Source organism: Brevundimonas sp. Leaf363, from assembly GCF_001424025.1.
Lineage (GTDB): Bacteria > Pseudomonadota > Alphaproteobacteria > Caulobacterales > Caulobacteraceae > Brevundimonas.
On record NZ_LMPZ01000004.1, the window covers coordinates 57672 to 288357 of the forward strand.

At 68.5% G+C, this 230686-nt stretch carries 201 protein-coding genes, 1 tRNA gene and 1 pseudogene (2 of these 203 only partly in view); 94 read left to right on the plus strand and 109 right to left on the minus strand.

The genetic code is table 11. The annotated features are described in order from the left end of the window. From terL to ASG17_RS12890, 6 genes are all read right to left on the minus strand, one after another. On the minus strand, nt 1-525 hold the beginning of the coding sequence (terL, locus tag ASG17_RS12865) for a phage terminase large subunit (RefSeq protein WP_162238799.1). The gene continues 939 nt to the left of window position 1, outside the view; only the first 525 of its 1464 coding nucleotides appear in the window; its start codon is at nt 523-525; the stop codon falls past the left edge of the window. 11 nt (nt 526-536) lie between these two features. After that, nucleotides 537-914, minus strand: coding sequence for a DUF5681 domain-containing protein (locus tag ASG17_RS12870; protein WP_056104564.1), 378 nt, complete (start codon nt 912-914; stop codon nt 537-539). Further along, nucleotides 911-1126, minus strand: coding sequence for a hypothetical protein (locus tag ASG17_RS12875; RefSeq protein ID WP_056104567.1), 216 nt, complete (start codon nt 1124-1126; stop codon nt 911-913). Before ASG17_RS12875 ends, ASG17_RS12870 begins: the two co-directional genes overlap by 4 nt. Next, nucleotides 1123-2655, minus strand: a complete 1533-nt coding sequence (locus ASG17_RS12880; protein ID WP_200935086.1) for a DNA methyltransferase — start codon at nt 2653-2655, stop codon at nt 1123-1125. Before ASG17_RS12880 ends, ASG17_RS12875 begins: the two co-directional genes overlap by 4 nt. A gap of 517 nt (nt 2656-3172) precedes the next feature. Next, nucleotides 3173-3262, minus strand: a tRNA-Ser gene (locus ASG17_RS12885). 172 nt (nt 3263-3434) lie between these two features. Further along, nucleotides 3435-6215, minus strand: a complete 2781-nt coding sequence (locus ASG17_RS12890) for a TonB-dependent receptor (protein WP_056105054.1) — start codon at nt 6213-6215, stop codon at nt 3435-3437. Between the two features lie 178 nt (nt 6216-6393). Between ASG17_RS12890 and ASG17_RS16035 the strand changes: the two genes are divergently transcribed. The 8 genes from ASG17_RS16035 to agaR all read left to right on the plus strand — a co-directional run bounded on the left by ASG17_RS16035 (nt 6394) and on the right by agaR (nt 14956). Next, nucleotides 6394-8292 (plus strand): isoaspartyl peptidase/L-asparaginase, encoded by a 1899-nt coding sequence (locus ASG17_RS16035; RefSeq protein ID WP_200935087.1) that lies wholly within the window; start codon nt 6394-6396, stop codon nt 8290-8292. A gap of 22 nt (nt 8293-8314) precedes the next feature. Further along, the gene (locus ASG17_RS12900) at nt 8315-8767 is read left to right on the plus strand and encodes an Lrp/AsnC family transcriptional regulator (protein ID WP_056104573.1); all 453 of its coding nucleotides are present in this window, start codon (nt 8315-8317) and stop codon (nt 8765-8767) included. A 135-nt stretch (nt 8768-8902) separates the two neighbouring features. Continuing rightward, a complete protein-coding gene (locus ASG17_RS12905; protein ID WP_056104575.1) occupies nt 8903-9679 on the plus strand; it encodes a hypothetical protein in 777 nt (258 codons plus the stop codon). Between the two features lie 98 nt (nt 9680-9777). After that, complete coding sequence (locus ASG17_RS12910) at nt 9778-11832, plus strand: phytase (protein WP_056104579.1); 2055 nt, start codon at nt 9778-9780, stop codon at nt 11830-11832. 118 nt (nt 11833-11950) lie between these two features. Next, nucleotides 11951-12598: a DUF47 domain-containing protein gene (locus ASG17_RS12915; RefSeq protein ID WP_369796708.1), complete on the plus strand. Its 648-nt coding sequence runs from the start codon at nt 11951-11953 to the stop codon at nt 12596-12598. A 3-nt stretch (nt 12599-12601) separates the two neighbouring features. Beyond that, nucleotides 12602-13603, plus strand: coding sequence for an inorganic phosphate transporter (locus ASG17_RS12920; RefSeq protein ID WP_056104581.1), 1002 nt, complete (start codon nt 12602-12604; stop codon nt 13601-13603). Next, on the plus strand, nt 13600-14052 hold the full coding sequence (locus ASG17_RS12925) for an NUDIX hydrolase (protein WP_056104584.1): 453 nt from the start codon (nt 13600-13602) through the stop codon (nt 14050-14052). Before ASG17_RS12920 ends, ASG17_RS12925 begins: the two co-directional genes overlap by 4 nt. A 67-nt stretch (nt 14053-14119) precedes the next feature. After that, nucleotides 14120-14956 (plus strand): transcriptional repressor AgaR, encoded by an 837-nt coding sequence (gene agaR / locus ASG17_RS12930; protein WP_235560455.1) that lies wholly within the window; start codon nt 14120-14122, stop codon nt 14954-14956. A gap of 6 nt (nt 14957-14962) precedes the next feature. Here the strand turns inward: agaR and ASG17_RS12935 are convergent, their stop codons facing one another. Together ASG17_RS12935 and ASG17_RS12940 are read right to left on the minus strand one after the other, a co-directional pair. Further along, the gene (locus tag ASG17_RS12935; RefSeq protein WP_056104587.1) at nt 14963-16873 is read right to left on the minus strand and encodes an NPCBM/NEW2 domain-containing protein; all 1911 of its coding nucleotides are present in this window, start codon (nt 16871-16873) and stop codon (nt 14963-14965) included. A gap of 30 nt (nt 16874-16903) precedes the next feature. Continuing rightward, nucleotides 16904-18007: an amidohydrolase family protein gene (locus tag ASG17_RS12940; RefSeq protein ID WP_056104590.1), complete on the minus strand. Its 1104-nt coding sequence runs from the start codon at nt 18005-18007 to the stop codon at nt 16904-16906. Nucleotides 18008-18144: 137 nt separating this feature from the next. On the opposite strand from ASG17_RS12940, the gene ASG17_RS12945 reads away from it, so the two are divergent. The 18 genes from ASG17_RS12945 to ASG17_RS13030 all read left to right on the plus strand — a co-directional run bounded on the left by ASG17_RS12945 (nt 18145) and on the right by ASG17_RS13030 (nt 40391). Then, nucleotides 18145-20223: a glycoside hydrolase family 36 protein gene (locus tag ASG17_RS12945; RefSeq protein WP_056104593.1), complete on the plus strand. Its 2079-nt coding sequence runs from the start codon at nt 18145-18147 to the stop codon at nt 20221-20223. Then, entirely contained in the window at nt 20220-21125 is a 906-nt protein-coding gene (locus ASG17_RS12950) for an EamA family transporter (protein WP_056104596.1), read from the plus strand. The genes ASG17_RS12945 and ASG17_RS12950 overlap by 4 nt, the downstream gene beginning before the upstream one ends. Before the next feature lie 92 nt (nt 21126-21217). Further along, nucleotides 21218-22516, plus strand: coding sequence for a D-tagatose-bisphosphate aldolase, class II, non-catalytic subunit (locus ASG17_RS12955; RefSeq protein ID WP_056104598.1), 1299 nt, complete (start codon nt 21218-21220; stop codon nt 22514-22516). Beyond that, nucleotides 22509-23672 (plus strand): SIS domain-containing protein, encoded by a 1164-nt coding sequence (locus tag ASG17_RS12960; protein WP_056104600.1) that lies wholly within the window; start codon nt 22509-22511, stop codon nt 23670-23672. The genes ASG17_RS12955 and ASG17_RS12960 overlap by 8 nt, the downstream gene beginning before the upstream one ends. Before the next feature lie 4 nt (nt 23673-23676). Then, complete coding sequence (locus ASG17_RS12965) at nt 23677-24642, plus strand: N-acetylglucosamine kinase (RefSeq protein WP_056104603.1); 966 nt, start codon at nt 23677-23679, stop codon at nt 24640-24642. A gap of 289 nt (nt 24643-24931) precedes the next feature. After that, a complete protein-coding gene (locus tag ASG17_RS12970) occupies nt 24932-27712 on the plus strand; it encodes a TonB-dependent receptor (protein WP_235560456.1) in 2781 nt (926 codons plus the stop codon). Between the two features lie 140 nt (nt 27713-27852). After that, nucleotides 27853-29007 (plus strand): hypothetical protein, encoded by a 1155-nt coding sequence (locus ASG17_RS12975; protein ID WP_056104609.1) that lies wholly within the window; start codon nt 27853-27855, stop codon nt 29005-29007. 108 nt (nt 29008-29115) lie between these two features. Continuing rightward, nucleotides 29116-30024: a sugar phosphate isomerase/epimerase gene (locus ASG17_RS12980; RefSeq protein WP_056104614.1), complete on the plus strand. Its 909-nt coding sequence runs from the start codon at nt 29116-29118 to the stop codon at nt 30022-30024. A gap of 5 nt (nt 30025-30029) precedes the next feature. Further along, the gene (locus ASG17_RS12985; protein WP_056104616.1) at nt 30030-31175 is read left to right on the plus strand and encodes a Gfo/Idh/MocA family protein; all 1146 of its coding nucleotides are present in this window, start codon (nt 30030-30032) and stop codon (nt 31173-31175) included. Beyond that, nucleotides 31172-32221, plus strand: coding sequence for a sugar phosphate isomerase/epimerase (locus ASG17_RS12990; protein ID WP_056104619.1), 1050 nt, complete (start codon nt 31172-31174; stop codon nt 32219-32221). Before ASG17_RS12985 ends, ASG17_RS12990 begins: the two co-directional genes overlap by 4 nt. A gap of 44 nt (nt 32222-32265) precedes the next feature. Continuing rightward, on the plus strand, nt 32266-33471 hold the full coding sequence (locus ASG17_RS12995) for an MFS transporter (RefSeq protein ID WP_056104622.1): 1206 nt from the start codon (nt 32266-32268) through the stop codon (nt 33469-33471). A 152-nt stretch (nt 33472-33623) separates the two neighbouring features. Beyond that, nucleotides 33624-34178 (plus strand): gluconate 2-dehydrogenase subunit 3 family protein, encoded by a 555-nt coding sequence (locus tag ASG17_RS13000; protein ID WP_056104625.1) that lies wholly within the window; start codon nt 33624-33626, stop codon nt 34176-34178. A 10-nt stretch (nt 34179-34188) separates the two neighbouring features. Continuing rightward, the gene (locus tag ASG17_RS13005) at nt 34189-35871 is read left to right on the plus strand and encodes a GMC oxidoreductase (protein ID WP_056104630.1); all 1683 of its coding nucleotides are present in this window, start codon (nt 34189-34191) and stop codon (nt 35869-35871) included. Next, nucleotides 35871-36329: a pseudoazurin gene (locus ASG17_RS13010; protein ID WP_200935088.1), complete on the plus strand. Its 459-nt coding sequence runs from the start codon at nt 35871-35873 to the stop codon at nt 36327-36329. The genes ASG17_RS13005 and ASG17_RS13010 overlap by 1 nt, the downstream gene beginning before the upstream one ends. Nucleotides 36330-36435: 106 nt before the next feature. Then, nucleotides 36436-37533: a PotD/PotF family extracellular solute-binding protein gene (locus ASG17_RS13015; protein ID WP_056105060.1), complete on the plus strand. Its 1098-nt coding sequence runs from the start codon at nt 36436-36438 to the stop codon at nt 37531-37533. Nucleotides 37534-37546: 13 nt separating this feature from the next. Beyond that, a complete protein-coding gene (locus tag ASG17_RS13020; RefSeq protein ID WP_056104633.1) occupies nt 37547-38422 on the plus strand; it encodes an ABC transporter permease in 876 nt (291 codons plus the stop codon). Then, on the plus strand, nt 38422-39252 hold the full coding sequence (locus ASG17_RS13025) for an ABC transporter permease (protein WP_056104636.1): 831 nt from the start codon (nt 38422-38424) through the stop codon (nt 39250-39252). The genes ASG17_RS13020 and ASG17_RS13025 overlap by 1 nt, the downstream gene beginning before the upstream one ends. Next, nucleotides 39252-40391 (plus strand): ABC transporter ATP-binding protein, encoded by a 1140-nt coding sequence (locus ASG17_RS13030; RefSeq protein WP_056104639.1) that lies wholly within the window; start codon nt 39252-39254, stop codon nt 40389-40391. Before ASG17_RS13025 ends, ASG17_RS13030 begins: the two co-directional genes overlap by 1 nt. Nucleotides 40392-40427: 36 nt before the next feature. On the opposite strand, the gene ASG17_RS13035 is transcribed toward ASG17_RS13030, so the two are convergent. The 3 genes from ASG17_RS13035 to ASG17_RS13045 all read right to left on the minus strand — a co-directional run bounded on the left by ASG17_RS13035 (nt 40428) and on the right by ASG17_RS13045 (nt 41908). Further along, nucleotides 40428-40718 (minus strand): YciI family protein, encoded by a 291-nt coding sequence (locus ASG17_RS13035; protein ID WP_056104641.1) that lies wholly within the window; start codon nt 40716-40718, stop codon nt 40428-40430. Nucleotides 40719-40783: 65 nt separating this feature from the next. Further along, nucleotides 40784-41113: a hypothetical protein gene (locus tag ASG17_RS13040; protein WP_056104644.1), complete on the minus strand. Its 330-nt coding sequence runs from the start codon at nt 41111-41113 to the stop codon at nt 40784-40786. Between the two features lie 120 nt (nt 41114-41233). Next, nucleotides 41234-41908, minus strand: a complete 675-nt coding sequence (locus ASG17_RS13045; protein ID WP_056104646.1) for a DUF6445 family protein — start codon at nt 41906-41908, stop codon at nt 41234-41236. A 42-nt stretch (nt 41909-41950) separates the two neighbouring features. On the opposite strand from ASG17_RS13045, the gene ASG17_RS13050 reads away from it, so the two are divergent. Next, complete coding sequence (locus ASG17_RS13050) at nt 41951-42946, plus strand: cupin-like domain-containing protein (protein WP_056104649.1); 996 nt, start codon at nt 41951-41953, stop codon at nt 42944-42946. On the opposite strand, the gene ASG17_RS13055 is transcribed toward ASG17_RS13050, so the two are convergent. From ASG17_RS13055 to ASG17_RS13075, 5 genes are all read right to left on the minus strand, one after another. Next, nucleotides 42943-44451 (minus strand): tryptophan halogenase family protein, encoded by a 1509-nt coding sequence (locus ASG17_RS13055; RefSeq protein ID WP_056104651.1) that lies wholly within the window; start codon nt 44449-44451, stop codon nt 42943-42945. The genes ASG17_RS13050 and ASG17_RS13055 overlap by 4 nt on opposite strands. A 10-nt stretch (nt 44452-44461) precedes the next feature. Next, on the minus strand, nt 44462-46417 hold the full coding sequence (locus ASG17_RS13060; protein WP_056104654.1) for a glycoside hydrolase family 3 protein: 1956 nt from the start codon (nt 46415-46417) through the stop codon (nt 44462-44464). Between the two features lie 112 nt (nt 46418-46529). Next, nucleotides 46530-49370, minus strand: coding sequence for a TonB-dependent receptor (locus tag ASG17_RS13065; protein ID WP_056104658.1), 2841 nt, complete (start codon nt 49368-49370; stop codon nt 46530-46532). Nucleotides 49371-49498: 128 nt separating this feature from the next. Next, a complete protein-coding gene (locus ASG17_RS13070; protein WP_156367872.1) occupies nt 49499-50923 on the minus strand; it encodes a glycoside hydrolase family 30 beta sandwich domain-containing protein in 1425 nt (474 codons plus the stop codon). 85 nt (nt 50924-51008) lie between these two features. Continuing rightward, the gene (locus tag ASG17_RS13075) at nt 51009-52079 is read right to left on the minus strand and encodes a LacI family DNA-binding transcriptional regulator (RefSeq protein ID WP_056104664.1); all 1071 of its coding nucleotides are present in this window, start codon (nt 52077-52079) and stop codon (nt 51009-51011) included. 92 nt (nt 52080-52171) lie between these two features. Between ASG17_RS13075 and ASG17_RS13080 the strand changes: the two genes are divergently transcribed. Both ASG17_RS13080 and ASG17_RS13085 read left to right on the plus strand, forming a co-directional pair. Then, nucleotides 52172-53431 (plus strand): MFS transporter, encoded by a 1260-nt coding sequence (locus tag ASG17_RS13080; protein WP_056104667.1) that lies wholly within the window; start codon nt 52172-52174, stop codon nt 53429-53431. 25 nt (nt 53432-53456) lie between these two features. Further along, a complete protein-coding gene (locus ASG17_RS13085; RefSeq protein WP_056104670.1) occupies nt 53457-53756 on the plus strand; it encodes a hypothetical protein in 300 nt (99 codons plus the stop codon). A gap of 4 nt (nt 53757-53760) precedes the next feature. On the opposite strand, the gene ASG17_RS13090 is transcribed toward ASG17_RS13085, so the two are convergent. The 4 genes from ASG17_RS13090 to ASG17_RS13105 form a co-directional block, all read right to left on the minus strand. Continuing rightward, entirely contained in the window at nt 53761-55221 is a 1461-nt protein-coding gene (locus ASG17_RS13090; protein ID WP_056104673.1) for a PLP-dependent aminotransferase family protein, read from the minus strand. 64 nt (nt 55222-55285) lie between these two features. Continuing rightward, nucleotides 55286-56215: an alpha/beta hydrolase gene (locus ASG17_RS13095; RefSeq protein ID WP_056104675.1), complete on the minus strand. Its 930-nt coding sequence runs from the start codon at nt 56213-56215 to the stop codon at nt 55286-55288. After that, nucleotides 56212-56835, minus strand: a complete 624-nt coding sequence (locus ASG17_RS13100; RefSeq protein WP_082496284.1) for an FMN-binding negative transcriptional regulator — start codon at nt 56833-56835, stop codon at nt 56212-56214. Before ASG17_RS13100 ends, ASG17_RS13095 begins: the two co-directional genes overlap by 4 nt. 78 nt (nt 56836-56913) lie before the next feature. Then, nucleotides 56914-58581 (minus strand): amidohydrolase, encoded by a 1668-nt coding sequence (locus ASG17_RS13105; RefSeq protein ID WP_056104682.1) that lies wholly within the window; start codon nt 58579-58581, stop codon nt 56914-56916. Nucleotides 58582-58817: 236 nt separating this feature from the next. Between ASG17_RS13105 and ASG17_RS13110 the strand changes: the two genes are divergently transcribed. Together ASG17_RS13110 and ASG17_RS13115 are read left to right on the plus strand one after the other, a co-directional pair. After that, nucleotides 58818-61031 (plus strand): TonB-dependent receptor, encoded by a 2214-nt coding sequence (locus ASG17_RS13110; protein ID WP_056104685.1) that lies wholly within the window; start codon nt 58818-58820, stop codon nt 61029-61031. A 16-nt stretch (nt 61032-61047) separates the two neighbouring features. Next, a complete protein-coding gene (locus ASG17_RS13115; RefSeq protein ID WP_082496285.1) occupies nt 61048-64236 on the plus strand; it encodes an amidohydrolase family protein in 3189 nt (1062 codons plus the stop codon). Between the two features lie 17 nt (nt 64237-64253). Here the strand turns inward: ASG17_RS13115 and ASG17_RS13120 are convergent, their stop codons facing one another. From ASG17_RS13120 to ASG17_RS13140, 5 genes are all read right to left on the minus strand, one after another. After that, nucleotides 64254-64826: a fasciclin domain-containing protein gene (locus ASG17_RS13120; protein WP_056104689.1), complete on the minus strand. Its 573-nt coding sequence runs from the start codon at nt 64824-64826 to the stop codon at nt 64254-64256. 19 nt (nt 64827-64845) lie between these two features. Beyond that, complete coding sequence (locus ASG17_RS13125) at nt 64846-65823, minus strand: hypothetical protein (RefSeq protein ID WP_056104693.1); 978 nt, start codon at nt 65821-65823, stop codon at nt 64846-64848. An 81-nt stretch (nt 65824-65904) separates the two neighbouring features. After that, nucleotides 65905-66687, minus strand: a complete 783-nt coding sequence (locus tag ASG17_RS13130) for an EAL domain-containing protein (RefSeq protein ID WP_056104697.1) — start codon at nt 66685-66687, stop codon at nt 65905-65907. A gap of 120 nt (nt 66688-66807) precedes the next feature. Then, nucleotides 66808-67476 (minus strand): hypothetical protein, encoded by a 669-nt coding sequence (locus ASG17_RS13135; protein WP_056104699.1) that lies wholly within the window; start codon nt 67474-67476, stop codon nt 66808-66810. Nucleotides 67477-67623: 147 nt separating this feature from the next. Then, nucleotides 67624-67866 carry a hypothetical protein gene (locus tag ASG17_RS13140; protein WP_056104702.1) on the minus strand — a complete coding sequence of 81 codons (243 nt, stop codon included), beginning with the start codon at nt 67864-67866 and terminating at the stop codon, nt 67624-67626. 111 nt (nt 67867-67977) lie between these two features. Here ASG17_RS13140 and ASG17_RS15270 point away from each other — a divergent pair, with 111 nt between their 5' ends. Beyond that, a complete protein-coding gene (locus ASG17_RS15270; RefSeq protein WP_235560457.1) occupies nt 67978-68415 on the plus strand; it encodes a DUF3883 domain-containing protein in 438 nt (145 codons plus the stop codon). 6 nt (nt 68416-68421) lie between these two features. Here the strand turns inward: ASG17_RS15270 and ASG17_RS15535 are convergent, their stop codons facing one another. Continuing rightward, nucleotides 68422-70386, minus strand: coding sequence for an ATP-binding protein (locus tag ASG17_RS15535; RefSeq protein ID WP_162238800.1), 1965 nt, complete (start codon nt 70384-70386; stop codon nt 68422-68424). Nucleotides 70387-70447: 61 nt separating this feature from the next. Next, entirely contained in the window at nt 70448-72256 is a 1809-nt protein-coding gene (gene lepA, locus ASG17_RS13145) for a translation elongation factor 4 (RefSeq protein ID WP_056104705.1), read from the minus strand. Nucleotides 72257-72458: 202 nt separating this feature from the next. Here lepA and ASG17_RS13150 point away from each other — a divergent pair, with 202 nt between their 5' ends. The 3 genes from ASG17_RS13150 to ASG17_RS13160 all read left to right on the plus strand — a co-directional run bounded on the left by ASG17_RS13150 (nt 72459) and on the right by ASG17_RS13160 (nt 80342). Next, nucleotides 72459-73604, plus strand: a complete 1146-nt coding sequence (locus ASG17_RS13150) for an efflux RND transporter periplasmic adaptor subunit (RefSeq protein WP_056104707.1) — start codon at nt 72459-72461, stop codon at nt 73602-73604. Between the two features lie 9 nt (nt 73605-73613). After that, a complete protein-coding gene (locus tag ASG17_RS13155; protein ID WP_056104708.1) occupies nt 73614-76880 on the plus strand; it encodes an efflux RND transporter permease subunit in 3267 nt (1088 codons plus the stop codon). Nucleotides 76881-76979: 99 nt separating this feature from the next. Beyond that, complete coding sequence (locus ASG17_RS13160; RefSeq protein WP_056104711.1) at nt 76980-80342, plus strand: DNA methyltransferase; 3363 nt, start codon at nt 76980-76982, stop codon at nt 80340-80342. 6 nt (nt 80343-80348) lie between these two features. On the opposite strand, the gene ASG17_RS13165 is transcribed toward ASG17_RS13160, so the two are convergent. Next, nucleotides 80349-81557 (minus strand): S41 family peptidase, encoded by a 1209-nt coding sequence (locus tag ASG17_RS13165; RefSeq protein WP_056104712.1) that lies wholly within the window; start codon nt 81555-81557, stop codon nt 80349-80351. A gap of 170 nt (nt 81558-81727) precedes the next feature. Here ASG17_RS13165 and ASG17_RS13170 point away from each other — a divergent pair, with 170 nt between their 5' ends. The 5 genes from ASG17_RS13170 to ASG17_RS13190 all read left to right on the plus strand — a co-directional run bounded on the left by ASG17_RS13170 (nt 81728) and on the right by ASG17_RS13190 (nt 88675). Beyond that, a complete protein-coding gene (locus ASG17_RS13170; protein ID WP_056104713.1) occupies nt 81728-82426 on the plus strand; it encodes an HAD family hydrolase in 699 nt (232 codons plus the stop codon). A 348-nt stretch (nt 82427-82774) separates the two neighbouring features. Next, nucleotides 82775-83029, plus strand: coding sequence for a hypothetical protein (locus tag ASG17_RS13175; protein ID WP_235560458.1), 255 nt, complete (start codon nt 82775-82777; stop codon nt 83027-83029). Nucleotides 83030-83040: 11 nt separating this feature from the next. Beyond that, nucleotides 83041-86337: a carbamoyl-phosphate synthase large subunit gene (gene carB, locus ASG17_RS13180; RefSeq protein ID WP_056104718.1), complete on the plus strand. Its 3297-nt coding sequence runs from the start codon at nt 83041-83043 to the stop codon at nt 86335-86337. Beyond that, complete coding sequence (locus ASG17_RS13185) at nt 86337-87641, plus strand: glycosyltransferase (RefSeq protein ID WP_056104722.1); 1305 nt, start codon at nt 86337-86339, stop codon at nt 87639-87641. The genes carB and ASG17_RS13185 overlap by 1 nt, the downstream gene beginning before the upstream one ends. A gap of 89 nt (nt 87642-87730) precedes the next feature. Continuing rightward, a complete protein-coding gene (locus ASG17_RS13190; RefSeq protein ID WP_056104725.1) occupies nt 87731-88675 on the plus strand; it encodes a hypothetical protein in 945 nt (314 codons plus the stop codon). Here ASG17_RS13190 and ASG17_RS13195 read toward each other — a convergent pair. Further along, nucleotides 88672-89958 carry a dicarboxylate/amino acid:cation symporter gene (locus tag ASG17_RS13195; RefSeq protein ID WP_056104728.1) on the minus strand — a complete coding sequence of 429 codons (1287 nt, stop codon included), beginning with the start codon at nt 89956-89958 and terminating at the stop codon, nt 88672-88674. The genes ASG17_RS13190 and ASG17_RS13195 overlap by 4 nt on opposite strands. Before the next feature lie 58 nt (nt 89959-90016). After that, a complete protein-coding gene (locus tag ASG17_RS13200; protein ID WP_082496287.1) occupies nt 90017-91081 on the minus strand; it encodes an SGNH/GDSL hydrolase family protein in 1065 nt (354 codons plus the stop codon). A gap of 128 nt (nt 91082-91209) precedes the next feature. Here ASG17_RS13200 and ASG17_RS13205 point away from each other — a divergent pair, with 128 nt between their 5' ends. Beyond that, nucleotides 91210-92274, plus strand: a complete 1065-nt coding sequence (locus ASG17_RS13205) for a LacI family DNA-binding transcriptional regulator (RefSeq protein WP_056104731.1) — start codon at nt 91210-91212, stop codon at nt 92272-92274. 47 nt (nt 92275-92321) lie between these two features. On the opposite strand, the gene ASG17_RS13210 is transcribed toward ASG17_RS13205, so the two are convergent. From ASG17_RS13210 to manD, 5 genes are read right to left on the minus strand one after another with little or no spacing between them, the layout of a single operon-like run. After that, nucleotides 92322-93569: an SGNH/GDSL hydrolase family protein gene (locus ASG17_RS13210; protein ID WP_056104732.1), complete on the minus strand. Its 1248-nt coding sequence runs from the start codon at nt 93567-93569 to the stop codon at nt 92322-92324. After that, entirely contained in the window at nt 93566-95038 is a 1473-nt protein-coding gene (locus ASG17_RS13215; protein ID WP_056104734.1) for a mannitol dehydrogenase family protein, read from the minus strand. The genes ASG17_RS13210 and ASG17_RS13215 overlap by 4 nt, the downstream gene beginning before the upstream one ends. Next, nucleotides 95035-96447 carry a glucuronate isomerase gene (gene uxaC / locus ASG17_RS13220; protein WP_056104736.1) on the minus strand — a complete coding sequence of 471 codons (1413 nt, stop codon included), beginning with the start codon at nt 96445-96447 and terminating at the stop codon, nt 95035-95037. The genes ASG17_RS13215 and uxaC overlap by 4 nt, the downstream gene beginning before the upstream one ends. Continuing rightward, nucleotides 96444-97727 carry an MFS transporter gene (locus tag ASG17_RS13225; protein WP_056104738.1) on the minus strand — a complete coding sequence of 428 codons (1284 nt, stop codon included), beginning with the start codon at nt 97725-97727 and terminating at the stop codon, nt 96444-96446. The genes uxaC and ASG17_RS13225 overlap by 4 nt, the downstream gene beginning before the upstream one ends. Before the next feature lie 46 nt (nt 97728-97773). Next, nucleotides 97774-98982 carry a D-mannonate dehydratase ManD gene (manD, locus tag ASG17_RS13230; RefSeq protein ID WP_056105064.1) on the minus strand — a complete coding sequence of 403 codons (1209 nt, stop codon included), beginning with the start codon at nt 98980-98982 and terminating at the stop codon, nt 97774-97776. A 161-nt stretch (nt 98983-99143) separates the two neighbouring features. Here manD and ASG17_RS13235 point away from each other — a divergent pair, with 161 nt between their 5' ends. After that, entirely contained in the window at nt 99144-101300 is a 2157-nt protein-coding gene (locus tag ASG17_RS13235) for an alpha-glucuronidase family glycosyl hydrolase (protein ID WP_200935089.1), read from the plus strand. Between the two features lie 41 nt (nt 101301-101341). Here ASG17_RS13235 and ASG17_RS13240 read toward each other — a convergent pair whose 3' ends face one another. Then, the gene (locus ASG17_RS13240) at nt 101342-104725 is read right to left on the minus strand and encodes a glycosyltransferase (protein WP_162238801.1); all 3384 of its coding nucleotides are present in this window, start codon (nt 104723-104725) and stop codon (nt 101342-101344) included. Nucleotides 104726-104947: 222 nt separating this feature from the next. On the opposite strand from ASG17_RS13240, the gene ASG17_RS13245 reads away from it, so the two are divergent. From ASG17_RS13245 to ASG17_RS13255, 3 genes are all read left to right on the plus strand, one after another. Further along, the gene (locus tag ASG17_RS13245) at nt 104948-106591 is read left to right on the plus strand and encodes a sulfotransferase family protein (RefSeq protein ID WP_056104742.1); all 1644 of its coding nucleotides are present in this window, start codon (nt 104948-104950) and stop codon (nt 106589-106591) included. Nucleotide 106592: 1 nt separating this feature from the next. Continuing rightward, nucleotides 106593-107633, plus strand: coding sequence for a hypothetical protein (locus tag ASG17_RS13250; protein ID WP_056104745.1), 1041 nt, complete (start codon nt 106593-106595; stop codon nt 107631-107633). Nucleotides 107634-107720: 87 nt separating this feature from the next. Continuing rightward, nucleotides 107721-109145, plus strand: coding sequence for a GH1 family beta-glucosidase (locus tag ASG17_RS13255; protein ID WP_056104747.1), 1425 nt, complete (start codon nt 107721-107723; stop codon nt 109143-109145). Nucleotides 109146-109170: 25 nt separating this feature from the next. On the opposite strand, the gene ASG17_RS13260 is transcribed toward ASG17_RS13255, so the two are convergent. Next, a complete protein-coding gene (locus tag ASG17_RS13260; RefSeq protein WP_056104750.1) occupies nt 109171-112143 on the minus strand; it encodes a PAS domain S-box protein in 2973 nt (990 codons plus the stop codon). Nucleotides 112144-112259: 116 nt separating this feature from the next. On the opposite strand from ASG17_RS13260, the gene ASG17_RS13265 reads away from it, so the two are divergent. Genes ASG17_RS13265 through ASG17_RS13275 form a run of 3 tightly spaced genes read left to right on the plus strand, consistent with a single transcriptional unit; the run spans nt 112260 to nt 114163 of the window. After that, the gene (locus ASG17_RS13265; RefSeq protein WP_056104752.1) at nt 112260-112538 is read left to right on the plus strand and encodes a metalloregulator ArsR/SmtB family transcription factor; all 279 of its coding nucleotides are present in this window, start codon (nt 112260-112262) and stop codon (nt 112536-112538) included. Further along, nucleotides 112535-113215 carry an SdpI family protein gene (locus ASG17_RS13270; protein WP_056104753.1) on the plus strand — a complete coding sequence of 227 codons (681 nt, stop codon included), beginning with the start codon at nt 112535-112537 and terminating at the stop codon, nt 113213-113215. The genes ASG17_RS13265 and ASG17_RS13270 overlap by 4 nt, the downstream gene beginning before the upstream one ends. A gap of 15 nt (nt 113216-113230) precedes the next feature. Next, on the plus strand, nt 113231-114163 hold the full coding sequence (locus ASG17_RS13275; protein WP_056104755.1) for an alpha/beta hydrolase: 933 nt from the start codon (nt 113231-113233) through the stop codon (nt 114161-114163). A 222-nt stretch (nt 114164-114385) separates the two neighbouring features. On the opposite strand, the gene ASG17_RS13280 is transcribed toward ASG17_RS13275, so the two are convergent. The 3 genes from ASG17_RS13280 to ASG17_RS13290 all read right to left on the minus strand — a co-directional run bounded on the left by ASG17_RS13280 (nt 114386) and on the right by ASG17_RS13290 (nt 117633). Beyond that, complete coding sequence (locus ASG17_RS13280) at nt 114386-115117, minus strand: prephenate dehydrogenase/arogenate dehydrogenase family protein (protein ID WP_056104757.1); 732 nt, start codon at nt 115115-115117, stop codon at nt 114386-114388. Beyond that, entirely contained in the window at nt 115114-116448 is a 1335-nt protein-coding gene (locus tag ASG17_RS13285; RefSeq protein WP_056104759.1) for a dihydroorotase, read from the minus strand. Before ASG17_RS13285 ends, ASG17_RS13280 begins: the two co-directional genes overlap by 4 nt. Before the next feature lie 231 nt (nt 116449-116679). Then, the gene (locus ASG17_RS13290) at nt 116680-117633 is read right to left on the minus strand and encodes a glycosyltransferase family 9 protein (protein WP_056104761.1); all 954 of its coding nucleotides are present in this window, start codon (nt 117631-117633) and stop codon (nt 116680-116682) included. Between the two features lie 83 nt (nt 117634-117716). Between ASG17_RS13290 and ASG17_RS13295 the strand changes: the two genes are divergently transcribed. Continuing rightward, on the plus strand, nt 117717-118520 hold the full coding sequence (locus ASG17_RS13295) for a folate-binding protein YgfZ (RefSeq protein WP_056104763.1): 804 nt from the start codon (nt 117717-117719) through the stop codon (nt 118518-118520). 66 nt (nt 118521-118586) lie between these two features. Here ASG17_RS13295 and ASG17_RS13300 read toward each other — a convergent pair whose 3' ends face one another. Then, nucleotides 118587-121229 (minus strand): TonB-dependent receptor, encoded by a 2643-nt coding sequence (locus ASG17_RS13300; RefSeq protein ID WP_056104765.1) that lies wholly within the window; start codon nt 121227-121229, stop codon nt 118587-118589. Nucleotides 121230-121448: 219 nt separating this feature from the next. Then, complete coding sequence (nhaA, locus tag ASG17_RS13305; protein ID WP_056104766.1) at nt 121449-122672, minus strand: Na+/H+ antiporter NhaA; 1224 nt, start codon at nt 122670-122672, stop codon at nt 121449-121451. A 185-nt stretch (nt 122673-122857) separates the two neighbouring features. On the opposite strand from nhaA, the gene ASG17_RS13310 reads away from it, so the two are divergent. The 4 genes from ASG17_RS13310 (at nt 122858) to ASG17_RS13325 (ending at nt 125757) form a co-directional block, all read left to right on the plus strand. Beyond that, on the plus strand, nt 122858-124306 hold the full coding sequence (locus ASG17_RS13310; protein WP_056104769.1) for a protein adenylyltransferase SelO family protein: 1449 nt from the start codon (nt 122858-122860) through the stop codon (nt 124304-124306). A gap of 113 nt (nt 124307-124419) precedes the next feature. Beyond that, a complete protein-coding gene (locus ASG17_RS13315; protein WP_056105067.1) occupies nt 124420-124944 on the plus strand; it encodes a DUF2975 domain-containing protein in 525 nt (174 codons plus the stop codon). Nucleotides 124945-124957: 13 nt separating this feature from the next. Further along, nucleotides 124958-125194 (plus strand): helix-turn-helix transcriptional regulator, encoded by a 237-nt coding sequence (locus tag ASG17_RS13320; protein WP_056104771.1) that lies wholly within the window; start codon nt 124958-124960, stop codon nt 125192-125194. A gap of 143 nt (nt 125195-125337) precedes the next feature. Continuing rightward, a complete protein-coding gene (locus ASG17_RS13325; protein WP_235560459.1) occupies nt 125338-125757 on the plus strand; it encodes a DoxX family protein in 420 nt (139 codons plus the stop codon). On the opposite strand, the gene ASG17_RS15275 is transcribed toward ASG17_RS13325, so the two are convergent. Further along, entirely contained in the window at nt 125702-125917 is a 216-nt protein-coding gene (locus ASG17_RS15275) for a DUF2256 domain-containing protein (RefSeq protein ID WP_082496288.1), read from the minus strand. The genes ASG17_RS13325 and ASG17_RS15275 overlap by 56 nt on opposite strands. Before the next feature lie 56 nt (nt 125918-125973). Between ASG17_RS15275 and ASG17_RS13330 the strand changes: the two genes are divergently transcribed. From ASG17_RS13330 to ASG17_RS13340, 3 genes are all read left to right on the plus strand, one after another. Then, the gene (locus tag ASG17_RS13330) at nt 125974-126456 is read left to right on the plus strand and encodes a MerR family DNA-binding transcriptional regulator (protein ID WP_056104772.1); all 483 of its coding nucleotides are present in this window, start codon (nt 125974-125976) and stop codon (nt 126454-126456) included. A gap of 4 nt (nt 126457-126460) precedes the next feature. Next, nucleotides 126461-128248: an acyl-CoA dehydrogenase C-terminal domain-containing protein gene (locus tag ASG17_RS13335; protein WP_056104775.1), complete on the plus strand. Its 1788-nt coding sequence runs from the start codon at nt 126461-126463 to the stop codon at nt 128246-128248. Nucleotides 128249-128437: 189 nt separating this feature from the next. Beyond that, nucleotides 128438-129601 (plus strand): acyl-CoA dehydrogenase family protein, encoded by a 1164-nt coding sequence (locus tag ASG17_RS13340; RefSeq protein WP_056104777.1) that lies wholly within the window; start codon nt 128438-128440, stop codon nt 129599-129601. On the opposite strand, the gene ASG17_RS13345 is transcribed toward ASG17_RS13340, so the two are convergent. After that, nucleotides 129598-130206, minus strand: a complete 609-nt coding sequence (locus tag ASG17_RS13345) for a DUF3885 domain-containing protein (protein WP_056104779.1) — start codon at nt 130204-130206, stop codon at nt 129598-129600. The two genes, ASG17_RS13340 and ASG17_RS13345, sit on opposite strands and share 4 nt — an antisense overlap. A 289-nt stretch (nt 130207-130495) precedes the next feature. Here ASG17_RS13345 and ASG17_RS13355 point away from each other — a divergent pair, with 289 nt between their 5' ends. The 3 genes from ASG17_RS13355 (at nt 130496) to ASG17_RS13365 (ending at nt 133418) form a co-directional block, all read left to right on the plus strand. After that, complete coding sequence (locus tag ASG17_RS13355) at nt 130496-130915, plus strand: hypothetical protein (protein WP_056104784.1); 420 nt, start codon at nt 130496-130498, stop codon at nt 130913-130915. Further along, on the plus strand, nt 130912-131751 hold the full coding sequence (locus ASG17_RS13360) for a 16S rRNA (uracil(1498)-N(3))-methyltransferase (protein ID WP_056104786.1): 840 nt from the start codon (nt 130912-130914) through the stop codon (nt 131749-131751). The genes ASG17_RS13355 and ASG17_RS13360 overlap by 4 nt, the downstream gene beginning before the upstream one ends. A 305-nt stretch (nt 131752-132056) precedes the next feature. After that, entirely contained in the window at nt 132057-133418 is a 1362-nt protein-coding gene (locus ASG17_RS13365) for a glutamate--cysteine ligase (RefSeq protein WP_056104788.1), read from the plus strand. A gap of 92 nt (nt 133419-133510) precedes the next feature. Here the strand turns inward: ASG17_RS13365 and ASG17_RS13370 are convergent, their stop codons facing one another. Continuing rightward, on the minus strand, nt 133511-135490 hold the full coding sequence (locus ASG17_RS13370) for a S8 family serine peptidase (protein ID WP_056104789.1): 1980 nt from the start codon (nt 135488-135490) through the stop codon (nt 133511-133513). Nucleotides 135491-135747: 257 nt separating this feature from the next. On the opposite strand from ASG17_RS13370, the gene ASG17_RS13375 reads away from it, so the two are divergent. From ASG17_RS13375 to ASG17_RS13385, 3 genes are all read left to right on the plus strand, one after another. Continuing rightward, entirely contained in the window at nt 135748-136497 is a 750-nt protein-coding gene (locus ASG17_RS13375) for a DUF72 domain-containing protein (protein WP_056104791.1), read from the plus strand. Nucleotides 136498-136601: 104 nt separating this feature from the next. Continuing rightward, nucleotides 136602-137327 (plus strand): acetoacetyl-CoA reductase, encoded by a 726-nt coding sequence (phbB, locus tag ASG17_RS13380; protein WP_056104795.1) that lies wholly within the window; start codon nt 136602-136604, stop codon nt 137325-137327. A gap of 50 nt (nt 137328-137377) precedes the next feature. Further along, the gene (locus ASG17_RS13385; protein ID WP_056104796.1) at nt 137378-138148 is read left to right on the plus strand and encodes a DUF4908 domain-containing protein; all 771 of its coding nucleotides are present in this window, start codon (nt 137378-137380) and stop codon (nt 138146-138148) included. 1 nt (nt 138149) lies between these two features. On the opposite strand, the gene gloB is transcribed toward ASG17_RS13385, so the two are convergent. Beyond that, on the minus strand, nt 138150-138872 hold the full coding sequence (gene gloB / locus ASG17_RS13390; protein WP_056104799.1) for a hydroxyacylglutathione hydrolase: 723 nt from the start codon (nt 138870-138872) through the stop codon (nt 138150-138152). Nucleotides 138873-138919: 47 nt separating this feature from the next. Here gloB and ASG17_RS13395 point away from each other — a divergent pair, with 47 nt between their 5' ends. The 5 genes from ASG17_RS13395 to ASG17_RS13415 all read left to right on the plus strand — a co-directional run bounded on the left by ASG17_RS13395 (nt 138920) and on the right by ASG17_RS13415 (nt 143566). Further along, nucleotides 138920-139654 (plus strand): class I SAM-dependent methyltransferase, encoded by a 735-nt coding sequence (locus tag ASG17_RS13395; RefSeq protein ID WP_056104800.1) that lies wholly within the window; start codon nt 138920-138922, stop codon nt 139652-139654. Between the two features lie 47 nt (nt 139655-139701). Continuing rightward, nucleotides 139702-140202, plus strand: coding sequence for a histidine phosphatase family protein (locus tag ASG17_RS13400; RefSeq protein WP_056104803.1), 501 nt, complete (start codon nt 139702-139704; stop codon nt 140200-140202). Continuing rightward, nucleotides 140199-140543 (plus strand): DUF952 domain-containing protein, encoded by a 345-nt coding sequence (locus tag ASG17_RS13405; RefSeq protein WP_056104805.1) that lies wholly within the window; start codon nt 140199-140201, stop codon nt 140541-140543. The genes ASG17_RS13400 and ASG17_RS13405 overlap by 4 nt, the downstream gene beginning before the upstream one ends. Next, nucleotides 140540-141583, plus strand: coding sequence for a quinone-dependent dihydroorotate dehydrogenase (locus ASG17_RS13410; RefSeq protein WP_056104807.1), 1044 nt, complete (start codon nt 140540-140542; stop codon nt 141581-141583). Before ASG17_RS13405 ends, ASG17_RS13410 begins: the two co-directional genes overlap by 4 nt. A 63-nt stretch (nt 141584-141646) precedes the next feature. Beyond that, complete coding sequence (locus ASG17_RS13415) at nt 141647-143566, plus strand: ATP-binding protein (protein ID WP_056104809.1); 1920 nt, start codon at nt 141647-141649, stop codon at nt 143564-143566. Here ASG17_RS13415 and ASG17_RS13420 read toward each other — a convergent pair. Both ASG17_RS13420 and ASG17_RS13425 read right to left on the minus strand, forming a co-directional pair. Then, nucleotides 143512-143931 (minus strand): very short patch repair endonuclease, encoded by a 420-nt coding sequence (locus ASG17_RS13420; protein WP_056105070.1) that lies wholly within the window; start codon nt 143929-143931, stop codon nt 143512-143514. The two genes, ASG17_RS13415 and ASG17_RS13420, sit on opposite strands and share 55 nt — an antisense overlap. Nucleotides 143932-144007: 76 nt before the next feature. Next, the gene (locus tag ASG17_RS13425) at nt 144008-144493 is read right to left on the minus strand and encodes a peroxiredoxin (protein ID WP_056104811.1); all 486 of its coding nucleotides are present in this window, start codon (nt 144491-144493) and stop codon (nt 144008-144010) included. A gap of 102 nt (nt 144494-144595) precedes the next feature. Between ASG17_RS13425 and ASG17_RS13430 the strand changes: the two genes are divergently transcribed. After that, nucleotides 144596-145165: a YqgE/AlgH family protein gene (locus tag ASG17_RS13430; RefSeq protein WP_056104813.1), complete on the plus strand. Its 570-nt coding sequence runs from the start codon at nt 144596-144598 to the stop codon at nt 145163-145165. 200 nt (nt 145166-145365) lie between these two features. Here ASG17_RS13430 and ASG17_RS13435 read toward each other — a convergent pair whose 3' ends face one another. The 11 genes from ASG17_RS13435 to coxB form a co-directional block, all read right to left on the minus strand. Further along, complete coding sequence (locus ASG17_RS13435; protein WP_056104814.1) at nt 145366-147036, minus strand: bifunctional diguanylate cyclase/phosphodiesterase; 1671 nt, start codon at nt 147034-147036, stop codon at nt 145366-145368. A 17-nt stretch (nt 147037-147053) separates the two neighbouring features. Then, nucleotides 147054-147641: a GNAT family N-acetyltransferase gene (locus ASG17_RS13440; RefSeq protein ID WP_056104816.1), complete on the minus strand. Its 588-nt coding sequence runs from the start codon at nt 147639-147641 to the stop codon at nt 147054-147056. Nucleotides 147642-147665: 24 nt separating this feature from the next. Beyond that, complete coding sequence (locus ASG17_RS13445) at nt 147666-148877, minus strand: pitrilysin family protein (RefSeq protein WP_156367885.1); 1212 nt, start codon at nt 148875-148877, stop codon at nt 147666-147668. Between the two features lie 50 nt (nt 148878-148927). Next, nucleotides 148928-149626 (minus strand): SURF1 family protein, encoded by a 699-nt coding sequence (locus ASG17_RS13450; RefSeq protein ID WP_235560460.1) that lies wholly within the window; start codon nt 149624-149626, stop codon nt 148928-148930. Further along, a complete protein-coding gene (locus ASG17_RS13455; RefSeq protein ID WP_056104818.1) occupies nt 149623-149991 on the minus strand; it encodes a DUF983 domain-containing protein in 369 nt (122 codons plus the stop codon). The genes ASG17_RS13450 and ASG17_RS13455 overlap by 4 nt, the downstream gene beginning before the upstream one ends. A 26-nt stretch (nt 149992-150017) precedes the next feature. Beyond that, entirely contained in the window at nt 150018-150926 is a 909-nt protein-coding gene (locus ASG17_RS13460; protein WP_056104820.1) for a cytochrome c oxidase subunit 3, read from the minus strand. Between the two features lie 225 nt (nt 150927-151151). Further along, entirely contained in the window at nt 151152-151691 is a 540-nt protein-coding gene (locus ASG17_RS13465) for a cytochrome c oxidase assembly protein (RefSeq protein ID WP_056104821.1), read from the minus strand. A gap of 8 nt (nt 151692-151699) precedes the next feature. After that, nucleotides 151700-151906 (minus strand): hypothetical protein, encoded by a 207-nt coding sequence (locus ASG17_RS13470; protein ID WP_056104823.1) that lies wholly within the window; start codon nt 151904-151906, stop codon nt 151700-151702. Next, nucleotides 151906-152868: a heme o synthase gene (locus tag ASG17_RS13475; protein WP_056104825.1), complete on the minus strand. Its 963-nt coding sequence runs from the start codon at nt 152866-152868 to the stop codon at nt 151906-151908. Before ASG17_RS13475 ends, ASG17_RS13470 begins: the two co-directional genes overlap by 1 nt. A 94-nt stretch (nt 152869-152962) precedes the next feature. Continuing rightward, nucleotides 152963-154630, minus strand: coding sequence for a cytochrome c oxidase subunit I (gene ctaD, locus ASG17_RS13480; protein WP_056104828.1), 1668 nt, complete (start codon nt 154628-154630; stop codon nt 152963-152965). 25 nt (nt 154631-154655) lie between these two features. After that, a complete protein-coding gene (gene coxB / locus ASG17_RS13485) occupies nt 154656-155675 on the minus strand; it encodes a cytochrome c oxidase subunit II (RefSeq protein WP_156367878.1) in 1020 nt (339 codons plus the stop codon). 243 nt (nt 155676-155918) lie between these two features. Here coxB and ASG17_RS13490 point away from each other — a divergent pair, with 243 nt between their 5' ends. From ASG17_RS13490 to ASG17_RS13500, 3 genes are read left to right on the plus strand one after another with little or no spacing between them, the layout of a single operon-like run. Further along, entirely contained in the window at nt 155919-156275 is a 357-nt protein-coding gene (locus ASG17_RS13490) for a PadR family transcriptional regulator (protein WP_056104832.1), read from the plus strand. Continuing rightward, nucleotides 156272-156895, plus strand: coding sequence for a DUF1700 domain-containing protein (locus tag ASG17_RS13495; RefSeq protein ID WP_056104834.1), 624 nt, complete (start codon nt 156272-156274; stop codon nt 156893-156895). Before ASG17_RS13490 ends, ASG17_RS13495 begins: the two co-directional genes overlap by 4 nt. Beyond that, nucleotides 156892-157674, plus strand: a complete 783-nt coding sequence (locus tag ASG17_RS13500) for a GIN domain-containing protein (RefSeq protein ID WP_056104836.1) — start codon at nt 156892-156894, stop codon at nt 157672-157674. The genes ASG17_RS13495 and ASG17_RS13500 overlap by 4 nt, the downstream gene beginning before the upstream one ends. Nucleotides 157675-157681: 7 nt before the next feature. Here the strand turns inward: ASG17_RS13500 and gluQRS are convergent, their stop codons facing one another. From gluQRS to ruvC, 5 genes are read right to left on the minus strand one after another with little or no spacing between them, the layout of a single operon-like run. Beyond that, nucleotides 157682-158530, minus strand: a complete 849-nt coding sequence (gene gluQRS, locus ASG17_RS13505; protein ID WP_056104838.1) for a tRNA glutamyl-Q(34) synthetase GluQRS — start codon at nt 158528-158530, stop codon at nt 157682-157684. After that, entirely contained in the window at nt 158531-159355 is an 825-nt protein-coding gene (locus tag ASG17_RS13510; protein ID WP_056104840.1) for an FtsW/RodA/SpoVE family cell cycle protein, read from the minus strand. After that, the gene (gene ruvB, locus ASG17_RS13515) at nt 159352-160383 is read right to left on the minus strand and encodes a Holliday junction branch migration DNA helicase RuvB (protein WP_056104843.1); all 1032 of its coding nucleotides are present in this window, start codon (nt 160381-160383) and stop codon (nt 159352-159354) included. The genes ASG17_RS13510 and ruvB overlap by 4 nt, the downstream gene beginning before the upstream one ends. Further along, entirely contained in the window at nt 160380-161003 is a 624-nt protein-coding gene (gene ruvA, locus ASG17_RS13520; RefSeq protein ID WP_056104844.1) for a Holliday junction branch migration protein RuvA, read from the minus strand. The genes ruvB and ruvA overlap by 4 nt, the downstream gene beginning before the upstream one ends. Then, entirely contained in the window at nt 161000-161512 is a 513-nt protein-coding gene (ruvC, locus tag ASG17_RS13525) for a crossover junction endodeoxyribonuclease RuvC (RefSeq protein ID WP_056104846.1), read from the minus strand. The genes ruvA and ruvC overlap by 4 nt, the downstream gene beginning before the upstream one ends. A gap of 84 nt (nt 161513-161596) precedes the next feature. Here ruvC and ASG17_RS13530 point away from each other — a divergent pair, with 84 nt between their 5' ends. Beyond that, the gene (locus ASG17_RS13530; protein ID WP_056104848.1) at nt 161597-161926 is read left to right on the plus strand and encodes a hypothetical protein; all 330 of its coding nucleotides are present in this window, start codon (nt 161597-161599) and stop codon (nt 161924-161926) included. Nucleotides 161927-161933: 7 nt separating this feature from the next. On the opposite strand, the gene ASG17_RS13535 is transcribed toward ASG17_RS13530, so the two are convergent. From ASG17_RS13535 to ASG17_RS13555, 5 genes are all read right to left on the minus strand, one after another. Next, nucleotides 161934-162455, minus strand: a complete 522-nt coding sequence (locus ASG17_RS13535; RefSeq protein ID WP_056104850.1) for an energy transducer TonB — start codon at nt 162453-162455, stop codon at nt 161934-161936. A 72-nt stretch (nt 162456-162527) separates the two neighbouring features. Continuing rightward, the gene (locus ASG17_RS13540) at nt 162528-163046 is read right to left on the minus strand and encodes a hemerythrin domain-containing protein (protein WP_056104852.1); all 519 of its coding nucleotides are present in this window, start codon (nt 163044-163046) and stop codon (nt 162528-162530) included. Between the two features lie 78 nt (nt 163047-163124). After that, nucleotides 163125-163400, minus strand: coding sequence for a type II toxin-antitoxin system RelE/ParE family toxin (locus ASG17_RS13545; protein WP_162238802.1), 276 nt, complete (start codon nt 163398-163400; stop codon nt 163125-163127). After that, nucleotides 163397-163648 (minus strand): CopG family ribbon-helix-helix protein, encoded by a 252-nt coding sequence (locus ASG17_RS13550; protein ID WP_056104856.1) that lies wholly within the window; start codon nt 163646-163648, stop codon nt 163397-163399. The genes ASG17_RS13545 and ASG17_RS13550 overlap by 4 nt, the downstream gene beginning before the upstream one ends. A gap of 36 nt (nt 163649-163684) precedes the next feature. Beyond that, nucleotides 163685-164458 carry a YebC/PmpR family DNA-binding transcriptional regulator gene (locus tag ASG17_RS13555; protein ID WP_056104857.1) on the minus strand — a complete coding sequence of 258 codons (774 nt, stop codon included), beginning with the start codon at nt 164456-164458 and terminating at the stop codon, nt 163685-163687. A 185-nt stretch (nt 164459-164643) separates the two neighbouring features. Here ASG17_RS13555 and ASG17_RS13560 point away from each other — a divergent pair, with 185 nt between their 5' ends. Next, nucleotides 164644-164844: a hypothetical protein gene (locus ASG17_RS13560; protein WP_056104859.1), complete on the plus strand. Its 201-nt coding sequence runs from the start codon at nt 164644-164646 to the stop codon at nt 164842-164844. 8 nt (nt 164845-164852) lie between these two features. Here the strand turns inward: ASG17_RS13560 and ASG17_RS13565 are convergent, their stop codons facing one another. Beyond that, complete coding sequence (locus tag ASG17_RS13565; RefSeq protein ID WP_056104861.1) at nt 164853-165284, minus strand: thioesterase family protein; 432 nt, start codon at nt 165282-165284, stop codon at nt 164853-164855. Between the two features lie 125 nt (nt 165285-165409). Here ASG17_RS13565 and ASG17_RS13570 point away from each other — a divergent pair, with 125 nt between their 5' ends. Further along, nucleotides 165410-166534 carry a zinc-dependent alcohol dehydrogenase family protein gene (locus tag ASG17_RS13570; protein WP_056104863.1) on the plus strand — a complete coding sequence of 375 codons (1125 nt, stop codon included), beginning with the start codon at nt 165410-165412 and terminating at the stop codon, nt 166532-166534. Between the two features lie 9 nt (nt 166535-166543). On the opposite strand, the gene ASG17_RS13575 is transcribed toward ASG17_RS13570, so the two are convergent. Then, nucleotides 166544-168127, minus strand: a complete 1584-nt coding sequence (locus tag ASG17_RS13575) for a sodium/sugar symporter (protein WP_056104866.1) — start codon at nt 168125-168127, stop codon at nt 166544-166546. A gap of 228 nt (nt 168128-168355) precedes the next feature. Here ASG17_RS13575 and ASG17_RS13580 point away from each other — a divergent pair, with 228 nt between their 5' ends. Beyond that, a complete protein-coding gene (locus ASG17_RS13580; RefSeq protein ID WP_235560461.1) occupies nt 168356-169099 on the plus strand; it encodes an SDR family NAD(P)-dependent oxidoreductase in 744 nt (247 codons plus the stop codon). A gap of 142 nt (nt 169100-169241) precedes the next feature. Here the strand turns inward: ASG17_RS13580 and ASG17_RS13585 are convergent, their stop codons facing one another. Continuing rightward, nucleotides 169242-170594, minus strand: coding sequence for a dicarboxylate/amino acid:cation symporter (locus ASG17_RS13585; protein ID WP_056104869.1), 1353 nt, complete (start codon nt 170592-170594; stop codon nt 169242-169244). 106 nt (nt 170595-170700) lie between these two features. On the opposite strand from ASG17_RS13585, the gene ASG17_RS13590 reads away from it, so the two are divergent. Further along, nucleotides 170701-172212, plus strand: a complete 1512-nt coding sequence (locus ASG17_RS13590; protein ID WP_056104871.1) for a tryptophan halogenase family protein — start codon at nt 170701-170703, stop codon at nt 172210-172212. Between the two features lie 59 nt (nt 172213-172271). On the opposite strand, the gene ASG17_RS13595 is transcribed toward ASG17_RS13590, so the two are convergent. Together ASG17_RS13595 and ASG17_RS13600 are read right to left on the minus strand one after the other, a co-directional pair. Continuing rightward, entirely contained in the window at nt 172272-173549 is a 1278-nt protein-coding gene (locus tag ASG17_RS13595) for a sugar MFS transporter (RefSeq protein WP_056104873.1), read from the minus strand. A 367-nt stretch (nt 173550-173916) separates the two neighbouring features. Continuing rightward, complete coding sequence (locus tag ASG17_RS13600) at nt 173917-176637, minus strand: TonB-dependent receptor (RefSeq protein ID WP_056104875.1); 2721 nt, start codon at nt 176635-176637, stop codon at nt 173917-173919. A 274-nt stretch (nt 176638-176911) separates the two neighbouring features. Between ASG17_RS13600 and ASG17_RS13605 the strand changes: the two genes are divergently transcribed. Both ASG17_RS13605 and ASG17_RS13610 read left to right on the plus strand, forming a co-directional pair. Continuing rightward, nucleotides 176912-178717, plus strand: a complete 1806-nt coding sequence (locus tag ASG17_RS13605) for an alpha-amylase family glycosyl hydrolase (protein ID WP_056104877.1) — start codon at nt 176912-176914, stop codon at nt 178715-178717. Then, the gene (locus ASG17_RS13610; RefSeq protein WP_235560462.1) at nt 178714-180354 is read left to right on the plus strand and encodes an alpha-amylase family glycosyl hydrolase; all 1641 of its coding nucleotides are present in this window, start codon (nt 178714-178716) and stop codon (nt 180352-180354) included. The genes ASG17_RS13605 and ASG17_RS13610 overlap by 4 nt, the downstream gene beginning before the upstream one ends. 2 nt (nt 180355-180356) lie before the next feature. On the opposite strand, the gene ASG17_RS13615 is transcribed toward ASG17_RS13610, so the two are convergent. Then, nucleotides 180357-181370 carry a LacI family DNA-binding transcriptional regulator gene (locus ASG17_RS13615; protein WP_056104878.1) on the minus strand — a complete coding sequence of 338 codons (1014 nt, stop codon included), beginning with the start codon at nt 181368-181370 and terminating at the stop codon, nt 180357-180359. 125 nt (nt 181371-181495) lie between these two features. Here ASG17_RS13615 and ASG17_RS13620 point away from each other — a divergent pair, with 125 nt between their 5' ends. The 4 genes from ASG17_RS13620 (at nt 181496) to ASG17_RS13635 (ending at nt 188439) form a co-directional block, all read left to right on the plus strand. Further along, nucleotides 181496-183562, plus strand: coding sequence for a glycoside hydrolase family 97 protein (locus tag ASG17_RS13620; RefSeq protein WP_056104880.1), 2067 nt, complete (start codon nt 181496-181498; stop codon nt 183560-183562). Further along, nucleotides 183562-185082, plus strand: a complete 1521-nt coding sequence (locus tag ASG17_RS13625) for an MFS transporter (protein ID WP_056104882.1) — start codon at nt 183562-183564, stop codon at nt 185080-185082. The genes ASG17_RS13620 and ASG17_RS13625 overlap by 1 nt, the downstream gene beginning before the upstream one ends. Further along, entirely contained in the window at nt 185082-186029 is a 948-nt protein-coding gene (locus tag ASG17_RS13630) for an alpha/beta hydrolase (protein WP_056104883.1), read from the plus strand. Before ASG17_RS13625 ends, ASG17_RS13630 begins: the two co-directional genes overlap by 1 nt. Nucleotides 186030-186105: 76 nt before the next feature. After that, entirely contained in the window at nt 186106-188439 is a 2334-nt protein-coding gene (locus ASG17_RS13635; RefSeq protein ID WP_056105080.1) for a glucan 1,4-alpha-glucosidase, read from the plus strand. 107 nt (nt 188440-188546) lie between these two features. Here ASG17_RS13635 and ASG17_RS13640 read toward each other — a convergent pair whose 3' ends face one another. From ASG17_RS13640 to ASG17_RS13695, 12 genes are all read right to left on the minus strand, one after another. Beyond that, nucleotides 188547-189245: a TorF family putative porin gene (locus ASG17_RS13640; protein WP_235560463.1), complete on the minus strand. Its 699-nt coding sequence runs from the start codon at nt 189243-189245 to the stop codon at nt 188547-188549. Between the two features lie 89 nt (nt 189246-189334). Continuing rightward, complete coding sequence (locus tag ASG17_RS13645; RefSeq protein WP_056104886.1) at nt 189335-190687, minus strand: ammonium transporter; 1353 nt, start codon at nt 190685-190687, stop codon at nt 189335-189337. Between the two features lie 251 nt (nt 190688-190938). After that, the gene (gene leuB, locus ASG17_RS13650; RefSeq protein ID WP_056104888.1) at nt 190939-192039 is read right to left on the minus strand and encodes a 3-isopropylmalate dehydrogenase; all 1101 of its coding nucleotides are present in this window, start codon (nt 192037-192039) and stop codon (nt 190939-190941) included. Further along, on the minus strand, nt 192036-192629 hold the full coding sequence (gene leuD, locus ASG17_RS13655) for a 3-isopropylmalate dehydratase small subunit (RefSeq protein ID WP_056104890.1): 594 nt from the start codon (nt 192627-192629) through the stop codon (nt 192036-192038). Before leuD ends, leuB begins: the two co-directional genes overlap by 4 nt. 149 nt (nt 192630-192778) lie before the next feature. Then, a complete protein-coding gene (gene leuC, locus ASG17_RS13660) occupies nt 192779-194185 on the minus strand; it encodes a 3-isopropylmalate dehydratase large subunit (RefSeq protein WP_056104892.1) in 1407 nt (468 codons plus the stop codon). Beyond that, nucleotides 194185-195420 (minus strand): 2-isopropylmalate synthase, encoded by a 1236-nt coding sequence (locus tag ASG17_RS13665; RefSeq protein WP_056104894.1) that lies wholly within the window; start codon nt 195418-195420, stop codon nt 194185-194187. The genes leuC and ASG17_RS13665 overlap by 1 nt, the downstream gene beginning before the upstream one ends. Beyond that, the gene (locus ASG17_RS13670; protein ID WP_056104896.1) at nt 195417-195677 is read right to left on the minus strand and encodes an ACT domain-containing protein; all 261 of its coding nucleotides are present in this window, start codon (nt 195675-195677) and stop codon (nt 195417-195419) included. The genes ASG17_RS13665 and ASG17_RS13670 overlap by 4 nt, the downstream gene beginning before the upstream one ends. Then, nucleotides 195677-197383, minus strand: coding sequence for an acetolactate synthase 2 catalytic subunit (gene ilvG, locus ASG17_RS13675; RefSeq protein ID WP_200935090.1), 1707 nt, complete (start codon nt 197381-197383; stop codon nt 195677-195679). Before ilvG ends, ASG17_RS13670 begins: the two co-directional genes overlap by 1 nt. Nucleotides 197384-197412: 29 nt before the next feature. After that, the gene (ilvC, locus tag ASG17_RS13680; protein ID WP_056104899.1) at nt 197413-198426 is read right to left on the minus strand and encodes a ketol-acid reductoisomerase; all 1014 of its coding nucleotides are present in this window, start codon (nt 198424-198426) and stop codon (nt 197413-197415) included. 3 nt (nt 198427-198429) lie between these two features. Beyond that, complete coding sequence (locus ASG17_RS13685) at nt 198430-200187, minus strand: dihydroxy-acid dehydratase (protein ID WP_056104901.1); 1758 nt, start codon at nt 200185-200187, stop codon at nt 198430-198432. A gap of 376 nt (nt 200188-200563) precedes the next feature. Then, nucleotides 200564-201685 carry an aminotransferase class I/II-fold pyridoxal phosphate-dependent enzyme gene (locus tag ASG17_RS13690; protein ID WP_056104903.1) on the minus strand — a complete coding sequence of 374 codons (1122 nt, stop codon included), beginning with the start codon at nt 201683-201685 and terminating at the stop codon, nt 200564-200566. Beyond that, complete coding sequence (locus tag ASG17_RS13695) at nt 201682-202314, minus strand: NeuD/PglB/VioB family sugar acetyltransferase (RefSeq protein ID WP_056104905.1); 633 nt, start codon at nt 202312-202314, stop codon at nt 201682-201684. The genes ASG17_RS13690 and ASG17_RS13695 overlap by 4 nt, the downstream gene beginning before the upstream one ends. Nucleotides 202315-202457: 143 nt before the next feature. Here ASG17_RS13695 and ASG17_RS13700 point away from each other — a divergent pair, with 143 nt between their 5' ends. The 5 genes from ASG17_RS13700 (at nt 202458) to ASG17_RS13720 (ending at nt 208175) form a co-directional block, all read left to right on the plus strand. Then, the gene (locus ASG17_RS13700) at nt 202458-203162 is read left to right on the plus strand and encodes a response regulator (protein ID WP_056104906.1); all 705 of its coding nucleotides are present in this window, start codon (nt 202458-202460) and stop codon (nt 203160-203162) included. Continuing rightward, a complete protein-coding gene (locus tag ASG17_RS13705; protein ID WP_056104908.1) occupies nt 203162-204616 on the plus strand; it encodes an ATP-binding protein in 1455 nt (484 codons plus the stop codon). The genes ASG17_RS13700 and ASG17_RS13705 overlap by 1 nt, the downstream gene beginning before the upstream one ends. 86 nt (nt 204617-204702) lie before the next feature. Further along, nucleotides 204703-205710, plus strand: a complete 1008-nt coding sequence (gene gap, locus ASG17_RS13710; RefSeq protein ID WP_056104910.1) for a type I glyceraldehyde-3-phosphate dehydrogenase — start codon at nt 204703-204705, stop codon at nt 205708-205710. Between the two features lie 154 nt (nt 205711-205864). Beyond that, entirely contained in the window at nt 205865-207070 is a 1206-nt protein-coding gene (pgk, locus tag ASG17_RS13715) for a phosphoglycerate kinase (protein ID WP_056104913.1), read from the plus strand. A gap of 79 nt (nt 207071-207149) precedes the next feature. After that, nucleotides 207150-208175, plus strand: coding sequence for a class I fructose-bisphosphate aldolase (locus ASG17_RS13720; protein WP_056104915.1), 1026 nt, complete (start codon nt 207150-207152; stop codon nt 208173-208175). A gap of 25 nt (nt 208176-208200) precedes the next feature. Here ASG17_RS13720 and ASG17_RS13725 read toward each other — a convergent pair whose 3' ends face one another. Beyond that, nucleotides 208201-208848, minus strand: coding sequence for a DUF2799 domain-containing protein (locus ASG17_RS13725; RefSeq protein WP_056104917.1), 648 nt, complete (start codon nt 208846-208848; stop codon nt 208201-208203). Nucleotides 208849-208877: 29 nt separating this feature from the next. Here ASG17_RS13725 and ASG17_RS13730 point away from each other — a divergent pair, with 29 nt between their 5' ends. The 3 genes from ASG17_RS13730 (at nt 208878) to rpoH (ending at nt 212051) form a co-directional block, all read left to right on the plus strand. Beyond that, complete coding sequence (locus ASG17_RS13730; protein WP_056104919.1) at nt 208878-209951, plus strand: RluA family pseudouridine synthase; 1074 nt, start codon at nt 208878-208880, stop codon at nt 209949-209951. A gap of 12 nt (nt 209952-209963) precedes the next feature. Then, entirely contained in the window at nt 209964-210944 is a 981-nt protein-coding gene (locus tag ASG17_RS13735) for a ThuA domain-containing protein (RefSeq protein WP_056104922.1), read from the plus strand. Nucleotides 210945-211163: 219 nt separating this feature from the next. Next, nucleotides 211164-212051: an RNA polymerase sigma factor RpoH gene (gene rpoH, locus ASG17_RS13740; protein ID WP_082496292.1), complete on the plus strand. Its 888-nt coding sequence runs from the start codon at nt 211164-211166 to the stop codon at nt 212049-212051. A gap of 145 nt (nt 212052-212196) precedes the next feature. On the opposite strand, the gene ASG17_RS13745 is transcribed toward rpoH, so the two are convergent. The 8 genes from ASG17_RS13745 to ASG17_RS13780 all read right to left on the minus strand — a co-directional run bounded on the left by ASG17_RS13745 (nt 212197) and on the right by ASG17_RS13780 (nt 222265). Then, nucleotides 212197-213006: a two-component system response regulator gene (locus ASG17_RS13745; RefSeq protein ID WP_056104926.1), complete on the minus strand. Its 810-nt coding sequence runs from the start codon at nt 213004-213006 to the stop codon at nt 212197-212199. Between the two features lie 102 nt (nt 213007-213108). Then, a complete protein-coding gene (locus tag ASG17_RS13750) occupies nt 213109-214404 on the minus strand; it encodes an adenylosuccinate synthase (protein ID WP_056104928.1) in 1296 nt (431 codons plus the stop codon). 55 nt (nt 214405-214459) lie between these two features. Then, nucleotides 214460-215626, minus strand: a complete 1167-nt coding sequence (locus tag ASG17_RS13755; RefSeq protein WP_156367879.1) for a phosphoserine transaminase — start codon at nt 215624-215626, stop codon at nt 214460-214462. 8 nt (nt 215627-215634) lie between these two features. After that, nucleotides 215635-216564, minus strand: coding sequence for a DnaJ C-terminal domain-containing protein (locus ASG17_RS13760; protein WP_056104931.1), 930 nt, complete (start codon nt 216562-216564; stop codon nt 215635-215637). Between the two features lie 305 nt (nt 216565-216869). Next, nucleotides 216870-220535: a glycoside hydrolase/phage tail family protein gene (locus tag ASG17_RS13765; protein WP_056104933.1), complete on the minus strand. Its 3666-nt coding sequence runs from the start codon at nt 220533-220535 to the stop codon at nt 216870-216872. Next, nucleotides 220536-220958 carry an NlpC/P60 family protein gene (locus tag ASG17_RS13770; protein WP_082496306.1) on the minus strand — a complete coding sequence of 141 codons (423 nt, stop codon included), beginning with the start codon at nt 220956-220958 and terminating at the stop codon, nt 220536-220538. A gap of 68 nt (nt 220959-221026) precedes the next feature. Then, complete coding sequence (locus tag ASG17_RS13775; RefSeq protein WP_056104935.1) at nt 221027-221680, minus strand: DUF2163 domain-containing protein; 654 nt, start codon at nt 221678-221680, stop codon at nt 221027-221029. 3 nt (nt 221681-221683) lie between these two features. Further along, nucleotides 221684-222265 carry a DUF2460 domain-containing protein gene (locus tag ASG17_RS13780; protein WP_056104936.1) on the minus strand — a complete coding sequence of 194 codons (582 nt, stop codon included), beginning with the start codon at nt 222263-222265 and terminating at the stop codon, nt 221684-221686. Between the two features lie 90 nt (nt 222266-222355). Between ASG17_RS13780 and ASG17_RS13785 the strand changes: the two genes are divergently transcribed. Continuing rightward, nucleotides 222356-222841, plus strand: coding sequence for a DUF805 domain-containing protein (locus ASG17_RS13785; RefSeq protein ID WP_056104938.1), 486 nt, complete (start codon nt 222356-222358; stop codon nt 222839-222841). 4 nt (nt 222842-222845) lie between these two features. Here the strand turns inward: ASG17_RS13785 and ASG17_RS13790 are convergent, their stop codons facing one another. The 7 genes and pseudogenes from ASG17_RS13790 to ASG17_RS16040 all read right to left on the minus strand — a co-directional run. Beyond that, nucleotides 222846-223331, minus strand: a complete 486-nt coding sequence (locus ASG17_RS13790) for a phage tail tape measure protein (protein ID WP_056104940.1) — start codon at nt 223329-223331, stop codon at nt 222846-222848. Next, nucleotides 223321-223476 (minus strand): phage tail assembly chaperone, encoded by a 156-nt coding sequence (locus ASG17_RS15280; RefSeq protein WP_082496307.1) that lies wholly within the window; start codon nt 223474-223476, stop codon nt 223321-223323. Before ASG17_RS15280 ends, ASG17_RS13790 begins: the two co-directional genes overlap by 11 nt. 14 nt (nt 223477-223490) lie before the next feature. Next, nucleotides 223491-223769 (minus strand): GTA-gp10 family protein, encoded by a 279-nt coding sequence (locus ASG17_RS13795; RefSeq protein ID WP_056104942.1) that lies wholly within the window; start codon nt 223767-223769, stop codon nt 223491-223493. Between the two features lie 37 nt (nt 223770-223806). Continuing rightward, complete coding sequence (locus ASG17_RS13800; protein ID WP_056104943.1) at nt 223807-224223, minus strand: phage major tail protein, TP901-1 family; 417 nt, start codon at nt 224221-224223, stop codon at nt 223807-223809. A gap of 10 nt (nt 224224-224233) precedes the next feature. Next, on the minus strand, nt 224234-224635 hold the full coding sequence (locus ASG17_RS13805; protein WP_056104945.1) for a DUF3168 domain-containing protein: 402 nt from the start codon (nt 224633-224635) through the stop codon (nt 224234-224236). After that, entirely contained in the window at nt 224632-224931 is a 300-nt protein-coding gene (locus tag ASG17_RS13810) for a hypothetical protein (RefSeq protein ID WP_056104947.1), read from the minus strand. The genes ASG17_RS13805 and ASG17_RS13810 overlap by 4 nt, the downstream gene beginning before the upstream one ends. A gap of 145 nt (nt 224932-225076) precedes the next feature. After that, a pseudogene (locus ASG17_RS16040) lies at nt 225077-225223 on the minus strand (head-tail connector protein); the annotation flags it as partial. Nucleotides 225224-225276: 53 nt separating this feature from the next. Here ASG17_RS16040 and ASG17_RS13815 point away from each other — a divergent pair. Further along, nucleotides 225277-225534, plus strand: coding sequence for a hypothetical protein (locus ASG17_RS13815; protein ID WP_056104949.1), 258 nt, complete (start codon nt 225277-225279; stop codon nt 225532-225534). Nucleotides 225535-225815: 281 nt separating this feature from the next. Here ASG17_RS13815 and ASG17_RS13820 read toward each other — a convergent pair whose 3' ends face one another. After that, nucleotides 225816-227048: a phage major capsid protein gene (locus ASG17_RS13820; RefSeq protein ID WP_056104951.1), complete on the minus strand. Its 1233-nt coding sequence runs from the start codon at nt 227046-227048 to the stop codon at nt 225816-225818. 44 nt (nt 227049-227092) lie between these two features. Here ASG17_RS13820 and ASG17_RS13825 point away from each other — a divergent pair, with 44 nt between their 5' ends. Together ASG17_RS13825 and ASG17_RS13830 are read left to right on the plus strand one after the other, a co-directional pair. Next, entirely contained in the window at nt 227093-227680 is a 588-nt protein-coding gene (locus ASG17_RS13825) for a hypothetical protein (protein ID WP_056104954.1), read from the plus strand. Further along, on the plus strand, nt 227681-228451 hold the full coding sequence (locus ASG17_RS13830; protein ID WP_056104956.1) for a hypothetical protein: 771 nt from the start codon (nt 227681-227683) through the stop codon (nt 228449-228451). Between the two features lie 13 nt (nt 228452-228464). Here the strand turns inward: ASG17_RS13830 and ASG17_RS13835 are convergent, their stop codons facing one another. The 5 genes from ASG17_RS13835 to ASG17_RS13855 form a co-directional block, all read right to left on the minus strand. After that, entirely contained in the window at nt 228465-228866 is a 402-nt protein-coding gene (locus ASG17_RS13835) for an HK97 family phage prohead protease (RefSeq protein WP_056105086.1), read from the minus strand. A gap of 167 nt (nt 228867-229033) precedes the next feature. Further along, nucleotides 229034-229258 (minus strand): hypothetical protein, encoded by a 225-nt coding sequence (locus tag ASG17_RS13840; RefSeq protein WP_235560465.1) that lies wholly within the window; start codon nt 229256-229258, stop codon nt 229034-229036. Beyond that, a complete protein-coding gene (locus ASG17_RS13845) occupies nt 229255-230388 on the minus strand; it encodes a phage portal protein (RefSeq protein WP_056104959.1) in 1134 nt (377 codons plus the stop codon). Before ASG17_RS13845 ends, ASG17_RS13840 begins: the two co-directional genes overlap by 4 nt. Then, nucleotides 230388-230666, minus strand: a complete 279-nt coding sequence (locus ASG17_RS13850; RefSeq protein ID WP_156367880.1) for a hypothetical protein — start codon at nt 230664-230666, stop codon at nt 230388-230390. The genes ASG17_RS13845 and ASG17_RS13850 overlap by 1 nt, the downstream gene beginning before the upstream one ends. Further along, nucleotides 230642-230686 carry the end of a hypothetical protein gene (locus tag ASG17_RS13855; protein WP_056104963.1) on the minus strand. The gene runs 945 nt beyond the window's last position, so 45 of the gene's 990 nt are visible here — the last part of the coding sequence; its start codon lies off the right edge, out of view; its stop codon occupies nt 230642-230644. The genes ASG17_RS13850 and ASG17_RS13855 overlap by 25 nt, the downstream gene beginning before the upstream one ends.

A 230686-nucleotide genomic window follows, 5' to 3' on the forward strand; every position in this document is an offset into this window, starting at 1 on the left:
GTCGCCCGCCTTCAGGGGGTCGTCGTAGATCAGCATGTCGGCGCCCAGGCCGGTCATGGCGCCGCTGGTCGTGGTGGTGAAGCGATACCCGCCGGCGGTAGTGCGCAAGAACTGAGCGGGAGGCGTCTTGGACGACAGCTTGGTGGCTGGAAATATCTCGGCGTAGCGGTCGGACATCATCATCTGACGGCAGGCGCGAGCCAGGGGGTCCGCCAGGTCGAAGCCGTAGCTGGCGCAGATGATTTCGTAGGAGGGGTCCAACCCGAGGATGAAGGCCGGGAAGGCGATGGAGATCAGGTAGGACTTGAAGTGCCGGGGCGGGATGGCGACCGCGAGGCGGTTCAGGTCGGTGTCGACCATCTGTTGTAGCTTCCAGCAGATGGCCCTGAGATGCACTGCGTCGACGTAGGCATGACTGCTGGCATGCGGGTGCATGACGCGTTGGAAGGTGTAGAAGTCCGTGCGTGCCTTCTCGTTGAGGAGCCGCCGGGCGACCATCGCGGTCTTCGGATCCAGGTTCGGCATGCCCATCGCCGCTAAGTCGTCGGCTTCGGGGACGGCTGCGCGCCCAGCAGCTCGCTCAGCAGCTTCATCTCGTCGGCCGAGACCGCCTCGGACTTGACCGGTTCGTCCTTGATCATGCGCCAGATGTCGATCAGCACCTTGGCCGCCTGGACATTGCCGTTCATGGCCAGCCGAACGAAGGTCTTCACCATGACCTCTCCTTGGCTCAGCTTCATGGGCTGGCCCTCGACGGCCACGGTGATGGTCCGGCCCAGTTCGCTGCTGAGAATGGTCTCGAGGGACGGCTTCGTCTTGGGGCGGCCGTTGGGGTTTCCCGACGTCCCCGGCTTAAACTGAAATTGCTTCGGCGGCTTGCCGTAGCCAACCTCGTAGCTCTTACCGTCGGTCATTCGGGCTCTCCTTCGTAGAGCTCCGCCAGCTTGGCGAGGAAGATGATGAGCGCGTCCGGGGCGATCATCATGTCGCGCATGATGCCGTTGGCGACTTCAGCCGCCGCCTGGGAAGGCGTAAGCTGCGGCCTAGGAGGGAAGTGGATCGCGATCGGTCCGACAGGGCGGGTGGCGAGGCTCAACGGCGGCCTGTTCTTGTAGCGGATGGTCATTGCTCGTCCTTTCTGTGCTGGCCCGCCTTGACGCGGATACGGGCCTTGGGGGTGGTGGTGCTCGGCTGGTCTTCGGCCTGCGCTCGTCTGTGGCTGAGGGCTTCGAAGGTCTCGCCCGACGAAGCGAGGGTCGGCATCCGACCCGTGGCGGTCATCCAGCGCCGGAGGGCGACCTCGACGTAGTGCGGCTCGATTTCCACGGCGCGGCAGCGACGTTGGGTGGCCTCTGCCGCCATCAGCAGCGAGCCCGATCCGAGGAAGACGTCGAGCACAATTTCGTCCGGTCGAGTGACGTCGAGGAGTGCGTCCTCGAGAAGCGTCGTCGGCTTGACGGTCGGGTGCGCCTTCAGCCCTTCACGAGCATCGGACCCCAGGCTGGACGCGCCCGGGTAGTTCCAAACGTTCGACCGCCAGCGTCCGTGGCGGCCGAGTTCGACGTTGTTGGTGTGGGGAGCCGCGCCCTTCTTGAATACCGGCAGGAGCTCGTGCTGGGATCGCCACAACGAGCCCTGACCACCGTTCGTCTTCGCCCAGACGATCATGTTGAGGAGCGCCAGCCCCATCGTCCGGCCTTGCGCGAGCAAGATCTCGACGCTTCGGAAGTCGATGAAGCTGGCCAGCAAGCCTCCGTTTCGGACGTGGGCCTCGGCGGCGACCATCCAGTCGGCGTTGAACTGGACGAATTCGTCCCGGCTCATCTCGCCGGATGCCATGGCGAACTCGGCGTGATCGCCCGAGGTGACAAGACCCGCGACCCGCAGGTTGTAGGGGACGTCGGTCAGCAGCAGCGCGGCCTGGTCGTCGCCTTCGAACAGCTGCGCCAGCACGTCGGGGTCGCGCGCATCGCCGCACACGATGCGGTGCGGGCCGAGTTCGAAAATGTCGCCGAGGCGCACGACGCTCACCCTTGAACGGTCGGGCTCGAGAGGACCGACGTCCACCTCGATTTCCACGTCATCCAGGCACAGCTGGTCGATCTCCGGGATCGTGAAGCTGGTGACCTCGAGCGGCGCCCCGATCGCCCGCAGCTCCTGGAGCTCCAGCTTCAGCTCGGGCAGGGCGAACTGCCCCAGCTCCTGGGTTCGGTTCAGCGTCAGCCGGAGCAGGCGGATCTCGTCCGGCGTGTAGCTCGCCGGCAGAACGAAGCAGGGATAGGCGTCGAGGCCGAGCTCGCCGGCCGCGGCCAGACGGGTGGCCCCGTCAACGACCTCATACGCGTGGGTGACGATGGCGGGGGTAGCAGCGCCGAGGGTGAGCATCGACTGCCGGACACGGGTGATGTGCGGCGCCGAGCGCCCACGGATGTTCCGAACCGGCAGCTTGAGTTGGTCGAGCGGGACGTACTCGAGCGTCGAGAGCGGTAGCAGATCGTTGCGCTTCGACCCGGCTGCTCGTTCGAGCGCCGCCATGGCGGCGAGCTCTTCACGGCGCGCGCGGCTGCCGGCCTTGAGCTGGCCTTTCAAAACGTTCGACGTCGTGGGCTGGGAAGTCACTGCCGGCTCCAGGTTTGAGGAGCGGTCGGCGATCAATCCAGGCTAAGGGCACTGCCAACGATAAGCGAACCACGTGGGCTCAAAATGTCGCTGGGGTATCCCTCCATGCCCGCCCCTGCCGGCGACGAATCGTCCACCGCAAGGTTGACGCGAGGATGCTCCAACGGGAGCAAACGTCAAGGGGTGGCGCGGGCCGCGCGCGATGCTGCCTAAGACACAACATTCGCACTGTTCGCTGATATTGGCCCAGCGAAATGCCCCGTCGCCGCCCGCAAGTTCTGTAAAGACTGAGAAAGAATACCGAGCTTTTGCCGCGGTAGAGCGCGCGCCACCCGAACAGCGTCGAATTTAGGCTGTTACCAGGGTGCATGTGTTCAGCTGCGGAAACCGCACCGCAGTGGGGGGCCGAGAGACACGGGGTTGAATGAGGCGGTTTCAGCCCGCAAAGCCTGGGCTTGGCATCGAGGTGCTGACGGAATTGGCGAGGTAGGCTTCGGTATTGAGCGGACTATTGTCCGGATGCGTCAGCCAGAGACGGTTTGTCTGGACGATGTGGCGGACAGAGAGGGATTCGAACCCTCGGTAGGCTTTCACCTACACACGCTTTCCAAGCGTGCGCGATCGACCACTCCGCCACCTGTCCGTTTTTCCACGACGCGCGTGAACCGCCTGGGGGTCGACCCGGCGGAGCGAGGTCGATAGAGCAACCCGCCCACGTGGGCAAGCGCCGCGAGACTACGGATGCGGGTCGCCCCCTGGACGAGCGGCCGGGGCGCCCATCGACGCACCCCGGTGTTGAACAAAGCTCGCCGCCCCTAAAGCCCCGAGCCGCCGAACTTGTACGACAGCTGGACGTAGTAGCTGCGACCGACCGAGTCGAACCACGAGATGTCGTAGTACGGATAGGCGCCGTAGGTCGGGTCCTCCACGGGGTCTTCGTCGAACAGATTGTTGACGGTCGCCGAGAGGCGCACGTGGTCCGTCACCTCGTACTGGACCGATGCGTTGAACAGCCAGCTGTCGGAGATGTAGGCGTCCTCGTCGTAGTTGGGCAGCTCGCCCAGATACTGGCCCTGGATGGTCGCCGTGAGGCGGTCCATGTTCCAGCTGACGCTGGCCGTGCCCTTGTCGCGCGGGATGTAGTAGCCGCTGTCGAAGGCCAGTTTGTCGATCACCGGATCGTCCGGGTACTGCTGGAAGGTGTGATCGTCGACGAAAGTGTATGACAGCGAGACGTTGAACTCGCCGATGGTCTCGGTCGGGATGCGCAGGCGCGCCGCCACGTCCACGCCCGAAGTCTTTTCCTGGGCGATGTTGATGGGGTTGGTCGATACCCCGATCAGCTGGCCGGCCAGCGGGCCCGTCGCCTGGCGCTGGACGCGGGCGATGGCGTCGACGCACGTCGGCGAGTTGATGTCGACCGCCGTGCCGCCCTGGGTTTCTCCCAGGCGGCAGTCTGCCTCGTCACGCAGGATGGCGTCGATGCTGCGGTCGCGGACCTGGTTGGTCAGTTCCACCTCGAAGTAGTCGACGGAGAGCGACAGATTGCGGGTCGGCTGCCAGACCACGCCGCCGTTGAACGATTTGCTGGTCTCGGGATCGAGGTCGCGGTTGCCGTTGCGATAGGCGACGATGCCTTCGTCCGAATAGCTGCAGTCGCCGATCTCCTCGTCCGGCTCCTCGCTGCGGCAGCGGAAGTAGTCGGTGCCGGACGGGTGCGTGTTGCCCGGGCCGGAAAAGACGTAGTGCAGGTCCGGCGCGCGGAAGCCGGTTCCGTAGGCGGCCCGGAACATCAGAGTGTTGATCGGCCTGTATTCCAGACCGAAGTTGTAGGTGAACTCGCCCACGCCGCGACCGGCGAACTTGTAGTGGTCGTAGCGGCCGGCGGTGCTGAACTCCAGATTGCTCAGCAGCGGCGCCCGCACTTCATAGCCGGCGCCGTAATGGTCGCGCTCGCCCTCCCCGTCCGAATCCACCAGGCCGTAGTAGTAGGGCGTCAGCGCCAGAGGATCGGGATTGAGGTCGTAGCCCTGATTGCCGGCCTCGATCACGGCGGCGAACCCGACGGGGCCGGCGGGCAGTTCGAACAGGGCCGCGTTGGTAATGGTCGCCGATACGCTGTCGGTGCGCGACCGGGGACTGTAGACGGCGTCCTGCGAGATCATGTCGTACTCAGCGGTCGTCAGCGGCTGGTACAGGCGCGCCGCGTCCTCGCCGACCGAGAAGATCGCATAGCCGGTGTCGGCGTCTATGCCGAGTTGCGGGCCGAGGAAGAATTCGTTCGCGACGCTGGCGATGATCTGGGGGAAGCGGACCTTCGAGCGATATTCCGCATGGTTGTAGGCCAGTTCATAGCCCCACTGATCGGCGTCGCCGAACGTGCCTTTGATCCCCGGCGTGATGGTGAAGCTGTCCGACCGGTTGCGCGTGAAGCCGCGGGACAGACCGCCCATTTCCTCGGGCGAGAACTGCCGCTGCCAGCCCTCCAGCAGACCGGTGTCGGCGTTGAAGAACAGGCCGTCCTCGCTGCCCTCGGCGTCCTGGTAAGACCAGCTCTGGACGTCGGGGAACAGCTTCAGGTCGCTGTGGCTGTACTGCACGTCGAGGAATAGCTCGGTGCGGTCGTCCAGCGTGTAACCCATCGAGGCGTAGGTGTTCACGCTCTGGCGTTCGCTCAGGATCGTGCCGTAGCCGATGGATTCATTGCTGCCGCAGAACATGCCGTAGCGCGGCCGGTTGGCGTAATAGGTCGTGCCGCCGTTCTGCGCGCTCAGGGCGTCGCAGGTCGCCTGGCCCGGGTCCAGATAGTCGTCCACCTCGTCGAAGCGCAGATAGGCGCGCCGCGCCAGGGGGGTGTCGCGCGTGGGATCGTCGGCGGTCGAATCCTGGATGCCACGCTCATAGGCCCAGAGCGGCTCCTGGTTCAGCACCTCGACGCCGACGACGCCGTGGAAAGCCCCTCGCTCCCAGCCCGAGGTGATCGTCAGGCGCTGCGATTCGCCGCCGCCGCCCTCCGTGAAGCCCGAGCGGAAATCGACGCGCGTGCCGTCGGCCGATGTCTTCAGGATGAAGTTGACGACCCCGGCGATGGCGTCCGAGCCGTACACCGCCGAGGCGCTGCCGCTCAGCACCTCGACCCGCTCGATCAGGCCGACCGGGATGTTCGAGACGTCGGTGAAGTTGCTCTGGCCCTGGAAGGGCAGCGGGAAGTCGGCGATGCGGCGGCCGTTGACCAGCACCAGGGTATGGTTGGGCCCCAGACCCCGCAGATCGACCTGTTGCGCGCCGGGCGTGAAGGAGGCGCCGGAGAAGGACTGCTGGCTCTGGGTCTCGCCCCCGTTCTGCGTCACGGCGCGCAGCAGGTCGGGCACGCTCTGATAGCCGTTGCGCAGGATGTCCTCGGCCGTGATCGTGGTGACCGGTGCGGGTCCTTCGGTGTCGATCTGGCGCGGAATACGCGACCCCAGCACGATGACCTCGTCGACATCCGACAATGCGCCCTGCGATGGCGCAGCCGGCGTCTGGGCCGCCGCCGCCAGGGCGATAAAGCTGGTGCTGGCGCTCAGCACACCGATGACCGACTTGATGTAGCGCATGCCCAACTCCCTGCCGCGATCACGCCACAATGCAGGGCCTTCCAACTTTTTGAAGCATTAAAATGTCCGATCGTATCGCGCGCGGCGACAGAATGTGCGTTTATGGCATTTAGACAACAAGGTTGAGGGTCAAAACATGCGGTCGGCGTTGTTCGCGGTTCTCGGCGTTGTCGCGCTCATGCTCGGCCTGTCTCCCGCCCCATCGGCCAGCGCGTCCGACACCGGCTACACCTATTTCGAAATCGGCGACGTCTCAGCCCCGACGCCGGGTTCGACCGAGCCTGGCCTGATGCTGATGGGTGGCGGCGAATGGTCGTACGACGCCTGGCGCTGGTTCCTGTCCCAGGCCGGGAACGGTCACATCGTCATCCTGCGCGCATCCGGCGACGCCGAGGCGGGTGAGGAGATCTATCGCCAGATCGGCGGTGCGGCCTCGGTCCAGACCGTGATCTTCGACGACCGCAAGGCGGCCGAAGACCCGCGCATCCTGGCCATGCTGGACCATGCCGACGGCATCTTCCTGGCCGGCGGCGATCAGGCGAACTACGTCCGGTTCTGGAAAGGCACGTCGGTCCAGAAGGCCATCAACGATCACGTCGCGCGCGGCCGCCCGATCGGCGGCACCAGCGCCGGCCTCGCCATCCTCGGGGCCGTCGGCTACGGGGCGATGGACGGCGGCAGCGTGGACGCCATCACCGCCCTGCGCGATCCGACCGGCCCGGCCGTGACCCTGGTCGGCGACTTCCTCGACATGCCGTATCTGGACCATGTCGTCACCGACACCCACTTCACCGCCCGCAGTCGTCTGGGCCGGCTGATCGCCTTCGTGGCCCAGGTCCGCGCGGGCGGCGACCCTCAGGCCATCGGCATCGGCGTGGATGAGGACGGCGCCCTGTGCGTCGACAAGGACGGCGTCGGGCGCTTTTACACCGCCAGCCGCGGCTACGCCTGGCTGGTCCAGCCGGAGGGTGTCCCCACCCTGACGTCCGGCAAGCCGCTCGACTATCCGGTCGTGCGCATCACCACCCTGGGGACCGAAGGCCGCATCGACCTGAAGACCATGCGGATCAGCCAGCCCGTCTTTTCCGGCACGGCCTCGGTCGTCGCCGGCCGCCTGGAAGGCGTGCCCGTCGATCCCCATGCGCCATGGTCGCTGGCCATCCACGGCGGCGCCGGGGTGATCGAGCGCGGCGCCCTGACGCCCGAAGCCGAGGCCGGCTATCGCCAAGGCCTGCAGGCCGCCCTCGACGCCGGCGCGGCCGTCCTGTCGAACGGCGGAACCAGCCTGGACGCGGTCGAGGCCACCGTCCGCGTGCTGGAGGACAATCCCCTGTTCAACGCCGGCAAGGGCGCCGTCTTCAACGCCGATGGCGTGAACAATCTGGACGCATCCATCATGGACGGCGCCTCGCGCAACGCCGGCGCCGTCACGGGCGTCACGCGCACCCGCAACCCGGTCAGCCTGGCCCGTGTCGCGATGGAGCGGTCGGGCCGCCTGCTGCTGTCCGGCCCGGGGGCGGACGCGTTCTCTCGCCTGCAAGGCCTCGAGCAGGTCGAGCCTTCCTACTTCTTCACGCAAGAGCGGTGGAACCAGTATCTGGCGTGGAAGGCCGGCCAGCAGCAGGCGGCCATCGACCCGACCCACCGCTATGGCACCGTCGGCGCGGTAGCCTTGGACAAGCAGGGTCACCTGGCGGCGGCGACCTCCACGGGCGGCCTGACCGGCAAGCAGTGGGGCCGCATCGGCGATTCGCCCATCATCGGCGCCGGCACATACGCGGCGGACGGCGTCTGCGCCGTCTCGGCGACAGGGACGGGCGAATACTTCATCCGCACCTCGGCCGCGCGCCAGGTCTGCGACCGCGTCGACTGGAACGACCAGACCATCCAGGAAGCGGCCGACGACACCATCTCCGACATCGGCGAGATCGGCGGCGACGGCGGCCTGATCGCCATGGACGGAGACGGCAAGGTCGCCTTCGCGATGAACAGCGAGGGGATGTATCGCGGCTCCGTCAGTTCGTCCGCCCCGGCCCAGGTCGCCATCTACGACGACGAAGGTCAGCCCCGCCCCTGAGGCGACCGTCAGGACCCCGCCGATGTCCAAGTCCCAGGACCGCAACGAACTGGACGAGACCGACGTGCAGCTGTTGGCGCTGCTGCGCGAGGACGCCCGGCGCCAGGTTTCGGTGCTGGCCGCCGCGACCGGCGTCTCGCGAGCGACGGTCTACGCCCGCATCGCACGCATGGAGCAGCTGGGCGTCATCGACGGCTACACGGTCCGCGTCGGGACGGACTACGACCGTAGCCTGGTCCGCGCCCATGTGATGATGAAGCTGTCGCCGAAGCTGACGTCCGAGACCGAGGCGGCGCTCGCGGCCATGCCCGAGCTGTCGGCGCTCTATTCCATCAGCGGCGAGCACGACATGATCGCCATGCTGGCCGCCGTCGATCTGGCCGAGCTCGACCGGCTGATCGACAGGATCGGCATGCTGGAGGGCGTCGCGCGAACGACGAGCTCGATCATTCTGGCCACCCGCGTCATCCGCTAGGCGGTTGTCCCCGCCCGACAGTTGCGCCGCCCAGCCGGTTGATAGCCTATGAGCGCATCTCCGGGGAGGCGAGCGAGCATGACCAAGGGCGACGAGCAAGCGGGCCATATGCGGAGAGGCCGAGCAGGCGCCGGCATGAAAGCCTTGGCCATGGGGCTAAGCCTGTTCGCCGCGCTGGCGGGGCCGGCCTGGGCGCAGAGCCCGACGAGCGACTGGGAGCGTAGCGATGTCGCGGACGATGTGACGGCGACGATCCGGTTCGCGGACGCACCGACCTTTTCGGTGACCTGTTCCTCGGGCCAGCTGATGGTGCTGGTCAGCAGCCTGCCGAAGGCGGGCCAGGCGGCCCGGACCCGCAGCATCGTCATCCGTCAGGCCGAAAGGACGCTGTCCATGCCCTGGATCGCCGGAGCGTCGGATGAAGCGCTCGCCGGCGCCCCCCGTCCGCTGGCGCGGGCGCTGCGCCGGGGCGGCCGCCTGACCGTACAGTCGCCGGGTGATGCCGACGCGATCGAATACGCATTGGATCTGCCGGCTCGATCAGAGGCCGTGACGCACGTCATGGAGCGATGTGGGGCGCCGCTGGAAGATCCACGCGACGACCTGCCGCCCCTCGACAACGCCGCCATGCGATGGACGCGGGAGCCCGAGCCCTCCTATCCGGACCGTCTCACGCAGAACGGGCTGGCCGTCGTCAGCTGCATCACGACGCGGAACGGGCATCTGCGGGATTGTGTCGTGGAGGCTGAGTTTCCAACCGGCTTCGAACTGGGCCGCGCTGCGCTCCAGGCTTACCGCGTCGCCAATATCGGCAGGCGCAACGGAGGCGAGGTGGCCGACGGCCAACTGATGACGGCCGCTCTGCGGATGCCGTGCCAGAGGTGCCTGCAAGGCCCCGCTGCACCCCGGTAAGCGCCCACCTTCAGGAAGCGCGTCCGCCAAAGTCATTTCGTCACGTAGGTCAGCTATGGCGCAATCTGTATGGCGAGACGCCACACGGGGAGCTTCTCATGATCAAGGTTCTGGCGCGCGGGGCCCTTCTTTCCGTTCTGATGGCGGGCGCCGCCGGGTGCGCCTTTGCACAGGTCGCGGCGACGACGCCTGCTGCTGTGCGGGCCGCCGTGGACACGCAGCCGACCACGCGCGGCGAGGCGGGCAAGGGCGTGGTGGTGCTGACCGCGCAGGGGCCGCGCATCGTGGCGACGGCGGGGCTGGGCGGGATCGAAGTCTATGACGCGGCGGGGCGGCGCCTGTCGTCGACGCCGGCCGGCGAGGCGGGCAGTCTGGACGTCCGCTATGACGTGGCGGGTCAGACCGGCCCGGTGATCGTCGCCAGCGACACCACGACCAACGCCCTTCGCTTCTTCGCTCTCGACGACTCCACCCTGACCGAGATCGGCGCGCCGGTCCCGCTGGACTTCGCCATCGAAGGCGTCTGCCTGCTGCGTAACGCGTCGGACGCCGGCCTCTATGTCGTGGCCGTAGGCGACGGCGGCGAGGTGGATCAGTCGCTGGTCTACGCCGACGCCTCCGGCAAGCTGACGGCGCGCCAGTCGCGCCGCATCGGCCTGCCCTCCCCGGCCGAACACTGCGTCGCCGACGACGCCTTCGGCCAGGTATACGTCTCCGAACAGACGGTCGGCCTGTGGCGCTTCGACAGCGATCCGGAGACGGACGCCACCCCCACCCTGATCGACGCGCCGCGTCTGGGTCATGTGACCGAGGAGCTGGGCGGCGTGGCCCTGTACGACGGCGGTGAGGGTGCGAAGTATCTGATCGCGTCGGACGCCTCGTCAGGCAGGCTGTTCGCCTATGATCGGTCCAACGACGACGCTTGGCTCGGCGCCGTCAGCCTGACCGGCGCGAACGGCGTCGCCATCGGCGAGCCGGGCGCCCTGTCGGCCGTCAGCCTGGGCCTGCCAGGCCTGAGCCACGGCGGCCTAGTGGTCACCGATGAGGACGCCGAGGGCGGCGCCAACTACAAGCTGGTCTCGATCAGCGACCTGGCCGGTCCGCTCAAGCTCACCACGGGCCGGCCGCAGGATCCGCGCGCGGCGACGGCCGCCGCCACCGTCCCGACCGTCTTCGCCACGGTCGAGACCGCGCCGGTCGCCAGCGCCGGCGACGCCGCCGACGACCCCGCCATCTGGGCCAACCCGACCGATCCAGCCGCCAGCCTGATCGTCGCTACCGACAAGAAGTCGGGTCTGTACGTTTACGACATGCAGGGCCGGGTGCTGCAGCACCTGCCGGACGGCAAGATGAACAACGTGGATCTGCGCTCCGGCTTCCTGCTGGGCGGCCAACCGATCGTCCTGGTCACCGCCAGCGACCGCACGAACAAGGCCGTCGCCATCTATCGCCTGGACACCGCGGCGCGGCGGCTGGTGAACATCGCCGACGGGATCCAGCCGACCGAACAGGGCGATCCCTACGGCCAATGCATGTATATCAGCCCCACGACCGGCAAGACCTACGTCTTCATCAACGACTCGAACGGCGAGAAGCGCCAGTGGGAACTGATCGACGCCGGCAACGGCCGCGTCCGAGCCCAGCGGGTGCGCGACTTCGCCTTCTCCAGCCAGGTCGAGGGCTGCGTGGCCGACGATGCGGCGGGCGTGCTCTATGTCGATGAGGAGGACGTCGGGATCTGGCGCATGAGCGCCAAGCCGGACGGCGGGACGGGCATGACTTCGGTCCAGCGCGTCGACCAGAACCCGGCGCTGAAGGACGATCTGGAAGGCATCGGCCTTTACGACCTGGGCGGCGGACGCGGCTATCTGGTCGTCTCGAGCCAGGGCAACAACACCTACGCCGTCTATCGCCGCGAAGGCGCCAACGAATACATCGGCTCCTTCGCCGTGGTCGCCAACGGCCCGGCCGGCATCGACGGCATATCGGAGACCGACGGGCTGGAGATCACCAGCGACGACCTCGGCCCCGGCTTCGAGCACGGCGCCATGATCGCTCAGGATGGACGCAACGTGCTGCCGGGCGAGCGGCAGAACTACAAGTACGTCCCGTGGACCAGCATCGCACAGGCGCTGAACCTGGAGGTGCGGTAGGCCGACGCGACGTACAGCCTGCGCCTTTCGACGGCCTCGCCAGCCTGCCGCCGCCGACCTCGAACCGGCGAAAGAACCACGCTCACTCGACAGCGGCCTCGGCGCGGCCTAGTGCCGCATGATGCTGCACTGGTTCCAAAACCTTCTGCCCAAGGAAGATAACTTCTTCCGGCTGTTCGAGGCGCACGCCGCGACCCTGACGGCCGGGGCCGGCGCGCTGCGCAGCCTGCTGGACGGCGGCGAAGCCGTGCCGGCGCGGTGCGCCGAGATCGTCGATCACGAACACGCCGCCGACGCCGTCGCGCGCGAGGTGCTGTTCGCGGTGCGCCGCAGCTTCGTGACGCCCTTCGACCGGTCGGACATCCGTGGACTGACGAACTCGCTCGACGACACGGTCGACCAGATGCAGAAGACCGCCAAGCTGGTCACCCTGTTCGAACTGCGCGACTTCACCGACACCATGCGGTCGCTGGGCGACCTGGCCGTTCAATGCGGGACGCTGACGGCCGAAGCGATTTCGCTGCTGCCGGACATGCGCAAGAACCGCGACCGGCTGAATGCGCTGACCGAGCAGATCGCCTGCCTCGAGAGCGACAGCGACACCCTCTACGACGAAGGCATGCGGGCGCTGTATCTTCAGACCCGCGGCGGCGACGCCATGGCCTATGTGGTCGGCGCCGAAATCTACGACAGCCTGGAGAAGGTGATCGACCGGTTCGAGGACGTGGCGAACCGGATCAACGGCGTGCTGGTCGAGCATCTCTGATCCATGGATCACGCCCTCCTGATCCTGATCTTCCTGATCGGCGTCGCGCTGCTTTTCGACTTCCTGAACGGGCTGCATGATGCGGCCAACTCCATCGCCACCATCGTGGCGACGCGTGTGCTGCCGCCGGTCTTCGCCGTAGGCTGGGCGGCCTTCTTCAACTTCATCGCCTTCCTGTTCTTCGGCCTGCATGTCGCCAATACGGTCGGCAAGGGCATCATCTCGCCCGACATCATCAGCGACCAGGTGATCTTCGGCGCCCTGGTCGGCGCCATCGGCTGGAATATCGCCACCTGGCTGGCCGGCATTCCGTCCTCCAGCTCCCACGCCCTGGTCGGCGGCCTGATCGGCGCGGGCGTGGCCAAGGCAGGGCCCGGCGCCATCGTCGTGGCGGGGGTCAGCAAGACCATCGCCGCCATCTTCCTGTCGCCGGCCGTCGGCTTCGCTCTGGCGCTGCTTCTGGTGCTGATCGTGTCGTGGGTGTTCGTGAAGGCCAATCCGTCGTTTGCGGATCGCACTTTCCGGCGACTGCAGTTCCTGTCGGCCTCCGCCTATTCTCTGGGCCACGGCGGCAATGACGCCCAGAAGACGATGGGGATCATCGCCGTCCTGCTGTATTCGCGCGGCATGACCGGGCCGGACTTCCACGTGCCCTTCTGGGTGGTCATCAGCTGTCAGGCGGCCATCGCCCTGGGCACCCTGTTCGGCGGCTGGCGTATCGTCCATACGATGGGATCTCGGATCACGCGCCTCAGCCCCCAGCAGGGCTTCTGCGCCGAGACGGGCGGGGCGATCACCCTGTTCCTGGCCACCGGCCTGGGCGTGCCGGTCTCGACCACCCACACCATCACCGGCGCCATCGTGGGCGTCGGCGCCGCGCGCCGCGCCTCGGCTGTGCGCTGGAACGTGGCCCGCAGCATCGTCACCGCATGGTTCATCACCATGCCGGCCGCCGCCGCCCTGGCCGCCGCCGCCTATTACGCCGGAGGCTTCTTCCTCGATTGACGGATCCTGTTCCCGAACCCGCACCCCCGAAACCGCGCCGCCAGGTCGCCGCCCTGCCCTGGCGTATGGGCGTCCAAGGGCTGGAAGTTCTGCTGGTCACGTCGCGGGACACGGGTCGATGGGTGACGCCCAAGGGCGGGCGGATGGCAGGCCTGACGGACGCGGCGGCCGCCGCCCAGGAGGCGCTGGAAGAAGCCGGGGTCGAGGGCTGCATCGCTGAGGCGCCGCTGGGCGAGTATCATTATCTGAAACGCCTCAAGCGCCGCGCGCCCCGTCCGTGCGTCGTGTCGGTCTACCCGCTCGAGGTGCAGCGTGAACTGGCCGACTGGAAGGAAAGGGCTGAACGCGATCGTCGCTGGATGTCGGCCTTCGAGGCCGCTGATGCGGTGGAGGAAGCGGATCTGGCCGGCGTGATCCGCAGCCTCAACGCATGGGTTTCAGGGCGTTGACCCGTACCGGCAGCGCCGCGACTGCCGCCGCTACAGCTTTCGTTTTGTAGTGAAACTGAAAACGGCTATGCTTCGGCACAACCGCGACGGGCGCGGCGGGGTGCGATTCATGGCGGACGGCTCGCGTGTGGTCTCTCGCGACACATCAGAGCGGCGGCGCGAAATCACGACCATGATCCGCGCGCGCGGCAGCGTGCAGGTCGCCGCCCTGTCGGAACGATTCCGCGTGTCGATGCAGACGATCCGCAAGGACCTGCACTATCTGGAGGAACGCGGCGTCGCGACGCGCGCCTACGGCGGCGCCATCAGCTCGGAAGTCGTCAACGCGCCGGTCGAGCCCGCCATCGAAACCAAGCGCGTCTCCCATACCGAAGCCAAGGAACGGGTGGGACGGATGGCCGCCGGCATGGTCAAGCCGGGCGAGTCGATCATGCTCGATTCCGGCACGACGACCTTGCAGATCGCGCGCTTCCTGCCCGACGACGAGGATCTGACCGTCGTCACGAACGACTTCGACGTCCTGAGCGTGCTGGTCCAGAAGCGGAAGATCAAGATCGTCATGCTGGGCGGCGAACTGCGCAGGCGCAACATGGCCTTCTATGGCGCCCAGACGGTGGCGGCGCTGGATGACATGCTGCTGGACAAGGTGTTCCTGGGCGTCGACGGCCTGGACATCGAACGCGGCGTCACAACCCACCACGAGCCCGAGGCGCAGCTGAACCGGCGCATGGTCGAGACGGCGCGCGAGGTCATCGCCGTCACCGACGCCTCCAAGTTCGGCAAGATCTGCCTGCACCGGATCATCGCAATCGGCGACCTGGACGCCCTGGTCACGGACACCGCCGCGCCGGACTATATCGACGAGGCGGCGACCCGGCTCGGCTTCCGCCTGCACCGGGCCTGAGCGGGCTTACCGCTTCAGCGCCGCGTCGCCCCATGTCACCACCAGGGGCAGATCGCTGGTGAGGCCTTCTGATCGCGCCACGATCTCGACGATCCGCACGCCGCTGACATCGGCGCTGAGCGCGGCGGGCGCCGTGCCGAAGATCATGGGCGCGCTTTCGCTCAGCAGACGGCCGTCGCCGTAGACGGCGAAGCGGACCGCATCCTTGGTATTGCGGGTCGAATCGTCCACTCCGACCTGGGCCTCGAAGCGGGTGTAGCCTTCGTTGCGGACTTCCAGACGCGAGTTGGTCAGAACGCCGAGGCCGCTTTCGAAGCCCTGTCCGCCGATTCGCAGCGCCTGGTCGTAGGGCGTCGCATCGGCCTGGGCGCCGCCCCATCCGGTATAGGTCGGCCGCTCGCCCGAGCCCGTCGTCTCGCCCCACGCATTGCGCATCCGGTGGACGACCGGATCGGGTTCGGGCGCGATGACGCCGTCCACCGCCACGTTCACCGCGCCGGGGATTTCGGACAGATAGACGCCGTCGCTCAGCGTGCGCTCGCCCGACGCCTCGAACACCAGCGTCTCGCGCGGCGTCAGCGTGAACTTGGTCTCGCCGGTAAAGGTCGCCGTGGTCTTGTCCCACAGGTTCTTGAGCGCGATCGGCGCACCGCCCGCCAACTTCAGCTGCGCCGCCGTCAGGGTGACCTCGGTCTCGGCCAGGCCACGGTTGAACAGGGCCACCGCCTTCTTGCCGTTCGACAGCGTCTTCACCAGGATCTGCACATCGTCCGAGGCATAGGCGATGACCGCCTGGTGACCGCCCGGATCCTGGTTCAGCCGCACGATGTCGGCATTGCCCCAGATGTCCATCAGGCTCTGCGGCGCCTGGCGCAGGTCATAGCTGATCAGCAGCGGCGCATTGATCATGGCCCACAGCGCGAAGTGCGAACGCGCCTCGGTCAGATGGTTCTGGTCGAAGTCGCCGTGGCCGACGAACAGGATGTCCGGGTCGTTCCAGGCGCCCGGCTTGGCGTAGAGCGCGCGCGTCGAGGCGCTGTCGAAGTTGTGCAGCATGCGGGTCCACGTCGGCGTGATGTCGCCGCTGGTGCGCCACATGTGGCCGACGTTCTTGCCCCAGGTGCGGACGTCCGCCGAACCCCAGTTGCAGATGGCCAGGATGTAGTCGCCGTCCGGATTGTGCCGCGCCAGCGCGTCGGCCACTTCGCCGTAGAGAGCCTGAACCGCCGGCACGTCGGTGCGGTTGATCGAGACCTGATCGATCAGCGGCGTCTCGGGCGTATAGGCGTACTGCGCGACGATCGGGTTCGCGGGCCCGTAGACGTTGATGCCGCACGCATCGACCTTGACGTAGTCGAAGCCCCACTCGCCGAAATACAGGCCGATGTCCTGATCGACGTGGCCGTGCAGACCGACCTCGCGCTCGGCCGTCGTGCCTTCGGGCAGGTTGGGTGAGTGCAGGTCATAGGCCTGGGAACAGGCGTTGCGGCCGATGTCCGTGTAGATGCCGGCCTTCAACCCCATGCCGTGCAGGGTGTCGGTGAAGGGGCGGAAGCTGCTGTCGCGACCCTCGACGTGCGCCGAGGGGAAGATGCCGGTGCGGATCTCCATCCGCCCGTCCGACTGCCGACGACGCAGCCACCAGCCGTCGTCGATGTTCACATAGGTGTAGCCCAGCGCCGACAGACCGCTGTCGACCATGGCCCGCGCGGCGCCCAGCACCTTTGCCTCGTCAACCTCGGTGCGGAAGGCGTTCCACGAGTTCCAGCCCATCGGCGGCGTGCGCGCCTGGGACCGCTCCGGGATCGACCAGCGGCCGGTGGCGGCCAGAGGGTCGGACGCCTGGGCCATCGCCGGCAGAGCGGAGACAAGCAGGCTGCAGATCGCGGCCGAGGCCAGCAGGGCGCGGATTCTCATGGGAACATCCTCGGTCAGTGACGGGTCGGATCAGCGACGCGAGAAGAACTCGCGTTGGGCATTGGCGTAGTAGATCTTGTCGATCACCGACCGGGGCAGGGCCAGACCCGTGACGTCGGCGTCGATGTCATCGACATGGCGCATCGCGTCCGTCGCGAGATAGGCCCAGTCGTTGGTCCAGACCTCATGCGCCGACTGGCGGAAGGCAGCCACGTCCTCGCCTGGGTTCAGCGTCAGATCGGTGCCGTAGAGAATGCGGTCCTGGTACTTGATGAAGAAGTCGCGGACCTTCCGGCGATCGCGCACCGACTGGTACTGGATCTGCGTCATCCGGGCGGCCGTCTCGATGACCGCATTGGGATGGGCGTCCAGGAATTTCGACATCTCGTCGACGCTCCACTCCAGGCTGGCCATGTGGGCGCCGACGAACTTCAGGGTCGGATTGCGGCTCACCATCGTGTCGCGACGGGCCATCAGATACTCGTACCGCGGCATCTCCGGGTGCAGATACATGTGGTACTCAGGGTGGGCGCTGAAATAGGCCCGGTCGTTGTCCGTTGTCATCTGGTCCAGCGGCAGCCAGCAGTTGTAGGGCTCGCCCTGGTGCGCGATCAGCGGCACCCCGGTGGCGGCCAGATGGCTGAAGATCGGGTTCAGCCCGGCGTCGTCGATGAAGATCAACTGGCCGCTCGCGTCGCGCTCGACCATGCCGACGTTCTTCCACACCTTCACCGCCACGGCGCCCCGCGCGACCTCGGCGTCGATGGCGGCGTTTGCGCGCTCCGCCCAGCCGGCCTGGCCAAAGCCCTGCATCGAGAAGGTCGTGGCGAAGTGGAACCGCTGTGGGTCGGCTGCGGCGTAGTGGTGGGCCACCTGCTGCTGGTCGGCCAGAGAAGGAAACGCCGGGTAGTCGACGTTGATCGACAGGATCTCGAAGTTGTCCGCGGCCGCCTGATCGACGAACGCGTCGTCCTGAAGATTCACATGCACGTGTGAATCGATCTTGCGCACACTGGCGAAGTCGGAGGCGGTGTATCCTGCCGGCGGCGTGGTGGCGCAGGCTGACAGGGCCAGACCGGCCAGGACTGCGAACGGGGTCGCCCGCACGACCGACCAGCGCGTGTTGAAGATCATGACGGCCTCCCTCCTGTTTCCATGGATGCGACAACGGAAACAAACCTCGATGTTTCGTTGTGCGTCTTTTTGTTTGCCTTTGGAAATCGGCCTATGCAAGATCATTTCCAGACCCGTCGTCAACAGAGGGCGCGACGATGAACACACAACCCCTCCTGCGCCGTCGCGGCGTGCTCGCACTTCTGGGCGGGACTGTCTTGGCGACGGGCGGGCTCGGCTCCGGTCGCGCCTTCGCCGCCGCCGTCGCGGCGCGAGCCGGCGACGCAGTGCTGACGCTCGAGTTCGACACCGCCCTGAACAGCCGTCTGGTGTCCAACCTGTCAGGCCGCGCCGTCGCCCTGACCGACTTCGCCCCTTCCGAAACGGTGACGCTGGCCGACGACCGGATCATCGACAGCTTCCCCTACGCCGCTCAGACGCGCGAGGCGGTCAGCGACGTCCACGGGGCCGGCGTGCGTCACACGGTGCGCGGCGTCTCGGCCGAGGGTCTGGAGAAGACCGTCAGCCTGACCTTCTACGACCGCTACCCCGGCTTCCCGCTGATCAACGTCGCCTGGCGCCACACGCGCGGCGAGCCGCTGGCGATCAAGAGCTGGCGTCTGGGCGGTCACACGCTCAAGGCGTCGGGCGGCGCCGGTTTCTGGTCCTGGTCGGGTTCGACCCATGCGGATCGCCGCGACTGGGTGCAGCCGGTCAAGGAAGGCTTCGACCAACCCAACTTCATGGGCATGAACGATTCCGACTACGGCTCTGGCACTCCAGTGGCCGACGTCTGGCGTCCGGACGCCGGCATCGCCGTCGGTCATATCGAACTGACGCCCAAGCTGGTCTCCCTGCCCATCGTCGCCTCGCCCGCCGGCGCCTCGGTGGCGCTGGAGGAGGCGCGCGCCGTGACGCTGAACCCGGGCGAGACTCTCAGGTCGCTGGACGCCTTCGTCACCGTCCACACTCGCGACTACTATGCCACGCTGGACGCCTATCGCCGGGTCATGGCCGATCGCGGCCTGGCCGCCCCGCAGGCGCCGGAAGGGTCGTACGAGCCCATCTGGTGCGCCTGGGGCTACGACCGCAACTTCACCGTCGCCGAGATCGAAGGCACCTACGCCAAGGTCAAGGACATGGGCTTCAAGTGGGCCGTGCTGGACGACGGCTGGCAGACGAACGAAGGCGACTGGGCGCTGGATCCGCGCAAGTTCCGCACCGAAGCCGACATGGTCGCCTTCGCCGCCAACATCCGCAAGGCGGGCCTGAAGCCCAAGCTGTGGCTGGCGCCCCTGGCCGTCGATCCGGGCTCGGACCTGCTGCACGACCACACAGACATGCTGCTGCTGGACGAGAACGGCGCGGTGCAGGACGTGACCTGGTGGAACGCCTTCTACCTGTGCCCGGCCTACCAGCCGACCATCGATTACACCCAGGCCCTGATCCACAAGATCATCGGCGAATGGGGATACGAGGGGCTGAAGCTGGACGGCCAGCACATGAACGGCGTCGCCCCGTGTCATAACCCCGCGCACAATCACGCCCGCCCCGAAGAGTCGGTCGAGAAGCTCCAGGACTTCTGGAAGATGGTCTACGACACGGCGCGCAAGGCCAATCCGGAAGCGGTTGTCGAGTTCTGCCCCTGCGGCACGTCCTACGCCTTCCACAACCTGCCCTACACCAACCAGGTGCCGGCCTCCGACCCGCTGTCGTCCTGGCAGGTGCGCCTGAAAGGCAAGTCGCTGAAGGCGCTGATGGGCCGCGACGCGGCCTATGCCGGCGACCACGTCGAACTCAGCGACGGCGGCAATGACTGGGCCTCTACGGTCGGTATCGGCGCGGTCATCTCGACCAAGTTCACCTACCCGCACGAGGGGCGCGGCCCGGACGCCAACTTCCTGCTGACGCCGGAACGCGAGGCTGTCTGGCGCAAGTGGGCCGACATCTACAGCGCCAAGATGCTGCCCAAGGGCCAGTACCTGGGCGAGCTCTACGACATCGGCTTCGACAAGCCGGAGGCGCACGCGGTCTCCAAGGACGGCAAGCTCTATTACGCCTTCTACGCCCCCACCTGGGACGGGCATGTCGATCTGCGCGGCCTGGGCGACGGCGCCTACCGTCTGACCGACTACTTCAACGGCGTGGACCTGGGCACGGCGACGGCGAGCGCTGCGCGCATCCCGGCCCGGTTCGAGAAATTCCTGCTGATCGAAGCCACACCGGTGCAAGCGTGACCGACATCTCGAGCACCCAGCCATCAGCGCCCGTCAGCTCGCGCCGCTGGCTGCTGTTCGCCCTGCTGACCGTCGGCCTGTGGGGCGTCTGGGGCGCCTTCGCCGGCATCTCGGCCCAGCGCGGCTTCCCCGAGACGCTGGTCTACTGCGTCTGGGCCCTGACCATGATCGTGCCGGCCGTCGTGGTCATGCAGCGCGAGAAGTGGAAGCTGGATCGTGACCCGAAGTCGATCCTGTATGGCCTGCTGATCGGCCTGACCGGCGCGGGCGGGCAGATGATCCTGTTCTACGCGGTCACGACCGGCCCGGCCTATCTGATCTTCCCGATCATCTCCCTGTCGCCGCTGGTGACCATCCTGATGTCGCTGCTGCTGCTGAAGGAGCGGACGACGAAGCTGGGCGCGCTCGGCGTCGCGCTGGCGCTGGTCGCCCTGCCCCTGTTCGACTTCTCGCCTCAGGGATTCTCCTTCATGCAGGGGGGATCCTGGTTCCCGCTGGCCCTGATCATCATGGGCTGCTGGGGCGTGCAGGCCTACTTCATGAAGCTGGCCAACAACCGGATGAGCGCCGAGAGCATCTTCTTTTACATGACGCTCAGCGGCCTGATGCTGATCCCCGTCGCGCTGGCCATGACGGACTTCGCCAAGCCCATCAACTGGGGGCTGGACGGTCCGTGGCTGGCGGCCGTCATACAGAGCCTGAACGCCATCGGCGCCCTGTTCCTCGTCTATGCCTTCCGGCACGGCAAGGCGATCGTGGTGGCGCCTCTGACGAACGCCGGCGCGCCGCTGGCCACATCCGTCATCGCGCTGCTCATCGCCGGCGTCATGCCGGGTGAGCTGAAGATGGTCGGGCTGGCGCTGGCCTTCATCGCTGCCGCTCTTCTGGCGACCGCCGCCTGAAGCCGCAACACATCAGGTTTCGGTTTCATTGTTTAAGTTGCGTTTTAGGCGGTTTCAGTTAGGGTATCGCTGGGGAAGCGAAGGGTTCATTCATGAAGGCGATGCGCGATCTCGTCGCCCGGCATAAGTCGGGTCAGGCCTGCGGGATTTATTCCGTCTGCTCGGCGCACCCGCTGGTCATCGAGGCCTCCTGCGACCACGCCCTCAAGGCCGACCTCGACGTCCTGCTGATCGAGGCGACCTGCAATCAGGTGAACCAGGACGGCGGCTATACCGGCATGACGCCGGACCTGTTCCGCGACTTCGTCCACGGCATAGCCCGCAAGGTCGGCTTCCCGATCGAACGCATCCTGCTGGGCGGCGACCACCTGGGGCCCAACCCCTGGACCGCCCTGCCCGCCGATGAGGCGATGGCGAAGGCCGACGTTCTGATCGAACAGTATGTCGCCGCCGGCTTCCGCAAGATCCACGCCGACTGTTCCATGTCCTGCGCCGACGATCCGACGCCCCTGCCGGAAGCGGTCATCGCCCGCCGCGCCGCGCGGCTGATCAAGATCGCCGAGGCGACGCAGGCCCGCGTCGGCGGCGAGCCTTGCGTCTATGTCGTCGGCACCGAAGTGCCCGTCCCCGGCGGCGCCGCCGAAGACCTGCCCGAGCTTGAGCTGACCACGCCTGACGCCGCGCGCGCCACGCTGGAGGCGCACCGCGTCATCTTCGCCGAAGAAGGCCTGTCGGACGCATGGCCGCGTGTCGTCGGCATCGTCGTCCAGCCGGGCGTGGAGTTCGACCACCACAAGGTCATCGACTACGACCGATCCAAGGCCGTCGCGCTCAGCGCCGCCCTGGACGACCAGCCGCACGTCGTGTTCGAGGCTCACTCCACCGACTACCAGACGCCCACGGCGCTGAAGGCGCTGGTCGAGGATCACTTCGCTATCCTGAAGGTGGGCCCGGGCGTCACCTTCGCCTTGCGTGAAGCCCTGTGGGCGCTCGACGCCATCGAACGCGAATGGATTGACGCCGACAAAGCCTCCAGCTTCCGCCAGACCGCGATCGACCGGATGAAGGCGGAACCGCGCAACTGGGCCAAATACTACCACTCGACCGGCGCCGCGCTGGACTTCGACCTCCAGTACAGCCTGTCGGATCGTATCCGCTACTATTGGCCGGACGCCGAGATCGTTGCGGCCCAGGACCGGATGTTCGCCAACCTCACCGACAATCCGCCGCCGATGGCCCTGATCAGCCAGTATCTGCCGCAGGCGGTCGCCGCTTTGCGCGACGCCGGCGCCGCCATCACGCCCGCCAGCCTTGTGATCGCCCATGTCGGCGTCACACTGGAATTCTATCGCGCGGCCTGCACACCCGCGCCGGAGCCGACCCATGTCTGACCTCATCCAACTGGGCCTGAGCGAGGCCGAACTCGAACGGCGGGGCGGTCTGTGGACCGCACGGGAAATCTCCCAGCAGCCGGCCATGCTGCGCGAGACGCAAGGCCTGCTGATGGCCGGCCGGGCGGACATCGAGGCCTTCCTGAAGCCGCTGCTAGCCAAGCCTTCGCTGCGCATCATCCTGACCGGCGCCGGCACCTCGGCCTTCGCCGGCGAATGCCTGGCGCCGGTCCTGTCCCAGCGCCTGGGCCGCCGGGTCGAGGCCATCGCCACGACGGATCTGGTCTGCGCGCCGCACCTCTATTTCGAGACCGCGACGCCGACGCTGCTGGTGTCCTTCGGCCGCTCCGGCAACAGCCCCGAGAGCGTCGCCGCCATCGAACTGGCGGATCGTCTGGTCAAGGATCTGAACCACCTGGTCATCACCTGCAACGCCGACGGCGCCCTGGCAAAGTACGGCCAAGGACCGCGTGGCTTCACCGTGCAGCTGCCGGAGGCCACGCACGACCGCAGCTTTGCGATGACATCCAGCTTCTCGTGCATGACCTATGCGGCGCTGGCGGTCTTCAGCGGGATCGCGGGCATGGACGGACGCGTGGACGCGATCGCCCGCGCCACACAGTCGGTGATCGAGCAATACACCCCCGTCATGAAGGCCGCCGCCGCCGAGGGTTATCAGCGGGTCGTCTATCTGGGCAGCCACATCTTCAAAGGCCTGGCGCGCGAGTCTGGGCTCAAGTTGCTGGAGCTGACCAACGGCGCCCTGGTGACGATGTTCGATTCGCCGCTGGGCTTCCGGCATGGGCCCAAGACCATCGTGAACGACAAGACGCTGATCGTCGTCTTCTTCTCCAACGACGCCTACACCCGCAGCTACGACATGGACCTGTTGGACGAACTGCGCCGGGACGACGCCGCCGCACGGGTGATCGCCATCACCGCCCAGGACGGCGTCGGCCTGCCGAAATCGGATGAGATCGAGGTGTCCGCCCTGGCCGGCGCGGACGATGCCGAACTGCTGTTTCCCTACATCGTCGCGCCGCAGATCCTGGCCTTCTTCGAGTCGCTGCGTCTCGGCCTGACCCCGGACAAACCGAACACGTCGGGCACCGTCAATCGCGTCGTGCAGGGCGTGCGGATCCACGAGCTGAGCTGATCGAATGGCGGGGGGCCGGACGGACGGATATTTTCTCGGTGTGGATGGGGGCGGCACCAAGACGGCCTTCGTTCTGATCGACCGCGCCGGCCGCGAGGCGGCGCGCCACGAAGGCGGCTCCAGCTATCACGTCGAGATCGGCGTCGAGGCCCTGCACGCCCTGTTGCAGGCCGGCGTGCAGAGCGTGCTCGACCAGGCCGGCGCTGCCGCTGACGACATCATCCACGCCTTCTTCGGCCTGCCCGCCCACGGCGAGGATTCGCAGATCCAGCCCGTGCTGGACGTCATTCCCGAAGCCCTCTTGGGCCATCATCGCTACGCGTGCGGCAACGACATGATCTGCGGCTGGGCGGGCTCGCTGGGCGGCGCGGACGGCATCAACATCGTCGCCGGCACAGGCTCCATCGGCTACGGCGAGCGGCAGGGTCTGTCGGCGCGCGGCGGGGGCTGGGGCGAGCTGTTTTCCGACGAGGGTTCCGCCCACTGGATCGCGGTTCAGGGCCTGAACGTCTTCTCGCGCATGGCGGACGGGCGGCTGCCACGCGGGCCGCTGTACGATCTGCTGGTCGCCGAGTTTGCGTTGAAGAGCGACCTCGACCTGTGCGGCCACATCTACGCCAACCCGGCGCGCGACCGCATCGCCGCCCTGTCACGACGCGTGGCGCAGGCCGCGGGCGAGGGCGACGAGGCGGCGCAGGCCGTCTTCAGGCGGGCCGGACAGGAGCTGGCGGCCGTGGTCGACGCCATCCGCCGACAGCTTGAGTATCCCCCCGGCGAGCCGGTGTACCTGTCCTATTCCGGGGGTGTTTTCCGCAGCGGCGACCTGGTGCTTCGGCCGTTCCGCGAACAGCTTTCGACATGGTCGGCGGATTATCGGATGGTCTCGCCGCGCTTCAGTCCGGCCATAGGCGCCGCGATCTATGCGGCGCGCATGGTCGGTCAGCCGCTGAACCCACAGATCGACGCCTGACGGCCTCTTTGTCGCACCTCCGCGCCGCAGCGTGGGCAGGTGCATGACATGTTTGATTGCGCTCATGTTTCACGGCTGACACCGGTTCGCGGCGCATCACTCCGCATCAGAAGCGCAACAGATCGATAAGTTTCGTTACGTATCTATTTGACAGTTTCGCGAAACCGCTGTTCCCTTCTTTTCAACGTTTCCCGGCTGAGAACCGAAGCGTCGGTTCGGGCTGGGGAGTTCGTCGCACATGCGGAAAAGGGGAATCGCAATGTCACGTCCATGTCTTCGTAGAACCATCATGGCCGGCGTCGGGGCCGCCGCCCTTTTGTCGGCCGGTGCCGTTCAGGCCCAGACCACGACCGACGCCGCCACCGATGATGAAGCCGAAATGCTGGACGAGGTCATCGTCGTCGGCGTGCGAGGCAGTATCGCGCGCGCCGTCGGCCTGAAGCGCGAAGCATCCACCGTTCAGGATTCCATCAGCGCCCTGGAACTGGGCGTCTTCCCGGACGACAACGTCGCCGACTCGCTCGCCCACATCACAGGCGTCTCGATCTCGCGCACCGCCGGCGGTGAAGGCCAGAGCGTCAGCGTCCGCGGCCTGGGCCCGGAATACACCCTGTCGACCTTCAACGGCCGCATCCTGGCCACCGACGGCGCCGGCCGCGACTTCGCCTATGACGTGCTGCCGTCCGACGTGATCAGCGGCGCCGACGTCATCAAGGGCGCCGAGGCGGCGAACACCGAAGGCGCCATCGGCGGCCTGGTCAACCTGCGCTCGGCCAGCCCGTTCGATCAGCGTGGCCAGCACGGCATCGTTCGCGTCGAAGGCGATCGTAACCAGATGTCGGAACTGGACGGCTACAAGTTCTCGGGCGTCTACAGCAACACCTTCGCGGACGACACCTTCGGCGTCATGCTGGGTCTGGTCTACCAGGAGCGTGACGCCCGCACCGACATCGCCGGCAACGACGGCGGCTGGACCCGCAACGCCGACCCGACCGACGAAAGCTGGCTGTGGGGCAACGCCTGGGGCGGCAGCATCGACCCCAACAACAACGGCGTGCTGGATCCCGAGGAATACGGCCTGATCGGCCCCGGTCAGTTCCGCGTCGGCTCGATCCTCGAAGAGAAGAAGCGCACCGCCTACACCGCCAAGTTCGAATGGCGCCCGACCGACAACTTCCGCCTGATCGTGGACGGTCTGTCGACCAAGCTGGACAGCCCGCAGGTCGGCTACCAGCAGTCCTTCTATCCTCTGTACGCGCCGGGCCGCTGGTCGAACATCGAGATCACCGACGGCATCGTCACCAGCTTCGATATGGACAACACGGATCCTGAGATGCGGCTCAACCCCGAGCTGCTGAACCAGACCGAGTACCGCGTGGTCGAGACCGAACTGTACGGCGTCAACGCCGAGTGGAACGTCTCCGACACCCTGACCCTGAACGCCGACGTGTACCGCTCGACCTCCAGCCGCCACTCGGGCGGCCAGGACAGCTACGTCGTCCTGCGGATGAACCAGCCGAACGTCGCGCACATCGAGCTGAACGGCTCCTATGTGCCGAGCGTGACCGTCGACTTCGATGACGGCCGCGATCTGGCGACGGGCCTGGCCAACGGCGAGTTCAGCGACGGCGACTTCAACACCCACTACTTCTCGCTGGCCGGCGACAACATCGACGACGAGATCACCGGCGCCGCCTTCAACGGTCGCTGGGAAGCGGACATGGGCTGGCTGGCCAACGTCCAGTTCGGCGTCAACTACACCGATCGCAAGAAGTCCCGCGACCTGATCAACAATGCTCTGACGGGCGGCGCCGACTACTACTCCGGCAACTACGCCATCAACGTCGGCGACCTGGGCGGCGGCGTCATCTCGAACAGCTTCACCCTGCCCAACTTCATGAGCGAAGTGAGCGGCGACTTCCCGCGCAGCTTCCTCGCCTTCGACATCGCCACCTATCAGGCGGCGCTGGCGGCCTACGACGGCACGCCGCGGCCCGGCGGCGGAACCTACAACTACGCCGACGCCGCGCCGGTGTGGAACCCGCTGCAGAGCTATCGCGTGACGGAAGAGACCTGGGCCGGCTTCGTCCAGGCCAACTTCGTCGCCGACCGCTGGACCGGCAACGTCGGCGTCCGCGTCGTCCAGACGGGCACCACCTCCCAGGCCTGGGACGCCAAGATCCTGGAGATCATCGAGAACGGCGCCTTCAACTACACGGCCGTCTACGACGATCCGACCTCGGTCACGCAGGAAAGCGACTACACCTACGTCCTGCCGTCGCTTAACCTGAACTACCGCATCACCGAAGAGCTGCGCCTGCGCCTCGGCGCCGCCAAGACCATGGCCCGCCCGTCGGTCGAGACCCTGGCCCCGACCAACACCACCGAGAGCGTGTCCTGGGGCGAGTTCACCCAGATCTACGGCGGCAACGCGGACCTGAAGCCCTATTCGGCCACCCAGTACGACGCCTCGCTGGAGTACTATTTCCGGCCGAACTCGATCTTCAACATCGCGGTGTTCAAGAAGGACATCAAAGACCAGATCACCACCAGCTGGGAGCCCGGTCAGGACATCGGCGTCCCGGGCTATCTCTTCAACGTCATGCGCCCGATCAACGGCGACACGGCGGAGGTGCACGGCGTCGAAGTCGGCCTGCAGCACTTCCTGGAGAACGGCTTCGGCGTGCGCGCCCAGTACACCCGCAACTGGTCCAAGAGCTACGTCGGCGAGCAGGAGCGTCCGCTGGAAGGCATCGCCCCGTCCGTCTATTCGCTGGGTCTGTTCTACGAGAACGGTCCGCTGTCGCTCAGCCTGTCGGGCGAACACACCGACGGCTTCGTCACGGCGATCAATGTGCTGGGCGAGGGCTACAACGAAGAAGCCGACCCGATCACCTGGGTGACGGCCCACGTCTCCTACGACGTCACCGACGCCATCACGATCTCGCTGGAAGGCAACAACCTGCTGGATGAGGCCAACACCTACAGCATCAACGGCAACTCGCTGCTGCCGCAGGGCTATTACCGCTACGGCGCGTCCTACAAGCTGGGCGTCAGCTACCGCTTCTGACCTCTTCCCCGAGAGACCAACTTCCCAGGGCCGCAACGCAAGTTGCGGCCCTTTCTTTTGCGCCGATCCGGACTGGTCAGGACGCGCGCGGACGGCCAAGGTTGAGATCGATCCCAAAGCCGTCGCTCAAGAGACCCTGAATGGCCCGCTCTCTCGGTTGGTACGCCTATCCCTGGAACCTGCATCAGCCGCGCGCCGATCTGGCGCAGATGCGCGAGGTGGGAATGACGCACCTGACCGCGGCCACGGCCTATCATGCGGGCAAGTTCCTGCAGCCGCGCGATCCGGTTTCCCGCGTCTACTTCCCCGAGGACGGCGCCGTCTATTTCCGCACCACCGGCTCGGGCTACGGCCGCGTGAAGCCCAGGGTGTCGAGGCTGACGCAGGAGCGCGACGTGCTGGGCCAGCTGACCGAGGCCGGCGTCATGCCGATCCGGGCGTGGACGGTGCTCAACCACAACTCGCGCATCGGCTTCGAGAACCCCGATCTGGCGGTCCACAACGCCTGGGGCGATCCGTATTTCTACAGCCTGTGTCCGTCGAACGGTCACGTGCGCGAATACGCCGTGGCGCTCTGCAAGGACCTGGGCGGCCACAATGTCGAGACCTTGCTGCTGGAGGCGCCGGGGTGGCTGACCTACGGCCACGGCTATCACCACGAGTTCTCCCAGGCGCCGCTGAACCCCTGGCTGGAACGGCTGCTGGGCCTCTGTTTCTGCGACGCCTGCGTGTCGCGCGCTTCCGCGGCGGGCGTGGACATCAACGGCATCCGCCGCGCGGTCCGCAGAGAAGGCGACGCCCTGATGGCCGGCGGCGGGAAGACGCCTGGGCTGGAGGCGGCGTTGGAGCCGCTGGACCGCTGGCGCGGATCGGTCGTGACCGCCTTGTGCGCCGAAATCCGCCAGGCCGTACGGCGCGAGGTCGGGGTGAAGGTCATCTCCACCTGCCAGCGTCCGCATGCGACCACCTATCTGGAGGGCGGCGACCTGCCCGGCATGAACGGCGCGACCGATGGGCTGGAGCTGCCGATCTACCAGCCATCCGCCCGCGATGCGGTCGAAGACCTGCACTATGTCATCCGCACGGTCGGAGACGTCGGGAGGCTCAGCGTCATCCTGCGCCCCGGCCTGCCGGACATGACCAGCGAACAGCAGGTCAACCAGACCGTCACCGCCATGCTGACCGCGGGCGTCCGCGACCTATCCTTCTACAACTACGGCCTGTTGCCGGCGCAGCAGGTCGGCTGGCTGGAAAAGGCGGTCGGAGCCGTGAAGGACTGGGTCGCCCGCAGCTGAGGCCAGTGCGTGGTTGCATCCTGCGCCGCCTCGGGCGACGGTGGACACAGGCGTCCAGGGCCGCGAGCCCGTCATAGAGACGCCGTTACTCAGGGGAGACGGCCAGTGATGATGACATCGCGGCGACAGATGCTGGCCATGGCCGGTGGAACGATCCTGGCCGGCGCCATGGGCGGACGGGCGCGGGCGGCGACGCCGCTGAGCCTTCCGGCCGGGCTCCAGCTCTGGACCGTCAAGGAAGAGCTGGCCAAGGATTTCGAGGGCACCCTGCGGGCGCTGAAGGCCATCGGCTACCAGCGCGTCGAGACCGCCGGCTTGCTCGGCAAGACGCCGGCGCAGTTCAAGGCGGCGCTGGACGCGGCCGGCCTCGACGCCTTCTCTTCCCACTATTCGCTCGGCGACCTGATGACCGATACGGAAGCCAAGCTGACGGCCGTGCGCGAGGTCGGGGTGAAGTTCTGCATGGCGTCCTCACCCTATGTTCCGCGCCCGATGGCGACGGACAAGCCGTGGGTCAACGCCATGGCCGACGCCATGACCCTGGCCGACTGGCGCATGAACGCCGAGGCGATGAACCGCATCGGGGCGGTGGCCGAGTCGGTCGGCGTCAAGTTCGGCTATCACAATCACGCGGCCGAGTTCGTGGCGTACGACGGCGTCGAGGCCTATGCCGAGATGGTGCGGATGACCGATCCGGAGCTGGTCGATCTGGAGCTGGACCTCGGCTGGGTGGCCATCGCCGGCTACGATCCGGCCGAGATGCTGACCCGCTACAAGGACCGCGTCAGCCTGCTGCACGTCAAGGACATGCGCACGCGCGAGCGGACTCCAGGGGTCATCGCCACGGATCAGCAGAGCGTGCCGGTCGGTCAGGGCTCCATCGACTGGCCCGCCGTCTTCCGCGCCGCCCAGGGCGGCAAGGTCCAGGGCTATTTCATCGAGCAGGAGCCGCCCTTCGCGCACCCGCCGCTCGAGGGGCTGCGCGACAGCCTCGCCTATCTGAAATCGATCGCCTGAGACTGATGACCCCTGTTCGATACGCCATGGTCGGCGGGGGCGAAGGCGCCTTCATTGGCCCCGTCCACCGCACCGCCGCGGCCATCGCCGGCAACTGCCGGCTGGTCGCCGGCGCGCTGAGCGCCGATGCCGACAAGGCGGCGCGGTCGGGGGCGGCCATTGGCCTGCCGGCCGATCGATCCTACGCCAGCTACCCGGCCATGCTGGACGGCGAGCGGGCCTTGCCGGAGGGCGAGCGGGCCGAGTTCATCGCCATCGTCACGCCCAACCACATGCACGCGCCCGTGGCCGAGGCGGCGCTGGAGGCCGGCTTCCCGGTGCTGTGCGACAAGCCGCTGGGCGACACGCTTGAGGCGGCGATCCGCATCCAGGCGGCGGCCGAGCGGACCGGCGGACTGGTCGGCGTGACCCACACCTACCTGGGCTATCCGATGGTGCGGCAGGCGCGCGATCTGGTGGCGGGCGGGTCGCTGGGCGCGGTGCGGCGGGTGGCGGTTCGCTACACGCAGGGCTGGCTGTCCAAGGCCGAGGACGCGCGCGGCAAACAGGCGGAATGGCGCACCGATCCGGCGCGGTCGGGCGTCGGCGGCGCCTTCGGTGACATCGGCGTGCATGCCTTCAATCTGGTGGAATACGTCTGCGGCCAGTCGATGCGGAAGATCAGCGCCGATATCGCCGCCGTGGTGCCCGGCCGGGTGCTGGACGACGACGGCGCGGCCCTGTTCCATCTGGACGGCGGCGCGCGCGGCACGCTGGTGGCCAGCCAGATCTGCGCCGGCGACGCCAATGGCCTGAGCCTGTCGGTCTGGTGCGAGGAAGGCGGCGTCCACTGGCGTCAGGAACAGCCTGACCAACTGGCGCTGGCGCGGCGGCAGGGCCCGGTCGAGACCTGGTCCGCCGGTTCGGACCGTGGCTACCTCGGCGCGGCGGCGGCGGCGGCAGTGCGCCTGCCGGCTGGCCACCCGGAGGGCTATCTGGAAGCCTTCGGCAACATCTATCGCGACTTCGCCCTTGCGGTGCGCGGCCAGGCGCCGGATCAGCCAGCTTACGCCAGCCTGGCGCAGGGCGTGGCGGGCAACCGCTTTGTCCAGGCCGCCTATGACAGCAGTCAGGCGAACGGGGCGTGGATCGACATGGAGAGCGTTCGATGAAGGGACCCGGCGTCTTTCTGGCGCAGTTCGCGGGCGACGAAGCGCCGTTCAACACCCTGCCGAACATGGCCCGCTGGGCGGCCGACCTCGGTTACAAGGGTGTACAAATCCCGACCTGGGACGCGCGTCTGATCGACCTGCAGAAGGCCGCCGAGAGCCAGACCTATTGCGACGAGCTGACCGGCGTCTGCGCCGAGGCGGGCGTGGCGATCACCGAACTGTCGACCCACCTGCAGAGCCAGCTGGTCGCCGTGCATCCGGCCTACGGCGACCTGTTCGACGGCTTCGCGCCCCAGGCGGTTCAGGGCAAGCCGACCGAGCGCACTGAGTGGGCGCGCGGTCAGGTGACCATGGCGGCCAAGGCCAGCCGTCGCCTGGGCCTGAGCGCCCACGCCACCTTCTCCGGCGCCCTGCTGTGGCACACCGTCTATCCCTGGCCGCAGCGCCCGGCGGGTCTGGTCGAGGAAGGCTTCTCCGAACTGGCGCGCCGCTGGAAGCCGCTGCTGGACGTGTTCGACGAGAACGGCGTGGACGCCTGTTTCGAACTGCACCCCGGCGAGGACCTGCACGACGGCGTGACCTTCGAGCGGTTCCTGGCGGCGGTGGACGACCACCCGCGCGCCAAAATCCTGTACGACCCCAGCCACTTCCTGCTGCAGCAGCTGAACTATGTGGACTTCATCCACATCTACCATTCGCGGATCAAAGCCTTCCACGTGAAGGACGCCGAGTTCCGGCCGACCGGGCGGGCGGGCGTCTATGGCGGTTACCAGGGCTGGGTCGACCGGCCGGGGCGCTTCCGCTCGCTGGGCGACGGCCAGGTGGACTTCTCGGCGATCTTCTCGGCCTTCACCCAGCATGACTACGCGGGGTGGGCGGTGCTGGAGTGGGAATGCTGCCTGAAGTCGCCGGAACAGGGCGCCGCCGAGGGTGCGCCCTTCATCGCCCGACACATGATCCAGAAGGCCGGACGCGCCTTCGACGACTTCGCCGGATCGGCCCCTGACGCGGCGCGCAACCGCCGCATCCTGGGCCTGACCGACTGACACGACACAAGCCGGCGACAGGCCGGCGAGAGGGGGAGGAAACCATGAACCTTTCGACACGGCTTCGGCTGTCGCTGATGATGTTCGCCCAGTATTTCGTCTGGGGCGTCTGGTGGGTGCCGTTCGGCGCCTATCTGTCCAGGCACGGACTGGACGCCTCGATCGGCACGATCTTCTCGACCCAGGGCTGGGCGGCCATCGCCGCGCCCCTGTTCGTCGGAGCCATCGCGGACCGCTACTTCTCGGCGCAGAAGGTCATGGGCGTGCTGCACCTCATGGGCGGCGGCTTCCTGCTGGCCCTGTCGCTGGTGGGCGCCGACGCGGGCGTGATGTTCGCCGCCACCCTCGGCGTCCTCCTCTGCTACATGCCGACCATCGCGCTTTCGAACACGGTCGCCTTCGCCGCCATGACCAATGGCGAGCGCCAGTTCCCGGCCGTGCGGGTGTTCGGCACCCTGGGCTGGATCGTCGGCGGCATCCTGGTCGGCCAGGTTCTGCACGCCGAACAGACGGCCCTGCCGATCCAGATCGCGGGCGGCGCCTCGCTGCTGTACGGCCTCTACGCCTTCACCCTGCCCAAGACCCCGCCGCAGGCCAAGGAAGGCAAGGTCAGCGCCGTCTCCCTGCTTGGGCTGGACGCCATCAAGACCGGCGACAAGTCGTTCTGGACCCTGATCATCTGCTCGCTGCTGCTGATGATCCCGGTCGCCTTCTACCACGCCTACGCCAACACCTTCCTGGTCGAGGTCGGTGTCGACGCCGCCGCGACGGTTCAGGCCATCGGCCAGGTGTCGGAGGTCGGCTTCCTCTTGCTGCTGCCGCTGTTCTTCCGCTGGGTCGGGATGAAGGGCGTGCTGCTGATCGGCATGGTCGCCTGGGCGGTGCGTTACGTCCTGTTCGCCAACGGCTTCGACGCCAACGGTCCGATCATGCCGTTGCTCCTGGGTGGGCTGGTGCTGCACGGCATCTGCTTCGACTTCTTCCTGGTCGCGGGCACCATCTGGGTGGACAAACACTTCCCGCCCGAGACCCGCGCTCGCGCCCAGTCGTTCCTGGCCCTGGTGACCTGGGGCGTCGGTTCGGTGATCGGCAGCCTGCTGGCCAACCAGATCTACGTGGCCAACACCGTCTCGCCGACCCAGCATGACTGGAGCACCATCTGGCTGATCCCCGCCGCCCTGTCCGCCACCGTGGCGGTCGTCTTCCTGCTGTCGTTCCGCGATCGCAAGAAGGCGGCGGCGAACGCCTGACGCCGAGCCGGGCCCGTCTTCGCGGGCGGGCCTGGGCCGGTTTCATCATCAACGTTCACATGACGTGGCGGCAACGCTGGACAGGGCGCCGCCGATTGCGCACAGTTCGGCCAGATAGAGGCGCCTAAGCGCCCGTTCACCTGGGGGAGACGATGGCGCACGATACTGGAGCTTTCGATCGCCGCGACCTGATGCGGGGCCTGATGGCCCTGGTCGGCGCGGGCGCGCTCGGCGTGCCGAGCCTCAGCTTCGCCGAGGCCGTGGCGGGCGACGGCTACTTCACACCCGCCCGCCGCGCGGTGCTGGAACAGCTCAGCGGCGCCATTATCCCGCAGACGGACACGCCCGGCGCCCGGGAAGCCGGCGTGCCACAGTACATCGACGCCCTGATCGCCAACTGGGCCGCCGCCGACACCCGCGCCATGTTCGACGGGGCGCTGGACGCCGTCGACGCCTGGTCGCGCGCCAAGGCCGGCAAGGGTCTGGCCGACCTGTCGCCCGCCGACCTGGACACCGTGGTCGCCGCCTATGACGCCGAGGCCTTCAGCCGGGGCGACTGGCCCTATCGGCGCCTGAAGGACCTGATCGTCACCACCTATTACACCACCGAAGCCGGGGCGACGCAGGAGCTGCGGTACGAGCTGGCGCCCGGCGTCTGGGAGGCTTCGATTCCGGCCGACGCCTCCACCCGCTGCTGGGCCGTCTGAGGAGCACGCCATGTTTGACGCAATCGTGGTGGGCTCGGGGATGAGCGGCGGCTGGGCAGCCAAGGAGCTGTGCGAGAAGGGCCTGAAGGTCCTGGTCCTGGAGCGCGGCAAGAACGTAGAGCACCAGACCGACTACACCGACGACAAGGCCCCGTGGCAGGTCGAGAACTTCGGCATGGTTCCGGAGGACGAGGTCGAGGCCGACTACAAGATCCAGAGCGCCTGCTACGCCTTCTCGACCGCCAACAAGAGCTGGTGGGTCAAGGACAGCGAGCACCCTTACACCTTCCCGGAGGACAAGCCTTTCTGGTGGATCCGCGGCTACCACCTGGGCGGCCGCTCGCTGATGTGGGGCCGCCAATCGTACCGGATGAGCGCGATGGACTTCGAGTCCAACGCCAGGGACGGCCACGGCGTCGACTGGCCCATCCGCTATGAGGACATGACGAGGTTCTACGACCACGTCGAAACCTTCGCCGGCATCTCGGGCAACAACGACGGCGTCGATCAGCTGCCGGACGGCAAATTCCTGCCGCCGATGGACATGACGCCGGTCGAGCTGGAGTTCCAGCGCAAGCTGGCCGCCGCCTATCCGACGCGCCGCATGATCATCGGCCGCTGCGCCCACCTGACGGCGCCGACGGCCGAGCATGAGGAACTGGGCCGCATGGCCTGCCAGTACCGCAGCCTGTGCGAACGCGGCTGTTCCTACGGCGCCTATTTCTCCAGCCTCAGCGCCACCCTGCCGGCGGCCGAGCGGACCGGCAACCTGACCATCGTCACCGACGCCATCGTGGACAGCATCGTCCACGACCCGGCGACCGGCAAGGCGACCGGCGTGCGCGTCGTCGACTACAACACCAAGGTCGGCCGCACCTACGAGGCCAAGGTGATCTTCCTGTGCGCCTCCACCATCGGCAGCGCGGCGATCATGCTGAACTCGACGTCGGAGGCGAACCCCAACGGCATCGCCAACCGGTCGGACGCCGTGGGCCGCTATCTGGTCGACCACATCAGCGGCATGGGCGCCTCGGGCGGCTATCCGGGCTTCGAGGAATTCTACCACCACGGCCGCCGGCCCAACGGCTTTTACATTCCGCGCTATCGCAATGTGACCGAGCCGGGCGACGGCTATCTGCGCGGCTTCGGCTTCCAGGGCGGCGCCATGCGCGGCAACTGGCGGCGCGGCGTCGGGCGGCCGGGCACGGGCGAGGCCTACAAGGCCAGCATGCGCGCGCCGGGCGGCTGGGGCCTGGGCCTCGGCGGCTTCGGCGAAATGCTGCCGCGCGCCGACAATCGCGTGACCCTGAACAAGGAGACCGACCGCTGGGGCGTGCCGATCCCGCACATCGAATGCTCGCTGGGCGACAACGATCGCAAGATGATCACCCAGGCCAACGCCGATGCGAAGGAGATGCTGGAGATGGCCGGCTGCACTAACGTCACCGTGCGCGAACACTCCGGCGGCCTGGGTCTCGGCATCCACGAGATGGGCACGGTCCGCATGGGCCGCGACCCGAACACCTCGGTCCTGAACGGCTACAACCAGGCGCACGACGTGCCGAACCTGTTCGTCACCGACGGCTCGTGCATGAGTTCGTCGGGCTGCCAGAACCCCTCCCTGACCTACATGGCCATGTCGGCCCGCGGCGCCCACTACGCCGCCGAGTTCCTGAAAGAAGGCGTGATCTGATGATGTCGATGACCCGGCGCGCCGTGGCCGCCCTGATGGCCGGCGGCGGCGCGGCCCTCGTGGCCGGACAGGCCTCGGCCGCCAGCCATCAGGTGCGGATGCTGAACACCGGCGCGAACGGCGCGAGCATGGTGTTCGACCCGCCGTTCCTGCGGATGCGCGCCGGCGACACGGTCAAGTTCATCGCCACCGACCGGGGCCACAACGCCGCCTCCATCACCGGCATGACGCCCGACGGCGCCACGCCCTTCAATGGCCGCATCAACCAGGAGATCGAGGTGACGCTGACCGTCCCCGGCCTCTACGGCTACAAGTGCACGCCCCACACCGGCATGGGCATGGTCGGCCTGATCCAGGTCGGTGCCGCCGGCAACCGCGCGGCCGCCACCACCGCCTCTGCCCGTATTCCGGGTCTCGGCAAGACGGTCATGGCCGATCTGCTGACGCGAGTGCGCTAGGCCCGGGGTCGAACCCGACGTTCGCCACCGCAATAATTTCCTTCATTTCGCGGACGGCCTGCCCTACCCATTCCGGGAACGGCATATGGCGGCGGAAGGGGATCTGATGGCTATCGGTTCGGGTGGGCTGGGCTTTGGCGGGACGCGGTCGGGGCTGTCGCGGCGCAGCCTGATGGCCGCCATGGGCGTGGCCGGGATCGGTCTGACGCTTGAAGCCTGCGGCAAGGGCGACAGCGCCGAAACGCTGAACTTCTACACCTGGGACACCTACATCGGCGAGCACACGCTGCAGGACTTCCAGCAGGCTAACGGCGTGCGCGTCTCGGCCTCCTACTTCGCCACCAACGACGAGCTGTTCGCCAAGCTGAAGGCCGGCAATCCCGGCTATGACGTCATCGTGCCGTCCAACGAGTTCGTCGAGCGGATGCGCGCCGCCGACATGCTGACGGCGCTGGACCTGTCGAAGATCCCGAACTTCACCAACATCGCGCCCGAGTTCCAGACGTCCGACTGGGACCCCTCGCCGCGCCACTCGGTGCCCTATACCTGGCTGGTCACCGGCATCGGCTATCGCAAGTCCAAGGTGAACGGCGTGCCCGATAGCTGGAAGTGGCTGTACGACAGCGACGCCTACAAGGGCCGCATCGCCCTGTTGTCCGAGGCGGCCGACCTGATCCGTCTGGGCGCCAAATACATGGGCAAGTCGCTGAATGGCCTGACCGCCGCCGACATCGCGGCCGTCGAGCAGATGCTCATCCGCCAGAAGCCCAACATCAAGGCGTTCCACGAAGACAACGGCCAGGACATGCTGTTGTCCGGCGACGTCGACCTGGTGATGGAGTTCAACGGCGACATCGCCCAGATCGCCGCGGAGGATGACGACATCGGCTTCGTCGTGCCCAAGGAAGGCTCGCTGCTGAACGCCGACACCCTGGCCATTCCCAAGGGCGCGCCGCGCGCCGAGCTGGCGCACAAGTTCATCAACTTCCTGCTGGACCCGCAGGCCGGCAAGCACATCAGCGAGACCATCCTCTATCCGACGCCCAACGCGGCGGCTAAGGCGCTGATGCCCGCCAGCTATCGCGACAACCCGATGGTCTTCCCCACCGGCGTGGGCATGGACAAGAGCGAATGGGGCAAGTTCGAGGGGCCTGAGCAGGCGCGCCTGTTCGAGGACGCCATCACCCGCGTCCGCGCCGCCTGAGCCGCCCGACCTGATGCGATCCACGATCGACTGGCGCCGCAATCCGGTCGGCTTCATCGCCCTGCTGGGCCCGCCGCTGGTGTGGTTCCTGGTCTTCTTCGCCGTGCCCATGGCGGTGGTGCTGGGCTACAGCTTCGGGACCAACAGCGGCCTGACCGAGATCGAGATCTCGGGCACCTTCGCCAACTACGCGCGCGCGCTGGAGCCGCTGTATCTGGGCATCCTGGGCAAGTCGCTGCTGTTCTCGGCCCTGGCCACCCTGATCTGCCTGCTGGTCGGGTTTCCGGTCGCACTGGCCATCGCCTTCGCGCCCCCGAACCTGAAGACCTGGCTGCTGATCGGGGTGATGCTGCCGTTCTGGACCAACCTTCTGATCCGCACCTACGCCCTGATCGCCATCCTGCGCGACGAAGGGGTGATCAACGGGGTGCTGAGTTTCCTGCTGGGCTGGGCCGGGTTCGAGCCGCTGCGGCTGATGAACACCAACACCGCCGTCGTCATCGGCCTGGTCTACGTCCACCTGCCCTTCATGGTCCTGCCGCTCTACGCCGCTCTGGACCGGCTTGACCGGTCGTTGATCGAGGCGGCGCTGGACCTGGGCGCCAGTCATCTGCGCGCCGTGATGACCGTGGTGGTGCCGCTGGCGGGCGCGGGCATCGCATCCGGCCTGCTGCTGACCTTCATTCCCGTGCTGGGCAGCTATCTGGCGCCGGACCTGCTGGGCGGCCCCGACAGCCTGATGATCGCCAACGTCATCGAGCGCCAGTTCAAGCGCGCCAACGACTGGCCCTTCGGCGCGGCTCTGGCCTTCCTGCTGATGTACATGACCTTCGCCGGCATCCTGATGCAGGCGCTGTGGAAGGGCCGCCGTCCGGCGGACGCCGACTGATGGCGCGCAGCGAACCCGCATTGCTGGACTACAGCCGCCGCTGGCCGCTGCGGCTGACGCTGTGGGCGACCTTCGTGTTTCTCTACGCCCCGCTGGTCGTGCTGGTGGTCTTCTCGTTCAACGACAGCCGCCGCATCACCAAATGGGTCGGCTTCACACTGGACTGGTACGACAAGGCCTTCGCGGACCGCGAGCTGATCGCGGCGCTGGGCAACTCGCTGGCCATCGCCGGCGTCTCGACCGTCTTCTCGCTGGTGCTTGGGACGCTGGCGGCCATCGCCCTGTGGCGGTTCCGCTTCCCGGGCCGAGCGGCCGTGGACGGCGGCTTCGCCCTGCCGATCGTGGCGCCGGAGATCTGCATGGGCGTCGCCATGCTGATCTTCTTCGCGCGCATCATGCCGTGGCCGTCGGGCACGCCGTGGCCGATCTCTCTGGGGCCCATCATCATCGCCCACGTCGCCTTCAGCTTCCCCTTCGTGGCCGTCATCGTCCGCGCGCGTCTGGCCAGCTTCAACGTCGAGATGGAAGAAGCCGCGCGCGACCTGGGCGCCGGGCCGTGGCGGGCGCTGGCCGATGTGGTCATCCCGCACCTGCGCCCCGCCCTGCTCGCCGGGGCTCTGCTGGCCTTCACCCTGTCGCTGGACGACTTCGTCATCACCTTCTTCACCGCCGGGCCGGACACGGTGACCTTCCCGGTGAAGGTCTATTCGATGATGCGCTTCTCGGTGACGCCCAAGGTCAACGCCATCTCGACGGTGCTGCTGGTGCTGACCGTCGTCCTCACCTTCATCGCCCTGCGCCTTCAGGCGCGGCACAGCCGGGACGCCTGATGGCCGCCATCATCGAGTTTCGCAACGTCACCAAGCGGTTCGGTCCGGTCACCGCCGTCGACGACGTGTCGCTGTCCATCCAGGAGGGCGAGTTCTTCGCCCTGCTGGGCCCGTCAGGCTGCGGCAAGACCACCCTTTTGCGGATGCTGGCCGGCTTCGAGCTGCCGACCTCGGGCCAGATCCTGATCGACGGCCAGGATGTGACGCGCGCCGCGCCGAACCAGCGGCCGGTCAATATGGTCTTCCAGTCCTACGCCGTCTTCCCGCACCTCTCGGTCCAGAAGAACATCGAATACGGCCTGCGCATGGACGGCGTCGCACCGGAGGAGCGCCGCGAACGCGCCACGGCGGCGCTCGAACTGGTCCAGCTGGCCGGCTACGGCGAGCGTATGCCGGACCAGCTGTCAGGCGGCCAACGCCAGCGCGTCGCCCTGGCCCGCGCCATCGTCAAACGGCCCCGCGTGCTTCTGCTGGACGAACCTCTCTCGGCGTTGGACGCCAAGCTGCGCGAGGAGCTGCGCTTCGAGATGTCCGCCCTGCAGGACAAGCTGGGCATCACATTCGTCATGGTCACACACGACCAGGACGAAGCGCTGGCGCTGGCGACCCGCTGCGCCGTCATGAACAAGGGCTCGCTGTTGCAGGTCGCGACGCCGCCGGACCTGTATGAATTCCCCTCCTCGCGCCTGGTCGCCGACTTCATCGGCGGGGTGAACCTGTTCGAGGGCCGCGTCACGAACGAAGCGTCGGACCACGCCGTCATCGCCCTGCCCGAACTGGGTCGCACCGCGTGGCTGGACCACGGCGCCGGCGCCTCGGAAACGGCCGGCATCTGGCTGGCGCTGCGTCCGGAGAAGGTCGAGCTGATGAAGCGCGGCGAGACCGACGTCGAACCTCCCGTCATGGAAGGCACCCCCGCAGGCTACAACACCGCGCGCGGCGTCATCGTCGACATCGCCTATCTGGGCTCGGAGTCCGTCTACGACATTCGGCTCGAGGGCCCCAACGGCGCCGCAGACGGCAAGCGCATCCGCGTCATCCGCCCCAATCTGACCCGCTGGGACCAGGAAGACTTCACCTGGGACGAACCCGTCTGGATCGGTTGGCACGCCGAGGCGGCGCACGTCCTGTTGCAGTAATCCGGTCAGGCTGCGCCGGGCTCACGCGGCGCGCCGTCAGTCGAACTTCAGCAGCCGCAGCGGCGTGATCTCGGTCGTGACCCAGACGCCGGCCTGGGTGTACGGCTCGGCCGCGACGTAGGCTTCGGCGCCCGCGCGGTCCGCGAACTCGCCGATCATCGCAGAGCCGATGGGCACGCCCTCATCGTTCAACAGGGCGCCGACCTCGACCACCTCGCCGGCCGCGCGCCGGGCGTTCAGGCCTTCGATGTGCGCCGGACGCGCCGCGGCGCGGCGCGCTGGAGCGTCGGCGTCCGTGCCGTCACGGCCGATGATCAGGAACTGCATGGGACGCCTTCAATCGCGGGTATCCCGATGCTTTAGCGCCCATGACGCACGCGGTCGACGCCCGATCAGGCCCGCCCGACCACGGCGACCGGCTCGAACTCGATCTCGAAGAAGTCGAACATCAGCGGCGCTTCGCCGATGAAGAGCGACAGCCGGACGTGGGGATCGCGCGCCGAGGTCAGGTCGAGCGCCTGATCGTCGCCATCGGCGTCCTCGCCCATGTCGCCAAACGGCGTCGAGAAGGCGCGCACGCGGATGATCCGATCGCCCCGTCGCTGCAATCGGGCGACAGTGTCTTCCAGAGCCAGCGCGTGCACGACCTCGACCTCGGGGCCCGAGGCCTCGTCATCGAACCGGCTTTGCCGCTCGTAGCGGTCAGGGTTCTGGAACGTCATGGGGCGCGCCCTCCGATCCGGCGACACCGGCGCAACCGCGATCGAAGGTAGGCTAACCCATCTCCTACCAATCTTGTAGATATTAATTCTGCTCGACCGTTTAGTTTCGGCGCCAGCCCCTCATCGCGCGGTCAGGAAGCTGGCGACGGTCAGGCGGCCGACGCGCGGGTCGGGCGACAGCGCCTGCCCGGCCAGACAGGCGCAGTGCAGCAGATTGCCCGGATAGATCAGCGCACGATTGAAGGCGGGGCGGAAGGCGGCCGTCTGTTCGAACAGAACCGTGTCGCCGTCGATGTAATCTGCGGGCGGCTCGCAGTGGGCCGCGAAGTCGGCCTTGAGCGCGTCGAGATAGGCCCGGTGCCGATCCGGCGTGATGCGCTCGAACCCCGTGGACCGATGGCGATAGAAGGCGGTCCCGCCCAGGTCCGCGCGTGACAGATAGTGGACGATGGCCAGCTTTCCCGCCTCGGTGTCATCGACATGCGGAATACGCTGGGCCAGCGACAGGTCGCCCGGCGATGCGGTGCTGATGGAATACAGGGCGCGGTCGCAGGCGACGCGATCGGCGGCGCCGAAGACCTGTTTCGCGACGGCGGCGATGACGCCGTTCAGCCCCTTGAAGTAAGCCGCCCCGACCGGCGCGCGCGGGCCGGGATAGAAGGCGCCCAGCGGCTGGTAGGTCAGGCGGACGGCCTCTTCGACCAGGGCGTCCGGGTCCGGCGAGAAATCGTCGATCACGACCACCGGCACAGCCTCGGCCCCGACCGTTTCGACGCGGATCCGCTGCTGGTTCATCGCGTCCTCGACCCGGCCTCCGCCTTGGCCCACTGTAGCCGGATGACGCCCATCCGGGAAATCGATCGCGTCTCGCCCGATATCTTCGCGGACGTTCGCCGGGCCGCCGAACCGGTGGTGATGCGCGGTCTGGTCAGCGACTGGCCGCTGGTCCAGGCGGCGCGCGAGGGGCAGGCCACAGCCTATCTAGCCGGACTGGCGAACGGCGAGCCCGTCCCCTTCATGCGTGCGGCTGCGGAGGTCGAGGGACGGCTCCATTACGCCGCCGGTGTCGAAGGCCGGAACTTCGAGCGGCAACAGGGAACAGTGGCCGAGTTCCTGTCGCTGCTGGAGGCCGAGGCGGCCAAGACGCGACCCGACGTCCTGGCCTTGCAGGGGATGCCGGCGTCGCAGCGCCTGCCCGAGTTCGCGGCGTCTCATCCCATGCCGCTGCTGCCAGAGGCCGTGCCGCCGCGTCTGTGGGTCGGCAACGCGGCCAAGGTGGCGATCCACCACGACCCGACCGAGAACATCGCCTGCGTGGCGGCCGGCCGACGCCGCTTCACCCTGTTCGCGCCCGAGCAGGTGAGCAACCTCTACATGGGGCCGTTTCATCAGACGCCCGCGGGGGTGCAGGTCGCCCTGCCCCATCTGACGGACCCGGATCTGGATCGCTATCCGCGCTTCGCCATGGCGCTGGCGGCCGCGATGACGGCGGAGCTTGAGCCCGGCGACGCGCTCTACATCCCCTATCAGTGGTACCACCACGTCGAGGCGCTGGATCCGGTCAATGTGCTGGTGAACTACTGGTGGGACCCGGCGCCGGGGGGCTTCGGCTCGCCGTGGGACGCCATGATGCACGCGATGATGAGCGTGCGGTCCCTGCCCGCCGACCAGCGCCGCGCCTGGCGGGCCATGTTCGACCACTACGTCTTCGAGACCGACGGCGATCCGGGCGAGCACCTGCCCGAGACCGGGCGCGGCGCCCTGGCCCGGCCCACGCCCCAGACGGCGGCCCAGATGCGCCGGTCGCTTCTGAAAAAACTGTCCGAGGGCTAGTTCGGCGGCCCGGCCGGACAGACCTTCTGAACATAGGCGGCGTGGTCGGGCATCCGGTCCACGCATTTGCGGATCACGCCGGTGATATTGCCCAGGAAGGCGTCGACCTCCGCGTCCGGGCGCAGGCCGACCATCGGATCATAGCCACGCGGGACCATGCCCTGGCCCAGGAAGACCTGGATCCAGCTTTCCTCGGCGAACAGCTCCTCGTCCTCGCGGAAGATGCGGCCGTTGGCCATCCACAGGTCCATCTTGCGCTGCAGCGTCTCGGGGACCTCCATGTCGCGGCAGTAGCGCCAGAACGCCGTGTCGTCCCGCCGCGTCGCCTTGTAGTGCAGGATGATGAAGTCGCGGATCCGCTCGTATTCGAAATCGGTCTGCCGATTGAACTCGGCGGTCGTCGCCTCATCGAAACCGGCGTCGGGCAAGAGGCGGATCAGGCGGATCAGGATCGATTGGACCAGGTGGATCGAGGTCGATTCCAGCGGCTCCAGGAAGCCGGAGGCCAGACCCAGGGCGACGCAATTCCTGTTCCACACCTTCTTGCGCTTGCCGGTCACGAAGCGGATGCGGTTGGGCTCGGCCAGCGGCGGCCCGTCCAGATTCTCGACCAGAATCCGCTCGGCCTCGGCGTCGTCCATATACTGGCTGGAATAGACGTGGCCGTTGCCTGTGCGGTGCTGCAACGGAATGCGCCATTGCCAGCCGGCGGGCCGGGCGGTGGCGCGGGTGTAAGGCGTCATCGGCTCCACGCGCGGGCACGGCAGCGCGATGGCCCGGTCGCACGGCAGCCAGCGGCTCCAGTCCTCATAGCCGGTCTTCAGCGCCTGTTCGGTGATCAGCCCGCGGAAGCCAGAGCAGTCGATGAACAGGTCCGCCTCGACGACCTGTCCGCTCTCCAACGTCACCGAGCGCACGAAGCCGTCCTCGGGGTCCAGCGCCACACCCTCGACCTTGCCTTCCAGGCGCGTGACGCCCGCTGCCTCGGCGCGGCCGCGCAGATAGCGCACGTAGAGCGCCGCATCGAAGTGGAAGGCGTGGCCGATATGGCCCAGCGGCGACTCCGCCATCTTCGGCTCGGCGCGCATGAAGCGGTTCTCCAGCGCCGCCGCCGTGTTGATGGACATGTCGGCGAAGTCCGGCGCCGCGCCCCGCTGGTTGGCCTGAAGCCAGTAGTGGTGCGCTCGCAGCCAGCCCAGGTCGCGGCCGATGACGCCGAAGCCGTGGATATAGCTGTCGCCCAGCCGGTCCCAGTCATTGAACTGGATGCCCAGTTTGAACGTGCCTTGGGTGCGCTGCATGAATTCGTTCTCGTCGAGATCGAGCAGCTCGTTGTACTTCTTGATCGCGGGGATCGTGGCCTCGCCGACGCCGATGATGCCGATGGCGTCGGACTCGATCAGGGTGATCTCGTAGAGGCCCCTGAACAGCTTCGACAGCAATGCGGCCGCCATCCAGCCGGCGGAACCGCCGCCGACGATCAGGATGCGCTTCAGCGGCCGCATGGAGTCTCCCTTATCCCACCGGGCAAGTCATCGGCGTCGCCGGCGTCGGCAGGGCGCCGACCGAGCGGGCCTGAGCGTAGCCCAGACCATAGCCGCGCGCGAACTGGACCACGCCGTCCTCGCCGGTCGAGCAGGCCGAACCCGGCCAGGCGAAGGACAGTCGGCCGGTGAAGTCGTAGCGACCGCCCAGCATGACGTCGGCCAGTCCGCTGGCCTCCGTGCCCGGCAGGAAGGCGGCCACGAAGGCGTCCGACAGGTTCATCAGGTCGTTGGTGTAGGCCGGGCGCCCCGAATAGAAGACGGTCACCACCGGCGCCCCCTTGCCCGCGACGGCCTGCAGCGCGGCCAGATCGGCGGGGTGCAGCGTGCTGTGCTGCAGCGGGGCGGGGAAGCGAACGTCGCCGTTGTATTCGGCGTAGGGCGTCTCGCCCAGCACGGCCACGACGGCCGAGAACTGGGACGGATCCACGCCGCGGCCGTCGACCGAATAGGTGACGTTCGCCTCGCCCAACTGCTCGCGCAGCGCCGCCAGCAGGGTCTGGCCCGTGGCGAAGTCGGCGTTGACGTTCTCGGTCCCCTGCCAGGTCAGCGACCAGCCGCCGGTCTGGTTGGACAGGCTGTCGGCGCTCGAGCCCACCACCAGCACGCGCTGACCGGCGCGCAGCGGCAGGGCGGCGTTGTCATTCTTCAACAGGACCACCGACTTGCGCACCGCTTCGCGAGCCAGGGCGCGCACGTCCAGCGCCGAGGCCTGGCCGTTGATGCGGCTCTCGGCCGGCTGATGCTGGAACAGGCCCGAGCGCATCTTCACGCGTAGGATGCGGGTGACGGCGTCGTCGATGCGGCTTTCGGCGATGCGGCCCGCGCGCACGTCGGCCACGGTGTTGGCGATAAAGGCCTTCCAGTCCTCGGGCACCATGACCACGTCGATGCCGGCGTTGATCGCCTGCGGGCAGTGATCCTTGGTGCAGCCCGGCACCTGTTCGATGCCGTTCCAGTCCGACACCACCAGCCCGTCGAAGCCGAGACGGCCCTTCAGTACGTCGGTCAGCAGCTCACGGCTGCCGTGCATCTTGCCGTAGTCGCGGCCCGCCGCGACGTCGTTCCAGCTGTTGTACGAGGCCATCACCGTCTGCACGCCGGCGTCCAGCGCGGCGTAGTAGCCGGCGCCGTGGACGGCGATCATGTGGGCGCGCGTGGCCCGGTTCTCACCCTGGTCCACGCCGTTGAAGGTGCCGCCGTCGCCGAGGAAATGCTTGGCCGTGGCGACCACGTCGCCGTCGCCGGTCAGCCGCCCCTGCAGCCCCCGCACCAGGGCGGCGCCATAGCGGCCGACCAGGGCCGGATCGCTGGAATAGCTCTCATAGCTGCGGCCCCAGCGACGGTTCTCGCCGACCGCCACCGTCGGGGCGAAGACCCAGGTGATGCCGGTGGCGCGCACCTGCTGCGCCGTCGCGCGGCCGATCCGCTCGACCAGCGCCGGGTCGTTGGCGGCGCCCAGGCCGATGTTGTGCGGGAAGAGGGTCGCGCCCGAGACGTTGCTGTGCCCGTGCACCGCGTCCGTGCCCCAGATCAGCGGGATCTTCACCGCCATGTCGCTGCGCATCGCCGCCGCGTGATAGGCGGCCGACTGGTTCGCCCAGTCCTGCACGGTCGAGCGCTTGTTGTTGTTCGGCCAGGCGCCGCCGCCGTTCAGGACCGAGCCGATGTAGTACTGGGCCACTTCGTCCAGCGTGATCCAGCGGATGTCCGGCTGGGTGATCTGGCCGATCTTCTGTTCCAGCGTCATGCCGGCGACGATGTTGGCGATGCGCGTCTCCATCGCCTGATCGACCGGCGTGGGCGAGCGGTGCGCCGGCCAGTCGGAGGGATCGAGGCCGGCCTGCTGTACCGGCGCCATCGGCCCGGCCGCACACGCCGCGACCAGCGACAGGGCGGCGAGGGAGGCGAACTTCTTCCAGGACATGGCGGTCTCCAAAATCAGGCGAACAGGACTTCAGGCGAACGAAAAGAAAAAGGCGGGAGGCCTCGGGGGTCCTCCCGCCTTCTCGAACTGACCGTCTCGAGGGGCGGGCCGATCAGAAGCGATAGTTGATGCCGAACAGGAACTGCCGGCCGTATTCCTCGTAGGTCTCCGGCAGGTATCCGCCGTCGGCGGTCGTGGTGCCGCCGCCATCGATGCCCAGACGGGTGCGATAGGGCGAGTTGGTCAGGTTGTTCACCTGGAACAACACGCCCAGGCCTTCCATCGGACCGCTCTCGAAGGTGTAGCCGATCTGGGCGTCGATCTGCTCGTCGTCGAGGATTTCGGTCGATCCGCGCGTGGCGAACAGCTGGACCACTTCACCCTTGAAGGCCTCGCGGAAACGCTTGGAGACCCGGGCCTGGAAGCCGCCGCGCTCGTAATAGACGGTCGCGTTGTAGACCATGCCCGACAGCCCCGGAATTCGGACAGGCGCGTTCGGATCGGTGCCCGGGTTCAGGTCGGACTCGGTGAAGGAGACGCTGCCCAGAGCGCCGAAGCCTTCCAGCGGCACCCACAGGTTTCCGAAGTCGATCGCGCCGCTGATTTCCACGCCCTGGACGCTGCCGCCCTTGCCGTTGGCCGGCAGGCTGATGGAGCCGATCGGGCTGATGATCACGCCGTCCGGGATCTGCGAAGCCGTCGCCGGCAGCGGGATACCCGAGAAGTCGAACGTCTGCGTCTGGGTGTAGATGTAGGTGTCCAGCGACTTGTAGAAGCCGGCGATCGACAGATAGCTCGTGGCGTCGAAGTACCATTCGTACGCCAGGTCGAAGGCGTTGGCGCGCCACGGCTCCAGCTTGGCGTTGCCGCCGGACGCCGACCACGGATTCACGGTCTGGCCCGGCTGGCAGGGCTGGCCGGTACAGACCAGCGAGTTGAAGCCCGGCGTCACGTTGGCGCGCATCTCGTCCATGCGGGGGCGCGCCATGGTGCGGGACGCGGCGAAGCGCACCCGGTGCCCGCTGCCCAGATCGTAGATCAGGTTTAGGCTGGGCAGGGCATCCAGATAATCCGCACCGTCGGTGATGGCCGTCGGGACGACCGCTCCGCCGTTGGTGCCGTTGATGATGACGCCGCTGGATTCCTGGTGCTGGTCGACCAGTTGCATGCCGACGTTGCCGCGCCAGTTCCCACCTTCGAAGTCCAGTTTCACGAAGGCGGTCGTGACCACCTCGTTGATGTCCCAGTTCTTGTCGTAATAGTTGGCGTCCAGGATGGGCGCGCGGTCGTAGTAGACGTCCAGAGCGCTGGCGATATCGACCGACAGCACGTCGCCGAAGCCGGCGAAGTCCAGCGACGTCGGCGTCACCAGGTACTGCGGATCGACCAGCACCTGGGCGCGGCCGTTCTTCAGGAACAGGTCGAAGTCGTCGACGCGCTTGGTCTTGTTCCGCTCGGTGCGGTTCACGCCGTAGGTGATGGTGTGGAAGAAGCCTTCCATCGCCGTCTCGCCCTTCAGATCGACCGCGAAGATGTCTTCCTGCACGTCGGGGAAGCGGATGGCGCCGTCGTGGCCCCAGCCACCCCAGGGCGCCCGGTCGCCCAGCGACACCTGGTCGGCGTCGGCGTAGTTCAGACCCTCGTCATAGGTCGGGAAGCCGTCGTCGTTCACTTCGAAGTTGATGGTGTCGAAGGTGCGCCCGCCATTGGCCGCCGCGCCGCCCGTACCGTAGCCGGCGTAGGTCTCCAGGATCGTCTCGCGACGACGGTTGGTCGAATAGGACAGGTCCGCCGTCAGCGTGGTGCTTTCGCTCAGCTCGTAGGACGTGTTCAGGCCGGCCGAAAAGATCTCGTCTTCGCGGGTGTTGTGATCGTTGCGGAGGATCGGCACCGCATTGTTCATCGTCCCGCTGCGCGCAAACAGCGAGCCGCCGCGATCCTCGGTCTCGACGTTGGTGAAGGTCGCGCCGTCGGCCCAGCCGTTCGAGAACCACTGCGCGCCGCGCGTCGTCTCTTCCTGATCGAACTTGGAGTAATAGACATCCAGCACCGAGTGCAGGCGGTCGTTCGGCTGCCACTCCAGAATGCCGATGATGGCGTCGCGCTGGTTCAGCCGCGAGGTGGCGAACACTTCCTGACCGTTCAGGAACAAGGCGCCTGCCGCGTCGGCCGGGGCCGCGAAGTCGAAGCTCTCATAGCCGTACGCCTTGTAGTGGCGGTTGGCCGACGGCGAATCCAGGTGGGCGTAACCGATGGCCAGGCCGACCGTGTCGTCCAGGAACTGGTCGATGTAGCTGAACGAGAAGCGGCCGCCGTAGCTGCGCATGTCGTCGTTCAGATCGCCGTCCTGGACGACCTCGCCGCGCAGGTTCACGGCCATGGCGCGCTCGCCGAACTCCAGCGGGCGCACGGTGCGCAGATCGGCCGTGCCCGAAAGGCCCATGCCCGAAACCTCGGCGTCCGGGGTCTTGTAGATGACCACGCCGCTCAGCAGTTCCGACGGATACTGGTCGAACTCGACCGCGCGGTTGTCGCCCGACGACGCCTGCTGGCGGCCGTTCAGAAGGGTGGTGGTGAAGTCCGGGGCCAGGCCGCGGATCGAGATGACCTGGGCGCGGCCATTGACGCGCTGGGCCGCCAGACCCGGCAGGCGGGCGATCGATTCGGCGATCGACACGTCCGGCAGCTTGCCGATGTCCTCGGCCGAAACCGCTTCGACGATCGAGGTCTCGTTGCGCTTGGTGTTGATGGAGTTGGCCAGGCCGCGACGCAGGCCGGTCACGACGACCTCGTCCAGCTGGTCGGCCTGTTCGTCCTGATCGCTGGCCACGGGCTCCTGCGCGGCGGCCAGGCCCGGCGCGGCGAGAGCCAGCGCGAGCACCGAGGCTGACAGCCAGAGCTTCGGATTCCTGTGGTTCGGCGCCTTGGTCGCACCCGTGCTCATGCTGCGCATGTCTTCCCCTTCCGCGTTTCCCAGTGGCGCGAGCTCTTCGTCCCGCGTCCAGATTCGCGCTTCCTCGCCGAGGCGTTTGAAGCGCTTCCAATTGCGTAGCTGATTTGGATGGCTTCCGCAATCCAGCCTTATTTCGAAATCAGCGCGGCCCAAGTGAAGGTGGCCAGACTGCGCGGCGGCAGGCTGACACGGGCGGCCGCGTCGCCCTCGCCGAGGTCGAACGCGGTCGCCGTCGCGGCGTCGTTCACCACCAGCACCGCCCGCGATCCATCGGGATTGATGAAGGCGACCGCCTGCAGTCCCTCCGGCGCCGTGACCGCGACCCGGCGCGCGCCCTGACGGACGAACCGGCTGGCGTGACCAAAGGCGTAGTATTCCTGATTGCGGGTGACCGCGCCGGTCCGGCTGTCGATCGTCACCACGCCGCGGCAGTCGCCGCACCCGCCGGCATGCGGGCCGTAGCTTTCGTCCAGCGCCAGATTCCACATCAGCACGCCGCGCGCCCACTGGGTGGTCGAGCCGACGATCAGGGTCTTGGCCGTCCACATCAGGCTGTCGGAAAAGCCCGGCGCCCACTCCCCGCCCGAACACTCGGTGAAGAAGACGTCCTTGTCGGGATGGGCGTCGCGCACCTGCCCCTGCGCCGAGACATCGCCGCCGTAGCAGTGCCAGGCGACGCCGCTGACGAAGGGACGCGCCACCGGGTCGGCCAGGACGCCCAGCGGCTGCTCCGGCTTGTCCCAGTTGTGGTCCCAGTCGAGGATATGCGTCTGGATGCCCGCCGCCTGGAAGGCCGGGCCCAGGTTCTGGCCGATGAAGCGCGCGCGGCCCTCCGGCCCCCAGCGCATGCCCGGATAGTTCTCGGGCTCGAAGTCCGGCTCGTTCTGGATGCTCAGATAATCGGTCGGCACGCCCTGGGCCCGCGCCGCCTGGATGTAGCGGGTCAGATAGGTGGCGTAGACGCCGTACAACTCGGGCTTCAGCTGGCCCTTGATCATGGAGTTCGTCGTCTTCATCCACCCCGGCGCGCTCCACGGCGAGGCCATGACCTTCAGGTCCGGATTGATGGCCAGGGCGGCGCGGATGGTCGGGAAGACCTCCGCCTCCATAGGCGCGGTCGAGAAGCCGGCCAGCGTCGGGTCCGCCTGATCCGCCAGCGAGTAGTGGAAGCGCGAGAAGTCCGAGGCTCCGACCGTCACGCGCGTGAAGCTGAAGCCCAGCCCCTCCCCGTCCCGACCGAACAGCTCGTGCAGCAGGGCGTCGCGTTGGGACGCCGTCATTCGCGTCTGGATCAGCCAGGCCGAGGCGTCCGTCACAGAGGCGCCGAAGCCGACCATCGTCTGGAACGTCTGGTTCGGATCGACCACGACCGCCGGGCCATCGGCGCGCGTTTCCGACCATGCCAGCGCCGGCTGCGCCTGCATCAGCTGGCTGCGGTCGCCGGTGGTGACCCAGGACTGGATCGTGCTCTGCCGGGGCGGCGCCGAGGCGCAGGCGCCCGCCAGCAGCGCCAGAAGCATGGGCGCAAGGGCCCGCATCGTTGAGGTGCGCATCCTGAAGTTCCCTCCTGAAGCGGCTCGCGTTGATCGCGGGCTCGAAATTGGAAGCGGTCTCAGTCGCCCGACAAGGGCGGCGCCGTCAAGCCGTGGCGGTGGCCAGATGGACGCGGGGGCGATCGGCGGAGGCCCGCGGCACCACCCGATGCTCGGCCACATGAAACCGCCAGTCGCCGCCCTGCCCGGCCCCGCCAGACAGACGCCGCGCCAGGATCCGCACGGCGTCCGCGCCCATGACCTTCAGCGGCTGATGCACGGTGGCCAGCGGCGGCCAGACGATTTCCGACACCGGCGTGTCGTCGAAGCCGGTGATCGACAGGTCGCCCGGAACATCCAGTCGACGGGCGTGCGCCACCGAAAGGGCGCCCGCCGCCATGTCGTCATTGGCGCAGATCAGGGCCGTGGGCGGCAGCGGGCCGTCCAGCAGGGTCGCGGCGATCAAGCCGCCGGATCGGAAGGTGAAGTCGCCCCGCTCGACCACCACCGCATCGGGGTCCAAGTCATGCTCGGTCATGGCCCGGCGAACGCCCAGCAGACGTCGCTCGGCCGACAGGTGTCCCGCAATGCCCGCGATGAAGCCGAACCGCCGGTGGCCCAGGCTGATCAGATGCGCGGCGATGTCGTGCCCCCCCGCCTCGTCGTCGACCCCGACGCTGTCGACCAGGGCCTGCGTGTCCGGCCCCGGCGAAATGGCGACGACGTGACAGTCCAGAGCCCGGATCCGTTCGATCAGTTCGTGGTCGTCGGCGAAGGGCGGGGTCAGGATGACGCCCTGGCAGCGCTGGGTCTCGATCAGGTCCAGCACCTGACGGTGACGATCGGCGCTCTGCTGCGGCACCGGACGGGTCAGCAGCTGATAGCCCGCCGCCAGGCACTCCCGCAGCGCGCCGAGCTCCAGCGCGGAGGTGTAGAAGGAGTTGGGCTCGGCCTCCAGGTCGGACGCCAGGATCAGGGCCAGCAGCCCGCTGCCCCCGCCCGCCAGCGATCGCGCCTGCGGATTGACCCGGTAGTTCAGGGTCTTCACGGCCGCCAGCACCGCGGTGCGCACCTTCTCGCTGACGTTCGGCCCGCCGTTCAGCACGCGCGACACGGTCGCCCGCGCCACCCCGGACAGGCGCGCGACGTCGTCGATGGTCGGTCGTTTGGTCGTCAACGCACTCGCCTCGGAAGGGGGCGGACGATGCAGTGCTGCGCCCGCGCACACAATAGGTCGACGTCAGCCACAGTGCGGCGTCATATGCGCGCATGACCGACCCTGCGGCGTCCGCGCCCATCCATACTCAGCGTCGGTCGCGCGCCTTCATCCTGCGCTACGCCCTGGCCCAGACGGGCGCCTTCATCAGCTTCATCCCGCTGCTGACCCTCCTGCTCCCCGCCAAGGCCGAGGCGATCGGCGGCCCGGCGGGCGCGGCCGTCGTGCTGAGCCAGGCCGCCTTCTGGGGCGGGGCGACGGCGGCGATCGCCAACCTGGCCTTCGGCGCGCTCAGCGACCGGACGCGTTCGCCGCTGGGACGGCGCCGCCCCTGGATCATGGGCGGCGTGGGGGGCCTGCTCGTCAGTTTCGCCCTGCTGACCGGCGCCTCGACGCCCTTCAGCCTGGTGGTCGGGGTCATCGCCTTCCAGCTGGCGGTCAACGCCTTCTTCGCCCCGCTGAACGCCCTCGTGCCGGACCTCGTGCCGGATCGGCAAAAGGGTCTGGTGGCCGCTTGGGCCGGCATCGCGGCGCCGTTCGCCAACCTGTTCACCGCCCTGGTGATCAGCCGCCTCCACCCCGACGTCGGCCTGCAGTTCGCCCTGGTCGGCGCGGCCGTGGTGCTTCTGGTTCTGCCGCTGTTGCTGCGGCTGGAGGAGACGGCGCAAGCCTCCGTCGGCTTCACCCTGTCCTTCCGCGCCCTCAAGGACCGCACCTTCGCCGCCGTCTGGACCTCGCGGCTGTTCGCCGAGGCGGCCATCGCCATCCACACCCTCTACCTGTTTCTCTGGGTCAGCCGCGCGCCGCCCGGGGTGATGCCGACAGGCCAGTCGCCCGCCGCGGTCTTCGGTCTGCTGTTGGCGACCGCGACCGTCTCGACCGTGATCGCCGGCTTCGTAGGCGGCGTGGCTTCGGACCGTCTGGGTCGGCGGCTGCCCTTCGTGATCGCCGCCATGGTTGCGATGGCGGCGTCGCTGGTGCTGCTCTGCATCGCCCCGCCCTGGCCGGGCGTGCTGATGATCCAGTTGCTGTTCGGGGCCGCCCATGGCCTGCACGCCACCACCGTCGCCGCGATGACGGCCGAGATCCTGCCGGACCGCGAGAGCTTCGGTCGCGACCTCGGCGTCATGAATGTCGCGATCGCCGTGCCCCAGAGCCTGGCTCCCGCCGCCGTGCTGGTCCTGCTCGGCCTGGGCCTGCCCCTGGCCACCGTCTTCCTGATGGCCGGGGCCTTCGCCGTTCTGTCAGCCGGCGCCCTGACATTCGCACGCGTCGTACGCACCCCTGGAACACAAAGCGCGCCGGAACATTGATCACCCGACCATTCGGGTACGCATCATGTTCGCTTTCGTCATCGCCACCGCCCTGCTCACCACCGCTCCTGCCACCGTCGCAGAGCGCTCGCACCCGACGCCCCAGCAGGTGTCGCTCGCGCCCGAGCCGGTGCTGTCCAGCGTCGCGGTCACCCTGGAGTGCACCGCCTACAAGGATGGCCGCGTCGGGGCCTGCCAGGTGCTGGGCGAAACCCACCCCGGCCTCGGCTTCGGCACGGCCGCCGTCGCCCTGATGCAGGGCGAGCGGCTCGAGCCCAGCGCGCGCGACGTCCAGTTCGCCCGGACCATTCAGTTCATGCCGTAGGGCGTCAGCCCTCGCTGGCCGCCCTCAACCTCGACAACGCCTCGTCGGCCTCTCCCTCGGTCAGGCTGGCGAAGCCCAGGCGCAACCCCATCTCGATCGCGGGCGGCACGGCGTAGCTGTCGGGTGGCGCGAATCGGATGTCCGCACGGACCGCTCCGCGCTGGATGCGGCTCAGCATGGCTTCGTCCCTGAACCGTACCCAGAAGGCCAGCCCGCCGTCCGGCGTATCGAACACCGCTTCGTCGCCCAGATGCCGTCGCAGAGACTGGGCGAACGACAACCGCCGCTCCGCGTAAATCAGGCCGGTCTTCCTCGCATGGCGTCGCAGTTCGCCCGCGTCGATCAGCTCGGCCACCGCCTCTTCGGTCAGGATGTTGCCCTGCCGGTCCATGGTCATGATCTGGGTCGCCGCCGCGTCGATCACGTCCACCGGCGCCACCAGATAGCCGATCCGCAAGCTCGGCAACGTCAGCTTGGACAACGACCCGATGTAGATCACCCGGTCCGGCGCATAGCTGGCCATCGGCAGCAGCGGCTGGGATTCGAAATGGTACTCGTGGTCGTAGTCGTCCTCGATCACCGCGAAACCGAACTGGCGCGCCAGCTCCAGCAGCCGCAACCGCCGCTTGGGCCGCAGCGCCACCGTCGTCGGGAACTGGTGATGCGGCGTCAGGAAGACGGCCTTCACCTTGTGAGCCCGGCAGGCCTGCTCCACCGCCTCGACGTCGATGCCGTCTCCGTCCAGCGGCACGCCCAGCACCTTCGCCCCGGCGGCGCGGAAGGCGTCGGCGGCGGGCGTGTAGGTCAGCGACTCCATCACCACCGTATCGCCGGGGTTCAGCAGCACGCGGGCGGCGACGCTGACGCCCATCTGGCTGCCGCGGGTGATGCAGATATTGTCCGGATGGGCCGTCACGCCGCGCTGGGCGCTCAGCATCTCGGCGATGCGCTCGCGCAGCAGCAGCGAGCCGCGCGGGTCGCCGTACCGCATGCGGTTACGGCGCCGGGCGCGCGTGATCGCTTCGCGATAGGCGCGGGCCAGGATCTCGGTCGGAAACAGGCGGTAGTCCGGCGTGCCCTCGTCGAAGGTCAGGCTGTCCGTGCCCGACAGGACAAAGGGCTTGGCGGCGACGGCGTTGAAGCGGAACTCGGCCTTCTGCGGCGGACTGGATCGCACCTCGGGCTTGGTCGGCTGGCCCGGCAGGTTGGCGGCCACCATCGTGCCGCGCGTGCCCTGAGACTCCAGCCAGCCCTGGGCGACCAGGTCGTCATACGCCAGCACGATGGTCTTGCGATTGACCCCCAGCGTCTTGGCCAACTCCCGGCTGGACGGCAGATAGACGCCCGGCTGCAGCCGCCCGTCCTGGATCTCGTGGATCAGGGCGTAGACGATCTGGAGATACAGCGGCACGTCCTTCTGGGCGCTGATGCGCTCGGACAGGACGATCTTCCACGGCCGCAGCATTGGACCCCTCGGGCCTGGTCGGACAAGGCATGACTATGGGCCAGCCACGGCGCGGCTGCAACGCTCAGGCGACGCGGGCCCTCATCCATGCGGCCGCAGCGTCCAGCGCCTCTTGGGCGATGCTGGACGTCGCGCTGGCCTCCAGGAAACTGTGACTGGCCCCGGCGTATTCGCGGACGTCCGTCGGCACGCCGGCCGCCGCCAGCCGCACCGCCATCTCGCGGTTCTCGTCGGCCAGGATATCGCAGGCGGCGATCGCCAGGTGGGCCGGCGGCAAATCGATCAGGTCGGCCAGCAAGGGTCGGATGTAGGGATCGTCGAACCGGCCCTGGGCGTAGTCGGCCCAGAACTGGGTCATCTCTTCCGGCGTCAGCATGTACCGATCGTCGCCATACTGGTCGTGGCTGGCCCGGCGCAGATCGTCGAAGGCGCCGTAGTTCAACACCATGCCGCGCGGCAGGCTCTGGCCCCGGTCGCGGCGACGCAGGGTCACGCCCATCGACAGATTGGCCCCGGCCGAGTCTCCACCGATCAGCCAGCGCGAGGAGTCCAGGCTGTGCGCTTCACCCTCGGCTTCCAGCCAGTCGATGGCCGCGTCGATGTCGTTCAGCGCCTGCGGATAGGCCGCGTCCGGGCTCAGGCTGTAATCGACCCCCAGGACGGCGAAACCGCTGCGCGCCGCGTACTCGCGCATCAGCCGGTCGTGGGTGTCGATGCTGAACAGCACCCAGCCGCCGCCGTGCAGATAGACCAGCACCGGCAGCGCCGCCTCGCGCTCGACCGGCCGGTGGATGACCAGACGCCGTCCCGCAACGATCACGTGATCGGTCCGCGCCATCGCGGGGCCGCCCTGTTGCAACGGCGCGCGCACGGCCTCGGCGATCTGGCGGCGGTGATCGCGGTCCCGCGCCTCGCCCTGTCCCGCATAGCCGCCCAGGATGAAGTCCCGGAAGGCGCGGATTTCCGGGTGCAATTGGTCCGGTTCGGCCGTCATTCGCCGCGCTGGGTCCGCATCAGGGGCACGATGGGATCGTCGCCCAGCGCCTGGATCACCTCGGCGAACGTCCCCGGCTTCTCGTCCTGGCCCAGCTTGAACTTGGCCTCGGTCGCCACGACCCGGGCGCGGAAGGCCAGGATGCGGGTCAGCATGGGGGCGAAGCGCGCGCCCATTTCCGCCGGGGTCCAGCGGTCGCCCTCAAGCGCGCGCGACAGCTCGACGATCGACCGTTCGTTCTCCGACGCGTCGAAGGTCAGATCGACCTGGAAGCTGGCCAGGGCGTAGTTCCAGGTCGGCGCCCAGGTCGGGTCCGAAACCCAGGCGGGCGGGACGTAGGCGTGCGGTCCCTGAAAGACGATCAGGGCGCGGGGCTCAGCCTTCAGCGCCTCGACCTGCGGATTGCTCAGCGCGAAATGGCCGAAAAAGCCGGTGACGGCGCCGGACGCATCCGTCTCGGTCAGCAGCGGCAGCGGCGTCACGAAGGGGCCGCAGATCACCAGCCCCAGCATCTGCGCGCGCGTCAGGGCGGCGACGTCCGCCGGCGACCCCGGCTCGAACCGGTTCATGACGCCGGGGCGCGGCGCCGGGCCGGTTCCGTCCATCGATGCATCCCCCATTCCACGCGTCCAGCGCTAGGGTCCGAGCAGACCACCGCCCACATCCAACTTTGACGCGTGCCGGGGGCCAAGCGACGATCAGGCCTGATAGCGGGCGCGGCCGCCGACGTAGGTGGCCAACACGGGGATCTCCTTCAGCGTCTCGACGTCGGCCGTGAACGGATCGGCCCCCAGCACCACAAGATCGGCCAGGAACCCCGGCGCCAGCTTGCCCAGACGATCCTCCTGGAAGCCGGCGTAGGCGTTGGCGGCCGTGTAGGCGACCAGAGCCTGTTCGACGGTCACCTTCTCCTCGGGCAGCCACCCCTGCGGATTGGCGCCGTCGATGGTCTCGCGCGTCACCGCCGCATAGACGCCCAGCAGCGGGTCCAGCGGCGCCACCGGCCAGTCCGAGCCGAAGGTCACCGTGGCGCCCGACGCCATCAGCGAATGGAAGGCGTAGGTGCCGTGCAGCCGCTCCGGCCCGATCCGCTCGACCGCCCAGCGGCCGTCGTCGATGGCGTGGAAGGGCTGGACCGAGGCGATCACCTTCTCGGCGGCGAAGCGCGACACGGACGACGGCAGGATGTGCTGGGCGTGCTCGATGCGGAAGCGGCGATCGCGCTCGCCATGGGCCTGTACGACCTGCTGGAAGATGTCGAGCACGTCGTCATTGGCCAGGTCGCCGATGGCGTGGACCGTGACATGCAGGCCAGCGGCGTCCGCGGCCGTGACCAGCTCATGCAGTTCGTCCTTGGGGATCACGCGCTTGCCGGTCTCGCTCGGCATGTCGGTGTAGGGATCGTGGAAGACCGCCGTGCGCGAGCCCAGAGAGCCGTCGGCCAGTCCCTTCACCCCGCCCCAGCGCACCCAGTCGTCGCCCCTGCCCTCGGCGGCGACCAGGTCGGCCATCTTCCGCCAGTCGCGGATCGGCGCGAACGAATAGAAGCGCATGTCGGTCTCGCCCCTGGCCCGCAGGGCCCGGACGGTGTCGTGGCTGCGCCAGTCCAGTTCCGGCATGTGCACCTGGCTGACGCCGTGCTTCAGGCCGTGGGCGATGCCGCCGCGAACGATCTCCTCCATCTCCGCCTGGGTCTCGGCCGGGATGACGGCGTTGACCAGTTCGATGGCGTTGTCCTTCAGGATGCCGGTCGGCTCGCCCGCCGCGTCGCGCAGGATCAGGCCGCCGGCCGGATCGGGCGTGTCCCGGGTGATCCCGGCCAGCCGCAGCGCGGCGGAGTTCAGCAGCATGGTGTGAAGGTCGGTGCGCGGCACCGCGACCGGCGTGTCGGGGGTGACGGCGTCGATCCAGTCCTTGCTCGGCAGCGCCCCGCCCAGCCGCTGTTCGTCCCAGCTGCCGCCCTTGATCCAGCGGCCCGGCGCGGCGCGCGCCGCTTCGCCCAGCCGGCGCGCGAAATCGGCCCGGTCCGTCGCGGCCAGCAGATCGACCTGCTGCAGCATCGCCGAGCCGGTGAAGAAGTGGGTGTGGTTGTCGATGAAGGCCGGCATGACGAAGGCGCCGCCCAGATCCACCACGCGCGTCATCGGCGTGGAAGCGGCGCGCACCGCCTGCGACCCCAGGGCGGCGATGCGATCGCCTGTGATCCCGATCGCGTCGGTGAAGGGCGCGCCGATCGCGCCGCCGGTCCAGATCCGTCCGTTGACCAGGGCCAGATCCAGCCCGGCCTGCATCGCCCACGCCGGCAGGTCCATGACGGCGACGCCGGTCGCCACACTGGCGGTCAGAAGGCTGCGGCGGGTGAACATGGCGGAACCTGCGGGCTGGAGATCGGACGGCGACCGTCTCATTCCCCCGCCCGTCCGAAGCCGTCCAGTTCCATTTCTGCAACGGGGCCAGACTGATCGGTCCACGGAGGGCTTGGACCCGTCGCCTTTGCCAGATTGGATGTGTCTGGTGGGACCATTCGACCGAAACCCTGCACCTGCGGCCAAAGCGTCCTGGGGATAGGGAAGAGGCGGGCCGCCCAAAAAGGGGATCAAGAATGAAGTCGGTCAAACTGTTCAGTGCCGTGTCGCTGGGGGCGTTGGGCGCCGCCATGGCGATCTCGGGCGCGGCCCAGGCGCAGGAAGCCACGGTCGAGGACATCATCGTCACGGCCACCAAGCGCGACGAAAGCCTGCGCGACACGCCGCTGGCCATCAGCGCCATCACCGGCGAGCAGCTCCAGGCCGCCGGCGCCTCCAGCCTGGCCGACTACATCGTCCGCCTGCCGGGCGTGGTCTTCAACGACTACCAGCCGGGCATCTCGGAGGTGATCATCCGCGGCGTCGCGGCGACCACCTATCACGAGCAGGGCCAGACCACGGTCGGCTACTACATCAACGAAGTGCCGGTGGTTGAGCCCGGCTTCCCGATCGGCATTCCCGACGTCGACACCTTCGACCTGCAGCGCGTCGAAGTGCTGCGCGGCCCGCAGGGCACCCTGTTCGGTTCGTCCACCCTGGGCGGCCTGGTCAACTACATCGTCGAGACGGCCGACACCGGCGGCTTCGACGCGGCGGCCCAGGCCCAGGTCGGCTCGACCAAGAACTCGGACGGCGACGCCAACTATGCGCTGAAGGCCATGGTCAATGTGCCGATCGTCGCCGACACCCTGGCGGTGCGCCTGACGGCGAACCAGCGCGTCGACGCCGGCTATCTGGACAACCCGGGCACGGGCGAGATGGGCAGCAACGACTTCCGCGTCTCGGGCCTGCGCGGCTCGGCGGTTTACACCCCGACGCCGGACACCAAGGTCACCTTCCTGAGCGCCTATCAGGAGACCGAGCTGGACGACCAGACCTATCTGGACCTGAACAACCCCTACATCCGCAACACGCCGCGCGCTGAAACGCAGGAAACCAGCTTCTGGCTGAACACCCTGCGCCTGGACCAGACGCTCAGCTTCGCGAACCTGACCGTCATCGCCTCGCACAACGACAAGGACAACACGACTGTCCTGTCCTACCCGTATCCCTATGTGACCGGCGTCACGAGCGGCGACGGCGCCGCCTATTCGGTCGGCGTGGCCGAAGCGACGATCGACACCCTGGAGGCGCGCCTGTCGTCGCCGGGCGACGGTCCCTTTAACTGGCTGGTCGGCGTCAGCTACCTGAAGGCCGAAAAGTCCAGCCGCGACCGCATCTATCAGCAGGGCGCCGCCGCCTTCATCGACGCCAACCCTGTCCTGTACGGCGGCGTGTCGGGCTCGGTCCTGGCCCCGAACGACGCCATCTACGGCTATTTCGCGGACAGCGAGAACGAAGACTTCGGCATCTTCGGCGAAGTGTCCTGGGAGCTGACGCCCCAACTGGAGCTGATCCTGGGCGGCCGCTACTACGACACCCAGAACTCGGCGACGATCACCAACGCGGCCGGCTCGCTGTTCCCCGGCGGCATCTCCAATGAAGCCACCTTCGGCCAGTCCCAGTCGGAAAACGGCTTCACGCCCAAGGTCACGCTGACCTACCGTCCGCATGACAACCTGATGGTCTACGGCACCTATTCGGAAGGCTATCGCGTCGGCGGTCCGAACCCGAACGCCGCCATTCTGGACGGCATCCCGGAAAGCTACGAGAGCGACACCACCAAGAACTACGAACTGGGCGTGCGTTCGGCTACCGCGGACGGCCGCTACACCTTCGACGTGACCGTCTTCCACATCGACTGGGAGAACATCCAGGCGCGCCTGTTCACCGACGCGCCGTACTACTACTCGTATGTGACCAACGCCGGCGGGGCCGAGATCAACGGCCTTGAGCTGTCGACGCAGGTCGCGCTGACGGACGACCTGAGCTTCCACTCCAACATCACCTATCAGGAAGCGTCGCTGACCGAGTTCCTGCCGGACACCTTCGCGGTGGGCGGCGGCTATGCGGCCGGTTCGACCCTGCCGGGCTCCTCGGAGTGGTCGATCGCCAACAACCTGACCTACGCGCCGTCCGGCTGGTGGGGCGCGCCCAGCTTCGATCTGGCGCACCGCTATCTGTCCGAGGCACCGGTCGCCTTCGGCAATCCGAACCAGCGCGGCGGCTTCGACATCTTCGACATCCGCGCGGCGGTCGAACTGACGCCGAGCGTCAAGCTGCTGGCCTTCGTGAACAACGTGACGGACGCCTACGGCGTGCTGAACGCCCCCTTCACGTCGCAGGCGGTCCCGGCCGGTTCGATCGTGCGCCCGCGCACCTTCGGCATTCGCTTCGACTGGTCGTACTAAGTTAGGGAGGGGCGTGATGAAGCGCGCCCGTCTTCCACTTCTGCTGCTCGCGCTCGCCACACCGGCGGGCGCGAGTTTTGCTGATGGAGCTCCGGCCCCGCGCCAGCTGACGTTCACGGCCGAGACCGGCACCTGGATGCACCCGGACCTGTCGCCGGACGGCCGGCGCATCGTCTTCGACATCCTGGGCGACCTCTATGCGGTCGATGCGACAGGCGGGGCGGCGACGCCGATCCTGGCCGGCGTCCCGTTCGAGAGCCAGCCCGTCTTCTCACCCGACGGCCGCCGCATCGCCTTCGTCAGCGACCGGTCGGGCGTGACCAATCTGTGGACCGCCGACGCCGACGGATCCAACCCGCGCCAGCTTTCGGCGGAGACCAGCCTGAACGTCATGGCGGCGCCCGCGTGGAGCCCAGATGGCGCGGCGGTCTACGTCTCGCGCATGGTCCATTCGGTCCTGACCTACGAGATCTGGGCCTTCCCGGCCGAGGGCGGCGCAGGCAAGCAGATCACCAAGGCCCAGCCCAATGGAAACGACGACTGGGACAACCGCCGCAACGCCCTCGGCGTCCAGCCGTCGCCGGACGGCAAGGCGATCTACTACGCGGTTCGCTCAGGCCATCTCTGGACGCTGAAGGACCCGCCGCAGTGGTCTGTGGCGCGCCGCGACCTCGCCTCGGGCGAGGAGACCACCGTCATCTCCGGCGCGGGCGGCGCCATGAGCCCGGCCCTGTCGCACGACGGCCGCCGCATCGCCTATGCCGCCCGCGAGGGCCAGCAGACGTGGCTGCGACTGCGCGATCTGGAGACCGGTCAGGACCGGCCGCTGATCCCGATCGACCACGACGGACAGGAGGGCGGCTTCTACTACGGCCTGACGCCGCGCTTCACCTTCGCGGCCGACGACCAGACCATCGTCCTGAGCCTGGATGGCCGCATTCAGCGACTGACGCTGGCGGACCTGTCGCTCAGCGCCATCCCCTTCCAGGCGCCCGTCGATCTGGCGATCGGGCCAAACACGCGTCTGTCGATCCCGGAAGAGGCCGGGCCTGTGCGCGTCCGCATCGCGCAAGGCGCGCGCCTGTCTCCGGACGGAAAGACCTTCGCCTTCACGGCTCTGGGCGGCCTCTATCTGCAGGACCGCGCGGGCGGTCCGCCGCGTCGCCTGAGCGAGGCGAGCGGCATGGTCTTCCAGCCCGGCTGGTCGCCCGATGGATCGACCCTGGCCTATGTCACCTGGACCGACCACGACGGCGGCGCGGTCTGGACCCTGCCCGTCGCGGGCGGGGCGCCGACGCGCCTGACGACCACCGACGCCTATTACACCGAGCCGGTCTTCTCGCCTGACGGCGCGACCCTGGCGGTGCTGCGCGCCAGCCAGTTCGACCGGGTCCGCACGGTCAATGAGATATCGCCACTGCGGAACACCGACGTGGTCACCCTACCCGCCTCGGGCGGCGCCGAGACGCGGCTGGCCCGCACTTTCGGCGCCCGCTTTCTGGGCTTCGACGCGAGCGGTCAGCGGGTGCGTTACTACACCCCCGGCGGCGTTCAGTCTGTCGCCCTGAGCGGCGGAGAACCGCGCGCCGAGCTGGGCGTGCTGGGCCAGTCGCCGTCGCAGTATGTCGGCGTGAACGTCGCCGCGGATGAGGTCCGCCTCAGCCCCGACGGCGCCCACGCCCTGGTCCGTCAGGCCTTTGAGATGTGGCTGGTCGAAACGCCCGCCCGTACCGACGACGCCGCCCCGACCGTGACGCTGGGCGCTGAAGGCACGCACCGCATCACCGCCGTCGGCGCCGATACGCTCGGCTGGAGCGCGGATGGCCGCAGCCTGGTCTGGTCCGTCGGATCGACCCTGCGCGTCCTGTCGCTCAGCGCCGTCGACCGCGCCTCCTTCACCGCCGCCGAGGCGACCGCCTCGACTACCGAGGCCCACGTCACCGTCCCCCGCGACGTCCCCACTGGCGCCGTCGTCCTGCGCGGCGCGACGGCCCTGACCATGCGCGGCGACGAGGTGATCGAGAACGCCGATGTGCTGGTGATCGGCGACCGCATCGCCGCCATCGGCCGGCGCGGCCAGGTGTCCATACCGGACGGCGCCGAGATCCGTCGCCTGGACGGCAAGTTCATCACCCCCGGCTTCATCGACGCCCATGCCCACTGGTTCGAGGTGCGCCGCGACCTGCAGTCGGTCGGCCATTGGGACTTCCTGGCCAACCTCAGCTTCGGGGTCACCTCGGGTCTGGAGGTTCAGCCCTTCACGCCCGACGTCTTCGTCTATCAGGACATGATCGACGCCGGCATGGCGCCCGGCCCGCGCGCCTGGTCGACCGGGCCGGGCATGTTCCGCAACAGCCCCAATGCCACCGAGGCCGATGTCGCGGGCGTCCTGACCCGCTATCGCGACCATTACCGGACGCGGAACATCAAGGCCTATATGACCGGCGATCGCGAGACGCGGCGGCGCGTGGCCGGGGTGCTGGCGGCCGAGGGCATGATGGCGACCACCGAGGGCGCCAGCGACCTGAACCTGGGCCTCACCCACTTCATCGACGGCTTCGCGGGCAATGAGCACGCCCTGCCCGTCACGCCGTTGCGCGAGGACGTCGTGACCCTGATGGCGTTCACGCGCACCAGCTATACGCCCACCCTGTCGGTGCTCTACGGCGGCTGGCCGGCGCTGTTCGAGGACATCATCCACCAGCGTCCGCAGGACGATCCGCGCGTCCAGCGTTTCATGCCGCGCGAAGTGATCGAGGAGAAGCTACGCGACCGACACTGGGCGCCCGAGGAGGCCCAGACCTACGCCCGCTTCGCCGCGGACGCGCTGCGCGTCCAGCGGGCCGGCGGCCTGGTCGGCATGGGCAGCCATGGCGAGGTTCAGGGCCTGGGCATGCACTGGGAGATGCAGGCCTATGCAGCGGGCGGCGCCACGCCGATGGAGGTGCTGCACGCCGCCACCATGGGCTCGGCCGAGACCATCGGCCGGATCGGCGAAGTCGGCAGCCTGGAGCCGGGCAAGTTCGCCGACATTCTCATCATGGACGCCGACCCGCGCGAGACCATCGCCAACACCCTGTCGCTGCACTGGGTGATGAAGGGCGGCCGTCTCTACGACAGCCGCACCCTGGACGAGGTCTGGCCCCGCCGGCAGCCACTGGACCCGGCTTTCCTCCGAGCGCCGGAAACGCCGGGCGCCCTCTGACGCGCCGGCGCCAAGGCTTACGCGGCTGGCTTCACCAGCACGCCGTCGACGGGTTGCAGCACGCCGTTGCTGGCCAAGGTCTCCGCGCCGGTCAGTCGGCCGACCGCACCATCGGGCGCGGTGACCACGATCGTCTGGCCGTCGCGGGTGAACTTCAGCAGTCCGTCCGCCATCGTCCGCATCTCGACCGACCCGCCTGAGGCCCGGTCCAGCGCGCCGTTGATGTCCGCCCGGGTCAGGGCGCCCGGCACGGTGTGCGCGCGCAGCAGGGCGATGCTCTGCGCCCGCAGCGCCTCATCCGACAGGTCGTTCGCCCCGCCGGTCGCCTGCATGGCCGCGTCGACGGGTGCGAACACCGTATAGGGCCCCTTGCCGTCCAGCACCGTCGCCAGACCCGAGCCGCCCACCACGCCTTCCAGCGCGTTGAGATCGCCCTCGCCCTTCAAGGCTTCGGCGAGGGTCTTGGAGGACGGCGCCGGCGTACCGGCCGGGCCCGTCGTCTCAGCCTTCTCACCACACGCCGCCAGGGGCGCGGCCGTCAGCGACAGAAGCACGAGCGACATCGCCGCCCGACGTTGAAGCGTGTTCATGGTCGTATGTCCGTCGGGTTCAGGTGAGAAGCTGGATCACGGTCTGCACCAGCTGCGTCGTCGGATCGACCTGGTACACATAGCCGTCGCTGTAGCGGTACATGCTCTGCGGTCCGTCCGCATACTGGTTCCGATAGGCGTAGGGCACGTTGTAGACGTCGTAGCCGGCCGGCATCGGCTGACCCACCGTCCAGTTCTGCCCCGTCAGCAGCGCGGCGACCTGGGTGATCGACTGGTTCTGCGGATTGACGCCGTACAGGACCCCGTCCGCATAACGATAGGCGTTCCGGTCCTGCAGCCCGTAGTACTGGCTATAATAGGCGGGGGCGGGCTCATAGTTGTACTGCGCCGGCCACGTGTTGCCGGTCCACAGCGCGCCGCCCAGCACCGGCAGATAGCCCAGCAGCCCGCCCTGCGCGTTCGTGCGGTACAGATAGCCGTCGCGGTACCGGTAGTCGTTGGCGTCCCGCACGTTCCAGACGTAGCGGTAGCGGTCGTAGCGGTCGTCGTCGCGCGCCCGATCGACCTGCCGCGCCAGGCCGGGCGGCAGGCAGCCGTTGTCCCGCTTGGCCAGACCGGGCGGGCAGCCGTCGATCACGCGGCGCTCGACCCGGTCACGGAACACGATGCGCGTGCGGTCGGGCGCAACCACCTGGCGCTCGATCACGCGAACCGCCTCGGGACGGGGATCGCGGCGGTCGTCCCGCCGCTCGGCCCGCTGTTGCGGACGAGGATCGCGCCGATCGTCCGGACGCGCGGCGCGCATGGGGCCGCCGTTCGGACGTTCCGCCCGCTCCTGCCCCCGCTTGCCGTCGTTGTCCCGGCCATGGCCCCGGTTGTCGTCACGCGAGCGCTCGGCGCGCGGACCGCCGCCATGGCCCCGCTCGGCGCCGTGGCCATTGCCGTTGCCGTTGCCGTTACCGGGCTGCGCGGCCGCCATCTGCGGCAGGGTGGAAGCGATCAGCGTCGCCACGGCGACGGAAATCATTCGGTTCATCGAAACCTCCTAGAGTCCGATGCCGAACGTACGCGCGATCCGACCGGTTCCGCCTCCGCCGCGGCACGGGATCGCGTCGCCTCAGCCTGCCGCGCGGACGGCGGCGCGCGCGTCGCCGGCCGCATCCTCTGGCCAGACGATGTCGGCGAGCGCATTCACCACCGGCCGCGCGAACAGATAGCCCTGCATCAGGGTGACCCCCAGATCGCGCAGCACGGCGTATTCGGCCGCCGTCTCGATCCCTTCGCACACCGGCCGGATGCCCAGGTCGTCCAGCAACGCCAGGGTGTGGCGCACGACGCTGCGCTTGATCGGGTCGGCGTCGATCCCGCGCACCAGGTCCATGTCCAGCTTGACGATATCCGGCTGGAACTTGGTCAGCAGCCCCAGCCCCGCATAGCCGGCCCCGAAGTCGTCAATGGCGGTGCGAAACCCCATGGCGCGATACGACCGCAGGATGTTCAGCAGGTGCCCCGTGTCCAGCGCCTCGTTCTCCGTGAACTCGAAGATGATGGCGTGGGTCGGCAGACCGGTCCGCAAGGCCGCCTCCAGCGTCGCGCGGATGCAGGCGCGCGGCTCATACACGGCGTTGGGCAGGAAGTTGATCGACAGCGCGGCGCCCGAGGCGGTCATGTCCAGCGCCGCGGCCTGTTCGATGGCGGTGGTCCGGCACAGCTGGTCGAAGCCATAGCGGTTCGCGTCCGACACCTGCGCCAGCACCGCGCCCGCGCCGCTTCCATCCAGCCCGCGCACCAGCGCCTCCTGCGCGAACACCGTGCGCCGGGCGACATCGACGATCGGCTGGAAGGCCATGGTGATCGCGATGTCGAAGGCGGCGCCGTCGCGGCAGGCAGTACAGGGCATGAAACGCTTCCGGATAAGAACTCGGGCCATTGTCAGGCCTTTGCGTAAACATTCCGTACGGCCGATGCGCCAGGACGGCCCTGTCGCACGCCGATCCCCTGCGCGGCCGAAGGCTCCGTCTCACCGCCGAGCCCTCTCCTCGGCCCATTGCTTCAGCACGGCCTCGGCGTCGCGCATCGACTTGCGTTCGGACCAGAAGGCCGCCTTCAGGTCTTCCTCGTCCTGGTTGCGCGACCGCTGGGTCATGGAAAAGCGGCCCCCGAACCCTTCCCACCCGCGCATCAGGATCCGATAGATCAGCGACAGCGGCGCCGTCTCCGGCGTCAGCTCCGTCGCCGCCTCCGCCCGCGCGCCCAGCCGCGCATAGCTTTCGGCCAGTCCCGCCAGCGCCCGCGCCTCGGTCCACAGCCGCCCCCGCATCGCCCGCCCCGACGCCATCAGCGCCGTGTGCGCCAGCGCCGCCGCATCCCCCTCGTCCGGCGCGTCCAAGTCCTCCGGCAGGAACAGCCGCGCCGCCCACGCTTGCGGAGCATCCGCCAGCGCCGCCTCCATCGCCGCCGCCCGCGCCGCCGCCCCGGCCCGCGCCTGCGCATCGCCATGATCGCGCTTGGTCGCCCCGTGCTGGGTCGCCCGCTTGCGGATCGCATGCTCGCTGACCCGCCACTTGGCCGACAAAGCCCGCGCCGTCGCCCCGCCCTTGTACTCCTCCAGGATCATCGCCCAGGTCTCGGTCGACAGGCGATAGTGCGCGGGGCGGGGGTCGGGGGTGGGATCGGGCGCAGAGGTCATGTGCGAGAGGATGGCAGGCGCGCCAACCCAGGCAGGCAGATGGCCTGTTGCTGGCAGCAAAGGGCGATGACGGCTGCGAAGGCGACGCGCGCAACACCGCCGCGACTCGCCTGTAGAGGCGGCGTCGGACCTCTCGCCCGCGCGCCTTTAGTCGAACATCTCAGGCAGCGTCCCCGCCTTGAAAATGATCGTCGGGCTCTCGTCATAGTCGCCCATCTCGGTGTCCGCCGAGACCGAGAACGCCACGACGCCGAGCCTAAGCGGGGCGAGCCGCTCCGCCTTGCGCCGAGCCTCCTCCGCCGTCTTGCACCCGACCTGAGGCTCCGCCTTCAACCCCTTCCCGCGCCCCTGCACATAGGCCTGCACGATAAACATGGTCTCGGTCGCCATGCGGGCGACAAGGGCCTGTTTGGGGGCGGGGTCAAGCGATACCGCCCACGCACCCTCCGCTCATCTCGGCGCAACCGCTCTGAGGAGTCGCTGAGTCCGCCATCCCCTTCGATGGCGGCGAGGGCAGGATTCGAACCCTCACCCTCACCGAAGCACCACCGCAACCGCGCCCTCGGCCTGCTGGGCGAGGAACACGTCTTCCACCACGAACGCGCCCGCCTGATCGCCGCCGACCGCTCCGATTTGGCCCGCAAGATCGAATGGACCAGCCAGGAACGCGGCGACGGCGCCGGCTACGACATCCGCAGCTTCGACCCCAGCGGCGCCGAGCGCCTGATTGAGGTCAAGGCCACCCGAGGCGGCCCCACCACCCCCTTCTACCTGACCCGCACCGAGCGCGAGGTCTCCCAGGAACGCCCCGAGATGGTTGGCGTCTCTACCGCCTCCACAACCTCTCGGCCGCGCCGGGGCTGTTCGTGTTGCCGCCGCCGCTGGAGGCGTCGGTTACGTTGGAAGCGGAGACGTGGCGGGCGGGGGTTTGGAGGTTAGGCCGCGTCACAGGGCTGCTTGAAGCGAATCCAAATAATCTAGCAACAGATCAAAGTCCGAGTCGGAGACAACCTTAGCATGGGCATCGTAGCGCAACTGATTAATGGCGATCATCATACGCTTGAGCTCAGAAGCATCTATTCCTAGACGCCTTTCCCAGTAGGACCATTCGGGATCCATGATCGAAATAAGATCGGAGAAATACAAGCGACAGTCAGATGCTGAAAATATGTCTTCAAGAGAGCAATCAGCAATCTGATCGGCCCTAGTACGATTCATCCGCTTTCGGATTTCGTCCGACGCTTGAGATTTTCCGACGCCGTCAATGATTCTGCTTCTAACGGCAGATCGCAGTTCTATTTCGAGCTCGCCTCGACGTTTTGCGATGACGGCCCACCTATCTCCATCATTTTTGATCACACCGCTCACTTTGGCGGTACTTCGAAGATAGTCGGTTACAAGCCTCATTCGAGGCGCAAGTGAGCCCGCCACCTGACGCACGAGACCATAACCGATAAGATGAGTCGCATATGCCGGGTCGAGGTCAATAAACTCTTGGACCTTGTCGTGATCGCCAAGTGCCGACCATTGTAATAACTGGAACTCGTCTGGGAATCTAGCTTTCAGCGCCGCAAGCACATCGTCGAATAGTGGTTTGAAGTCAAATGATTGTATAGCCGCCTCCACATGATCGGGAGTGATTTCGACGGGCCGCCCTTCGAACGGGAGATTTCGATGGATATGGCTAGCAATCTGCCTGGTGAGAAAAGCATGACCACCCATTGAAGCGTACAGAAATGCCACGGCCTCCACGGTGAAATTCATGCCCATCAGTCCACCAAGGGACTGGCACATCTGCTGAGTTTCGTCGTCAGTCAGACCGGGTAGATACTCAACAGCAATATAGGCCAATAGAGGATTATCAGACCCGTAGATTTCTCTACATTCTGTGATGATGGGATTTGTCCCAGCAACGATGAAGGACATTCTTGATCCCATCCGCTGATGAATGGAACGGACGGTCTGCCAAAACAGGAGCGTGTCCTCTCCTGATCTCCAGTGCCCAACTCCGGTTTGCGGGGAGATATGCTCGACTTCATCAAAAGCAATGATGGTTTTCTTTTTACCTTGAGAGTAAGCGTCAGCTATTGCCTTTTCAAATGATTTGCTTGCCTCCGTTGGCGAGAATTCACCCAATTGAACTGGAGTGACCGCGAGTCCCGCAGCCTTTCGCACTTCTATGGCAAGCGCTCTCAGCAGTTCATTCCAACGAGCTGCGGTAGTGCTAGCACTCTGACAGTCGACATGGATAAACCTGTGACCGTCTGTTTTCGCCAATCTTTCACAGGCAAGAAGAATCGATGTCTTGCCGCTTTTCCTAAGCCCGAATACCCCAGAATTTTCAGTCCGCGCCATGCGGTCCCGCATCGCGGCAAGAAGCTGCGTGCGACCGAAAAAATACGTACTCTCGCGCAGAGGGTCTCGCTGCGAAAAAAGATCTCGGAAGAAGTAGTTCTCTCTGGTGGCGTCGATTATGAGAGGGCCAACATTCTTCGACAACATGACGTTGTAGGTGAATGGTAGAGTGACCGGTATGTCTGGCTCGTCCGCGCAGATTTTGCGCATCTTGTCCGTAATACCCGGATCGGTGGAAGCAAGAATTCGAAAATGTCGATTTATACGTAGATGATCGGCAAAATAATTCGAGATCTGGTCGAATGCTTGAAGTGTTCTTGCCTCGAAATTTTCATAGTCAGCAAACAGAACAAGGAATTCGCGTGCGTTCGGTAGAGCATGCTCGACAAGATGTGATGGTCTCGCCGCCACATAAGTATAGCGAGAGCCCGAAACCGTCTCTTCGTTGCCGGTGGTTATATAGAAGAACCGTGCTAGTTCCTCAACGATCCGACGTTCCTCGTACGAGAATACGTCCATGCGAACGTTGGCATGCAAGCCTGGATTCGTAGCCACTCGCGCCCCCTCTTTCGGCAACCCTAGGAGGTGCCTTCGAGAATTGCGAGCCGAACGGCGGTTAATCCTCATCCATCTTCAGCGCGGCGATGAAGGCCTCCTGCGGGATCTCCACCTTCCCGAACTGCCGCATCCGCTTCTTGCCGGCCTTCTGCTTCTCCAGCAGCTTCTTCTTCCGCGTCGCGTCGCCGCCGTAGCACTTCGACGTCACGTCCTTCCGCAACGCCCGCACCGTTTCCCGCGCGATGATCTTGCCGCCGATGGCGGCCTGGATCGGGATGACGAACATGTGCGGCGGGATCAGGTCCTTCATCTTTTCGACCATGCCCCGGCCGCGCGTCTCGGCCCGGCCGCGGTGGACCAGCATCGACAGGGCGTCGACCGGCTCGGCGTTGACCAGGATGCTCATCTTGACCAGGTCGCCGACCTTGTAGTCGGTCAGTTCATAGTCGAACGAGGCATAGCCTTTCGAGATCGACTTCAGCCGGTCGTAGAAGTCGAACACCACCTCGTTCAGCGGCAGTTCGTAGACCACCAGGGCGCGCGAGCCGACGTACGACAGCTCGATCTGCTGGCCGCGCCGGTCCTGACACAGCTTGATGACGCCGCCCAGATACTCGTCGGGCGTCAGGATCGTCGCCTTGATCCAGGGCTCGCTGATTTCCAGGATCTGCATCACGTCGGGCAGGTCGGCCGGGTTGTGCAGGTCGATGGTCGTGCCGTCGCGCTGGGCGATCTTGTAGACCACCGAGGGGGCGGTCGCGATCAGGTCCAGGTTGAACTCGCGGCTCAGGCGCTCCTGAATGATCTCCAGGTGCAGCAGGCCCAGGAAGCCGCAGCGGAAGCCGAAGCCGAGGGCGGCCGAAGACTCCATCTCATAGGTGAAGCTGGCGTCGTTCAGGCGCAGGCGGCCGATGGCGGCGCGCAGGTCCTCGAAGTCGGCGGCGTCCACCGGGAACAGGCCGCAGAAGACCACCGACTGGACTTCCTTGAAGCCCTTCAACGCCTCGGCGGTCGGCTTCTTCTCGTCGGTGATGGTGTCGCCGACGGCGGCGTGGGCGACTTCCTTGATCTGGGCGGTGATGAAGCCGACCTCGCCGGCGGCCAGTTGTTCGACCGGCGTGTTCTTGGGCAGGAAAACGCCGACGCGGTCGACCAGATGGGTCGAACCAGACTGCATCATCTTGATCCGCATACCGGCCTTCAGCACGCCGTCGAACACGCGGACCAGCAGCACGACGCCCAGGTAGGGATCGTACCAGGCGTCGACCAGCATGGCCTTCAGCGGCGCGTCGACGTCGCCCTTGGGCGCCGGCAGGCGGGTCACGATGGCCTCCAGCACCTCCTCGATGCCGATGCCGGACTTGGCCGAGCAGAGAACGGCGTCCGAGGCGTCGATGCCGATGACGTCCTCGATCTGGGCGCGGACGCGCTCGGGCTCGGCGGCGGGCAGATCGATCTTGTTCAGGACCGGCACGATCTCGTGGTTGTTGTCGATCGCCTGGTAGACGTTGGCCAGGGTCTGGGCCTCCACCCCCTGCGACGCGTCCACCACCAGCAGGCTGCCCTCGCACGCGGCCAGACTGCGCGAGACCTCATAGGCGAAGTCCACGTGCCCCGGCGTGTCCATCAGGTTAAGAATATATTCCTGTCCATCGGCCGCTTTATAGTGTAGTCTGACGGTCTGGGCCTTGATCGTGATGCCCCGCTCCTTCTCGATGTCCATGTTGTCCAGCACTTGCTCGGACATCTCACGCGCGGTCAGCCCGCCGGTGAATTGGATCAGTCGGTCAGATAACGTTGATTTCCCATGATCGATGTGGGCGACCACGGAGAAGTTGCGGATTCGGGAAATGGGGGGCGTCGTCATTGGCCGGGGCGGTAGCATGACGCCCGCCCCACGCCAACGCGCCCCTCGCGGACGAGACTGCATTACATCGCGGTAAGGCGCCGCTTCCGGATTTGAGGCCGGATCGTGGACAGGCTAAACGTCTCCGGATTTTCGGGCGCGTGAATGCCCGGCTGGCCGCGCCTCCTGCGGCTCAACGAACAGAGAAGAGATCGGCGTGGCGATGCGAAAGCACACCTTTGAGCGCGGGCGCGCGGTCCTGGTCGTGGCGGCGCTGATGACGCTGGCGGCCTGCGGCGGCGGCGACAAAAAGGCCGAAGAGAAGGCCAAGGCGGAAGCGGCAGCACGCGGCGGCCAGACGGTTACGGCCGCCACGGCCACGCTGGCCGACCTGCCCCGCTCGGTCATCGCCTCGGGCAGCGTCTCCGCCTGGGAAGAGGTGCCGGTCGGCGCCGAGACCGGCGGCCTGGTGGCCACGGCAGTCTACGTCGACGAGGGAACCTACGTCCGCCAAGGCCAGCCGCTGGTCCAGCTGAACGACGCCCTGCTGCGCGCCCAGCTTCGGCAACAGCAGGCGAGCGTGCAGACCGCCCAGGCCAACGCCGCCCGCGACGACGCCGCCCTGGCCCGCGCGCAGGAGCTGAAGGAGCGCGGCTTCCTCAGCCAGGCGTCGCTGGACAACGCCCTGGCCGATCAGCGCGCGTCGCGCGCCAACCTGGCGTCGGCCCAGGCCTCGCTGTCCGAAACCCAGACCCGCCTGTCCCAGGCCACCATCCGCGCGCCCGTCGCCGGCCTGATCATCAGCCGCAGCGTCACGCGCGGCCAGATCGTCGCCGCCGGAACCGAACTGTTCCGCATGGTCCGCGACGGCCGGCTGGAGCTGGACGCCCAGGTGCCGGAGGCCGAGCTGCCGCTGGTGCGCGCCGGCCAGTCCGCGGGCATCACCGCCGACCAGGCGACCGGCCCTGTCAGCGGCCGCGTCCGCATCGTCACGCCCGAAGTCGATCCCCAGACGCGCCTCGGCGTCGCTCGCGTCGCCCTGAACCCCGGCAGCGGCCTGCGCCCCGGCATGTTCGCCCGCGCCACCATCGACGTCGGCGCCGCCCCCGCCCTGACCGTGCCGGCCCAGTCGGTCGTGTTCCGCGACGGCAAGGCGGGCGTCTATGTCATCGGCGCCAACAACGTCGTGCACTTCAACCAGGTCACGACCGGCGACCGCGCCGGGCCCAATGTGGTGATCGCCGCAGGCATCCCCGCCGGTTCGCGCGTGGTGGTGCAGGGCGCCGGCTTCCTGGGCGACGGCGACCGCGTCACCGTCAGCACGCGCGCCCCCGCCGCCGTCGCCGCGCCCGCCCCGGCCGCGCGCTAGGGACCGGCCATGAACTTTCAGAACATCTCGTCCTGGTCGATCAAGAACCCGATTCCGATCGTCCTTCTGTTCATCGTTCTGACGGTCGCGGGCCTGTCGAGCTATTTCAAGCTGCGGACCAACAACTTCCCGGACATCGACCTGCCGGTCGTGGTCGTGACGGTGATCCAGTCGGGGGCCGCGCCGACCGAGCTGGAGACCCAGGTCTCCCGCCTGATCGAGGATTCGGTCGCCGGTCTGGGCCAGGTCAAGCACATCACCTCGACCGTCAACGAGGGCGCGTCGACCACCGCGATCGAATTCCAGTTGGGCGTCGATCTGGAAAAGGCCACCAACGACGTGCGCAACGCCGTCGCCGGCGTGCGCCAGGATCTGCCCGCCGATGTGCTTGAGCCGATCATCCAGCGTGTCGAGTTCACATCCGTCCCGTTCGCCAACTATGTCGTGCGCGCGCCGGGCATGAGCCCGGAGGAGCTGAGCTGGTTCGTCGACAACACCATGGCCAAGCGCCTGCTGTCGGTGCGCGGCGTCAGCCAGGTCAGCCGCGACGGCGGCGTCAACCGCGAAATCCGCATCAAGCTGGACCCCGCGCGCCTGGAATCCTTCGGCGTCACCGCCGCTGCCGTGTCGCAGCAACTGCGCAGCCAGAACATCAACCTGCCCGGCGGCCGCGGCGAGCTGGGCGGCACCGAACAAGCCATCCGCACCGTCGGTTCGGCCAAGACGGTCGAACAACTGCGCGAGACCCTCATTCCGGTCAGTGGGCGCTCGGTGCGCTTGGCCGACCTGGGCACGATCACCGACGAATGGTCCGAGCAGCGCGGCCGCGCCCGCTATAACGGCCAGGAGGTCGTCGGCTTCGGCATCTCGCGCGCCATCGGCTCGTCGGAGGTGGACGTCTATCACGCGACCCAGAAGTCCATCGAGGAGCTGGACGCCCAACGCGCGGACGTGACGATCGAGGAGGTGGCGAACACCACCGAGGACGTCATCAACAACTTCCACGCCTCGGTCGAGGCGCTGCTGCTGGGCGCCCTGCTGGCCGTGCTGGTGGTGCTGGTCTTCCTGCGCGACTGGCGCGCGACCCTGATCGCCGCCATCGCCATGCCGCTGTCGCTGATTCCGACCTTCTGGATCATGGATCTGGCCGGTCAGTCGCTGAACGTCGTGTCGCTGCTGGCCCTGTCGCTGACGGTCGGCATCCTGGTCGATGACGCCATCGTCGAGATCGAGAACATCGTCCGGCACATCCGTGACGGCAAGGCGCCCTACCCCGCCGCCATCGAGGCCGCCGACGAAATCGGCCTGGCCGTCATGGCCACCACCGCGACCCTGGTCGCCGTCTTCGCCCCGACCGGCTTCATGCCTGGCATCGTCGGCCAGTTCTTCGTCAGCTTCGCCATCGCCGCCTGCGTCAGCGTCCTGTTCTCGCTGCTGGTGGCGCGGACCCTGACCCCGCTGATGGGCGCCTATCTGCTCAAGGCGAACCAGGGCAAGGAGCACAAGGATCCGTTCTGGATGGCGCCCTATCTGCACGCCCTGGAATGGTGCCTGGGCGATCGCGGCAAGGTGGTCGGCACGCCCGCCGGCTCGGTCGCCCCCTCGTCGGCCAACATGGACGTCGGTCTCGGCGGTCCGTCCGAGCGCAAGCCGCCCTTCCTGCGCCGCGTGCGCCAGCGCTTCTGCGATCACCGTATGTGGGTGCTGGGCATGGGGGCGCTGTTCTTCGTCTTCTCCATCTTCCTGGCCACCCGACTGCCCGGCGAGTTCATCCCCGTCGAGGACATCTCCCGTTCGACCCTCAGCATCCAGCTGCCCCCCGGCACCACGCTGGAGGAGACCGACGCGGCGGTTCAGCGCATCAACACCGAGCTGATGAAGCGGCCCGAGGTCAGCTCCGTCTATTCCTCCATCGGTTCGTCCGTCGTCAGCTTCGGCCCCGGCGGCGGGGGCGGCGCGGGCGAAGTCCGCAAGGCCAACCTGACCGTCAATCTGAAGCCGCGCGGCGAGCGCGCCCTGACCCAGCAGGAGTTCGAGCGCGACTTCGGCCCGACCCTGCGCCAGACGCCGGGCGCCCGCGTCCAGTTCGGATCATCCGGCGGCGGCGGCGGCGGCATCATGGCCATCGCCCTGGTCGGCGACGACCCCACCACCCTGGAGCCGGCCGCCAGCCGTCTGGAGCGCGAGATGCGCACCGTCCCGGGCATCGCCAACGTCATTTCCTCGTCCGCCCTGGTGCGGCCCGAGCTGCTGATCACGCCCAAGGCCGACATCGCGGCGCTGCAGGGCGTCTCGACCCAGACCATCAGCCAAGTGGCGCGCGTGGCCACCCTGGGCGACGCCGACCAGCTGCTGCCCAAGTTCAACCTGGGTGACCGCCAGATCCCGATCCGCGTCATGCTGACCGAGGAATCGCGGGCCGATCCCGGCGTGTTGGCCAATCTGAAGGTGCCGACCGCATCCGGCGGCGTGGTGCCCCTGTCGGCCGTGGCGGACATCTCCTTCGGCGCCGGTCCCAACCAGATCGACCGTCTGGACCGCCTGCGCGTGGCCAACATCACCGCCGAGCTGAGCGGCACGACGCTGGGCGAGGCGACCACCGCCATCAACGCCCTGCCCGCCATGACCCAGCTACCCCCCGGCGTGCGCCAGCAACTGACCGGCGACGCCGAGAGCAACGCCGAGCTGGGCGCCGGCTTCGCCTTCGCCATATTCACCGGCATCCTTCTGATGTACGTCGTGCTGGTGCTGCTGTTCGGCAGCTTCTTCCACCCGATCACCATCCTGGCCGCGCTGCCCGTGTCGTTCGGCGGCGCCTTCTTCGCCCTGCTGATCACCGGCAAGTCGATGTCGATGCCGGCGCTGATCGGCATCATCATGCTGACCGGCATCGCCGCCAAGAATTCGATCCTGCTGGTCGACTACGCCATCATGGCCATGAAGGGCGGCATGCCCCGCCGGGAGGCCCTGATCGACGCCGCGCACAAGCGGGCGCGCCCGATCATCATGACCACCTTCGCCATGGGCCTGGGCATGCTGCCCATCGCCGCGGCGGTGGGCGAAGGCACGGCGTTCCGCTCGCCCATGGCCATCGCCGTGATCGGCGGCCTGATCACCTCGACCTTCCTGAGCCTGCTGTTCGTGCCGGTGGTGTTCAGCCTGATCGACGGCGTGAAGACCCGGCTGGAGCGCCGAATGGACCGCATGTTCGGCCACCAGCACGGCCACGCCGACCACAGCGACCCGTCCGCAGCTCCGACGACGGTCGAGCACTAGGCACAGATCAGCCAATGTCGGGAACCGGCGCAACTCGCGCCTGAGTTGCCACGCTGATTATAACTCGTCTAGGTTGTTCCTTGTTGGGAGGATGCAGCCATGGATTGGGCCGACTTCATTGCCGATTACGCGAAGGCAGGCGGGCACGAGCAAAGCAATGCGCAGCATTTCACGCTGAGGCTGCTGGGCCTGCTTGGCGTGCCGGAGCCGACAGTCGCTCAGAACGATCGCACGCTGAACGACTATGTCTTCGAACGGTGCGTCAAAGGCTGGGCTGACGAAACGCTGCGGTGGATCGAATTCTACAAGCGTGGCTGCGTACTGATGGAGCTCAAGCAGTCGCGTCTGCCGGGGCGCCCTAACGCCGATCCCGCCGATGTCGAGACCCCTGTAAAGCCGACCGCCGGCAGCTGGGACGTCCTAATGCGCAAAGCGCGCCAGCAGGCCATGGGCTACATCGCCGCCCTGCCCGCTACCCATCCCGCCCCGGTCTTCGTGGTCATCTGCGATATCGGCTGCGTGCTCGAGGTCTGGGCCGACTTCAGTGGCACAGGTCGGGGCTATGCCCCGTACCCCGATCGCCTCAACTATCGCATCAGACATGCCGATCTGATCAAGCCGGAAATCCAGAACCGGCTGCGCGCCATGTTCCTGGATCCCTGGTCGCTCGATCCGGCACGCATCTCACAGGAGGTCACCCGGGCCGTCGCTGACGATCTGGCCGCGATCGCTCAGAGGCTGGAGAAGGAGGGAAACGACGCCGAAGCTGTCGCGCACTTCTTGAGCCGCTGCATCTTCACCCTGTTCGCCGCCGATGTCGGTTTGCTCCCGAAGGCCAGGCTTCTGACTATGCTGGAAGACTGCGCGGCGGCGCCACATACGTTCGTTCTGATGATGGGCGACCTGTGGTCGCGCTTAGGCGCGCCGGATCGGGATGATCGGTTTTTCTCCGGCTTTGGAGAACATCTTCGACACTTTGGGGGCGACCTCTTTGCAAGCTCGCACGCCTTCTCGCTCGAAGCCTCCGAAATCCGAGCGCTGCAGGATGCGGCGCGACGTTGCTGGCGATCCGTCGATCCCGCCATCTTCGGATCGCTTTTGGAAGGTGCCATGACCAGAGACGACCGGCGCAAGCTGGGCGCCCATTTCACGCCACGCGCCTATGTTGAACGCCTGGTCGAGCAAACCGTCATCGTCCCTCTGCGCGAGGAATGGAAAGGCGTTCAAGCCAACATCGAGGGCGCCACAGACGATCGCCAACACACCACAGCAGTCCGCAAGGCCCATGGCTTCCTCAAGAAGCTTCGCAGCATCCGGGTGCTCGACCCGGCCTGCGGTACCGGCAACTTCCTCTATGTAGCGATGGAGATGATCATCCGCCTGCAGGGCGAGGTCTTCGACATGCTCGTCGAACTGGGCGAGACAGACGCACTGGATGTCTCCGGCGTCCGGCCACATCAGTTCCTTGGCATCGAAGTCAATCCGCGCGCCGTACGCATCGCCAGCATCGTGCTGTCGATCGGCTTCCTTCAGCAGCACTACCGCAACCACTGCGGCCACCCAGCCGAGCCCATTCTGCCGAGGTTCGACGGCATCGAGTGGCGCGACGCCCTGATAGAGTGGGATGGCGCGCCAGACCTTCAATCCGAATGGCGCGATGGGGTGTTTCGGTCGATCTGGCCCAATGCCCGGCCCGCCAAATGGCCGAGGGCCGACTTTATCGTCGGCAATCCGCCCTTCGTCGGCGGCGCGGCCATGCGAAGCCGCCTGGACGCCGGTTACGCTGACGCGCTTCGGCATTGCTATCCGCAGATCAACGAGAGCGCCGATCTCGTCATGTACTGGTGGGACCACGCCGCCCGGGAACTGACGACGCCCGGCACGTCGCTCCAGCGCTTCGGCTTCGTAACCACCAACTCGATCACCCAGGCTTTCCAGCGGCGGGTGATCGAGCGATGGCTCGACAGTCCGCGACCGCTGAGCCTCATCTACGCCATTCGGGACCACCCTTGGATATCGGACGTCCGCAAGCGAGCGTATGTCCGCATCGCCATGACAGTCGCAGCCGCCGGTTCGCATGAGGGCGTGCGAGCCGTCTACGCGGCCGGATCGTCGACCTACAGCGCGGCCCCTTCGCTGAGCGAAGCGCACGGTCATATCCACGCCGATCTCAGCATCGGCGTCGATGTGACCCGCGCCAAGCCCCTCGCCGCCAACACGGATATCTGCTCGCCGGGCTTCAAGCTGCACGGGGCAGGGTTCGTGGTGTCGCGCGCGGACTTCTCCAGGCTCGGCATGGGCCGCCGGCATGGGCTCGCCGCGCACGTCCGCCCCTACCGAACCGGTCGCGATCTCGTCGGGACTTGCCGGGATGCCTGGGTGCTGGACTTTCATGGGCTGGGGGCAGAGGCGGTGCGCGAGCGCTTCCCGGAGACCTACCAACACCTGTTAGAACAGGTGAAAGAGGTGCGCGACGACGCGGGTCATGTCACCGGGCGGGATGCTAATCGGCGCGAGGTCTATCGTGACGCGTGGTGGCTGTTCGGCGAACCGCGCGCAAGCTTCCGTCCTGCGCTGAAGGGCCTACGCCGCTACATCGCCACAACCGAGACCGCCAAGCACAGGATCTTCCGGTTCCTCAACGCCGAGGTCGCGCCGGACAACACCCTGGTCTGCATCGCCGATCAGGACGCGGCGACACTGGCCATTCTTTCCAGCCGCATCCACGGCGCCTGGTGCACGGCGAGCGGCGGATTACTGGAAGATCGGCCGCGCTACACCAAGTCCCGGTGCTTCGATCCCTTCCCATTCCCTGAACTGAGCGACGACCAACGCATGCGACTGGCCGAAGCCGGCGAGGCGCTGGAGCGCCATCGGCGGACTGTCCTCAGGGACAATCCCGATCTGACCCTGACCGAGGTCTACAATGTGCTGACCGCAATCCGATCCGGCGCGCGGCTCAGCGATCAAGATGAGACAATCAAACAGCGGGGACTGGTAGTCGTCCTGCAACAGTTGCATGAGGTGATCGATCGACGGACCGCCGACGCCTATGGCTGGTCTGCGGATGATTCGGACACCTGCATCGTAGAGCGCCTGACCGCGCTTAACGGCACGCGCGCGGACGAGGAGGCCGATGGAAGAGTTCAGTGGTTACGTCCCGATTATCAGGCGGCCCGGCCAGCCGCTCGGCTGGAAAGGGAAACCCTGCCTCTGCCGTTCGGTGCGCCGGATGGGGGACTGAACCGATCGCTGCGGGTGTTTCCCACTGACAACTACGAACAGCCCCTCGCCCTACGAGCAGCCTTGCGTGAGGTCGGCTCGCCCATCGCGGCCCTGGACCTGGCTCGTCGGTTCGATGGCGGCAGTCAGCGGATGAAGCGGATCAACCGGGTCGTGGCTACTTTGCACCGCTACGGCCACGTCGATCGGCTCGAAGACGGGAGATGGCGGGCGGTCTGAGCCTCCTCAAGACACGGCGGCTCTGGCCGCCGACGCCGTTTCCAGGGCGCTGACGGCCGCGTCCAGCATCGGGTCGCGGCCTTCGCGGCGGTCGTCGAGGGTGCGGGTCACGACGACGTCGGGCGTGACACCGGTCTTTTCCAGACGCACGCCGCCGCGTGTGACGAAATCGGCGCGGCTGAGGGTCAGGCGGCCGCCGTCGGGCAGGTCGGTGTCCTGGGCGATCAGGACGGCGCCGCCGGTGCGTTCGCCGACCACAACGGCGCGGCCGGCTTCCTGAAGGGCGGCGGGGGTCAGTTCGGCGGCGCTGCGGCTAGCGCCGTCGACAAGGACGGCCAGTTCATTGGTGGCGGGGCCATGCAGGTCGCCGCAGCGCTGGGACACCTTGAGCGTCACCGCCCGGCCGGTCCGGCCCGTGCGCGTGGCCCAGGCGCGATCGCGTGGCAGGAAGCAGGCCAGAACAGCGTCCGCCTCCAGCAGCCGGCCGCCCGGATTGCCGCGCAGGTCCAGCACGACATCGACGTCTGGCGAAAGGTCCTGCAGTTGCCGCCCCATCCAGCGGCCGAGGCCGGGATCAAAGGACTGCACCGACAGGACCAGGGTCTCTGGATTGGGCCGTGCGGCGACGAAGACGGGCAGAGGGTCCATCGCCTGCGGAGTGACCGTGACCACGCGGGGCTGGCCCGCCTCATCGCGCAGGCTGAGCACCACCGGGGCGCCGCCGATCACCTCGACATCCGGGCCCCACGGCTGGCCGTCCAGGGACAGCAGCGTCCAGCCGACGCGCACACCGGCGGCCTCTGCGGGCGACCCCGGCCGCACGGCCTCGATCCGCCAGCTTTCGTCGTCCTGGCGATAGAGGGTGACGCCGAGGGCGGCGCGGCGCTCGTTGGCATGGTCGCGGCGCCGGGCGGCGGCCGGAGCGATGGCGCCGGCGTGGGCGTCGTCCAGCAGGTCGAGCATCCGGTTGACGACGCGATAGAGGGTGCGGTCATCCGGCGCTAGGGCGGCTTGGTCGCGGTAGTCCACGCGCGCCTGACGCCAGTTCACGCCGTGCAGGTGCGGGTCGTAATAGTCGCGCGCAACCTCGGTCCAGACCCGGTCGAAGACCCGCAGATTCATCCGCTGGCGGCGTTCCGGGACGGCCGGTGGGCTGGCCGACATCGGCGGGGCGGCCACGGCCTGGGCCGTCGGCGCCAGCGTTCCAAGCAGCATCAACGCCGCCAACGGCAACGCTTTGATCCGTTTGGAGAAAGGCGACGACCCCATGGCGGAGTCCATATGCCCTGCCACTCCGCTCGGCAATCCACGTTCGCGTTAGCAGCAGAAGGATTTGCAGCGGCGCCGAAGGCCGGTATGCGACGCGGCATCTCGAAGGATACCCCATGCCCGTTACCACCGTCGGCCTCGATGCCGATGACACCCTCTGGCACAACGAGACGATCTTCCGTCTGACCCACGACCGGTTCGTGGGCCTGCTGGCCGACCACGGGGATCGCGCCGTGCTGGAGGCCCGCCTGGCCGAGGTGGAAGGGCGCAACCTGCGGCTCTACGGTTATGGGGTGAAGGGCTTCACCCTGTCGATGATCGAGACGGCGATGGAGCTGACGGGCGGCGAGGCCCCGCCCCATGTGGTGCGCGAAATCCTGGCCGCCGGCCGCGAAATGCTGGCCCATCCGGTCGAGCCGCTGGCGGGCGTGGACGAGGCGTTGGCGAAGCTTTCGGAGCGCTATCGGCTGGTGCTGATCACCAAGGGCGACCTGATCGACCAGGAGCGCAAGCTGGCGGCGTCGGGGCTGGGTGATCTGTTCGCGGCGGTGGAGATCGTTTCGGAGAAACGGCCGGGAACTTACGCGCGGGTCTTCACCCGCCACGGCACTGGACCGACCGAGGCGGTGATGGCCGGCAACTCGCTGAAATCAGACGTTCTGCCGGCGCTGGAAGACGGCTGTTTCGCCGCTCACATCCCCTACCCGATCACCTGGGCGCACGAGATGGCGGACGCGCCGGTGGACCATCCGCGTTTCGCCGCGCTGGACAGCATTTCAGACCTGCCGGCGTGGATCGAGAGCGCGGCCGGCTAGCCTCCTCTCGCCCTTGCCCCCGTCATCCTCGGACTTGATCCGAGGATCAGGCGCCGATCGTGCCCGCTACCGGATGGCTCTGACGAAGCGCTTCAGCATGCCTCGATAGAGCACCGGACGACCTGATCCTCGGATCAAGTCCGAGGATGACGGAGAAGGGAAAAGACAGGGCGTTTAACGAAAGGTTCGAGAGGGGTTGTGCGCCCCCCTCCCCCTCATTAGACCGGCCGCTTAACCGACAACCAGATCGCCGACGGCCCGCAAGGCGCGCCGTGGGCCTTCGCGCGCGAGGCTGAAGCCCTGTCCGAGCATGACGAGAAAGACGCCGCCGTCCGCGCCGCGCTCGCCGTGCAGGGGGATTCGGGCGTCACGCCGCGCCACACGCTGTTCTACTTCTACGGCGAGGGCGACCACGACGACCTGAACGAGGTGGCGCGGCGGGCCGGGTTCGTGACGCGCGGCCAGGACGACGTGACTGTCCTTGAAACGACCATACCTGTGGACGAGGCGTCCTTCGCCCCGGTCTCCGCCATGATGCAATCCTGGGCCGCGGCCTTCCAGCTCGACTACGACGGCTGGGAGTGCGCGGTCGTGACGAACTAGAGGAGGCTGAGATGCCCAAACGTACGGACATTCAGTCGATCCTGATCATCGGCGCCGGCCCCATCGTCATCGGACAGGCGTGCGAGTTCGACTATTCGGGCGTGCAGGCGTGCAAGGCGCTGAAGGCCGAGGGGTACCGGGTCATCCTGGTCAACTCGAACCCCGCCACGATCATGACGGACCCCGAGGTGGCCGACGCCACCTATATCGAGCCGATCACGCCGGACTTCGTGGAGCGGATCATCGCCAAGGAGCGGCCGGACGCCCTGTTGCCCACCATGGGCGGCCAGACGGCGCTGAACACCGCGCTGGCGCTGGATGCCTCGGGCGCGTTGGCGAAGTACGGCGTGGAGATGATCGGGGCCAAGGCCGAGGTCATCGACAAGGCCGAGGATCGCCAGAAATTCCGGGACGCCATGGACAAGCTGGGGCTGGAGAGCCCGCGCTCCAAGGCCGCTCACTCGATGGCCGAGGCCCTGGACGGACTGGAGTTCGTGGGTCTGCCCGCCGTGATCCGGCCGTCGTTCACCCTCGCCGGCACCGGCGGCGGCATCGCCTTCAACCGCGAGGAGTTCGAGGAGATCGTCCTGCGGGGGCTGGACCTGTCGCCCACCACCGAGGTGCTGATCGAAGAGTCGGTGCTGGGCTGGAAAGAGTACGAGATGGAGGTGGTCCGCGACACGGCGGACAACTGCATCATCATCTGCTCCATCGAGAACGTGGACCCGATGGGCGTGCACACGGGCGACTCCATCACCGTCGCCCCCGCCCTGACCCTGACCGACAAAGAGTACCAGCGCATGCGCACGGGCTCGATCAACGTCCTGCGCGAGATCGGCGTCGAGACCGGCGGATCGAACGTGCAGTGGGCGATTAATCCGGCGGACGGCCGCATGGTCGTGATCGAGATGAACCCGCGCGTGTCGCGCAGTTCCGCGCTGGCGTCGAAGGCCACCGGCTTCCCTATCGCCAAGGTCGCTGCCCGTCTGGCCGTCGGCTATACGCTGGACGAGCTGACCAACGACATCACGATGGTGACGCCGGCCTCGTTCGAGCCGTCGATCGACTATGTCGTGACCAAGATCCCGCGCTTCGCCTTCGAGAAATATCCCGGCTCCGAGCCCCTGTTGGGCACCTCGATGAAGTCGGTCGGCGAGGTCATGGCCATCGGCCGGACTTTCCAGGAATCCATGCAGAAGGCGCTGCGCGGTCTGGAGACCGGCCTCAGCGGGTTCGACGAGATCGAGATCGACGGGGTGGAGGGCGCCGAGGGCCAGACGGCGCGCAACGCCGTGATCCGCGCGCTGGGCGTGCCTACCCCGGACCGCATCCGCGTCATCGCCCAGGCCTTCCGCCACGGCCTGACGGTTGAAGAGGTCGCGGCCGCCTGTTCCTACGAGCCTTGGTTCCTGCGCCAGATCGCCGACATCGTGCGTGAAGAAGGCCATCTGCGCGTGAAGGGTCTGCCGACCGACGCTGTGGAGTTCCGACGCCTGAAATCCAAGGGCTTCTCCGACGCCCGCCTGGCCGCCCTGACCGGCTCCACCGAAAAGGCAGTCCGCCACGCCCGGCGCGGCCTGAACGTGCGCCCGGTCTTCAAGCGCATCGACACCTGCGCGGCCGAGTTCGCGTCCGCCACCGCCTATATGTATTCCACCTATGAGACCGGCGCCCTGGGCCAGATTCCCGAGTGCGAGGCCGACCCGTCCGACAAGAAGAAGGCCATCATCCTGGGGGGCGGTCCGAACCGGATCGGGCAAGGGATCGAGTTCGACTACTGCTGCTGCCACGCGGCCTTCGCCTTCGCCGAGATCGGGGTCGAATCGATCATGGTCAACTGCAACCCCGAAACGGTTTCGACCGACTACGACACCTCCGACCGGCTGTATTTCGAGCCGTTGACGGCCGAGGACGTGCTGGAGCTGATCGAAGTCGAGCGGTCAAAGGGCGAGCTGATCGGATGCGTCGTCCAGTTCGGCGGCCAGACGCCCCTGAAGCTGGCGCATGCGCTGCACGAGGACGGCATCCCGATCCTGGGCACGTCGCTGGACAGCATCGACCTGGCCGAGGACCGTGAGCGCTTCCAGGTCATGCTGAACGACATCGGCCTGATGCAGCCGCCGAACGGCCTGGCCCGCAGCGCCGAGGAAGCCGCGCAGAAGGCGGAGGAGGTGGGCTATCCCGTCGTCCTGCGCCCCTCCTATGTGCTGGGCGGACGCGGCATGATGATCGTCCACGACCGCGAACAGCTGGACCGCTACGTCGGCGAGGCGATGCGGGTGTCGGGCAGCGACCCGGTCCTGATCGACCACTATCTGAACCGGGCCACAGAGGTGGACGTGGACGCCCTCTGCGACGACGAGACGGTATTCGTGGCCGGCGTGCTGGAACACATCGAGGAAGCCGGCGTGCACTCGGGCGACAGCGCCTGTTCGATGCCGCCCTACTCCCTGTCGGCCGAAACGGTCACCGAGCTGAAGCGCCAGACCACGGAGATGGCCAAGGCGCTGAAGGTGCGCGGCCTGATGAACGTGCAGTTCGCCATCGAGGAGCCGCACAGCGAGAACCCGCGCATCTTCGTGCTGGAAGTGAACCCGCGCGCGTCGCGCACGGCGCCCTTCGTGGCCAAGACCATCGGCCAGCCCGTCGCCGCCATCGCCGCCAAGGTCATGGCCGGAGTGCCGCTGGCCAGCTTTGGCCTGACCGACACGCCCTACGACCACATCGCGGTGAAGGAGGCGGTCTTCCCGTTCGCCCGCTTCGCCGGGGTGGACACCGTGCTGGGCCCCGAGATGCGCTCGACCGGCGAGGTCATGGGCCTGGACTGGAAGCGCGAGGGCGAGGCCGACATGGCCCCCGCCTTCGCCCGCGCCTTCGCCAAGTCTCAGATCGGCGGCGGCACCACCCTGCCCACCACCGGCTGCGCCTTCATCAGCGTGAAGGACGACGACAAGCCGTTCATCCTGGAGGCCGCGAAGACCCTGGTCGCCGAGGGCTTCACTCTGATGGCCACCGGCGGGACGCACACCTATCTGGTCGAGCAGGGCCTGCAGGTGAAGCCGATCAAGAAGGTGCTGGAGGGCCGTCCCCACATCGTCGACGCCATGAAGAACGGCGAGGTCCAGCTGGTGTTCAACACCACCTCGGGCAAGCAGTCGCTGCAGGACAGCTTCAGCCTGCGGCGCACGGCCCTGATGATGAAGATCCCCTATTACACCACGACCGCCGGCGCCTTGGCGGCGGCCCAGGCCATCGGCGCCATCAAGGCCGGCGACCTGGATGTGAGAGCGATCCAGGAATACGCCTGATGAGAAACGCCGGTCGCATCGTTCTGGCGACCGGCGGCTCTCTCGGAGATCTGCACCCCTTCATCGCCCTGGGCCGCGCGTTGCAGGCGCGCGGCCATGAGGTCGGGATCGCCACGGCGGCCGACTACCAGCCCAAGATCGAAACGGCCGGACTGGCGTTTCATCGGGTCGGCCCCAGCGTCGCCGACCTGATGCAGGACACGGGCATGGACCTGCCGGCGCTGACGGCGGCGATCGCCCGGTCTGACCGGTTTCTGTTCGGCGAACTGCTGTTGCCGCGCGCCGGCGAGGCTGCGCGCGAGCTGATCGAGGTGACGGAGGGCGCCGCCGCCATCGTCGGATCGACCCTGGCCATCGGCGCCCAGATGGCCGCCGAGGTCCGCCGCCTGCCCAGTGTCGCGGTGTCCTTGCAGCCGACCATGGTGTTTTCCCGGTTCGATCCGCCGCGCCTGCCGATCGCGCCGTGGCTACAGCCGGCGTCGGGAGGCCCCCAGCTCTGGCTGAACGACCTGACGCGCTGGGCGGGCCGCTTCAGCACGTCCCGCTGGACGCGGCCGGTCAACGCCATCCGGGCCTCGCTGCGCCTGGCGCCCACGAGAGACCACATCATCTTCGACGCGGGCCGGTCCGCGGATCTGTCGCTGGGCCTCTACTCGCCTCTGCTCAGCCCACGCCAGGCGGACGCTGCGCCCAACTTCGACGTGGTGGGCTACGCGCCCTACGACAGCGAGACGGGCGCCGGCGCCGCCTTGCCAGAGGCGCTGGAAGCATTTCTCGGCGCCGGCCCGCCGCCCCTCGTCTTTACCCTGGGCAGTGCGGCGGTGAACATCCCGGGCGACTTCTATGTCGAAAGCCTGAAGGCAGCCCGCCTGCTGAAGCGCCGCGCGGTTCTGCTGGTGGGGCCAGACGGCGACCAGCATGTCGCCGGTGACGATCCTGACGTCTGCGTGGCCCCTTATGCGCCCTATTCCTTGCTGTTCCCTCGCGCGGCGGCGGTCGTACACCAAGGCGGAATCGGCACCGTGCATCAGGCGCTGGCCTCTGGACGCCCGCAGCTGGTGGCGCCGCATCTGGGCGACCAGTTCGACAACGCCGCCCGCGTCGTGCGCCTCGGCTGTGGCCTGACCCTGGCGCGCCACCGCTATAGAGCCGACACTGTGGCCGATCGGATCGGCGCCATTATGGGCGACGCAAGGATGCCGACCCGCGCCGAGGTCGTCGCAGTGTCGGTCCGCTGCGAGGATGGAGCCGGTCAGGCGGCAGACAGGATCGGCGCGCTCGTCCGGTTGAAGCAGCCAGCCTGAGGCAAAGCAACTCCCGCTGACCCTGTCATTGACAGCGTTGTCATTGCGGCCGATCCTGGCTTCCAAACCGGGGTGAGAGGACCTCAGATATGTTCGACAGACGCCTGATGACGGCGGCCGCCATGATGCTCGGCCTGATGTTCGCTTCACCTTCGCTGGCCCAAGGGGTGGGCGGTGTGAACACGGGAGCAGCGGACTCCTACGCCATCGGCGGGCGTGACGAGTACTTCCGCAACATGGATACGGCCCTGCGCGATTTCTCGCGCGAGTCCGAGCGCGATCGCGCCGAGCGGCTGCGCACCGAGGCCGTCGCTGCGCGGGCGGCCGCGACCGCGGCGGGCGTCGCCTGCCAGGTGACCGAAGCCGTCCAGATCGGCCAGACGCAGGACGGCCTGAAGCTCTACGAGACCGCCTGCGCCTCGGGGCCGGGCTATCTGATCGCCACGACCACACCGCCCACGGCGACCGGCTGCGTCGTCGCCAATACCGCCGCCCGTCACTTCCTGACCGCCAACCCGCAAGGCCAGCCGCCGGCCAGCTGCACCCTTCCCGCCAACCTGAACGTCGACGCCGCCATCGCCGGATATGCGCGGGACGCCGGCATCGACTGCACCGTCGACGAAGTGCGCGCCATCGGTCAGGTCGGCAGCCGCGCCATCTATGAGATCGGCTGCGCCGGCCGCGACGGATACCGCATCACCCCCAGCGAGACGGGATGGGACAAGATTTCGTGCTTCGCCGTGGTCAACAGCGGCTCGACGTGCGCCTTCACCACCCAGGACGAGCAGTTCGCGACGTTACGCGCCTATCTGACGGAAACGCCGGCGGCGGACTGTCAGGTGGACGGCGGCCGCTACATGGGCGCGAGCGCCAACGGCGTCTATTACGAAGCCAAATGTTCGGGCGCCGAGGGCTACATCTTCCGCGTCAAGGAGGGTCGGACGGAGGCCTTCCCCTGTGCGGAGGCGCAGGGCATCAGCGGAGGTTGCCGGCTGACAACGGCGGTGGCGGCGGCCGCCCCGCCGAACAACTAGCTCGGCTCGTCCTCGGCGCCGCGCCCCTGCACGATCCGCGTGGCGGCCAGGTCCCCGGTGACGTTGCCGACGGTGCGGAAGATGTCCGGAATTACTTCGACCGCCAGCAGCAGGGGCAGCACGCCCAGCGGCAGGCCCATGGCCAGGCAGATGGGGCCGATGGCGGCGAAGAAGCTGACCTGGCCCGGCAGCCCGACCGAGGCGATGGACACGGCGAAGGCGGTCAGGCCGCCCGCGATCAGGGCCCCGATCCCAAGCTCCACTCCATACAGCTGGGCGACGTAGAGGCAGACGGCCAGGTTGGCGACCGGGCTGGTGATGCGGAACACCGCCACCGCCAGCGGCAGGACCAGGCCGGCCGTCCGCTGAGGCACGTTCAGGCCGTCGCGGGCGCGCTCGACCATCACCGGCAGGCTGGCCAGCGAGGACTGGGTCGAGACGGCGACGACCTGAGCCGGGATGACGGCGCGCGCGAACCGGCCCAGGCCGATGCGGCCCCAGACGACGGCGACGGCGTAGATCAGGACGATCAGGCCGATCTGGCTGAGGCAGACGATGGCGACGTAATGGCCCAGCGTCCCGGCCACGCCCAGGCCCGCGCGCAGGCCGACACCCAGCGCCAGGGCGAAGACGCCCAGCGGCGCGGCCAGCAGCACCCAGTGGACGATCACCACCATGGTCTCGGCCACCGCCTCGAAGAAGGCCGCCATCGGCCGGCGCAATTCCTCGCGCACACGGGTCGCCGCGAAACCGAAGGCGATGGCGAAGACGACCACGGCCAGGACCCCGTCCTCGGCCGCCGCGCGGATCAGGTTGGACGCAGCCAGGCTGCTTAGAAAGGCCTTCAGCCCATCGGTCTGCGCGGCGGCGCCCACCTCATCGGCGGCGTCGGCGGGGATGCCGGCCAGGAGGGCGCGGCCCGCCTCGGGGTCGATGGGCCAAAGGCTCAGCAGCCCCTGCCCCGCCACGATGGCCCAGACCACCGCGCCCGTCAGCAGCACGCCGAACACCATCAGCGCCCGCCCCGCCAGCCGCCCGGTCGCGGCCGCATCGGCGATGGCCACAATGCCGGTGACCAGCAGGCTGAAGACCAGCGGGATGACCGTCATCCGAAGCGCGTTCAGCCAGACCTGACCCAGCGCCTCGACCACGCCCAGCCCGCCGATCATCGTATCGTTGTGCAGACCCTGCGCGCCCGCCCCCACCGCCACGCCCAGCACCAGGGCGGCGATGACGAAGAAGCTGAGCGAGGTGAAGAAGCGGGCGAGGCGGGATCGGATCATGAAGCCCCGCTAGCACCCGCCGCGCGGACTGGCGCGCGAAACTTCGGCGCGCGGGCTGTTAGTTCGCGTCGCTCCAGACGCCCAGTCCGTCCATGTGCGCCTCGATCAAAGCCGCCAGTTTGGCGTCGTCCGCAAGCGAAGGGTGGTAGTCGCAGCCCATCCGGTCCAGGTCGCCGAACTGCAACGTCGTGACCTTGCCGGGGGCGGCTTCATTGACGGTGGCGGCGATGCGCTCGACGTCGGCATAGAAGGCGTCCGATCCCATCAGGACGAAGCGCGCCTGCGGCTGGGCCGCCGCCAGCTCGCGCACGAAGGCGACGTAGCGCGTGTGATACGCACCGCGCAGCGCGGCCTCGTCGGCCCAGCGCTCGCCGGGGTTCAGGGGCGTCGAGAAGTCGTTGGTGCCCAGGTTGATGACGATGACCTGCGGCTTCCAGGCGCTGTCGTCCTGGGTCGGCGCGGCGGCCGTATCGGGTTTCAGGCGGGGATAGATGATCGGCAGGCTGAGGTCCGTCACCCCGCCGTTGTAATTCCGCACGATGCCGAAGCCGGAATAGGCGTTGATGCGATAGTCGGCGCCGTAGTGGTTGGCGACGCGCGGGCCGAACGCCTGCTGGGTGTCCGTGGTGTCGTGGATGACCTCCTGGGTGCATTCGCGCACCGGCGAGGTGTTGCCGTAGCCGACGGTATAGCTGTCGCCGATGAACTCGATCTGGCGGGCGCGGGGCGTGACAGCCAGCGCCGCGCCGCCGTTCACCGGATAGAAGCCTTGGAAGACGCCCCCGCCGGACTGGCTCTCGGTCAGCTTCTCCAGGCGCACGACGTGCTGGCCGGGCGCCAGGTTGTTCAAAGTCAGGTCGACCTGGCCGGGGCGGCGAAAGACGACGCGCTCCTGGCCGTCGATCAGCAGTCGCATGTATTCGGCGGGCGCTTCGAAGCGGACGCGGACGCCCGGCCCCTCGATGCGGCTCTCGAAATATACGCCGGGCCAGCCGAAGTCGTAGCCGCCCCCGGTCGCGATGGCGCGGCCGCCGACGTACACCGGAGCGGGATTCGAGATCTGCGCGAACGCGGCCCCAGGCGCCAGCAGCGCCACCGCCAGCATCCAACCGATCATCCGCATCGCATCCTCCCTCATCTCGCCCGCCTGCACAGCACGGCGCGCGCACGGCGACAAGACGACGTTGACGCCGGCGGCCGACCGGGGCCATCCAAGCGCTCATCGGCCACCGGTCGATGAGAGGATTCGCCATGCATCAGCCGACGGAGAGCGGCCGCAAACGCAGCGCCAAGGGGGGCGCAACCGCCAGGGACGTCGCGGTCCTGGCCGGCGTCTCCCCCATGACCGTGTCGCGCGTGGTCAACGGCGACACTCGCGTGCGGCCGGACCGGCGGGCCAGCGTCGAGGCGGCGATCGCCCAGCTGGGATACCAGCCCAACCTGGCGGCGCGGGCGCTGGCGGGGACCGAGACCTTCCGCATCGGCATGCCCTTCCCCCTGTCGAGCGGGAAGGCCTATCTGAGCGAGCTTTTGATGGGCGGGCTGGACCAAATCGGAGCCAGCGGTCACCAGTTCATGCTGAAGACCTGCGAGACGCCGGACGGCGCGCGCGAACTGATCGCCACCTTCATCGCGGCCGGGGTGCAGGGCGTGATCCTGCCGCCGCCCCTGTGCGCGCATGCCGGCCTGATCGAGGATTTGCAGCGCTGGGGCGGGGCGGCGGTGGCCATCGGACCGGGCTGTCCGGTCGCCGACTATTCCAGCGTCGTGGTCGATAACCGCGAGGCGGCGCGGGCGATGACGCGGTTCCTGCTGTCGCTGGGGCACCGGCGGATCGGCTTCATCCACGGCGACGCGCGTCACCCCTCGGCGGAGCTGAGACACCAAGGGTTCCTGGAAGCGATGCGCGAGGCGGGGGTCGGGGAGCCGGATCGCTGGCTGGCCCACGGCGCGTTCGACTTCCAGTCCGGGCTGGTGGCGGCCGAGAGCCTGCTGACCATGAAGGACCGGCCCACCGCCATCTTCGCCGCCAACGATGCGACGGCGGCGGCGGTGGTCGCCTATGCCCACCGGGTCGGGATGCACATCCCCGACGCGCTGTCGGTCGCCGGTTTCGACGACATGCCGATCGCCACCAACATCTGGCCGATGCTGACCACCATCCGCCAGCCGGTCGCCGACATGGGTCGCGAGGCCATCGACCTCCTGGTCGCCGCCATGCGCGCCAAGTCCGAGGGCCGCCCGGTCAAACCGGTGCGCCGCGTCTTCGAACACAGCCTGATCCCACGCGGCTCCTGCGCGGCGCCGGCGGTCTAGACCGAAATCGGTCCCGCGCAGTGGGGATCAGATTTCGGCCCAGAAAGTCAGTCGAACAGAGACAAGTCCACCGCCTCGGCCATCGCGCGATAGCCGGCGATGGTGGGGTGCAGGTGGTCGTTGTCGTAGGCCGCCAGCAGGCGCGACGGATCGGCCGGATCGCGCAAGGCAGCGTCGAAATCGATGACGCTATCGAACGCGCCCGCCGAGCGGATGAAGTTGTTCACCGCCTGCCGCGCAGCCTCGCTGACTGGGCCGGGATGGTAATAGTCCGAGCCCACGAACGGCGTAATCGTCCCGCCAATCATGCGGACGCCCGCCTCGCGACCGCGCAAGGCGATCTGGGCCAAGGCCGAGATCATCCGGTGCGCCAGCTCGGTCATGGCGTCGGGCGTGTCGAGGTTGTCCCGGCTCATGACGCCTAGGTCGTTGACGCCGATCAGGACGATGGCGTGGCCGACGCCGGGAACGCTGAGCACATCGCGCTCGAACCGGCTCAGCACCCCCGGCCCCACGCCGTCGGCCAGCAGGCGATTGCCGCCGAAGCCGGCGTTGAGCACGGCCCGTGGCGTGTCCGGCCGCTCGGCGGCGAGGCGCTCGGCCAGGGCGTCGGTCCAGCGGGCGTTGGTGTTGGGCTGGACGCCGTAGCCGTCGGTGATGGAGTCGCCGATGACCATGACGCCCGGCGCGGCGGTCGTCCTCACGTCCACGCCGGACAGGAACCACCAGTGATCGGCGCGGGTCGCGCCCGGCATGTCCCCCGCCGCCGTCTGGTCGCGGGCCAGGACGTAGGAGGTGGCGCGTGATCCCGGATGGCCGGTCTGGACGCCCGGCGCGACGGCTAGGTGCAGGCTGACCATCAGGCTGTCGAAAGCGGCGACGGTCAGGTCGACGGGGTCGCTGAGATATTCCGCGCCCGGCGGCACGATCACCGACGGTCGGCCGTCGAAGCTCAGGGCACGATGGGAGCCCGGCATGACGGCGGACCCGTTCAGCGCGACGGGGCGAGCGACGCCACCGGCCAGCACGGTCAGGGGGTCTGCGCCGAACAGATTGGAGACGCGCACCCGGACGCCGGAGCCGCCCAGCGTCAGGCGAACGCACTGTCGCAGGGTGGCGTCGGCGATGGCCTCGGGCGGCAGGGCGTTGGCGCCGTCCACGGCCATCTGGGCGCTGGACCAGGATCGCATCCAGCGGGCGTGGGGCGGCGCGGACGCGAGCGCGGCGCCCGTCATCGAAAGCGCCCCGGCGGCAAGGCCGAGGCCAAGGAGCGAGCGGCGATGCAGGGCGGTCATCGGTCTGTCTCCGAGGTGTTGAGAATAGCGCCCGCACCGCCGGTGGTCAGCCGCTGCAGCGCGCCGGTCACGGCGTCGATGAAGTCGGAGCGCTGGGCCAAGGCCGAGGGGACGATGTCCTCCATGGCGGCCACGGCCAAGACATGGTCGCGGGCGCCGCCGCCGGAGACGGCGCGGCGCAACCGCTCGGCCATCGGATCGTCCAGCGGGGTCGGGCGGCCGGCGTCGTCGCGGCCCGCCAGCCAGCGGACCCAGACTGCGGTCGCCAGCGCGAGGCCATCGACCGACTGGCCGCCTTTCAGCCGCGTCAGCATGGGCGCGAACAGGCGCTGGGGCAGCTTCTGCGAGCCGTCCATGGCGATCTGGGTCAGGCGATGCTGCAGGGCCGGATTGGCGAACCGCTGCAGCAACTGGCGGCGGTAGGCGGTGAGGTCGAGGCCCGGCTGCGGCGGCACGGTGGGGGCGGTCTCGTCCCACAGGCGCTCGACGACGGCGCGCCCGCCGGGTGTGGCGATAACCTCGTGCACATAGGTCAGGCCCGCCTGCGCGCCGAGGTAGGCCATGGTGGAATGGGCGCCGTTCAGCAGGCGCAGCTTGGCGGTCTCCCACGGGCGCACGTCGCTGGTCAGCTGCACGCCCACGGCGGCCAGATCGGGTGCCTCGCTTGAGAAGCGGTCCTCGACCACCCATTGGCTGAAGGGCTCGGTCTTCACCAGGCCCTGGTCCTCCAGGCCAGTCCGCGCGCGCGCCGCCGCGATGTCGTCGGGCTCGGTCGAGGGCACGATGCGGTCGACCATGGTGGCGGGGAAGGCGACGCGGCGCTCGATCCATTCGGCTAGCGCCGGATCCAGCCGCCGGGCGTAGCCGACCACGGCGCGAGCCAGCCGCTCGCCGTTGTCCGTCAGGTTGTCGCACGACATGGCGGTGAAGGCCGGCAGGCCCGCCGCGCGCCGCGCCGCCAGCCCGGCGACGATCAGGCCGATGGCCGTCTTCGGCGTTTGCGGCGAGGCCAAATCGGCGACGATATCGGGGTGGTCCAGCATCAGGCCGCCGCCCGCCGGATCGAGCAGATAGCCCTTCTCGGTGATGGTCAGGGTGACAAGCCGCGTCGCTGGCGCGGCCAGCGCCGCGACTACCGCCTCGACGCCGCGCGGCGCCACTAACGTCTGGCCCAGCACGCCGATGATCCGGTCCTCGACCCGGTCGCCGTCGCGCACGGCCACGCCGTAGAGGCCGTCCTGCGGGTTCAGCCGATCCGCCACCTCGGGCGAACGCAGCGAAACGCCGGTCACGCCCCAGCGTAGGTCGCCCCGCGCCGCCAGATCGTCATACGCGACGGCCTGATGCGCCCGGTGGAACGCCCCCAGCCCCAGATGCACCACGCCCCGCTCCAGTGCTCGCCGGTCACAGGCGGGCCTCCGCACGGACGGGGCCAGAGCCTCCAGCGTCGCTTCAGACAGGCGCGTCACAGCCGGTACGCCGCCTTGACCAGATCGTAGGTCAGGGCGCGCGCGACCTCGTGCGCCTCGTCCTCGTCCAGCCGGTGTTCGACCACCAGCTGGGCCAGCCAAGCGCAGTCCATCCGCCGCGCCACATCGTGCCGCGCCGGGATCGACAGGAAGGCGCGGGTGTCGTCGTTGAAGCCGACGGTGTTGTAGAAGCCCGCCGTCTCGGTCGTCTGCTCGCGGAAGCGGCGCATGCCTTCGGGGCTGTCGTGGAACCACCAGGGCGGGCCGAGGCGCAGGGCCGGATAGTGGCCGGCGAGCGGCGCCAGTTCGCGGCTGTAGCTGGTCTCGTCCAGGGTGAAGACGATGATGCTCAGGCCGGGCTCCGAGCCATAACGATTGAGCAGCGGCTTCAGCGCCGTGACGTAGTCGGTCGCCACCGGAATGTCGGCGCCCTTGTCCGTGCCGAAGTCCGCCAGCAGGGGCGCGTTGTGGCTGCGGTGCACGCCCGGATGGATCTGCAGCACCATGCCGTCGTCCAGGCTCATCCGCGCCATCTCGACCAGCATGGCGCCCCGGAAGCGCTCGCCCTCCTCGGCCGTGTGCGCGCCGGAACGGACGCGGGCGTAGAGGGCTTCTGCCTCCCCTGTCGACAGGTCGAAGGTCGCCGCCGTAGGGTGCCCGTGGTCGGTCGCCGTCGCGCCGTGGTCGCGGAAGAAGGCGCGGCGGTTGCGGTGGGCGGCGAGATAGCCCTGCCACGTCGCCGTATCCTCGCCCGTCAGCTCGCCGAAGCGCTGCAGATTGGCGAGGAAGCGCGGATGATCCGGGCCGATCACCGGGTCGGGGCGATAGGTGGTGATGACCCGCCCGGACCAGCCCGATGCCTGGATCGCCGCGTGGTGCTTCAGGTCGTCCAGCGGCCCCTCGGTCGTGGCCAGCAGCTCGATGTTGTAGCGCTCGAACAGGGCGCGAGGGCGGAAGGCGTCGGTCTTCAGCGCCTCGTCGATGACGTCGTAATGGTGGTCGGCGGTCTCGGCCGAGAGGCGGTGGGTCAGGCCGAAGACCTTGGCGTAGACCCAGTCGTGCCACATCCGCGACGGCGTGCCCCGGAACAGGTGATAACGCTCGGCGAAGCGGCGCCAGATGGCGCGGGGGTCCGTCTCGACCGCCCCGCCGTCGCGGCGCGGGATCCCCAGGTCCTCCAGCCGGACGCCCTGGCTGTAGAGCATTCGGAAGACGTAGTGGTCCGGTTGGATCAGCAGGGCCGCCGGGTTCTCGAACGGCTGGTTCTGGGCGAACCAGGCCGGGTCGGTGTGGCCGTGCGGGCTGATGATCGGCAGACCCTTCACCTGGTCGTACAGGCGCCGCGCGATCAGCCGCGTCGCCGGCTCGGCCGGGAACAGGCGGTCGGGATGAAGGGTAAGGCGCGTCATGCGGGTTCCGGCGGGAGGGTCACTGGCTCAAGCCGCGGCGTCAGCAGGTGGATGACCAGAAGCGCCAGCAGATAGGCCCCGCCGGCGAAGGCGAGCAGCGGCACATAGCTGCCGGTCGTCTCCAGCGTCCAGCCGGCGAACTTGGAGATGAACATGCCGCCCACCGCGCCCCCGGCCGCGCCGAAGCCGACCACGGTCGCCACGGCCCGGCGCGGGAAGACGTCGGAAACGAGCGTGTACATGTTGGCCGACCAGCCCTGGTGGGCCGCCGCCGCCAGACCGATCAGGGCCACGGCGATCGGCAGGCTGTGGGCGAAGACGGCGATGGAGATGGGGGTTACGGCGAGCGCGCAGATCAGCATGGTGGTCTTGCGCGACCGGTTGATCGACCAGCCGTTCTTGATCAGCCGCGACGACAGCCAGCCGCCGCCCACCGAGCCGACGTCGGCCAGCAGATAGACGATCACCAGCGGCGGCCCGAACGTCAGGATGTTCAGGTCGTAGGTCTTGGCGAAGAAGTCTGGCAGCCAGAACAGGAACAGCCACCACACCGGGTCGGTGATGAATTTGCCCAGCAGGAAGGCCCAGGTCTCGCGCTTGCGGATCACCACGCCCCAGCCGACCTTGCCCGGCGGATCGGCGGGGTCGCTTTCGATGTGCGCGCGCTCGGCCGCGCCCAGGCGCGGGTGCTCGTGCGGCCGCCGATAGACGATCAGCCACACTGCCAGCAGCACGAACCCCGACGCCCCGGTGATGATGAAGGCCCACTGCCAGCCCAGGCTGATGACGATCAGGGGCACGAGGATGGGCGTGACCAGCGCCCCGACGTTCGACCCCGCGTTGAAGATGCCGGTGGCGAGCGCGCGCTCTTTCTTGGGGAACCACTCCGACACAGTCTTCACGGCGGCGGGGAAGACCCCGGCTTCGCCCAGGCCCAGCACGAACCGAACGACGGAGAACTGGATCGCGGTGCGCGCGCCGGCGTGGAAGACTGCGGCCAGGCTCCAGACCGTGATGGCGACCGCCAGACCCCAGCGCGTGCCGATCCAGTCCATCACCCGGCCGAAGCACAGCAGGCTCAGCGCATAGGCGGCCTGAAACCAGAAGACGATGTCGGCATAGTCCGTCTCGGACCAGCCAAGCTCGGTTTCCAGATAGGGCTTCAGCACCCCAAGCACCTGACGATCGACGTAGTTGATGGTCAGGGCGAAGAACAGCAGGGCGCAGATGACCCAGCGGTACCGGCCGATCCGCGTCGGCGCCTCTTCGCTTGCCGTCATGCCGTTCCCTCCCAGGAAAAGACGCCGCCCGTTGATCGGGCGTGCGTCACCAGCTGTGCATCGATCCGTCTTCGAGCCGGTTCACCGGCAGGTAGGCGCGTTGGTAGGGGTACTGGGCGGCCAGGCCTTCGTCGATGTCGACGCCCAGACCGGGCGCCTCGCCGGGGTGCAGCATGCCGTTCGCGAAGCTGTAGGCGTGGGGGAAGACCGCGTCCGTCTCGGCCGTATGGCGCATATATTCCTGCACGCCGAAGTTCGGCACCGACAGGTCGAAATGCAGCGCCGCGGCCATGGTGATGGGCGACAGATCGGTGGCTCCGTGGCACCCGGTGCGCACGCCGTACAGGTCCGCGAAGGCCGCGATCTTGCGCAGGTGGGTGATGCCCCCTGCGTGCAGGACGGTGGCGCGGATGTAGTCGATCAGCTGCTCCTCGATCAGCTGCTTGCAGTCCCAGATGGAGTTGAAGATTTCGCCGACCGCCAGCGGGCTGGTGGTGTGCTGGCGGATCAGGCGGAAGGCCGCCTGGTTCTCGGCCGGCGTCGCGTCCTCCAGCCAGAAGGGACGGTAGGGCTCCAGATCCTTGCCCAGCCGTCCCGCCTCGATCGGCGCCAGCCGGTGGTGGATGTCGTGCAGCAGATGGACGTCCCAGCCTAGCGTCTCGCGCGCCGCCTCGAACAGGGCCGGGACCGAGCGCAGATACTTCTCGCTGGACCAAAGGTTCTCGGTTGGCAGATCGGCGTCGGCCGGTTCGTAGAAGCCGAACGTCTTGGACACGCCATAGGTCGACTTCAGGCCCGGCACGCCCGACTGCAGGCGGATCGCCTTGTAGCCCTCGTCCAGATAGCGCTTGGCCTCGGCGACAGTCTCCTCGACCGTCTCGCCATTGGCGTGGCCATAGACCATGACGCCTTCGCGGCACGCCCCGCCCAGCAGCTGGTACAGCGGCAGCCCCGCCGCCTTGGCCTTCAGATCCCACAGCGCCATGTCGACCGCGGCGATGGCCGTCATGGTCACCGGCCCGCGCCGCCAGTAGGCGCCCTTGTAGAGGTATTGCCAGATGTCCTCGATGCGGTGGGCGTCGCGGCCGATCAGGCAGGGGATGATGTGGTCGGCGAGATAGCTTGCCACCGACAGCTCGCGGCCGTTCAGCGTGGCGTCGCCCACGCCGGTCAGGCCGCCCTTGGTCTCCAGCTTCAGGGTGACGAAGTTGCGCCCCGGACAGGTCGTGATGACGCGCGCACCGGTGATGGTCAGGTCGGTCAACGTCGTTCCCTCCGCGACGCTTGTGCGTCGTCTTGTTGGCTTTACTTCGCGAGCAAGGCCTGTCGTGATAGCGCTACCAAAGAGCGATCTCGGCGCCGTGTCAACGCGCCGCGATGGTAATGACCGGCGGAACGTCGGCAAGGGAGAGACGCATGGGACGCCTTTCGCAGGCGATGGTCGGCCTCGTCGCTGCCCTGGCGCTGGTCCTGGGTCTGGCGCCGGCCGCGCAGGCAGAGGACGGGTATGATCTGTGGCTGCGCTATCAGCCCGAAGGCGGGGCGGTGGAGACCGCCTATCGCCGGGCCGTCTCATCCCTCCATCCGGTGGGCGACAGCGCCACCATCCGCGCCGCGACCGCCGAGCTGGAACGGGGCCTGTCAAGCCTGACCGCCCGGGCGGTGACGACCCGCCCAATCGCCGACGGCGCCGTGGTCTATGGTCTCGCTAGCGCTCCCGAGATCGCCGCGCTGATCGGCCAGACGACCATCGCGCCGGAGGGATATGTCCTCCGCTCGGTGCGCGACAACGGTCGCCGCGTCACCGTCATCGCGGGCGGCTCCGACACCGGCGTGCTCTACGGAGCCTTCGACCTGCTGCGCCGGATGCAGACGCGCCAGTCCATCGACGATCTGAACATCGCCGAGACGCCGGCGGTGCACCTGCGCCTGCTGAACCACTGGGACAATCTGGATCGGTCGGTGGAGCGTGGCTATGCGGGCCAGTCGATCTGGGACTGGCACACCCTGCCCGGCTTCACCCCCGGCCTCTACACCGACTACGCCCGCGCCAACGCCTCGATCGGCATCAACGGCACGGTGCTGAACAACGTCAACGCCAACGCCCTCAGCCTGACCGAGCCGTACCTTCTCAAGGCCGCCGCCCTGGCCGACATCTTCCGGCCCTACGGCATCAAGGTCTATCTGTCCGCCCGCTTCAGCGCGCCCATCGAGATCGGCGGCCTGGCCACGGCCGACCCGCTGGACCCCGCCGTCCAGGCCTGGTGGAAGGCCAAGGCGGACGAAATCTATCGCCTGATCCCCGACTTCGGCGGCTTCCTGGTCAAGGCCAACTCGGAAGGCCAGCCGGGTCCACAGGACTACCACCGCACCCACGCCGAGGGCGCCAACATGCTGGCTGATGCGGTCGCGCCGCACGGCGGCGTCGTCATGTGGCGGGCTTTCGTCTACGCCCACGACAACCCCGAGGACCGCGCCAAACAGGCGTTCGACGACTTCGTCCCGCTGGATGGCCAGTTCCGCGACAACGTCATCGTCCAGGTCAAGAACGGCGCCATCGACTTCCAGCCGCGCGAACCCTTCCATCCGCTGTTCGGCGCCATGCCGAAGACGCCGCTGATGATGGAGTTCCAGATCACCAAGGAATACCTCGGTCAGGCGACCCACTTGGCCTACCTCGGCCCGCTATTCGAGGAGGTGCTGCGCGCCGACACCCACCAGCGTGGGCCGGGCTCGACGGTGGCCAAGGTGATCGACGGCCGCCTGTTCAACCACCGCCTCACCGGCATCGCCGGCGTCGCCAACATCGGCACGGACCGCAACTGGTCCGGCTCGGACTTCAACCAGGCCAACTGGTACGTCTTCGGCCGCATGGCCTGGGACCCGGAACATGCGGACGCCGCCGCCATCGCCCGCGAATGGGCGGCCATGACCTTTACGCCGGACCCGCGCTTCGTCGAGCCGGCCGTCGGCATGATGATGCGGTCGCGCGAGGCGGTGGTCGACTATATGACGCCGCTGGGCCTGCACCACCTGATGGCCACCGGCCACCACTACGGCCCCGGCCCGTGGGTCAGCGACTTGGCCCGCCCCGAGTGGAACCCGGCCTACTATCACCAGGCCGACGTGGCCGGCATCGGCTTCGACCGCACCGCCTCAGGCAGCGACGCCGTCAGCCAATATGCTCCTGAGATCGCCCGCCTCTTCGCCGATCCGGCCACGACGCCGGAAGCCGACCTGCTGTGGTTCCACCACCTGCCGTGGACTTACCGGATGCGGTCGGGTCGGACGCTGTGGGACGAACTGGTCCTGACCTACGGCCACGGCGTCGATGAAGTCACGGCGATGCAGGCGACCTGGGCCTCGCTGGAGGATTTCGTGGACCGGGAGCGGTTCGCGGACACCACCCAACTGCTGGCCATCCAGCACGACGAGGCGGTGTGGTGGCGCGACGCCAGCGTGGCCTATTTCCAGAGCCGATCCGGCCTGCCTTTGCCGGCGGGCGCGGCGGCGCCCGCGCATCCGCTGAGCTGGTACGAGGCGCTTCAGTTCCCCTACGCGCCGGGTCACTGACTGCCTCGATGCGGCCCGGACAGCGACGAACCGAATGGGCCTCAGCCTTGGCTCAATCGGGCCTTTCGCGTCACCAGATTTCGTGGATCCGGCTCAACCGACAGGCCGCCGAGAGCCAGAGCCCGCTGCATCTGGGCTTGGGCGGTTTCGAAGGAATAGTACCGGCGAGCGTGAGCCTGAGCCGCCCTCGACATGGCCGCCCAGAGGTCGGGGTCCTGATAGAGGCGGGTGATCGCCTCGACCCATTCGTGGGGGGTGCGGGCGATCAATACCTCGACGCCGTCACGCAGGTTAGCGCCCTCGGCGGCGATGGGGCTGAGCACCGACGGCGTGCCGTAGGCCAGGGCGTCGACCACCTTGCCCTTCAGCCCCGCGCCCGTCAGCAAGGGCGCCACGAAGACACGGCAGCCGTCGTAGACGCCTTTCAGGTCCGGCGCGAAGCCGCGGATCGCCAGCCCGTCCCGGCCCAGAGCTTCGACCTCGTCGCTCATGCCGCTGCCGAAGACGTTGCAGGTCACGTCAGGCATGGCGTCGCGCAGGCCAGGGATCACGTCGCGCGCGAAGAACTCGACCGCCAGGCGGTTCGGCGGGTGCGCAAATCCGCCGAGGAAGGTGACGTCCCGACGCGCCTCGAACCCGGGAACGTCGGTCGATACATCCACGACCCAGGGCGCCTGGGCGATGCGCACGCCGGGGGCGGCGGCCTGCATGATCTCATGCTCGACGTCATTGTAGGACAGGGTCACGTCGGCTGCGGCGACAACCGCCATCTCGGCCTCGCGCGTCGCGTCGGCCTTTTGCATCAGCGGGCCGGATTCCATCAGCACCGCCTCGCGCATCTCTCGCAGGAAATGCAGGTCCGCATTGCAGAACGCGATCCGCGCCTGAGGCGCGTGGCGCCGGATCAGCGGCAGGATGTCCTGGGCCACCGTGTAGCGGGTGACGTAAACCAGATCGAACTCGCCGCCCCGCGCCTCCAGCAGCTCCTCGACCGACCGCACGTACGGGGCGTAGACGGCTTCGACGCCCATCTTCTGGATACGCTCGGTGTGTCGGCCCAGATAGGCGCCGTTGCGCGGCGCGAAGGTCACCTTGAAACCCAGCGATTGCAGCAGGCGGACCTCCTGGATGGCCGCGTAGCTGCCGGCGTCATTGTCGCCGCGCGGAAACTGCAGATCCACCATCAGGGCGCGGCGCGCGACGCCCCGATCCTTGTTCAGATCGACATCGACGCCGACCTCGCCGTTGTCCTTGTAGAGCTCGGTCCAGCGCGCCTTGAATGTGGGCCGGTTGATCTCCTGGAACCGCTTCATTCCCGAGGTGACGTCGGTGCCGCTGGAGACGCCCTCGAAATGGTAGACGAGGCAGAAGGGATTGTAGACGACCTTCAGCCCCTCGGCCTTGACCTTGAAGCAAAGGTCGGTGTCCTCGAAGTAAGCCGGGCGATAGATCTCGCTCAGCCCGCCCAGCTTCGACCACAGGGCCGCCGGCAGCATGATGCAGGCACCCGACAGATAGTCCGCCTGGCGCACATAGTTGAACTTGGGATCGGCCGCATTGCCGCCCCGGCCATAGTTGGCGGGGTCGCCGCTGTTCCAGACGATGCCGCCGGCCTCCTGAAGCCGACCATCCGGATAGACCAGCTTGGCGCCGACGATGCCGACGTCGTCGAAATTGTCGAACGTCGCCAGCATCTCGTCCAGCCAGCCGACGGTCGGTTCGGTGTCGTTGTTCAGCAGGACGACGAACTCGCCCGACGCGCGCGCCACGCCGTCGTTGCACGCATCCACAAAGCCCAGCGCGCTCTCGTGCCGGACGACCGTGATGCCCGACACGATGTCCTCGATCCGGAGCGTCTCGTCGGACGACCCATCATCCACGACGATCACCTCGAACGTCGCACGCGCGCCCGCGAAAAGCAGGGCGCTGAGGCAGTAGTATGTGACGCCGAACTTGTTGTGGGCCGGAATGACGACCGACACGCGAGGCTTGGGATGGACCGGGAAGCTGAGCGGGGCATAGGGGCCGCGCACCATGTCGAAGCCGGTCAGCAGGACGTCGTGCGCGCGGCTGATCTGGGCCAGTCGCTCGAGCGCGGCGGCGCGGTCATCGGCGGGCGTCGTTTCGATGGCGCGCAACGCCGCCTGCAGGGCCTCATAGCGTTGGCGCGCGGCCGGAGACTGCCACACTCGCGGCACGGCGCCATAGCGCTGCAGCTTGTCGAAGGCGGTCTTCGACACGGCCAGGAACTCGACGGTCTCCGCCAGTACGCGGCCCGAGCGCGCCGACAGCACGCTGATCCGATGCACCAGTCCATCCATGAACCGGTTCGGGATCTGCAACCGATAGCCGTGACCCTTGGCGCGACGGTTTCGCTGATCGGCGCGCGCGACGCCGGCCGGCCGGCCGTCGACGACAAGCCGGACGTTCAGAACGTCGCTGCTGCCGCGCGCGGGGCGGGCCCAGCCGAAGACGGCTGCGCCCGAGACACCCTCGATCACGCCGATGGCGGGGTCCGCGAGTTCTAGCACCAGAGGGGCGCCCAGCACGCTGCGGCCTTCGGCGTCCTGCACGTCGATGCGGCGCGGCCGGCCGTCGTAGAGATCGGCCGGCAACGCGTAGCGCGACCGGACCGCGGAACGGTCCAGTTCTCGCATCGCCGCAACGGCGGCGGGCGACAGGGTGACTTTGCGCCAGCGGTCGCCCGTCTTGCGCCCCGCCTGGCCGAACCATGGGCGCGCCAGAAGCAGAAGGCTGTCGCTCCGCCGCTCTGAGACCCGCCCCTGGACGTGAACGGCGATCGTCGCCCAGCACGCCTCGACCGGCGCCGTGATGTCACCCTGCGCCAGCGCATAGCTGGCGTAGCGCGCGCCGCCCCGGCGCTCTTCGCCGGGCGCAGCCTCGGCCGTCGCCAGCGCCCGCCCCTCGGTGTCCAAAAAGGTCACGACGATGCGGACATCGGCGCGATGCTGGCCGAAGAAGGCGCCGAACGCATAGGCCACGCCGGGCGTCACCGTCAGCCGTTCCCCCTCGACGGGATCGCGGTAGACCAGGCGCTGAAGCCCGACGCCCTGCGTCCGCAGATGATGAACATAGGCGGCGTTGCCCTGTTCGAGGTTCCACTTCTTGCTGAAGCCGACCCCGGCTACGACTGCATCGCCGGGCGTCTCGAGCGCCCAGGGCATGGTCGTTTCGAACTCGGGGTCCGCGATCTGGTTCAGGGATTTCAGACCGGCGCCGCCGGCCGCAGCCTCGACGATGGACGTCAGGGATCCTTGGTAGACCCCGTCTATCAGCAGGGTCAGTTCGCGGGGCGCGCGGCCACGTGGGTGAGCGATGACCAGCGCGCCATCGGCGACGCCCGTGAGGACCATCGGGCCTTCGGACACGCTCTGACTGTCCGCCGCCAAAGAGCCTTTGCTCACGACCCGGCCTCCCCTCCACGCACGACAAGCGGAATAGGCCGCGTTCCCGCGTCGCCCCACCGTCTCCCCAAGCCAGCGGGTACACGCGCCCCAATCCCGAGGCAATGCCGACCGATTGGAGGTTGCTCCAAACCGCGTTATCAGCGCGCAGGCGTGTGATCCACGCGACTGGAACAGCCGCCGACCATGAGTGAAAATCCCGCTCCGGCCGCGCATCAGGCAGTGATCGTCCTGGGGATGCACCGCTCTGGCACCTCGGCGCTGACCAGCACCTTGGCTGGACTGGGCTATGCCTTGCCCAGGGACGTCATGGCGGGGGCGCCCGACAATCCTCGCGGCTTTTTCGAACCTCGCTCTGTCGCCCGGCTGAACGAAAGGATCCTTCAGTCGCTGGGAGGGTCCTGGGACCAGACCGGTCCCTTCGTCGTCCGCAGAAAAACGCTGGCAGACAGCGCTCGGCGGATCGCCGACCACGTCGAGGCGACCTTCCTCCACGAGACATGCTCCGTCCTCGCGCGAACGTTTCCGCGCGACCGTTCGATCGTCATCAAGGACCCAAGAATCGCCCTGCTGACACCGCTGTGGCGCAGCGCGCTGCAGGCGCTCGGCTACGACCCGGTCCTCGTTCATATCCACCGCCCGCCGATCGAGGTCGCCGCATCCTTGCAGGCGCGCAACGGCTTCACCATCAGCCAGGGTCTGCGGACCTGGCAGACCTACGTCATGAGCATCCTGCGGACGGCGCAGACGACGCCCGTCCACACCCTGTCGTTCGACCAGCTTCTGGCGGACCCGACGCAGACGCTGGAAGGGCTGACGTACGGGCTCGGGCGGACGGTCGAGCCGACGGCGCTACAGCAGGCCGCCGCCCTTCTGGCCCCGGAGGATCGTCACCAGACTGCGGCGGCGCTGGGCGGTGAGTTGCCGCCCATCGTGGCGGACACGGCTCGCCTTCTGATGCGCTGGAATCAGACACCGCCCGCGGTGCGGCAGGAAACGATCGCCGGGCTGCAGGCGCGGTTCGAGGATATCGCGCTGTATTCCGGGCCCAAGGTCGCGATGCCGGCGCGCGGGCTGAAGGCCGTTCCGGCGCGCACCGGGATCAGACGGCCGCCCCTGTTGTTCCACTACCACCTGTTCAAGAACGCCGGCACCTCGATCGACGCCATGCTTCAGCGCAACTTCGGCGACCATTGGGGTCATGCCGAGTTCCGCATGCCTCGGGGTCAAACCACCAACCTCGCCGCCGTGACGGGGCATCTGCTCGAGAGGCCGGAGCTAGAGGCCTTCTCCTCGCATACGGCGCTGTTGCCGGCTCCAGCGTTGTTGGACCGGGACGTTCTTCCGATCCTCTTCCTGCGCCATCCGATCGATCGCTTGCGCTCGGCCTATGACTTCGAGAAGCATCAAAAGGTCGAGACGTTCGGCGCGCGGTTGGCGCGGTCGACGGACTTCAAGGGCTACATCACCGCGTTGCTGTCGCCCGGCAGCGGCGAGCAGGCGCGGAATTTCCAGGCGCTTCGTCTCGCTGACAATGCGCCTTACCTTTCCGGCGATCTGGCGGAGCGCGCAATGGCGGGCCTGCAGGCCCTGCCCTTCGTAGGGCTGGTCGAGGCGTACGACGCCTCCCTGCAACGGCTGAGCGCGCTGGTGACGCCGCACTATCCGGGCTTCAAGCCTCTAACGTTGCGCAAGAACGCCAGCAACGCCGCCCCGACGCCACTGGACGAGAAGCTGGCCAAGGTGGCGGAAGAACTCGGGCCGGCGCTCCACGAACGTCTGCTCGAGGCCAATCGCGTCGATCTGGCGCTGCATGCCCATGTCCAGGGGCTGTATGGGGCGGAAGCGTCCACGAAGGACGCCTGACGTGGCGCGCGACATCCTGCTTCACATCGGCCGAGCTAAAACCGGCACCTCTTCCATTCAGGAGGTTCTGGCCAACAGCGAGGCGGCGCTGGCGGCGCACGGCTGGCGATATGCCAGCGCCGCCCGGCGCGGCTCCAGCCATCGCTACGCCGCCGTCTATTTTTCCAACCAGAAGCGCCTCGCGTTCGATCCGGCCGTTCTGCAGCAGCAGGTCGATGCTCTGGCAGCCGAACTGGCGAGCACGGACCAGAACACCATCATCAGCGGCGAGGGGTTCCAGAACGCGGCGCGGCCCGAGAAGATTGCACCGGTGATCCCGCCCGAGCGGACCCAGGTGCTAGTCTATCTGCGCGAGCAGTACGTCTGGGCCCAGTCGACCTATGCCCAGAAGGTGAAGGCCACCGAATACAACGAAGACTTCGAGACCTATCTCCAGACTGCAGACCCTCGATATGAAGTCATGCTCCAGCGATGGCGGCGGGGTTTCAATCCCGCACAGTTGACGGCCCGCCTGTATGATCGAGCGTGTCTGGCCGGGGGCGACGTCATAGACGACTTCCTGGGCGTGATCGGGCTGGATCGCACGGGCATGGCGCCATCCCAAGGCGACAAGAACCCGAGCATCGGCGGGCCGCTTCTGGAGCTGAAGCGACGCCTGAACACAGTGCCAGGCTTTGCCTCGCTGAGGGCCGTCCCGCGCATTTATCGCGCCTGGCTAGATCTTGCGGCGAGCGACCCCCGGATGCGTCAGAGGCCGTGGGCGCCCACGCCCGTCGTCGAGGCCTACCGGTCGCGTTTCGTCGACAGCAACAGCCGGGTCGATCAGGATTTGCTCGGCGCCGAGGCCGGCCTTTCAGCGGCGGCGCGTCGCGCACGCGACCTCGTCGTCGCTGCGCCCGACGTCGCTGACGTCGGATCGGCCTGGGACGCGCTTGCATCGCTGCGGCCCGAGGCGGCCGAGAGCATCCGCGCCGTGGTCGAGGCGGCGGCGAAGGACGGGCACGCCGAGGCCCTCGGTCTGTCACAGATCGTGTTGCGCTAAAGGCCCCGCGGCGCTTGGGTTCGCTCGTCGCATCGGCCTAGAGTGGCGACAACACCGGATAAACCGGACCTATGGGGAGATGTGCGTATGGATCGGCGGAACTTCATGCAGGCGCTGGCGCTGGGCGGCGGCGCGGCTGCGGCGGGCGGAGCGGCGTCTTCGGCCTTCGCCGCACCGATGGACCTCAGCTTCCCGGCGGACTTCCAGTGGGGCTGCGCCACCGCCGCCTATCAGATCGAGGGCGGCGTCAACGAGGACGGCCGCGGTCAGACCAACTGGGACGTCTTCTCGCATACGCCTGGCAAGGTCGCCGGCGGCGACACCGGCGACGTGGCCTGTGACAGCTATCACCGCTACGCCACCGACATCGGCCTGCTGAAGAACATGGGCGTGAAGACCTATCGGATGTCGCTGGCCTGGGCCCGCATCTTCCCGGACGGTCGCGGACAGCCGAACCAGAAGGGTCTCGACTACTACAACCGCGTCGTCGACGGCCTGCTGGAAGCCGGCATCACGCCCTACATCACCATGTTCCACTGGGACCTGCCGACGGCTCTGCCGGGCGGCTGGCAGAACCGGGACACCGCCCGGGCTTTCGCCGACTATGCGGGCTTCACGGCCGGCAAGCTGGGCGACCGGGTCAAGCACTTCATCACCACCAACGAAATCCGCTGCTTCACTGATCTGGGACACCAGGTCGGCATCCATGCGCCGGGCCTGAAACTGGATCCGGCCGGCGTGAACCAGGTGCGCCACCACGGGACGCTGGCCCACGGCCTGGGCGTCCAGGCGATCCGCGCCGCGACCGGTCCGGGCACCATCGTCGGTGTGGCCGAGAATCCCAACATCTTCGCTCCGACCATCGAGACGCCCGAGAACATCGAGGCGGCCAAGAAGGCCTATCGCCACGACAACGCGCCCTTCCTGACCGCCATCATGGAGGGCAAATACGTCGACACCTATCTGGAAGACGCCGGCGCGGCGGCTCCAAAGGTCGAGCCGGGCGACATGGAGGCCATCGCCAGCCCGCTCGATTTCGTGGCGCTGAATATCTACACCTGCGGCTACGTCGAAGCGGACGACAGCGCGCGTGGATACAAGGTCCTGCCGCGCCCGACCTCGGCGCCGCGCATGGCCTCGCCGTGGCTCTATATGACGCCGGAGGCCGGCTACTGGGGCGTTCGGCTGACGTCGGACCTGTGGTCGCCCAAGGAAATCTACATCTCCGAGAACGGTTGTTCGGCGGACGATGCGGCGGTGGACGGCTATGTCGCCGATACCGACCGGGTCACCTATCTGCGCAACTACCTGTCGGAGTTCCACCGCGCGACGGTCGAGGGCTACCCGCTGAAGGGCTACTTCCTGTGGAGCCTGATGGACAACTTCGAATGGGCCGACGGCTACGGCAAGCGGTTCGGCGTCCACTACGTCGACTTCGCGACCCAGCAGCGCACGCCCAAACTCAGCGCCCTCTGGTACAAGCGCCTGATCGAGCGCAACCACCTGGTCTAGGCCCGCGAGATGATCGGCGGCGGCCTCAGCGGCCGTCGATCATGTCCCGCACCTTGTTGACGATGGCGGCCGTCTGGAACGGCTTGGTGATGACCTGCATCCCCGGCTCCAGGTGGCCGTTGCCGACCGCTGCGTTCTCGGCGTAGCCGGTGACGAACAGCACCTTCAGTCCCGGCCGCATCGTCCGCGCCGCATCGGCCACCTGACGCCCGTTCATGCCGCCGGGCAGGCCGACATCGGTGACCAGCAGGTCGATCCGGCCGATGCTCTCAAGCATCCGCAGCCCCGACACGCCGTCCGCCGCCTCGACCACGCGATAGCCCTGGTCCGTCAGCAGCTCAACGATCAGGCCGCGCACGATATCCTCATCGTCGATGACCAGCACAGTCTCGCCGTGACCGGGCGGAACGACCGGCAGGACGTCGTCGGTCGCCTCTTCGGCCTCGCCGTGGAACCGCGGTAGATAGAGGCACATGGTCGTGCCCAGGCCGACCTCGGAATAAATCCGCACCTGTCCACCGGACTGGCGCACGAAACCGTAGATCATCGACAGGCCCAGACCGGTCCCCTGTCCCAGGGGCTTGGTGGTGAAGAAGGGGTCGAAGGCGCGCTCAATCACCTCGGGCGGCATGCCGGAGCCGGTGTCGGTGACGCACAGCGAGACGTATTGGCCCGGCGGCAGGTCGCGGCTGCGCGCCTCGCGTTCGTCCAGCCATTTGTTGGCGGTCTCGATCGTCAGACGCCCACCCTCCGGCGCCATGGCGTCGCGCGCGTTGATGCACAGGTTCAGCAGCGCGTTTTCCAGCTGTGAGGGGTCGACGCGCGTGGCCCACAGGCCGCCGGCGCCGACGACCTCCATCTCCACCACCGGCCCGACGCTGCGGCGAATCAGGTCCTCCATGCCGGCGATCAGGCGGTTCACGTCGGTGGGGCGCGGGTCCAGTGTCTGGCGGCGCGAGAAGGCCAGCAGGCGCTGGGTCAGGGCCGCCGCGCGCCGCGCCGCCCCCTGGGCGCCGTCGATATAGCGCTCCAGCCCGGCGGTGCGCCCCTCGCCGAGCCGCTTCTCGATCAGCTCAAGGCTACCCGAGATGCCCGCCAGCAGATTGTTGAAGTCGTGAGCGATGCCGCCGGTCAGTTGGCCGACCGCCTCCATCTTCTGGGCCTGGCGCAGGGCGTCCTGGGTGCGGACCAGCTCCTCCGTGCGCTCGGAGACCCGCTGCTCCAGCACGGCGTTGACGTCGCCCAGCGCTTCGGCGATCGCGCGCTGGTCGTCGATGTCCGTGTTGGTGCCGACCCAGCGGACGACCTGCCCGAACTCGTCCTGCAACGGAACCGCGCGGGTGAGGTGCCAGCGCCAGACGCCATCCGCGCGTCGGAGCCGAAACTCGGTCTGGTAGGTCTCGGCCGTTTCGATGGAGCGCGCCCAGCGCACGGCGGCGATAGGCAGGTCGTCGGGGTGAACGATCGACGTCCAGTCCTCGCCGTCCAATGCGCCCGCCTCTGCCCCGCTGTAGACATAGGTCTCCTCGTTGAACCAATCCAGCAGGCCATCGGCGCCGGCTGTCCAGACCTGGTTCGGCAGCGCCCGCGCCAGGGTGCGGAACTGCGCCTCGCTTTCCCGCAGTGCGTTCTCGGCGACCCGGCGTTCCGTCAGGTCCTTGAAGATCACCGCCACCTGCTTGCGGCTGGCCGGCTCGATCCGGAACGCCGCCAGCTCCAGCCAACGCCCCGTCGCCTCTAACTCCTGTTCGAATCGGATGGACTGGCCTGTCATCAGGACAGGGCGATAGCGCGCGATCCACGCATCGGCCTCTGCGCCGACAATGTTGCGCAGGGTCTTGCCGACCACGTTCGCGATGCCCGCCTCTTCTGTGTAGGCGGCGTTCGCCTCGACATGGACGTAATCGCTGAGCGGTCCATGCGGACCGTCGAAGAACTCGATGATGCAAAAGCCCTCGTCGATCGCCTCGAACAGGGCGCGATACCGGCTCTCGCTGTCATTCAGCGCCGAATCGGCTCGCACACGCTCAATATTGGACCACGACCGTTCGGTGACTTCGCGGATCAACGCCAGTTCCGCGTCGGTCCAAACGTGGACGTCGTTGCGGTGCACAGCCATCAGGGCGGTCAGGCGGCCGTCCTTGATCAGCGGCATGCAGATGGTGGCGCGCACCCCGATGGCCTGGAAGGTCGCGGCCTCGGCAGCCGGAAGATCGGCCAGGACGTCGTTGACGATCAGCGGTCGCCCGGCGCCCAGCTCCGTCACCGCCAGCGCGCCGAAATCGGCCAGGCTGTAGCGCCCCACGATGGAGGTCGAACCCGGTGCGGCCCAGTCGCCACGGATGGTGAAGCCGTTCTGGTCCGGGTCCATGTCGGCGTATGCGCAGACCGACGCGCCCATGTGCTTGGCCGTCAGCTCCGTCGTGGCGGCCAGGATGTCGTCAGCGTCCCGGCTGGCCAGGGTGGCGCGGTTCAGGCCATCCAGAAACCGCAGGCGCGCCTCGCCTTGCGCCATCGAGCGTTCGGCCAGCACACGCGCCGTGGTCTCCACCACGATGGCGATGACGCCTTGCGGCGTTCCGTCGTCGCCCAGAACCGGCGAGTAGTCGAGGTTCATCCAGGCGGGCTCGAGCCGTCCCGACCGGTTCAGCGCCAGCTCCTGATCTTCGTAGGCCAGGGTGCCGCCCGCCAGGCCGACGCGCATGACGTTGTCGTTGAAGTCGGCCACCTCCGGCCAGCCTTCGCGAACCTTGGAGCCCAGCAGCTCGGGGTGTCGGCCGCCCGCGAAGACGGAATAGGCGTCGTTGTAGAGCATGACGCCGTCTTCGCCCCACAGCAGGACGATAGGCACCGGCGATCGGATCAGGAGACCGACCGCGCTCTTCAAGCTGACGGGCCAGGTCTCGACGGGGCCTAGGCTGGCGGACCAGTCGGCGCCGGCGATCAGGCGTGCGGCCTCGCTGTCCACATGCAGAAAGGCAAGCGCGTTGTCGGTCATGAGGCCCCCGACCGCGCCCCATGCGGCCAATGTCCGCAAACGCCATGCGACAGCGCCGGTTCCCGGGCGACCGCAAAGCTTGACACTTAGGTACTTCCCTAATTAGGGGTTTGCCTATGAACACCCTGTTCAAGGCCCTGTCCCATCCCGCGCGGCGGCGCATCATCGAGATGCTGCGCGCCGGCCCGATGGCGTCCGGCGACATCGCCGCCGCCTTCGACATGAGCTGGCCCACCATCACGGGTCATCTGAACGCGCTGAAGGACGCCGGCCTCGTCAGCCCCGAGCGGGAGGGCCAGACCATCCGCTATCGCCTCGAGATTTCCGCCGTCGAGGAGGCGCTGGCCTTCCTGATGGACATCGCCGGGACCGCCCCGAAGGAGTCGCAGCCATGACCGACCATCGCTTCACCCTGCTGGACGCGCTGACCGCCGTGCTGATCGCCGGGCTGGCCGCCGCCGCCGCCTGGATCGCCGTCGCAGGGCCGTCCGGCCCGGTGCCCATGCATTTCGACGCCGCCATGCAGCCCGACCGCTGGGGCGACCGGAGCGAACTGGCGATGCTGATCGGCTTCATGGCCGTGATGACCGCCGTCACGGCCGGGGGCATGGGCCGGTTCGCGGCACGCGCCGTCGAACCCTCGCGGCGGCGCGGACTGCGCGTCGGGCAACTCGTGTCGTTGCTGGCCATCGGCGGAGCGAGCGTCCTGATCCTGTGGGCGTCCCTGAGCCATAGCGAGGGAGCCGCGCCACCCGTCGCTGGCCTGGGCATGGCGCTGACAGGGCTGATCTTCGCGGTGACCGGCGCCTTTCTGGGCCGCGTGGCGCCCAATCCGCTGGTGGGCGTGCGCACGCCGTGGGCGTTCAAGAGCCGGCTGGCCTGGGATCGCTCAAACCGTCTGGCCGGGCGACTGTTCTTCTGGCTGGGCGTGCTCGCCGTCGTCGCCGCGCCCTTCGCGCCCCAACCGGCCGGGATAATCGTCGTGGTCGTGGGCGTCCTCATCGCCGCCTTGTGGTCGATCGTCGAAAGCTGGCGCGTCTGGCGCACCGACCCCGACCGCCAGCCCTTCTGAACCGGAGCCCGAGCCATGCTGACCGCCCTCGCCATCGCCGCCGTCCTGAACGGGCCCGTCGCGACCCCGATCGACCGCACCGACACGCCCTCGCCGTTGCATGGGACGCTGTTGACGCCGGCCGGAGACACCCGCGCCGTCGCCGTGATCATCGCCGGATCCGGGCCGACCGACCGCGACGGCGACAGTCCCGGCATGGGCATCGTCGCCGCCCCCTATAGGCTGCTTGCCGAGGGGCTGGCCGAGCGCGGCGTCGCCACTGTCCGCTATGACAAGCGCGGCGCCGGGGCAAACGTCATGGCCTCGATCCCGGAGGACAAACTGCGGTTCGACGACTTCGTCGCCGACGCGCGCGCCTTCGCCGCCGAGGCGATCACGCGCACCGGCCGCCCCTGCGCCTGGCTGATCGGCCACAGCGAGGGCGCTCTGGTCGCCGAGGTGGCGGCACAGGCCAATCCGCAGGTCTGCGGCCTGATCCTCCTGGCGCCCGCCGGCCGGCCCGCCGCCGAAGTCCTGCGCGAACAGTTCGGCCAGGCGCCGGAGCCCTATCGCGGCCAGGCGTTCGCCGTCCTCGACGCCTTGGAAGCCGGGACCGAGCCGCCGGCCGTCGACCCCGCCCTGGCCGCCGGCTTCCGCGCCTCGATCTATCCGTATCTGCGCAGCTGGTTCGCCCTCGATCCCGCCGCCCTGCTGGCCGCCTACGACGGTCCGGTCCTGATCGCGCGCGGCACGACCGACATCCAGGTCTCGGCCGCCGACCTCGACGCCCTCGCCGCCGCCCAGCCCAGTGCGCGGATCGTTCGCTGGGAGGGCGTCAACCATGTCCTGAAGGTCGCGCCCGAGGATCGCGCGGCCAACATCGCCGCCTATATGAACCCCGACCTGCCTCTGGCGCCGGGCGTGGTGGATGACGTGGCGGGCTTTGTCCTGGAGCATCCCGCGCCCTGAACCGCGCGTCCCTGCGAAGCCGAATGTCACGCGCTGAGCGCCGTGCGAGTTAGCGGGTTCATCACAACGAACACAAAGGGCCACAAAGGACATGACGAGGTTTGCGTCCGGCTTGACCCCGTCGTGCTCTTTGTGAATCGTCTCTGTGCTCGTTTTGATGAACCTTCCACGTCAACCCGAGCGGATCGGATTCAATTCGGCTTCGCCGAGTTGCGCTGAAGTTCAGCCCTTATCGATCTCGGCCCGGGCCTGATCGGCCAGGGCGAAGAAGCGGTCGCGGACGTCTGCGGCGAAAGGGTTGGCGCGTTCGATGGCGTGGTAGACGGCCGGGCTGTCGTGGCGGACCATCTCCACCGCTTCCATGATCCGGTCGAAGCTGGCGGTGGTCAGGCGGGTCGGCATCGGCTCCATGGCCAGCAGAAGACGCGCGATCAGATGGGTCAGGCCCTGCGTCACCGCCGCCTCGCGGTCGTGGTCCTCGGCGGAGACCAGGAAGACCTTCAGCCCAAGGCGCGAGCGGCACCAGGCGGCGACGCGGCAGGCGGCCCTGGGACCGCGCACCGGGCAGACGGCCAATCGCAGGCCGGCGATGCCGTTCTTCGCACTCTGCGGGCCGAACAGGGGATGCAGACCCACCACTTCGACGCCGGACGGCAGGCCCGCGTCCATCGCCTTCGTCGGCGCCACCTTCACCGAGCCGACGTCCAGCACTAGGGCGCCCGGCCGGACCAGGGGCGCGATGGCGGCGACGGTCTGGGCCACCACATGCACCGGCACGGCCAGCACGACGATGGGACAGGCGGCGGCCTCGGCTAGGGTCGCGGTCGCGTCACCGCCCGCCGGATCGGAGGCGACGATCTCGAAATGCGGCGACAGGCCCTGCGCCGCCAGCCGGCCGAACGCGCCGTAGCCGATCAGACCCAAACGCTGTTGGTCGGGCCGCGGTCGGCTCATGCCTTCAGCGTCTCCTGGAACCTCACCGCCTGGCCGTGCGCCGTTCCGATCAGTTCGCCGTCGCGCATGACGACGCGGCCGCGCACGATGGTGGCCATCGGCCAGCCGGTCGCCTCCATGCCATCGAAGGGGGTCCAGCCGCAGCGGCTGGCCATCTCGGCGTGGACGATGGTCTTTTTCGCCTTCAGATCGACGATGGTCAGGTCGGCGTCATAGCCCTCGGCCATCCGGCCCTTGTTGGCCGTGCCGAAGACACGGTTGGCGCCGGCCGAGGTCAGGTCGATGAACCGTTCCAGGCTGAGGCGGCCGTCGGCGACATGGGTCAGCATCACCGGCACCAGGGTCTGGACCCCCGGCATCCCGGACGGCGAGGCTGGATAGGGCCGCGCCTTCTCCTCCAGCGTATGGGGCGCGTGGTCCGAGCCCAGCACGTCGGCGACGCCCATCTCGATCGCGCGCCACAGGCCGGCGACGTGTTCGGCCGACCGGATCGGCGGGTTCATCTGGGCCAGACCCTTCAGCCGCTCATAGGCCTCGGGCGCGGTCAGGGTCAGATGCTGGGGCGTCACCTCGACGGTGGCGACGTCCTTGTGGTCGGCCAGGAATTCGATCTCTTCCGCCGTCGTCACGTGCAGGACGTGAATGCGCTTGCCGGTCTCCTGCGCCAGGCGGACCAGGCGGCGAGTGGACATGATGGCGCTCTCGGCGTCGCGCACCTCGGGGTGGCTGGTCCAGTCGCCAGCGCGGGCCAGCGGGCGGCGCTCGACCAGGCGATATTCGTCCTCGGAATGGAAGGTCGCGCGGCGGTTCGTGTGCTTCAGCACCTCGCGCACGCCGTCGTCGTCGGCCACCAGCAGGGTGCCGGTCGAGGCGCCCATGAAGACCTTGATGCCGCAGCAGCCGGGCAGCCGTTCCAGCTCGCCCAGGAAACGGGCGTTGTCGTGGGTGCCGCCGACGTAGAAGGCGTGGTCGGTCCACATCCGGTTGTTGGCGCGCGCCAGCTTGTCGGCCAGGGCTTCGGGATCGGTGGTGGTCGGCTCGGTGTTCGGCATCTCGAACACGGCGACGACGCCGCCCAGGGCGGCCGCGCGGGATCCGGTCTCCAGGTCTTCCTTCCACTCCAGGCCGGGCTCGCGGAAGTGGACCTGGGTGTCGATGACGCCGGGCAGGACGGTCAGGCCCGAGGCGTCGAAGGTCTCGCCCGCCGAGGCCTGAGACAGGTCGCCGATGAAGGCGATCTTGCCGTCGATGACGCCGACGTCTGCCATTCCCTGGCCGGCATGGTTCGCCACCTCGCCGCCGCGTACGATCAGGTCATAGGTCTGGGTCATCGGTCACCGCCTTCTGACGGGGCTTATGAGGCGAGCGGGGCGGTTGGGGAAGTCATCTTCCCTCTCCCAGTGGGAGAGGGCTTGAGGCTCCAAGAGCGAAGCGATTGGGTAAGCCGAAAGGGTGAGGGGACCGCCTTGTCCAGTTGGCCGCCCACCCCTCACCCTTTCGCACAAGGCTGATCGCCTGACGGCTCTCTGGTGCTCAAGCCCTCTCCCACCGGGAGAGGGGGATCAGTTGGTCTTCGCCAGCAGGGTCTTGGCCGCCTTGAGCACGCGGTCGGCCTGCAGGTCGCTCATGTGCTGGAGCGCCTGGTTCAGCTTGGGGTCCAGGGCGCGGTATTCGTCCAGGGTTCGGTCGCCGCGGACGGTGACGCCGCCCCAGGGACCTTTCCAGGCGTCGTCGGACGGCCCGAACACCGCCAGCACCGGGACGCCGGACGCGACCGCCAGCTGGGTCCAGAGCGAATCGGCGCCGAGGAACAGCCGGGCGCGGCGCACCGCGGCGACGGTCTGCAGCGGCGTCAGCTTGCCCTGAAGTTCGATCACCCGCTTCCTCGGCGCGGCCAGCCGGATGGTGTGAGCCTCGTCCCGGTCGGTCTCGTCGCCGACGATCATCAGCCGACCGCCGGCCAGGGGGCCGTCGTCGGCCAGCAGCGCGCCCGCCACCTTGGCGAACCGCTCCGCCGGCCAGCGCTTGCCCATCCAGTCCACGCCCGGCCCGACCGCCAGGATCGGACCGTCGCCTGGCGGGATCAACTCGGCGACCTGCGCCTCGGTCTCGTCCGACGTGTAGAGGCGCGGCGGCGGGGTTTCGTCGAACTGAACCGCGCGAGCGGCGGCCTGGACGGCGTGTTCGCCGGGATTGGGCGTGACCTTCAGCGCGCGCTTCTGGCGCTTCAACCGCTTCCACAGGGTGGAGCCGCGCAGATCGACGACCAGGCCCCAGTCGACCGCCCGCACCTGTTGCCACAGCGCGAACCAGTCGCCCGCGCCCTCGGCGTCCATGACGATCAGCCGCTCGAGGCGCGGAAGGTCGGCGAACAGAGGGGCGCTGTCCGGCGAACCGACCACGGTGAAGCGCGCGCGCGGCATCGCCTCGACCAGATAGGCCAGCGCCCCGGACGACAGCACGGCGGCCTCGGGATCGGCCTCGGCGACATAGAGGATGCGATACGCTCCCGGCATAGGACCGTGCGTACACGGATTCTCGCGATCGTTGAGCCGCCGCCGCGTCTACCCTGTGGGCCGAACGGACCTATATCGACGCGATGAGCACCCAGACCATCCCTCAGGTCGCCCGCCTCGACAGCCGCGCCCTGATCGCCGTCAGCGGCGCGGAGGCGCGGCCGTTCCTGCACAATCTGCTCACGCAGGATGTGGAGACGCTGGCCGAGGGCGAGGTGCGGTTCGGGGCGCTGCTGTCGCCGCCCGGACGGCTGCTGTTCGACCTGTTCCTGGTCGGGCGGGCGGACGGCGTATGGCTGGACGTGGCCGCGGATCGGCGCGAGGCGCTGCTACGGCGGCTGGCGATGTATCGGCTGCGGGCGGCGGTCGAGATCGCAGCGGTCGACGCGCCGGTGCTGGCGGCATGGGGCGGTGGATTACCGAAGGGCTTCACGGCCGATCCGCGCTGGGCCGGCATGGGCGGGCGCGGCTATGGCGTCGATATCGAGCCGACGACGGACGAGGCCGCCTATCACGCGCACCGGCTGGCGGAAGGCCTGCCCGATCCAGACGCGGACGGGGGCCAGGACAGCGCCTATCCGATCGAGGCTAACTTCGACCTGTTGAACGGCATCGACTTCCACAAGGGGTGTTTCGTCGGCCAGGAGACGACCTCGCGCATGAAGCGGCGCGGAACGATCAAGAACCGGATGCTGCCGGTCGAGATGGACGGGCCGATCCCGCCGGCGGAGACCGAGGTGCTGAACGGCGAGCTGCGGGCCGGGACGCTGAGGACAGGGGGCGATGGACGCGCGGTGGCGTTGATGCGGCTGGACCGGCTGGACGGCGACATGACGGTCGACGGGCGGCCGGTGCGGGTGGTGCGGCCGGGCTGGCTGCAGGACTGATCCGCCAACGAAAAGGCCGGCCGGGTCGCCCCGGCCGGCCAGTCTCTCGCGGTCTTGTGACCGTTCTTAGTAGCGCAGGCGCAGGGTCGCACCGTAGGTGCGCGGCGCGCCCAGGAAGGCGTCGTAGGTCGCCGTGTCCGTGGCCTGGTTGTAGAAGGTGCCGTTCGCCTGGGGCGTGACGGTGTTGGTGAAGGCCGTGCCCTGCAGCGGAGCGGCGAACCCGACCTGGGTATACTCTTCGTCCAGCAGGTTCTGGGCCCAGATCTCCAGGGTCCAGGCTTCGTTTTCCGAACCGATGGAGATGCGGCCGTTCACGACCGTGTAGGCGTCCTGGTTCTTGTAAGGCAGCAGGTCAGAGCCGGTGTTGTATTCGGTCTGATACTTGCCCGACAGGCTGAAGCCGGCGCGCAGGCCCGCGATCGAGCGCTCGTAGCTGATCGAGGAGGTCACCGACCATTCAGGCGCGAACGAGGCGCGACCGCCCGGCAGCAGCGACAGCTGCGGGAAGCGGGCCGGGTTGGTCAGGTCGGACGCGGTGAAGTCGCCGTACTTGGCGTCCGTGTAGGTGACGCCGCCTTGCAGGACCAGGCCCTCGACCGGCGTGAACCAGACCATGTCGGCGTCGACGCCGCGGGTGGTCAGTTCCGGGATCGATTCCACCACGAAGGCGGTGCCCAGGAAGGTGTTCAGCTGGAAGTCCTCGAACGTCTGGTCGAAGTAGGTGACATTCAGCAGCAGGGTGCGATCCAGCAGCGTGGACTTCACGCCCAGCTCGTAGCTGTCGACGGTCTCGGCTGGGAAGAACAGCGAGGCGTCCGGCACGACGCCGGTCTGCACGCGGTCCATGTTGTAGCCCGCGCCCTTATAGCCGCGCGCGTACGACCCGTAGAACATGAACATGTCGTTCGGGCGGTAGGACGCCTTGATGGTGCCCGACAGGTCCGTGTCGTCGAAGTCCTCGCCGATGAAGCGGTTGTCGTACAGCGGGTTGGACCAGGGCAGGCAGAGCAGGCCGAGCGCCGCCGTCGGCGTGGCGATGTTCAGCGTGCCCGGGATCGGCGAGACGCCGCGGTTGGCCGGGTTCTGGTTGGCCAGGGCGCCGCCGCAGGCCGCGCCGTTGTTGTTCAGGTTGTTCTGACGACCGACCAGGTTCTTGCGTTCGAAGGTGTAACGCAGGCCCAGGTTGATATCGAACTGGTCCGTCAGGTGCACCGTGTTGTTGGTGAACAGGGCGACGGTGTCCGAACGCTGGGTGTAGGTGTCCTCATAGGCCTTGCCGGGCGTGAAGACCGGGGCGGCGCTGCTGGGCGGGATCACGCCGGCGGCGCACAGCGGCGTGCCGGCCGGCAGCGGGCCGAACGGCACGGTGTTGATCAGGAAGCCCTGCGGGTTGGTGAAGCACTGCAGGCGGCCGGGGTTCGGGCCACCCAGGGCAGCCGGGATCGAAGCGGTCAGCAGCAGCGAGGCGAAGGCGTTGTAGTCGGCGCCGTACGAATAGCTGTCGTTGCGATACAGGCGCTCATGCGAGGCGAAGCCGCCGACCAGCCAGTCGAAGCGGTCGGTCGTGCCGGCGAAGCGCAGTTCCTGCGTCAGGGCCTCGACGCCATAGCCGTTCGAGCCGTCGTTCTCGCGGTACAGGATGTCCGCGCCGGTGAAGTCCAGGTCCATCCCTTGCTGGAAGGACCAGTCGCGCCACGACGAGATCGAGGTCACGGTTGCGTTCATCGACGGGATGTCGAAGTTGGCTTCCAGCGAAACGCCGCCGTCCTCGATTTCCTGCGGGGTCGAGCGGTTGGAATAGGCGGTGCGGCTGAAGGGCACGGTGCCGAAGCCGGAGACCGGCGGGCGCTGGCCGTCGCCGGTCGCCAGGGCGTCGATGAAGGGCTGGGTCGGGCCGACGCGGGTCTGGACGCCCACGCAGCAGAACTCCTCGCGCTTCGAGTAGTCGGCGATCAGGCGGATCGAGGAGTTGTCGTCCGGGAGCAGCAGCAGCTGGCCGCGGCCGGTCCAGTAGCTCTGGTCCTGGTCCTCGGTGTTGGTGCGCGGACCGTCGCCCAGGTCGACGTCGTAGAAGCCGTCACGCTCGCGCATGGCGATGAACAGGCGGCCGGCCAGCTGGTCGGTGATCGGGCCGGTGACCGAGGCGGAGCCGCCGATGGCGCCGTAGTTGCCGCCGGTCAGTTCGGCCTCGAAGCCGGGGGTGAAGGACGGGCGGGCGGTCAGGATGTTGACGACGCCGGCCGAGGTGTTCTTGCCGAACAGGGTGCCTTGCGGGCCCTTCAGGACCTCGATGCGCTCCAACTCGCCCAGGTCGCCGAAGCCGACCGAGTTGCGCGAACGATAGACGCCGTCGATCACCACGCCGACCGAGCTTTCCAGGCCGGGGTTGTCGCCGACCGTGCCGGCGCCGCGGATGCGGATGGTGGTCGAGCCGTCCGACTGGGTCGAGGTGACGGTCAGACCCGGGGTCAGGATCTGCATGTCCTTGATGTCCCGGACGCCGGCGTTCTGCAGCAGTTCCTGCGACAGGGTGGTGACCACGATCGGCACCTCCTGCAGCGACTGCTCGCGCTTCTGGGCGGTGACGATGATGTCGTCGACGGTGGTCGGCGCATCGGACTGGGCGGCGGCGGCCCCGGCGAAGCCGAAGGCGACCGCTGCGATCACGCCGGCGGACACGGTGGAGCGAAGAGTATGAATGCGGCGCATGGCCTGCCTCCCGACACAAGGGCCCGACGCACCCGGTGTGGGCGTGTCGCGGCGTTTCCTGATCCCTACGATCCCGTCCTGCGTGGGACGGGATTCTCGATTGTCCGGCGTAAGCCAAGCCGGTTTGACCGACAAGAAGCGTGACCGTCGCATGGCGTCATTTGGCCGGAGGGTGGGCCTATCTGTGACGCAAATGAAACAGATTTGGATGCCCTTGGGTCAATCTTGGGCGGTCCTTGCGTCAACTTCCGGCTCTGCTGCGCGATCCGACCCCCGCCGACCCGCCAGCGCCAACACAATTCCGCCGAGGACGGCCGACAGCAGCGAACCGCCCAGAACGCCCAGCTTGATCTCGACCTGCTCGATGGAATCCACCGCGCCGGGGAAGGCCAGCACACCGATGAACAGGCTCATGGTGAAGCCGACGCCGCACAGCAGCGACACGCCATAGAGCTGCATCCAGCTGGAGCCCGTCGGGCGGACGCCGAGCCCCGCCTTCGCCGCCAGCCAGGCCGCGCCGAAGACGCCGATCTGCTTGCCGACGAACAGGCCCAGGGCCACGCCGAGCACCAAGGGCGCGGCCGCCTGTTCGAGCGACAGGCCGGCGAAGGACACCCCCGCCTTGGCGAAGGCGAACAGCGGCAGGATCAGGAAGGCGACATAGGGATGCAGGTCATGCATCGCCTCCTTGATCGGCGTCTGCTTGTTGCCCGGGCGCGGGGCGAGCGGGACGATGGCGGCGAAGGCGACGGAGCTGAGAGAGGTGCTGAGGCCCGCCTCGACCGCCAGGAACCAGACCAGGCCGAAGCCCAGCACCCAGAAGGGCGAGGGGATGCGGAAGCGGTGCGCGACCACGCCGCCCAGCACCAGCGCGCCCGCCGCCCAGAGCAGCGGCGCCCACTGCAACCCCTCGCTGAACAGCACGGCGATCAGGGCGATGGCGCCCAGGTCGTCGACGATGGCGAGGGTCAGCAGGAAGACCCGCAGCGAACTGGGCAGGCCGCGCCCCACGGCGGCGAACACGGCCAGGGCGAAGGCGATGTCGGTGGCCAGCGGTATCGGCCAGCCCTGATGGGGACCGCCCAGCCCGCCCGCCACGGCCAGATAAACCGCCGCCGGCGCCACCATCCCGCCCAGCGCCGCGATCACCGGCAGGGCCAGCTTCTTTGGATCGCTGAGTTCGCCCCGGAAGATCTCCCATTTGATCTCCATCCCGACGATCAGGAAGAAGACCGCCATCAGGCCTTCCTTGATCCAGTCGGAAATCGTCTCGCGCAGGACCAGCGGCCCCAGCTGGAGGGTGTGCTCGCTCTTCAGCCAGCCGAAGTAGTCGGCGGCCCACGGCGAGTTGGCGGCCAGCAGGGCGGCCACGGCGGCCAGGCCCAGCGCCGCGCCGGACGCGGTTTCGGTCTTGAGGATATCGAGTGTCAGTCTGCGCGCCACGGCGGCCTCCGGATCAAGGGGGTCGTTACGTGACGCCAGGTTATCGACGGGCGTCGGACCGGATTCGCCTGCCGGCGCCGGCCTGGCCCCGCGAACCCGGGACCTGATCTCTGCGCACGATTATAGCCGCCCGCCGTGACGGTTCAACGCTTGCGCCGCGCCCGCCGCGACCGCATCTGCCGCTGATGCCGACCAACCCTGCCTATCGCCCCGAGCCACGTTTCTTCGACCTGGGCGATGAGTTTGGCGACGCCGTGAAGGCGGCGGACTTCCCCCAGACGATCCTCCGCTATCGCAATGACCGGGCCGCCGCCTCCGTTGGGCTGGATGGGCTGACCGACGCCGAGTGGATCGCCCATTTCGGCCGGTTCGAGCCCCTGCCCGGCCAGCCGGGGCCGATCGCCATGCGCTATCACGGCCACCAGTTCCGCACCTACAACCCCGACATCGGTGACGGGCGGGGGTTCCTGGCGGCGCAGATGCGGGAAGCCGTTCCGGCTCAAGCAGCAAGCGACCGCGTCGCGAGCGGTAGCCCCCCAGGTCGCCTGCTCGACCTCGGCACAAAAGGCTCGGGCCGCACCCCTTGGTCGCGCGACGGCGACGGGCGGCTGACGCTGAAGGGCGGGATGCGCGAGGTGCTGGCCTCGACGATGCTGGAGACACTGGGCGTCCCGACCAGCCGCACTTTCAGCCTGATCGAGACGGGCGAAGCGCTTAGCCGGGGCGACGAGCCCTCCCCCACCCGCTCGGCGGTATTGGTGCGGCTTCAACATAGCCACGTCCGCTTCGGAACCTTCCAGCGCGCCGCCTACCTGGGCCGCAAGGACCAGATCGAGGCGCTGGTGGAGCACGTCCGCGCCATCTACCACCCGCAGGTCGCGCCCGGCGACGCGGCCGCGCTGCTGGCCGCCATCGTCGAGGCCTCGGCGCGGCTGACAGCTTCATGGATCGCCGCCGGCTTCGTGCACGGGGTGCTGAACACAGACAATCTGAACGTCACGGGCGAGAGCTTCGACTATGGCCCGTGGCGGTTCCTGCCGTATTACGAGCCCGGCTTCACCGCCGCCTATTTCGACCAGTTCGGTCTCTACGCCTTCGCGCGCCAGCCAGAGGCGGTGTTCTGGAACCTGACCCAACTGGCCGGTTGCCTGAAGCTGGTCGCCGACGCGGAGCCGCTGACCGAAGCCCTGAACGGGTTCGGCCCCGCCTATATCCGCCACCTGCGCGCCGCCTTCCTGCGGCGGCTGGGGGTGAAGAGCCTGGGCGAGGCCGCGGACCAGCGCCTGCTGGACGCGGCGCTGGCCCTGCTGCGCGAAGGCGGCGAGGCCCTGCGGTGGGAGCCGCTGTTCTTCGACTGGTTCGCCGGTTTCGCCTCCAGCGCCCGTGCTCTGTCGGGGCCGCGCGCCGCTCTCTACCAGTCCAAGACCTTCGCCGATTTCCGGTTCGCCCTGTTCGAGCACGAACCTGATCGACCCGAGCGGCTGGAGCATCCGGTATTCGCGCAAGCCGAACCGGAGGAGATGCTGATCGACGAGGTGGAGGCGATCTGGTCGGCCATCGACCAGTGCGACGACTGGGCGCCCTTCCACGCCAAACTCGCCCGACTGGCAGGGGCGAGGCTGGCGACTGGCTGATCGCCGCATTACCAAAGTTTCATATCGTTTATCGAGATATGTCTTGATCGATAAACGATGAGCCCATATCGAATATCGACATGGCCGCGCGGATGCGGCGGGAGGATTTCGAGATGAGGTTGATCGGTCGCCGCTCGGTCGCCAGCGTTATGCGCTGGGTTCTGGGCTTCGTGAATGTCTTCGTGGCCATCGGCGCCGTGTTGCTGGGGCTGGCCTTTCTGGCGGCGATGTTCGTGCCCGACTTCGCAGCCGGCCTGATGGACGGCCTGACCGGGGCCGAGCGGGACCCGTCGCGCGCCATCATGATCTCCGAGCGGATGACCTACGCCGCCGCCTTCGTGGCGTCCGTCAGCACCTGGTGGATCATCAACCGGCTGCGCCGCATCTTCCTGGCGGTGAACCAGGGCGACGCCTTCGAGCCCGCGAACGTCGGCCGGCTGCAGGGCGTCGGCGTGGGTCTGCTGGGCGTCCAGGTCGCCTCGGCGATCATCGCCTTCAGCGGGCCGGCGGTCGAAGGCGCCGCACACGGCCGCGACGCCAACCTCGGCGCCTGGCTGGGCATCCTGATCGTCTTTATGCTCGCCGAGGTCTTCCGCCAGGGTTCGACCATGCGCGACGAACAGCAGATGACGGTCTGAGGGGGACGCGACCATGGCCATCATCGTTCAACTGGACCAGATGCTTCTGGAACGCCGCATTTCCTTGACGGAACTGTCGGATCGCGTCGGGGTCACCATCGCCAATCTGTCGATCCTGAAGACCGGAAAGGCGCGCGCCATCCGCTTTTCCACCCTGGACGCCCTGTGCCGGGAACTGGACTGCGACCCCGGTCGGCTACTGGCCAGCAAGCCGGGTCTCCAGCCCGACGACGGCGAGCAGGAGAGCTAAGTCATCAGCCGTTGAAACAATTAGTCATCGAGCGATGACCGAATCTAGTCATCGCTCGATGACAAAACGGCCAACCTTTGCTATTCACCCCTTGCGAAGCGACAGCGCCGATCCGATATCGACACTGTTACGAATTGGGGCTGATGACTGTGACCACCACCACGCTGACACCGGCGCAAGCGCGCCTGACCGCCAACTACCGGAACCTGGCCCTGTGGACCGCCCAGGGCTGGCTGGCCATGTTCTTCGTCGCCGCCGGCTACGCCAAGATCACCGAGCCGATGGTCAACTTGGTCACTCTGCTGAGCTGGCCCGCCACCGCCGATGTCGCCTTCGTCAGAGCCTTGGGGCTGTTCGAGATCGTCCTGGCTGTGGGCGTGCTGACGCCGCTGGCGTCGTGGCGCCTGGGTCGTCCGGTCCTGCTGGCCTCGGCCGCCGGACTGCTGGCTCTGGAAGCCGTGATGATGGGCGTCCACCTGCTGGGCGCCGACTGGGGCCTGGCCGGCGTCAACGCCGTCCTGCTGGCCCTGACCGCCCCGGTCCTGTGGTTCCGCCGCGGCTAGGTTCGCCCGCCGCCCGGCAACGGTCCGAGCAGAACTTCACCTGATCCCAGTCGCGCGCCCACTTGCGGCGCCATGAGAACGGCAGGCCGCAGCAGACGCACGTCTTCTGCGGCAGGTCGCCTTTGGCCGTTCCGGCGTCGTTGACGTGTTTGCGCCCCATGAGGCGTAAAAACCTTCCCTTTACGTCCGCGTCAAGTTTGGGCTATGCCTAGACCCATGGCGACCGCCGACGATCACCGCACCTATTCGATCCGGCACCTGTGCCGAGAGTTCGGCGCGACCGCGCGCGCGCTGCGCTTCTATGAGGACAAGGGGCTGCTGACGCCCGCCCGCAAGGGCCAGACGCGGGTCTACGACAGCCGCGACCGCGCCCGCCTGAAGCTGATCCTGAGGGGCCGCCGCATCGGCTTCACCCTGCAGGAGATCCAGGACATGCTGGACCTGTACGACAGCAAGGACGGCAATGTTCATCAGATGGCGGTCGCCCTGCGCCGCCACCGCGCCCAGATCGAGGCCCTGAAGCAGCAGCGCGAGGATCTGGACGGCGCCATCGAGATGGCGGAGGCCGCCTGTCAGGCCATGGAAGAACGCCTGGGCGCCACCCGCCCCGACCTGCTGCCCGGCGCCGAGGAATACGAGCAGATCCTGCGCTCGCGCCTCAACCACGACGAACACCACCCCTTCAAAGCAAGAGCCTGATCCCATGACCTACAAGGCGCCCGTCCGCGACCTGACGTTCATCCTGAACGAGGTGCTGGAGATCGACCGCTATTCCAACCAGGCCGGGTTCGAGGACGTGTCGTCCGAGCTGATCGGCCAGATCCTGGAAGAGGGCGCCAAGTTCGCCGAAGAGGTCATCGCCCCGATCAACCACTCGGGCGACAAGGAAGGCTGTCACTGGGCAGAGGGCGGCGTCGTCACCGGTCCCAAGGGCTGGAAGGAAGCCTATCACGCGATGGTCGAGGCCGGCTGGCCCGCCCTGTCGGCCGATCCGGCCTACGGTGGCCAGGGCATGCCCGCCGTCGTCGGCATGGCGTTCGGCCAATTCACCGCCGGCGCCTCGGCCGCCTTCTCGATGTATCCGGGCCTGACCGCGGGCGCCTATGCGGGCATCCACGCCAACGCCTCGGACGAGCTCAAGACCAAATACCTGCCCAAGATGGCCACCGGGGAGTGGGGCGGCACGATGAACCTGACGGAGCCCCAGTGCGGCACCGACCTGGGCATGGTGCGCACCAAGGCCGTCCCGCAGCGCGACGGGACCTACAAGATCTCCGGTCAGAAGATCTGGATCTCGGCCGGCGAGCACGACTTCACCGACAACATCATCCACACGGTCCTGGCGCGCGTCGAAGGCGCGCCGGCCGGCATCAAGGGCCTGTCGCTGTTCCTTGTGCCCAAGTTCCTGGTCAATGAGGACGGCTCGCTCGGCGAGCGCAACTCGCTCCTGTGCACCGGCCTCGAGCACAAGATGGGCATCCACGGCAACGCCACGGCCGTGATGCAATACGAAGAGGCCACCGGCTGGCTGATCGGCGAGGAAGGCCGGGGCATGAACAACATGTTCGTGGTCATGAACGAGGCGCGCCTGGGCACCGGCCTGCAGGGCCTGGCCATCGGCGCCGCCGCCTATCAGGCCGCGCTGGAGTTCGCCAAGGACCGCATTCAGGGGCGCAGCCTGACCGGCGCCAAGAGCCCGGACCAGCCCGCCGACAGCATCATGGTCCACCCCGACGTCCGCCGCATGCTGCTGGAGGCCAAGGCCTTCGTCGAAGGCGGCCAGGCCTTCATCCTGTGGACCGCGCTGCAGGCCGACCTGCAGAAGTCCGCCGACGCCGCCACGGCGCAAAAGGCCCACGACTACATGGGCCTGCTAACACCGGTGCTGAAGGCCTATCTGACCGATAAGGGCTTCCACGTCGCGTCCCTGGGCATGCAGGTGCACGGCGGCTCGGGCTACACCGAGCACTTCCAGGCCAGCCAGTATCTGCGCGATGCGCGCATCACCATGATCTACGAGGGCACCAACGGCATCCAGGCCCTGGATCTGGTCGGCCGCAAACTGCCGTCGCAGGGCGGCCGGGCCATCATGACCTGGTTCGGCGACATCGACGCCTTCACAGCCGAGAACGCCGGCGCGGGCGAGACGGTGAAGCCCTTCATCGACGGCCTGGCCGACACGAAGGCCAAGCTGCAGGAAGGCACGATGTGGCTGATGCAGAACGGCATGGCCAACCCGGACAACGCCGGCGCCGCCTCGACCGACTATCTGAACCTGTTCGGCCTCACGGCTCTGGCCTACCTCTGGGCCCAGATGGCCAAGGCGGCCCAGGCCAAGATCGACGCCGGCGACAGCGATCCGTTCTACGCGACCAAGATGCAGACCGGCCGTTACTTCGTCGAACGCATCCTGCCCGACGCCGGGGCGCACCTGACCAAGCTGAAGACCGGCGCGGACGTGCTGATGGCCATGCCGGCCGAGGCGTTTTAGCGCTCCCTCTCCCGAGGGGAGAGGGCTTGAGGCTCGGAGAGCGCAGCGATCCGCAAGCCGAAAGGGTGAGGGTTCAGCCCTCTCCTGTTAGCCTCACCCCTCACCCTTTCGCGCAAGGACGACGGCTCACGCCGCCGTGCGCTCAAGCCCTCTCCCTTTGGGAGAGGGTTCTGCAAAGCGGAGCCACCCATGAACGTCCTCAACACCCCCGAACCCGACTTCATGCAGGACGAGGAGATCACCCTCTTCTCGGACAGCGTCGCCAAATGGATCGACGACCATGCGCCGCCCGAGGCCGTGCAGTCGTGGATCGCCAACTCGACCGTGCCGCGCGACCTGTGGACCCAGGCGGGCGCGGACGGCCTGCTGGGTCTGTCGATGCCCGAGGAGGACGGCGGCATGGGCGGCGACTATCGGCACGAGGTGGTGCTGATGCGTCAGCTAGGCTGGAAGGGCGCGGACCATTTCGGCATCAGCCTGCACAACGCCATCGTCGCCCCCTACATCTGGCACTACGGCACCACCGAGCAGAAGGCGCGCTGGCTGCCGCGCCTGGCCTCGGGCGAACTTGTCGGCGCCATCGCCATGACCGAGCCAGGCGCCGGCAGCGACCTTCAGGGGGTCAAGACCACCGCCGTGAAGAGCGGCAACGGCTATGTGGTCAACGGCTCCAAGACCTTCATCACCAACGGCCAGCTGGCCAACTTCATCATTGTGGTGGCCAAGACCGACCCGACCGCCGGCGCCAAAGGCACGTCGCTGATCGTCGTCGAGACGGACGGCGCGGAAGGCTTCGAACGCGGTCGCAACCTGCACAAGATCGGCATGGAGGGGAACGACACCTCGGAGCTGTTCTTCAACGAGGTGAAGGTCCCCGGCGACAATATCATCGGCGGCGCCGAAGGCCTGGGCTTCATCCAGCTGATGCAGCAGCTGCCGCAGGAGCGGCTGAACATCGCCGTCCAGGGCGTCGCCGCCGCCGAGCGCGGGCTTCAGGAGACCCTGGTCTACGTCAAGCAGCGTAAGGCCTTCGGCAAGGCGGTCATCGACTTCCAGAACACCCAGTTCAAGCTGGCCGAGGTGAAGACCAAGCTGACCGTGGCCAAGGTCTTCGTCGACCACTGCATCGGCCTGCACCTGAAGGGGCAGCTCGACGCCGCGACAGCCTCGATGGCCAAATACTGGTGCACCGACATCCAGGGCGAAGTGCTGGACGAGATGCTGCAGCTGCACGGCGGCTACGGCTACATGAACGAATACCCAATCGCCCAGCTGTACAAGGACGCCCGCGTTCAGCGCATCTACGGCGGCACCAATGAGATCATGAAGGTGCTGATCGCGCGGACGCTTTAGGTCGCGAAAGTCGCGTCCATGTGCGGTCGGTCGTAGTCGAGCAGCCAGTCGCCAAACTGCTCGTATATCGGGCGCAGGGCGTCCGTCGTCGTTGCGATCACGTCCATCCCGCGGTCGTCGTAGAGATGCAGGGCGACGCCTGCGGTTAAGTCGACGATGTAGCTGTGGAAGACGCCCCATCCCGCCTTGGGGGTGACCGGCGTTTCCGCCGCGATCGCGCACCAGAACAGCGCGGCGACGAGGGTCGGGTCGTTGGGGATCTCGATCCGATGCCAGCACCTCAGCAACTGGTCTTCCGGATCGGCAGCGGGGTCAGCCATCTTCTCGACGGGACCAAGCGGCGCCCGAAAGCCAGCACGCGCCAGAGCGACAAGCGTCTTGCGGCGGCCATGCCTCCATTCCGGATGCTCGGAGTAGCGGATCAGGATAGCCAGCGTCTCGGCGCCGTCGAACAGAGCGGCCGCGACATGCCGGGACCGGTCCATCGCCTGCAGGAACCTGGCCGCGAGTTGGCGCGACATCGACAGGTCTCCGCCCAGATCAAAGCGGAGGGCGTTGGGAGCCTCGTAGAACAGGGCGTCGGGAAATTGCTCGAAGCCGAACACCCGCCGAACCGGCCCGCACGGAGTATCTTCTGCGTCGCTGACCGGATGAGCCATGAGAAACGATAGCACGGCGGGCGTGGCGTCGAAGCGCCGTCAGTCGTAAACTGCTGTGATGGCCACCGCGAAGAACGGCATCCTGACCCCGGCGAGCGAATGGTGGAAACATCTTCGCTGGGCCAAGCGCACGTTTTGGAAGGGTGAGCGCAAAGCCGCCAGGGCAGCAGCGAACAGGCTCGCGAGTAACGACTGACCCTCGCTCCCCCGCGTATTCCCGACTAGCCTCTCACCCATGTCATTCGCCCCTGCCTATCTCTCCGCCGTCGCCGCCCAGATCGGGGGGTTGAGCGCCTTCCTCGGTGGTTTCGCGGCGACGTTTCTGGGGACGCTCCTGGCGATCAATGCGCGGGGGCGGCTGGCGACCGTGGCGATCGGGTTTTCGGCGGCGTCCTCGGTGGCCTTCATCGTGGCGGTGGTGGGATCGACGGCCGTGGTGGCGGCGCTGCATCCGGAAGGGCCGGGGCTCGGGGTCGCCAGGGTCGGCGGGACACAGGCGCTGATGACGCTGGCCTTCATGCTGGGGCTCTATGCGCTGTTGGCGGCGCTGGGGCTGAGCGGGTGGCTGCGGTCGCGGGGCACGGGTCTGACGACCAGCGTCGTGGTGGCGATCGGCTGCGTGCTTCTGACCGGCATGCTGGTGTCGGTCGGATGATCCGGCTGCATATCGCCCAGCCGCTGTCGGCCGGCGCGGCGCTCGCCCCCACGCTGGACCAGTCGCGGTACCTAACCCAGGTGATGCGGCTGAAGGCCGGGGACGCGCTGGCGGTGTTCAACGGCGTGGACGGCGAGTGGCGCTGTTCGGTGGCGGAGGTGCTGAAGAAGGGCGTGGTGCTGAAGGCCGAGGAGCGGCTGCGCGGGCAGGTCTCGCCGCCGGACATCGAACTGTTGCTCGCCGTGGTGAAGAAGTCGGCGCTGGAGTTCGCGGTGGAGAAGGCGACCGAGTTGGGCGCCGCGCGCATTCGGCTGGTGCAGACCGCGCGGACGCAGCCGCAGCATCTGCGGCTGGACCGGCTGGACGCCATCGCCGAGGAGAGCGCCGAGCAGACCGGGCGGATGGACGTGCCGCCCGTGGACGATCCGGTGAAGCTGGACGCTCTGCTGGACGGCTGGGATCCGGCTCGGCGGCTGATGTTCTGCGACGAGACCGGCGGGCCGCCGGCGTTAGTCGCGCTTCGCGCCTCTCCCTCCCCGGGACGGGAAGGGCAGGCGCCGCAGGCGTCGAGTGACGGCGCGCAGACAGGGAGCGTGGCCGCCCCCACCCCGTCGCCGCTGCGCGACGACGCCCCTCCCCGGGACGGGGAGGGAGAGGCGCCCTGGGCCATCCTGATCGGGCCGGAGGGTGGTTTCACGCCAGAGGAGGGCGAGCGGCTGCGGGCTCTGCCTTATGCGACCGCCGTCTCGCTGGGCCCTCGGGTGCTGCGGGCCGACACCGCCGCGACCGTAGCGCTGACGCTGTGGCAGGCGGCGTTGGGGGACTGGGAGCGGTAGGCGAAAATCGACTCCACTCTGTTCGCTTCGGCGACGACCGGGGCGCTTGCGGCGTGGATTTTTTCGAGTGCACATCGTGCACATTCCCCGGCTGTGGCCCTGCTAAACCGCGCTTCGGGGCGTTCGTTTTCGACTCCACTCTGTTCGCTTCTGCCCCGACGACGTCCGCTTTCTAACCGCCGCCCGCGCCGGATGCGGACGCAGACGCAAGACGAAGCGATCCGCCCCCTTGAGCGTTGCGGTTTCATCGCCCATCTAGCCGCGACACATTGTTGCTGACCGATAGCGGTCGGGGGCCCCGCCGCATGGCTGAACACGAACCTCTGACCCGGGACGCCCTGCTGGGCGCCATGTCCAAGGGCGCCAAGCCCAAGGATCAGTGGCGCATCGGCGCCGAGCACGAGAAGTTCGGCTTTGACCGAGCGACCCTGCGCCGCCCGACATACGAAGGTCCGAACGGCATCCGCGCCATGCTGGACGGCCTGCAGCGGTTCGGCTGGACGCCCGTCGAGGAAGGCGGCCACGTCATCGGGCTGGAGCGATACAACGACGAGGGCTTCGTCGCCTCCGTCAGCCTGGAGCCGGGCGGCCAGTTCGAGCTGTCGGGCGCGCCGCTGAAGACCATCCACGACATCTGTTCGGAGACCGGCCAGCACCTGCTGGAGGTAAAGCAGGTAGCGGACCAGTTGAACCTCGGCTTCCTGGGCCTGGGCTTCGACCCGCTGTGGAGTCGCGCGGACGTGCCGGTCATGCCCAAGGGCCGATACGAGATCATGCGAGCCTACATGCCCAAGGTCGGCTCGCTGGGCCTGGACATGATGCTGCGCACCTCGACGGTGCAGGCCAATCTCGACTTCGATTCAGAGGCCGACATGGTGCAGAAGTTCCGCACCTCGCTGGCGCTGCAGCCCATCGCCACCGCCCTGTTCGCCGCCAGCCCGTTCACGGAAGGCAAGCCGAACGGGTTCCTGACCGCGCGCGCCAACGTCTGGACCGACACGGACGCGGACCGCACGGGGATGCTGAACTTCGTGTTCGAGGACGGCTTCGGGTTCGAGCGCTACGCCGATTACGCCCTCGACACGCCGATGTATTTCGCCAAGCGCGACGGCAGATATATCGACGTCTCGGGCCAATCGTTCCGCGACTTCCAGGCCGGGAAGCTGCCGGCGCTGCCGGGCGAGTATCCGTCGATCAAGGACTGGAACGACCACCTGACGACGCTTTTCCCGGAGGTGCGGCTGAAGGCCTATCTGGAGATGCGCGGCGCGGACTCAGGGCCGTGGAGCCGCATCTGCGCCCTGCCCGCCCTGTGGGCCGGCGTGCTGTACGACGCGCCGTCGCTGGCGGCGGCGTGGGATATGGTGAAGGACTGGGACGTCGAGGATCACGAACGCCTGCGCCGCGACGTGACGCGGCTGGGGCTGAAGGCCCAGGTCGCCGGGCGCTCGGTGCGCGACGTGGCGGTGGATGTGGTGGCGATCGCGCGCCAGGGCCTGAAGAACCGCGCCTGCTTCTCGGCCGGGATGGTGGACGAGCGGGGCTATCTGGCCGAGCTGGAAGACATCGCCGACAGCGGCGTGACGCCGGCGGATCGGCTGCTGGAGCTGTATCACGGCGCGTGGCAGGGCGATGTGAAGCGGGTGTACGCGGACTTCGCCTACTAGGTCGCGCCTCTTCGAATTTGAGGCGCTCATCAATCGAAAAGGGCCCGTCGCGATCGCGGCGGGCCCTTTGTCCTGTGCGGTTTCGAGGCCGCTCAGAAGGTGTAGCTGAGGCCCACAGAGGCACCGCCGGCCGCGCGGTCGTCGCCGCCGGACCAGAAACCCCGGGCGCTGGCCTGCCAGGCCTGGCCCAGACGCGCCTGCACGCCCCCGCTGACAGTCACGCCGTCGCCCAAGGCGCCGATCCGCGCCGGAACGGCCGAACCCATCAGGCTGACCGGCACGGCGTAGTCGTCATCGCCCGACCGGAAGTCGTAGCGCACCGACAGATCGGCGCGCAGGCCGCCGCCGGCGTCCAGCACGGCTTCGACGCCCGGCCCGTATTCGTAGCGCTGCAGATCCGTGTCGGCCACGGCCTGGGCGAAGACGTCGGCGCCCGCCTCTTCGAAGCCGTCGATCGACTGATGGATCAGGCGGCCGTGCACGAAGGGCCGCAGTTGGGCCGTGCCCGCCGTGATCACCGCGCCGAAGCGTGCGTCGGCGAAGACGCCGAAGCCGTCGCTGGTCGCGCGGCCCTCGAGACCCTGGGCCTCCAGAACCGTGCCGGCGGCGCCGAGGATGTCGTGGCGCGTGTAGCTGTAGTCGCGGTAGCTGAAGCCGGCGGAGGCGTCCGCGAACAGCACGCCCTTGCGGGCCGCCGCATAGCCGGACAGCGTCAGGGCGTCGACGCGGCCGCCGTTGTCCAGTCCGTCCTCGTCGAAGTCGGTGCGGGTCATCGACAGGGCCGCGCCGATGCGCGTCGTCTGGGTGGCGGCCATGTCGTAGCCGGCGACCATGCCGAAGGTGTCGGCGCTGGCCCCGTAAGCGTCGGGCGTGGCGTCGTGCTCGCCGCGCCCGCCGAGGACGGAGGCCCAGGCGCCGGCCGGTCCGCCCGCGACCACACGGCCGGTCAGCGTTTCGATCAGGGCGCTCTGACCCTCATCGGCGGCCCAGGCGCCGTTGGCGAAGACCGATCCGGCCTCGGCATCCAGCACGGAGGCCATGTTCGCTAGGTTCAGCAGGCCCCAGCCGTAGACGTCGTCCAGGCCCGTTTCGCCGATGTCGGTGGCGGTCGCCAGCACCAGTCGGGTCAGACCGGCGGCCGGCGCGTTCGGGAACATCTGACTGGCGATGGCGACCGCGCCCGTCACATGCGGCGCCGCCATCGAGGTGCCGGCCTTGATGTCCAGTCCACTCCCGCCGAGGCCGCCGTTCGTGCCGTCGGAGATGATCTGGTCGCCGAAGTCGCCCGTCGTCACTTCTCCGCCCGGCGCAGCCAGACACCACTCGGCAGCGAGGCCGCAGTGGTTGGCATAGCTGGCGATCTCGCCCGTGGGCCCCACGGCGGTGACCGCCAGCCAGTGGGACTGAAGCTCCGGCAGGTAAAACGGCATGCCCGCCTGCAGACTGGGCTGATCCTGTTCCTCGTTGCCGGTCGCGAAAATCATGATCCCGTCCGCCGCAGCCATGTTGCGGAAGGCCGCGATCTGGCCAGGCAGTCCTTCGAGGACCTCGGCCCGGCTGATGCCGTCGCCGATGTAGAAATCCCAGCCCCAGGAGTTGTTGAGGATGCGCACGCCCCGATCGACGGCGTCCTGGATGGCCAGGCCCAGCCGGATGTCATTCTCGAGGAAGCTTGTACCCTCGGCAGGCAGCCGGAACGCGGCCAGTTCAGCGCCATAGGCGACGCCCTGCACGCGAAAACCGTCGCGCGCCGCGCCGATAATGCCGGCCACGTGCGTGCCGTGACCGTTCGGGTCGTCGGTCGCCGATCCGCCAGAGAAGACGTCGTGCGACAGGTCCGACACCTGATCGGCCAGATCCGGGTTGGAAACGTCGATGCCGCTATCGAGAACACCGACCGTGACGCCGGCGCCCGTATAGCCGCGACTGTTGGCGGCGTCGGCGTGAATCAGGGCCAGGTTCCACTGGCTGGTCCCCTCCTGAAAGCTCTGGGCCGAGGCCGGAGCGGCGACGAACGCGGCGCCGGCGAGCGCGCAGGTCAGCGCCAGCGCGCTGGTGGACGATTTGAACATGGGAACCCCCGTTACCTGGGGCTGTATTGCGGACATGCCCGCGCAGAAGCAAGGCGATTTCAGAAGCTTGGCTGTGACCCATCGACCCACCGCCGCCTATTGGCCACAGGCGATGCTGACCGCTGACGGGGCCTTTGTGTTCAGCAGCCCTATTGTCTTGTATGGCGATGAGCCCGAGGCGGTCGATCAGCGGCCTCCGATGCGCCCACGCCGCCGGCCCACGGGCCGGCGCGGTCCGATCAAGAGGCAGGCAGGCCATGACCCATCCCATCCGCGTCGGCATCGGCGGCTGGACCTATGAACCGTGGCGGGGCGTCTTCTACCCGGACAAGCTGAGCCAGAAGAAGGAGCTGGAGTTCGCCAGCCGCGCCCTGACCTCCATCGAGATCAACGGCACCTACTATTCGGGCTTCAAGATCGACACCTGGATGAAGTGGAAGGACGAGACGCCGGACGGCTTCGTCTTCTCGGTCAAGGCCAGCCGGTTCTGCACCAACCGCAAGGTGCTGGCAGACGGCGCGGACAGCGTCGCGCGCTTCCTGGACCAGGGGCTGACGGCGCTGGGGGACAAGCTGGGGCCCATCAATTGGCAGTTCATGGCGACCAAGAAGTTCGATCCCGTCGACTTCGAGGGCTTCCTGAAACTGTTGCCCAGGGAGAAGGACGGCCTGCGCCTGCGTCACGCGCTGGAGGTGCGAAGCCCGACGTTCGACACGCCCCAGTTCTACGACCTGGCCGCCCAATACGGCGTCGCCATTGTCTATGCGGAGGATGACGAGGCGCCGACCTGGCCGCGCATCGACCAGCCCACGGCCGACTTCACCTACGCCCGACTGATGTCGAGCCGGGAGGACGTGGCGAGCGGCATGACCGGCGCCGAGCTGGACGCCATCGCCGCGCGCACCCGCGCCTGGGCCGAGCGGGGCGACGTCTTCGCCTACTTCATCGCCGGCGCGAAGGTGCGCAACCCGGCGGCGGCGCAGGCCCTGATCGCGCGGTTGAAATAGCCGCTCCGTCACGAAGCCGAGGTTGCGAAGAACCTCCACGCCGCTAAAGCGTAGACCATCAAGGCCGCGCGTCAGACGGGGCCGACAGGGACAAAGGATCGCTCATGGCTCGCGTAGCTCTCGTCACCGGCGGCACCCGCGGCATCGGCCGCGCCATCGTGGAGCGGCTGAAGGCCGACGGGCTTCAGGTGGCGGCCGGCTATTCCGGCAATGTCGAAGCCGCCGAGGCGACCGCGCGCGAACTGGGCGTCATGGTGGTGAAGGGCAACGTCGGCTCCTACGAGGACTGCGCCCGCGCCGTGGCCGAGATCGAGGCCGAGCTGGGCCCCATCGACGTGCTGGTGAACAACGCCGGCATCACGCGCGACGGCTTCTTCCACAAGATGAGCTCGGATCAATGGTCCGACGTCATCCGCGTGAACATGGACAGCGTCTTCAACATGACGCGCCAGGTCATCAACGGCATGCGCGACCGCGGCCACGGCCGGATCGTCAACATCTCGTCGATCAACGGCCAGAAAGGTCAGATCGGCCAGACCAACTATTCCGCCGCAAAGGCGGGCATGATCGGTTTCACCAAGGCTCTGGCGCTGGAGAACGCGCGCAAGGGCGTGACCGTGAACTGCATCGCGCCGGGCTATATCGACACCGAGATGGTGGGCGCCATGGACCAGAAGGTGCTGGACGCCATCATTTCCCAGATCCCGGTCGGAAGACTCGGGAAAGGCGAGGAAATCGCCGATATGGTGTCCTGGCTGTGCGGCGAACGTGCCGGATATGTCACAGGCTGCACCCTGTCGCTGAACGGCGGCCAATACCTGGTCGGCTGAGGCCCTCTTCCGCCCAAAATCCGCCGCGCCGACCCGTCAATCCACGGTTCATGAGTTTCGGGACGACGGTCAGGACGGCGATGACGCCGCTGCTGATCGCGATGGCGTTCGCTGTCGCGGTCGGGGGCGTCGTGTTCGGCGCGACGGACGCCGTGGCCCAAGGCTCGGGCCAGTCGATGCGCGACCGGGTGTTCAGCCGCAACCTGCCGCCGATCGGCCGCTTCGTTTCAGAGACAGGCCAGGCTTTCACCTTCGATCGTTCCGGCCCGCGGCCGCTGCTGCGATTCGACCGCTCGACCGAGATTTGGGTGCTGCGTCCCACGGCGGCGCCGCGCGGCGACATCATCTATCGCAACGACAACGGCGATCAGATCCTGCGGGTCACGCCCGACGGCGGCATGACGCTTTACACCACCAGCGCGCCGCAGGGCGCGCCGGCGGCGCTGTCGGGCGCCGCGGACGGTCTGGCGCCGCCGACGCTGAGCGCCGTGCAGTTGTGGAACTTCATCGTCCGGCAGAGCGACCGCGCCAGTCGCACGCTGGGGCGGCTGGTCGTCGTGGACGTCGACATTCGGCCCGGATCCGAGGCCGTTGCGGCCGACAGCCTGTCGACCGCGACCGACGCCATCGCCCGCATGGTCCGCACGCCGGACAGCCAGCGCAAGGTCGGCCAGCTGCGCCGCATCCTGGTGACCGATCAGGGCCGGGCGGGCGCCACCTTCGACCGGGGCACCCTGCGCATCATCATCGACGCGAACGCGGGTCCGGCCGGTCGACCGTCCTCCGCGCGCCTGATCCGCCTGATCAGCGACGCCAGCTGATCTAGCCCGCGAAGCCGTCCTTGGCGGCCCGACGCTGGCCGAACACCGAAGCGTCCCCCGCCGTCAGGAACGGATTGAGCCGGCGCTCCACCCCCATCGTGGTCGGCACGGTCGGCTCGCCTCTCTCGCGGGCCGCGAAGATGGCCTGCGCGTGGGCCGTCATCTCGGGCCCGTCGTCCAGGCTGAGGGCGAAGCGGGCGTTGGACGCCGTGTATTCATGGGCGCACCACAGGCGCGTCTCGTCCGGCCAGGCCATCAGCCGCTGCAGGCTGGCCCACATCTGGTCGGGGGCGCCCTCGAACAGGCGGCCGCAGCCCAGCGCGAAGATGGTGTCGCCGACGAAGGCCTCCACGCCCGCACGGTAGACGATGTGACCCAGGGTATGGCCCGGCGTGGCGGTCACGGCGAAGGTCGTTTCACCCAGCGTGACCTGGTCGCCGTCGCCGACCGCCCGATCCAGCGGCGCGACGCGGCGGACCTCTTCCGGGCCGACGATCTCGCATCCCGTCTCGGCCTGCAGCCGCGCATTGCCCTCTGTGTGATCGGGGTGCCAGTGGGTGTTCAGGATCAGGCCCAGCGGGCCCCAGCCCGAAGCCTGAAGGTCCTTCAGAATGGCCTCGGCGTCCGGCGTATCCACCGTCGCCACCGCCCCGGTCGCCCGGTCGCGGATCAGGAAGCCGTAGTTGTCGGCGCGGCAAGGGAACAGGCGGATGTCCAGCGTCATGGCGCCATCCTAGCAGCCGCGCCTGCGCCGGGCCTATACTGGCGTCCATGCGGCGCAGCATCGACGAGCTGAGGACCTTCTACGGCGAGCCGACCGGTCAGGCGGCGCGGCGTCTGCTGGCGCGGCGCCTGGAAGAAGCGTGGGGCGAGGCCAACGGCTGCGACATCCTGGGGATCGGCTATGCGACGCCGTGGCTGGACGCCTTCGTCGGCGCACGGCGCCTGATCGCGGCCATGCCGGGGGCCCAGGGCGCCGAACTATGGACCGCCGGCGGGCGCAATCGCGCCGTCCTGGCCGACGAGCGCCGCCTGCCCTTCCCCGCCGGCGCCTTCGACCGGGTGCTGCTGATCCATGCACTGGAGGAGGCGGACGACGCGCGGCTGCTGCTGACCGAGGCGGTGCGGGCCCTGGCGCCGGCCGGGCGGATCATCTTGGCGGTCGCGGCGCGCGGCGGGATGTGGGCGCGGTCGGAGAAGACGCCTTTCGGCCACGGCCGCCCGTTCTCGCGCGGGCAGCTGGAGCGGCTGGTGCGCGAAGTGGGGCTGGAGCCGACCGCCTTCGCCCACACGCTGTATGTTCCGCCCTGGCCGCCGCTGCTGGGCATGGCCGAAGGGTTCGAACAGGTCGGGCGGCGCGTCATTCCCGGTGCGGCCGGCGTCATCCTGCTGGAGGCGCGGCGTCACGCCTATGCCCGCATCCAGCCCTCGGGACAGGCCGAGCTGTCCGCCGCCGCCGCGCCGGCGCTGCAACCCCAGCCGGCCGGTCGCACCCGCATCCGGTAGGCGACGCAGGACTGGCCGTGGCGGCCGAACGGCCCTAAGCGCAGATCATGCATCGTCTGATCCTCATGCGACACGCCAAGGCCGGGCCGGCGGCGGCCGGACGCGGCGACCGCGATCGCCCGCTGTCCGACGAGGGCCGTGCGGACGCCGTCGCCGTGGGCCGCGCCCTGGCCGCGCGCGATCTGCGTCCCGATCACGCCCTGGTGTCGGACGCCCGGCGTACGCGCGAGACGTGGGAGGGGCTGAGCGAGTCCTTTGGCGACGTCGAGTTGAGCCTGGAGGCGTCGGCGTATGACGCTCCGGCCGAGCGGCTGCGAAGCCTCGTGGAGGACCGGGAGGACGCCGCCGGGTGTCTGATCGTGCTGGCGCACAATCCGGGCGTCCATCAGCTGGCCGTCGACTATCTGATCGAGGGCGCCGCCTCGCCGGGCGTGATCGACCGGCTGACCGCCGGATTTCCGCCGGGCGCGGCCGCCGTCTTCGGCGTCGACGTCGCCGGGCGCCGGACGTTCGAGGGACTGCTGCTGCCGGACGAACTGAGCCGGTGAGCCAGGTCGCTTACAAGATCCTGACGGCGGATCAGTGGGCCGCGTTCCGGGGCGCCGGAACCTTCGCAGGCGCGCCGATCGACCTGACCGACGGCTATATCCATCTGTCGACCGAGGACCAGTGGCGTGAGACGGCCCAGAAGCATTTCGCCGGCCAGTCCGACCTGATCCTGGCCGAGGTGCGGCTGGGCGATCTGGGCGACGTCCGCTGGGAGCCGTCGCGCGGCGGCCAGCTGTTTCCGCACCTGTACGGCGTCTTGCCGATGGCGGCCGTCGGGGTAGTCATGGCCTTCGACGTGGACGCCGCCGGCGGCGTCTCGGTCCTGCGGGCCGCGTCATGAAGGACGCGCTGTTCACCGCCGGGGCCGCCGCGCTGCGCCGGTTCGAGCCGGAGACGGCGCACGAGCTGGCCATCGCCGGCCTGGGCCTATCGCCCTTTCGTACGCCGCCCGCCGACGACCCGATCCTGGAGACGCGCATCGGCGCCCTGACCTGGCCCAACCCGGTCGGGCTGGCCGCCGGTCTGGACAAGGACGGGCGCGCCATTCCCGGCCTGCTGGGGCTGGGCTTCGGGGCGGTCGAGTGCGGATCGGTGACGCCGCAGCCGCAGCCCGGCAACCCCAAGCCGCGCCTGTTCCGCCTGAGCGAGGACCGAGCGATCATCAACCGGATGGGTTTCAACAACCGTGGCCTGGAGGCCTTCGCGGACCGCCTGGCCGCGCGCCCGCGCACCGGGGTGGTCGGCGCCAATCTGGGGGCCAACAAGGACACCGAGGACAAGGCGGCGGACTATGTCCTGGGTCTGCGCCGCCTGAAGGGGCTGGCGGACTATTTCACCGTCAACGTCTCGTCGCCCAATACGCCGGGGCTACGGGCCCTGCAGGGGCGGGCGGCGATGGACGACCTGCTGGGCCGTGTCGCCGAGGCGCGGGGTGATGACGCCGCGCCCGTCTTTCTGAAGATCGCGCCGGATCTGACAGGCGAAGAAATCGGCCAGATCGTGGAGGCGGCCATCGCCTGGCGGATCGACGCTCTGATCGTTTCGAACACCACGCTGGACCGGCCGGCCAGCCTGCGCGCGCCCGATCGCGGCGAGACCGGCGGCCTGTCGGGCGCGCCGCTGAAGGATCGGGCGATGCTGGCGCTTCAAGCCGCCGCCGAAGCCGCCGAAGGCCGGCTGCCGCTGATCGCGGTGGGGGGGATCGCCTCTGGCGCCGACGCCTTCGCCCGCCTGAAGGCCGGGGCCAGCGCCGTCCAGATCTATTCGGCCCTGATCTATGAAGGCCCGGCCCTGGTCGGGCGGATCAAACGCGACATCGCCGCGCGCCTGCGGGCCGAGGGCGTTAAGCATCTTTCCGAGCTTTCCGCCGCCGGATGTTGACGGGGCGTTAGGGCAGACGGGCCATCCTCTTCGGAAGGGACAAAGGGCCCGCCGGGGACACTTATGCCAGAGGCCTATGCCGCCGACGCCTCCGCCCGCTGGGCGGCCGCCATACGCCAACGCCGCAAGGCGCTGGTGCAGCGTCTGGGCATGGGCGCGGCCGCGGCTCTGGTCTACGCGCCCCTCATGGGATGGGCCTTCGGCGTCTGCTGGCTGCTGGCCTATGTCGCCGTGCAGGTGATCGACCTGTGGATTTTCGCGCCGATCTACGCGGGCAAGACCAACCAGATGTCGCGCGTCCGCACCGCCTTCGGCTGTGTGATGCTGTTCTCCAACGCGGCCTTCTTCGGCAGCCTGTCGATCCCCTTGTGGCTGATCGGCGGACCGGTGGGCGGCGTCTGCGCCGGCCTGATGCTGACGGCCGGAGCCATCTATTCGACCATCAACGCGCCGGGATCGCGCCTGGTGCTGGCCTGCTCGGCGTCGCCGCAATTCGCCTATCTGGCCGCCACCCCCTTCTTCATGGCCGTCGCGGGCGCGGACGCCAGCTACATCACGGCGGTCACCGTGGCGGTCGGCGTCTTCATCGGATTCTGCCTGCAGACCTGGAAGCGCATGAACGACGCGTCACTGGCCGAGGCCGGCGCCCGTCTGGACGCGGATCGCAAGCGTCTGGACGCAGAGCGCGCCATGGCCAGCCGCTCCGCCTTCCTGGCGGCCGTCGGACATGACCTGCGCACCCCCATCAGCGCCATCCTGACCGGCGCCTCGGAGATGGAGCGGCTGGGCGACCCCTCGTCGCGCGCCAACGCCCAGCTGATCACCGACGCGGGCATGATGATGAAGGCGATGCTGGACGACCTGCTGGATCACTCCAAGCTGGACGCCGGGCGGATGACCGTCGACAGCGTCGACTTCGACCTGCGCCAGATGTTCGCCCAGACCGTCAAGCTGTGGCAGGCCCCGGCCCGCGCCAAGGGCCTGACCCTGCGGTTCGAAGGCGCGGCCCAGACGCCCGACTGCGTCCGCGGCGATCCGATGCGGCTGCGTCAGGTGCTGAACAACCTGATCTCCAACGCCATGAAGTTCACGTCCGAGGGTTCGATCACCCTGCGGGTGCGGGCCTGGACCGATCCGCTGAACGACTATTCGCTGGTCGTCGATGTGATCGACACGGGCCCCGGCATGACGGTGGACCAGATCGGCCGCCTGTTCACCCCCTTCGACCAGACCGCCGAGGGCGTCAGCGCCCGTCACGGCGGCACGGGCCTGGGACTGGCCATCAGCCGCGATCTGGCCCAGCTGATGGGCGGACGCCTGACGGCGCGCAGCGCGCCCGGCCAGGGCGCCTGTTTCACCCTGTCGCTGAACCTGGGGCGCGCCGAGACGTCCATCCCAGCCCTGACCAGCGACCTGGACCAGGGCCGCGCCGCGGTGGCTCGCGCCCTGTCGCTGTCCCCCGTGCGCGACCCCATGGCCGCCACTGCCACGCCCGCGCCTGTGGCGGCGCCCATCGAGAGCGCGTCGGTCGCCGAGACTGCGGACGCGGACGCGGTCGAGGACGAGGACGAAGGCCGCGCGCTGCGGGTGCTGGTCGTCGATGATCACGAGATCAACCGCCGCGCGATCCAGCTGATCCTGGCGCCCATGGGCTGCGACATCGCCACGGCGGCCGACGGCCTACAGGCGCTGGACGTCGCCGCCGCCTCGCCGTTCGACGTCATCTTCATGGATGTGCGGATGCCCGAGCTGGATGGCCGGGAGACCACGCGCCGCCTGCGCGCCGGCGACGGCGTCAACGCCTCCACGCCCGTGATCGCCGTGACGGCGGATACTGCGCCCGAGGACATCGCCGCCTGCTCGGCCGCCGGCATGAACTTCTTCGTCTCCAAGCCCCTGACGCCGGCCGCCCTGCTGGGCGCGCTCAATCAGGTGCTGGCGGGCATCGAGGAAGACGTCCCGGCGGAAACCGTCGCCGCCTGATCCAGCACGGCCGCGACCACGCGCGCCGCCGCGTCCGGCCCCTTCAGATCGCATTCCCACAGGACGACGACGCGCCATCCGGCGGTGACCAGCGCCTCGGCGGTTCTGATGTCCCGCGCGCGGTTGCGGCTGATCTTGGCGATCCAGTAGTCCGCGTTAGCCTTCGGCTGGCGCGCACCCCGCGCGCAGTCGTGGCCGTGCCAGAAGCAGCCGTGCACGAACAGGGCGACCCGCCGGCCCTTCATCACCAGGTCCGGCCGACCCGGCAAACCGCAGCCGCCGAGGCGATAGCCGACACCCGTCTCACGCAAGGCGCGACGTACGAACAGTTCCGGCGCCGTGTCCCGGCCCTTCACCCGCCGCATGACGGCGCTGCGCTGCGCGGGGGTGAAGACGTCGGTGGATGATCCTCCCCCGTTCTTCACGGTGGAGGACCTTTGATCAGAGCTGCGCCAGCAGGTGCTCGGCGGAGGAGACCTTGAACTCGCCGCCGGCCTCGATGTTCAGCTCGGCGACCACGCCGTCCTTGGCCAGCAGGGAGTAGCGCTGCGAGCGCTCGCCCATGCCGAAGCCCTTGCCGTCCAGCGTCAGGCCCAGGGCGCGGGTGAAGTCGCCGTTGCCGTCGGCCAGCATGACGATGTCGTCGGCGCCGATGTCCTGGCTCTGCGCCCAGGCGCCCATGACGAAGGCGTCATTGACCGAGACGCAGGCGATGACGTCCACGCCCTTGCCCTTGAAGTCCTCCAGCGCGTCCTTGAAGCCTGGCAGGTGGCGGGCCGAGCAGGTCGGGGTGAAGGCGCCCGGGACGGCGAACAGGGCCACGGTCTTGCCGGCGAAGAACTCGGCCGTCTCGACCGGGCGCGGGCCTTCGGGTGTGGCCTTGCCGATGGTGACGCTGGGGATACGGTCGCCGACTTTGATGGTCATGGGTCTCTCCGGAATGGGATCGACTGCACATAGGCGCGGCGCATCGCCCCGCCAAGCGCCGTCGGTCTTGCACCCGCCGGGCGCGGCGCCCAATGTCTGGTCATGCCCGAGTTTCCCTCTCTGACCGGCCGGCTACTGGTGGCCATGCCCGGCATCGGCGACGCGCGTTTCGAGCACGCGGTGATCCTGATCTGCGCCCATACGCCGGACCACGCCATGGGTCTGCGCCTGGACCGCCCGGCGCCGGGCGTGGACCTGCGCGACGTGCTGGCCAAGCTGGACGCCCCCGCGCCGGAGGACACCCGTCACCGCGCCGTGCTGATCGGCGGCCCGGTCGAGCGGGAGCGCGGCATGGTGCTGCACACCGACGACTGGATGTCCGACGACGCCACCATCGCCATCGCCGACGGTCTGGCCATGACCGGCACGCGCGAGGTCTTGAGCGTCATGACCGACCGCAACTCCGGGCCCGGCCGGTCGGTGCTGGTGCTGGGTTACGCCGGCTGGGGCGAGGGTCAGCTGGATGAAGAGCTGTCCGAGAACGCTTGGCTGATCGCCGATGGGGATATGGACCTGATCTTCGACGAGGACCACGAGGGCAAGTGGAACCGCGTGCTGGCCAAGCTGGGCGTCGACGCAAGCTTCCTGTCCACCCAGGCGGGGCGGGCGTAGTTACCCTCTCCCAGAGGGAGAGGGCTTGAGGCTCCAAGAGCGAAGCGATTGGTTCAGCCGACCCAAAGGGCGGCGCGAAGCGTCAAGGGGTGAGGGGGGCGCCCTCACCCGTCAGCTTCTACCCCTCACCCTTTCGCGCAAGACTGATCGCCTGACGGCTCTCAGGCGCTCAAGCCCTCTCCCTTTGGGAGAGGGAAAGCTTACGCCGAGCGCTGTTTCAGCGGGGCGACGCCGTCGGCGAGAGATTCGTTCAGATAGACCTCGGCGTCCGGCGCCTGAAGCGCCGGGGCGTAGCCGAAGCCCTGGCCGTAGTGGCACTGGGCTTCCAGCAGCAGCCGCGCCAGGGTGGCGTTCTCGACGCCCTCGGCGACGACTTCCAGGGCCAGGTCGCGGCCCAGGTTGACGACCGACTTGACGATCTTGGCCGAGCCCTCGTCCTTGTCCATCGTCAGAACGAAGTACCGATCGATCTTCAGCGTATCGAACGGCAGGCGCGCCAGATACGACAGCGATGAGAAGCCCGTGCCGAAGTCGTCCAGGGCCAGCGAGGCGCCGGCCTTCTTCAGCTGCTTCAGGGTCTCGGCCGCGCGATTCGTGTCGCGCATGATGTCGCCTTCGGTGACCTCCAGCTTCAGCGCGCCCTTGGGCAGGCCGCTTTCGGCAATGATCTCGGCGACGTCCTCTACCAGGTTCGGCCGTTCGATCTCGCCCACCGACAGGTTGACGCTGCAGAACAGCTTGCCGGCGGTCGGATAGCGGGCCAGCCATTCGGCCAGCTGACGCGCGGACGACCGCATCATCAGCAGGCCCAGGTCGTTCATCAGCCCCAGCTCGTCGGTCAGGGTCAGGAACTCGTCCGGCGGCACCAGGCCGCGCCGGGGGTGACGCCAGCGCGCCAGGGCCTCGAAGCCGGCCACCGCGCCGGTGTTGAGGTTCACGATGGGCTGGTAGAAGGGCTCGATCTCGCCGCGCACGAAGGCGTTGCGCAGGTCGGCCTCCAGCGCCAGGCGGCTGAGGCTGTCGCTTTCCAGCGCGCGGCCGTACGCCGCCGAACCACCACGCCCCGCCGTTTTGGCCGATTCCACCGCCAGCTCGACCCGGCGCAGCAGTTCGCCCGCGCCCGGCGCGTCCGGCCCGCCCTCGGCGGTGGCGGCGCCGATGGAGACGGTCGGATAGATGTCGAAGCCGGCGACGCGCAGCGGCTGTTCCAGCGCCTCGCGCATGCGGTGGGCGGCCGAGGCGCCGTGGCCCTTGGCGACGAAGACGGCGAACTCGTCCTCGCCCACGCGCGCCGGGGCGGCGGTCGAGGCAAAGGCCGAGGACAGGCGCGACCCCAGCGCCGACAGCAGCAGGTCGGTGCGTTCGTGGCCCAGCGCCTCGTTCAGGCGGCGCAGGCGATCGACGTCGGCGACCACCAGCTCATAGTCGCCCGGCGCGGTGAGAATGTCGGCCACGCGGCTGATGAAGGTGCGGCGGTCCAGAAGGCCGGTCAGGGCGTCGATCTCGGACGCCGCGAACTTGGCCTCCAGCGCGACGACCCCGGCGGCCCGCAGCCCGTCCTCGAGCCAGACGCCGCGCCACAGACAGGTCTCGGAGCCGCGCATTCGCAGGCGCACGGCGATCTCCACGCCCTCTTCCTGCGGCTTCAGGATACGCTCGGCCAGGGCCCGGTCCTGCGGCAGGGCCAGGGCGACGAAGCCGGCGGACGAACATTCGGGGGCCAGCGGACCCAGGCCCAGCGGGCGGGTGGCGCCGGTGAAACGGATCTGATCCTCGGAAGGCGTCCAGATCCACAGCGCCGTGTCAGCGGCGGCCAACGCCTCGATGGCGGTGGTGGCGTCCCAGGCCAGCGATCTCGGGCGGGTGCTCAAAAGCTCGGTACTCGTCCTCAGGGACGCCCGACCTCGTCAACCACGACGCCGAACAGAACATGATCTGCCCATCCGCCGTTAATTTTAAGATAAGCGCGGGCCTCGCCCTCGCATCGGAAGCCCGCCTTTTCCAGCACGCGGCGCGAGGCGGCGTTGGTCGGGACGCAGGCGGCCTCGACCCTGTGCAGCTTCAAGGTCTCGAAGGCGAAGGTCAGCATGGCCTTGACCGCATCGGTGGCATGGCCCTGGCCGGCGTAGGGGCGGCCGATCCAATAGCCCAGGGTTCCGGTCTCGGCGACGCCCCGGCGGATGTTAGACAGGGTGATGGCGCCCAGCAGCCGCTCGCCGGTCGTGTCGAAGACGAACAAGGGCCAGGCCCCGCCCACCTCCATCTCGCGCGCATAGACGGCCAGTCGCCGGCGATAGGCGGCCCGGCTCAGATCATCGGCCGGCCAGGTCGGCTCCCACGGCTGCAGATAGTCGCGCGATGTCTCGCGCAGGTCGGCCCAGTCGCCGTAATCGGCGGCGCGCGGCGGGCGCAGCATCACCGAGCCGTGCCGCACGGTCGGACCGGCGGGCTCCGTCATCCAGTCCAAGAGGGCCATGGCCGAACCCTAGCCCCGGCGCGGTCAGCCGAAAAGAGCGGCGGCGAACGCCTCGCCCGCACGGCCCGCCTTGGCGGGACCCAGCACGGCCGTCGCACACCGTCCAGGCGCCAGCAGCGCCTGGCCCGCCGCCCGCATGTCCTCGGCCGTCACAGACATCACGCGGCCGCGCGCCGTGTCGCTGTCGTACAGGCTGTCGAAGGTCAGGACGTGGCCGGCCTGACGCGCGGATCGGCTGGTCGGGCTTTCGTCGGCCATCAAAAGGCCGGCGGACAGGACGGCGCGGGCGCGGTCCAGTTCGTGCGGCTTGGGACCGGCGTCGGCCAGGTCGCGGACCTCCTCCGCGCAGACCTGGGCCAGCACCTGCGCGCGGTCGGCGGCGGCGCCGGCGTAGATGCCGACCACGCCGGAGTCCTCCAGCGCCTCCTCGTAGGCGTCGATCGTGTAGGCCAAGCCGCGCTCCTCGCGGGCGGACTGGAACAGACGCGAGGCCATGCCGCCGCCCAGGATTTCGCCGAACAGGCGCAGGGCCGGCAGGCGCGGATCTCGGATGCCCATGCCGGGCGTCTGGAAGACCAGGTTGGCCTGTTCGATACGGCGTGACAGGCGGGCGTGGCCGCCCACGAAACGGCCCGGCTCCGGCTCGGCCGCGCCGGGGGCCGGGTCATGCCCGAACCACTGCTCGCACAGGCCCAGCAGGTCCGCCTCGTCCACCTTGCCCGACACCGCCACGACCATCCGGTCGGGGGCGTAGAGCGAGGCTCGCCAGGCGTCGATGGCGGCGCGGTCCACCGGCGCAAGGCTGGCGACCGAGCCCAGGATCGGCCGGCCCAGCGACTGACCCTCGAAAGCGCGCGACTGGGCCATTTCGAAGACATGGTCGTCGGGCACGTCGAACGCCTCGGCGATCTCCTGCCCCACCACGTCCTTCTCGCGCTCGATGTCGGCGGGGGCGAAGGTGGGGCGGAACAGCAGGTCGGAGATCACCTGCATGGCCTCCGGCAAGGCGCCGTCGACGCCGCGCACCTCGAAGCTGGTGCGCTCTTGGCCGGTGGCGGCGTTGATGGAGCCGCCGCGCCGCTCGATCCGTTCGACGATCTCGCGCGCGTCCATCGCGCCGGCGCCCTTGAAGACCAAGTGCTCCAGAAGATGCGACCACCCGGACTGGGCCTCGGTCTCCCAGCGCGCCCCGCCGCGCACCATGACGGTCAGGGCGAAGGTCTGAAGGCCCGGCATGGGGTCACAGACGACGCGCAGGCCGTTCGGCATCCGGTGCAGCACCGCGCTCACGCCTGTTTCATCCGCCGCCATACCATCGCGCCGTAGAAAGCGACCAAGGCGATGGCCAGGCCGAACCAGGTCAGGGCGTAGCCGAGGTGGTTGTTGGTGAAGGCGGCCGGCGGCGCGGACGGGCGCAAGGCGGCGAAGGCGGGATTGCTGGAGGTCAGGGCGTAAAGAGTGTTGGGATCGACGTCGGGGGCGTTCAGGGCGCGCGCCATGGCGGCGCTGTCGCGGGCGAAGAAGCGACCGTCCGACGGCGGCGGGGCCATGCCGTTCGGCGCCGGAACCTCGCGGATTTCCGCCAGCAGGGTTGTCGGCAGGGTCGACGACGCGACAGGCGGTCGGGCGGAAACCCCGTCGGGTATGAAGCCCCGGTCGATCAGGAAGACCGCGGGAAAATCGCGTGGCGCGCAGAGCGAGACCAGACGCACGCCCGCCTCGCCGTCCAGAATGCTCTGAAGCTCCACGAAGGGCGCGGTCTCCAGGCCCGGGCAGGTGACGATCACCTTGCGGAACTCAGGATCATGCAGAGCCAGGACGGTCGCCAGCGATGCGGGCGGCTGGGCCGCCGCCGCGTCGGAGACGGCGATCAGCCGTTCCTTCCACGCCAGCCGCTGCACCTGCCAGACGCCCAGGGCGATCAGCAGCACCAGCGCCGGGACCATGGCTAACGTCAGGCCGATGGGGATGCGTTTGAGGTTCACGCGCCCTGCCCCGCCCCGCTTCGCATCTGCAGCGCCACCATAACCCCCTTGCCCGGCCGCATCAGCGCGAGCGCCAGCACAAGAACCAGCGGCGGCCAGACGAGCAGGTGCAGCCAGATCGGCGGGCTGTAGGCGATCTCGACATAGAGGGCCGTGAAGACCACGGGCGCGCCGGCGATCTGCATGATGAAGACGGCGGCGCCGTCGCCGGTGTTCAGCCGGGTGAAGTCGAAGCCGCAGACAGCGCAGCGGTCGACCACCTTGAGAAAGCCGCTGAACAGCTTGCCGCGCCCGCAGTTCGGACACCGACACAGCAGACCGGCGCGGATCGGGTTGATCCGCGCCGGCTTGATCTCATCGCCCATATCTTCGCCAGACTGGGGCGTCTGCGTCACCCGAAGACGACGTAGACGAAGGCGAACAGGAACAGCCAGACCACGTCGACGAAGTGCCAGTACCAGGCGGCCGCCTCGAAGCCGAAGTGCTTCTCCGGCGTCATCTGGCCGGCCACCAGGCGCAGCAGGCAGACCGTCAGGAAGATGGTGCCTAGCAGGACGTGGAAGCCGTGGAAGCCGGTCGCCATGAAGAAGACCGAGCCGTAAAGGCCGCTGTTCAGCGCCTCTTCGTTGAAGAACAGGTGCTCATGCAGGATGTGGCTGTATTCATAGACCTGAACGGTCGTGAAGAAGACGCCCAGGATCACGGTGATCAGCAGGCCCAGCTTGGCGCCCTTGCGATCGCCGACCTGAATCGCGTGGTGGGCCCAGGTGACGGTGCAGCCCGACAGCAGCAGGGTCACGGTGTTCAGCAGCGGCAGCTGCCAGGGGCTGAGGACCTCGACGCCCTTGGGCGGCCAGGTGGCCCAGGCCTTGGCGGTGTCGGCCCAGGCGCCGATTTCCGGAACGTGAGCGCGGGCCTCGTTGAAGACCGACATCTCGAAGAACATCCAGAAGAAGGCGACGAAGAACATCACTTCCGACGCGATGAACAGCACCATGCCGTAGCGCAGGCCGATCGAGACGACCGGGGTGTGATCGCCCTGGCGGCTTTCCTTGATGACGTCCGACCACCAGCAGAAGGCCGAGACCAGAACGCCCGCCAGACCGGCGAAGAACAGGACCTTGTCGCCCTTGGCCAGCAGGGTCGCGGCGACGGTGCCGGCGTCGGCGGAGACCAGGCCCTTCATCCACACCACGGCGCCGACGAACATGATGACAGCGGCCATGGACGAGACCAGCGGCCAGGGGCTCGGGTTGACCAGGTGGTAGTCGTGATGCGGAGCGGCGTGGGAGTCGGCCATCGAGGGTCTTCTCTGAAATCAGAAGGGTCGTCGTGTCCCTGCGCTATAGCGGCGCCGCGCACGCGATGCCAGTGGCCCGCGGCGTCTTTGCGACAGGTCCGGGCGTCGAATTTGGCGATCGTCGCGGCCCGCCGCCGAGCTGTCCCGGTTTCTGGCGGCGGGACGCGGTTTGCGGCCAGCCTTCCGGCGCTTGCGGCGTGCGCCAGGGCGGCCGATTCGCGCGGCTCAGCCCGCGCCGGGACCCTGCGGCGCGTCCTTGGAGGGATAGAAGGTGTAGCTGAGGGTGATCTCGCGCACGCCGCGGCTTTCACGATCGGTGGCGATCTCGGGGGCGACGAAATACTGCACGGGGAATTTCACGGTCTGGCCCGGTTGCAGCGTCTGGTCTGTGAAGCAGAAGCACTGCAGCTTCTGGAAATACGGCCCGGCGTATTCGGGCACGACGTTATAGCTGGCGCGCGCCGTCACCGGCTTGTCCGAGGTGTTGGTCACGTCGAAGAAGGCCAGGCCGGTCTCGCCGATGCGGACCCGCTGCGTCACCTGTTCGGCGCGGAAGGTGGCGGGCAGGTCGCGCACGTTGGTGTCGAAGCGGATCAGCACCGTCTGGTCCAGCTGGACGTCCGGGGCCTTTTCGGCGCGGCGGACGGTGCCGTCGAAGCCGGTCACCTGGCAGAACATCCGGTACAGCGGCACGGCGGCGAAGGCGGCGCCCGTCATGGCCATGACGGTGACGACGCAGGCGATGGCGATCAGGTTGCGGTTCATGGCCGGCCTCAGGGCTGGCTGGTCGCGGAGGCCGGGCCCGAGGCGCTCGGGGCGGCCATCTGGCCGGACGCCTGCATCGCGGCGCGCGCTTCCATGTTGCGCTGGAAGTTCAGCACGGTGGAGATGAAGATCAGCAGGATGAACGCGACCAGGCCGCCGGCGATGGCCAGGTTGCGGCGGCTGCGCGCCTTCAGCTGTTCAGGGGTCAGACGCATCACAGGCCTCCCAGGCCAGGCAGTTGCTCGATCAGCAGGGCGGCGAACAGGGCCAGCAGATACAGGATCGAGAAGGCGAACAGGTTGCGCGCCGGTCTGGCCTCGGTGCGGACGTCATACAATGCGGCCTCTCGCCCCACCGCCTCGGCCTTGTCGGGCTGATCCCCGGCGCGCGAGCGCCACAGGCGCACCGCCAGGAACAGGAAGCCGGCCCCGCCCAGCAGCGCCGTGACCAGATAGATCAGGCCGCCCGGCCCGATCAGGCCCGGCAGAACGGCCACCGGAACGAAGATCAGGCTGTAGATCAGGATCTGCAGCCGCGTCGACTTGGCGCCGCGCGCCACCGGCATCATCGGGATGCCCGCCTTGGCGTAGTCGCCGGCCGAATAGAGCGCCAGCGCCCAGCTGTGCGGCGGGGTCCACAGGAAGATGATGGCGAACAGAAGCCAGGCCTGCCACGGCGCGTCGCCGGTGGCTGCGGCCCAGCCGATCACGGGCGGAAAGGCGCCGGCCGCCCCGCCGATGACGATGTTCTGCGGCGTCCGGCGCTTCAGCACCAGGGTGTAGAGGCCGGCGTAGTAGACGATGGTCAGGCCCAGCAGTCCGGCCGCCAGCCAGTTGGCGCTCATGCCCAAGAGCAGCACCGAGAAGACTGACAGGATGACGCCGTAGGCCAAGGCGTCGCCGCGCGGCACGCGGCCCGCCGCGACCGGCCGCCCGCGCGTGCGGCGCATCAGGGCGTCTGTCTCGCCCTCCAGCGCCATGTTCAGCGCCCCCGCCGCGCCGGCGCCGACCGCGATGCACAGGATCGACAGGGCGGCCGACAGCGGGTTCATCCCGCCCGGCGCCGCGACCAGGCCGGTGACGGCCGTGAACACGACCAGCGACATCACGCGCGGCTTCAGCAGCTGGAAATAATCCTCCGGCTGGGCGGTGGAGATGGCGGGGGCGTCAGCGCTCATGCGCGGGTCTCTACTCCGGTACGCGTCGCCCTGAAAGGCGAGAGGCCGCCCCTCCGGTCGGAGAGGCGGCCCCAGCTTCGGTTTGGGCGTGGGCTTAGTGCTCGTCCGCCTTGATCACCGGCAGTTCGTTGAACTGGTGGTGCGGCGGGGGCGAGGACAGGGTCCACTCCAGCGTCGTGGCGCCTTCGCCCCAAGGATTGGCGACGCCCGGACGGCGGCGGATGGCGGCTTCGACCAGCATGATCAGGAAGACGCCGACCCCCACGATGGTGATGACGTAGCCGACCGACGACACGTGGTTCCACAGGGTGAAGGCCTCGGGATAGTCCACATAGCGGCGCGGCATGCCCTGCAGACCCAGGAAGTGCTGCGGGAAGAAGACCAGGTTCACGCCGATGAACATGATCCAGAAGTGCGCGGCGCCCAGGGCTTCGTTGTACTTCACCCCGAACATCTTCTCGAACCAGTAGTAGAAGCCCGCGAAGATGGCGAAGACGGCGCCCAGCGACAGCACGTAGTGGAAGTGCGCCACCACGTAGTAGGTGTCGTGCAGGCTGTAATCGATCCCGGCGTTGGACAGGACCACGCCGGTCACGCCGCCCACGGTGAACAGGAAGATGAAGCCGATCGCCCACAGCATGGGCGTCTTGAAGCTGATGGAGCCGCCCCACATGGTGGCGATCCAGCTGAAGATCTTCACGCCCGTCGGCACCGCGATGATCATCGTCGCGGCCACGAAATAGGCGCGCAGATTGATGCTCATGCCGACCGTGTACATGTGGTGCGCCCACACGACGAAGCCGATGAAGCCGATCGCGACCATGGCGTAGGCCATCGCCAGGTAGCCGAAGACCGGCTTGCGGCTGAAGGTCGAGACGATGTGCGAGATGATGCCGAACCCGGGCAGGATCAGGATGTAGACCTCGGGGTGGCCGAAGAACCAGAACAGGTGCTGGAACATCACGGGATCGCCGCCGCCGGCCGGGTCGAAGAACGAGGTCCCGAAGTTGCGGTCCGTCAGCAGCATGGTGATGGCGCCGGCCAGGACGGGCAGCGACAGCAGCAGCAGGAAAGCGGTGATCAGCACCGACCAGGCGAACAGCGGCATCCGGTGCAGGGTCATTCCCGGCGCGCGCATGTTGAAGATGGTCGTGATGAAGTTGATCGCACCCAAGATCGACGAGGCGCCCGCGACGTGCAGCGAGAAGATCGCCAGGTCCATCGCCGGGCCGGTGTGGCCCTTAGTCGACAGCGGCGGATAGATGGTCCAGCCGCCGCCGAAGCCCTTGCCCGGGCCGCCGTCGACGAACATCGACAGGCACAGCAGGATCCAGGCGGCCACCAGCAGCCAGAACGAGATGTTGTTCATGCGCGGGAAGGCCATGTCCGGCGCGCCGATCATGATCGGCACGAACCAGTTGCCGAAGCCGCCGATCATCGCCGGCATGACCATGAAGAAGATCATGATCAGGGCGTGGGCGGTGACCGTCACGTTGTAGCCGTGCTTGGACGCCTCGACGAGGCCCAGCGACTGGATGATCGAGCCTTCGCGGAAGATCTGGATGCCCGGCTCGGCCAGTTCCCAGCGGATCAGGCCCGACAGGGCGCCGCCCACGATGCCCGCCATGATGGCGAACATCAGGTACAGGGTGCCGATGTCCTTGTGGTTCGTGGACAGGAACCAGCGGGTGAAGAAGCCGGGCTTGTGGTCATGCTCGGCGTGAGCGTCGTGACCGGGTTCGGCGGTGGTTGCGGTGGCCATGGTCTTTAAGGGCTCTCGCGTCGTTTTACTGGGCCGCCGGCGCGGCGGCCGGGGCGGAAGCGGCGGCCGGAGCGACCGTCGGCGTTGCGGTTTCCTGGGCGATCGGCGCGGCGACGCCGCCCCCGGCTTCGGGTCCCGTGGTGGCGGTGCCGGCGACCGGCGCGCCGGTCGTGCCGGCGGCGATCTGGGCGGCGGTGCCGCCCGGCGCCTGTTCCGGGGTCTTCGGCGTCATGGAGCCGCCCTTTTCGGCGACCCAGGCGGCGAACTGCGCCTCGGTGACGACGTGGATTTCGATCGGCATGAAGGCGTGATCGACGCCGCACAGCTCCGAGCACTGGCCATAGAAGACGCCGGTGCGCTCGGCCTTGAACCAGGTCTCGTTCACCCGGCCCGGGACCGCGTCGGTCTTCAGACCGAAGGCCGGCAGGGCGAAGGCGTGGATCACGTCGGCGGCGGTGACCAGAACACGGACCACCTTGCCAACCGGCACGACGATCGGTTCGTCGGCGGCCAGGCGGTACGGCAGGTTTCGGGCGCGCGCCTCGTCTTCCGGCAGCATGTTCGAGACGTATTCGGCGATGCCCTGATCGGGATATTCGTAGGCCCAGTTCCACTGGTTGCCCGTCGCCTTAACCGTCAGATCGGGGCGCGGCATGTCGTGATAGGCGAACAGCAGCTTGAACGAGAACAGCGCGATCACGACCAGCACCAAGACCGGCACCACCGTCCAGATGATCTCGACCAGCGTGTTGTGGCTCCACCGCGCCGGGACCGGGTTGGCGCGCTTGTTGTAGCGCACCGCGATCCAGATCAGCAGGCCCAGCACCAGCAAGCTGATGAAGGTGATGATCGGCAGCAGGATGAAATTGTGAAACGCGATCGCCTCGTGCTTCAGCGGCGAAGCCGCCGGCTGCAGATCGATCCCGCCCGGCGTCGGCTGACCCATAAGGTCCTGCGCGAAGGCCGGTGCGGCGGCGAAAACGGCCAGGCCCGCCGAGGCGATCGCCCCGCCGATCCAGCCCCGGGCCCGCTTGCCCATCCCCATTCGAGACGTCCTCATAAAACCGTTATGCCGCAAGCATTTGCGAACCAGTCGCAAAGATGGTGGAGCAGGCGGCGAGACCGCCTGTCGTTGAGGCCGGTCCCTATCGGATCGGTCGCCGCTTGCCAAGCGACTGGGGTCGCGGCCGATCGCTGCGCGACGGATTAAATCGCTGTCATGTTCTGACAGCTACCTTGCGGTGACAGGTATCTGGCGGTACGCACTCTTCATCGAAAGGAGGCGCTCGTGCCCGAAACCATCGACATACAGTTGCGAAAGGGGGTGTTGGGCTTTTGCGTCCTGGCGCTACTCGATCGCGCGGACAGCTACGCCTACGAGATCGCCAGTCGCCTGTCCGACGCCATCGGAATGGGCGAAGGCACCATCTATCCACTCATGCGCCGCATGCAGTCCGAGGGACTGGTCGACACCTATCTGGTCGAATCGCCCGCCGGGCCTTCGCGCAAATACTACCGGCTGACCGATGCGGGGCGCACCGCCCTGAAGGCCCAAGCCGGCGAGTGGACCCAATTCACGCGCGCCGTCGACGCCGTCCTGAATCAGGACGCCGCGACCGCCGCTTCTACGGAGGGACAACAATGACGCGCGCCGACTTCCTGGCCCGCCTTCGCATCGGTCTGGTCGGATTGCCGACCGCGACAGCGGCGGACATCGTGGCGGATTACGAGACCCACTTCGCCGACGGCTTCGCCGCCGGACGGACCGAGGAAGAGGTCGCGGCCGCCCTGGGCGATCCCGACCGCCTGGTCCGCGAACTGCGCGCCGAGGCCGGAGCGCAGCGCTGGCATCAGGAACGGTCGCCCTCGGCCGCCAGCGCCGCGATCTTCGCCTTGATCGGCCTGGGCGCCATCGACATCCTGTTCCTACTGCCGCTGCTGATGGGCGTGTTCAGCGCCATCTTCGGGGTCTTCATCGCCCTGATCGCCGTCTTCTTCGCCGGCGGCGCGGTGATGGTGGCGGGACCCTTCGCGGCTCCTCCGGGCGGCCCGCTGTTCGCCATCCTACTGGGTCTGGGGATGATGGCCGCCTCGGTCGCCGCCGGCGCCCTACTGACCATAGCCACCATCGGGCTGGTCAACGCCTGCGTCTGGTACGCCCGTCTGCACTACCGCCTGCTCAAGCCGGCGCTGGAGCCCCAGTCGCAAGTGACGCAGCCGCAAACCTCTCAGTCGCAAACCTCTGTCTCGGGAGCGTCGGCATGATCCGCACCCTTCTCATCATCGCCGGCGCGGCGTTCGTCCTGGCCTTGGCCAGCATCGGCGGCGCCTTCGCCCTGGGCGGTCGCGACCTCGCCCAGAACAACTGGAGCTGGACCATCCTCAGCGACGAGGGCGACAACATCCGCGTCGATCGAGTGCGGGGCGGTCAGCCGAACGACCTGGGCCCGATGACGAGCCGGACGCTGGCATGGGCCGGCGGCGACACGCTGACGATCGACGACAGCCTGGACGTCGACTTCGTCCAGGGTCCGGCCAACTCGGTTGAGATCCGCGGGCCCAAGGGCCTTGCGGACCGGGTGCGGATTGAGGACGGCCGCCTCTTCCTGGCGCCGGGCGAAGAACGCGTGGTCTTCGGATGGAACGGCAACGGCCCGACCGGCCACGCAGAGCGGGACGAGTTGCGCATCCTCATCACCGCAGCATCGGTCAGTCGCTTCGAAGCGAACGGGTCGGGCGAGTTGACCATCAGGGGCTACGACCAGCCGACGATGCGCGTGGACGTGTCGGGCTCCGGCTCGGCCCAGGCCACCGGCCGCACCGACGCCCTGACGGTCGAGGTCAACGGTTCGGGTGAGGCGGAGCTGGCCAATCTGGTCGCCAGGACCGCGCGGGTCGACGTGGCCGGCTCGGGCGAGGCGGAGATCAACGCCAGCGACGAGGCGGCGGTCGACATCTCCGGCTCCGGCGATGTCAGCCTGACACGGCGCCCGGCCCGCGTGACCCAGCAGATCTCGGGGTCAGGCGAGGTTCACGGGGCCTGACCACGCGCTACAGGCCGAGCTGTTCACGCAGCTCGGCCGCCGTCATCCCGCCGGCCCTCAGCTCGGCGAGCGTTACCGACCGGTCCCGCTTGGCGTATCGACGCCCGTCGGGGCCGGTCAGCAATTCGTGGTGGCGATAGACCGGCTCGGGCCATCCCATCAGCGCCTGTATCAGCCGCTGGACATGGGTCGCCTCGAACAGGTCCTGACCCCGGATCACGTGGGTGACGCCATGCAGTGCGTCATCGTGCGTCACCGCCAGATGATAGGCGGCGCCGGCGTCCTTGCGGGCCAGCACCACGTCCCCCGCCGTTTCGGGCCGGGCCCGGATGCGGCCATGCTCGCCATCCGACCCCCGCCCCTCTTCCGTAAAGGACAGGGCGTCCCACGCCGCGTCGCCCAGCGCCTCGCGCGCCTGGTCCAGCGACAGCCGCCAGGCATAGGGCCGCCCCTCGTCCAGCAGCCGCGCCTCTTCCTCAGCCGGATGCGGGCCCGGCCGCGCCGCCTCGACCGGCCCGTGCGGCGCGTCGCCGATGGCGTCCATCACCTCCTTGCGGGTGCGGAAGCAGCGATAGAGCAGCCCGCGCTCGCGCAAGCGCGTCACCACCGCCGCATAGTCGTCCAGATGATCGGACTGGCGCCGCACCGGGCCGTCCCAGTCGATGCCCAACCAGGACAGGTCCTCGAGGATGCCCGCCTCGAACTCGGGCCGGCATCGGGTGGGGTCGATGTCCTCGATCCGCAGCAGGAACCGCCCACCGGCGTCCCGCGCTGCCCGCCACGCCGTCAGCGCCGAAAACGCATGCCCCCGATGCAGTCGCCCGGTCGGCGACGGCGCGAACCGCGTCGTCAGCATTCAGGTCGCTCGCGCCGAAAGGCCCAGCGCCAGACCCCAACCGATCAGAAGGGAGGCGCCGCTGCCGACCACCGGCGCGGGGAAGTTGCCCAGCACGCCGGCCACGACCAGCCCGCCGAACAGACCCGCCAGCGCCGCCTGGCCCGCGCGGCCATGCGCCCCGCTCCAGAGGCGCCGGATGAAAGGCGCGACCACGGCGGCCAGGGCGAGCGCGGCCAGGACGCCCGCCACGGGAAGGGCCGCGAGAGCGACGACGCCGACGCGCTCGACATGGTCGATGGCGGGCAAGGGATCCGGTCGAGCCCAGGCGACCGCCGTCGCGACGAGGCAGACGGCCAGGGCGGCCATCTCGGTACGGCTTCCGCCCCGCCGCACGAGCGCGACGGCGACGAGCGCGCCCAGCAACCCTGTCGCGGACCCGGCGTCAGGCTGAAAGGCCAGAAGGATCGCGAAAGCGGCCACGAGGGCGGCGCCGACCCAGGTCGCGCGTTCGGATGCCCAGGCCCAGGCCACGAACGGCAGTATCAGGGCGGCGGGCTGCACCAGCACCGGACCCAGACGCAGCCAACGCCGCACGCCGTCCATGTCCGGCCCGACCGCCAGCACCGCCAGCGCCAGACCGCAAGCCACGAGACCCGTGACGATCATGCCCGACCGCATCGAGGGTGACCGCGCCGCTGCGACCAGCACCAGCGCCGCGACGACCGTCCCCAGGCTCTGAACGACCAGGACCGGCCTGAGCGCCCCGGCGACCGTCTGGGCGAACAGACCGATCCCGGCCACCACCGCCAGCCACGCCAGACCTTCCCAGATCCGCCACGTCATCCGCCGAACAGATCGCCCGCTGACGGCGCTTTCGGCGGCTCGGTCAGGCCTAGGTGGCTATAGGCCCGCGCGCAGGCCATGCGGCCGCGCGGCGTGCGCTGGATGAAGCCCTGTTGCAGCAGGTAAGGCTCGATCACGTCCTCGACCGCGTCGCGCGCCTCGGCGATGGCGGCGGCGAGCGTGTCCATGCCGACCGGGCCGCCGCCGTAGTTCTCGATCAGGGCCTTGAGGAACCGGCGGTCCAGGCTGTCGAGGCCGGCCTCGTCCACCTCAAGCCGCGACAGGGCCCGCGCGGCGACCAGCCGGTCGATCAGGGGCGCGCCCTCGGCCGTCGCGAAGTCGCGGACCCGGCGCAGCAGCCGCCCGGCCACACGCGGCGTGCCCCGCGCCCGCGTCGCGATCTCCAGCGCGCCCTGCTCGTCGATCGGCGCGCCCATCTTGCGCGCCGCGCCCCGGATGACGGCCGTCAGCTCTTCCGGCGAATAGAACTCCAGCCGCAGCGGAATGCCGAACCGGTCCCGCAGCGGCGTCGCCAGCAGGCCCGCCCGCGTCGTCGCCCCGACCAGGGTGAAGGGCGCCAGATCGATCCGCACCGACCGCGCCGAGGGCCCCTCGCCGATGATCAGGTCGAGGACGTGATCCTCCATGGCCGGATAGAGGATCTCCTCCACCGTCGGGGCCAGGCGATGGATCTCGTCGATGAACAGGACGTCGCGCGGCTCCAGATTGGTCAGGATGGCGGCGAGATCGCCGGCCTTGGCCAGGATCGGGCCGCTGGTGGCGCGGAAACCGACGCCCAGCTCGCGCGCCACGATCTGCGCCAGCGTCGTCTTGCCCAGACCGGGCGGCCCGAACAGCAGGACGTGGTCCAGCGCCTCGCCGCGCGCGCGGGCGGCGTCGGCGAAGATCTTCAAATTGGCCTTGGCCTGCGCCTGGCCGACGAACTCGGCCAGGGTCTGGGGCCGCAGGGCGCGGTCGTAGGTCTCGCCTGGTGCGGCGTCGGGGGAGATGATGCGATCGTCGCTCACCGCCCCAGCTCCTGCAGGGCCGCGCGGATGGTGGCCGACAGCTCCGCCTCGTCCCCCAGCCGGATGAGCGCCTGGTCCACCGCGCGGCGGGCGTTCACCTCAGCCACGCCGAGCCCGAGCAGGGCGGAGACCGCCTCGCCCGCGATGCTGGGCGGCGGAGGTGCGGCCGGCGAGGCATGGGTTCCGGCGACGGCGCCCGGCGTGAAGCTGACTTCGCCCAGGCTCTTGCCCTTCAGTTCGGTGACGATGCGCAGGGCCAGTTTCGGCCCCACGCCATTGGCGCGGCCGACCGCCGCCTTGTCGTCGCGCGCCACAGCGCCGGCCAGCTCGCCTGGCGGCAGCACGTCCAACACCGACAGCGCCGCCTTGGGCCCCACGCCCTGGATGGCCAGCAGGGTGGTGAAGGCCCGACGTTCATCGCGTGTCAGAAAGCCGTAGAGCCGCGGGCCGTTGTCCTGGCTCCACTGGCTCTCGACATGCAGCAGCGTCTCGTCGCCGGGCGCCGGCAGCCGCCCCAGCGTCCGCGCCCCGCAGGCCACTACATAGCCCACGCCGCCGCAGTCGATCAGGCAGTCGCCGTCGCCGACCTCGGCCAGTACGCCTCGAAGCCGCCCGATCACGCCGCCAGCCTCTTCATCCGCCGCAGCTGGGCGTGGGTGACCGCGACGGCCAGGGCGTCCGCCGCATCGGCCGAGACCTCGCCCGCCGCCGGCAGCAGCCGCCGGATCATGAAGGCGATCTGGGACTTGTCCGCATGGCCGGCGCCGACCACCGCCTTCTTGATCAGGTTCGGCGCATATTCCGCCACCGACAGGCCGCAGCGGGCCGGGGCCAGCATCACCGCCGCCCGCGCATGGCCCAGCTTCAGCGTCGAGGACGGGTTCATGTTGACGAAGACCTCCTCGATCGCCGCCTCGTCACAGGCGTGTTCGGCGCAGACCGCGCCCACCGCCTCCAGCAGATGCAGCAACCGCTCGCTGAACGGCGCGCCCTCGGGCGGCGTCACCACCCCGTGCGCCACCCAGCGCAGGCGAGCCCCTTCGGACACGATCACGCCCCAGCCCGTACGGCGCAGGCCGGGGTCGAGGCCCAGGATCCGCGTTCCTGTCTGAGTCGCTGCGTTCGTCATTCGTTCCCGTCATGCCCGAAAGAGGGTTTATGGACAATGACCGGCGCTGCGCTAGCGTGATCGCGGACGACTGAGGACAACATCATGAGCCAGGGTGCAGGCTTCGGCGCGGTCGTCGCCCTGTCCAGACAGGCGGAACGCAAGCTCGTCGACGCCCTGCGCCGCGGCGGGGCGTTTTCGGAACAGACGGCCGTCGAGATCAATGCGTCGAAGATGATCGGCGTGCAGGCCCTGAAGCGACTGCATAAGGCGGGCGTCATCGGCGCGGCGGGCGACGGGCGCTACTGGCTGAACGAGGAGACGCTTTCGCAGCTGACGGTGAAGCGCGGGGGCAAGGCCGGATGGATCGTCATCGTCGTCTTGTTCGTGCTGGTCATCTCGCTGGGCGTGATCGCCAGCCAAGTGGGGGCCTAGGCGGCGCTCACTGCAGGCGAAAACGGACCGTGAACTGCATGCGGCCGGTCTGAGGGACGCCGTTGATGGTCGACGGATGCACGCGCGCCTGCAGCGCCGAGCGCGCGGCCGCGTCACCGAAACCCATGCCCGCCGGGTCCTCGCTCTTGATCTCGCACGGCCCCAGTCGGCCTTCGGTCGAGACAGCGCAGCCAAGGGTTGCCGAGCCGGCGTCGATCCCGGCCTTCTGTGCCCGGTCCGGATAATAGGGGGCGGGCCTCTCGCGCCAATCGATAGTGGTGACACTGCGTCCCTGCGTATCCAGGGTCGGAGCCGGCGGCGGCGATTCGGGCTGCGGCGACGCCTGTTCTATCCGGCTGTGCCGAGACGGCGCCGGAAGGCTGATCCGCTCGAAGAAGCCCGAGGCGAACGCGACGGCAACCAGCAGGAAGAGGACCGCCGCGCCCAGGCCGATCAGCAGCCAGAAAAGGCTCCAGAACCGGCGCCGGTCCTGGTCGGACAGGCCGACGTCCATCTCTCCCGGCTGCATGAACCCTCCCCGGCTGCACCCCGCGTCATACCGGGGCGCCAGATGGCCGCGGTCAAGCCGTGGCGGTCGGGGTCAGCCGTGGGCTTCGATGTATTCCTCGGGATCCTTGTTCACCGGTTTCACGCCGGTGATGTGCTCGGCCTCGAAGGCGGCGAACTGGACGGCCAGGTCGTGGCGCAGGGACACCGGCGCGTTGCGGCGGAAGTCGGTCAGCCCCTGCCGTTCCTCCTCGCCCATATGTTTGGAGTTGACGATGTTGGCCTTGCCTACCGCCTCGATCCACGCGCCCGTTCCAACGGGGTATTGATCGACGGCCTTCACCGCGTCGCGCAGCTTGTTGTGGTCCTCGATGGCGTCCTCGGTCTCGCCCTCGACCGTACCGTCCTCGGCGTCATTGGCGCCCTCGCCACGCTTCAGCAGCTCCGGATAGAAGAACCGCTCTTCCGCCTCGGCGTGAACGTCCAGAAACGCCTTCAGCCGCGACCACACGGCGCCCAAAGCGTCGGTGTCCTTCGGATCGATCTGCTCGATGATGGCGAACAGCCGGCGCTGCTCGGCGTGGTCGTCGAGGATCAGTTGGGTGATGTCCAAGGAAAGGCTCCGGCGCTTACGGTGAAGCCGCAATACGCCCGCGCCAATGGCCGGTTCCGTGCGAACGACTCGCGGCGGTCAGGCCTGCGGTTCGCGGCTTGTGTGCCAGACGCGCAGGATCAGCACGCTGTCGTGTTCGACCCGGTAAACCAGAAGGAACGGCGTGGCCGCGACGACCAGTTCGCGTCTGCCATCCGGCCGCGCCCGCCCCTTGTTCGGAAAGTCTCGTAGCCCCGCCGCGGAGGCGAGCACGCGATCTTCTGTCGCGATGGCGGCCGAGATGTTGTCACGGGCGATGAAGTTGACGCCGTCTTCCAGTTCGGCTTGCGCCTGTGGCGTCCAGATCGCCTTCAAGCGGCGGCCGTCCAACGCGCGCGGCGCGCAAGCAGTCGGGCGACCACCTCTTCATGAGGTATGCCCTCACCGGCCGCGAGCGACCCCTCGGCCTCCGCGATCGCGGCGTCCAAGGCGTCTTGCTCGCTGGCGATCCGCTCCGCCGCCTCGACAAGCAAGTCACCGGAGGGTCGTCCCCGGCTGATCGAAAGCGCATCCAGCTTGGCCTTGACGGCCTCGTCGATCTCGATGGTCACGTGCACGGTCATGACGGTCAGCCTATCACGACCGCCGCCGACCGAAAATCACCCGCCGAACTTGGCGGCGTCCTCGTCCGAGATGTCTTCGTTGGAATAGACCGAGGAGACGTCGTCCTCGGCGTCCAGGGCGTCCAGCAGCTTGAACAGCACTCCGACCGCATCGCCCGTGACCGCCACTTCGGACTGGGGCTTCCAGACGATGGCGGTGGACTTGGGGTCGCCCAGGATCTTGGACATCGCCTCGGCGACGTCGTTCAGGTCCTCGAAGGCGGTCCAGATGACATGGCCCGGCGCATCCTCGTAGATGTCCGGCTTGACCAGATCGCTCTCGACGTCCTGGGCGCCCGCCTCGATGGCGGCCTCCATGACGGCGTCCTCGGTGCCCGCTTCGGCGGCGTAGACGATCTTGCCGACGCGGTCCCACATGAAGGCGACCGAGTTCATCTCGCCCAGCGCGCCGCCGTTCTTCTTGAAGGCGGCGCCGATGTTCGAGGCGGCGCGATTGCGGTTGTCGGTCAGGGCCTCGACGATGATGCCGACCCCGCCGGGGCCGCGACCCTCGTAGCGGATCTCTTCCATCGTATCGACGTCGCCGCCGGCCGCCTTGTTGATGGCGCGGGTGATGACGTCCTTGGGCAGGCTTTCGGCCTTGGCGTTGTTGATGGCCAGGCGCAGGCGCGGGTTCAGCGCCGGGTCCGGCACGCCCGACTTGGCCGCCACGGTGATGTCGCGCGACAGCTTGGAGAAGGCCTTGGAGCGCACCGCATCGGCGCGACCCTTGCGGTGCATGATGTTCTTGAACTTGGAATGGCCGGCCATGAAGGTCTCTTAGTGGGCGCTACGCTCGCGACGCGGTCGCTCGCTGCTTGAGCGCAAGAAGCTCGCGCTCGGCTTGGATCAGGTTGGCGCTCCTAGCCGATGGCGGCGCGACTGTCACCACAGGCGGAACCGCAGCGCTTGGCCGGGGATTACGTCGCCGATCCCCCGAACCACGGAGACCCGCCATGTCCGCCACCGATGCCCCGATTGATGACGACCTGCTGGGCGACGAGGACCTGGAAGGCGCCGACATCGTCGAATGGTACGAGGCGCGCCCCGTCACCGTCTCGACCGTGGTGGCGACCGGCAGCATCGTGACCGCCTTCGCGCTGGGCGCCCTGACCGCCGTGGGCGCGCTGTTCCTGATCGGGCGTCTGGACGACTGAGGTCGCCCTCAGCCCTGAAGGTTCTCGACCACGGCGCGCAGCTTGGCCGGCAGCGGCTTGGGCCGGCGCGTCGCGGCGTCGACGTAGACGTGGACGAAATGTCCGACGGCGGCCGCCGTCTCTACGCCGCGCTTGAAGACCGCGAATCCGTACTCGACGCTGGACGTCCCGACGCGCGTGACGCGGATCCCGACCTCGATCACGTCGGGGAACTTCAACGCCGAGGTGTAGCGACAGCCGCTGTCGACCACCAGGCCGATGGACTCGTCCAGGGCATCGGCGATCAGCAGATGCGCGTTCACCGCCGAATCGACGAACTCGTAGAATTTGGCGTTGTTGATGTGGCTGTACTGATCGTTGTCGGCCCAGCGCGTCGAGACCATGTGAAAGGCCCGGTAGGTGCTCCGCAGCGCCAACGCGCCTTCGTCCGGTTTCGGCATAGTTCCTCCGCTGGTGGTCTTCGTCGGCGCTCGGCCGCTCGTCTGTGCGAGGCGTGACGCTGTGATTTGGACGACGTTGCGTCAAGCGCTTATCGCTGGGTCGTGAACGAAGGCCGGGACAGACCATGACCACGACGCGCGCCGCGATCCTGAGCGAAATGGGCGCCGCCCGCCCCTATGCCGATGGCCGGCCGCTGTCTCTGCAGACGGTGACCCTGGACCCGCCTGGCCGCGGCGAGGTGAGGGTGGCGATCCGGGCGGCGGGCCTGTGTCACTCCGACCTGTCCGTCATCAACGGCGACCGGCCCCGTCCTCTGCCCATGGCCATCGGCCACGAGGCCGCCGGCGTCGTCGAGGCGCTGGGCGAGGGCGTCGAGGATCTGGACGTCGGCGATCACGTAGTCATGGTCTTCATGCCGTCGTGCGGCCACTGCGATCCGTGCGCGGGCGGGCGGCCGGCACTGTGCGAGCCGGGCGCGGCGGCCAATGGGCGGGGGGAGCTGCTGGGCGGCGGGCGGCGGCTGTTCCGCGAGGGCGAGGCGGTGAACCACCATCTCGGCTGCTCGGCCTTCGCGGACCGCGCCGTGGTGTCGCGCCGGTCACTGGTGAAGGTCGATCCGGACCTGCCGTTCGAGATCGCCGCCCTGTTCGGCTGTGCGGTTTTGACGGGCGTTGGGGCGGTGGTGAACACCGCGAAGGTCCAGGCCGGCCAGTCGGTCGTGATCATCGGCCTGGGCGGCGTGGGCCTGGCCAGCGTGCTGGGCGCGATGGCGTCGGGCGCCGCTCCGGTCATCGCCGTGGACCTGTCGGAGGAGAAACTGGCCCTGGCCCGGTCGCTGGGCGCCGTCACCGTCAACGGCGGCGACGCCGATGCGGTCGATCAGGTGCGCGCCCTGACCCGGGGCGGCGCCGACGTGGCCTTCGAGATGGCCGGTTCGGCCCGCGCGCTGGAGAACGCCTGGAAGATGACGCGGCGCGGCGGCCTGACCGTCACCGCCGGCCTGCCCCCGCCCGAGGCGGCGCTGGCGGTCAACATCGTCTCGTTGGTCGCCGAGGAGCGCACCCTGAAGGGCAGCTATATCGGAACCTGCGTGCCCAGCCGCGACATCCCTCGCTTCGTCGCCCTGTATCGCGACGGCCGCCTGCCGGTGGACCGGCTGATGAGCGGCGTCATCGCACTGGACGACATCAACGAGGGCTTCGACCGGCTGGATCGGGGCGAGGTGGTCAGGCTGGTGGTGAAGCCCTGACCAGGCCGATCACCACCAGATCCAGTAGACCGCGATCAGGAAGGCGATGACGCCCACGCCGGCGATGTTGAAGCCGAGCGAGGTCTTGTAGCTAACGCCGTCCAGACGGATCTGCATCGTGCCGGGCTTGGGCGGCATCAGCAGCGACACGACGACCGCCGCGACCAGGGAGGCGAGGAAGACCACGCCGACGCGGTTCATGAACGGGAAGATGAACTGGCCGCTTTCCTGCAGCCACCAGAACACCGCCGACAGCACCACCGAGCCGATCGCCGCCGTCAGGGCGCCGGCCTCCGACGCGCGGCGCCAGAACAGACCCAGCATGAAGATGACCACGATGCCGGGGGTGAAGAAGCCGGTGAACTCCTGGATGAACTGGAAGGCCTGATCGAAGCCGCCCAGCAGCGGGCGCGCGACCAGAACGCCGATGACCATGGCGACCACGGCCGAGATGCGGCCGACGGTGACCAGATGATGCTCCGACACGTCCTTCTTGACCTTGGCGTACAGGTCCAGGGTGAAGATGGTCGAGATCGAGTTCACCTTGGACGCCAGCGAGGCGACGATGGCGGCGATCAGGGCCGCGAAGACCAGGCCCTTAAGCCCGGTCGGCAGCAGGTTCATCATGGTCGGATAGGCCTGGTCCGGCTTGACCAGACCCGGCGCGACGATCAGCGCCGCCAGACCCGGCAGCACGATGATCACCGGCATCAGCAGCTTCAGATAGGCGGCGAAGGCGATGCCCTTCTGGGCTTCTTGCGTCGACTTGGCGGCTAGGGCGCGCTGGATGATGTACTGGTTGAAGCCCCAGTAGCTGATGTTCATGACCCACAGCCCGCCCAGCAGCACGGCGATGCCCGGCAGCTGCTGATAGTTGGGATTGTCGGGCGACAGGATCATGTCGAACTTCTCGGGGAAGCGCGCCAGCAGCGTCGTGAAGCCGTCGACGACGCCCGATCCGCCGGTGTTGTCGGCGATGTGGTTCAGGGCGATGTAGCCGATGATCAGACCGCCCGCGACCAGCAGGGCCACCTGTACGATGTCGGTCAGGGCCACGGCCTTCAGACCGCCCCACAGCTGATAGGCCAGCGCGAAGACGGCGATGCAGACGATGGCCAGCATCTGGTCGATGCCGGTGACGGTCGAGACGGCGATGGACCCCAGCCACAGGATCGAGGTCACGTTCACGAATACGTAGAGCAGCAGCCAGAAGACGGCCATCACGTTGCGGATCGTCGGCCCGTACCGCTGCTGCAGGAACTGCGGCATGGTCACGATCTCGTTGCGCAGGAAGATCGGCAGGAAGAACTTCCCGACGATCAGCAGCGTCAGCGCCGCCATCCATTCGTACGACGCGATGCCCAGGCCGATCACATAGCCCGAGCCGCTCATGCCGATGATCTGTTCGGCCGAGATGTTGGCCGCGATCAGGGAGGCGCCGATGGCCCACCAGGGCAGATTCTTGGAGGCCAAGAAGTAGTCGGTCGACGTCTTGGTCGTACCCGCCTTGTCGCGCGACACGAACTGGGCGAGCCCGAAGATGAAGACGGCGTATACCGCCAGGATCACCAGATCGATGGTGGCGAGATTCATGTGGCGGCCTCCCCCGGACGCAGATGTTTCTGGAGCGAAGATCTGTGCCCTGACCGCGTCATGACCGATTTCGCTCTGGACGGCCCCGACGGGCTCTGGCGTCAGGTAAAGCGGTTTAGCCTGAAGCGACAAGCGCTTTCGCCAGCAAAGACTGTTTCAGATGCGGGGACGGCTTTGCGCCGCCTGCGGAACGTCGTAGCAAACCGCCAACGAACAGAGGGAATGCGCATGGCCATCTATCCGGACCTGAAGGACCGCGTCGTCATCGTCACCGGCGGCGCCGGCGGCATCGGCGAGGCCATCACCCGCAACTTCGCGGCCCAGGGATCCAAGGTCGCCTTCCTGGATCTGGACGCAGGGCGTGGGGAGAAGCTGCAGTCCGAACTGCCGGGCAGCCTGTTCATCAAATGCGACCTGACCGACATCCCGGCGCTGAAGGCGGCGGTGGAGACGGCGCGCACCACCCTAGGCCCCATCGACGTGCTGGTGAACAACGCCGCGCACGACGAGCGGCACGCGACGCTGGAGGTCACCGAGGATTATTGGGACGGCCGCATCGCGGTGAACCTGAAGCACCAGTTCTTCGCCGCCCAGGCCGTGCTGCCGGACATGATGGCCAAGAAGAAGGGCGCCATCGTCAACCTGGGCTCGACGTCCTGGGTCATCGGTCAGGGCGGCATGGCGGCCTATACGGCGTCCAAATCGGCGGTGATCGGCCTGACGCGGTCGCTGGCGCGCGACTTCGGCGAGCACGGCGTGCGGGTCAACGCCATTGCGCCGGGCTGGATCATGACCGAGCGCCAGCTGGCCCTGTGGGTCACGCCGGAAAGCTCCAAGGAGATCAACGAGCGTCAGTGCCTGAAGCGCTCGCTGGTGCCCGACGACATCGCCAAGGTCGTGGTCTTCATGGCGTCCGATGACGCCGGGGCCATCACCAACCAGCACTACATCGTGGACGGTGGCTGGACCTGATTTTCTCCTCCCCATGAAATGGGGAGGGGGACCGCTTGCGGTGGAGGGGCGCCTCACGCACGACGCTTGAACAGCCCCTCCGTCGCGCCGGCTTCACCGACGCGCCACCTCCCCATTCGCCTCCGCGAATAGGGAGGAAAACTTAGTCGTCCGCCAGCACCTTGTCGTCGCCCGGACCCGCCGCAGGATCCGGCGTCTCGGCCACCGGCGCCGCCCCGCCGTCCAGCGCCAGGGCCAACGCCTCGCGGTCCAGCTTGCCCTCCCACTTGGCGATCACCAGCGTCGCCACGGCGTTGCCGACGAAGTTGGTCAGGGCGCGGCACTCGCTCATGAAACGGTCGACGCCGAGGATCAGCGCCATGCCCGCGACCGGCACGGTGGGCACCACCGCCAGCGTCGCCGCCAGGGTGATGAAGCCCGAGCCCGTCACCCCCGCCGCGCCCTTGGAGCTCAGCATCGCCACGGCCAGCAGGCCCAGCTGCTCGCCCAGCGACAGGTGCACGTCCATCGCCTGTGCGATGAACAGGGCCGCCAGCGTCATATAGATGTTGGTGCCGTCCAGATTGAACGAATAGCCCGTCGGTACGACCAGACCGACCACCGGCTTGGCGGCGCCGGCGCGTTCCAGCTTGGTCATCAGGCTGGGCAGGGCCGCCTCGGAGGATGAGGTGCCGAGCACCAGCAGCAGCTCTTCCTTGAGGTAGCGCAGCAGCTTGAAGATCGAGAAGCCGGTCGCCCGCGCGATCAGGCCCAGCACCACGATGACGAAGACCAGCGCCGTGCCGTAGAAGGCCGCCACGAGCGCGAACAGATTAACCAGTACGCCGATGCCGTAGGCGCCGATGGTGAAGGCGAAGGCGCCGAAGGCCCCGATCGGCGCGAACTTCATGACGATGGCGACCAGGCGGAAGACCACCTGGCTGACCTGTTCCAGAAACCGCGTCACCGGCCGCGCCGGCTCGCCCGCCAGCACCAGCGAGACGCCGAACAGCACCGAGACCAGCAGCACCTGCAGGATGGCGCCGGAGGTGAAGGCGCTGACCAGGGTGTCGGGGATGATGGCCAGCAGGAAGCCCTGCATGGTCGTGTCGTGCGCCGCGCTGGCGTAGCCGGCCACCGCGCTCGCATCCAGGCTAGCGGGGTCGATATGCAGCCCGCGGCCCGGTCCGAAGACGTTGGCCACGATCAGTCCGACGATCAGGGCGAACCCCGACACTACGAAGAAGTAGCCGAACGCCTTGGCCGCCACCCGGCCGACGCCCTTCAGGTCCGCCATGCCGGCGACGCCCGTGGTGATGGTCAGGAAGATCACCGGGCCGATGATCATCTTCACCAGCTTGATGAAGCCGTCGCCCAACGGCTTGAGACTCTCGCCCAGGGTCGGGAAGAAGTGGCCGATCAGGGCGCCCAGCACGATGGCCGCCAGCACCTGCGCATACAGGCTGCGCCACCACGGGCCGTGCGCGGCCGGCGTTGCGGTTTCACTGATCTGCATAGGCGTCGGCCCCCTCGGATTTCGATGGCTTAGCACGTCGCATTGCTGGCGCCGAAGGCCGCGCTCATGGCATCATCGCGCGATAAGAAACGCTGGGGAGAGGCGCGTGGCGGAACCGATCAAATCGGTGCTGGTGGTGGGCGGCGGCACGGCCGGCTGGATGGCCGCGGCCGCGCTGAACAGCGCCCTGGGCCCCCATTGCAAGGTGCGGCTGGTCGAGAGCGACGAGATCGGCATCGTGGGCGTCGGCGAGGCCACCGTCCCGACCGTGCGCGACTTCAACAACCTGATCCGCCTGAACGAGCCGGAGTTCATGCGCGAGACCCGCGCGACCCTGAAACTGGGCATCGAGTTCGTCGACTGGGGTCGCAAGGGCACGGCCTATTTCCATCCCTTCGGCACCTTCGGCGGCGGCGCGACGCTGGGCGAGTTCGCCCAGACCTGGCTGACGCTGAACCAGCGCGGGCTGAACGGCGACGTCACCGACTGGTCCATCTGCGCCCAGGCGGCGCAGCGCGGGCGCGTCGGCGCCCGTCAGGCCGATCCGCGCTCGCCTTATCTGAACCTCTATACGGCGTTCCACTTCGACGCCGGGCTCTACGCCCTCTACCTTCGCAAGGTGTGCGAGGCCCGCGGCGTGGAGCGGATCGAGGGCAAGATCGTCGAGGTGGTCCAGCGGCCCGAGGACGGCTTCGTCAGCGGCGTGAAACTGGCCGACGAGCGGGTGCTGGAGGCGGACCTCTTCATCGATTGCACCGGCTTCCGGGGGCTGTTGATCGAAGGGGCCATGAAGGCGGGGTTCGAGGACTGGAGCCACTGGCTGCCGATGAACCGGGCGGTGGCCATGCCGTGCGCGCCCGTTTCCGGCATCACGCCCTACACCCGCTCGACGGCGATGGACGCGGGCTGGCGCTGGCGCATCCCGCTGCAGCACCGCACCGGCAACGGCCACGTCTATTGCTCGGACCACACCGATGACGAGACGGCGCTGAACCAGCTGGTCGAGGGGCTGGACGGCGAGGCCATGGCCGACCCGCGCGTGATCAAGTTCCAGACCGGCAAGCGCAAGGCGTTCTGGGCCAAGAATGTCTGCGCCCTGGGTCTGGCGACCGGCTTCATCGAGCCGCTGGAATCGACCAGCATCCACCTGATCCACGTCGGCATCGCCAAGATGCTGCAGCACTTCCCCGACCGGGACTTCAGCCCGGTCAACATCGACATCTACAACCGGCGCATGGAGCGCGAGGTGCAGCAGGTGCGGGACTTCGTGATCCTGCACTACCACGCGTCGGAGCGGGACGATTCGGAGTTCTGGCGACGCGTGCGCGACATGCCGATACCCGACACCTTGGCCGAGCGGGTCGGGGCGTTCCGCGACCGGGGCATGATCTATCAGGTGGCGGCGGACGAATACTTCAGCATGGCGTCCTGGATGGCGGTCATGGTCGGCCAGGGCATTCAGCCGCGCATGGCCAATCCGCTGTACGGCTTCCAGAATCTGGAGCGGGCGACCGAGGGCTTCGAGCGGGTGCGGACGACCTTCGCCCAGGCGGCCGAGGCCCTGCCGACGCACGAGGCCTTCCTGAAGGCCGAGAACCTCTGGAAGACGGCCTCCTGAAACGAAAAACGCCCCGCCGGCAGACCGGCGGGGCGCTGTCTTTTCGAAGGTGAGCGACCTTAGTGGCCGCTGACCGCCGCCACGTCGGTGTTGCGCGGCTTGGACCGGGCCGCCGCGATGGCGAACAGGGTCAAGAGCGCATAGCCGCCCAGCGGCACCCAGAAGGCGCTGGCGAAGCTGCCGGCGCCGTCGGCCAGGTGCGCGGCCAGCAGCGGCAGCAGGGCGCCGCCGATGATGCCGAAGACCAAGAGGCCCGAGGTGGCCGACACCGGCGCGGTCGAACGCTCCAGCGTCAGGGTGAAGATGGTCGGGAACATGATCGAGTTGAACAGGCCGATCGACAGAGCCGCATAGGCCGCCGTCGTGCCGCCGGTCTGAAGCACGACCAAGCAGAGCAAGCCGGCGATAACGGTCGCGACCGCCAGCACCACGCCCGCCGGGATGAAGCGCAGGATCACCGAGCCGAGGAAGCGGCCGACCATGGCGCCGCCCCAGTAGAAGGCGACCATCTTGCCCGCCGTCTCGATGGGCGCGTTGATCGTCTCGGGGCTGTGCAGCAGGTTGGTCAGGATGCCGCCGATGGCGACTTCCGAGCCGACGTAGAAGAAGATGGCCAGGGCGCCCAGCACCGCCCACGGCGAACCCAGGGCCTTCAGCGGCGAGACCGAACCGGTCGTGGCCGGGGCGGCGGCGTTGATCTTCTTGCGCGCCGTGAAGATGAAGAAGGCGACCACGGCGAAGAAGGCGCCCATGCCGATGAAGGCCAGGTCGATGCTGCGCAGCGACTGGGTGCGCGTCGCGGCGGTCACCACGGCGCCGGCGGCGAAGACGCCGCCGGTCAGCAGGACGTGCGAACCGAGGTACGGCCCGATCGTGGTGCCCAGCGAGTTGAACGCCTGCGACAGGTTCAGTCGGAAGTGCGAGCCCTTCTTGGAGCCCAGCTCGGCCACCAGCGGGTTGGCGGCGACCTGCAGCAGGGTCACGCCCGAGGCGATGACGAACAGGGCGACCAGGATGCCGGGATACCAGTCGGCCATGGTGGCGACCGGCACGATCAGACAGCCGATGACCATGACGACTAGGGCGCCGATGATGGAGCGGCTGTAGCCCAGCTTGCCCAGGATGGACGCGGCCGGCAGCGAGGCGACACCGTAGGCGATGAACCAGGCCGAGGCGGTCAGGAAGGCCTCGGCGTTGTTCAGCTCGAACACCCGCTTCACCGCCGCGATCAGCGGGTCGATCAGCGAGGTGGCGAAGCCCCAGGCGAAGAATAGCGTGGTGACATAGGCGAAGGCCGGGCCCGTGCCTTTCACCGACTTGATGTCGGTCGTACTCATGGAAATCCCCCTACGGAACGGACGGACCGCTTCTTGGCGCGCGGCTTGGACGCGCACGGTTCAGCCATCCGGCGCCGCCCGTCCAGCGAAAATCGGCGGGCGGTAACAAAACTTTTCCAGAGAACGCGCCGACTCCACCAGATCCTCCCCCGTTCTTCGCGGGGGAGGGGGACCGCTTTCGGTGGAGGGGGCGAGGGCAACCACGCCACTTTCTTCGTTCGCTCCACCCAGCTTTCGCCCCCTCCACCGCGCAGGCGCGGTCCCCCTCCCCCGCTCCGCTACGCTTCACGGTGGAGGATCGTTCGAGGCATGAAAAAAGGGCCGCGCCTTTCGACGCGGCCCTCGAGTTCATCTCCGGGGAGGAGATTTAGAAGCGGTAGCTGGCGCCCACCAGGAAGGTGCGGCCGTAGTTCTGGTAGTTCACGATCTGGCGCTCATCACCGTTGTTGTAGGTGTAGAACGGCTCGTCGGTGAGGTTGTTGACCTGGGCCAGGATCGACAGACCCTCGACCGGTCCCGACTGGAACTCGTAGCCGATCTGGGCGTCGACGATGGTCTCGGCGCCGACCGCACGCAGGGTGCGGCTGGAGGCGAAGCCGGACACTTCACCCAGGAACTCCGAGCGGTACCGGACGCTGGTGCGCGCCTGGAAGCCGTTCTTCTCGTAGTACAGGGTGACGTTGCCGACGGTTTCCGACAGGCCCGGGATGGCGGTGGGCGGCGCGGCCGGATCGGTCTTGATCTCGCTCTGGTTCTGCGAAACCGAGAAGTAGCCGCCGAAGCCGTCCAGGGCTTCCGAGAACAGGTCGAACGGCACCGACAGGGCGAACTCGAACCCGTACATCACGCCGCCGTTGCCGTTCTCGGGCGAGTAGCTGACGCCCTGATTGGTCACCGGATCCACGCCGCCGGTCGGGAAGCCCGTGAAGTCGAACGGGATGTTGGCGCTGTAGATGAAGGTTTCCAGGTAGCGGTAGAAGGCCGCCGCCGAGACGTAGCCGCGGTTGCCCGCGAAATACTTCTCGACCGAGATGTCTGCCACGTCGGCGATCCAGGGACGCAGTTCCGGGTTGCCGCCCGAGGCCGACCACGGGCCCTGATCCACGGGACGCCCCGGGACGTTGTTGGCGATGTTGAAGTTGTAGGTCCGGCTGGCCCGCATGTCGTCCATGCGGGGACGCGACAGGGTCCGCGACAGGGCGGTGCGCAGGAACAGGTCGTCCTTCAGCTCGAAGATCAGGTTCGCGCTGGGCAGGATCTCCAGGTAGTTGTCGCCGCGGGTGATGTAGACCGACTGGTAGTTGGCGCCGGTGCCGCTGGCCTGATAGCCGCTCGATTCCTGATCGGCGTACTGGGCCTGCATGCCCAGGTTGCCGGTGACCGGAACGCTGCCGGCCATGGCGTCGATGTCCAGCATCACATAGCTGATCAGCAGGTCTTCCTTGACGACCCAGTCCTTGGCCCGGACGTCGCCGTTCGGGTTGCGCACCAGGTTGTAGAAGCCGTCGTTGATCAGGCCCAGCGCGTCCCAGGTGACCACGCCGGGAACGCCGGCGTAGGACAGGTCCGTGGTGCCCAGGTAGTAGGCGTCGGGGATCTTCACCGAGGCGCCGTTGGGGATGCCCAGGAAGAACTCGTTGGCGGTGTAGGACTTCTCACGCGTCGAGGCCGAGACGCCGGCCGTGAAGCGGCTGAAGGTGCCGTCGTGCAGTTCGCGGCGCAGGGTGAAGCGCCCGGCGTTCAGCTCGTCCTCGACCGTAAAGGTCTTGTAGTAGCCGTCCTGACCGCCCGGGATCACGTCGCCGCCCCAGCCTTGCGGGCTGGTCAGAAGGATCAGGTTCGGATCGGCGTAGTCCAGCTGGGTGTCCAGAACGGTCACGCCGTTGCCGTCGACCTGGAAGTTGATCGTGTCGGTCGGGCCCAAGTTGTTCCGGCCGGTGCCGGCGTATGCTTCGGTGACCGTCTCGTCGCGATCGACCGCCGAGTGGCTGAGGTCGGCCTCGATCGACCAGTCGTCACCCAGCTCCAGGCGGCCGTTCCAGCCGATGGAGGTCAGGGTGCTGGTGCGGTCGTTGCGGTCGCTGCGGACCACCGGGTTGACGCCCGTGAAGGTGCCCGAGGTGACCAGGCCGTTCTCGGCGTTGGCCTGGGTCAGCTGCGCGCCCGACCAGTACAGGGGGAACTCGATCCCGCTGATCATCTGGGTGTTGTCGAACTCGGAATAGAAGGCGTCCAGGGTGGTGTGGAAGCGCTCGTTCGGGGCCCATTCGAAGACGCCGAAGTAGCCGTCGCGCTGCAGGTCGCCCGACATGACGAAGACCTTTTCGCCGCCGATGATCAGGTCGCCGTTGTTGTTGGTCGGGTAGCCCCAGCCTTCATACCGCTCCGACTGATAGGGCGAGCCCATGTGGGCGTAGCCCAGGGCGACGCCGATCGTGTCGTCCGCGAACTGGTCGATGTAGGAGATGGTGTAACGCTCGCCGTGGTCGGTCGAGCCGGCGTTCAGGGCGCCGATGTCGTTCCACTCGTAGCGGGCGCTCAGCGCGATCGCCTGACGGCCGTATTCCAGCGGGCGCACGGCCTGCAGGTCGACGGTGCCGGCCAGGCCCTGGCCGACCAGGGTCGAGTTCGGGGTCTTGTAGACCAGGACGCCGCCCAGCAGTTCGGACGGATACTGGTCGAACTCGACGCCGCGGTTGTCGCCGGTCGTGACCTGTTCGCGCCCGTTCAGCAGGGCGGTGGTGAAGTCGGGACCCAGGCCGCGGATCGAGATCACCTGGCTGCGGCCGTCGAGGCGCTGCGAGGTCAGGCCCGGCAGGCGGGCCAGCGATTCGGCGATGGAGACGTCCGGCAGCTTGCCGATGTCTTCAGCGGTGATGACCTCGACGATCGAGGTGTTGTTCTTCTTCTCGCGGATCGAGCTCTCGATACCGGCGCGGATGCCGGTGACGATGATGTCGTCGACCTGAGCGGCGTCGGTCGTCGCGGCGTCCTGGGCCATGGCCCCGCCGGCGATGGCCGAAAGCATGATGGCGCCGATGGCGGCGCCCGACAGCAGGCGCGCACGCCCGGTGAAGACGGTTCTCATCTCTTCCTCCCTTGAGGCCGACTCCATCTATCTGCGGATCGTGCCTTCGCAAAAGAATGCAAATCCTGACGCACCTTGCAAGTCCGTAATGAAAAGGGCGCTCGTGTGACCGGTAACAGAGGCAGGAAGGACACGGTGCACACGCGTCCTGCGCCGCAACATGGCGTGATTGCGGTGCGAGACAGCCCCGTTGACAGGGCTTCCAGCGACTGCAAAATGTTGCAAACAGACCTGCAAACATGAGTTGCAGGCGTTCATGGGACGGAGCCGAACGATGAGGGGACGCCGCACGCGATCCGCCGCCCTTTTGGCGAGCCTGCTGGCGGGCGCGGCCCTGGCCGCGCCGACGTTCGCCGCCACCGCCCCCGCGACCGACTTTCGCCAGCGCCCGCCCGAAGCGGAGGTCATCTATTTCCTGCTGCCTGACCGGTTCGAGAACGGCGACGCGTCGAACGATCGCGGCGGCCTGAGCGGCGACCGGCTGTCGACCGGGTATGATCCGACCGACACAGGCTTCTTCCACGGCGGCGACTTCGCCGGCCTGACGCAGCGGCTCGATTACATCCAGGGCCTCGGCGCCACGGCGGTGTGGGTCGCGCCCATCTTCCAGAACAAGCCGGTGCAGGGTCCGCCCGGCCGTGAGAGCGCCGCCTATCACGGCTACTGGATCACCGACTTCACGCGGGTGGACGACCATTTCGGCGACAACGCCGCCTTCGCCCGCTTCGTCGACGCCGCTCATGCGCGGGGCATCAAGGTCTATATGGACATCGTCGCCAACCATACGGCCGACGTCATCCAGTACCGGGACTGCGCGCGGCGCGGCTGCAGCTATCGCAGCCAGGGCGACTATCCGTACAGCCGCCGGGGCGGCGTGGACGGCGCGCCGATCAACGACGGCTTCGACGGCGTGGACTTCAGCCGCCTGACGCGCCCGGACTACGCCTATGACGCCTATGTCCCCGAGGGCGAGCGGGACGTGAAGGTCCCGGCCTGGCTGAACGACCCGATCTACTATCATAACCGGGGCGACAGCGACTGGTGGGGCGAGAGCAACCTGGACGGCGATTTCTCCGGCCTGGACGATCTGTTCACCGAGAACCCGCGCGTGGTTCAGGGCTTCATCGACATCTACGGCGCCTGGATCGACCGGTTCGGCATCGACGGTTTCCGTATCGACACCGCCCGCCATGTGGACCCTGCCTTCTGGCGCGCCTTCATCCCGGCGATGCGCGAACGGGCGGCGGCGCGCGGCATACCGAACTTCCACATCTTCGGCGAGGCGGCCGAGACCGATCCGGCGCTGCTCGCCGGCTTCACCCGCTCGGACCGCTATCCGGCGGTGCTGGACTTCGCCTTCCAGAAGACGGTGCGCGACGTGGTGGCCGGGACTGAGCCGCCCGAGAAGCTGGCCCTGCTGTTCCGCGCCGACGTCCTGTATGAGGGCGGCGAGGCGACGGCGATGCAGCTGCCGACCTTCGTGGGCAACCACGACCAGGGCCGGTTCGGCTACCAGATCGTCAGCGCCCGGCCCGACATCTCGGACGAGGAGCTGCTGGCCCGCCAGACCCTGGGCCACGCCATGATGATGTTCCTGCGCGGCACGCCGGTCATCTATTATGGCGACGAGCAGGGCTTCACCGGCGATGGGGATGACCGCCGATCGCGCCAGGACATGTTCGCGACCCAAACGCCCGGCTATGCGGCCGACCGCATCATCGGCCAGCGCGCGGGACCGTTCGACACGAACGCCACCCTCTATCGCCGTCTCGGCGACATGGCCCGGCTGAGGATCGCCACCCCCTCGCTGGTCTCGGGTCTGCAGACCGTCCGGCAGGCGGGCAAGGCGCCCGGCCTGTTCGTCGTGTCGCGCCGCGTCCCCGGCGACACGGGCGAGACGCTAATCGCCTTCAACACCTCGACGGCGCCGGCCAGCGCCCATATCGTCGTGGACGCCCGGTCCTCCCGCTGGGCTTCGCTCCACGGTCAATGCGCTGACCAGGTCGCCGCGCCCGGCAGCCTGGCGGTGAGCGTGCCCGCCCTCGACTACATCATCTGCCGATCGGAAGCCGTCCGTTGAACATCCTGACCCTCGACGCCCGATCCGCGCCGGAGACGGCGACCGACGCCGCGCCCTGGTGGAAGGGGGCGGTCGTCTATCAAATCTATCCGCGCAGCTTCGCCGATTCCAACAACGACGGCGTGGGCGACCTGGCGGGGATCACCGCCCACCTGGACCACGTCGCCTCGCTGGGCGTCGATGCGGTGTGGCTGTCGCCCTTCTTCACCTCGCCGATGAAGGACTTCGGCTACGACGTCTCGGACTATTGCGACGTCGATCCGATCTTCGGCGACCTGGCCGACTTCGATCGGCTGGTCGAGAAGGCGCACGCGCTGGGGCTGAAGGTCATCATCGACCAGGTCTGGTCGCATACCTCGGACGAGCACCCCTGGTTCGTCGAGAGCCGCGCGTCCAAGACGAACCCCAAGGCGGACTGGTTCGTCTGGCATGACGCCAAGCCCGACGGCTCGCCCCCTTCGAACTGGCAGTCCGTGTTCGGCGGGCCGGCCTGGACGTGGGACGCGCGGCGTCGCCAATACTACATGCACAATTTTCTGGCCGAGCAGCCGCAGCTGAACGGCCACAACCCCGATGTTCAGGACGCGCTGCTGGCCGCCGGCCGCTTCTGGCTGGACCGGGGCGTGGACGGCTTCCGCCTGGACGCCATCAACTTCTCGATGCACGAGCCGAGCCTGCGCGATAATCCGCCGCTGCCGGACAACGTGGGCCGGCGCACGCGCCCGTTCGACTTCCAAGACAAGCTCTACAACCAGTCCCACCCGGACATCATCCCGTTCCTGAAGCGCGTCCGGCGGATGATGGACGCCTATCCGGGCGATCGCTTCACCGTCGCCGAAGTGGGCGGGGAGCACGCCGATCGCGAGATGGCCGAGTTCACCGCCAACGGCGACCGGCTGAACAGCGCCTACGGCTTCCTCTACCTCTACGCCGACCGGCTGAGCGGGGACGTCGTGCGCCAGGGCGGCCTGATGTGGCCGGGCGCCGAGGGCGAGGGCTGGCCCAGCTGGACCTTCTCCAACCACGACGCGCCGCGCGCGGTGTCGCGCTGGGCCTTTGGGCGCGATCCGAAACAGCTGGCGGACGTGCTGCTGCTGTTGCTGATATCGCTGCGCGGCAACGCCATCGTCTACCAGGGCGAGGAGCTGGGCCTGCCGCAGGGCGAGGTGCCGTTCGAGCGGTTGCAGGACCCCGAAGCCATCGCCAACTGGCCCGAGACCCTGGGCCGCGACGGGGCTCGCACGCCCATGCCGTGGACGACGGGCGTTCAGGCCGGATTCTCGACGGTCGAGCCGTGGCTGCCGGTCGACGCCCGCCACCCGCCGATGTCGGTCGAGGCGCAGGAGGCCGAGCCCGCCTCGACCCTGGCCCATGCGCGCCGGCTGCTGAAGCTGCGCCGCGCCCACCCGGCCCTGCGCAGCGGCGACATGGAGATCCTGGAGGGACCGGGCGAAGTGCTGGCCTTCCGGCGCACGGCGCCGGGCGAGCGGCTGCTGGTGGTGTTCAACCTGGGTCATTCGCCCGAGGCCTGGACGGCGCCGGACGGGGCGCGCCTGATCGAGGCGGTCAACATGGACGGCGCCCAGGACGGCGTGCTGCCGCCGCTGGCGGGCCTGTTGTTCAGTGACGGCGCATGAAATCAGCCGCCGCAGGTCTCGCGCACGATGAGGTCGGTCGGCACCCGTTCGGAGCGGCCCGCGCTGGCGCCGCCGTGGTCCAGCAGTTTGGAGACCATCAGCCGGCCCGCCTTCATAGTGTCCTGCGCGATGGTGCTCAGCGCCGGGCGCGAGTAGCGGCTGAACGGCACGTTGTCGAAACCGATGACGGACACGTCCCTGGGCACCTCGATGCCTTCGTGCAGCAGGGCCCGCACGGCGCCCAGGGCGATCTGGTCGGACGCCGCCACCACGCCGTCGAAGGGCGTGCCTCGCCGGATCAGGGCCTCGACCGCCGCTTCGGCCGATTCGACCTCGAAATGGGCCGGCACGATCAGCTCGACATCGACGCCGAGACCGGTCTGTTCCAGCGCCTCGAGGTAGCCGCGGTGCCGCTGCATCGACTCGGGCGGATCCGTATCGCCCAGGAAGACGATGCGCTTTCGGCCCAGCCGCGCCAGGTGAAGCGTCGCGCGGCGGCCGCCCTGGATGTTGTCGGAACCGATCGAGCAGTAGGCCTGGTCCGCCAGTTCGGCGCCCCAGACCACGAACCGGCTCTCGGTCGCGGCCAGCCGGTTCAGCGCGGAGTGCAGGCTGGACTGGCCGATGAAGATCACCCCGTCCGCACGGCTGGTCGTCAGCGCCACCGACAAATCGTCATAGCTGGCGGGCGAGACGTGGCTCATCAGCAGGTCGCAGCCGCGCTCTCGCGCCGCCTCGCCGACGCCGGCCAGAAGCTCCAGGAAGAAGGGGTCGCTCAGCCGCCCTTCCCGCCCCTGCGGCCGCGGCACGACCAGGGCGATGGTGCCCTGCGCCCCGATCGGACCGGCCGGCATGTAGCGGCGGAACGGATAGTCGTGCTCGCGCGCCAGCTTCCAGATCGCCTGTTTGGTGCGTGCGTTGACGGCCGGGCTGTCGTTCAGCGCGCGCGAGGCGGTGGCGATGGAAACGCCGGCCATGCGCGCCAGGTCTTCAAGTCGGGTCGTCTTCTTGCTCAACTGCGTGCGGCCTTGGCGCCTGCAGCGGCTGAAAAGTTTGCTGCAAAGCTTTCATCGCCATTTCTGCCCATTCCACGGCGCCCTTTGCAAGAGGCGCCGAGAAACATCATCGAGGAGGAACGCCCATGCTGAGGCGCACGCTGCTGGCCACGACGGCCACGATCTTTTCCGCGTCCGCCGGCGGGGCTTTCGCCCAAGCCGCGCCGCCTGCTCCGGCCGTGGTCACCGCCGCCTCGCCGGGCAATGTGCTGTCGGTCGTCGTGACCACCGACGGCGACGGCCGCCCCAGCTATGCGGTCAGCCGGTTCGGCCGGCCGGTCATTGCGCCGTCGCGTCTCGGTTTCCTGCTGACCGATGCGGTCAAGCTGGAGCGCAACTTCAACATCACCGCAGATCCCGTCACGACGCATGACGAGACCTGGGAGCAGCCTTGGGGCGAAGAGCGCCGCATCCGCAATCACTACAGCGAGCTGCGCGTCCACCTGACCGAGCGCACGGCGCTGGGTCGCCGGGTCGATGTGGTCTTCCGCCTGTACGATGACGGGGTCGGCTTCCGCTACGAGTTCCCCGAGCAGGCCAGCCTCAAGACCGTGCGCATCGGTGCGGAGCTGACCGAGTTCAATCTGGCCGAGGGCGGCGTGGCCTGGTGGTCGCCGGCGCTGGAGTGGAACCGCGAGGAGTACCTCTACAACAAGACGCCGGTCGCCGAGGTGGGCGTCGCCCAGACGCCGATGACGGTGAAGCTGAACTCAGGCCTGCACGTCGCCTTCCACGAGGCGGCGCTGATCGACTACGCCGGGATGAACCTGCGTCACACCACCGGCAACGGCCTGCGCGCCGATCTGACGCCGGGGCAGACGAACGCCCCGGTCGTGCGCGAGGCGCCGTTCAACACGCCATGGCGGACCATGCAGATCGCCGACCAGGCTGGCGGCCTGATCGAAAGCCATCTGATCCTGAACCTGAACGAGCCCAACAAGCTGGGCGATGTCTCGTGGTTCAAGCCCATGACCTACGTCGGCGTCTGGTGGGAAATGCACATGGAGACCGCCACCTGGGGCTCTGGTCCCAAGCACGGCGCCACGACCGCCAACGTCATGCGCCACATCGATTTCGCCGCCGCCCACAACATCGGCGGGGTCCTGGTCGAGGGCTGGAACAAGGGCTGGGACGGCGAGTGGTTCGGCAACGGCTTCGACTTCAGCTTCACCGAGGCCTACCCCGACTTCGATATCGAGCGGCTGGCCGCCTACGCCCGCCAGAAGGGCGTGCAGATCATCGGCCACCACGAGACGGGCGGGAACGCCTATGTCTACGAGCAGCAGATGGACGCCGGCTTCGCCCTCTATGAACGGCTGGGCATCCATTCGGTGAAGACGGGCTATGTCTCCGACGCCGGCGGCGCGCGGGTGTCGGACGGCAAGGGCGGCTGGACCTTCGCCTGGCACGAAAGCCAGGCCATGGCGCAGCACCACATGCGAGTCGTCGAGGCGGCCGCGCCGCACAAGGTGGCCATCAACGCCCACGAACCGTTCAAGGACACAGGCCTGCGCCGGACCTATCCCAACATCATCAGCCGCGAAGGCGCGCGGGGCATGGAGTACAACGCCTGGGGCAACCCGGGGAACCCGCCCGAGCGCGAGGTGAACCTGGTCTTCACCCGCCTGCTGGCCGGACCGATGGATTTCACGCCGGGCGTCTTCGGCATGCGCACCCGCGCGCCGGACGGCGTGGCGACCACCTGGGCCAAACAGCTGGCGCTCTACATCGTGCTCTACAGCCCGATCCAGATGGCCGCGGACCTGCTGGAAAACTACGAGGCCAACCCCGGCCCGTTCAAGTTCATCGAGACGGTGGCCACCGACTGGGACAAGACCGTCGTGCTGAACGGCGAGGTGGGCGACTACGTCACCATCGCCCGCAAGGACCGCAACTCGGACGACTGGTTCCTGGGCTCGATCACCGACGAGTTCGGACGCGAGCTGGAAGTGTCGCTGGGCTTCCTGGACGCCGGCCGCCGGTACCGCGCCGAGATCTATCGCGACGGGCCGGAGGCAGACTGGAAGGGCAAGCGCGAGGACATCGTCATCGAGACCAGGGAGGTCACGGCGGCTGACACGATGCTGCTGCGTCTGGGCGCCGGCGGCGGCCAGGCCATCAAGTTCGTCCCGATCGGTCGCGGGCGCCGCTGATGACCGCCGTCACCCCTGGGACAGCCGTGGCCAGTCGGCCGCGGCTGGGCAAGCTCGCCATCTGGAACATGTGCGTCGGCTTCTTCGGTATCCAGATCGGCTTCGGCCTGCAGAACGCCAACGCCAGCCGCATCTTCCAGACCCTGGGGGCGGAGGTGGATTCGCTGGCGATCCTGTGGATCGCCGCGCCGCTGACGGGCCTTCTGGTCCAGCCGATCATCGGCCATTTCAGCGACAAGACCTGGGGGCCGCTGGGGCGGCGGCGGCCCTATTTTCTGGTCGGGGCGATCCTGACCACGCTGGCGCTGGTCGCCATGCCGAACAGCCCGACGCTGTGGATCGCCGCCTCCATGCTGTGGCTGATGGACGCCTCGATCAACATCACCATGGAGCCCTTCCGCGCCTTCGTCGGCGACAACCTGCCGGAGGAGCAGCGCACCACCGGCTATGCGATGCAGAGCTTCTTCATCGGGGCCGGCGCGGTGTTCGCCTCGTGCCTGCCGTGGCTGCTGTCGAACGTCTTCAACGTGGCCTCGACGGCGCCTCAGGGCGTCGTGCCCGACAGCGTGCGGATCAGCTTCTACGTCGGCGCCGTCTGCCTGCTCAGCGCCGTCCTCTGGACCGTCTTCACGACCAAGGAATACAGCCCCGCCGAGATCGAGTCGTTCGAGCCGCGCTCGGATGACAGCCACGCGGCGCCGGTCCGGCCGCAGGGCGCCTGGTACCTGGGCGGCCTGCTCTGGGCGCTGGCGGGATCGGTCGGCTTCGCGATCGTCAACCTGCTGGGACTGGCCAAGGAGCTCTACATCCTGGCGGGCTTCGTCGCCGCTTTCGGCGTCCTGCAGATGGTCACGGGCGCCTTTATCGCCGCCCGGCGCAGCAACGCCCTGACCGAAATCCTGGGCGACGTCTTCGCCATGCCGGCCACCATGCGCGGCCTGGCGGCGGTTCAGTTCTTCAGCTGGTTCGCCCTGTTCTCGCTGTGGATCTACGCCACCCCGGCGGTCACCGCCGTCCACTTCGCCTCGCCCGACCCGACCAGCGCCGGCTATGCGCGCGGGGCCGACTGGGCCGGCGTCCTGATGGGCGTCTACAACGGCGTGGCGGCGCTGGCGGCCTTTTTGATCCCGGTGCTGGCCAAGCGCACCGGCAAGCGCGGCGCCCATGCGGTCAATCTGGCGCTGGGCGCGGCGGGCCTGATCGGTGTCTTCCTGATCCGCGATCCGAACCTGCTGTGGGTGCCGATGATCGGTATCGGCTTCGCCTGGGCCTCCGTCGTCTCCATGCCCTACGCCATCCTGGCCGGGGCCGTGCCGGGGCGGAAGATGGGCGTCTATATGGGCGTCTTCAACATCTTCATCGTGGTGCCCCAACTGGTCGCCGCGACCATCCTGGGCGCCGTCCTGAAGGCGGCGTTCGGAGACCAGGCGATCTTCGCCCTGGTCATCGGCGGCGTCAGCTTCCTGATCGCGGCCGGCCTGAGCCTGATCGTTCCCAAAGCGCCGCACGAGGCCGTGTGATGGATCGCCGCGCTCTTCTGGCGGGGCTCTCCGCCCTTCCTTTGACAGACTTGGCCTTCGCGACCTCGGTTCGCGCCGACGTCCCGACCGAGGGCCGGGTCATCGAGATGACGAACGTCCGCTCGGCCCACGTTCAGCCGCGCAACGTCACCGTCTGGCTGCCGCCCGGCTATGACAGCCAGCCGGATCGCCGCTGGCCGGTGCTCTACATGCACGACGGACAGAACCTGTTCGACGCGTCCAAGGCCTTTGCCGGCGAGTGGGGCGTGGACGAGCACGTCAGCCGGCTGGCCTCGACCGGCCAGATCGACACGCCGATCGTGGTGGGGATCTGGAACACGCCGCTGCGCCTGCGCGAATACATCCCCGCCGACCTGCTGACCGCCCTGCCCGCCGACATGCGCGGCGAGGTCCAGGCCATCTACGGCGGCGCGCCCCTGTCGGACCAGTACCTGCGCTTCCTGGTCGAGGAGCTGAAGCCGGCGATCGACCGTGACTACCGCACGCGGTCCGACTGCGGCTGCACCGCCATCATGGGCTCCAGCATGGGCGGGCTGATCTCGCTCTATGCGATGATGAAGTATCCGGCCGTGTTCGGCCGCGCCGGCTGCCTGTCGACCCACTGGCCGCTGCGCATCGACGCCATCGAGGATCCAGCGGCGCTGGCCGCGTGGCGCGACCGGCTGGTCACCGCCTGGACCGGCGTGGTCCGGGCCGGCCTGCCCGACCCGATGAGCCACAAGCTCTATTTCGACCGGGGCGACGAGACGCTGGATGCCTTCTACGCCGAGTTCCAGTCGGCCGTGGACCGCACGGTGCGCCTGGCCGGCTGGCCGTCCGACCGCTTCCGCAGCCTGGTCTTCCCGGGCGCCCAGCACAACGAGGCGTCCTGGAACCAGCGCCTCGACACGCCCCTGACCTTCCTGTTGCCAGCAGTCCGTGAGTAGTCCGATGACCTTCGCCCGCCGCCTGACCCTCTCAGCCGCCGCCTGTGCGCTGCTGTCCACCAGCGCCTGCGCCTCCATGAGCCCGGTGACCGCGCCGGTCGCTTCGTCGCCGCTGGTCGTCGCGCCGGTCGCACCCGGCGCGCCGGGCGCTGTGGCCACCTGGGCCAGCGCGGCCAAGACAGGCGCGGGCGCCAGCTATGAGGCCTATGTCGACGGCCGCTATCAGGACGGCGGCCCGACCGGGGCCGTGTCCAAGGTCTGGTTCTCGCTGGCCGACGGCGTCCTGACCGAGACGATGTACGGCCTGATCCACGAGGCCCAGATCAAGTCGCTGCGCTTCGGCGTCGTCACGCCAGGCGGCCTGTCTGTCGAAGGGACCGACACCACCAGCCGCACCGAATATCTGCACACCGACCGCGACGGCCGCCCCCTGTCGCCCGCCTATCGCGTCGTCACGACCGACAAGGGCGGCGCCTATCAGATCGACAAGCGCGTCTTCACGGACCCCGACCGCAACGCCCTGGTGCTGCGCGTCTCCATCACCGCCAAGTCCGGCCCGGTCACGCCCTACCTGCTGCTTGAGCCGCATATGGCCAACACCGGCGGCGGCGATCGGGGCGAGGCGGCGCCGGAGGCTCTGCGCGCCAGCGAGGGCGACGTCCACCTGACGCTGGCGCCGAGCCAGCCGTTCGAGGCGGCCAGCGCCGGCTTCCTAGGCGCGTCCGACGGCCTGACCGACCTGACCGCCAACCGCCGCCTGACCCGCGCCTACGCCTCCACCGGCGACGCGGCCGGCAGCGTCGTCCTGACCGGCGCCCTGCCGACGATCGCGCAGGGCCAAACCCTGACGCGCGACTATGTCATCGGCTTCGGCCAGAGCGCCGCCGAGGCGGACGCCGCCGCCGCCGCATCGTTCGCGACCGGGCTGGATGAAGTCGTGGCCCGCTTCAACGGAGAGGGCGCCCGCGTCGGCTGGGAGGACTGGGTCGGTTCGCTGACTGAACTGCCGCGCCTGGCCGCCCAGTCCACCGACGACGGCAAGCTGGCCTATGCCTCGGCCCTGATGCTGAAGGTGCAGGAGGACCGCACATACGCCGGCGCCCTGATCGCCAGCCTGTCCAACCCCTGGGGCGAGACGGTGGACGCGACCAATCCCTCGACCGGGTACAAGGCCGTGTGGCCGCGCGACTTCTATCAGGTGGCGATGGCGCTGATGGCGCTGGGCGACCGCGAGACGCCGCTGGCGGCCTTCCGCTATCTGCCGCAGGTGCAGGTGACGGCCCAGACGCCGGGCAATACCGGCGCGACCGGCTGGTTCCTGCAGAAGACCCATGTGGACGGCCAGATCGAGTGGGTGGGGGTCCAGCTGGACCAGACCGCCATGCCGATCATGCTGGGCTGGCGACTGTGGAAGGCGGGCGAACTGTCCGACGCCGAGCTGGCCGGCTTCTACAGCCGCATGATCAAGCCGGCGGCGGACTTCCTGGTGCAGGGCGGCACGGCCGGCATCCTGTGGAACGACCGCCGCATCACCCCGCCGTGGAGCCAGCAGGAGCGGTGGGAGGAGCAGGAGGGCTATTCACCCTCGACCACCGCCGCCGTCATCGCCGGCCTGACCACTGCCGCGGACATCGCCCGCGCCTCGGGCGACGCGCCCTCCGCCGCCCGCTACCAGGCCGCCGCCGACGACTACGCGTCCAAGGTCGAGGCGCGGATGTTCACGACGGCGGGCGAGTACGGCGACGGCCGCTACTTCCTGCGCCTGTCGCGCAACGAGAACCCCAACGACAAGGGCTTGCTGGGCGAGAACAACGGCCAGCCGGCCGAGCCCGAGGACCGCATCATCGACGGCGGCTTCCTGGAGCTGGTTCGTTACGGCGTGCGGGCGGCCGATGCGCCGTCGATCCTGGACACCCTGCCGGAGTATGACGATCAGGCGCGCGCGGATCGCTTCCGCGTTCGCTACGACCTGAACGGGGCGCCGGGTTACCGCCGCTACGGCAACGACGGCTATGGCGAGCGCACCGATACGGGCGGCGACTATGGCGTCGGCGGCGTCATGGCGCCGGCCCAGCGCGGGCGGGTCTGGCCCTTCTTCACGGGCGAGCGTGGGCATTACGAGGTCGCGGCCGCGTCGGCCAACGGTCCGATGTCCACCGAGGCCCGCGACCGGATCCGCCGCACCTACGTCCACGGCATGGAGAGCTTCGCCAATGAGGGTCTGCTGCTGCCTGAACAGGTCTGGGACGGGGTGGGCGCCAACGCCCACGGCTATCGCGACGGTGAGGGCACCGATTCGGCCACGCCCCTGGCCTGGACCCACGCGGAGTATCTGAAGCTGCTGCGCTCGCTGGCCGACGGCCAGGTCTGGGACCGCTACGCACCGGTCGCCGAGCGCTACGGACGCTGATCTGATCCCGACTCGAGACGCAGAAAGGGCCCGGCGTCGCCGCCGGGCCCTTTCCTTGTTCAGGCGTCAGGTCGAAGCCTCTGGGCTTCGGCCCGAGACGGCGCGCCTTAGAAGACCGCCTTGATGCCGCCGACGACGCGGTCGTCCGACAGCGGGCCGTCGACGTCCGAACCGTGGTAGCGCACGTCCAGCGAAACCGGGCCGAACAGGGCGTAAGACGCGCCCACGTTCCAGGCGGTGTAGTCGTCGCTGACGTCCAGCTTCTGCTGGCCGACGGCGCCCGAGATGGTCAGCTTGTCGAAGGGCGTGAAGGCGCCGTTCAGCTCGTAATAGACCGCCTCTTCGTCCGCCTTGCCGAAGAAGTTCGGCGAGTAGTAGACGGCGGCGCCGATGGTGGCCGGGCCGACGGCGCGCGAGGCGGCCAGCTTGGCTTCGGCGTAGTTGTAGCCCGAGCCGTTCGGATCGTTGACGTAGCCGTAGCCGATCAGGCCGACATCCCAGGCGAAGCCGGCGGCTTCGGTGCGGTAGCCGATGTAGGCGTCCACTTCGGCGTCGGTCGAATCATAGAAGTCGACGTTCGAGGCCCACAGACCAGCGTACAGGCCGCTTTCGGTGGTGATGTCGACGCCGCCCTGGATGGCCGGCTCTTCGTCCGTCTGGCTGAAGCCGCGGAAGACGTAGTCCGACACGACGCCGACGTTGAACGACACGTCCACGTCTTCGGCCGAGGCCGGAGCGGCGAAAGCCAGGCCGGCGGCGGCCAGGACAGCGGCGGCGGCGACGCCCTTCATGTGCTTGGTGATCATCAGTTTATCCCCTTGATGAGACAGTTGTTGTTTTTTGAAGCGATGGCCGGTCGGGGCGCGAGAGAGACGCCCCGACCGGGCCGGTGGTCTTAGTGGTCCAGGCTTTCGCCGTGAAGCGTCGTGTCCAGACCTTCTTCTTCGGCCGCCGCCGAGACCCGCAGGCCGACGGTGAACTTGCAGATGATCAGGATGATCAGGGTGCCGACCGCCGAGTAGGCGATGGTCCAGGCCAGGCCGATGGCCTGGGTCGGGATGTTGGCGCCTTCCGACAGGCTGTTGATCGCGGTGGAGGCGAACACGCCGGTCAGCAGGGCGCCCAGCAGGCCGCCCGCGCCGTGGATGCCGAAGGCGTCCAGGCTGTCGTCGTAGCGGAGCAGCTTCTTGATCCAGACCGACGAGATGTAGCAGACCGGGCCGGCGATGGCGCCGATGATGAAGGCGCCCTTCGGGTCCACGAAGCCGGCGGCCGGCGTGATGGCGACCAGACCGGCGACGATGCCCGACAGCATGCCGATCAGCGAGGCCTTACGCTTCTCGATCACCTCGACCAGCTTCCAGGTCAGGGCGGCGGCGGCGGCGGCCAGGATGGTGTTGATCAGGGCGACGCCCATCAGACCGTTGGCGGCGCCCGCCGAGCCGGCGTTGAAGCCGATCCAGCCGACCAGCAGCAACGAGGCGCCGATCATGGTCAGGACGGGGTTGTGGGGGGTGATCGGCTCGGTGCCGTAGCCCTTACGACGACCCAGGAAGATGGCGCAGACCAGGCCCGCGACGCCCGAGTTGACGTGAACGACCGCGCCGCCGGCGAAGTCCAGCACGCCGGCCGAACCGAGGAAGCCGCCGCCCCAGACCCAGTGGGCGATGGGGGCGTAGATCAGGACGGTCCACAGGGCCGTGAACAGCAGCAGCGCCGAATACTTCATCCGCTCGGCGAAGGCGCCGGTGACGAGGGCGGGCGTGATGATGGCGAATGTCATCTGGAACGTCAGGAAGACGAACTCAGGAATGCCCGGCAGCAGGGCATTGGCCGATTCCAGGCCGATCCCGTTCAGGAACAGCGCCTCGAAGCCGCCGATGTAGGGCTGCAGCGCCGGATCCGGGTTCACCCCGAAGGCCAGCGTATAGCCGATGGCGCACCACAGCACCGTCACCACGGCGAAGACGCCGACCGACTGGGTGATGGTTGCGATGACGTTCTTGCGGCGCACCATGCCGCCGTAGAAGAGGGCCAGACCCGGCAGGGTCATCAGCAGAACCAGGGCGGAAGAGGTGGCCAGCCACGCCGTGTCGGCGCCGTTCAGTTCAAGCGCGGCCTGGTGGGCCAGCAGTGCAGGAGCAGGGGCTGCCGCGTCCTGGGCGAAGGCGCCCCCCGCGTAAAACAGCCCCGCGATAAGGACGAGCAGAGCGGCTATCCCTGGTAGCCGATTCCAGACGTGCGACATGATGTATTCCCCAAATGCGACCTTCGCAGTTGCGAAGTGTTTACTGCAAAGCCAGGGGGCGCAAGGGGCCGGGTCATAATCGTTGCAAATTTATTGCCATTCCGTGGCCGATACGCTTCACCTCGGAATGATAATGCTGCCATTAGCGAGATTGCCGCACGATTTCGCGTAACACCGGCACTGAGCAGGTGCGATATTTCGTACCTGCTCAGACGAGGCTTCTGTCCGTCGTCGGAGCTTGCCGCGCGAGGCTACGCCCAATGCATCTGGACGCGGTGCGCCGCGGCCCAGTGGATAGCCCGGATGGCGTCGATCACCGCGCCGGCCGCCGCTCGGGTGCCGAGTTCGCCGCCCAAGTCGGTCGTGACGGCGCCGGCGGCCAAGACGGCGGCGACGGCGGCCTCGACCGAATCCGCCTCGTCCTCCAGCTTCAGGCTGTGACGCAGCAACAGGGCGGCCGACAGGATGGCCCCGATCGGGTTGGCCTTGTCCTGACCGGCAATGTCCGGCGCCGAGCCGTGGATCGGCTCGAACAGGCCCGGGCCTTCGGTCCCCAGCGAGGCGGAGGGCAACAGGCCGATCGAGCCGCCCAGCACCGAGATTTCGTCGGACAGGATGTCGCCGAACATGTTCTCGGTCAGGATGACGTCGTACTCGCGCGGCTTGCGGATCAGGTGCATGGCCATGGAATCGACGAGGGCGTGCTCCAGCTCGATCTCCGGGTATTCCTCGGCGCCGATACGGGTGACGACCTCGCGCCATAGGCGGCTGGTCTCCATGACGTTGGCCTTATCGACCGAGGTCACCTTGCCGCGACGCTGGCGCGCGGTCTGGAAGGCGGCGCGGGTGACGCGCTCGATCTCGACCACCGTGTACTCACACAGGTCCGAGGCGCCCTTTTCGTCGCGCGTCTTCTTGCCGAAATAGACGCCGCCGGTCAGTTCGCGGAAGACGATCAGATCGACGCCCTCGACGATCTCGCGCTTCAGCGGGGAACGATGGGCCAGGACGGGCGAAACCTGCAGCGGCCGCAGGTTGGCGAACAGTCCCATGGCCTTGCGGATGGCCAGCAGGCCTTCTTCGGGCCGGCGTTTGCCACCATCCCACTTGGGTCCGCCCACGGCGCCCAGGAAGACCGCATCGGCGGCCATGCAGGCGTCGGCCGTTTCCTGCGGCAGAGGCTCTCCGGTCGCGTCGATGCCGGCGCCGCCGATCGCGTATTCGCGGAAGCGGAAGTCGTGGCCGAAGAAGTCGGCGATGACCTCCAGCACCTCGCGCGCGGCGGCGGTGACCTCGGGGCCGACGCCGTCGCCGGGCAGCAGGGCGATGTTGAAGGTCTGGGGGGAGGTCATGCGGCGGTTTCCGGTTCGTGGGCGCGCTCGAAGGCCTCGATCGCGGGCATATGGGTCTGCAGCCAACCCAGGGTGTCTACCCCGTTCAGCAGGCATTGGCGGGCGAAGCTCTCGACCTTGAACGGCACAGGCGGGGCGTTGCCGCGCCGCACCTCGCCGGCCTCCAGATCGATGGTCACCGGCTGCTCCGGGTGGGCCGCCAGATCGTCCCAGACGGCCTGGTCCACCACGATGGGCAGAAAGCCGTTCTTCAGGGCGTTGGAGGTGAAGATGTCGGCGATCTCGGTCGAGATCACGGCCCGGAAACCGTAGTCCAGCAGCGCCCAGGGCGCATGCTCGCGCGACGATCCGCAGGCGAAGTTCTTGCCGGCCAGCAGGATGCGCTGCTCTGTCGGATCGATGCGGTTCAGGATCGCTTCCGGCTTGGGCGACCCGTCCGCCTCATAGCGCCAGTCATAGAAAGCCGCCTTGCCCAGACCCTCGCGCGTGGTGGTGGTCAGGAAGCGCGCCGGGATGATTTGGTCGGTGTCGATATTGGCCTGGCTGAGCGTCAGGGTCCGCGAGGTCAGGGTCTTGAACGGTTCAGACATCTTCACCACCGCTCATCCCGGCGGAAGCCGGGACCCAGTTCTGATGCGAAACGGCGCGGCCCCCATGAGCCTCTTCGGATTGATGCAGTGCTCCGTCGACCAAAGCACTGGATCCCGGCTTCCGCCGGGATGAGCGGAGATGTTGCGGATCACGCATCGGCAGCCTCCCGCAGATAGGCGGTCGGATCCGTCAGCACGCCGGCGATAGCGCTGGCCGCCGCCGTGGCCGGGCTGGCCAGGATGGTGCGAGCGCCCTTGCCCTGGCGGCCCTCGAAATTGCGGTTGGAGGTCGAGACCGCCAGTTGCCCCGGCTGGACGAAGTCGCCGTTCATGGCGATGCACATCGAACAGCCAGGCAGACGCCATTCGGCCCCGGCGGCGATGAAGACCTGATCCAGGCCCTCGGCCTCGGCGTCGCGGCGCACGGCCTCGGAGCCCGGCACCACCAGCATCCGAACGCCCGGCTTGACCTGACGACCGCGCAGCACGTCGGCGGCGGCGCGCAGGTCCGGAAGGCGGCCGTTGGTGCAGCTGCCGATGAACACCACGTCGACGGCTTCGCTCGTCGTCGCCTCGCCGGCGGTGAAGCCCATATAGGCGATGGCCTTGCGGTCGCTGTCGGACGACGGCTGCGGCACCGGCGCGCCGACCGGAGCGCCCGCATCGGGCGTTGTGCCCCAGGTCGCCATCGGGCGGATGGCTGCGCCGTCCAGCACCACTTCCTTGTCGAACTCGGCGCCCGCGTCGGTGACCAGCGTCAGCCATTCGGCGGCCGCCGCCTCATAGTCCGCCGGCACGTTCTTGCGGCCGCGCAGCCAGTCGATGGTGGTCTGGTCCGGGGCGATCATGCCGGCCCGGGCGCCCGCCTCGATGGACATGTTGCAGAGGGTCATGCGCCCCTCCATGTCCAGCGACCGCACCGCCTCGCCGGCGTATTCGATGACATAGCCGGTGCCGCCGCCGAAGCCGATTGCGGCGATGACGGCCAGGGCGACGTCCTTGCCGGACACGCCGGGGTTCAGCCGGCCGGTCACCGTCACGCGCATGGCCTTGGCCTTGCGCTGCAGCAGGCACTGGGTCGCCAGCACATGGCCGACTTCCGAGGTGCCGATGCCGAAGGCCAAGGCCCCGAAGGCGCCATGCGTCGCCGTATGGCTGTCGCCGCAGACGACCGTCATGCCCGGCTGAGTCAGGCCCAGCTCCGGCCCCATGACGTGTACGACGCCGCGGTCCTCACTGCCCCAACCCGCCAGGCGGATGCCGTGACGGGCGCAGTTTTCTTCCAGCGTATGCACCTGATTTTCGGCCTGCGCCGTCGCATAGGGCCGCTTGCCGTCCGGACCGGCCGGCAGGGTCGGGGTGGAGTGGTCCAGGGTGGCGTAGGTGCGGTCCGGACGGCGCACCGGCAGGCCGCGCGCCTCGATCTCGGTGAAGGCCTGCGGGCTGGTCACCTCGTGCACCAGGTGCAGGTCGATATAGAGCACGCCCGGCGTCTCCGCCGTTTCCGGCGTGACGACGTGGCGGTCCCACACCTTGTCGAACAGGGTCCTTGGCATCAGCCCGCCGCCGCGTAGACCGGTTCGGGCGTTCCATCCACCGCCGCGATCACGCCCAACAGCTCGGCGTCGTTGATCTCGCCGATCTCGTCGGCCCGGCGCTTGAAGCCGGCCAGCACCGCCGCCAACTTCTCGCCGGTCAGGACGTGGCCCAGAACCTCGGCGCGCTTGGCCACGGCGTGACGGCCCGAGTGCTTGCCCAGCACGAACCAGCTGCCCTCGAAGCCCACGTCCTGCGGACGCATGATCTCGTAGGTGCGGCTGTCGGCCAGCATTCCGTGCTGATGGATGCCCGCCTCGTGGGCGAAGGCGTTGATGCCGACCACCGCCTTGTTGCGGGCGATGACGGTCTCGGTCAGTTCGCACAGGATCTTGGACGCGCGCACCAGGTGGCGGGTGTCGCAGCCCGTCGTGACGCCATAGCGGTCCTCACGGACCTTCAGCGCCATGACGATCTCTTCCAGCGAGCAGTTGCCGGCGCGCTCGCCGATGCCGTTGATGGCGACCTCGACCTGACGCGCGCCGCCCATCACCGCGCCCAGGGAGTTGGCGACCGCCATCCCCAGATCGTCGTGGCAGTGAGCCGAGAAGATCACGTCCGGGTGGCGACGCTTGATGCGGTCCGCCAGGGCGGCGAAGCGCTCGCGCACCTCTTCCGGCGCTGCATAGCCGACGGTGTCGGGCACGTTCAGCGTCTGGGCCCCCGCATCGGCGGCGGCCTCCATGATATCGGCCAGGAACTCGGGCTCGGTGCGGAAGGCGTCCTCGGCCGAGAACTCGACGTCATCGAACATCGACCGGGCATATTCCACCGAACGCACCGCGTTGGACATCACCTCATTGGTCGACATCTTCAGCTTGGCGGTGCGGTGGATCGGGCTGGTGCCGATGAAGGTGTGGCAGCGGCGATGCGACCTGGGCGCATGCTGCAGGGCGCGATAGCTGGCGTCGATGTCGGCCTCGTTGGCGCGCGACAGCGAGCAGAAGATCGGCCCCTCGACCTCGCCGGTCACCCGGCGAATGGCCTCCTCGTCGCCCGGCGAGGCGGCGGCGAAGCCGGCCTCGATGACATCGACGCCCAGGTCGCGCAGCACCCCGGCCAGCTTGACCTTGGCGTTGGCGGACATGGAGAAGCCCGGCGCCTGTTCGCCGTCGCGCATCGTGGTGTCGAAGACGATGACCCGGTTCGGATCGGCCGCCGCGATCTCGGCGGTTCTGGATACTCGATCGCTCATGCCGCCGCCGCCTCGGTCGGGAAAGCGGACACCTGACCGATGCGGGTGCATCCATACAGGCGGTCGATCTGGCGGCCCAGGTTTTCCGTGCAGCGCGCGTCGTCGCGGCCGCGAACTCGCATCTGCACACGGCGCAGCGCGCCCTCGTCGGCCAGGATCAGGCCGTCGATGTGGAAGCCGCGGCGCTCCACCAGGCCGATGAGACGCTGAAGCGAGCCGTCGGCCCGATCGATCTGGACGTGGATCGTGTCGCTCATTATGCGCGCTCCATCATTTCAGCGTTCGACTTGCCTGGCGGCACCAGCGGCCAGACGTTTTCCTTGGGATCGATGACCACGTGCGCCAGGCACGGGCCGTCGGCGGCCAGCAGACGATCCAGGCCGGCTTCGACCTGATCGCGGCTGTCGATGCGGAAGGCCTCGACGCCGAAGGCTTCGGCCACCTTCACGAAATCCGGATTGTCCGACAGATCGATCTCGGAATAGTTCTCGGCGAAGAACAGCTCCTGCCACTGGCGCACCAGGCCCAGCGACGAGTTGTCGATCAGCACGATCTTCAGCGCGATGCCGTAGCGCTTCAGGGTCGCCAGCTCCTGGATGTTCATCATGAAGCCGCCGTCGCCGGCGATGGTGACCACCGTCGCGGACGGATCGGCCAGCTTGGCGCCGATGCCGGCGGGCAGGCCGAAGCCCATGGCGCCCAGGCCGCCCGAGGTGATGTGGGCTTCCGGCTTGGAGAAGCGGCAGTGCTGGGCGGCCCACATCTGGTGCTGGCCGACGTCGCAGGCGGCGACGAAGCTGTCACCGGCCTTTTCGGAGACCATCTTCAGCAGGGCCGGCGCATAGACGCCGTCGCCCGGCGCGTCGTAGCGGACGGCGTTGATGGCCGACTGCTCGGCCGTGTGCGCGCGCCAGGCGTCGATGGCGAAGGTCTCGCCAGCCAGCTGCTGGTTCAGCGCCGCCATGCCGTCCTTCAGGTCGCCGACGACCGAGACGTGGGCGGTGCGCAGCTTGCTGATTTCCGAGGCGTCGCGGTCGAAGTGGACGACGCGGGCGTTCGGCGCGAACTCGGCCAGCTTGCCCGTGGCGCGGTCGTCGAAGCGGGCGCCGAAGACGATCAGCAGGTCGGCGTTCTGGACCGCCTCGTTGGCGGCGCGCGTGCCGTGCATGCCCAGCATGCCCAGCATGCCCGGTGCGTCGGTCGGGATGGAGCCCAGGGCGTTCAGGGTCGAGACCGCCGGGATGCCGGTGGCCGCTGCGAAGGCGCGCAGCTCATCCACCGCGCGGGCGATCTTCACGCCGCCGCCGATGTAGATCAGCGGACGCTCGGCTGAACGGATCATCGCCGCCGCCTGATCGATGGCGTCGTGGTCCAGCGGCTCGACGTGGTTCGGGCGATGGAAGCCGTAGTCCTCGGTCGTCTGGGCGAACTGCACGTCCTTGGGCAGGTCGATCAGGACCGGACCCGGACGGCCCGAGGCGGCGATATGGAAGGCTTCCTCGACCGCGGCCGGGATGTCGGCCGGGTCGCGCACGATGACCGAGTGCTTCACGATCGGCAGGGTGACGCCCAGGATGTCGATCTCCTGGAAGGCGTCGGTGCCCATCAGGCCCTGCGCCACATTGCCGGTGATGCAGACCAGCGGCACCGAATCCATCATCGCATTGGCGATGCCGGTGACCAGGTTTGTGGCGCCGGGACCCGAGGTCGCCATGCACACCCCGACCTTGCCGCTCTTGCGGGCATAGGCGTCGGCGGCGAAGGCCGCGCCCTGCTCGTGGCGGACCAGGATGTGCTTCAGCTTGGATCCGGCCAGGGCGTCATAGACCGGCATGATCGCCCCGCCCGGATAGCCGAACAGCACCTCGACCCCCAGGTTTTCCAGGGTCGAGATGAGCAGCCGCGCGCCGCTTTGAGGGGCGGCGTCTGGCTTCTGCTGGCGGGCTGGCGCGGTGGCGCTCATGACGGTCACTTAGGCTTTCAGTCTCAGGCTTAGGCGGCTTCGGATTTGGGCGTCTGCAGCCAGGCCATGCGCTCGCGCAGCTTGGCGCCGGTCTTCTCGATCGCCTGTTCGCTGTCGTCCTTGACCCAGGCGTCGTACTGCGGCTTGCCGGCGTCGTTCTCGGCGATCCATTCCTTGGCGAACTGACCGGTCTGGATCTCTTCCAGGATGGTCTTCATGCGGGCGCGGGTCTCGTCGTTGATGACGCGCGGGCCGGACTTAACCGAGCCCCACTTGGCGGTCTCGGAGATGAACTCATTCATCTTGGTGATGCCGCCTTCGTAGAACAGGTCCACGATCAGCTTCAGCTCGTGCATGCACTCGAAATAGGCGATCTCGGGCTGATAGCCGGCGTCGACCAGGGTGTTGAACCCGCTCATGACCAGCTCCTTGGCGCCGCCGCACAGGACGGCCTGTTCGCCGAACAGATCCGTCTCGGTCTCTTCGCGGAAGGTGGTTTCCAGCAGGCCGCCGGTCGCGCCGCCGTTGCCCTTGGCGTAGCCCATGGCGCGGTCGCGCGCCTTGCCGGTGACGTCCTTCTCGATGGCGAACAGCGACGGCACGCCGCGGCCACGCTGGTACTCGCGACGGACCAGGTCACCCGGACCCTTCGGGGCGACCAGGATCACGTCCATGTCCTCGCGCGGGGTGATGCGGCCGTAGATGATCGAGAAGCCATGCGCGAACAGCAGGGCCGAGCCCTCCTTGGCGTTCGGCTCGATGACGGTCTTGTAGACCTCGGCCTGGGCCATGTCGGGCGTCAGGATGGCGATGATGTCGGCGCCCTTGACGGCCTCGGCCGGCTCGGCGGTCGTCAGGCCGTCGGCCTGGGCGTTCTTCCAGCCCTTGCCGCCTTCACGGACGCCGACGACCACATCGTGGCCCGAGTCCTTCAGGTTCTGGGCGTGGGCGCGGCCCTGCGAGCCATAGCCGATGACGGCGATGCGCTGGCCGGCGATGGCGCCGGGGCGGATGTCGTCGTTCGTATAGATGGTGATGGCCATGGTTCAGGCGTCCTCTCGGATGGTCGTTCCGGCGGCGCCGGTCTGGAATTCAGCCGGAATCTGAGCCGGCGGCGGGTTGGGAATGGTCACGGCGCCCTGGGCCGCAGAGGCGACCGAGGCGCGGTATTTGGCGAAGACACCCCTCGCCGGGCGGGCGGTCACGGGAGCGAAGCCCGCCCGGCGAGCCTCCAGATCGGCGGCGACGTCGATCCGGCGGTTGGTGACGTCGATGGTGATGCGGTCACCATCGCGGATCAGAGCGACCGGGCCGCCGACCGCCGCTTCGGGCGAGACGTGGCCGGCGACGAAGCCGTAGCTGGCGCCCGAGAAGCGGCCATCGGTGATCAGGGCGACGTTGTTCACGCCGCGACCCTTCAGGGCGGCGGTGACCTGCAGCATCTCGCGCATGCCCGGCCCCCCCTTGGGGCCTTCGTAGCGGATGATGATGACGTCGCCTTCGCCCACCGAGCCGTCCTGGACGGCGTGGAAGGCGTCTTCCTCGCTGTCGAAGACGCAGGCCGGGCCTTCGAAGCGGTCGACCTTATGGCCGGTCAGCTTGATGACCGCGCCGTCGGGCGCGACGTCGCCGTAGATGACGGCATAGCTGCCGCGCTCCATGACCGGACGGGTGAAGTCGGTGACGACCCGCTGGCCCGGCGCCTCCTCGGCCTCGGCGGCCTCGGTGAACAGGCTGCGGCCCGAGACGGTCGGGGTGTTGATGATCTTGCCGGCCTCGGCCAGGCGCTGAGTGACCAGACGCGTGCCGCCGGCGGCATACAGGTGCGAGGCCAGGAAGCGGCCGCCCGGCTTCAGGTCGCAAATGACCGGCGCCTCGACGCAGGCCTGGTGGCAATCCTCGACACCGAAATCGACGCCGGCCTCCGCCGCGATGGCGGTCAGGTGCATGACCGCATTGGTCGATCCGCCCGAGGCCGAGACGGCGATGGCCGCGTTCTTCAGGCTGGCCTTGGTGATGTATTTGCGCGCCGTGTCGCCGGCGAAGACGCGCTCGACGATGATGCGGCCGCAGCGTTCACCCTCTGCGCCCTTGGCGGGATCGACGGCCGGGACGTCATTGGCGCCCATCGGCGAGATGCCCATGACCGTCAGGGCCATGGCCATGGTGTTGGCCGTGAACTGACCGCCGCAGGCGCCGGCGCCGGGGCAGGCCGCGGCTTCGACTTCCTTCAGGCCCGCATCGCCCAGCGTGCCGGCGCCGTGCGCGCCGATGGCCTCGAAGACCTCCTGGATCGAGATTTCCTTCGTGCCCACAATGCCCGGCAGGATGGTGCCGCCGTAATAGACCAGTCCCGGGATATCCATCCGCGCCAGGGCCATAGCCGCCGCCGGAATGGTCTTGTCGCAGCCGACGATGGCGACGACGCCGTCCAGCTGGTGCCCCTCGATGGCCAGCTCGATCGAGTCGGCGACGACTTCGCGGCTGATCAGCGACGCCTTCATCCCCGGCGTGCCCATCGAGATGCCATCGGTGACGACGATGGTGTTGAAGTCGACCGGATAGCCGCCCGCCGCGATGATGCCGGCGCGGACGTCCTTGGCCAGGCGGTCCAGGTGCATGTTGCACGGGGTGACCGTCGACCAGGTGTTGACGATGCCGATCATCGGCTTGTCGAAATCGGCGTCCTGCATCCCCGCCGCGCGCAGATAGGAGCGCGCCGCGGCCCGGTTCGGGCCGTGCGTCACCGAGGCGCTGCGCGCGTTCGGCGTCTTGGGGGCGGAAGGGGTTGATTCTTGCGTCATTATCTTAGGTGTTCAGGTCGTCAGTTATGAAAAACCCCGCTGCCGGGACCGGAAGCGGGGTGGGTGCCGTCGAGCCTGAGGTTGAGTTCAGGTCGCGTACATCCACGCCGCCACGCTAAGGAGGAGGCTGAGGAGGAGGCTGAGGACGGTTACGACCGTAATGGAGACGGCATCGACCGATGGCCGGACGCGCGCGATCGCCACGGCCTTGGCGCGGCGGGCGGTCTGAATGTGGCGCGACGACGGGTTCACGGGTGGCCTCGAACTGATGTCGTTAAAAAACCACGCAGCGGCCTGGGAAGCAACCCCAAACGCAACAAAATTGCGTGGCGTATGGGTCGCGGCTGACAATGGCGGCAAAAACCACCTACTGAGGCTATATTAACGCCGTTCTGATGGCGTCACATATCCGATCAATGGTGAGATCATCCAGGTCGGAGCCGGATGGGAGGCACAGGCCTCGATCAAACAGATCCTGGGCCGTGGTGCCGCCCGCGACGATCGCCCTCGCAAAGACCGGTTGCAGATGCATCGGCTTCCACACCGGCCTCGCCTCGATCCCGGCCGCATCGAGGACAAGCCGCAGACCCTCGCGATCCAGCCGCCCGCCCGGCTCCAGCAGCACCACAGAAAGCCAGCGCGTGTGACGCCGCCCCTCGGCCTCGGGTGCGAACGACAGCCCCGGCACGTCAGCCAGCCGGGTGCGATAGCGCTCGAAGATGGCGCGCCGCCTTGCGACCTTGCCCTCGATCCCCTCCAGCTGGGCGATACCCAGCGCCGCCGACAGGCTGGACAGGCGATAGTTGAAGCCGACCTCGGCGTGTTCGTAGTGGACCGCCGGCTCCCGCGCCGCCGTCGCCAGCTTGCGCGCCCGTGCGATCAGGTCGCCGTCGTCGGACGCCAGCATGCCGCCGCCGCCCGTGGTGATGATCTTGTTGCCGTTGAAAGAGAAGGCGGCGCACGACGCACCCGGCCCTACGTGGCGGCCCATGTAATGCGACCCCACGCTCTCGGCGGCGTCCAGCACCACGACCGCGCCGTGCGCCTCCGCCACCGCCCGGATCGCATGCAGGTCGCACGCCTGGCCATAGAGGTCGGCCGGCACCACCGCCCGGATCGGCCGCCCCTCGCGCGCCGCCATGACGCAGGCCTCATCCAACCGCGCCGGGTCCATGCCCCAGCTATCCGGTTCGCAGTCGATGAACACCGGCTCGGCCCCGACGTAGCGGATCGGGGCCACGCCGCCGATGAAGGTCAGGGTCGGCGCCGCTACCCGCGCGCCCGGCTCCAGCCCCAGCATGTGCAGCGCCAGATGCAGCGCCGCCGTGCCGGACGACACCGCCACCGCGTGCTGCATGCCGGTGTAAGCGCAGAACTGGGCCTCGAACCGCTCCAGGTACGGTCCCAGCGGCCCGACGTAGCCGTCGTCGAACGCCTGCACGATCAACTCGCGCTCACGCGATCCGATATCCGGCGTCGAGAGCGGCACGCGGCTCATCGTTCGACCGCCCGCGCCGGGACGCCCAGCACTGTGACGCCGTCCGGCACGTCACGCGTCACCACGGCGCCGGCGCCGACCACCGCCCCCGCGCCGATGCTCACGCCCTGCAGCACGCGCGCGCCCAGGCCGACCAGAGCGCCCTCGCCCACTCTTACCCCGCCCGCCAGCGCCGCCCCCGGCGCCACATGGGCGAAGTCCTCGACGCGGCAGTCATGCTCGATCACGGCGCCGGAGTTGATGATGACGTGTCGTCCGATCACGGCGCCGACCTGCACCAGCGCACCCATGCCGACGAAGGCGCCGTCGGCGATATCAGCCCCGGGATCAACGACGGCGGCGGGATGGACAACGGCGCGCCACGAGCGCCCCGCCAGCCCCTCGACCAGCGTCCGGCGCGCAGCGTTGCCGCCCAGCGCCGCATGGACCGGGCCGGGCCGCAAATCCGGCACACGCCCCAGGATCGCGGTCCCGCCGAGATGCTCGCCCGGTTCGAACGGCCCGTCGTCGAACACGCCCGGCGACGCCGTCCCCAGCGCCCTCAGCGCGGCGGCGACCACGCGCGCCTGACCGCCCGCCCCCAGAATCCAGGGGCCGACCGGCGCAGCGTCTGCGGGGGCGCGACTCATGTCTGCAATCTCTCCGCATTCCGCCCCGGAAGAAAGCGGCCGTATGGGCCCACGCCGCCGGTCATCTGCGTTATTTGCGACGGGAGCCGGCATGTTTCAGCGTTGAAACGCGCGTGCCGTAACCGGCTGCCAGGAACCCCGTCATGCAAGCCGAGCCCCTACCCCGCATCCTGGTCGTCGACGACGAGCCGTCCCTGCGCGACGTCCTGTGCGATTACCTCGACCAGCACGGCTATGAGACCCTGCAGGCGGGCAGCGCGACAGAGATGGATCGTATTCTTGCCCGCTCGCGACCGGACCTGATCGTGCTGGACCTGATGATGCCGGGCGAGGACGGCCTGTCGGTCTGCCGACGCCTGTCCGGCAAGGGCCTGCCCATCGTCATGCTCAGCGCCACGGGCGACGAGACCGACCGCATCATCGGGCTGGAGCTGGGGGCCGACGACTATCTGCCTAAGCCATGCAATCCGCGCGAATTGCTGGCGCGTATCCGCGCCGTGCTGCGCCGGCCGCGCGACGAGACGGCCGATCCGGTCGCCGTGCGGTTCGCCGGATGGCGGCTGGATCTGGTGCGCCGGGAGCTGACCAACCCCAGGGGCGAGGCCATCGCCTTGTCCACCGGCGAGTTCAACCTGCTGCGCACCTTCGTCGAGAATCCCGGCCGCATCCTGACCCGCGACCAGCTGCTGGAACGCGCGCGCGGCCCGGACGCCGACGTCTTCGACCGCGCCATGGACGTGCAGATCAGCCGTCTGCGCAAGAAGCTGGACGATGGCGCGGGCCGCGACCTGATCGTCACCCACCGGGGCGAAGGCTATCTGTTCGACGCGCGGGTCGAGCGCCGGTGATGAGCAACCCACGGCGCTTCGGCGGCCTGCCCATCCTGTTGCAGGTGGCGGCCCTGGCCGTTCTGGCCGTCATCGCCTCCCAGGCGGTGGCCGTCGCCGTGCTGATCTTCTCGCCGCCGCCGCAGCCCCAGGGGTTCAGCCTGACCGCCGCCCGCGACGCCTTGCTGGGCAAGCCCGCACAGACCACCGACGGCCGGGCGCTGGAACGCCGCATCAGCGACCAGCCGCCGCCGCTGCGCGAACCGGATGATCCCTTCGCGAAGATGATCACCGCCGCCCTGGCCGATCGGCTGGGCGTGCCGACGGCGCGGGTTCGCATCTCGGTGGAGCATCGGCGCGGTCCGGGCGACTGGGCCCGCCGCCGTCCCGACGAGCGACCGGGCCACCGTGGGCCGCCGCCCGGCCGACAGGGCGGCGCGCAGGCGGACGTCCAGCCGTCGCAGGACGGACGCGGACGTGGCGGCCCACCCGGCCCCGGCTTCGGCCCCGGCGGCTTCGACCCCTTCTCGGACCGCCTCAGCTTCGCGCCCTTCGTCGCGTCTCTGCAGCTGCCGGACGGGCGATGGGCCACCATCGAGCCGCCGCGCGACCTGTTGTCCCCGTGGCAGCAGAGGCTGCTGCTGACGCTGCTCATCACCCTGCTGTTGCTGGCGCCGCTGGTGTGGTGGTTCGCGCGACGGCTGACCCGGCCGATCCGCGCCTTCGCCGCCGCCGCCGAACGCCTGGGCGCCGATCCCGAGGCGCCGCCGCTGGAGCCCAAGGGCCCGGCCGAGGTCCGCACCGCCATCACCACCTTCAACACCATGCAGACGGCGCTGAAGGATCATATGCGCCAAAGGTCACAGACCATCGCGGCCATCGCCCACGACCTGCGCACCCCGCTGACCCGTCTTCGCTTCCGCGCCGAACAGGCGCCCGAGCACGTACGCGATCGCATGGCCGCCGATATCGAGGAGATGGACACCCTGATCGGTCAGGCCATGGCCTATGTGAAGGGGCAGGCGGCGCCCGAACGGCGCGAGGCCCTCGACCTGGCCGTCCTGGCGGCCGAGTGCATCGACCGCTTCGCCGAGACCGGCGCCGACGTCGTGTTCTCCGGCCATGACCCATTGCCGGTGCTGGCCGATCCCGACGCCTTGCAGCGCGCGCTGGACAATCTGATCGGGAACGCCCTGCGCTACGCCGGCGCTGCCCGCGTCGTCGCCCACGCCGAGGCCGGCCAGGCGCTGATCTGCGTGGAGGACACGGGCCCCGGCTTCCCGCCCGAGGATCTGGAGCGCGTGTTCGATCCCTTTTTCCGGGGCGAGCGCTCTCGCAATCGGAACACCGGCGGCGTCGGCCTGGGGCTGGCGGTGGCGCGCCAGGCGGCGCGGGCGGGCGGCGGCGACGTCGTCCTGACGCTGCCGGAGGGCGGCGGCGTGGTCGCCCGGCTTACGTTACCGCTAGCAACCTGAGCCGTAGCCACGCGCGGGCTTGAATCTCTCTGCCGCCGGTCGCATTGAAGCGCCCTCTCCCGATCCTCCCGCAGGAGCCGCCTCCCATGCCCACTCGCGTCGCCATCAACGGTTTCGGTCGCATCGGCCGCAACATCCTCCGCTCGCTGGTGGAGCATGGCCGCACCGACATCGAGGTGGTGGCGATCAACGACCTCGGCCCCGTCGAGACCAACGCCCACCTGTTCCGCTACGACTCGGTGCACGGCCGGTTCGGCGGCACGGTCACGACGGGCGAGGACTGGATCGACGTCGGCACGGGCAAGATCAAGGTCACGGCCGAGCGCGACCCGGCCAAGCTGCCGCACGCCGACCTGGGCGTCGACATCGCATTCGAGTGCACCGGCATCTTCACGTCCAAGGACAAGGCCTCGGCCCACCTGACGGCCGGCGCCAAGCGCGTGCTGGTCTCGGCGCCCTGCGACGGCGCCGACAAGACCATCGTCTACAAGGTCAACCAGGACGTCCTGACAGCCGACGACATCGTCGTCTCGAACGGCAGCTGCACCACCAACGCCCTGGCCCCCGTCGCCAAGGTGCTGCACGACCTGTTCGGCATCGAGCGTGGCTACATGACCACCATCCACAGCTACACCGGCGACCAGCCGACGCTGGATACGATGCACAAGGACCTGTACCGCGGCCGCGCGGCGGCCCTCAGCATGATCCCGACCTCGACCGGCGCCGCCAAGGCCCTGGGCCTGGTGCTGCCGGAGCTGAAGGGCAAGCTGGACGGCTCGTCGATCCGCGTCCCGACCCCGAACGTCTCGGTCATCGACCTGAAGGTCGTCTGCGGCCGCGAGACCTCGGTCGAGGAGATCAACGCCGCCCTGAAGGCCGCGTCGGACGGCGCCATGAAGGGCGTGCTAGGCGTCATCACCGAGCCGCTGGTCTCGCACGACATGAATCACATCGCCGCTTCGTCGACCGCCGCCCTGCCCCAGACCCAGGTCATCGAAGGCAAGCTGGCCCGCGTGCTCAGCTGGTACGACAACGAATGGGGCTTCTCGACCCGCATGGCCGACGTGGCCGCGGAGATGGCGAAGCATCTGTAAGACGCGATTTTCCTCCCCATCCTCGATGGGGAGGGGGACCGCTTGCGGTGGAGGGGCCGTTCAAGCGCGGCGTGTGTGATCACCCCTTCGTCTCGGCCGAAGGCCGAGCCACCTCCCCATCGAGGATGGGGAGGAGATAAGTCAGGAGCCTGACATGACCTTCCGCACCCTCGACGACGCCCCCAAGGACCTCGGCGACCTCGCCGGCAAGACCGCCCTGGTGCGCGTGGATTTCAACGTCCCGATGGAGGACGGCCGGGTTACCGACGACACCCGCCTGCGCGTCGCCCTGCCGACGATCAACAAGCTGCGCGACGCCGGCGCCAAGGTCGCGCTGCTGGCCCACTTCGACCGACCCAAGGGCGAGCGCGTGCCGTCCATGAGCCTCAAGCCCGTGGTCGAGCCGCTGGAGACCCTGCTGGGCGCGCCCGTCCGCTTCGCCGAGGACTGCGTGGGTGATGAAGCCAAGGCCGTGCTCGCCGACCTCGATCCGGGCGGCGTCGTGCTTCTGGAGAACGTCCGCTTCCACAAGGGCGAGGAAAAGAACGACCCTGCCTTCGCGCAGCAGCTGGCTGACCTGGGCGATCTCTACGTCAACGACGCCTTCTCGGCCGCCCACCGCGCCCACGCCTCGACCGAAGGCGTCGCGCACCTGATCCCTGCCTATGCCGGCGAGAGCATGCGCCGCGAGCTTGACGCGCTCGACGCCGCCCTGGGCAATCCGCAGAAGCCGGTGCTGGGCATCGTCGGCGGCTCCAAGGTCTCGACCAAGCTGGACCTGTTGCAGAACCTGGTCGACAAGCTGGATCGCCTGGCCATCGGCGGCGGCATGGCCAACACCTTCCTGCACGCACAGGGCGTCGATATCGGCGGCTCGCTGTGTGAGAAGGACCTGGCCGACACCGCCCGCGCCATCATGGAAGAAGCCCGGGCCAAGGGCTGCGAGCTGCTGCTGCCTGTCGATGTCGTGGTCGCCCAGGAGATCAAGCCGGGCGTCGAAGCCGGCGTCCGTGCCCTGGATCGTATCGCCCCGGAGGACAAGATCCTCGACGCCGGTCCCGAGACTACCGCCCGCCTGAAGCGCGCCATGGACCTGTCCAAGACCCTGATCTGGAACGGCCCGCTCGGCGTCTTCGAAGTGCCGCCCTTCGACACCGCCACCGTCGAGGCCGCCAGGCACGCCGCCGAACTGACGAAGGCCGGCAAGCTGGTCGCGGTGGCCGGCGGCGGTGACACGGTCGCGGCCCTGAACCACGCGGGCGTCTCGGACGACATGACCTTCGTCTCCACCGCCGGCGGCGCCTTCCTGGAGTGGATGGAGGGCAAGCCCCTGCCGGGCGTGGAAGCTCTCAAGCGCTGATCACAATCACGGCCTCGCGCTTGTAACAATGCGTGATCGGGACTAGGACGGCCGCCTCACCTTCGATCGGAGCCCCGCCATGGATTTGTCCGCGCTGAACGCCGTCGCCCGCGCCATGGTCGCGCCGGGCAAGGGCATCCTGGCCGCCGATGAATCCACCGGCACCATCCGCAAGCGCTTCGACGCCATCGGGGTCGAGAACACCGAGAGCAACCGCCGCGACTATCGCGAGCTGATGTTCCGCTCCGAGGCGATGAAGGCATCCATCTCGGGCGTCATCCTGTTCGAGGAGACGCTGTACCAGGACGCCGCCGACGGCACGCCGCTGGTCGATCTGATCACCGCCGCCGGCTCGATCCCGGGCATCAAGGTGGACAAGGGCGCCTCCAAGATGGCGGGCTTCCCCGGCGAGACCATCACCAAGGGCATGGACGGCCTGTCGAAGCGCGTGCGCGCCCACTACGAACGCGGCGCCCGCTTCGCCAAATGGCGCGGCGTCATCGACATCGCGGACGGCATACCCAGCTGGGGCTGCATCAAGTCCAACGCCCACGCCCTGGCCCGCTACGCCGCCATCTGTCAGCAGGAGCAGGTGGTGCCGATCGTCGAGCCGGAAATCCTCATGGACGGCTCGCACGACATCACGCGCGCCGACGAGGTCACCCGATGGGTGCTGCAGACCGTCTTCAACGAACTGGCCGAGCAGCGCGTTCAGCTGGAAGGCATCATCCTGAAGCCCGGCATGGTCATCGCCGGCAAGGGCAGCGTGCGTCAGGCCGGCGTGCAGGAAGTGGCCGAACGCACCATCGCGGCGCTCAAGGCCACGGTCCCATCGGCTGTGCCCGGCATCGCCTATCTGTCCGGCGGCCAGAGCGACGAGCAGGCCACCGCCCACTTGGACGCGATGAACAAGATCGGCGGCTTCCCCTGGCCGATGACATTCTCCTACGGCCGCGCCCTGCAGGCGGCGCCCCAGCGCGCCTGGGGCGGCAAGCCGGAGAATATCGCCGCCGCCCAGCGCGAGTTCGGCCACCGCGCGCGCATGAACAGCCTGGCCTCGCTGGGCCAGTGGGACGTCAAGATGGAGACGAAGAAGGCGGCCTGATCGGCCGCTTTCCGACCTCCACCGCCTACCAGCTGCCGTAGTACTGAGTGAAGTGCAGACGCACGTCGCGGTAATCCCGCTCGGCGTCTCGCATCTCGTCATCGGCCCGACGCTCGTCGCGCCGCGCATCATCGATCTCGCGGCGCATGTCGCGCATGCGGTTCCGGATGCGGTCCTTCTCGTCGTCGCTCACGTCGGACCGGCCCAGATCCCGCTGGAAGCCGTCCAGCTTTTCCTGGCGGTCGCGCACGCGATCGCGGGCCGAGTTGATGGCGTTCTGCGCCGCTTCCACGGCTGCATAGGCGACATGGACGGTCTCGCCGTCGCGGAACGCCGGCAGGAAGTCACGCTCCAGATGGGCCGGACAGACGCCGGCATAGCTGCCGCCCGTGCGCCCGGCGCGGAAGCCGTTGGCCGGCGTGCAGTATTGCCGCAGGCCGTCGGCGCGCGCCGACATATAGACCGCTTCCTCCGGCGCGACGCCGTATTTGGCGCAGGCCTCGACATGCTCGTTCAGGCGCGACATCGCATAGCCTGCCGCGCCGTCCGCATAGCCGACCTGGCCCCATGCGCCGGCCAGACACTGGTCCTCGCTCATGGTCGCGCACGAGCCCAGAAGGCTGAGCGCCGTCAAACCCCCAGCCGCCACCGCGCCCTTGATCCAGATGTTCATCGTCGCCTCCCCAAACGTCGATCGCCATCATGCCAAGCGGAGCCGTTGACGCCAACCCTTGCTCCTCGCGACATGAGGCGGCATCCAGAGCCGTGGATGCGATTGACGACGATTTCGAGCCGACCGACACCGCGCCCGCCACGCGCCTGACGGTGCGATTGGAGGCGTCCTCCGACCGGTTGGACAAAACACTGGCCGCCGCCCTGCCCGCGTTATCCCGCGCCCGCATCCAGGCCTTGATGGCCGAGGGTGTCGTCACCCTCGACGGCGCGCCGCTGACGTCCGGGTCGGGCCGCACGACGGCGGGCGACTACGCCGTCGACCTGCCTGCCCCTCGCCCCGCCGATCCGCAGCCCGAGCCGATCCTGCTGACCGTCCTGTTCGAGGACGCCGACCTGATCGTGGTCGACAAGCCCGCCGGCATGGCCGCCCACCCGGCGCCCGGGACGCCGGACGGCACCCTGGTCAACGCCCTGCTGGCCCACTGCGGCGACAGCCTGTCGGGCGTGGGCGGGGTACTGCGGCCGGGCATTGTCCACCGCCTGGATAAGGACACCTCAGGCGTCATGGTCGCCGCCAAGTCCGACCGCGCCCACGCGGGCCTCTCGGCCCTGTTCGCGACCCACGACATCGAACGCACCTACATCGCCCTGACCCGCGGCGCGCCGTCCCCCGCCAAGGGCCGCATCGAAACGCGCATCGGCCGCTCGTCATCCGATCGCAAGAAGATGGCCGTGCTGAAAGCCGGCGGCCGCGACGCCGTCACCGACTACGTTGTCCAGTCGACCTTCGGCCAGCCCGCCAAGGCCGGCGGCGCGCCGATGGCCGGCCGCGTCGCCTGCACCCTGCACACCGGCCGCACCCACCAGATCCGCGTCCATCTGGCGTCCAGGGGCGCCCCCATCCTCGGCGATCCCGTCTATGGCTCGGGCAGCCCGACCACGCCGGTCAAGGCCGCCATCGCCGAAGCCGGCCTGACCCGCCAGGCCCTGCACGCCGCCGTCCTCGGCTTTGTCCACCCGATCACTGGGAAGGCCCTGCGCTTTGAAACTGCGCCGCCCCCCGATATGCAGTCTCTCGAAGCCCTGCTCGCCGCCCTCTGACTGGAGCCGCCCATGCGTTGGTTGTCGTTGATCCTTCTCGCCTTCGCCGTCTTGGTCTCGCCGGCGTGCGCGCAGGAGCGTCCCGTCCGTGTCCTTTATCTGAGCCAGTCGGTCGGGTGGCTGCATGAGCCGGTGAAGCGCGTCGACGGCGCCCTGTCGTCGTCCGAGGTGACCATGCAGACTTGGGCACGCGACACCGACGCCTTCACCGTCGAGGTGACGCAGGACGCACGCGACATCACCCCCGCCAAGTTGGCCGATCTGGACGTGCTGGTCTTTTACACCACCGGCGCCCTGCCCATCGACCAGGCGACCTGGACCGCCATCCAGGACTGGATCGCCTCCGGGCGTGGCGGGTTCGTCGGCCTGCACAGCGCGGCCGACACCGCCCTGGCTTTCCCGGGCGGCGACGTGGCTTACCGCGACTTCATCGGCGGCGTCTTCGACGGCCACCCCTGGACCCAGGGCACGCCCATCCGCCTGACCAATCTGGAGCCGACCCACCCGCTGGCCGCGACCTGGCCCGACGGGACGGAATACGCCGAAGAGATCTATCAGTACGCTGGCTTCCGGCCCGAGACCGTTCGCGTCCTCCAGACCCTGGACATGAGCTTCGGCCCCATCCGCCGGCCCTATACGGTTCCCGTCGCCTGGGTGAAGCCGATCGGCGCGAACGGCCGCGTCTTCTTCACCAACCTGGGCCACACCCCCTCGACCTGGAACGACCCGCGCTTCCGCGACCAGGTGATCGCCGGCATCCGCTGGGTCGCCCACCGCACCGACGCCCCGATGACGCCCAACCCGGATGTCCAGAACCAGGCCGCTTTGACCGCCTTCGCCGCCGTCCACGGTCTGTCGCCCCTCACCCCTGCGGACGCCGCCGCGACCGCCGCCGCCATCCGCGCCCTCCAGCCGCTCAGTCCAGACAAGCACGACGGCCAGACGGCCGAATGGGACCGCGCCAACCAACGCATCCTCGACAGCCTGGACTGAGGCGCCGAGCGCCGGTCTTGAAAAGCAACTGACTCTGTTCTATATAGCGCTCCACAGGCGCGAGTGGCGCCGAGGTCACGGTCACGCTTACGTGTGACCATCCGCCCCTAACAACGGCGGAAACTCATCGCCACTTGTCCGGTTGAGGGGTGAGGCGTCGGTGCACATTGGGTGGTCGACTCCGCAGGACCCGCTCGTTTCGACGGTCGGAGGGACCAGATGGCTGCCACTAAAACGCTCGCGGTTATGTCGCCTGAACAGGGACTGTCGCGCTATCTCACGGAAATCCGCAAGTTTCCGATGCTGACCAAGGACGAGGAATTCATGCTGGCCAAGCGTTGGTCCGAGCATGAGGATCCCGAGGCCGCGCATCGCCTCGTCACCTCGCACCTGCGCCTCGTGGCCAAGATCGCCATGGGCTATCGCGGCTACGGCCTGCCGATCGGCGAAGTGATTTCAGAAGGCAACGTCGGCCTGATGCAGGCCGTCAAGAAGTTCGACGCCGACAAGGGCTTCCGCCTGGCCACCTACGCCATGTGGTGGATCCGCGCCTCGATCCAGGAATACATCCTGCGCAGCTGGTCGCTCGTGAAGATGGGCACGACCGCCGCGCAGAAGAAGCTGTTCTTCAACCTGCGCAAGGCCAAGAGTCAGATCTCGGCCTTCGAGGAAGGCGACCTGCACCCCGAGCACCTCTCGGCCATCGCCACCAAGCTGGGCGTGTCGGAAGAGGACGTCACCAACATGAACCGCCGCCTCGGCGGCGACGCCTCGCTGAACGCGCCCCTGCGCGCCGATGGCGAAAGCGAGTGGCAGGACTGGCTGGCCGACGACACGGCCGTGTCTCAGGAGACAGCCCTGGCCGACAGCGAGGAGAAGTCGCTGCGCATGGGCCTGCTCCAGGAAGCCATGGAAGAGCTGACCGACCGCGAGAAGCACATCCTGACCGAGCGCCGCCTCAAGGACGACCCGGTGACGCTGGAAGAGCTGGCCGGCCAGTACGGCGTGTCGCGCGAGCGCGTGCGCCAGATCGAGGTGCGCGCCTTCGAGAAGCTGCAAAAGGCCATGCGCGCCGCCGCCGAAGAGCGGAACCTGGTCGACGCGTGACGCGAGACGGTTCTCCTCCCCATCCTCGATGGGGAGGTGGCTTGGCCTTCTTCAGGCCGAGACGGAGGGGCAGTTCAAGCGCCGCGTGTGAGGCGCCCCTCCACCGCAAGCGGTCCCCCTCCCCATTTCATGGGGAGGAAAGGCCTCAGCTCGCCTTCGCCTGCAGCGTCTCCGGCGCCGCCAGCGCCAGCAACGCGCCGATCGGGCCGGCCAAGCTGGCCTTGGTCACCGCGCCGCCGACCAGATGGCTTTCCAACCCCGCCGCCGCGATCGCCAACCGCGCGTCGCTGGTCTTGATGGCCAGCGCCTTCAGCGTCTCGGCCTGCTGACGCGCCGCGCGCACGCCCTGGGCCGGATCGGTGTCGAACTGCGCCAGGGTCGCCGCCAGGATTCGCAGCGCCTGATCCTTGACCGAGGCGTTGGCCGCCGCGCCGGTCGCCGGCTTGTCACTCTTGCGCTTGGCCGGCCCGGCGTACTCGCCCGAGTTGAACCGCCGCCTGTCCGGCCCGACGTATCCGATCGCCTCGACCCAGTCGCGCGGCCGCAGGGCCACGTTCTCGATCCGCTTGAACAGATCGGTGCTGGTGAAGGGCTTTCGAAGAAACTCATGCACGCCGCTGTCGCGCGCGCCCTTAATGGTCGAGGCCGTCGCGTCGGCCGTGACCATGATGATCGGCGCCCGCCGACACGTCAGGCTGGAGCGACGGATGCGCCGCGACAGGCTCTCGCCGTCAAGTCCGGCCCCGCTCCGTTCGGTCAGCACCAGGCCGGGGTCCACGTCGCGGATCATCTGTAAGGCCCGCTCCTCGGTCGCCTCCACGAAGATCTCGCGCGCGCCCATGCCCTTCAGGACGTCCATGATCAGACGCGACGACGCCAGGTTGGGATCGGCGATCACCACGCGGCGGACCGCCGGTGCGATCCGGTTCAACACTTTCGGGTCGGGCGCGAACAAATCGGTCTCCGGTCAGACCGTCCGGCTTAATCCGTGCAGGTTAAGGCTCAGTTTGCGCCTTGGGCCGGAAAGGCTTTCGCCGTCGCGGGCTTGGCCCCGAACTCAACCCTGGAACGGGTCGCGCATCAGGATCGTGTCGTCACGCTCCGGGCTGGTCGACAGCAGCGCCACCGGCGCGCCGATCAGCTCCTCGATCCGCCGAACATATTTGATCGCGTTGGCGTTGATGTCCTTGAAGCTGCGGACGCCGGCGGTGCTCTCCGTCCAGCCTTCCAGCTCCTCGAAGACCGGCTCGGCGGCCGCCTGCGCCTTCAGGCTGCTCGGCAGATAGTCCAGAACCTCGCCATCGACCCGATAGCCGACGCAAATCTTCAGCGTCTTCAGCCCGTCCAGCACGTCCAGCTTGGTCAGGGCGATGCCGTCGATGCCGTTGATCGCCACCGATTGGCGCACCAGCACCGCGTCGAACCAGCCGCAGCGCCGCGCCCGGCCGGTGTTCACCCCGACCTCGCGCCCGACGGTCGCCAGATGCTCGCCGACGTCGTCGAACAGCTCACACGCGAACGGCCCCTCGCCCACCCGCGTGGTGTAGGCCTTCACGATCCCCAGCACATAGCCGACGCCGCGCGGCCCCAGACCGGACCCCGCCGCCGCCTGCCCCGCCACCGTGTTCGACGACGTCACATAGGGATAGGTGCCGTGGTCGACGTCCAGAAACGCGCCCTGCGCGCCCTCGAACAGCACCCGCTGGCCCGCCTTCTGCGCCTGATCCAGCACCCGCCACGCCGGCTTCACATACGGCAGGATCTTCGGCGCGATCTCCAGCAACTGGGCCAGCAGCGCCTCCGGATCGATCGGCTCCAGCCCCAGACCCGCGCGCAGCGGATCGTGGTGCGAACGCAGCCGGTCGATCTTGACCCTCAGGTCGTCCGCCTCGGCCAGGTCGCAGACGCGGATGGCGCGGCGCCCCACCTTGTCCTCATAGGCCGGGCCGATGCCGCGCCCCGTCGTGCCGATCTTGGCGCCCGGCGCGCTCGCGGCCGCCTCGCGCGCCACGTCCAGCGCCGGATGGATGGGCAGGATCAGGCAGGCGTTGTCCGCGATCGTCAGGATGTCGGGGCTGATCGACACGCCTTGCGCCTCGATCTTCTGGATCTCGCCGACCAGATGCCAGGGATCGACCACCACGCCGTTGCCGATGATCGACGGCTTGCCCTGCACCACGCCGCTGGGCAGCAGCGCCAGCTTGTAGACCTTGCCGTCGACGACCAGCGTATGGCCCGCGTTGTGACCGCCCTGGAACCGCACGACCATATCGGCCCGGTTCGACAGCCAGTCGACGATCTTGCCCTTGCCCTCGTCGCCCCACTGAGCGCCGACCACCGCTACGTTCGCCAAAAGACCGCTCCGCTGATTGCGCGGGGTCTATAGCGGCGGAATCGGTCCGTGTCCCTCAGAGTTCGGCGACAGCCGTCGCGAACGCCCAGTCCAGCCACGGCGTCACCGCTTCGACGTCCGCGGTCTCGACCGTCGCGCCGCACCACAGCCGCAGGCCGGCCGGCGCCTTGCGGTACGATTCCACGTCAAAGGCCGCGCCCTCGCCTTCCAGCAGCGCCTTGAATCTCAGCACGAAGGCGTACCGCCCCGCCTCGTCCAGACCCGACACGCGCGGGTCGATGAACTTCAGGCAGACCGACGTCGTCGAGCGCGTCTCCGGCGCCGTCGCCAGGAAGTCGATCCACGGCGTCCGCTCGACCCACCGCTCCAGCACCGCGAAGTTGGCGTCCGTGCGCCGGATCATCTCGTCCAGCCCGCCGGCATCCCGCGCCCAGCACAGGGCGTCGATCCAGTCCTCGATGGTCAGAACCGAGAAGGTGTTGATCACCACTCCCTTGGCCAGGGCCCTGTCGAAGCCCCCGCCTCCTGGCCTGCTGTCGTCGGTGATCTTCAGCACCTTGGGGATGGCCCGGTCCGGCGTGAACGTATCCAGCCGTTCGACCGCGCGCGGCGACAGGCACATCACCCCGATCCCCGCCTCGCCGCCCAGCGCCTTCTGGAAGGAGAAGGCCACGACATCCAGCTTGGACCAGTCCAGCGGCATCGAGAACGCCGCCGACGTCGCGTCGCAGATCACCAGGCCTTCGCGGTCATCCGAGATGAAGTCGGCGTTCGGCACGCGTACGCCCGAGGTCGTGCCGTTCCACGGGAACACCACGTCCTTCGTGGGATCCACCATCGACAGGTCCGGCAAGTCGCCGAACGGCGCCGACAGAATCTCCGGGTCCAGCTTCAGCCGGTCCTGCACATCCGTCTGCCACTGCTTGCCGAAGTTCTCGAAGGCCACGACCTGCACGGGACGCTGCCCCAGCAGGCACCACAGGGCCGCCTCGATGGCCCCGGTTTGCGAGCCTGGCGTGTAGAGCATCTGAAACTCGGCCGGCACACGCAGCACCTCGCGCGTCAGCTGCAGCGCATCGGCGAAGCGCTTCACCACCTCCGGCGCGCGGATGCCGCGCCCCAGCAGGTTCGTCGGCAAAGAAGCCAGGTCGTATCCTGGCCGCTTGGCCGTCGGCCCAGCCGAGAACCAGGGCCGTGCGGGCTTCACATCGGGCTTCGACATAACGCTGCTCATCGGCCGGGCCTGTAGGGGCGATTCGCCCGCCAGTCCTCGGCGAAGCGCGTCAGCAACTCATCCGGCTCCTCGGGCAGCGTCACGACCAGCCGCGCCAGCAAGTCGCCGCGCTGGCCGTTCGCAAAGGCGCCGCGCCCCTTCAACCTCAGTGTCTGACCGGAATTCGCGCCCTTTGGCACCGTCATCGACACGGCGCCCTCCGGCGTCGGCACGGTCACCTTGCCGCCCAGCACCGCGTCCGGCACCGACACCGGCAGGTCCATCGTCAGGTCCGCCCCTTCGCGCCGATACAGCGCATGCGGCTGGATCTTCAGTTCGATCAGGGCGTCGCCCGCCTCGGCCCCGCGTCCTGGCGCGCCCTGTCCGCGCAGGCGGATGGTCTGGCCGTCCGCCGCGCCCTTCGGAATGGTGACGTCCAGCGTTCGCCCGTCCGAGAACTGGATGCGCCGCGTCGTCCCGGCGATGGCGTCCTCCAGACTGATGTCCAGCGTCGCCCGGATATCCTGGCCCCGACTTGTGAAGTCGCGCGGCCCGCGCTCGCGGCCCTTGCCGCCGAACATGCCGAACAGCTCGTCCAGGTCGATGTTCTCGAACCCCGGCCGCGCACTGCCGCCGAAGCCGCCGCCGCCCATCCCGCCTGATTGCCCGAACGGACCACCCGGTTGCCCGCCCCGGCCAAAGCCGCCGCCGGCGTATTGCTCGCGCCCGTCCGCGTCGATCTCGCCCCGGTCGAACTTCGCCTTCTTTTCGGCGTCGCCCAGGATGTCGAACGCCGCCGTCACGCGCTTGAAGCGGTCCTCAGAGGCCTTGTCGCCAGGGTTCTTGTCGGGGTGCAGATCCTTGGCCAGCTTACGGAAGGCCTTCTTGATCTCGTCCGCGCTCGCGCCCCGGGCAACGCCCAGTTCCTTATAGGGATCGCCCGCCACGCGCCGTCGCTCCTTCAGAAAGTCGAGAGGCGTCAGTTAAGCCATGCCCCGCTCAACGCAAGCGATTGCGACGTGGACCCTCGCAGGGTTCATCACAACGAGCACAGAGGATCCACAAAGGACACAACGGGGGTGGGCGCGCGGAACCACACGGACCGCCATTCTACAGGAGCGCACCGCAGACCTTCGGTCCGCATTCCTATCTGCCCCATCTGTGGAGGCACGACGCCATCAGCGCACAGCGACCGCGTCGTGCTCTTGTGCCTCTCTTCTTTGTGCTCGTTGTGATGAACTTCTTTCTTCACTCACAACGCCACCTGCGCCTCGCTCCCCCAGCCGAACACTTCGCTCCACTGCGCCACTCCGATCTCCACGCCGCCGAGCCCACTCGGCAGGTCCGCCGCCAAATCGGCGGCGGCATACAGCGCTGTCGTCGCCGTCGCCTCGAACGTCCGCACCACTGCCCCGTCATCCAGCACCCGCACCCGGAACCGCAGCGGATCGGCCGGCGTCGCCTCCCCATCCCAGCCGTCGCTCAGCCGGTCTCGCACCACCCAGCCGATTCTGGCGCCGTCCTCTCCCACCTCGGCCCGCAGATGCGCCGGCGCCCACGGCCGCTCCGCCACGCCCGTCCAGGTGAAGTCCAGCGTCGTCGCCAGCGGCCCGCCCGCCGGCGTCCCTCTCGGCGCGACGCGCACCGTCAGCGGCAGGTTCCGCTCCCCCGCCCCGACCGACACCCGAGCCGGCGCCGCATCCAGCAGCACCACCACCGCTCCCGTCCCGGCGCCCGCCGCCGCTTGCGCATCCGTCCCCTGCTGCGCCCGCAGCAGGCCGCTCAGCCGCCACACCCCGCCGCCGACCAGTTCGGCCTGCCGGAACTGCACCATCTCCCACCCCGCCGCCGTCTCGACCGCCAGCACATTGCGCCCGCCCAGCACCGCCGCCTCGGCCGCGCTCTCCGGCGCCCGCCCCTCGACCCGCACCGTCAGGGTGTTCGCCCGGTCCCACCGTCCTCGCACGCCCGGCGCCAACGCTTCCGTCAGCACCCCCACCGTCGCCGGCGCCTCGACCGCCCCCCGCGCGCTCAGACCGTCGACGCCGCCGCCCGCGTGGACCGTCATCGGAACCCAAGGCTCGACCGCCACCGCCGCCACCGGCCGCGCATCGCCATCCGATCCCGGCAGCGGGGGCAGATCCAGCAACCGCACGAACGGCGCCGCCGTCACCACCGGTGCATCGCCCAGCGACCAGTCCGGCGCCGCGTCCGAAGCCGCCACAACCGCCAGCCGCCGCAGCCGCGCCGTCGGCGTCTCGTCCATCTGCACCCGATCGACGCGCCACAGGCCGCCCCGCCCGTCGATCGTCGCCAGATCCCCCGCCTCGATCCTCAGCGCCAGCAACGGGTCCAGCGCCAGGTCTGTCCGGTCCGCCGCCCCGCCCGCCGCCGCCAGTCGCGCCGCAACGGTCTCGGCCTGACCCGTCTCGCACACCACCGGCAGGTCCAGGTCGATCACCGCGCCCTCGCCCGCCGATCGCACACCCGCCGCCCCGGTCTGATAGTCCCGCGCCGCATCGATGAATCGCACCCACGCACCCGCCGGCGCCGCCTCCAGCCGCCGATCCTCCGACGCCGCCACGCCCCCGTCCGGCAGAGCCAGCGCCTCCGGCGAAATCGCCAGATCGGTCCGCCGTCCGCCCCGGATCGTGACCCGCCCACCCGCCTCCGACGCCCCCGCATCCAGCGCCGTCAACAGCGGCTCCAGCGCATCGCGCGTCGCCATCGGTCGGTCGATCACATAGCCTGCGACCGCGCCGTCCACGCCCTCGACCGCAAACGCATCGTCCGCCAGCCCGCCGCGCCGCAGCATCGCCCGCACCAGGTCCGCCGCCGAGCCCGTCATCCGCCCGTTCAGCCAGTGCCCGCAACGCCAGGCGCCGGCATCCGCCCACAGGTCGCTCCGCGCAGGAAACGCCGGGAACGGCCGCGCATCCCAGCACCAGACGTCGGCCGCCTGCATCATCGTTCCGCCGTACACGGACGATACCGGATTGTTCGCCGACGAGTCCCAGTGCGCCAGCACCGCCTCCACCGCCGCCCGCTGCACCGCATCGTCTCGCGCTCCAGTCGAAAACGGCGGCAGCGAGCTCTCCGAACTCTTCGGGTCCTGGAACAGGTTCGGCGCATTGCCGCCCCGGTCCACGGCGGCGCAACCGAACTCCGTCAGCCGGATCGGCTTCATCCCCGGAACCCAGGCCGTCGGCGCCCCGCTCCGCACCCCGCCCGGCCGGTCATGGTGCGCGTTCGACCACCACCCGGCCAGATCCTTGGGTCGGAACACCCAGTCCTCGCCATGCGCCGTATCAACGATGGGGGTGCGCACCTGCGCCGCCCGATCCGCGTCGGAGGCGTAGAACCAGTCGAACCCCTCGCCGCCCGCCACGCCCGCGGCCAGATAGGCCGGGTCCGCCGGCCCCTCGTACAGCGCAGCATCCACGCCGCCGTCGCTGTCCCGCCAGTCCGTGAGCGGCGCGTACCAGTCGATCCCGACGTAATCGATGTTCGCATCGGCCCACAGCGGATCGAGATGGAACGTCACCGTCCCATCCCCCGGCTGATGCCCGAAATATTCCGACCAGTCCGCCGCATAGGACAGGGCGACGCACGGTGCGATCGCCCGGCACTCTGCCGCCAGCGCGCGCAACTGCGCCACCGCGGGATGCCCGCCCGACGCATCCCGCGTCCAGGTCAGCCCCCGCAGCTCCGAGCCGATCAGCAGCCCGTCCGCCCCCGTCTCGGCCGCCAGCACCGCATAGTGCCGCGCCAGTCGCCGCAGACCCCAGCCGTCCACGTCACCAAAAAAGGCGGCCACATCAGCAGCCGCGTTCACGCCGTCCCGCCCGGTGATCCGACCCCGCCACGGATAGCCGGGCGCGTCCATGAAGACGAACGGATAGAGGGTCACCTCCAGCCCCCGCGCCTTCAGGTCAGCCACCGCCTGACGCACGCTCTCATCCGACGGCGTCCCGCCATAGGCCGGCCCGCCCCCGACTTCGGAAATCAGATGCGCCTCTTCGCGCCCTAGCCCGGCTGCTGACCAGCCCATTGGCTCGGTCCGCTTGTCGCGGTTCTCAACCCCCGGCCGGATCGAACATTCACCCGCGCGCAGATCGTCCCCGAACCACCCGACCACCAGGCTGACCCGCCGCAGGTTCGGACACTGCGCCTGCAGCTGGTCCAGCGACACGACCAGATCCGGCCGCCCGTCGCCGCCGTGCACATTCTCGGTCGCGACCTGCGTCAGCCCGTCCCGCCGCAGCACCGCCTCGGTCGCCAGAACGAACTCACCCGCCCCGGGGATCAGGCAGACCCCCGTCAGCCGCTCCTCCAGCCTGTCGCCCTCCGGCCGATGGAACACCTCGAAGCTCAGCTGCGGCGGCCGGTCCCCGAACGCGTCCAGCACCAGATCCTCGAACACCACATAGGAAACGCCCCGATACGCGGGCGCAGCCCCCTCCACCGCCTCGATCAGCGGGTCCGGCGCCTGATCCACCGTGCCCCGATGCACCCGCATCGTCACCCCGGTCAGGTCCATCAGCTGCCCGTCGGCCCACACCCGCCCGACCCCGTTGATCGGCCCCTCGCACAGCGCCACGGCGAAACTTAGCGAGTAGGAATAGTCGACCGTCCGCCGCCCGCCCTTGCCCCCGCCGTTCTCGCGCCGGCTCTCCAGGAACCGCGCGGCCCAGATCACCTGCCCCGTCACCCGCGCCCGCCCGAAGGCGCAGGCCATCGGCGCGCCCTCGGCGCTGGACTGGATCCGCAGCCCCTCCAGTCGCGGCCCGACCTGTCGCGGCGCCGCCAAGCCCGCCACCAGCCCGCTGTCCACCACGCGCCCCAGCGCCGCGCCCGCCGCCCGGCCGAACCCGCCGCCGAGCGCCGCCCCCACGCCGCCGAGAATGATCTGCGCCATCTATCCAACCTCCGGCCACGTGAAGGCGGCCGCGAGCCGCCGCATCCACCAGTCGCCCATCCAGCTTTCGACCACCGTCCGCCCCCAGTAGGCGTGGATCATCCGGGCGCCGCCCGGCACCCGCTCGCTCAGGATCGCGCAGTGCTTCACCGCCGCCTCCGGCGTCATGCGGAACAGCAGTACATCCCCCGGCCGCGCATCCCGCCGCGCCACCGGCCGCAACCACCGCCCCGCCGCCTCCAGCAACGTCTCGCGTCCGCCCACCTCGGCCCAATTCTCCGTGTACGGAGGCAGCACCTCCGGCTCCGCCCCCACCGTCTCGCGCCACACTCCGCGCACCAGCCCCAGGCAGTCGCACCCTTCGCCCTTCACGCTGGCCTGATGCCGATAGGGCGTCCCCAGCCACGCACGGGCGACCCGCACCCTTTCCTCCCCATCAAGGATGGGGAGGGGGACCGCGCAGCGGTGGAGGGGCCGTGCATCCACACCCCTCACCGCCGGCTCCCGCCGTCGTTCCGCCCACCCGTCACGGGCACGGCGGTCAGGAAGTCATCCCCCGGAATGTCCGGAAAACCCTGGAAGTTGGCGCCGTTCGCGAACATCCCGACACACGTCGCCCACCGCTTGTCGCAGGCGCGCCCGCCGATCGCCTCGACCGACAACCCGCACCGCCCATCGCCCAGCACGGCGTCGCACGTCCGCCCGTAGGTCCGCCCGACGACCCGCTCCAGCGCCGCCAGCGGTCCGTCGATCTCCGCGACGAAGGCGTCCCCCTCGCGCCGCAACCGCGCCAGCCGCCCGACCCAGATCCGCACCCGCAACCCAGGCGCCGACCAGTCCACCCGCCACAGCTCCAGCCGCGCCGCGTCATACAGCCCCGCCTCGACGTCTGCCGCCTCGATGGCCTCGCTATCCAGCGCGCCCGCCGCCGCCAACTGCCCGGCGCTCAAGCCCGCCGCGCTCTCCGCCGCCCCCGCCGTCCAGCCGCTCGCCGCCCGGCACGCCACGCCCTCGACCACCAGGTCCGCGTCGTGGTCGGTGAACCCCATCACCGCCCCGTCCGCCCGCTTCAGCACCCAGGCATGGCACAGCATCGCCGCCCCGCTCTCGATGCGGGCGGCCATCTCCTCCGGTATGTCGCGCATGACCTAGACCCGCACCTCGATCAGCGGCATGGCCGCCATCCGCCCGGCGTCAAAGCTCTCCAGCGTCACCTCGATCCGGTCGGAATCGAACCGCACCGGTGTGTCGAACTGGAAGCTGGCGCTCACCGCCGCCCCCACGCCCGGCGCGGTCGGCAGCGTCGCCAGACCCGTCGCCGCATCGACCGCACAGGGTGCCGCCACGCCGTTCACCGTCACCGACACGCTGCCCGCCACGGGCTTGCGGATCGGCCGGCTCACCTCGCCGTACGCCTTCGTCAGCTGGAATGACGTCCGGACCCCGTCCCCCAGCCCGATCGCCTCATCGACCGCGCTGAAGTCCGCGAAGTCCCTGAATCGGAACCCGTAAAGCCGCCCGCGCCGCGCCTCGAAAAAGGCCGTCAGCGCCGCGAAATCCTCCAGCGACCGCAGCCCCGCCCCGATCAGATAGCGCCGGCGCCCCAGCGCCCAAGGCGTCGAACGCCGCTCGAACCCGGACGCCAGCGTCACGATCTCCGTCCGCCGCTCCACCCCGCCCGTCGACCCGAACGCCAGCCGCGCGGGCAGGCTCGCTTCATGAAAGCTCATCCACAATCCTCGTCTTCGCTTGTCGAGAGGGCGCCGGTCCGCCAATCTTGGCCGTGGCGGCGCAAGGAGCCGCTGTAGGGATACGTCTCGATGACCATGGAACCCGTCGCCTCGGGCGAAGCCTTCGACTGGAAGAAGGTGCTGCTGTCGTTCGAGGGGCGCACCCGCCGCTCGCATTTCTGGATCGGCTGGCTGATCTGTCTGGGGCTCGGCGTCGTGCTCGGCTGGATCCCGATCCTGGGACTACTGCTCAGCCTCGCGCTGATCTGGCCAAACCTCGCCATCACGGTGAAGCGCCTGCACGACATGGGTCACACCGGGTGGCTGGCCGCCATTCCGTTCGTTCTGGGCCTGGTCGGCGGCGTCGTCGGGGCCATGATGGTCGGCACGGGCGTCTTCATGAATCAGGCTGCGTTCGAGAACGAAGACGCCGCCGTCATCATGTCCACCATCGCGCCGGCGCTCGGAATCTTCGGCCTGATCGGCCTGGTCAGCCTGGGCTTCCTGCTCTGGATCGGCCTGACCGATTCCAAGCCGGGGCCCAACAAATACGGCCCCAACCCCAAGGGTCTCTGATCGTCTAAAGCCGCCGCGCACCCAGCGCGGCGGCCCTTGCCAGCATCGATGCGATCTGGGCTTCCGAGCGCAACAGGGCCTCCGGTCCGCCCGCCACGCTGACGTTCACCGTCACCGATGATCCGCCCACGGCGTCCACCGTCCCGGCGCCCGCCGGCCGGAACACCTCCGGCCCCCGCTCGCCGACCAGATACGCCCCGCCCGCGCTGACCGGTCCGCCATCGGCGCGACCGCCCGAGAACAGGCCGCCCACCGCGCCCGCGATCGCGGCGCTCAAGCCCTGCCCCGCCCCCGCATTGACGGCGCTCAGCACCGCGCGCGCCAGTTCCGACAGCGACACCTCGCCGTCCGCCGCCGCCCGCGCCAACGATGACGCCAGACTGTCGCCCGCCCGGTCAAAGGCGTCGCTGATCGTGTCCGCCGCCTCGGCCGCCTCGGCCTTCAGCTGATCCAGCGCCTGCGACGCGCGCTCCCGCTCTTCATCCGTCATCGGGCCATCGCTCCGCCATTCGTTCCAGATCTTCGCGCCTCAGCGCACCACCCGAAGGCCGCGCCGTCAGCCATCGCCACTCCCGCAGCGACAGCCGCCAGAACGCGCCGGGCGCCACGCCGAGCGTCACGGCCAGCCGCATCATCTTCGCCCAGGGCGTCACAGGAGCGCCGCCCGAAAAGCCTCGGCGACACCCCTCGCCGCCGCCCCCGGAGACGCCCGCGCCGCCAACGCGCCGTCCTCGCCGCCGCCCCGCAACAGCGCCGCCAACACCGCCGCCAGATCCCCCGCCGACGCCGCCCGCATCCGGGGCCCCAGCGCCTCCAGTCCATTCACCGCCAGCGCCCCCTCGATCTCCGCCAGAGCGCCGAGCGTCAGGCACAGACGACGAGGCGCGCCGTCGATCTCGATGGACACTTCACCGCGCGCTGTGTTCATCGCCTAAATCCTCCCCCWKWGKGGGAGGATCAAGAGCTCAGATCGCGCTGAACCCGACCGCCCCCGCACTGGCCAGGCTGATGGCGAACGTCGCCTCGCCCTCATGCTCGCCCGCACACTCCAGCGCCGAGACCAGGAACGGCCCCTCCAGCTGGCCGAAGTCCGGCACGATCAGCCGCCACGTCGCCGCCGCCTGCGAGAAGAACACCTCCCGCATCCGCGCATCCGACGCCGCTTCGCGGAACACGCCCTGCCCGGCCACGGCGGCGGACTTCACACCCGCCCCGGCCAGCAGCTCGCGCCACCGCCCGGCGCTGTCGCCGTCGGTCACGTCCACCGTCCGCGCGTTCAGACTGATGGTCCTTGCCCTCAGCCCCGCCACCGTCGTGAAGACCTGCGGAGAGCCGCCGTCCCCGATCTTCAGCAGCATGTCCTTGCCGGCCTGTGCGCCCATGGTTCTCTCCTCAGATTTCTTCCGTCACGACCCGCAGCGACAGCCGGCCATAGGTTCGCGCCCCTTCGCCGGGTCGCCGCATCTCCGCGCCGGTGCTCCGCAGGCTGACGATCCGCAGACCGGTGACCGTCGGCGCCGCCTCATGCAGCCGCGCCCGCGCCGCCGCGACCACCGCCCGCGCCTCTTCCGACCCCGCGAACCGCGACACGCAGATCAGCGTCAGCCGGTGCTCCACCGCGCCGCCGTCCGCCGCCACCGGCCGACTGCTTCCCTCGCCGATCAGCAGATGCGGCCAGGCCGCATCCTCCGGCGCCCGGTCCCAGACCCGTCCACCCACCAGCGCAGCCAGCGCCGCATCGGCCTTCAGCCAGGCGATCAGCCCCGCCTGTAGCAGGCTCTCATGGTCCATCATCGCGTCCGCTCCAGGCTCAACCGCGCCCGCCCCGGCGCCGGCTCCTCCACCGTCCGGATCACCCAGTCGCCGCCGCCGAAGCGCAGCACCCGGCCCTCCACCAGACGCGCATCGGCCCGCGTCTCCGCGTTCGCCGTCTCCACGATCCGCACCGGCGCGCCCGCATCCGCCACCGCCCGCCGCCGCCGGGCGCCCAGCGCGATCCACGCCTGGCCCAGCAGTTCGTAAGCAACCGCCTGCCCGCCCATGACGGTTGTCGCCTCGACCCGCTCGTACAGGCCCGCCAGCAGCCGCATCGCCCCGACCCTTCCGGCAGAGCCGCTCAAAGCCGCACCACGCGATACGCGCGATCCACGCCTCGACCGGCGCGACCGGCATCTCGCCCTCGCCGCGCTCATAGGCTCGCAGGCACAGCATCAGCACCGCCAGCCGCAGCGGCGCCGGCGAGGTGGATGTCAGGCTCAGGCCCACATCCCCTTCGACCCGGACTTTCGCCGCCTCGATCAGCATGCCGATCAGGCTGTCCTCGTCCTCATGCGCCACGCGCAAAAAGGCCTTGGCCTCGGCCAGGCTGACCGGTGCGCTCATTTGCAAATCTCCGTTCGTTGGGCTTAGTCGGGCGTCGCCCGGAGGGACCGCCCATGCTCGTCTTGCTGCTCGTCGCCGCGCTTCAGGGCGGTGCGCCCCAGACGCCGCCGCCCGGCGCCGGGGATCGCGGCGCGACGCCCTCCGAAGAGGCCGAGCGCCGCCATCCACGCGGTCGCCAGGAGGCCCCGGCGCCCGCACGCCCGGTCGACGATCGCTTCGCCGTCGACCCCAACGCCCCGCCGCGCCCCACCCGCCGCGTCACCGTCCCCAACCCGCACGACCCCGAGCCGGCGACCAGCAACCCGCACTGACCCTTTCCCTCCCCCGGCGGGGGAGGGTGGTCGCGCAGCGACCGGGTGGGGGCGGCTAGGCTGAGCATCCACAGCCCGCGTTTCGCAGGGCCGCCCCCACCCGACGCCTGCGACGTCTGCCCTCCCCCGGCGGGGGAGGGAGAGCCACCGCCCAACTCCCGGGCCGCGTCGGGTCGGGAGGTCCCGAAGGGCCGACGACCGCGGCCCACCGGAATTCCCGCGGCCCCACTAGCCCGGGCCGCGTCGGGTCGAGAAGGCGGAGCCTTCTGACCGCGGCCCCACTACGATGCCGCGAACTTCATCACCTTGATGGCGTCGAAGTTCTGCACACCGCCGCCCACCCGCTTGGTGGTGTAGAACAGCACATAGGGCTTGGCCGAATACGGATCCCTCAGCACCCGCACGCCCGCGCGATCCACGATCAGATACCCCCGCTGGAAGTCGCCGAACGCGATCGACAGGCTGTTGGCCGCCACGTCCGGCATGGTCTCGATCTCGGTCACCGGATAGCCCAGCAGCGACGCCGTCTCGCCCGCCCGCGCCGGCGGCGACCAGATGTAATTGCCGTCCGCATCCTTGAACTTGCGGATGGTGGACACCGTCTTGCGGTTCATCACGAACCGGCCGTTCGGCCGATACTGGGCCTTGGGCGCATAGATCAGGTCCAGCAGTTTGTCGGCCGGATTGGTCGAGGCGAACGCCCCCGCCGCGCCCGACGCGACATAGCCGATCTGACCCCACGTCGCGCCCGCATCCGCCACGGTCGTATAGGCCAGAAAGCCCTTGGGCTTGTTCACCCCGTCGCCGGTCACGAAGGCCGTGGTCTCCTGGGCGGCGAAGGCGTCCTCGACCTCGGCGGCCAGCCATTCGTCCAGATCCAGCATGGCGTCGTCCAGCAGGCTCTGCGTCGCCGCAGGCGAGGCGTAAAGATCCGCCGCCGGAAACTCGATCAGGCTCAGCGTCGCCGGATCCGTCTCTGGCCGCGCCGCCGTCTCGGCCACCCAGCCGGCGACCACGCCCGCCGTCGACACCGGCTTCTTGTAGACGCCGGCCGCCGTCGTCCGCACGGCCGAGATCTCGCGCATCGGCGACACCGCCATCAGGCGCCGCTCGATGGCCCGCTCGGTCTCGTACGGCACGACATAGCCGCCCGAGCTGGAGCCGGTGTTCAGCCCCGCCTTGGTCTCCAGACCCAGGCCGGCGCGCAGATAACCGTCAAACGCGGCCTTTTCCTCCCGATGAAATGGGGAGGGGGACCGCGAAGCGGTGGAGGGGCCCTCCACAGTCGGCCGACGCCCCTCGCTGATCACCCGATCCAGCCGCGCCTGGGCGCCGGCCACCGCCTGGTCGATCCGCGCCACCTTGGCCTCCAGCAGCGTATCAGCCGCCGCCTTCTTCTCGATCTCGCCCAGCCGCGCGTCATTGGCGCCTTTGAACGCCTCGAACGCCGTCATCATCTCGCGCACGGCCGCGCGCGCCTCGGCCGAAGCCGACGCCTGTTGCATCTCGCTCATTGTATCTCCGGTTGAAGAACCGCCGTTCGCGGTTAGGTTGGGGCGTGTCCAGGACAGCCCGAAACATCGTGGAGGCGATCCAGCATTCGCTGCTGGGGCCATTGCTGGTCGCCCCGTTGGGCTTGATCCTGTTGTTCTCCAGCGCTCTCGCGAGCGAGCCTTTCGGCAAGGACTGGGTCACACCAGCTACCGTGGGCGTCATCGCCGCTATCGTCGTCGTCACCACCTTCACAGGGTGGCTGCTCGGCGCCGTGGCGCGACCGGCTTACGGCGAGCGAACACTGCCAGACGGGGAACGACGCCCCCTGACCAATGGCTTCGACGTCTGGGAGCTGGTTCCAGAGGGCGGCTTACGGCCGCCTCGCTTCCTGCGCGTGCTGGTTACAGCCATCGGCGGTGCCCCTTCCGGTCGGCCGCCGTGGGCCGCCGGCGCCTTCGTCCTGCTCATCGGCCTGTCATCGACGACGCTGCTGTATGGTTCCGCCGGCCTTATGGCCGGCCTTCATCCCTGGCTCAGCCCCGTCGAGCATCGGCGCCTGCTTTTCCTCGTCCTGGTCGCTTTGTACTTCCTGATCGCGATCCGCCAATGGGCCACCGCCCAGCGCACTCGCCTGGCGCCTCGCGAAGACTGAATGTCCCACCTGACCCGTCTCGAATCCGCCGTCCTCGACGCCCTCGCCTGGGAGCTGGAGGACGTCGCCCCCGACCTTGCCGGTCAGGTAGAGGAAAGCCTGCCCGGCCTGCGTCGCAACACCGGCCAGGGCCTCTATACCGAGCTGATCGTCGCGCGCGGTCGGCCCCTGCCTGGCGGCGTCACCGGCCGCTTCGGCACGACCCACGCCATGGTCGGCGACCTGCCCGATCCGATCGGTTTCCAGATCGAACTGCGCGAGGGCCGCCTCTTGGCCCTGCATGGCCAGAGCTACGGCCAGGACACCCACACCCTCAACTTCGCCACCGTCCCCTTCGAGGATGTCTTCACGGTCGATGACAAGGGCGAGTCCATCCTGTTCGATCCCGTCGCCCGCATGCCCGAGAGCCCGCTGCGCGACCTTCAGCGCACCGATGAACCGCCGCCCCCTGCCTACCAGCCGCCGCCGCCCGCCCCACCCGCCGACCGCTGGGAACGCCTGCAACAGGGCGTGTTCGGCAATCCGCTCGGCGTCCAGCGCGACCCCTTGCCCGGCAAGGAGCCCCTGCTCCTCCCCGGCACGGAAATCCCGCCCATCTATCTGTTCGCCGGCGTGGGTGTCGTCGTCGTGGCCGCCTTCGCCCTGATGCTGGCACGGGTGTCGTTCTTCTTCCCGCTCGCTATCCTTATTTTGGCCGTCCGCCTCGCCGGCGCCAACGGGGGCAAGCCGCTCCGCCTGCTGCTGCGCGCTATCACCCGGCCAACCGCCTAGGCGGGCCTGACCCTCACGGGCCCACCCTGAACCGCGCCGCCGGCAGCATGGGGAAGGTCACCAGCGACACCTCCCACAGCTCCACCGCGCTCAGCACCCGCAGCCGCCCGTCGCGCCGCGCCTTCGCCGTCCGAAACCCGATCGACAGCCCGTCCAGGGCGCCCGCCCGCGCCAGCGACTGGGCATAGCCTGCCTCGGCCGACCAGTCCTCGATCCGTCCCCGGACGAACAGCCCGCGCTCGTCCTCGGCCAGCGTCTGCCAGACGCCCACCACCACCCGCGCCTCATGCCCGTGCAGCATCCGCACGCCTTCGGGACCGGTGCGCTGCAAGCTGGCCCTGAAGGCGCCCGGCGACACGACATCGCCGTTCAGGTCCGCCTGGCCCCAGAGCGAGGCGTAGCCGGAGACGAGGATGGCGCCGCCATTCTCCCTCCCCGTCCCGGGGAGGGCAGACGCCGCAGGCGTCGGGTGGGGGCGACCCCGCAACTCAGGCGCACGATCTCCCTGCCGCCCCCACCCCGACTCCGCTTCGCTCCGCCATCCCTCCCCGGGACGGGGAAGGAGAAAGGTCGCACCGACCCTCATTCCCCCATCCTCCGCTCGATCCGATCCACCGCCGCCCGCGTCGCCGTGCTCTGCTCCTCCAGCCGCGCCAGCCGTTCCGCCACCAGCCGTTGCTCACCCACCCGATCCTCCAGCGTTGCGATCCGCGCCGCCGCCCCACCGGCCCACATCAGGCCGGCCAGCGTCTGCACCATGATCGCCGCCAGGACAGCCGGCGGCACGCGCTTGAATTCGTCCATCATGCGTCCACTCCCGCCATCCGCCGCCGCTCCTCGTCATTCAGGAAGGTCGCCGCCCCCAGCCGCGCCCACAGCGCATCGCGCTCGCCCGACAGGGCCGGCACGCCGTCAAGGTCCGGCTCGATCGACACGCCCGGGAACGGCTGACCCAGCCACACCGTCAGCGACGCCGCCGCCTTGCGGACCAGAGGGACCACCGTCTGGCGCCAGAAGGCCGCATTGGCTTCGCGATAATTGGCGTAGGTCGCGTCGCCGGGGATCCCCAGCAGCTGCGGCGGAACGCCGAACGACAGGGCGATTTCCCGCGCCGCGGCGTGCTTGCCGGCGATGAAGTCCATGTCGGCGGGGCTCAGGCTCATCGGCTTCCAGTCCAGCCCGCCTTCCAGAAGCATGGGCCGCCCGGCGTTGCTCGACCCCTGGTGCATGTCGAACAGCTCCGCCTTCAGCGCCTCGAACTGGTCGGCCGTCAGCCGCTCGCCGTCCCGCGCCCCGTAAACCAGCGCCCCGCTGGGCCGCGCCGCATTGTCCAGCAGCGCCTTGTTCCAGGCCCCCGCCGCATTGTGCGCATCGATAGACGCCGCCGCCGCCTCCAGCGGTGAAAACCCGTAGTGGTCGTCCAGCGGATGAAACAGCTTCAGCTGCATCACCGGCATCCAGCCGTCCGTCCGCCGCGCGATCGTCGTTGATCGTCCGCCCACGGTATAGTCATAGGCCAGCGGCCATCCCTTGGGTCCCGGCGTCACCCGCACCCGGTCGGGCCGCAGGCTCCACAGCTCTTCAGGGGCGCCCTCGCCCGCCGCCTCCAGATAGGCGTTGCCCGCCGTCTGGAGATGCCCGAACAGCGCCTCCATCAGCTCCGGCCCCGATTGCTCCGGGTTGGGCCGGTCCAGCAGCCGGCGCACCGGATGCTCGGGCGCGAACGCCCCGTCCTGCCGCACCTTCAGCGGCGTCGACGCCGCCGCCTCGGCGATCATCCGCACGCAGCGATAAGCCACGGCGTTTCGCGCGAACCCCGCGTCCGCCAGCGCCGCATAGTCGCGCGGCGTCCACCTGGGCCGCCCGCCCGAACTGATCGCGATCAGCGGCCCCGCGCGGCTGGCCTTGGCCTCCGGCGTCCATTTGAACCAGCCCATCACATCTCCTCTCCCGGCGCATAGGGCGCCAGCACGGCGTCGGCCGCCGCTGCAGTCTCGAACCACAGGGCGATGGTCTGGGTCGGCGCGTCGGGGTCGTCCCCGGCCCACACGCGCACCAGCCGGCCGGGTCGGACGACATAGGTCGCCAGCCCCGGCGCGATCGCTATCGTCTCCGGCGTTAAATTGACCCGCCAACCCGCGGCCAGGCCTTCGGCCGCGCCGTCCGACCAGCCGATCACATCGATGTCCTTCATCGCGTCCACGCCTCCAGCCATGCCCCATCCGCCGCCCCTGG

Excerpts from the sequence above, each read along its gene's own strand:
- ASG17_RS13635 (WP_056105080.1), top strand. The coding sequence starts at position 186,106 with ATGAGCCCGGTGACCGCGCCGGTCGCTTCGTCGCCGCTGGTCGTCGCG.
- ASG17_RS13335 (WP_056104775.1), top strand. The coding sequence starts at position 126,461 with ATGACCTACAAGGCGCCCGTCCGCGACCTGACGTTCATCCTGAACGAG.
- ASG17_RS13415 (WP_056104809.1), top strand. The coding sequence starts at position 141,647 with ATGCCAGAGGCCTATGCCGCCGACGCCTCCGCCCGCTGGGCGGCCGCC.
- ASG17_RS12960 (WP_056104600.1), top strand. The coding sequence starts at position 22,509 with ATGTCTGACCTCATCCAACTGGGCCTGAGCGAGGCCGAACTCGAACGG.
- ASG17_RS12905 (WP_056104575.1), top strand. The coding sequence starts at position 8,903 with ATGAAAGCCTTGGCCATGGGGCTAAGCCTGTTCGCCGCGCTGGCGGGG.
- ASG17_RS13690 (WP_056104903.1), bottom strand. The coding sequence starts at position 201,685 with ATGAGCCGCGTGCCGCTCTCGACGCCGGATATCGGATCGCGTGAGCGC.
- ASG17_RS13005 (WP_056104630.1), top strand. The coding sequence starts at position 34,189 with ATGTTTGACGCAATCGTGGTGGGCTCGGGGATGAGCGGCGGCTGGGCA.
- ASG17_RS13605 (WP_056104877.1), top strand. The coding sequence starts at position 176,912 with ATGAGGGGACGCCGCACGCGATCCGCCGCCCTTTTGGCGAGCCTGCTG.
- ASG17_RS13565 (WP_056104861.1), bottom strand. The coding sequence starts at position 165,284 with ATGCCGAAACCGGACGAAGGCGCGTTGGCGCTGCGGAGCACCTACCGG.
- ASG17_RS13470 (WP_056104823.1), bottom strand. The coding sequence starts at position 151,906 with ATGCGTCTGACCCCTGAACAGCTGAAGGCGCGCAGCCGCCGCAACCTG.
- ASG17_RS13290 (WP_056104761.1), bottom strand. The coding sequence starts at position 117,633 with ATGCCGGGAGCGTATCGCATCCTCTATGTCGCCGAGGCCGATCCCGAG.
- ASG17_RS13360 (WP_056104786.1), top strand. The coding sequence starts at position 130,912 with ATGATCCGGCTGCATATCGCCCAGCCGCTGTCGGCCGGCGCGGCGCTC.
- ASG17_RS13295 (WP_056104763.1), top strand. The coding sequence starts at position 117,717 with ATGAGCACCCAGACCATCCCTCAGGTCGCCCGCCTCGACAGCCGCGCC.
- ASG17_RS13410 (WP_056104807.1), top strand. The coding sequence starts at position 140,540 with ATGAAGGACGCGCTGTTCACCGCCGGGGCCGCCGCGCTGCGCCGGTTC.
- ASG17_RS13555 (WP_056104857.1), bottom strand. The coding sequence starts at position 164,458 with ATGGCCGGCCATTCCAAGTTCAAGAACATCATGCACCGCAAGGGTCGC.
- ASG17_RS15275 (WP_082496288.1), bottom strand. The coding sequence starts at position 125,917 with ATGGGGCGCAAACACGTCAACGACGCCGGAACGGCCAAAGGCGACCTG.
- ASG17_RS16035 (WP_200935087.1), top strand. The coding sequence starts at position 6,394 with ATGCTCGGCCTGTCTCCCGCCCCATCGGCCAGCGCGTCCGACACCGGC.
- ASG17_RS12970 (WP_235560456.1), top strand. The coding sequence starts at position 24,932 with ATGGCCGGCGTCGGGGCCGCCGCCCTTTTGTCGGCCGGTGCCGTTCAG.
- gap (WP_056104910.1), top strand. The coding sequence starts at position 204,703 with ATGCCCACTCGCGTCGCCATCAACGGTTTCGGTCGCATCGGCCGCAAC.
- ASG17_RS13010 (WP_200935088.1), top strand. The coding sequence starts at position 35,871 with ATGATGTCGATGACCCGGCGCGCCGTGGCCGCCCTGATGGCCGGCGGC.
- ASG17_RS12910 (WP_056104579.1), top strand. The coding sequence starts at position 9,778 with ATGATCAAGGTTCTGGCGCGCGGGGCCCTTCTTTCCGTTCTGATGGCG.
- ASG17_RS13375 (WP_056104791.1), top strand. The coding sequence starts at position 135,748 with ATGACCCATCCCATCCGCGTCGGCATCGGCGGCTGGACCTATGAACCG.
- ASG17_RS13265 (WP_056104752.1), top strand. The coding sequence starts at position 112,260 with ATGAACACCCTGTTCAAGGCCCTGTCCCATCCCGCGCGGCGGCGCATC.
- lepA (WP_056104705.1), bottom strand. The coding sequence starts at position 72,256 with ATGACGACGCCCCCCATTTCCCGAATCCGCAACTTCTCCGTGGTCGCC.
- gloB (WP_056104799.1), bottom strand. The coding sequence starts at position 138,872 with ATGACGCTGGACATCCGCCTGTTCCCTTGCCGCGCCGACAACTACGGC.
- ASG17_RS13355 (WP_056104784.1), top strand. The coding sequence starts at position 130,496 with ATGTCATTCGCCCCTGCCTATCTCTCCGCCGTCGCCGCCCAGATCGGG.
- ASG17_RS13235 (WP_200935089.1), top strand. The coding sequence starts at position 99,144 with ATGGGACGCCTTTCGCAGGCGATGGTCGGCCTCGTCGCTGCCCTGGCG.
- ASG17_RS13150 (WP_056104707.1), top strand. The coding sequence starts at position 72,459 with ATGCGAAAGCACACCTTTGAGCGCGGGCGCGCGGTCCTGGTCGTGGCG.
- ASG17_RS13140 (WP_056104702.1), bottom strand. The coding sequence starts at position 67,866 with ATGGCGACCGAGACCATGTTTATCGTGCAGGCCTATGTGCAGGGGCGC.
- ASG17_RS13185 (WP_056104722.1), top strand. The coding sequence starts at position 86,337 with ATGAGAAACGCCGGTCGCATCGTTCTGGCGACCGGCGGCTCTCTCGGA.
- ASG17_RS13155 (WP_056104708.1), top strand. The coding sequence starts at position 73,614 with ATGAACTTTCAGAACATCTCGTCCTGGTCGATCAAGAACCCGATTCCG.
- ASG17_RS12980 (WP_056104614.1), top strand. The coding sequence starts at position 29,116 with ATGATGACATCGCGGCGACAGATGCTGGCCATGGCCGGTGGAACGATC.
- ASG17_RS13040 (WP_056104644.1), bottom strand. The coding sequence starts at position 41,113 with ATGACGTTCCAGAACCCTGACCGCTACGAGCGGCAAAGCCGGTTCGAT.
- ASG17_RS13840 (WP_235560465.1), bottom strand. The coding sequence starts at position 229,258 with ATGATGGACGAATTCAAGCGCGTGCCGCCGGCTGTCCTGGCGGCGATC.
- ASG17_RS13285 (WP_056104759.1), bottom strand. The coding sequence starts at position 116,448 with ATGACCCAGACCTATGACCTGATCGTACGCGGCGGCGAGGTGGCGAAC.
- ASG17_RS13585 (WP_056104869.1), bottom strand. The coding sequence starts at position 170,594 with ATGCAGATCAGTGAAACCGCAACGCCGGCCGCGCACGGCCCGTGGTGG.
- ASG17_RS13115 (WP_082496285.1), top strand. The coding sequence starts at position 61,048 with ATGAAGCGCGCCCGTCTTCCACTTCTGCTGCTCGCGCTCGCCACACCG.
- ASG17_RS13440 (WP_056104816.1), bottom strand. The coding sequence starts at position 147,641 with ATGGCCCTCTTGGACTGGATGACGGAGCCCGCCGGTCCGACCGTGCGG.
- uxaC (WP_056104736.1), bottom strand. The coding sequence starts at position 96,447 with ATGACGCGCCTTACCCTTCATCCCGACCGCCTGTTCCCGGCCGAGCCG.
- ASG17_RS13110 (WP_056104685.1), top strand. The coding sequence starts at position 58,818 with ATGAAGTCGGTCAAACTGTTCAGTGCCGTGTCGCTGGGGGCGTTGGGC.
- ASG17_RS13385 (WP_056104796.1), top strand. The coding sequence starts at position 137,378 with ATGAGTTTCGGGACGACGGTCAGGACGGCGATGACGCCGCTGCTGATC.
- ASG17_RS13700 (WP_056104906.1), top strand. The coding sequence starts at position 202,458 with ATGCAAGCCGAGCCCCTACCCCGCATCCTGGTCGTCGACGACGAGCCG.
- ASG17_RS13340 (WP_056104777.1), top strand. The coding sequence starts at position 128,438 with ATGAACGTCCTCAACACCCCCGAACCCGACTTCATGCAGGACGAGGAG.
- leuC (WP_056104892.1), bottom strand. The coding sequence starts at position 194,185 with ATGCCAAGGACCCTGTTCGACAAGGTGTGGGACCGCCACGTCGTCACG.
- ASG17_RS13820 (WP_056104951.1), bottom strand. The coding sequence starts at position 227,048 with ATGAGCGAGATGCAACAGGCGTCGGCTTCGGCCGAGGCGCGCGCGGCC.
- ASG17_RS13510 (WP_056104840.1), bottom strand. The coding sequence starts at position 159,355 with ATGACGTGGCGGATCTGGGAAGGTCTGGCGTGGCTGGCGGTGGTGGCC.
- ASG17_RS13775 (WP_056104935.1), bottom strand. The coding sequence starts at position 221,680 with ATGCGCGACATACCGGAGGAGATGGCCGCCCGCATCGAGAGCGGGGCG.
- ASG17_RS13315 (WP_056105067.1), top strand. The coding sequence starts at position 124,420 with ATGAGGTTGATCGGTCGCCGCTCGGTCGCCAGCGTTATGCGCTGGGTT.
- ASG17_RS13620 (WP_056104880.1), top strand. The coding sequence starts at position 181,496 with ATGCTGAGGCGCACGCTGCTGGCCACGACGGCCACGATCTTTTCCGCG.
- agaR (WP_235560455.1), top strand. The coding sequence starts at position 14,120 with ATGCTTCGGCACAACCGCGACGGGCGCGGCGGGGTGCGATTCATGGCG.
- ASG17_RS13595 (WP_056104873.1), bottom strand. The coding sequence starts at position 173,549 with ATGAGTACGACCGACATCAAGTCGGTGAAAGGCACGGGCCCGGCCTTC.
- ASG17_RS13765 (WP_056104933.1), bottom strand. The coding sequence starts at position 220,535 with ATGGCGCAGATCATTCTCGGCGGCGTGGGGGCGGCGCTCGGCGGCGGG.
- ASG17_RS13065 (WP_056104658.1), bottom strand. The coding sequence starts at position 49,370 with ATGCGCAGCATGAGCACGGGTGCGACCAAGGCGCCGAACCACAGGAAT.
- ASG17_RS13465 (WP_056104821.1), bottom strand. The coding sequence starts at position 151,691 with ATGAACCGCAACCTGATCGCCATCGCCTGCGTCGTCACCGTCATGGCC.
- ilvG (WP_200935090.1), bottom strand. The coding sequence starts at position 197,383 with ATGAGCGCCACCGCGCCAGCCCGCCAGCAGAAGCCAGACGCCGCCCCT.
- ASG17_RS13090 (WP_056104673.1), bottom strand. The coding sequence starts at position 55,221 with ATGCTGCGGCCGTGGAAGATCGTCCTGTCCGAGCGCATCAGCGCCCAG.
- ASG17_RS13135 (WP_056104699.1), bottom strand. The coding sequence starts at position 67,476 with ATGACCTCTGCGCCCGATCCCACCCCCGACCCCCGCCCCGCGCACTAT.
- ASG17_RS13020 (WP_056104633.1), top strand. The coding sequence starts at position 37,547 with ATGCGATCCACGATCGACTGGCGCCGCAATCCGGTCGGCTTCATCGCC.
- ASG17_RS13495 (WP_056104834.1), top strand. The coding sequence starts at position 156,272 with ATGACGCGCGCCGACTTCCTGGCCCGCCTTCGCATCGGTCTGGTCGGA.
- ASG17_RS13570 (WP_056104863.1), top strand. The coding sequence starts at position 165,410 with ATGACCACGACGCGCGCCGCGATCCTGAGCGAAATGGGCGCCGCCCGC.
- ASG17_RS13755 (WP_156367879.1), bottom strand. The coding sequence starts at position 215,626 with ATGTCGAAGCCCGATGTGAAGCCCGCACGGCCCTGGTTCTCGGCTGGG.
- ilvC (WP_056104899.1), bottom strand. The coding sequence starts at position 198,426 with ATGGCCATCACCATCTATACGAACGACGACATCCGCCCCGGCGCCATC.
- ASG17_RS15270 (WP_235560457.1), top strand. The coding sequence starts at position 67,978 with ATGGCGGCGAGGGCAGGATTCGAACCCTCACCCTCACCGAAGCACCAC.
- ASG17_RS13600 (WP_056104875.1), bottom strand. The coding sequence starts at position 176,637 with ATGAGAACCGTCTTCACCGGGCGTGCGCGCCTGCTGTCGGGCGCCGCC.
- ASG17_RS13560 (WP_056104859.1), top strand. The coding sequence starts at position 164,644 with ATGTCCGCCACCGATGCCCCGATTGATGACGACCTGCTGGGCGACGAG.
- ASG17_RS12940 (WP_056104590.1), bottom strand. The coding sequence starts at position 18,007 with ATGATCTTCAACACGCGCTGGTCGGTCGTGCGGGCGACCCCGTTCGCA.
- ASG17_RS13160 (WP_056104711.1), top strand. The coding sequence starts at position 76,980 with ATGGATTGGGCCGACTTCATTGCCGATTACGCGAAGGCAGGCGGGCAC.
- ASG17_RS12975 (WP_056104609.1), top strand. The coding sequence starts at position 27,853 with ATGGCCCGCTCTCTCGGTTGGTACGCCTATCCCTGGAACCTGCATCAG.
- ASG17_RS12990 (WP_056104619.1), top strand. The coding sequence starts at position 31,172 with ATGAAGGGACCCGGCGTCTTTCTGGCGCAGTTCGCGGGCGACGAAGCG.
- rpoH (WP_082496292.1), top strand. The coding sequence starts at position 211,164 with ATGGCTGCCACTAAAACGCTCGCGGTTATGTCGCCTGAACAGGGACTG.
- ASG17_RS12935 (WP_056104587.1), bottom strand. The coding sequence starts at position 16,873 with ATGAGAATCCGCGCCCTGCTGGCCTCGGCCGCGATCTGCAGCCTGCTT.
- ASG17_RS13645 (WP_056104886.1), bottom strand. The coding sequence starts at position 190,687 with ATGTCGCACGTCTGGAATCGGCTACCAGGGATAGCCGCTCTGCTCGTC.
- ASG17_RS13530 (WP_056104848.1), top strand. The coding sequence starts at position 161,597 with ATGAGCCAGGGTGCAGGCTTCGGCGCGGTCGTCGCCCTGTCCAGACAG.
- ASG17_RS13105 (WP_056104682.1), bottom strand. The coding sequence starts at position 58,581 with ATGTTCACCCGCCGCAGCCTTCTGACCGCCAGTGTGGCGACCGGCGTC.
- ASG17_RS13640 (WP_235560463.1), bottom strand. The coding sequence starts at position 189,245 with ATGATCACCAAGCACATGAAGGGCGTCGCCGCCGCCGCTGTCCTGGCC.
- ASG17_RS13735 (WP_056104922.1), top strand. The coding sequence starts at position 209,964 with ATGCGTTGGTTGTCGTTGATCCTTCTCGCCTTCGCCGTCTTGGTCTCG.
- ASG17_RS13255 (WP_056104747.1), top strand. The coding sequence starts at position 107,721 with ATGGATCGGCGGAACTTCATGCAGGCGCTGGCGCTGGGCGGCGGCGCG.
- ASG17_RS13850 (WP_156367880.1), bottom strand. The coding sequence starts at position 230,666 with ATGGCTGGAGGCGTGGACGCGATGAAGGACATCGATGTGATCGGCTGG.
- ASG17_RS13425 (WP_056104811.1), bottom strand. The coding sequence starts at position 144,493 with ATGACCATCAAAGTCGGCGACCGTATCCCCAGCGTCACCATCGGCAAG.
- ASG17_RS12995 (WP_056104622.1), top strand. The coding sequence starts at position 32,266 with ATGAACCTTTCGACACGGCTTCGGCTGTCGCTGATGATGTTCGCCCAG.
- ASG17_RS12920 (WP_056104581.1), top strand. The coding sequence starts at position 12,602 with ATGGATCACGCCCTCCTGATCCTGATCTTCCTGATCGGCGTCGCGCTG.
- ASG17_RS13365 (WP_056104788.1), top strand. The coding sequence starts at position 132,057 with ATGGCTGAACACGAACCTCTGACCCGGGACGCCCTGCTGGGCGCCATG.
- ASG17_RS13080 (WP_056104667.1), top strand. The coding sequence starts at position 52,172 with ATGACCGACCCTGCGGCGTCCGCGCCCATCCATACTCAGCGTCGGTCG.
- ASG17_RS13830 (WP_056104956.1), top strand. The coding sequence starts at position 227,681 with ATGTCCCACCTGACCCGTCTCGAATCCGCCGTCCTCGACGCCCTCGCC.
- ASG17_RS13015 (WP_056105060.1), top strand. The coding sequence starts at position 36,436 with ATGGCTATCGGTTCGGGTGGGCTGGGCTTTGGCGGGACGCGGTCGGGG.
- ASG17_RS13720 (WP_056104915.1), top strand. The coding sequence starts at position 207,150 with ATGGATTTGTCCGCGCTGAACGCCGTCGCCCGCGCCATGGTCGCGCCG.
- ASG17_RS13665 (WP_056104894.1), bottom strand. The coding sequence starts at position 195,420 with ATGAGCGATCGAGTATCCAGAACCGCCGAGATCGCGGCGGCCGATCCG.
- ASG17_RS13780 (WP_056104936.1), bottom strand. The coding sequence starts at position 222,265 with ATGAGCTTTCATGAAGCGAGCCTGCCCGCGCGGCTGGCGTTCGGGTCG.
- ASG17_RS13550 (WP_056104856.1), bottom strand. The coding sequence starts at position 163,648 with ATGACCGTGCACGTGACCATCGAGATCGACGAGGCCGTCAAGGCCAAG.
- pgk (WP_056104913.1), top strand. The coding sequence starts at position 205,865 with ATGACCTTCCGCACCCTCGACGACGCCCCCAAGGACCTCGGCGACCTC.
- ASG17_RS13125 (WP_056104693.1), bottom strand. The coding sequence starts at position 65,823 with ATGAACCGAATGATTTCCGTCGCCGTGGCGACGCTGATCGCTTCCACC.
- ASG17_RS13695 (WP_056104905.1), bottom strand. The coding sequence starts at position 202,314 with ATGAGTCGCGCCCCCGCAGACGCTGCGCCGGTCGGCCCCTGGATTCTG.
- ASG17_RS13100 (WP_082496284.1), bottom strand. The coding sequence starts at position 56,835 with ATGGGGGATGCATCGATGGACGGAACCGGCCCGGCGCCGCGCCCCGGC.
- leuD (WP_056104890.1), bottom strand. The coding sequence starts at position 192,629 with ATGTCTGAACCGTTCAAGACCCTGACCTCGCGGACCCTGACGCTCAGC.
- ASG17_RS13205 (WP_056104731.1), top strand. The coding sequence starts at position 91,210 with ATGCATCAGCCGACGGAGAGCGGCCGCAAACGCAGCGCCAAGGGGGGC.
- ASG17_RS12985 (WP_056104616.1), top strand. The coding sequence starts at position 30,030 with ATGACCCCTGTTCGATACGCCATGGTCGGCGGGGGCGAAGGCGCCTTC.
- ASG17_RS13210 (WP_056104732.1), bottom strand. The coding sequence starts at position 93,569 with ATGACCGCCCTGCATCGCCGCTCGCTCCTTGGCCTCGGCCTTGCCGCC.
- ASG17_RS12965 (WP_056104603.1), top strand. The coding sequence starts at position 23,677 with ATGGCGGGGGGCCGGACGGACGGATATTTTCTCGGTGTGGATGGGGGC.
- ASG17_RS13270 (WP_056104753.1), top strand. The coding sequence starts at position 112,535 with ATGACCGACCATCGCTTCACCCTGCTGGACGCGCTGACCGCCGTGCTG.
- ASG17_RS13280 (WP_056104757.1), bottom strand. The coding sequence starts at position 115,117 with ATGAGCCGACCGCGGCCCGACCAACAGCGTTTGGGTCTGATCGGCTAC.
- ASG17_RS13785 (WP_056104938.1), top strand. The coding sequence starts at position 222,356 with ATGACCATGGAACCCGTCGCCTCGGGCGAAGCCTTCGACTGGAAGAAG.
- ASG17_RS13325 (WP_235560459.1), top strand. The coding sequence starts at position 125,338 with ATGACTGTGACCACCACCACGCTGACACCGGCGCAAGCGCGCCTGACC.
- ASG17_RS13420 (WP_056105070.1), bottom strand. The coding sequence starts at position 143,931 with ATGCGGCGGGTGAAGGGCCGGGACACGGCGCCGGAACTGTTCGTACGT.
- ASG17_RS13705 (WP_056104908.1), top strand. The coding sequence starts at position 203,162 with ATGAGCAACCCACGGCGCTTCGGCGGCCTGCCCATCCTGTTGCAGGTG.
- ASG17_RS13845 (WP_056104959.1), bottom strand. The coding sequence starts at position 230,388 with ATGGGCTGGTTCAAATGGACGCCGGAGGCCAAGGCCAGCCGCGCGGGG.
- ruvC (WP_056104846.1), bottom strand. The coding sequence starts at position 161,512 with ATGACGAACGCAGCGACTCAGACAGGAACGCGGATCCTGGGCCTCGAC.
- ASG17_RS13800 (WP_056104943.1), bottom strand. The coding sequence starts at position 224,223 with ATGGGCGCACAGGCCGGCAAGGACATGCTGCTGAAGATCGGGGACGGC.
- ASG17_RS13045 (WP_056104646.1), bottom strand. The coding sequence starts at position 41,908 with ATGAACCAGCAGCGGATCCGCGTCGAAACGGTCGGGGCCGAGGCTGTG.
- ASG17_RS12945 (WP_056104593.1), top strand. The coding sequence starts at position 18,145 with ATGAACACACAACCCCTCCTGCGCCGTCGCGGCGTGCTCGCACTTCTG.
- ASG17_RS13455 (WP_056104818.1), bottom strand. The coding sequence starts at position 149,991 with ATGGGCGATGAGATCAAGCCGGCGCGGATCAACCCGATCCGCGCCGGT.
- ASG17_RS12875 (WP_056104567.1), bottom strand. The coding sequence starts at position 1,126 with ATGACCATCCGCTACAAGAACAGGCCGCCGTTGAGCCTCGCCACCCGC.
- carB (WP_056104718.1), top strand. The coding sequence starts at position 83,041 with ATGCCCAAACGTACGGACATTCAGTCGATCCTGATCATCGGCGCCGGC.
- ASG17_RS13120 (WP_056104689.1), bottom strand. The coding sequence starts at position 64,826 with ATGAACACGCTTCAACGTCGGGCGGCGATGTCGCTCGTGCTTCTGTCG.
- ASG17_RS13815 (WP_056104949.1), top strand. The coding sequence starts at position 225,277 with ATGCTCGTCTTGCTGCTCGTCGCCGCGCTTCAGGGCGGTGCGCCCCAG.
- gluQRS (WP_056104838.1), bottom strand. The coding sequence starts at position 158,530 with ATGCTGACGACGCGGTTCGCGCCGTCGCCGACCGGGCGACTGCATCGG.
- ASG17_RS13630 (WP_056104883.1), top strand. The coding sequence starts at position 185,082 with ATGGATCGCCGCGCTCTTCTGGCGGGGCTCTCCGCCCTTCCTTTGACA.
- ASG17_RS13070 (WP_156367872.1), bottom strand. The coding sequence starts at position 50,923 with ATGCGCACCTCAACGATGCGGGCCCTTGCGCCCATGCTTCTGGCGCTG.
- ASG17_RS13670 (WP_056104896.1), bottom strand. The coding sequence starts at position 195,677 with ATGAGCGACACGATCCACGTCCAGATCGATCGGGCCGACGGCTCGCTT.
- ASG17_RS13445 (WP_156367885.1), bottom strand. The coding sequence starts at position 148,877 with ATGCCGGGCCTTCAGACCTTCGCCCTGACCGTCATGGTGCGCGGCGGG.
- ASG17_RS13330 (WP_056104772.1), top strand. The coding sequence starts at position 125,974 with ATGGCGACCGCCGACGATCACCGCACCTATTCGATCCGGCACCTGTGC.
- ASG17_RS13370 (WP_056104789.1), bottom strand. The coding sequence starts at position 135,490 with ATGTTCAAATCGTCCACCAGCGCGCTGGCGCTGACCTGCGCGCTCGCC.
- ASG17_RS13575 (WP_056104866.1), bottom strand. The coding sequence starts at position 168,127 with ATGAATCTCGCCACCATCGATCTGGTGATCCTGGCGGTATACGCCGTC.
- ASG17_RS13260 (WP_056104750.1), bottom strand. The coding sequence starts at position 112,143 with ATGACCGACAACGCGCTTGCCTTTCTGCATGTGGACAGCGAGGCCGCA.
- coxB (WP_156367878.1), bottom strand. The coding sequence starts at position 155,675 with ATGGGGATGGGCAAGCGGGCCCGGGGCTGGATCGGCGGGGCGATCGCC.
- ASG17_RS13685 (WP_056104901.1), bottom strand. The coding sequence starts at position 200,187 with ATGACGCAAGAATCAACCCCTTCCGCCCCCAAGACGCCGAACGCGCGC.
- ASG17_RS13200 (WP_082496287.1), bottom strand. The coding sequence starts at position 91,081 with ATGCGGATGATCGGTTGGATGCTGGCGGTGGCGCTGCTGGCGCCTGGG.
- ASG17_RS13430 (WP_056104813.1), top strand. The coding sequence starts at position 144,596 with ATGCCCGAGTTTCCCTCTCTGACCGGCCGGCTACTGGTGGCCATGCCC.
- ASG17_RS13580 (WP_235560461.1), top strand. The coding sequence starts at position 168,356 with ATGGCCATCTATCCGGACCTGAAGGACCGCGTCGTCATCGTCACCGGC.
- ASG17_RS13055 (WP_056104651.1), bottom strand. The coding sequence starts at position 44,451 with ATGCGGCCGCTGAAGCGCATCCTGATCGTCGGCGGCGGTTCCGCCGGC.
- ASG17_RS13460 (WP_056104820.1), bottom strand. The coding sequence starts at position 150,926 with ATGGCCGACTCCCACGCCGCTCCGCATCACGACTACCACCTGGTCAAC.
- ASG17_RS13190 (WP_056104725.1), top strand. The coding sequence starts at position 87,731 with ATGTTCGACAGACGCCTGATGACGGCGGCCGCCATGATGCTCGGCCTG.
- ASG17_RS13805 (WP_056104945.1), bottom strand. The coding sequence starts at position 224,635 with ATGATGGACCATGAGAGCCTGCTACAGGCGGGGCTGATCGCCTGGCTG.
- ASG17_RS13790 (WP_056104940.1), bottom strand. The coding sequence starts at position 223,331 with ATGACGGATGAAGAGCGGGAGCGCGCGTCGCAGGCGCTGGATCAGCTG.
- leuB (WP_056104888.1), bottom strand. The coding sequence starts at position 192,039 with ATGACCTCCCCCCAGACCTTCAACATCGCCCTGCTGCCCGGCGACGGC.
- ASG17_RS13310 (WP_056104769.1), top strand. The coding sequence starts at position 122,858 with ATGCCGACCAACCCTGCCTATCGCCCCGAGCCACGTTTCTTCGACCTG.
- ASG17_RS13050 (WP_056104649.1), top strand. The coding sequence starts at position 41,951 with ATGACGCCCATCCGGGAAATCGATCGCGTCTCGCCCGATATCTTCGCG.
- phbB (WP_056104795.1), top strand. The coding sequence starts at position 136,602 with ATGGCTCGCGTAGCTCTCGTCACCGGCGGCACCCGCGGCATCGGCCGC.
- ASG17_RS12900 (WP_056104573.1), top strand. The coding sequence starts at position 8,315 with ATGTCCAAGTCCCAGGACCGCAACGAACTGGACGAGACCGACGTGCAG.
- ASG17_RS13320 (WP_056104771.1), top strand. The coding sequence starts at position 124,958 with ATGGCCATCATCGTTCAACTGGACCAGATGCTTCTGGAACGCCGCATT.
- ASG17_RS13395 (WP_056104800.1), top strand. The coding sequence starts at position 138,920 with ATGCGGCGCAGCATCGACGAGCTGAGGACCTTCTACGGCGAGCCGACC.
- ASG17_RS13095 (WP_056104675.1), bottom strand. The coding sequence starts at position 56,215 with ATGACGGCCGAACCGGACCAATTGCACCCGGAAATCCGCGCCTTCCGG.
- ASG17_RS13035 (WP_056104641.1), bottom strand. The coding sequence starts at position 40,718 with ATGCAGTTCCTGATCATCGGCCGTGACGGCACGGACGCCGACGCTCCA.
- ASG17_RS13195 (WP_056104728.1), bottom strand. The coding sequence starts at position 89,958 with ATGATCCGATCCCGCCTCGCCCGCTTCTTCACCTCGCTCAGCTTCTTC.
- ASG17_RS13225 (WP_056104738.1), bottom strand. The coding sequence starts at position 97,727 with ATGACGGCAAGCGAAGAGGCGCCGACGCGGATCGGCCGGTACCGCTGG.
- ASG17_RS13795 (WP_056104942.1), bottom strand. The coding sequence starts at position 223,769 with ATGAACACAGCGCGCGGTGAAGTGTCCATCGAGATCGACGGCGCGCCT.
- ASG17_RS13300 (WP_056104765.1), bottom strand. The coding sequence starts at position 121,229 with ATGCGCCGCATTCATACTCTTCGCTCCACCGTGTCCGCCGGCGTGATC.
- ASG17_RS13535 (WP_056104850.1), bottom strand. The coding sequence starts at position 162,455 with ATGCAGCCGGGAGAGATGGACGTCGGCCTGTCCGACCAGGACCGGCGC.
- ASG17_RS13170 (WP_056104713.1), top strand. The coding sequence starts at position 81,728 with ATGCCCGTTACCACCGTCGGCCTCGATGCCGATGACACCCTCTGGCAC.
- ASG17_RS13475 (WP_056104825.1), bottom strand. The coding sequence starts at position 152,868 with ATGAGCGCTGACGCCCCCGCCATCTCCACCGCCCAGCCGGAGGATTAT.
- ASG17_RS13275 (WP_056104755.1), top strand. The coding sequence starts at position 113,231 with ATGCTGACCGCCCTCGCCATCGCCGCCGTCCTGAACGGGCCCGTCGCG.
- ASG17_RS12890 (WP_056105054.1), bottom strand. The coding sequence starts at position 6,215 with ATGCGCTACATCAAGTCGGTCATCGGTGTGCTGAGCGCCAGCACCAGC.
- ASG17_RS12870 (WP_056104564.1), bottom strand. The coding sequence starts at position 914 with ATGACCGACGGTAAGAGCTACGAGGTTGGCTACGGCAAGCCGCCGAAG.
- ASG17_RS12915 (WP_369796708.1), top strand. The coding sequence starts at position 11,951 with ATGATGCTGCACTGGTTCCAAAACCTTCTGCCCAAGGAAGATAACTTC.
- ASG17_RS13000 (WP_056104625.1), top strand. The coding sequence starts at position 33,624 with ATGGCGCACGATACTGGAGCTTTCGATCGCCGCGACCTGATGCGGGGC.
- ASG17_RS12955 (WP_056104598.1), top strand. The coding sequence starts at position 21,218 with ATGAAGGCGATGCGCGATCTCGTCGCCCGGCATAAGTCGGGTCAGGCC.
- ASG17_RS13025 (WP_056104636.1), top strand. The coding sequence starts at position 38,422 with ATGGCGCGCAGCGAACCCGCATTGCTGGACTACAGCCGCCGCTGGCCG.
- ASG17_RS13400 (WP_056104803.1), top strand. The coding sequence starts at position 139,702 with ATGCATCGTCTGATCCTCATGCGACACGCCAAGGCCGGGCCGGCGGCG.
- ctaD (WP_056104828.1), bottom strand. The coding sequence starts at position 154,630 with ATGGCCACCGCAACCACCGCCGAACCCGGTCACGACGCTCACGCCGAG.
- ASG17_RS13625 (WP_056104882.1), top strand. The coding sequence starts at position 183,562 with ATGACCGCCGTCACCCCTGGGACAGCCGTGGCCAGTCGGCCGCGGCTG.
- ASG17_RS13130 (WP_056104697.1), bottom strand. The coding sequence starts at position 66,687 with ATGCCCTGTACTGCCTGCCGCGACGGCGCCGCCTTCGACATCGCGATC.
- ASG17_RS13085 (WP_056104670.1), top strand. The coding sequence starts at position 53,457 with ATGTTCGCTTTCGTCATCGCCACCGCCCTGCTCACCACCGCTCCTGCC.
- ASG17_RS15280 (WP_082496307.1), bottom strand. The coding sequence starts at position 223,476 with ATGATGCGGCTGGCCGTGACGCTCGGCGTGGCGCCCGGCGCGTTCTGG.
- ASG17_RS13500 (WP_056104836.1), top strand. The coding sequence starts at position 156,892 with ATGATCCGCACCCTTCTCATCATCGCCGGCGCGGCGTTCGTCCTGGCC.
- ASG17_RS13030 (WP_056104639.1), top strand. The coding sequence starts at position 39,252 with ATGGCCGCCATCATCGAGTTTCGCAACGTCACCAAGCGGTTCGGTCCG.
- ASG17_RS13725 (WP_056104917.1), bottom strand. The coding sequence starts at position 208,848 with ATGAACATCTGGATCAAGGGCGCGGTGGCGGCTGGGGGTTTGACGGCG.
- ASG17_RS13810 (WP_056104947.1), bottom strand. The coding sequence starts at position 224,931 with ATGCGGCTGCTGGCGGGCCTGTACGAGCGGGTCGAGGCGACAACCGTC.
- ASG17_RS13730 (WP_056104919.1), top strand. The coding sequence starts at position 208,878 with ATGCCAAGCGGAGCCGTTGACGCCAACCCTTGCTCCTCGCGACATGAG.
- ASG17_RS13165 (WP_056104712.1), bottom strand. The coding sequence starts at position 81,557 with ATGCTGCTTGGAACGCTGGCGCCGACGGCCCAGGCCGTGGCCGCCCCG.
- ASG17_RS13060 (WP_056104654.1), bottom strand. The coding sequence starts at position 46,417 with ATGTCCTGGAAGAAGTTCGCCTCCCTCGCCGCCCTGTCGCTGGTCGCG.